Below are 202734 nucleotides of genomic sequence, written 5' to 3' on the forward strand. Positions count from 1 at the left end.
GCCAGCCGGATCCGCGCCATGAAGGAGCAGCATCAGGCCATCGGTGGCGATCACACCCACGGCTAAGCAAGCGCGATAACCCGTTGATTCCGTTGAGGGGGCATGGCCCCCTCTTCTATAGGCAGAGGGCATGGCCCCTGAGCCATCATCGGCAGGTGTGACAAGAGCGGCAGCGCCCCGGCCGCTTCTGTGAGATAACAGGGGAGGTTTTCGAATTATTTGGTGTGCTTTGCCCCCTTCTCCCCTTGCGGGAGAAGGGTTGGGGATGAGGGGGAGGTCATTGGCCATTCCCCTCACCCTAGCCCTCTCCCAGAGGGAGAGGGGACCGGTTCGCAGTTGCTGGATGTGACATGTTTAACGGCAACAGCGTCGCTCACTACCGCACTGTTATGCAGAAAAATACAGGGCAAGATTTTTGCGCGCAGGCCAAGGGGCTGCGCCAGTACGGCAGGCACAAAGCGCCGCCGACAACGCATTCAAGGAGAGCAGTATGGCACTTTGGGGTGGACGCTTCAGTCAGGGAGCCGATAGCCGGTTCAAGCAGTTCAACGATTCGCTGCGGTTCGATTACCGGCTGGCGGAGCAGGATATTCAGGGCTCCATGGCCTGGGCCAAAGCGCTGGTCAAGGTGGGCGTGTTGACCGCCGATGAGCAGGGCAAGCTGCAACAGGCGATGGAAGTGCTGCTCGCCTCGGTGCAGCAGGATCTCCAGCAGATCCTGAGCTCGGACGCCGAAGATATCCACTCCTGGGTCGAGAGCCAGCTCATCGCCGCCGTCGGCGATTTAGGCAAGAAACTGCACACTGGCCGCTCGCGCAACGATCAGGTCGCCACCGACCTGAAACTCTGGTGCAAGGCGCAGGGCGAGCTGCTGCTCGGTTCCATCACCGCCCTGCAACAGGGGCTGGTGGCCTCCGCCCGTGCCAATCAGGCCGCCGTGCTGCCCGGCTACACCCACCTGCAGCGGGCCCAGCCGGTCACCTACGCCCACTGGGCACTGGCCTATGTGGAGATGCTGGAGCGGGATTACTCCCGGCTGCAGGATGCGCTGAAGCGGCTCGACACCAGCCCGCTCGGCTGCGGCGCGCTGGCGGGCACCGCCTACGCCATCGACCGCGAAGCCCTGGCGCTCGACATGGGCTTTGCCGGCGCCACCCGCAACAGTCTGGATTCGGTCTCCGATCGGGATCACGTGGTGGAGCTGATGCACGTGGCGTCGCTGTCCATGACCCACCTGTCGCGCTTTGCCGAAGATCTCATCTTCTACAACACCGGCGAGGCTGGCTTTGTCGAGCTCTCCGATGCGGTCACTTCCGGCTCGTCGCTGATGCCGCAGAAGAAGAACCCGGATGCGCTGGAGCTCATTCGCGGCAAGACCGGCCGGGTGGTCGGCGCCCAGATGGGCATGCTGATGAGCCTCAAGGCGCTGCCGCTGGCCTACAACAAGGACATGCAGGAAGACAAAGAGGGGCTGTTCGATGCCCTCGACACCTGGCACGACTGCCTCGACATGGCGGCGCTGGTGCTGATCGATCTGAAGGTCAATGGCGAGCGCACCATGGCAGCGGCCCAGGGCGGCTACGCCAACGCTACCGAGCTGGCGGACTATCTGGTGGCCAAGGGGATTCCGTTCCGTGAGGCGCACCATATCGTCGGCGAGACCGTGGTCTACGCGATCCAGGTGAAGAAGCCGCTGGAAGAGCTGACCATCGGCGAGTTCCAGCGCTTTAGCCCGGTGATCGAGTTCGACGTCTACCCCAATCTGGAGCTGGAAGCGACCCTGGCCAAGCGGGTCGCCAAAGGCGGTGTCGCCCGCGAGCAGATAGAAGCGGCCCTTACCGCCGCCGAAGCTTGGCTGAGCAAGCGGGCGGGTTAAGCCAACCGGCTTGCCATGGGAATTAGAAGGCAGAACGGCAACCTCAGGGTTGCCGTTTTTTTTATGGGTACACCTCGGTGCCGTGGGGCGCGTTGACCAAGCGCTGTTCAGCCCCTGTGTCCGGCGCTGGCATGATGTACGGCGTCCGTGAGCAGTCGTTGCAACTGGCATCTGGCCTCGTCGGTTTCATGGCTGGCGGCGAGTAGCACCACCCCCAGGGTGCCCGGTGAGGGCAGCACGCCGCCGAGGGTGGCGAGACTGGCCGGCATGCCGATGGCGGAACGCACCGTGATCCCGAGCCCGGCCTGTACGGCGGCCCAGATCCCACCCAGGCTCTGGCTGGTGAAGGCGATCCGCCAGGGGATCCCTGCATCGTCGAGGGCGCGGATGGCCCGTGCCCGCATCAGGCAGGGGGCATCGAAGAGCACCAGGGGCAGGGGCTCCCCGCGCGCGAGCAAAGGGGCGGGGTCCCACTCGGGGTGGGCAATCCAGGCCAGTTGCACCACCTCGATGAGGGAAAGATCCTCCCGCTCTCCCTGTGGCTGCCAGGCGAGAGCCATGTCGAGGGTGCCTTCCCTGATCCCCTGCACCAGGGCCCCGTTGCGATCGATGCGGGTCGTCATGCGCAGGGCCGGGTGCTGGCGACAGAGGGGTCCCAGCACGGCGGGGAGCAAAGATTCACCGAAGTCCTCCTGCACCCCGAGCCGGATCTCCCCTTGCAGCAATTCCCCTTTGAGGGCGAGCACGGCTTCGTCATTGAGCTCCAGCAGCCGCTTGGCGTAGCCCAGCAGGCGCTCACCGCTGGCCGTCGGCACCAGGTGACGTCCCTGCTTCATGACCAGATCGGTGCCGCACTGCTGTTCGAGTTTTTTCAACTGGGCGCTGACCGCCGAGGTGGAGCGGCACAGCCGCTGCGCCGCCAGCGCAAAGCTGCCGCACTCCAGCCCCAGCACGTAGCTGCGCAGGGCATCGAGATCCAGGCTAGAGGGAAGGGGTGACATAACTATCCTTATAATCGGGATGATTGGTCTTGAATATTTCGATTTTTTAAATTGTAGCAGTGAGGGAGAGTGGCTTCATCCACCAAGGAGATTGCCATGACACCCGATGTTCCCGATCGCGCCACCCTGGCGCAGCTTGCCCCCCGACTCGCCCGACTGGCGGAAGAGACGCTATTTGGCGATATCTGGCAGCGCTCCACCCTCTCGGCACGCGAGCGCAGCCTGATCACCCTGGCCATCCTGGCGTCACTGGGCCGGGTGCAACAACTGCCCTGGCATATTGCATTCGCCCGGCAAAACGGCCTGTCCCGGGATGAGCTGGAAGAGCTGTTCACCCATCTTGCCTTCTACGCCGGTTTGCCCGCCGCAGTGACAGCCGTGGGTTATCTGCCCCCCCGCGAGGAGGTGACCCCATGCCGCTGACCCGTATCACCCTGTGCGAGGGGATGAGCGACGGACACCTGCAGCAACTCAGCGCCCTCTACCACCAGATCCTGGTGGAGGTGTTCGAGGTGCCGCCGAAGGATAAATTCCAGATCCTCGAGATCTTGCCTGCCAGTGCGCTCATCTATGACCCCCATTACCAGACCGGCCGCCGGGACCAAGGTTTCATCCTCTTCCAGATCCTGGCGGGCAAGGTGCGCAGCACCGCGACCAGGGAGCGGCTTTATGCACGTCTCGCCGAGCGCCTTGAGGCCGAGCTTGGGATCCATCCCGACAACCTCATGGTGGTGATCCAGCAGACCGATGCCGAGGCGTGGAGTTTCGGCCAGGGCCGGATGTTCAGACAGGAGGTGGCCTCATGATCGCCATGCACTACCGATTCACCCTGCCCGCAGACTACGACATGGCGCTGATCGAGCAGCGGATCGCCAGCAATGGCGCCAGACTGGACGGCTTTCCCGGTCTGTTGTTCAAGGCCTATCTCTACAGCCGTCAGGACGATGGGGCCCTGCCGGGGCAGGAGAACCGCTATGCCCCCTTCTATGTGTGGCACAGCGCCGAGGCGATGCACCGATTCCTGGCAAGCGAGGGATTCGCGGCGCTCACCCGGCATTTCGGCTGGCCCTGCATCGAGACCTGGCATCTGCTGCGGGCGCCGGATCCGGCCTCCCTCGACGGGGCTTGCATGGCCAGGCTGCGGCGCACCAAGGTCGCTTCCCACGACCAGCTGGCCGGCCTGCACGGCGAGGCCATGGTGAGCGGCTGGGATCTCACCCGATGGGAATGGCTGGAGGCGGATTTACTCCCGTCCCTCTCATCGCCCTTGCCTGGCGGGGGCGAGATCTACCGTATTGGCTATCTGGCGAAGGGGGGAGGGGTGTAAAGCGGAATTATCTTTGTCATTGATGTTATTTTCCCATTCACTTGGGCTGTGAAAGTGATATTCGCATCGTGAACATAGGGTGTTATATCGCGCTTGTGGATGATGATGTGGAATTGCGTTCACCTGCTGCAATGAACTGGCTCAGTGGGGGGCACATTCAGGGTGACGGCCCGTGCCGGGCAGGGCATGATCCCGCTGCAATGCGTATGGACGCGTCAACCGGATCAAGGAGTTCCCATGTACCTGCCACCCCATTTCGCCGTTACCGACCCCGAGGCGCTGCACCAGCTGATGCAGGCGCACCCTCTGGGGGCCCTGATCACCTGTGGTGAAGGGGGGTTGGATGCCAACCACCTGCCGTTCGAGTTCGATGGGGCGCAGGGGGCCCACGGTGTGCTGCGGGCCCATGTGGCCCGCAACAACCCGCTTTGGCAGGAGGTGAAAGACGGCGATGAAGTGCTGGTGATCTTCAGAGCCGCCGACGGCTACATCTCCCCCAACTGGTATCCGGGCAAGCAGGTGCATCACCAGCAGGTGCCCACCTGGAACTATGCCGTGGTGCACGCCCATGGCCGTATCCGGGTGAGGGACGATGCCCGCTTCGTGCGTCGCTTGCTCGCGACCCTGACCCGTACCCACGAGGCGGGAGAGTCCATTCCCTGGAAGATGGCGGATGCACCGAGAGACTATCTTGAGACCATGGTGCAGGCTGTGGTGGGCATAGAGATCGAGGTTGAGCGGCTGGTCGGCAAGTTCAAGCTGGGTCAGAACAAGGAGGCGGCGGATCGCCTGGGAGCGGCCAATACCTTGCAGGATCGCGGGCAGACCGCGCTGGCCGGCGCCATGCTGAACCCGCCCCCTTCACAGCCCTAGCGTGGCACCCAGGGCGCTGCCCGACAAAAACGGCAACCTAATGGTTGCCGTTTTCCATGGTTCCACTCCCGTTCACGCGCTGGCATTGAGCAGTTTGCCGACACCTTCCCCCTTGCCGTTGGGCAGGGTCTGCTTGAAGGCGTAGAGCAGCTGATCGAGGTTGAGGTCGCTGTTGCCAAGGGAGCCTTTGAGGGCGTCGAGTTCGCTCTGCAGCGCATCGAGGCGAGTGCTCTGGGTGCCGTCGGCCAGCTGGGTGCGGGCGGCGTCGATGGCCTGGGGCAGCGACTGGCCCGAGGCTTCCTGGCCCAGGGTCTGCATCAGCGCCCCCATGAAGTGGTTGATGGCAGGGCGGTTCTGCTCGCTGTCGGCATCCTTGATGCCCAGCCGCTGGAACAGGCTCTGCACCGTGGGGGCGAGCCGCTCTTCCTGCACGGGAGTCTCGGCCTTGGCCTGTGGCGTACCATCGCCGAGCAGCTTGCTGCCGAGCTTGAGGGCAAGGGAGGCGAGGGGAAGCAGGGTGCTGATGGCGATCATGATGTCACTCTCCGTACGACTGATGTCATGACGGAGCAGGGAATGGGCCAGCTTGGCGAAAATTCAGCCTGAAAATGGCAGGGGACTGATCCTGCTGTGAATTTAGTTTTTACCTGGCAGGAGGCGGGTGAGCGCGGGAGGGGAACGGCGGCAAACCCTTGCAGCCCGGGGGCTGGCCGGTTTGCCGCCCGGCTTGCCGGATCAGAGCTCCTTGAACGGGCGGCGCTTCTCCTCCTCGATGACGATGGCCTCCAGATTGGCGATGCGCTCCTGTAGCTGGTTGATGAGCACGTCCTGTTTGCCGAGGCGGTCGGTGATGCGAATATCCCCCAGCCGGTAGCGGGCCCGCTTGCTGAGAAAACCGAACAGTGCGCTGATGAAGACGATCAGCACGATACCGGTCCACATGGTCATGAGTGACTCCTTGCCGATGAACAAACGAGAAAACAGCCTGATTGCCTTCTGTTGTCTCATACCCGATTGCCGGCTGCAATGGCCGGCAATCGGGCACTGCGACCCGCGTCAGATCGTCTGCCAGAGCGGACGGGCCGAGCCAGAGCCCCCACAGGGTCAGGTGCAGCAGCACGATGAACCAGAACACCCTGCGATAGCTCCCCTTCTGGGTCTTGTGGCGCAACCAGTGACGGGCCACCAGGGCGCCAGGCCAGCCACCGAACAGTTCCAGCAGGTGGAGCCGGGATTCGGGGATGCGCCAGCCACCGCGAATGGCCTGGCGCTTGTCGTGGGCGTAAGCCAGCACCGTCAGCAGGCTCATGGTGGTGACGATGGCGAGGGGCCACCAGTTGGTGTCGGCCAGGCCGAGCCAGGCGGTCCACAGCAGGGGAAGCAGGGCGAGCCAGATCACAGGGCCAGCTCCCAGCCACGGGGGGCGTCCGGGCTCAGGCTGCGGATCACGCGCGCCGGGTTGCCCACCGCCACCGAGTCGGGCCGGGATGTCGCGGGTGACCACGGCGCCGGCACCTATGATGGAGCGCGGCCCTATGGTGACGCCGGGGCAGATGATGGCGCCGCCGCCAATCCAGCAGTCATCGCCAATCCGCACCGGCTTGTTGTAGGCGGTCCAGTTGCGTCGCTCCAGATAGTCCATGGTGTGGGTGGCGGTGTAGATCTGCACGTTGGGGGCCAGCAGCACATGGCTGCCTATATGCACCTCGCCCACGTCGAGAATGGTGATGTTGAAGTTGAAGAAGGTCTTCTCGCCGATGTGGATGTTGCGGCCGAATTCGCAGGTGAAGGGCGTGCTGATCCAGCAGGAGTCGGGGCAGTGGCCGAACAGCTCGCCGCACAGGCGCTGGCGCAGGGCTTCGTCACCGGCCGGAGAGGCGTTGAGTTGTGCCAGCAGCGCCTGACCGCGGATCCGGTCGTTCGCTATCTCCTCGCTCTGGCTGTCCAGGGCGCCGCCCGCCAGTACCTTGTCCCAATCGCTTGCCATGCTACAGCTCCTCTCATGTGCCAAGAGGAGCCAGTATACGCGAGCACTTTGGTGGCGTCAGGCTGTCACTTGCTGCAACCTCAGGCGCCGGGCCAGATCAGCGGCAGGATCAGCAGGGCCGAGACGAAGTAGGGCAGCAGCACCCGCAGCCCCAGCCGGCGACCGCCGATCCCCAGGGCCAGCAGCCCCTTCACCAACGAGTTGACCAGCCCGGCCAGCAGGATGCCGCGGGCCGCCACCTCCAGCGCCAGCTCCTTGTGGGAGAGCTGGGAGAGCGACAAGGTGATGGCGTCCACGTCGGTGATGCCGGAGACCAGCGACAGCAGGTAGACCCCGGAGTTGCCTACCTTGTCTTGCAGCAGAGTTGCCATAAAGCCGATCAGCGCCAGCAGCAGGCCGAACTTGATGGCGGTGGCCAGATCGAGCGGGTTGCTGGTTTCCGGTTGCACCGGGCCGTCGGGCAGCTCCTCGCGTTGGCGCCAGAACCAGAAGGCAAAGCCGTAGACGGTAGCCGCCAGCAGCAGCAGGGGCGCCGCCAGGCGCATCGCCAGCTCGCTGTGAATGAGCAGTACCAGCACCAGCAGCCGCAGCCACATGGTTGCCCCCGCCAGCAAGATGCCGGTGGCCAGCAGTCGCTCCAGCCCGCCCTGCTCCTTGTTGAGGCGGGCAAACTGCAGGGTGAGGGCGGTGGAGGAGGCAAGCCCCGCCAGTATGCTGGTGAGCACCAGCCCGGCGCGGGTGCCGAGCAGGCGTACCGCGAAGTGGCCGCAGAACGAGATGCCGGCGATCACCACCACCATCAGCCAGATCTTGAAGGGGTTGAAGGCATCGAGCGGCCCCATCTCCTCGTTGGGCAGCACCGGCAACAGCACCAGCGAGATGAGCAAAAAGCGCAGGGTGGCGTGAAATTCGGTCTCGCTCAGAAACAGCATCCCCTGCTGGATCTTGCCCTTGAGCCCCATCAGCAGGGCCGCCAGCACGGCGCAGGCCACCGCCTCGCTCGGGCTCAGCAGCACCGACATCAGCCCCAGCAGATAGGTGAGCAGCATGGCCACCGAGCTGGTGAGACCGAACTCCCCCTGCCAGCGCTGGGCCAGCCAGACCGAGAGGCCGCAACCCGTCACCACCGCCAGCAGGCCGAGCAGCGGCAGCCAGGGGCCCAGGGTGGGCAGCAGCAGGGCGCAGACCCCGCCGAGCAGGCCGATGAGGCCGTAGGTCCGCATCCCGGCGATGCGTTGGTTGTCCCCCAGCTGGCGCACCTGCCAGCCGCGCTCCAGTCCGATGATGAGGCCGATGGCCAGCGACACCAGGGCGCCATTGACGGGTTCTGCATTGATCCACATAACGACTTCCTTTTCGTCATCTGCCTGCCTTGTTTCCATGATGGCACAGCCGGCAGCGGGCCAGCGCGGCCTGGCTCACAGAGTGCGCGAATGGCGCCTATGGCCTCCTGATATGAGCAAATGAGATAAGCAAAGCGTTATTTCTTGGTTCTCGGCATAACAAGCCCGCGGCATGCTGCATTCAACCCAACGAGATATGGAGTATCCCCATGAAACTGCGAATGACCGCCCTGACCCTGCTCTCCCTGCTGGCCCTCGGTCAGGCCAATGCCGCCGAGATCCGCCTGCTCAACGTCTCCTACGATCCGACCCGCGAACTGTTCCAGGAGTACAACGGCGCCTTTGCCAAGGAGTGGAAGGCGAAGACCGGCGACGACGTGGTGGTCAGCCAGTCCCATGGCGGCTCCGGCAAGCAGGCGCGCGCCGTGGTGGACGGGCTGGAGGCGGACGTGGTGTCGCTGGCGCTGGCCTACGACGTCGATGCCGTGGCCAAGCAGGGGCTGACCGCCGCCGACTGGCAGAGCCGGCTTGCCAACAATGCAGCGCCCTACACCTCCACCATCGTGTTCCTGGTGCGCAAGGACAATCCCAAGCAGATCAAGGATTGGGATGATCTGGTACGCAAGGACGTGGCCATCGTCACTCCCAACCCCAAGACCTCAGGCGGGGCGCGCTGGAACTATCTGGCTGCCTGGGGCTATGCCCTGAAGAAGAGCGGCAGCGAGGAGGGGGCCAAGCAGTTCGTCGGCGATCTCTACAAGAACGTGAAGGTGCTGGACTCCGGCGCCCGCGGCGCCACGACCAGTTTCATCGAGCGCGGCCTCGGTGACGTGCTGCTGGCCTGGGAGAACGAAGCCCTGCTGGTGCTCGGTCAGCCCGGCAATAGCGACAAGTTCGAGCTGGTGGTGCCGTCGATCTCCATCCTGGCCGAACCGCCGGTGGCGGTAGTGGACAAGGTGGCCAAGAAGCACGGCACCGAGGCGGTCGCCAAGGCTTACCTCGACTACCTCTACTCCGACGAGGGGCAGCGCATCATCGCCAAATATCACTATCGCCCCAGCAACCCGGCGATCCAGAAGGAGACCGCGGCCCAGTTCCCGCAACTGGCGCTGTTCACCGTCAAGGATCTGGAAGGGGATTGGGACAAGGCGCAAAAGAAGCACTTCGCCCAGGGCGCCCTGTTTGACCAGATCTACCAGCCGGGTCGCTAAGCGGCCGGCCATCGCCAACTTAACTGGCCCCTGTGCCAGCTGATAGGAGCACCAAGATGAACAAGATCCTCCTGGTTCCCGGTCTGCACAACAGTGGGCCGGATCACTGGCAGAGCCGCTGGCACCAATACTTCCCCCACTGGCAGCGGATGGTGGGGTTGCCGTGGGATAGGCCTGACCTCACGGTCTGGAGCGCCAAGCTGGCGAGCAAGCTGCGCAGCCGGCGCGGCCGGGCTCACCTGGTGGCTCACTCCTTCGGGGCGCTGGCGGCCATCACGGCGGCGCGCCAGCAGCCCGACAAGGTGGCCTCGCTGTTCATCGTGGCCCCGGCGGATCCGGCCCGCTTCGGCTTGCCAGACGAGCTGCTGGCAGGGTCGCTCAAGGTGTCGGCCCAGCTGGTGGCCAGCCGCAATGATCCCTGGATGAGCTTTGAGCGGGCCGAGTACTGGAGCCGCCAGTGGCAGGTGCCGCTGTTCGATGCCGGCGAGGTGGGCCACATCAATGCCCAGTCCGGCCACGGCGAGTGGAACCAGGGGCTCAACCTGCTCGGCACCCTCTATCGGCGGGCCGAGATGGTGGTGGAGCCGACGCCGGCGGTGTGGGAGCGGCGGGCGGCTTTGAGTTTTCGCTGAGCCGCGAGCGTTGATCACACAGGTTTGGAACAGAGAAGGAGGGCAGGCACCCGACACCACGACAGTCTGATTTGGATAGCTTGGTACATTGCACGACGCTCCATTTTTAGGTCTTTTATTTATATAAAAGACCTTTTTTTCATTTTATGGCTCTAAAAGCCTTGTCCGCCGCTGTTAGACAAAAAAGTGCTTAGCAAAGGCGTTATTGGTGTTTGTTGCCCCAAACAGGAATGCGCAGAATCGCTCTATCTAATGTTTTTCATAACAAACGGATGCGTTATGCGATTTGGTTCTTACTCCGTGCTGCCGGGCTTCGGCCCGACCCTCGGCTTCAGCCTGCTCTATCTGGGCGTGCTGGTGCTGCTGCCACTTTCGGCGCTGGTGCTGTTCGCGGTGAACAATCTGACCCTGGCCGAGTTCTGGCAGGTGATAGGTTCCCCCCGGGTGCTCGCCTCCTTTCGTCTGAGCTTCGGGGCCGCCCTGGTGGCGGCGCTGCTCAACGCCCTGTTCGGCCTGATCCTGGCCTGGGTGCTGGTGCGCTACACCTTCCCCGGTCGTCGACTGGTGGATGCCCTGATCGACCTGCCGTTCGCCATGCCCACCGCCGTCTCCGGCATCGCCCTGTGCGCCATCTTCGCCCCCAATGGCTGGATCGGGCAGTGGGTCGCCCCGTTTGGCATCGAGCTTGCCTACAACCCCATCGGTGTGGTGATTGCGCTCACCTTCATCGGGCTGCCGTTCGTGGTGCGCACCCTGCAGCCGGTGCTGCGGGAAGCCGAGACCGAGCAGGAGGAGGCCGCCGCCAGCCTGGGCGCCGATCGCTGGCAGACCTTCATCCGGGTGCTGTGGCCGACCCTGGTACCTGCCCTGCTGACCGGCTTTGCCCTCGCCTTCGCGCGGGCGGTAGGGGAGTACGGCTCCGTCATTTTCATCGCCGGCAACCTGCCGATGGTGTCGGAAATTGCGCCGCTGATGATCATGAGCCACCTGGAGGAGTACGACTACGCCGGCGCCTCCGCCATCGCCGTGGTCATGCTGCTGATCTCTTTCATTTTGTTACTGCTTATCAACAAGTTGCAGGCCTGGAGCTGGGCCCGTATCGGAGGGAGCCGGATATGAACGCATCCAACGCAAGCCTGGCGCTGGCAACGGGCGAGGCGGCACCGACCACCTCGGTGCGCCAGCCCCCCGTCATCCGCGAGCCGGTCTGGGTCAAGTGGCTGCTGATCACGGTCGGCCTCGGCTGGTTTGCCGCCCTGCTGCTGCTGCCGCTGGCCACCGTCTTCATCCAGGCGCTGAGCCCTGGTTTGGCCTTCTTCTGGCACGCCATCAGCGAGCCGGACGCCCTCAGTGCCCTCGGCCTCACCGCCTTGGTGACCCTCTGCTCGGTGCCCCTCAACCTGCTGTTCGGGGTCGCCGCAGCCTGGGCTATCGCCCGCTTCCGCTTCCCGGGCCGGCAGCTGCTGATCACCATCATCGATCTGCCGTTCTCGGTGTCACCGGTGATCGCAGGGCTGATGTTCGTGCTGATGTTCGGCAGTCGCGGCTGGTTCGGCGAATGGCTGAGCGAGCACGACATCAAGGTGATCTTCGCCACCCCAGGCATCATCCTGGCCACCACCTTCATCACCGTGCCATTCGTGGTGCGCGAGCTGCTGCCCCAGATGGAGGCGCGTGGCCCGGAAGAGGAAGAGGCGGCCATCATGCTGGGGGCGAGCGGCCTGCAGATGTTCTGGCGAGTAACTCTACCCGGCATCCGCTGGAGCCTGATGTACGGCCTGCTGCTCTGTACCGCCCGGGCGGTGGGGGAGTTTGGCGCGGTGTCGGTAGTTTCCGGCCACATTCGCGGCCAGACCAACACCCTGCCGCTGCACATCGAGATCCTCTACAACGAGTACCAGACCGGCGCCGCCTTCGCGGTGGCCAGCCTGTTGGCCCTGTTCGGGATCTTCACCCTGCTGGGGGAAACCCTGCTGGCCCGGCTGCGTGCCCAGCCCACACACTCTCACTGATCACTGAATTCAAGAGGCTGCCATGAGCATTCAGGTACAAGGACTCAACAAGCATTTCAACCAGTACGCGGCGCTGGCCGACATCAACCTCGACTTTCACGACGGTGAGCTGGTGGCGCTGCTCGGCCCCTCCGGCTGCGGCAAGACCACCCTGCTGCGGATCATCGCCGGGCTGGAGCAGGCCGACAGCGGCAGCGTGATCATCCGCGGCGAGGATGCCTCGGATCTGCACGTGCGCGAACGCAACGTCGGTTTCGTGTTCCAGCACTACGCCCTGTTTCGCCACATGACGGTGTTCGAGAACGTGGCGTTTGGCCTTAGGGTCAAGCCGCGCAGCGAGCGACCGGCCGAGGCGGCGATCCGCGCCCGGGTCAAGGAACTGCTGGATCTGGTGCAGCTCAGCCACGTGGCCGCGCGCTACCCGACCCAGCTCTCCGGCGGTCAGCGTCAGCGGGTCGCGCTGGCCCGCGCGCTGGCGGTGCAGCCCAAGGTGTTGCTGCTGGACGAGCCGTTCGGCGCCCTCGACGCCCAGGTGCGCAAGGAGCTGCGCCGCTGGCTGCGGGAGCTGCACGACGAGCTGCATGTCACCAGCCTGTTCGTCACCCACGATCAGGAGGAGGCGCTGGAGGTGGCGGATCGGGTGGTGCTGATGAATGCCGGCAAGGTCGAGCAGATCGGCACTCCGGCCGAGGTCTACGACCAGCCTGCCAGCTCCTTCGTGCACAGCTTCCTCGGCAGCGTGAACCTGTTTCGCGGCCGGGTGGCCGGGCAGGGGCTCGGTATCGGCGAGCAGCTGCTGGGCGGGCCCATCAGCTCCCAGCTGGCGGAGGGCAGCGCGGCCGTCGCCTATGTACGGCCCCACGAGCTGGAGATACTGCCGGCGGATGCGCCGGGCGGCATCAGCGCCACCATCACACGCCTGCTGCCCATGGGGCCGCGCATCCGGGTGGAACTGCGTGGCAATGGGGATACAAACGGTGCACACTTCGAAGCCGAGCTGAGCAAGGAGGCGGCCCGCGCCTTCAGCCCGGGCCAGGGGGTGCGGCTGGTGGCCAAACAGGCCCAGCTCTACCCGGATTACCAGATTTAAGTGGCAGGCCCCTGGCGGGCCGCGCAGGCAGCGTGACCATGGCGGGATCTGCCCGCCTGGGATACAACAGGGTCAGTATGGCGGTCAGAGTTCAGGCTCGGGCGGCCAGACAAGATAACAACAAGGCGGCGGGGAGAACCCCGACCTGCCGGTCAGCGCAGGAGGCGATGACGTGAATTTTCAGCAGTTGCGAATTATCCGGGAGGCGGCACGGCGGGATTACAACCTGACCGAGGTGGCCAATGCCCTGTTTACCTCCCAATCCGGGGTCAGCCGCCATATCCGCGAGCTGGAAGAGGAGCTGGGGATCGAGCTGTTCATCCGCTACGGCAAGCGGCTGCTCGGCATGACCGAGCCGGGCAAGGAGCTGCTGGTGATCGCCGAGCGCATCCTCAACGACGCCAACAACATCCGCAAGCTGGCCAGCACCTTCGCCAACCGCGAGTCGGGCCGGCTGCTGGTGGCGACCACCCATACCCAGGCCCGCTATGCCTTGCCACGAGTGGTGAAGGCGTTTCGCGAGCAGTTCCCGCTGGTACAGCTGGAGCTGCGCCAAGGCAGCCCGGAGGAGATAGTGCGGCTGGTGCAGACCGGCGAGGTGGACATAGGCATCAGCAGCGAGCAGCTCGACAAGAGTGAAGGGGTGGTGGCGTTTCCCTACTACCGCTGGCACCACAACATAGTGGTGCCGGAGCAGCATCCGCTCACCGCCGAGCGGGAGCTGACCCTGGCGGCGCTGGCGCACTGGCCCATCATCACCTATCAGGCCGGCCTGACCGGGCGGGCGCGGGTGGACGAGGCGTTTGCCGAGGCGGGCATCGCTCCGCAGATCCTGCTGACCGCGCAGGACTCCGACGTCATCAAGACCTATGTCGAGCTGGAGATGGGGGTGGGCATACTGGCGGACATGGCGTTCGATACCCAGCGCGACAAGGGACTGGTGCAGCTGGACGGCAGCCGGCTGTTCGCGCCCCACACCGCCTGGATCGGTCTCAAGCAGGGGCAGTTCCAGCACAACTTCGCCTGGCAGTTCATCCAGCTCTGCAACCCTGAGCTGGCGCTGGCGGACATTCAGGCCCGCGCCATGGGCAGCGAGGCGGCCATCGATTTCCAGATCTGAGGTGGTGCACCAGAAAAAACGGGGAGCCTGTGGCTCCCCGTTTTGTTGATGGTGTGATGCTGTGCCTGCGGCTCAGTTCACCGGGATCCAGGCATCCTGCCAATTGGTGCCGACCCCGGGTTCATACTGGGTGGCACTGGCCGACCACTGGCTGCACCAGCCGCGATAGGGGAAGGGCTTGCACTGGTAGACCTTGCCGTTCTTGGGCTGCAGCACCTTGGTGCCGTCGGTGTAGGACTTGAGCCCGTCCGGGAAGGTGAACTGGTAGTCACCGCCGGCGGCCGGATCCTTGAGCATCAGATCCAGAGTCTGCTGCACCGCATCGCCACCGGCCTTGGGTTTGCCCTCGATCACCAGCTGGTGGTGACCGGCGCTGAGCCCGGTCAGCGGCATGGTGAAGCTGTGAGTGCTGTCCTTGATGTCGGCGCTGGTCTGCCCCTTGGCGGCCCCACCGTGATCATACAGGGTGTTGGTGACGGTCAGATCGCCCTCGGCGGCCACGGTAAAGTTGAGGGTGAGTTTGCCCTCGTCGAGCAGGTAGTCGCTCTCCAGGCCGCTCACGCTGACGCCGTTGCTCACCGGCGGCTGCTGTTGCTCGAGCTGGATCTCGACCCGCTCCAGTGCGCTGCCCGCCTTGAAGTAGACCGGGTTCTGGCCGTAGACGGGGTTGAACTGGCCTTCGCCGCTCTGCTGGCCGGCCCGGATCAGACTCTGCTCTGCATTGATCTTGCTCGCCAGAGCGTGGGTCCAGTTGTTCTTCTGGCCCTGCTCCGGGCTGGCGATGGTCAGCTCGGTCTGCAGATCGGGGCGTACGCCATTGGCATCGAACACCAGGGTTCTGGCCTTGTCGCCGACCGCCAGCTCGGTGGAAGGGTAGATGGTGCCGCCCTGGCTCCAGGCCAGCGGTGGCTGGGTGCCGCCCTTGAAGTTGGCGTCGATCACGTTATAGAAGCTGTTGCTGGTGTCCCCCACTTCCCACACCCCCAGGATCACCTGATAGCCGGTGCGCTGGGGCAGGTTGCACTGGTGGGTGACCTGCTTGGGCGGCTGGGTCATGTTGCCGTCCACTACGCAGAAAGGGGTGAGCTCGAAGGCGGCGCGGGTCAGCGGCTGGTTCGGATTCCAGTCCTGCTTGGTGAGGTAGTAGCGCCAGTTGCGGGTGACGTGGTTGGCGGTGAAGGTCCAGCTGATGGAGAAGGGGCCGGCCTGTACCTCGCGGCGGGTCCAGCGGTCGCTGGTCTGGGCGTTCAGCTCGCCCCAGCTGGCGCTGCCAGCCGAGGCGATCTGGCCGTCGGCAGGCCCACCATTCGGGAAGCCCGAGGGGCCTTCCACGCTCTGGGGCTCCCATTGCACCGCGCCGCACTGGCTGTTGCCGCCGGTCTTGCACAGGTAGTTGCGCGATTCCGGCTGGCTGATATAGCCGTGGGCGAACACGCTGCCACTGACCAGCAAGGCCAGCGTTGCAGCGACGTGATTGAGTTGGATTTTTGCTGCCATACATTCCTCTGTTCGACAGATGTGGGCAGTCAACTTGGCAGGGGTTTCCCCCGAAACACTCTGTTGCAGCCCCGCTATCTTTGACGAGATGTCTTTAGACCGGAGGCTTTGCGTCCTGGCCTTTCGACCAGTTTGCCAAATGACTATTGAAGGGTCATGGTGTCGCGCTTGGCGACAACCCATCATGACTATTTTTGATTAAATAATTAAGTGTAAATCTTTACAGCTTGACCTCATCGGAGTAGAGCAAACACTTAACTATTTGTTTTTAAATGGATGATAACTGAGCGTTGCCATATTAATGTCGTCGAACAGGCCGACAAGATGCAAAAAATCGGCATTTTTCATCAATGAAGAACGCCCCCGTCAGCCGGGCTGACGGGGGCGTGTGTTGCGACAGGGCAGGACGGATCAGTGGCGAGCGCGAGGGCGTTCGGCCGGGCTCACCTGCCGATGCAGAGGGGCGAGCCGCTGCTCAAGCTGCTGGTCGATGGCGCTGCCGAGTTTGAATACCGCCAGCCGCTCGTCCAGGCTGCGCGAAAGTCCGGCCAGCAGCTCGCTCTCCTGGGCCAGCTGGGAGGCAGACTGGGACATCTCCAGCGCCGAGTCGTTGATGCCGCTGACATTGCGGTTCATGTCCTCCGCCACCATGCTCTGCTGCTCCGCCGCGGTCGCTATCTGGGTCGCCATGTCGCTGACGTGCTGGATATGGTTGACGATGAGGGAGAGATCCTGGCCTGCCTTCTCCGACTGGCTGACACTGCTCTCCGCCAGCTTGCGGCTGGCGTCCATGGCGCTGGCGGCGGTCACCGCCCGCTGTTGCAGCTGGGCGATGGTGCTCTGGATCTCCTCTGTGGACTGGCGGGTGCGGCTGGCCAGCTGGCGCACCTCGTCGGCCACCACGGCAAAACCGCGGCCCTGCTCGCCGGCACGGGCCGCCTCGATGGCGGCGTTGAGGGCCAGCAGGTTGGTCTGCTCCGAGATGGCGCTGATGACCGCCGTCACCTCGCTTATCTGCATCACCCCCTCCTTGAGCTGGTTGACCTGCAGGGTAGCCTGCTCCACCTCGGTGGCCAGCGCCTGGATGCCGTGCACGCTGGCGTGCACGTCACGGTTGCCAAGGCCGGCTTCGCTGGTGGCGTCCTGGGTGTCGCGGGCGGTGTTCTCGGCGTGCCCTGCCACGTCTGCGATGGTGGCGCTCATCTCGTTCATGGCGGTGGCGAGCTGGGCCAGCTGATCTCGCTGGCTGTTGACCGCCTGGTTGGTCTGCTCGGCGGAGGCGGCGATGCGCAGGGCTGCATCCGCCACGTTGCGGGCCCCCTGGCTCGCCTCCAGCAGAGCACGGCGAATGGCGTTGAGCCCCTGATTAGTGCAGCTGGCGACGGCGCCCAGCTCATCCTTGCCGTGCACCGGGATGCTCACCACCAGATCGCCGGCGGCCACCTGTTGCATGGCCCGGTTGATCTCGGCCAGCGGATTGACGATGGAGCGGCTGATGGCAAAGCCCAGCAGCCCCATCAGCAGGGTAACCAGCAAGGTAGCGCCCCCCATCAGCTGATACTGGGACCAGATGGTGGCCTGGATGTCCTGCAGCAACACACCGGAGCCGAGGATCCAGCCCCAGGGCTGATAACCGGCCACCAGCGACATCTTCTGGGCCGCCTCGCCGGAGGGGGAGATCCACTTGTATTCCAGCCGGCCGCTGTGGCCCCCTTTGCCGAGATCCACCATCTGCTGCCAGTGGACGCCGGCGGTGGCGGTGCCGCTCTCGCCCATCTGCTGGCCGACCAGCTCGGGCCTGACGGGGTGCACCACCATCCGGCGGTTCTCGTCCAGCACGAACAGGTAGTTGTCGCCGTCAAAGCGCATGCTGTTGAGCATGGCCTTGGCTTCGGCCTGGGCCTGAGGGGCCGGCAGGGTGGCAGCCAGCGTCTGGATCCGGCTCATGGCCAGGTCCAGCACGGCCTGCAGCCTGGCTTCCCGTTCACTCATCAGGTTGCGATGCAGGGCACTGGCCGAGATGAGCAGCAGTGCGATGAAACCGATCAGCGCCAGTGAGAGCAACAGCATCAGTTTGCGGCTCACGGCAATATCACCGAGCTTGAACATAGTCTCTTCCTTAACTTTCCCGTGCGGGTCTGGTGGTGGCCAGTCCGTCGGCTGGCCCTGATTATTTTGTTATTAACATTTAATTAACTTTCAATGGCTTGGGGCTATAAAACGCCAATTGAGCAGTTTGACAATCAGTATAGCCAGCAGACAGAAACCCTCGCTTTTGATAGCGTGATGGCGCGCATCCCGGCGCACTATTTGTCTGCTCAATTTGCAGAAAATGTGAATGAGTTGGCATTTCACCAAAAAGGAGTGGGCGCCCTCGCGGCCGCCCCATAACAAGAGGGAAGTTATGAGTTCCATTGCCAGGAATTATCTCAACCAGCTCAACGCCGACTACCTGCAGGTACACAAGCGCAAGGAGGATCTGTTCTGGTCCACCTACATGGGCACCAGCGACGATCAGGCCGGCTTCACCGCTGCCGAGCAGGCCTACAAGGCGTTCTGCGCCGATCCGGCGCGCCTGCCGGTACTGCGGCAGATGCAGGCCCAGGCCGAGGAGACCGAGCTCAAGCGCGGTCTGGGGGGCTGGATCGCCTTCTTCGAGTGCAACGTCATCGAAGATCCTCAGGCCGCCGCCCTGATGGACGAACTGGTGGCCGCCGAGGCGGCGCTGTTTGCCCGCCGCCGGGAGCTTAAGCTGACCTTGCTGGACGAGCAGGGCCGGCAGGTGGCCGGCAGCCTGCCCGCCGCCAGCACGGCGCTGGCCGCCAGTAGCGACGAGGCGGTGCGCCAAAGTGCGCTCGCCATGTTCCACACCCTGGAGCAGTGGGTGGTCGACAACGGCTATCTGGCCATCGTCGCGCTGCGCAACCGCTTCGCCCGCGCCATGGGTTATCGCGACTACTTCGACTACAAGGTGCACAAGAACGAGCAGATGAGCCCGGCGCAGCTGTTCGCCATTCTCGACGACTTCATCGCCGGTACCGAGCAGCGGCTGCACCAGAGCCTGGCCGAGCTGAAAGCGGCCAAGGGGGAGGCGGCCCTGCTGCCCCACAACCTGCGCTACAGCGTGAGTGGCGACGTGACCCGCCAGCTCGACCCTTACGTGCCCTTCTCCCGGGCGCTGCAGGATTGGGTCGAGAGCTTTCGCCGGCTCGGCATCCAGTACCGCGGCGCAACCCTCACCCTGGATCTGCTGACCCGTGAGGGGAAATACGAGAACGGCTTCTGCCACGGCCCGGTGCCGAGCTTCTGGCAGGAGGGGGAGTGGGTGCCGGCGGTGGTCAACTTCACCAGCCTGGCCAACCCGGCCCAGGTGGGCAGCGGCTGGAGCGGCCTCAACACCCTGTTCCACGAGGGCGGCCACGCGGCGCACTTTGCCAATGTCACCGGCAATGCCCCCTGCTTCTCGCAGGAGTTCCCGCCCACCTCCATGGCCTACGCCGAGACCCAGTCGATGTTCTGCGACAGCCTGCTGGACGATGCGGACTGGCTCAAGCGCTACGCCAGAAACGCGGCGGGGGAGCCGATCCCCGATGCGCTGATCAAGGCGATGATCGAGGCGCGCCAGCCGTTTCGCGCCTTCAACGAGCGCCAGATCGCGCTGGTGGCCTACTTCGAGCGGGATCTCTACGCCATGGACGAGGCCGAGCGCACCCCGGCCGCCGTGCTGGCACTGGCCCGCCGCTGGGAGCGCAAGATCCTGGGAGTGGAGAGTCCGCGCCCGCTGCTGGCCATCCCGCACCTGCTCAACCAGGAGTCGGCCTGCGCCTATCACGGCTATCTGCTGGCGCTGATGGCGGTGGAGCAGACCCGCGCCTACTTCCTCAAACGCGACGGCTACCTCACCGACAACCCGCGCATCGGACCGGATCTGGCCGCCCACTACTGGGGGCCGGGTAACGGCATGACCCATGACGAGACGCTCAGGAGCCTGACCGGCAAGGGCTTCAGCGCCGGTCCGCTGGCCCGGGCCTGCAACCAGAGCGTGGCCGAGGCGTGGCAGCAGGCAGAAGCCTGCATGGCGGCGGCTCGCCAGCGTCCGCCGGTCGGCGAGGGTAAGCCGCTCAATGCCCGCATCCGGGTGGTTCACGGCGACCAGCTTATCGCCGACAATAGCGGTTCCGAAGCGGCCATGCTGGCCGATTTTGAGCGCTGGATCCGCGACCACTACCAGGAGGCGGTCACCAGCCACTGAGGCGCAAGCCGGTGAACATGCGTTATGTCAGACCCCTGCTGCGGCAGGGGTCTGTTTTCATGGGAAGGAGTCGAGGGTGGGAACAACAACGCGGTGGTGGTGGCTTCTGGCCACGCTGCTGCTGACGGGAGGGCAGGCGCAGCCGGCCCGGGCACTGCAGGCGCTGACCGAGCAGATGCCCCCTTACAACTATCAGCTGGCCGGTCAGCCGGTGAGCGGTTTCTCGGTGGATCTGCTGCATGCCCTGCTGGCGCGCAGCGGCCTTGCGCTGCGCGGAGACATCCAGCTGCAGCCCTGGGCACGGGCCTATCAGAATGCCCGCTATCAGGCGGGCAGCATCCTCTTCTCGGTGGCGCGCACCCCGGAGCGGGAGCCGCAGTTCCAGTGGGTGGGGCCGGTCGGGCCGCGCACCATCAGGGTATGGCGGCTGAGCTCGCGCACCGACATCCAGCCCCGCAGCCTGCAGGAGGCGAGCCACTACCGGATCGCCGTGGTGCGCAACTCGGCCTCGGCCCAGCAGTTGATCCGCCAGGGGTTGGCGCCGGTCAGCGTCAACAGCGAGGAGGACAAGTTTCGCATGCTGCTGCGCGGCCGGGTGGATCTGGTGACGGCGCTGGATCTGGGAGCCGCCTTTCACATGCACCAGCTGGGGCACGGTTTGGAAGCGCTCACACCGTTGTTCGTCCATGACGACGGCGAGCAGTACTACTTCGCCCTCAACCTGGCGACGGAGCCGGCCAAGGTGCAGGCCCTGCAGCGGGCCCTCGACCAGATGCGCCAGGATGGTTCGCTGGAGGCGTTGCGCCAGCGCTGGCTCAACCTCCATGCATTGCCGCCCGCCCCGGCCAGCGGGGCGACCCCCTCCTGATGCCGGCCCGGGCTCAGCCCTGGATCTTCAGCACGCTGACCGGTTTGTCCTTGAGCTCCACCAGCAGCTGGCGCCCCGGCAGCTTGTGGCCGTCGATCATGATGGAGCTGTGGCCGAAGTTGGCCACCAGCCGGCTGCCGTCCGAGAAGCGGGTCTCCTGCACCCGGCCTACCCCGTCACGCCAGCGAAAGCCCACCAGCGCCTTGTCCCACAGCGCCTCGTGCAGCGGGCCGAACTGGCGGTCTAGCCTCACCAGCTCCGGCAGCCGGCTCGCCAGCGTGCTGCGACTCAGATTGACCAGCGGCGGCGTGTTGTAGAGCAGGCCGAGCAGGGCGCGCTCCTCCTTGATGCCCGGGAATTTCAGGTTGTCCAGCAGCCAGTGGTGGCTGTTGAGCACGGAGTCGTGGAACACCGCCTGATAGAGGGGCAGCCGATCTGCCGGGTTGAACACTGTCTTCAGGTAGCGCGGCTTGAGCCGGGCGGGCTGGAAGAAGACTTGCGGCGCTTCGTCCGGCCACCACTTGCCGAGGTAGTAGGGGGACTTGGCCTGCTTGCGCATGGCGGCATCGGTCCAACCAAAGCCCCAGCTCTGGATGCCGTGGGCAAACAGCAGCGGCTTGCTGGTGAGGGCGTTGCCATCCTCCGAGCCCAGCACCAGCCCGAGCCGCTCTCCTACCCAGCTCATGCGGGCGTTGCGGTCGGCGATCATCGCCTGGCTACCCTGCTGGTGGGCCGGGTTGTAATCGTTGGATGCCATGGCGGTGCCGTCCACGTCGAGGAACAGGCTGTTGATGCCGCTGGCTTTGGCCAGCTCGCTCATGCGGCTCTTGGCAAACGGCAGGGTGCAGCCCGGGTTGAGATAGACCCCCTCGCCACCAAAGCCCGGCTTGGGCTTGCCGTTGGCCTCGACGATGGCGCAGCGCTTGCCGATCTCCGGCGGCAGCTGGGCGGTGAGCCAGCTGTCGTTGGTGCCGGGCGCGATGGCGGTATCGTAGGAGTCATAGCTGCCCACCAGATAGCCCTGACGCTGGGCTGCGATGAGGGCATAGCTCTGTTGCAGGGCCGCCGTCCATTGTGGGGTGCCGAGCCACAGCTTGCGCAGTCCCGCCTGCTGCAGCGCCTCGATCACCGGCAGCGACAGCCCCTGGCCCCAGCGCTCCTGCGCCACCAGTTGTTCGCCGAACTGGCTCTTGACCCACTGCTGGCGTAGGGCCAGCACCTTGCTCTGGGCCTGCGGACCCTGCTGGGCAGGCAGCGGCAGTTGGTTGGCAATCAGCCGGTTGAGGCCGACCATGATCAGGTTCTGCTGCCAGATTTCGGGATGGGCGGCGGCCAGCGCCTCCTGCTCCTCGTTGTTGAAGCCTTGCAGCCACTCCGGCTTTTGCCGGAGCCTGGCCTGCAGCGCGGGCCAATTGGTCACATCTTGCCGATCGAGCAGATCATCGCCCCACAGGTAGACATGGCTGGCGCCGATCAGCCGTCGCCCGGCGGGGATGCGGGCGACCTTGTCGGCCAGAGACTGCCAGGCCCCCTCGCTCTGCAGCCACGCCCGGTAGCGGCGGGCGCCGGCCAGCCAGTCATCTCCCACGCTCAGCCGCACCACCATAGGCGCCTGCTGGTTGAAGCTGCTGAATTCATGGCTGGCGCTCAGTTGCAGCCGGCCTCCCTGGCGGCTGAAGCGAAGCCGGTTGTCGTAGGGGGTCTGCAGGATCCAGCTGTAGGTTTGCTTGCCGGCATCCTGGCTCCAGAGCGGCAGCTTGAGGTCGTAGTGGGTGTTGAGCTCGGCCAGCTCGTCGCCGACATAGCCGAGCCAGTCGCTGTCGCGCACCGAGAAGCGGCTGCCCTCGCCGAAGGCCAGGGAGAGGTGGGTCTGGTTTTTCGGCAGGCTGAACCAGGCCAGCTGACGGGGACTGTCGCTGACCAGCGTCAGCAAGAGGTCGTCGCCATCCAGCTTGACCTCCACCCTGGCGTCCTGGGCGGGCCAGTGCCAGCTGGCCTGTTGCTCCCCTTGTTGCAACTGATCGACCTGGCGGGCGGGCTGGCCCGCGCTGACCGGGATCTGGTTGACCGAGATGGCCAGGGTATCGGGATCGATGCGGTAACTGTGGGTCTCGCCTTGCAGCGTCAGGGGGCGGCGGCCAGCGGCGCCGCCAGCAGTGAAATCAACAGCCAGCCCAGTGCTGGCGCCCGTATTGGCAAACCGTTCATGCAACATCCTTGACCTGATTGATGCCATCAGGGTACGCCGACGTCCGCCCCCCGGTACAGCCAAATCTGCTTAACCCATATGGGGTGAATGGCCTCATTCAAGCTCTCTTTGGAGCCATTTTCATGTGGCAAAAAAGCATCATTCGAACCCTCTCTAAGCCCCCGCCAGCACTGGCTTGTGCGACTCGTCGTGCGGGGGTGAACCTCCAATGCCCATTTTTTCGACGCCCCATATAGGGGGGTGTCAGCCTGCTTGACGGTTTCTAGCATGCCTGCTCGCTTTGAATGCAATTCATTGTTTTATAAGGATTGTTTTTGATTGGAGTATCAGTATGAAGAGAGCGAAATGGAAGCCTTGGCTGGGGTTGTGCGCCCTCTTGGCCGGGGTGAGCGGCTGGTACCTGTGGCCGCACGCGGTGACGCCCGGTCAGGCGGCAGGGAGTAAGGAGAGCGCAGCGGATAGCGGCCCGCTGGCGGAGCTCACGCCACTCGCCGCCATGCCTGCCCCCGTGCTCAAGCCGGCACCTTCCGGAACCCCCGCCAAGCCGGATCGGCTGCGGGAAGATGGCTGCCAGCAGCTGGAGACCCCGTGGCAGGCGGCCGAGGTGGATGCGGACTTTCCGCTGGCGGAGCCCGGCGATGCGGTCGAGCAGCCCCAGCCGATCGCCCTGCAGGGCAGCGATCTGGAGCGGGCCCAGGTGGGTGACAGCGTGGCCCTGCCGCTACCGGACGGCAGCACCCTGCAGGCCAGGGTGACCAAGGTTGAGCTGCAGCGGGGCGGGGAGCGCAACTGGCAAGGGGAAATTCGGGTCGACGGTGACAGCTATCCGGTCAATTTCACCGTCGGCAAGCAAGCGACTTTCGGGTTCATCGGCACGCCGCAAGGCAGTTACTCCGTCGAGACCCTGGGAGGCAAGGGCTGGGTTTACAAGAACCCGCCGCTGGATCTGGGTCATGGCGGCGATGACGCCCTGATCCCGACTCACCAATAACAACAGAAAAGGAAGATCACATGCAGAAAACCACCTTGGGGATCATGATTGCGGGATTGCTCGGGGCGACCCCCGTGCTGGCGGAAACCATCGACCTGATGGTGCTGCACAGTCCGGGGCTGGCGGCCCGCTATCAGGGGGATGCGCAGACCCGGATCCAGCACATGATCAACGTCACCAACCAGATCTATGCCGCCAGCGGCCTGGATCTGACGGTGCGGGCCGTGCACGACCAGCAGGTCAATTACCCGGATGGCGGCACCGACAAATCCGCGCTCAACGCGGTGACCTACCAACAGGATCCGGCTTTCAAGCAGGTCCCGACCCTGCGCACCCGCTATGGCGCCGACATGGTGGTGCTGATGCGCCCCCAGACCGGTGACCACGGCAGCTGCGGGCTGGCCTGGGTTGGCGGTTCCGCGACCTATACCGATGGCAGCAAGGCGTATGCCGACGGGGATGTCTCCCAGGATGCTGGCAGCATGTTCAGCCATGTCACGGCCACCGGCTGTGGCGACGTGGTGCTGGCGCACGAGCTGGGTCACAACATGGGGCTCAACCACTCCCGCCTGCAAGATGGCACGGGGGGCACTTATCACTATGCGTTGGGGCACGGGGTGCGGGGTTCCTTCGCCACCGTGATGGCTTATCCCTCCAGCTTCGGGGTCTACAGCCACGAGTACAAGTTCTCCAGCCCTGACCTGATCTGCAAGGGGCAGCCGTGCGGCGTGGATTACCGGGATCAGGCCAACGGTGCCGATGCGGTGCGGGCGCTGAAGGTGACGACGCCACAGATCGCCGCCTTCTATCCCACCATGGTGTCGGAAGCGCTGCCGGATCTGGGCGAGCTGGAGCGCTCCCTCGAGACCCGGCGCCAGGACCTGGCGGCGGCTCAGGAGCACTACAGCCAGCAGGTGGCGGCCAGAACCGCCCTGCAGGATCGCCAGCAGACGCTCAAGGGCAACTTTGATCGCTACCAGCGCGAGCTGAGCCAGCTGAACCAGCTGAACCAGCGCAACCGGCAGACGGTGCAGGAGATCAACCGGCTGGTGCGCGAGCACAACAGCTACAACGGCAGCTACGGCCCGGAAGAGTATCGCCGGATCCGCGCCATCCAGGCGAACCTGAGCGCCCGCATCGATCAGCTGCACGATGAGAACAACGCCATCATTCGCCAGTCCAACGAGATCAGCCAGCGCTACCAGGCCGAGGTGAACGAGTACAACGGCAGCTGGGATCGCTACAACCAGCTGGTGGCAGCGGTGAAGAGTGCCGACGGCAAGGTGGACGAGGCGCGCCGCGAGCTGGAGCTGGCCGAGCACAGGTATCAGCTGGCGCTGGCCCGCCAGCCGGCCGAGACGCAGCCGGCCTGATGCAACAAGGGCGCCCCGCAACAGGCGGGGCGCCCTTGATGTCTGTCAGAGGAGCCGACCGGGCAAGCCCGGCCGGCTCCTTATTTTGCTGGCCGACGTCAGTCAGCCCGTTTGGCTGCGGGTTTCGCATTCGTCGACAGCTGGGCGAGGGCGGCCTGCACCGCGGCTGCCAGCTGGGGATCGCGTCCCGCCAGCATGTCGGCCGGGGTCAGCGCCACCTGCACGTCCGGGATCAGCTCCTGATTCTCGTACAGGGTGCCGTCGGGGTTGCGCAGCCCCAGGGTCGGGATGCCGTAGGCAAGACCCGGGATCAGCCTGGAGGTGTGGGCATACACCATGGTGCCGGTGCCCGGCACCGGTTCACCGACGATGGGGCCCACCTTGAGGGTGCGGTAGTACTGGGGAAAGGCCGAGCCTTCCGAGTAGCTGCCCGCATTGACCAGCACCACCGAGGGCTTGGTCCACTGGCGGGTGGCGGCGTCCGTCTCCCCCTTGCCAAGGCGTGGCCAGCTGCGGGCCATACCCTGGGCGCTGCCGCTGCCGGTCAGGAACTCCACCAGGGTGTTGGCCAGATAGCCCCCCTTGTTGAAGCGCACGTCGACGATCAGCGCCTCGCGGTTGCGCTGGCGACCGAGGGCGTCGGCCACCACCTCCTCATAGACGGCGCTGCTCATCTCCGGCAGATAGACATAGCCGACCCGCCCCTGACTCAACTGCTCCACCTGGCTGCGGCGCTTGGCGATCCAGCCGTCGAGCTGCAACTGATACTCCTGCTGCAGGTCGATGGCGGTGACCTCCAGCTGGCTGGGCTCCTTGTCCCCCTTGGGCAGCACAGTGAGCGCCAGCCGCTGGCCGGCTTGGTGGTTGAGCAGGGCATCCAGCTCGTTGAGGCTGTGCAGCTCGGTGCCGTTGACGGCCAGCAGGCGGGCGCCCGGCGCCAGGTCCGTCTCCTGCTCCAGCGGGCCACCGGCCAGCAGGGCGTCGAGCTCTATTGCTCCCTGCCGCTCGCGCCAGTAGCCGCCGAGGCTGGCGGTGTCGTCCGGCATGCGCAGGGAGGGGGCCGGGCCGCTGCCCCAGGTGTGGGAGACATTGAGCTCGCCGGCCAGCTCCGCCAGCAGGTTGCCGAAGTCACGATCGTTGCTGATGCCGGGCAGCAGGCGGCGATAGGCGGCCACATAGCTATCCCAGTCCACCCCGTTCATGTCGGCCCGGTAGAACTCGTCCCGGGTGAGGCGGGTGATCTGATCGAAGGCAGCGCTCATCCGATCCTGCCAGCTGGCGGTGATCAGCAGATTGAAGGGGTGGCTGCTGGCCTCGCCGGAGCGGGTATCGATGAGGGCGATTTCCCCCTCCCGCACCAGAGTGGCGAGGCTGGCATCCTGGTTGAGGCTGGCCTGCGCCGGCCCCGGTTGCTCGGCAAACAGCAACTTGGTTTCCCCTTTGCGCAGATCCTGGGCGTAGCCCTTGATCTCGCTCTCGCCGTTGGCGTCCATCACCTCCACCAGATAGATCAGATGATCGTCGACGATGCGACTGGCGAGGATGGGGCCCTCTGGCTGCAGCTGGAGCGCCTCCCGGTGTGCCAGGCGGTCGGCTTCGAAACCGTAACCGGCTTTGGGCGGCGCCTGTTCGGCGATGAAGTCGCTCTTGGCGGCGCGGCTGCTGTAGAGGCCGAGCAGGCTGCCGCCGAGGGGCTCGCCATCGGCGCCCAGCACACCGTACTTGGTGGACTGCCAGTAGAGGATACCGCCGTCCTGACTCCAGGCAGGAGCGCCATCTCGATAGCCGTTGAGGCTGACGTTGACCGGCTTGGCCTTGGCATCCCGGGTGTCGATGACGGCGATCTCCTGCTGGGCGGAGTCGGGCTGGATGGTCAGCGCCAGGTGGCGCGAATCGGGGGCAAAGGCCAGCTCCACCGCGTGACGGGAGGGGTTGAACTCGGCCGCGACCAGCTGGCGCTGCTTGCCGCTGGCCAGATCCAGCAGATGGACGGCCTGGCCGTCCACCACGAAGGCGAGCTGTTTGCCGTCGGGGGAGAGGGTCGGCACGCTGATGGCGGCGCCCGGGATGGCCAGCAGTTTCTCCTCGGTCAGGGTGCCCGGGTCGCTGAACAGCTTGTCCGGTTGAGCCTTCTTGAGGCGGTACAACGCCGCCGGCCCCTCCTGTTCGGAGAGGTAGAGGAGTGTCTGCTCTTTATCCAGATAGCGTGGCGCCGACTGTTCGCTGGGATGGCGGGTGAGCTGGCGTACCCGCTCGCGCCGGGTATCGACCGCGTAGAGGTCCCCCTGGCTGACCAGGATCACCTCTTCCCCGTCCTGGCGGGCAATGGCCTCGTCGACGGGGCCGGGTTGCCAGCTCTGCTCGGCCGGCACCTTGGCGAACAACGGCTGGATGACGAGCTTGCGCGGGGTCTCGCTGCCAGCATCGAGGCGGTAGAGCTCCCCCTGCCAGGACCAGACCAGATCCCCCTGGCGGGAGGCACTGAGGCCGCGCACCGGGTGGTCTTTGAAGTGGGTGAGCTGGCGATCCTGGCCGCTGGCCAGGTCCCGTTGCCAGACGTTGAAATCGCCGCTGCGCTCGCTCAGGTAGTAGAGCTGCTTGCCCTGCTCGTCCCAGACCGGATCGCTGGCGGCCACCCTGTCTTCGGTCAGCTGGCGATGCTGCTTGCCGTCGAACAACCACAGACGGGAGACGGCGAACGAGTGCTGGTGCTTGCGAAACGGCTGATCCATGCCCGGCATCTGGTAGGCCAGCTGGTTGCCGTGGGGGCGGGCCAGGGTGGCGGGCAGGGGCTGGGCTGGGGTCAGCGGGCCGCCGTCAACCGGCGTCCAGTAGAGGTTGCCGGCCTGATAGCCTTCTGCCACGAAGTGATCGGCGTCGGGGTCGGTCAGGCGCTGGCTGCTCAGCAGCAGCTGCTTGCCGTCGGCGCTGAAGGCCTGGGGCAGGTCGGGGCGCGAATCCCGGGTCAGCCGCACCATCTCGCCGCCGCGGCTCGGCACCACGAACACGTCTTCGTTGCCGTAGAGGTTGGCGGCAAAGGCGATCAGTTTGCCATCCGGCGACCAGAGCGGGCGCTGGCTCAGGTAGTTGCCATCGGTGAGGGGCACTGCGGGGCCGCCATCCCCCGCGCTCAGGTAGACGCGGCCCTGCCAGGTGAAGGCAAGCTGCTTGCCGTCGGGGGAGAGGGCGGGCTCGCGCAGCCAGAGCGGCTCGGCCGCCTGCAGGGAAGAGCAGAGCAGCAGGAGCAGCAGTGAGAGTCGGTATCGCATCGTGAGGTTCCTGAGAGGTGAAAAGCGCCTTATCTTCCCCCAATGTCCCGCCCGGGACTATCCCGAGATAGGGGGGTTATCCCGTTGTTTTGGCAGTTAATTGTAACAATCTATAAAAGATGGCGCGGGATATGTTTCTCTGGATATATTGAGTATTGATGGCGATCCAATATGATGGCGCTCGCCCGCCACTCGAGGCGGTGCAGTTCAGATGATTTGGTAACAGAAAAGCCCTTACCAGAGGCTTGCCGAGGGATGGAATGAGAGCCGTATTACTGTGTTTGCTGGGGCTGTGGCCCGCATTGAGTTTTGCCACCCTGTCCGCCGATATGGTGGTGGTGAAGAAATCGAGTTATAGCCTGACCCTGATGAAGGATGGCAAGGAGGTCAAACGCTACTGGATCGCTCTGGGTCCGGCTCCCAAGGGGCACAAGCAGCGGGAAGGGGATCAGCGCACGCCGGAAGGCCGTTACATCCTCGACTACAAGAAGACCAACTCCAACTATTACAAGGCCATCCACATCAACTACCCGAATCTGGACGACATCAAGGCGGCCAACGAGATGGGTGTGCGACCGGGCGGCATGATCATGATCCACGGTCAGCGCAACAGCATAGGCAACACCCGCCTGCAGCCGTCCAACTGGACCAATGGCTGCATCGCCATGCTCAACAAGGATCTGGACGAAGTGTGGAACGCCATCGAACCCGGCACCCCCATCATCATTCAGCCCTGACCCTCAACAGCGCGCCACCTCCGGGTGGCGTTCTGTTTTTTGGCTCCCTCTGTTTTGCGCCATCCTCTCTTTACCTGCAGCCTCTTGGTATCCGTCCCCGTGCTGTGCTAGTTTTTCCGGCTCGCCGTGGACGCAACAAGGATGATCCCATGCCGTCAGCAACCCGCTCCCGGCCCGTCGGGGCAGAGAGTACCCGCGCGCTCTGGTGGCGCGCCTCCATCGATATTCTGCCGCTCTCCGTCTCGGTGATCCCCTGGGGGATCCTGTGCGGCGCCCTGGCGCTGCAGGTGGGGCTGAGCCCGCTGCAGGCCCAGCTGATGTCGCTGCTGGTCTATGCCGGCGCCGCCCAGCTCTCGGCCACCACTCTGTTCGGGGCAGGCACGCCGCTGCTGCCCATCATGGGCTCTACCTTCGTCATCACCTCTCAGCACCTGCTCTACGGCTTCACCTTTCGCCGCGACGTGCTGCCGCTATCCCTGCGCTGGCGCGCCAGTCTGGCCTTCTTCCTGACTGACGAGATGTTCGCGGTGGCGCTCAAAGACCGGGAGCGCAGCGGTCGTTTCGATCCGGCCTACGCGCTCATTGCCGGCTTCGTCTTCTATCTGTTCTGGAATGTGGCGACCCTGCTCGGCATCGCCGCCGGCCAGTACATCGATGGACTGGATCAGATGGGGCTGGACTTCGCCATTGCCGCCACCTTCATCGCCATGACCATTCCCGCCATGAAGAACCTGCCCATGGTGGCGGCCACCCTGGTGAGCGGTGCCATGGCGCTGCTTACCAAGCCACTGCTGGCGGAGGTCTACATCATCATCTCGGCGCTCTCCGGCATGCTGGTGGGTTATGTGCTGCACCGGATGAGGAGGTAATCATGAGCTGGCTAATGATAGGCCTGCTGGCCCTGATCACCTTCTTCAACCGTTTCGCCTTCTTCTCGCGGCTGACCCGCTATCAGCCGGGTGCCGAGATGGGGGCCTTCCTCAGCTTCTCGGCCCAGTCGGTGCTGACCGCCATCTGGTTGCCCATCGTCTTCAGCTACCAGCCTGGCACTGGGCTGAGCTGGGATCCGGACTACCTGGTCGCCACCCTGCTGGTGACGACGCTGACCCTGCTGCGGCTGCCGACCCTGCTGGTGGTGGTGGTCGGCATGGGGGGCTTCTTCCTGCTGCGCTGGCAGGGGGGCGTGGCCCAGCTGTTGCCCTGGCTGGGCTAGGCCCGTGATCTTGCATGGCGGATGTCTTCATTGGATATCCGCCATGTTGTGAATGTCACTTCAAAAAACACCTCTCAAGTGTGAGGATTTAGCTCCCATTCGTCGAGGAGCGAGCCATGTCCTTCACCGAAACCTGCCAGCGCATCGTGCGCGATCCCCTGCTGTCACCGGCCCAGAAGAGCCATGCCCTGGCGCTGGCCGCCGAGAATGCGCTGCCCTATCCTGAGCTGCCCGCCGAGGTGAGCGAGGCGATGGCCAAGGGCTTTGTCTGCGACATGTTCGAGGGGCACGCCCCCTACAAGCCGCGCTATGTGCTGCCGGATTACGAGAAGTTCCTGCGCCAGGGCTCGGCCTGGCTGGAACTGGCACCGCCGCAGGATTTCGACGAGGCGCTCGATGCTCTGCGCATCCTCTACCACCACGTGCCCTCCGTCACCGGCATGCCGGTCTGGCTGGGCCGACTCGACCACCTGCTGCTGCCCTTCGTCGGCGAGCTGGATGACGAGGCGCTCTATCGCAAGCTGAAGGGGTTCTGGATCTACCTGGACCGGGTGCTGCCGGATGCCTTCATGCACGTGAACATAGGCCCGGATGACAACCGGCTCTGCCGCCTGATCCTGCGCATCGACGGCGATCTCAAGCAGGTGGCCCCTAACCTCACCCTGTTCCACGATCCGGCACAGACCCCGGACAGCCTGCTGCTGCAGGGGGTGAAGAACATCGCGGCCTGCAGCAAGCCTCACATCGCCAACTACCCGCTGCATCGCAACACCTTCGATGAGCGCGGCTTCGGCATCGTCAGCTGCTACAACGCCTTGCCCCAGGCGGGTGGCGCCAACACCCTGGTGCGAGTCTCCCTCAAGCGGGTGGCCGAGCAGGCCCACGGCATCGACGACTTCCTGGGCTGCCTGTTGCCCCACTACTGCCGCCTCGCCTCCCGCCTGATCGAGGCACGTGCCGCCTTCCTGCACCAGGAGTCCGGCTTCTTCGACAGCTTCCTGGTGCAGGAGGGGCTGCTGGAAGAGGATCGCTTTGTGCCCATGTTCGGCATCTACGGCATGGCCGAGGCGGTCAACCTTCTGATGGACAAGGAGAATCTGCCGGAGCGCTACGGCCGTGACGAGGAGGCGAACCAGCTGGGCTACCGTATCTCGGCCCAGCTCGCCCGCCACGTGAGCGAAACGCCGCAGCGCAACGCCTGGGGCGGTCGCGCCCTGCTCCACTCCCAGGGCGGGCTCAGCGTGGATCGCGGGGTGACCCCCGGGGTACGCATCCCCTATGGCGAGGAGCCGGATCCCGCCAGCCACGTGCTGGCACTGGCACCCCACCACGGCTTCTATCACTCCGGGATCAGCGAGATCCTCACCCTGGATCCCACCATCCGCCAGAACCCGCAAGCGCTGCTGCAACTCTGCAAGGGGGCGCTCGCCATCGGCATGCGCGAGTTCACCGCCAACGTGGCCGACAGCGACCTGGTGCGGGTGACCGGCTACATGATCCGCAAGAGCGACGTGGCCCGCTTCGCGGCAGAAGGCTCACGGCTGCAGACCACCAGCCTCGGCGCCGAGGCGAGCGAGCTGACCGGGATCCGCCAGCGTGCACCGCGGGTGGTGGGGCGCGAGGCGACCCTGTGTGACTACTGAGTGCGGCAGGCGGGCAGGGGCGGCGCGCAGCGCGACGGTGAGCCGCTGGCTGCCCTTCTCCTGCGTGGACGGCCCCGGCAACCGGTTGGTGCTGTTTCTGCAGGGCTGCAACTTCGCCTGCCCCGGCTGTCATAACCCGCACACCATCGGCCTCTGCGATCACTGCGGTGAATGCGTGCCCGGCTGCCCGAGCGGGGCGCTGACCCTGCACGAGGGGCGGGTGAGCTGGCAGGCGGCACGCTGCACCGACTGCGATGCCTGTCTCGATGCCTGCCCCCGCAGCGCCAGCCCCAAGACCGCCACCATGACGGTGGCCGAGGTGCTGGCCCTGCTACGCCGCTACGGCCCGCTGCTGACCGGCATTACCGTCTCCGGCGGTGAGGCTACCACCCAGCTGCCGTTCGTGATCGCGCTGTTCACCGCCATCAAGGGGGCGGCGGATCTGGCCCATCTCGACTGCCTGCTCGACAGCAACGGTTCACTCGCCGAGGCTGGCTGGCAGCGGCTGCTGCCGGTGCTGGACGGCGCCATGATCGATCTCAAGGGGTGGCGCGACTCTGTGCATCATAAGCTGACCGGCTATGGCCGCGAGCGGGTGCTGGCCTCGCTGCAACTGCTGGCGCAGGCGGGCAAGCTGGCGGAGGTGCGCCTGCTGCAGGTGCCGGGGCAGAGCGATTATCTCGCCGCCGACGGCACGCTGGAGGGCGGGCTCGCCACCTTCTTGCGCGCCCTTGGGTCCGTTCCCATCCGCCTCAACGGTTTTCGCCATCACGGGGTGCGCGGGGCGGTGCAGGACTGGCCAGAGGCGACGCGTGAGGAGCTGGAGCAACTGGCCGCTGCGCTGGCGGTGGCCGGGCTCGGCCCGGTCAGCCTGCCGCCACTGCTCTGAGTAGCCGGATGCTAATCAACTGATCGCAAAGGGATTTGATACTACAAGGCAAGATTGGACGGCGAACCGAGCGGTTCGGCGTGGCTTTTTTGCTGCCTGAGTCTTGAGATGACGTAACTGTGATTGCTGTCTATTTGAGCTCTGCGAGGTGGCGGCTAGAATGGGTCAATCGCCCACCATCAACAGACGAACATGAGTGAATCCAACGCCTTATATCGAGTGCAGTTCATTTGTCACAACGAGCGTTACGAAGTCTATGTCAGGGAAGTGAGCCAGGGTCAGCTGTTCGGCTTCATCGAGATCGCCAACTTCGTGTGGGACAACCACACGGCGCTCATCGTCGACCCCAGCCACGAGAAGTTGAAGAGTGAATTTGCCGACGTCAATCGCACCATGATCCCCATGCACCACGTGCTGCGGGTCGATCAGGTGCGCAAGCAGGGGGCCGCCCGCATCACCGAACTGGGCAACAACGTCTCTCCCTTCCCCAGCCCCATCTACACCAAGAAACCCTGACACCCGCCATGTCCGGGCCGGCGTATGGTGCCCGGCCAGCGTGTGCCGGGCATGGTCGTCCTCATCCTAGCTCGCGGGCCAGTTGCAGGATGCGCTGGCGGAACCAGCGCCGGGCCGGCTCTTCTCCGGCCGGGCCGTACCACACCAGGCTGTGGGTGACGGCGCCGTAATCGAAGGGAACCGGCCTGCTCACCAGAGCGTGGGGGGCCGCCTGCTCGGCCCAGCCACCGATGGCGGTGAGGATCAGATCGCTCTGGCGCAGCAGGGCTGCCGCACTGCCAAAATCCGGCAGGATGGCGGCGATCTGCCGGCGCACCTGCAACTGGGCCAGGCTCTGTTCGAAGAAGGGGTTGGCCAGCTCCTGATCGCGAATGGCGATATGGCGCCAGCTCAGGTAGGCATCGAGATCCCAGGATCGCGCCAGCGCCGGGTGATCCGCGCGCAGCAGGCAGACCAGCTTGTCCTCGCGCAGAGTCTCCCACACCAGCCCTTGCTGGCGGGGCAGAGGCTGGCTCTGATCGTGGGGCAGGATCACGAAGTCCAGCTTGCCCGCCGCCAGCGCCGCCAACCCCTGCTCATCCTTGTTGCGAATGTCGGGCACCAGGCCCGGCACCTCGCGCATCAGCTGCGCCAGGATGGGCCCCATGGGCCAGACCATGCCGCTCTCGCGCAGGGCGAATTTCAGCTGCCCCTGCCAGCTGGCGGGATCGAACCCGCCCTGGCCGGTGAGGCCGTTCAGCTCGCTCAGCAGCCGGTGCAGGGTAGGGCCGAGCCGCTCGGCGAACGGGGTCAGCAACAGCTGGTTGCCCTGGCGGTAGAGCAGCTGATCGCCGAGCAGATCCCGCAGCTGGTTGAGGGTCTTGCTGACGGTGGAGGGGGTGGTGCAGAGCCGCTCGGCGGTGCGGGTGACGCTCTGGCTGTCGAGCAGCAGGTGCAGGGTAACCAGATGACGACCGCCGAGGCGGGAGAGGGCAATGAGATCCATAACGGTTCCACAAGCAAACGGGACAAACAAAAAGCCCCGCCTGAGCGGGGCTTGCGGGGATCAGCCCTTGAGCACGGCGGCCATGGCGTCCGCCACGTAGTCGACATTGCGGCTGTTGAGGCCTGCTACGCACATGCGACCTGAGCGCACCAGGTAGACGGCGAACTCCTCGCGCAGGCGATCCACCTGCTCCGGGGTGAAGCCGGTGTAGCTGAACATGCCGCGCTGGTTGATGAAGTAGCTGAAGTCACGGCCCGGCACCTTGGCGCTCAGCACCTCGAACAGCTTCTCGCGCATCGCCTTGATGCGGGTGCGCATCTCGGTCACTTCATCGACCCAGAGGGCGTGCAGGCTGGCATCGTTCATCACCGCAGCAGTGATCTGGCCGCCGTGGGTGGGGGGCTGGAGTAGTTGCGGCGCACGGTGGCCTTCATCTGGCCCAGCACCCGGCTCGCCTCTTCGGCATCCTGGCAGATGACCGACAGACCGCCACAGCGCTCGCCGTAGAAGGAGAGGTTCTTGGAGAAGGAGTTGCTGACGAAGAAGCTGACGCCGGCGGCCACCATGGCGCGAATGGCGTAGGCATCCTCTTCCAGCCCGTCGCCGAAGCCCTGATAGGCGATGTCCATGAAAGGAATGAGATTCTTCTCGACCACCAGCGCGATCACCTGATCCCACTGGGCACGGGAGAGATCCACCCCGGTCGGGTTGTGGCAGCAGGGGTGCAGCAGCACGATGCTTTTCGCCGGCAGGCTGCTCAGGCAGTCGATCATGGCGTCAAACTGCACGCCGCCGGTGGCTGCATCGTAGTAGGGGTAGTCGTGCACCTTGATGCCGGCGCCCTCGAACATCGCCTTGTGGTTGTCCCAGGTGGGATTGCTGACCCACACCTCGGAGGTCGGGAAGTAGCGCTTGAGCAGATCGGCGCCGATCTTCAGGGCGCCCGAGCCGCCGATGGTCTGGATGGTGGCGATGCGACCCGCCTTGACCGCTTCATGGTCGGCGCCAAACAGCAGGTGTTGTACCGCGGTGCGGTAGTTGGCGGCGCCTTCCATCGGCTGGTAGGGGCGCGGGGCCGGGGCGGCGGCGCGCTGGGCTTCGGCCTGCTGTACCGAGGCCAGCAGCGGAATGCGGCCCTGCTCGTCGTAATAGAGGCCGATCCCCAGGTTCACCTTCTGCTCGCGGGTGTCTTTGTGGAAGGTCTCGACCAGGGTCAGGATGGGGTCGCCAGCATAGGCATCGACGTGTTCAAACATGGGGGGTCCTTGCGAAATGGAATCCAGGGTATGGCGATCAATGATCGGCGGTCATCATGGCGTAAAGCCGGCGAGGGCTCAAGTCTGAAAGGGGCGGGGGCCGTGGGGCCGACGCCGCCCAGCCGTAAACGGGATGATGCGGGGCTACGCATGGCCCCATCCACCGGCTTTACTTCAGATAGGATCGCAATACCCGCACCACCTGATCCAGATCCTCCAGCCGCTCGGCCGGGGTCGCCTCTTCGGCGCCGAGGTGCTCGCGCATGTGGCCCTCCAGCACCTCCAGCATCAGGCCGTTGACGGCGCCGCGAATGGCCGCGATCTGCTGCAAAATGGCTGCGCAGTCGCTCTCCTGCTCCAGCGCGCTCTCCAGTGCCCCTGCCTGCCCCTTGATGCGGCGCACCCGCGCCAGCAGCTTCTTCTTGCCGTGAATGGTGTGTGACATGCAGGATCCTCTCGATCAATAAAACTATACTGGGGTATAGTATATTGCATTATCGTCCTCAGGAGAAATCCATGTCATCCCTCGCCTCATCCCACTGCCACCAACCCGTCGTCCACGAAGGGAATCCGCTGGCCGAACAGAAGACCCGCTGGGCCGTGCTGCTGACCGTCATCATGATGGTGGCGGAGATCGGCGGCGGCTGGTTCTACAACTCCATGGCGCTGCTGGCCGACGGCTGGCACATGAGCTCCCATGCGCTGGCGCTCGGCCTGTCGGTGCTGGCCTACCGCGCCGCCCGCCACTTCGCCCGCGACCACAGATTCAGCTTCGGTACCTGGAAGATCGAGGTGCTGGGGGGCTTTACCAGCGCCCTCTTGCTGGTGGGGGTGGCCGGCATGATGCTGTTCGAGTCGGTATTCCGGCTGCTGGATCCCAGCCCGATCCACTACCAGCAGGCCATCGTCATCGCCATCGTCGGCCTGCTGGTGAACCTGGCCTGCGCCGGGCTGCTCAAGGATGATCACGGCCACCACCATGGGCACGGTCACGACCACCATCATGATCATCACGACCACGCTCACCCGCACGATCATGGCCAGCATCACGGCCATCAGGATCTCAACCTGCGCGCCGCCTACATCCACGTGCTGGCGGATGCGGCCACCTCGGTGCTGGCCATTCTGGCGCTGGTGGGGGGCATGCTGTGGGGGGCCGACTGGCTGGATCCCCTGATGGGCATAGTGGGGGCCGGGCTGGTGGCGGTGTGGGCCTGGGGCCTGCTGCGCGACTCCGGCCGGGTGCTGCTGGATGCCGAGATGGACGCGCCGCTGGTGGCGGAGATCCGCGAGGTGATCGCCGAGCTGCCGGACGCCGAAGTGCGCGATCTGCACGTCTGGCGGGTGGGCCAGCAGCAGTACGCCTGCGTGCTCTCTTTGTTGATGGCGGCGCCGGTTTCCGCCAGCGAGATCCGCGCCCGGCTCGCCATCCACGAGGAGCTGGTGCACGTCACCATAGAGGTGAGCGCCGCCTGATCCTGGCCGGTTGGTCGCATGCAACAGCAGGAAGGGGTCAAGGCCCCTTTCTGTTTTTCTGGCTCAGTGCGGCTGGCCCTGCACATCCTCCGGTTTGTGCTGCCAGATGGCGCCGAGCAGCAGCTTGAGCAGCAGCTCGGGCGGGTTGTCCAGCAGCCGGCCCGATTCCAGCAGCAGGTGGCCGTCGGCCCGAAAGCCGAGGCTGGCGTGGATGGTGCCCTCCTCGCCGCACACCTGGATCAGCCCGCTCAAACTGCCGCGCTCCCCCGGTTGGCAGCGCAGCCGCAGCTCCCGTGGCTCCCCCAGCAGGGTGAAGGCGCGGGCGAGGGGCGGGGTATCCTCATAATCCGGCCAGTTGAAGAAGTGGTACTGCTCGGCGAGCGTCCCCGCCTGCTGACAAAATTGGTCAAACAGCTGGGCAATCTCTTGATACTCCAGGTCCAGCCGCCTGGCCTGCTCCTCAATCCGCTTCATCTTTCGTGGCTCCCTCTCTCTTGCCGCATCCACTTATCCATTTGATCGGAAATCAATTTTTCCAGACATCATGGCTCTGCCCGCAGGTATGTGCCGAATCGGTCGGCAGGTCTGTGAGCCCGATCCGATTTTCGTTATGAAAACGTTATCTTGTTGAAAGCGGTTAACTTTTTTGCCCCTCTGCTCACATTTGAAACGATTTCTGCTGATTAATATGGCACCGCTCGGCAATGACCGGGTACTCGGATATCGAGACTAACTACAGCGGGAATTATAAAAAATGGATATGAAAAAGACCAAAGTGGCGCTGGTAACAGCCTCACTGCTCGCGCTTTTGTCCGGCTGCAATGACAACAGCTCCTCCCCCTCCACCCCTGACCCCGCGGACGGCCCCGTCGCCCGTCTGCCCAATGTGCAACCCCCTGCCGAGCAACTGGTGGCCGGTCCCGATCAGGCGGTGATCGCCCTGGTGGATACCCAGACCAGTGCGGCCCGCGGGGTCAGTGGCCCCTTCGCCAACTACAGCCTGCACCTGTGGAACAACGATGCCTGCAGCGCCACCGCCGAGAGCGGCCTCAACGCAGGCTGGGATGACAAGGTCAACACCCCGGCCGCGGCTGACGGCTTCGGCCCGAGCTGGGTGGTGCCCCTCAGCAAGCTGGAAGGCTGCATCAACTTCATCGCCCGCAACGGCGATCTGGCCAACCTGACCGGCAGCGACATGAAGGTGGTCTTCAGCGATCACCCGGACCGCACCGTGGCCATCGTCGCCGGCAAGAACGAGATCTTCGGCAGCCGCGCCGAGGCCTTCACCGCCGCCTTCGGCGTGGCGGGCGCCAGTGCCCACCTGATCGACGGCAACACCCTGATCTGGCAAGGGGGCAAGGACAAGCCCCATGTCCGCCTCTATTACACCGAGTCCGGCACCATCAAGGCCAACGCGGAAGGGGTGTTCGACTTCCCCTATATCACCCTTACCCCGACCAGCCTGACCGCCGAGCAGCAGGCCAAGTATCCGCATCTGAAAGATGCTGCCGCCTTCGCCCTGCCGGCTGGCAAGGACCTCAAGCCGCTGCTCAAGGGTGAGCTGGTGGCCATCGGCACCGATGCCGACGGTATTCTGCAGGGGGCGACCCTGGTGCAGAGCGCCGGCGCCCTCGATGCTCTCTACAGCGAAGCGGCCACCAAGCTGACTTATGGCGCCGTGGTCGAGGGGGGCAATGTCACCTTCCGGCTGTGGGCGCCGACCGCCAGGTCGGTCAAGCTGGCGCTGTTCGACGGCCAGCACAAGCCGCTCGGCGAGCGCACCATGACCCTGGACGAGGCCAGCGGCAGCTGGAGCGTGCAGGGCGGCAGCGAGCTGGTGGGCAAGTTCTACCGCTACGACATCCAGGTCTATCACCCGGTCAGCCGCAAGCTGGAATCCTATCAGGTGACCGACCCCTACTCCCTGAGCCTGGCGATGAACTCCGAGTTCAGCCAGGTGGTGGATCTCAATGATCCGGCCCTCAAGCCAGAAGGGTGGGACAGCCTGAAGGCGCCCCACAGCCAGCAGAACCCGGCCGACATCACCATCTATGAGGCCCATGTCCGCGATCTGACCGGCAACGACGACTCTACCCCGGCCGAGCACCGCGGCAAGTTCCTCGGCCTGACCGATACCGACACGGCGCCGGTCAAGCACCTGCAGGCGCTGGCCAAGAGCGGCGTCAGCCACCTGCACCTGCTGCCGGTGTTCGACATCGCCACCGTGAACGAGGATCCGGCCAAGGTCGCCAACATCAGCGACGACTTCGGCAAGCTGTGCCAGGTCAACCCCGAGGTGCAGAACTCCAAGTTCGCCGGCTACTGCAGCAGCGGCCAGACCATCGAGGCCGTGCTTGGCGATCTGCAAGGAAGCGACAGCAAGGAGAACCCGCAGGTGCAGGAGCTTTACGGCTATCTGCGCGGTGTCGACTCCTTCAACTGGGGTTATGACCCCTACCACTACACCACCCCGGAAGGCTCCTACGCCACCAACGCCGAGGGCAGCCAGCGCATCCTGGAGTTCCGCGAAATGGTCAAGGCCATCAAGCAGAACATCGGCATGAACGTGGTGATGGACGTGGTCTACAACCACACCAACGAGGCGGGCCTGGGGCCCAAGTCGGTGCTCGACAAGATAGTGCCCTGGTACTATCAGCGCCTCAATCCGGAGACCGGCTCGGTGGAGAACTCCACCTGCTGCTCCAACACGGCGCCGGAACACGCCATGTTCGCCAAGCTGATGGATGACTCCCTGGTCACCTGGGCGCGCGACTACAAGATCGATGCCTTCCGCTTCGACTTGATGGGCCACCACCCGAAAGATCAGATGGTGCAGGCGCTGGCCGCGGTGAAGCAGGTCAACCCCGAGATGTACTTCTACGGCGAGGGCTGGAACTTCGGCGAGGTGCAGGATGACAAGCGCTTCGTGCAGGCGACCCAGAAACACCTGGCCGGCACCGGCATCGGTTCCTTCTCCGACCGGCTGCGGGATGCGGTGCGCGGCGGCAGTCCGTTCGACGGCGGCGACACCATTCGCAAGACCCAGGGCTTCGGCAACGGCGCTCTGGTGGATGCCAACGAGATGGACGGCGTCGATCGCGCCACTGCTCTGCATCAGGCCGATCTGGTGCGCCTCGGCATGGCCGGCAACCTCAAGGACTTCATCCTGACCGACAAGGACGGGATGCCGAAGAAGGGCTCCGACATCGACTACAACGGTCAACCGGCGGGCTATGCCCAGGATCCGACCGAAATCCAGAACTACGTCGACAAGCACGACAACCAGACCCTGTTCGACAACCTGATCTACAAGGCGCCACAAGGGGCCGATCTGGTGCGGATGCAGGGGGTATCGCTCGCCACCGCCATGCTGGGGCAGGGCATTCCCTTCACCCACGCCGGTGTCGAGCTGCTGCGCTCCAAGTCCATGGAACGGGACAGCTACGACTCGGGTGACTGGTACAACCGGGTCGACTATACCCTGGCCGACAACAACTTCGACAAGGGGCTGCCGCGCAAGGACAAGGATGGCGACAACTATCCGCTGATCGAGAAAGTACTCGGCAAGCACGTCAAGCCGAGCGGTGCCGACATAGCGACCATGGTGGGCTTCTATCAGGAGCTGGCCGAGCTGCGTCAATCCTCCCGTCTGCTGCGTCTGGGCAGCGGTGCCGAGGTGATCAAGCGGGTCGACTTCCGCAATACCGGCCCGGATCAGGAGCCCGGCCTCATCGTGATGACGGTGGATGACGGCATCAATGCGGGGGCGGATCTGGATCCGGCCATCGACGGTTTGGTGGTGATGATCAACGCCACCAATGCTCCCCAGAGCATCAGCGACTTCCGTGACGGCAACGATCAGCCCATCGACCTGACCAGCCTGCAGTTGAGCCCGGCCCACCACGGCGGCGAGAGCATCGCCCGTGATGCGGCCGTCAATGGCGGTACCCTGACCCTGGGTGCCTGGTCGGCGGCGGTGTTCGTCAAGCCGCAGAGCGGTGCCCAGGGCACTGGCCTGCCGGTCGGCAAGAAGACTGATCTGAGCACGGTACCGCCGTTCGGTGACACCGCCGTCTATCTGAAGGGGTTCCTCAATGAGTGGGGCAACACCAACCAGATGACCTTCAGCAGCAACTTCATGTACGAGTTCACCACCGAGGTGAGCAGCGACAAGCTGGGCACCACCAACGTCAAGATCGCGGATGCCAGCTGGGGTCCCCTCAACTACGGCAGCTGCAATGCGGGTGACAAGCTGGTGATCGGCACCCCGCTGACCCTTTGCAAGGGTGGCGATACCGGCAACATCGGGCTCGATCTGGCCAAGGCGGGCAGCTACAAGTTCGTGTTTACCGCCATGAACAAGGACAAGCCCACCCTGAGCGTCAGCTTCACCGAGCCGGTGCAGAGCTGCAAGGTGCTGGACACGGTGGCGGGCAATCCGCTCGGCTACAACCTGTTCGTCAAGGGCGAGCTCTCCGGCTGGGCCGCTCAGCCCCAGTACCAGTTGAGCTACAAGGGGATGGACGGCGATCTGGCCATCTATCAGGCGGCCTTCAACTACACCGGTAGCACCGAGTTCAAGGTGGCCAACGAGGACTGGAGCAAGGAGTACCTGCTCAACGGTGGCGGTGCGGTGACGGCGGAGACGGGTTATGCCATCGGCTTCTCCCAGCCGGGTAGCGCCAACAACAGCATCACCTTGCCGCAGGGCTTGTGGAGCGTGCTGGTGAAGGTTGACCCGGCCGGCACCAAGGCCGGTACCGCTGTGATCCAGGAGTGCAGCGCCAAGTAGTCATTCCCATCGAGCCCGGGGCTGGCTCGGCACCCCAGGGTTGAATTCCACCTCGCCAAGGGTGGGATAACTCCGAGAGAGTAAGCAAAGCGCGACTGCCGACCGGCAGCCGCGCTTTTTCTTTGCTGTGGGCGAGGCAATAAAAAAGCCGCCCACTGGGGGCGGCTGTTGGTTGTGCCGTCAACGGCCGGCTTAGCGCTTGCGCAGCAGGCGCAGGGCGTTGGCGGTGACCAGCGCGGTGGCGCCGGTGTCGGCCAGCACCGCAATCCACAGGCCGGTGATGCCGAGCAGGCTGGTGACCAAGAAGATGGCCTTGAGCCCCAGCGCCAGCGCTATGTTCTGGTGGATGTTGGCCAGTGCCGCACGGGAGAGCCGGATCATGGCGGCGACCCCGCCGAGCTGGTTGTGGGTCAGCGCCGCATCGGCGGTCTCCAGCGCCACGTCGGTCCCGCCTCCCATGGCGATGCCGATGCTGGCCCGCTTCATGGCCGGCGCGTCGTTGATGCCGTCGCCGATCATCGCGACTTTCTGGCTGAGGCCGAGCTTGGCGATTTCATCGACCTTGCCCTCCGGCAGCAGGCCGGCGCGCCAGCCCATGCCGAGCTCACCGGCGATGGCCTCGGCGGCGCGGGGGTTGTCGCCGGTCAGCATGATGCTCTGCAGGCCGAGCTGGTTGAGCTCTTGCAGCGCCGCAGCCGCTTCCGGCCGGATCTGATCCCGCAAGGCCAGCAGGGCGGCCGGGGCGGCGTCAGGCTGACCGAGCACCACCACTGTCTTGCCTTGCTGCTCCAGGGTGGCGACCCGGGCCTGCATCGCCGCATCCAGGGTGGCGACCCGGCTCGGTGCCAGCAGCTGCCAGAGGGTGCCGTCGATGCGACCTTCCACGCCCATGCCGGGCAGGGCGCGCAGCGCCTGGGCCGCGGCGAGGCTGAGGCCCTGTTCGCTGGCCGCCGTCACCACGGCGCGGGCCAGCGGGTGGTGGGAGCCCTGCTCGATGGCCGCCGCCAGTGCCAGCAGGTCGGCCTCAGACTGGCCATTGAGGCTCACCAGTTCGGTCAGCTGCGGCTTGCCCAGGGTCAGGGTGCCGGTCTTGTCGAAGGCCAGGGTATCGATGTGGGCGAGGCGCTCCAGCGCGGCGCCCCCTTGATGAGGGCCCCCTGCCGGGTGGCTGCCGCCAGCGCCGAGGTGACCGCCGCCGGGGTGGAGATGACCAGGGCGCAGGGGCAACCGATCAGCAACAGCGCCAGCCCGCGATAGACCCACTCGTCCCAGCTCTGGCCGAAGGCGAGCGGCGGTACCAGCACCACCAGCAGGGCGACCAGCATCATGGCCGGGGTATACCAGCGGCTGAAGCGGTCGATGAAGCGCTCGATGGGGGCGCGCTGGGTCTCGGCCTCCTCGATGAGATGCAGGATGCGGTCGATGGCGTTGTTGCCGGGTTCGGACACCACCTCGAGGCGCAGCACCCGATCCGCCGCCAGGCTGCCGGCGGGGACCTTGTCACCCTGACGGCGCTCCACCGGGATGGATTCGCCGGTCAGGGCGCTCTCGTCAAAGGCGCCGAGGGCGTCGAGCAGGCGGGCATCGGCGGCCAGGCGGGCGCCCGGGGCGATTTCGATGATGTCACCGGGGCGCAGCTGGTCGGCAGCGACTTCTTCCCGCACTTCGCCCTCGGCAGTGGTGCGGATGCGCAGCGCCTTGTCGGGCACCAGCGCCATCAGGGCGGTGACCCCGGCGCGGGCGCGGCCGGCAGCGTAGGCCTCCAGATGTTCGCCCAGCATGAACAGCAGCAGCACCATGGCCGCTTCGGCGGTTTCGCCGAGGAACAGGGCGCCCACGGCGGCGACCGTCATCAGGGTCTCGATGGCGAAGGGGGAGCCGCTCTTGGTCAGCGCCCACGCCTTGCGGGAGATGGGCCACAGCCCCCAGAGGGTGGCCAGGGTAAACAGCGGCTGACCAATCTGGCTCGGCAGCAGGGCCGCCACCAGCATCAGTCCGGCCAGCGACAGCGGTTGCCAATACTTGGCGAGCAGGGTCTGCAGCGGGCCGCGCTCGCGGCCGGACTCCAGCTTGCCGCTGCGCTCGCCCTTGAGCTGGAAGCCGGCGGCCAGCACGGCGGCGGTAACGGGATCGGGGGAGAGGCCGGGGGCCAGATCCACCACCAGCTTCTCGGTGGCAAACAGCACGCGGGCCTGTTGCACGCCGCTCACCCGGCTGACGGCGGTCTCTATCTTGCGGGCGCAGCTGGGGCAGTCCATCCCCAGCACCTGCCAGCTGTGGCGGCGGCTGTTCTGCTCGGGGGCATCCAGCGGAGGCTCTGCCACGGCGGCATGCTCATGGTGGTCGTGCTCCCCGTCATGGGCATGCTGGGCATGGGCGGGCGGCGGAGTGGCGCAGCAACCCCCTCTGGGGGGCTCTTCCCCCTCGGGAGCGTCGCTGGCGGCATGATCCTGATGGTCATGGGGGGCCTGACTCGCGCAGCAGCTGACCGGTGCGGCCTGGTCGCAGCAGTGGCTGTCGTGCTGGTGCTCGGCCTGGGGGGCCGCGCTCTTGCTGACGGCCTTGATGGGGGCAGCGGCGTGTTGATGGCTGCAGCAGGATTTGCTCATGATGAGTTCCTCTTGGATGGATCCCGCCGGTGCGAGATCTTCGATAACTGAGCCGAGTGTAAACCTTGGTGTTAAGTCCAAGGTCAAGCCCCTTTCTCCCGCTCCTCGCAACAGGCTGCCGGCAGAGGTGATATCCCTGTGGTTGGCGGGTGTTTGTCCCCGCCCGGCAGGCCTATACTGGAGGGCCTGATCCTCCCTCGATAATCAAGGACATAACATGAGCAATTCCGTTACCCTGCAAGGCAATCCCGTTTCCGTCGCCGGTCACTTCCCGGTTGCTGGCGAGCAGGCCAAGCCGTTCTCCCTGGTGGCCAAGGATCTCTCCGATCTGACCCTGGCGAGCTTCGCCGGCCAGCGCAAGATCCTGAACATCTTCCCGAGCGTTGATACCCCTACCTGCGCCACTTCCGTGCGCAAGTTCAACGAGCAGGCCAGCGCGCTGAACAACGCCGTGGTGCTGTGCATCTCCGCCGACCTGCCGTTCGCCCAGTCCCGCTTCTGCGGCGCCGAGGGGCTGGACAAGGTAGTGACCCTCTCCACCCTGCGTGGTGCCGCCTTCCTGCAGGACTACGGCGTGGCCTTCTCCTCCGGCCCGCTGGTGGGTCTGGCTGCCCGTGCCATCGTGGTGCTGGATGAAGAGAACAAGGTGCTGCACAGCGAGCTGGTGGCTGAAGTCGCCGACGAGCCGAACTACGCTGCCGCCCTGGCCGTACTGTAAGCAGGCAGACTGACAAAAATCCCGCCGGGGCATGGCCCCGGCGGGATTTTTTTATGGAACAGTCAGGGGGCTTTGGTCACGTCTTTGGCGGGTAGTGGCTCGGGGTGGGGTTGCCACTCGACATAGGGGCGGTGCAGCCTTGAGTAGATCTCTGCCAGCTTGCCGGAAGCGGCGAGCCGGTCGATCGCCTCGCCGAGGAAACGATCCGTTTCATCCCCGGCAGGCCCCTTGGCGATGATGAAGACATCCTCGAAATCCCCCAGGTGTTCCCGGTGAATGTTGGTCAGCTTGAGCTGGCGCAGCATCAGGTCGGCCTCCTCCTGGGCCCAGATGAAGGCGTCGATGCGCCCGCGCGCGAGCTTGCGCAGGGACTGCTCTATGCTCATCGACCGTTGCAGCGGAATGGGCAGAAAGCCGGGGGTCGCCTCGATCAGCAGATCCCGCTTGGTGGGCACTATGCCGTAGGCCATGTCGGGGGTGATGAGGTGGTCGGTATTGCTGTAGAGCACGTGGGTGACCTTGCCGAAGCTGCGGGTGCTGAAGCGATAGGGCAGCAGGTCGGCATCCTGCAGATTGCGGATGGCGGGCAGGCTGAAGTCGGCGGTGCCGGCGATCACCCCGGCCATGGCCCGGGCGAGGGGATAGATGGTGATCCGGATGCTCACCTCGGGGTAGAGATCATCGATGGCGCGCACCAGATCGACGAAGGGGCCGGTCTTGTCGGCGTTGATGAGCCCCGGTAGCTCGCCGAGGTGGGCGTTGAGGATGCGTACCGGTTTGGCGGCGGGAGCGGCAGCCGTGTCGGCGAGGGAGAGGCTGAGGCTGGTCAGCCCCGTCAGGCAAAGCAGCAGCAACAGCAGCAGAGAGGGATGTCTGGTCATGGTCTGGTCACGTCCCCGGGGGAGGTTCCCTGAAGTGTAGTCAGGCCCGCTTTGCGCATGGCGGGCCGCTGGCCGCGCTGGATGGGATTTTACTTATGGTCCGCCGCTCACTAGACTTCGCCCCCACCTCCCTATTCTGTCGATAGCTGCGTAGCCCCATGACTTTTGATGAACTAGCCCTCGCCCCCGCCCTGCTGGCGACCCTGCCCGCCGACCTCAAGTGCCCGACCCGGGTGCAGCAACTGGCCATTCCCGCCGCGCTGGCGGGTCGGGATCTGCTGGCACTGGCCCGCACCGGCAGCGGCAAGACCCTGGCGTTCGGGCTGCCGCTGCTGCAGCGCCTCGATCCGGCCTGCGATCGGGTGCAGGGGCTGGTGCTGGTGCCGACCCGCGAGCTGGCGGTGCAGGTGAGCGAGGCGTTGCAGGGGCCGGCCGCCGGGCTGGGTCTGCGGCTGGTGACCCTGTGCGGCGGGGTGGCGCAAGAGCTGCAACAGGCCGAACTGGCGCTGGGGCCGCAACTGCTGGTGGCGACCCCGGGGCGACTGCGGGATCTGCTGGCCCAGCAACTGCTGGGTCTGAGCCAGCTGCGCCATCTGGTGCTGGACGAGGCGGATCGGCTGCTGGAGATGGGCTTCTGGCCCGACATCCAGTGGCTGCTGAATGCCATGCCGGTCGAGCGTCAGACCCTGCTGTTCTCGGCCACCCTGCCTGCCGAGCTGGATGCGCTGGCGACCGGTCTGCTGACCGAGCCGGTGCGGGTGGAGGCGGATCCCCGCAACAGCGTGGCCGACGACATCGAGGAGCGCCTCTATCTGGTCAACAAGAGCAGCAAGGTGCCGGCGCTCATCAGCCTGCTCAAGGCCCACGAGTGGCCGCAGGTGCTGGTCTTCATCAGCGCACGGGACGACGCAGACGGGGTGGCCCGCAAGCTGGCCAAGGCGGGCATTGCGGTGGCGGCCCTGCACGGCGAGAAGGAGCAGGCGGTGCGCGAGCAGGCGCTCGGCGACTTCAAGGCGGGCAAGGTGCGAGTGCTGGTGGCCACCGATCTGATGGCGCGCGGCATTCACGTGGAGGCGCTGCCGTTGGTAATCAACCTGGATCTGCCCGCCAGCGCCCCCGTCTACGTGCACCGCATCGGCCGCACCGCCCGGGCCGGACGCAGCGGGCTCGCCATCTCGCTCACCTGCCATGGCGAGGCCGACACCCTGGCGGCGATCCGCACCCTCACCGGCCGCGAGCTGCCGCTGGCTTCGCTCGCCGGCTTCCCGGTCACCGATCAGCCAGCCAGCGGGGAGGGCAAGCGCGCCCCCCGCGACAAGCAGGCCAATCGTCGCACCCAGGCCAAACGCAGCGCCAAACAGTTCAAGAGCAAGAGCTGAGGTCATTGCTGCCGCCTTGCTCCATTTCGCGACAAACAAGGTGATCACAACGCCACACCCAGGCCAAGCGCAGCGCCAAACAGTTCAAGGGCAAGGGCAAGCCTGACCCAAGATGGACTGCCCGCTTGGGCAGTACCAAAGGACGCCCGTTTTACTATGCTCCATGGGTTCAACCACGGAGGGATAGACGATGGCGAGTCTGGTGATGGGGCCCCTGCTGGGGCTCGAAGCGGAGACGCAATACAGCATCTGTTTTTTGGCGGGGCCTGACTGCAAGGGCGCCGGGGTCAGGATCAACGGCAGCCTGCTGGCCGCCGGCAAGCAGGCGGATACCCCCAGGGGCGGCTTCTGGCGGGTCAGCTGGACGGCGACCCTGGCCGAGGCGGGTTCGAGCGTGGAGTACCAGATCCTGCTGGATGGGGAGCCCGCCCGGGATCTGGCCGGTGAGGATCGCTGGAAGTTTCATCTGCCTGGGTCGGCGGAGCGGGTGCGCATCGGGTACGCCTCCTGCAACGGTTTTTCCGACTTCAAGCTGCTTACCTCCACCCCGCAGCCCTATGTGATGTGGGGCAAGCTGGCTGCCGAGCACACCACGCACCCCTTCTCGTTGCTGCTGATGGGGGGCGATCAGGTCTATGCCGACTCCCTCTGGACCACGGTACCCAGCCTCAAGGCCTGGAACGAGCTGGACATGGCGGAGAAGATCAAACGCAAGGCCACTCGCACCATGGAGGAGCAGCTCGATCGCTTCTACTGCGATCTCTACTGCAAGCAGTGGGGGCGGCCCGAGGTGGCGCGCCTGCTGGCCCGGATCCCGAGCGCCATGATGTGGGATGACCACGACATCTTCGATGGCTGGGGCAGCTATCCCGAGTCGCCAGACAATCTGCAGGGCTGCGACGTCTATAAGGCCATCTATGCCGCTGCGTCCCGCTATTTCCGGCTGTTCCAGCTGCGCTCCGTTGCCAACGTCTCCCTGTTGGACCCGGTCAAGCTGGGCCACCACTCCTGGCGGCTGAGTTTTCGGGGTTACCAGATCCTGGCGCTGGACAACCGGGCCAACCGGACCCGCGCCCAGGTGATGAGCCCGTCCCAGTGGGATCAGATCAACGACGCGCTGGCCGCCTGCGATGCGGGCCACCTGCTGGTGCTGGCGGGGGTGCCCGTGGTCTATCGCGACTTTTCCTTCACCGAGGCGGCGCTGGATGCCACCCCCTGGGAGGAGGAGCTGACCGACGATCTCAAGGATCATTGGCGAGCCAAGGATCATCAGGGGGAGCGGGCCCGCCTCATCATGCGGCTGCTGGACAATGCCAAGCTCCGGCGCCAGCAGGATGCTGGCTGCAAGACCCTGATCCTCTCCGGCGACGTGCACGTGGGCTGCCTCGGGGTGATCCAGGACAAGCGAGACGGGGTGCTCAACGTGCACCAGCTGGTCTCCTCCGGTATCGTCCACCCTTGTCCCACCCAGTTCCAGTGGATGGGGATCCTCGCCATGACCAATGACGATGCCGAATACCTCGACGAGAACCGGCTGATCCGCGCTGAGCTTATCAAGCCGTTCGGCGCCCCCGTCTACCTGCGTACCCGCAACTTCGCCACCCTGCTGATGGGCACCGACAACAAGCTGTGGGCCAACTGGCACTGCGAGAACGGGCTGGCGGCCAGCTACCCGCTGGCCTGATGGCGGGAAAATGCGAAGGGCCCTGACGGGCCCTTTTTCTTGTGGGGATCAGATGTCCCAGGCCGTTGCCTGCTCAGGGCTGGTCCGGCGTCTGGGCGAAGAAGTCGCGCCGAAACTGGCCGAGTACCGCCTCCCTGTGCTGCTGCCAACTTGCCTCGTCCATGTTGTCCCGGCTGGCCGCCAGCTGCTGCTCCAGCTCGGTCAGCTGCTGCTGGTAGTGGCTGCGCTGCGCCAGCTGCTGCTGTCGGCTGGCGGCAAACTGCACGGTTGCTTCGGCCTGCCCGGCCGGCAGGAAGTGGCGAGCCAGGGTCGCCAGCTCCTCGTCCCCCCACAGCTGGCGCGCCTGCTGCAGGCGGGCGGCCGGGTTGAACAGCTCAGCCGCCAGATCCGGGTGATCCGCCGCCCACTCATCCTGCAAGCGGGTGAGGGCAGCCAGTCGCTCGGCCAGCGGCAGTTGCTCGTGCTCCTGCGCCAGCTGCTCGAGTGCCAGGGCGTAGCGCCCCTGCAGCCGAAACAGGCTCTCCCCCTCGCTCAGCCATTGGGCCTCTATCGTTTCCAGATTGGCCAGCCGCTCTGCCAGCGGCTGCTCGCTGTCGCTCACCTCGCTGGCGAGCTGCCGGTTCATCTGGTCCGGCAAGTCGCGCCAGCTGGCAGGCGCAGGCGCTGGGCCGGCTGGCACGGCGGTGGCGGCAACCGGGCCGGTCGCGGGGGTCAATGGCGGCTGTGTCTGCGGCGGCGCTGCAGCGGCTGGCTGAGCGCTCTGACCGGTGTGTGCCGGCCGCGTTGGCACCTCCTGCCAGCTTAGGTTGAGCAGCAACAAGGCCAGCACAGCCAGTGCCAGCACGCCGTAGTGGCGCTTCATCGGCTGATCTCTCCCTTGACCGGGAAGTGATCGGAGAGGTTGCTGGCGGGCCAGAGGCTGCCATCGCTGCTGCGCGGGATCCAGACGCTGTTGAGGTTGTGGCGCACGGCGCCGTATTCCCGGCTCACCACCAGATAGTCGAGGTACTCCACGTTGGCACCGCCGGAGAGCGGGCCGCCGGCATAGGGGTTGATCCTGGGATCGAAGGTGGCCTCGGTGTAGCCGCCGTAGGCCGGCTCGTCGGCGTTGAGGTTGGCCAGCATGCCGGCGTAGTCGTCGGCAAACTTGCGCTTGTTGACGTTGAAGTCGCCACCGTAGATGACGGTGTCGCTGGCGGGGATCTTAAGACTGGCGGCCAGGATGCGGATCTGGCCGAACTGGATCTGGCGCAGCCGGCGCGCCTCGTCGGTGTCGAAGCTGGCGGTGTGGGTGGCAAACAGGTGCCAGGCCTTGCCCCCCTTGATCACCTCCGCATACATCACCCCCTTGTCGGCGAAGCAGTCGGTGCCGGTGCACTGGGGATAGACCAGCTGGGCCTCGCGCACTATGGGGTAGCGGCTGACGATTACCACGCCGCCGTCGTGGATGTTGACCCCCGGCTTGTCGAGCACCCTGGTCTGGTACGGATACTCCTTGGCCAGTGCCTGCAGGAAGCCCTCGCGGCGGCCATCGAACACCTCCTGCAACAGCAGGGCGTCATAACCCTTGAGGTACTCGGGCAGCAGCGCCAGTCGCTCGCCGATGCTGGAGGCGATCACCGGCAGCGCCCAGACGTTATAGCTGGCCACCTTGAGCTTGCTCTCCGCCGGTTCCGGTTGCTCCCGCTTTTGTGGCGGAGTGAGCATGTAGTGCAGATCGTCGTAGCGGCCGGTGAACTTGGCGGCGAAGGCCAGCTCCTGCGGCCCGTCCAGGCGGTGAATGGCGCGATCGCTCTGCCAGCCGGAGTTGTCTGCCGGCGTCTCGCCACCGTGTTGCAGGGTGCTGTTCCACCAGGTGCCCTCCATCTTCTGGTTGAGGCGATAGGTGTCGCCGCCGGGAGTGGTGACCCGGGTTTCGAACAGATAGCTCTTGCCCGCCTTCACCCCCTCGTAGCGATTGAAACTGAGCACCATGGCGCTCTCCCAGGGGCCCAGCTCGGTTCTGTGCTGAAGCCACTGGCTGCCGGCCTGCAGCTGGCCGGAGCCGCTCTGGCGGATCTCCAGCTGGACCGGATCCGGGCTGTTGTTGGTGAGGTAGACGTCGGTGTCGGCCAGCGCCTGCAGCGGAAACTGGCTGGTCAGCAGCAGGGCGGCATAACTGAGGGGTTTGTGCATCATGAAGTCCTTCTGGTGGAGGCACGCTGGAAAGTGACTGTTATGGCGGGCACAGAGGTCATTTCATTTACATTTTTGTTACAAATAAATGAAAGGCCCCATATGGGGAGGTGTTAACCCATGGGGTTGGCAACGGCCAAAGGGGCGGGGGAGGTCAGGCGAACGAGGTGAAGCGGGCGTGCCGGGCGGCACGCCCTTGCAAGGCAGTCAGTGCTGGAACTGGTTGATCAGGCGGGAGAGGGCATGCAGCCGCTCCACCAGCAGGGTGATGCCGTCGAGGGCCTGGCGGCTGTTGTCGGCGGTGTGGCTGGCCAGCTGATGGATCTGGTGGATGCCCTTGTCCAGGGTGCTGGTGACATCCGCCTGCTGGCTGACGGCCTGGGCAATCTCGTCGCTGGTATGGGTGACCCTGGCCAGCATGCGGTTGATCTGGTTGAGCACCTCGGCGGTGGTCCCCACGTGCTGCTGGCAGCGGTCCGAGGTCTGGGCGCCCTGGCTCATGCCGTCGGCCAGCTGACGGGTCGTCTGCTGCAGCGCCTGGATCATCTCGTTGATCTCGCCGGTGGAGCTGCGGGTCTTCTGGGCCAGCGCCCGGATCTCGTCGGCCACCACCGCAAAACCGCGTCCCTGCTCACCGGCCCGCGCCGCCTCGATGGCCGCGTTGAGGGAGAGCAGGTTGGTCTGATCGGCGATCTGGCTGATCACCTCCAGGATCCCGCTGATCTTCTGGCTGTCGCCGGTCAGCCGGGCCAGCACTGCGTGGTTGGCGTCGAGCTCGTGATGGAGCTGATCGACCGAGGACTGGGTGGTGGCGAGCGCCCGTAACCCCTCGGCGGAGACCTGCTGCACCTCGCCCACCAGTTCGCTGGCCTGATGGGCGTTGCTCGCCACGTCGCGAATGGAGTGGCTGAGCTCGGTGATGGCGGCGGCCAGCTGCTCGCTCTGGGCCCGCTGCTGCTGCAGGTGGATGTCGATGGTCTGGATATTGCCCCTGTCATCCTCGGCGGCCTGCAGGATCTGCTGGTTGGTGTCGGCGCTGCGCCCCACCACCGCCTTGAGCTCGGCCCGTTTCATGCGAAGCGCCAGCTCCAGGGCCGCCAGGGTGTCCCGCCGTCTGGTGTAGAGCACCTGGCAAAGCGGGGTGCCCATCTCCTCGCCGGCCGTATGGGCCAGCCGGTTGAGCCGTTGCTGCAGGCGCCAGCCGTGCAGCATCTGGGCCAGCAGGGCCAGTGCGCCTGGCGCTCCCCACAGCGGATTGCCGCTGATGATGGCCGCCAGCAGGGTGAGCAGGGCGCCGCCCGACAGCAACAGGGTGAGCAGGCCAGGTTCGAGGGCGAGCCGGCTCAGCCAGGGCAGCGCCTTGCCCGCCCGGATGCGGGCGTAGAGCTGCTCCGCCCAGGCGATGTCGTGCTCGCTGGGGCGGGTGCGCACCGACTGGTACTCGATGATCTGTCGCTGCTCGTTGAGGATGGGGGTGACATAGGCGTTGACCCAGTAGAACTTGCCGCTCTTGGCGCGGTTCTTCACCAGCCCCATCCAGCTTTTGCCCTGGCGCAATCGCTGCCACATGTCGGCAAAGGCGGCCTTGGGCATGTCGGGGTGGCGTACTAGATTGTGGGGTACCCCCTCCATTTCGGCGGGGTGATAACCGGCCACGTCACAGAAGTGCTGGTTGGCGTAGGTGATGTGGCTGGCGGGGTCGGTCGTCGAGATCAGTGACAGGTGGTCGGGGAAACGTATCTCCCCCTCCCGTTGGGTTGTGGTCATGAGTGCATCCTGATTGAGCCAAGTAACTGATAGATTTGTTTTTATTTTTTGTGATTGTTACCGGCCCATTCTAGGGGGCAGCAAGCGCGCTATCTTGGCTTGGGTCAATTAATCGCCACTCTCGCTTAGCTAAATAGGGCAAATGAAAGGTGCATCTGTGCAGGCGGATGGCAAAGGGAGTGTTGGTGTGCACCAAGGGGGAGTGGAGGTTGCAGGCGCCCCGCAGGGGGCGCCTAGGATCAGCGGCTGGCCAGCGGGTAGGTAAAGAGGGCCAGGTGGGCGAAGTTGAACAGGAAGTGGATCGCGATGGCGACGCCGAGGCGCCCGCTCAGCAGGAACGCCAGGCCATAGCAGGCGCCTGCCAGTGCGGCGAACAGCACCAGCAGCGGGCCACCGGCCAGGTGGGCGGCGCCGAACAGCAGGCTGGCCACCAGCACCCCAAGCCAGCGCCGGCTGTGTGCGGCGATCCCCTGCTGCAGGAAGCCGCGAAACAGCGCCTCTTCCGCCACGCAGGTGAACAGCAGGTTGTTGAGGGCAAACAGCCACCACCAGCCGGGCAGGCCCACCTCGGGCTTGAGGGCCCCCAGCAGCCAGGCGGCGATCAGCAGGGCTGCCAGCGGCACCAGCAGCAGTGCCAGTCTGCGCCACTGAACGGCGCCGCCCGGGCCCAGCAGGGCGGGCCAGGCCAGCAGCAGGCCGAAGAAGACCAGCGGCTTGTCCAGGTTGAGGTACATGTTGAACGGCACGCTGGCGGGGCCGGCCTGCACTTGGTCCAGCACCTTCAGGTTGGTGAAGCCGGGGATGAGGTGCAGCATCAGCGCCACCGCCCACAGCAGCACGGCGCCCAGGGCGACGGCGCGCCAGGGCTGGGGCAGGGAGGGGGTACGCCAGGCCAGCAGCAGGCCCGCCGCGCTGGCCAGCAGGGCGACTGGGCTCAGGTGGCCGAGGCCGAGGGCCGCCAGCAGGGCGACGGCCAGCATGATGAAGCCGGGCAGTCGTTGCCGGGCCAGACAGAGCAAGACGGCCAGCGCCAGTGCTCCCCAGATGAGTGAATCAGGTAGAGGTAACATTGAGTCTCCAAGGCCGATGAAAGTCCCGCACCTTAACAATGGGACATGCCATGAGACAAGGCTTAATAAGCTGGTCGGATCCCGTGCTCGGGTGGTTGCCAGGGCGCACGGCCATAAAAAAACCGGAGCTGGGCTCCGGTTTTGGCAAGGGTGACGAGGCGTCTCAGCGGCCGGATTCGGCGATCACCCGGGCAATGATGTCGGCACGCTTGCTGGCTTCCAGCTCGCCCAGGGCGATGAGGCCGGCCTTGAAGATGACGTTCTTCGGCAGGCTGACGTCGTCCAGGGTGGCGATGGCTTCGACGTGCATACCGTTCAGACGGCTGGCATCGCGCGGGCTCAGGTTGACCTGAGTGTTCAGCACCTGCTTGCCTTTCTTCTTGGCAGGGGCGGCTTTTTTCGGTTGTTCCTGCTCGTCTTCCGGCAGCTCGTCATCAAAATCGTAAATAGACATAGTCAATCCTGTTGGTTAGGCAATGGGGCATGGTTGCCCGATGTCGTTTTTCAGAGGGGTCGATCAGCCCATATCCTCGTTGCGGATAAAGGCGCGCCAGGAGCCGAGCACCTGGGCAAAATCTTCCAGCCCGCACATGGCCAGCTGTTCATCATCGTAGTAGGCGAGATCGTCGAGATCCTCATCCTGCTCGATATTGAGGACGTTGGCTTTCACCTCGGCTTCCTCGTGGGTCAGCAGCAGGGAGTAGTCGCCGCCCAGCAGCCGGTATTCGACGCGAGTCCGGCTGGAGAGCTGATCGATGATGGCGAACAGCTCGTCGAGTTTCTCCTCGTCCTTGCCTACTTCGTCGATCAGCCACTGGCCGATGGCCTCATGGCCCATGGAGAACCGGGCGCGATAACCGCCGAACGGATCGCGGCGAAATTCATAATCCATAGTTCAGTCCATAGCGGAAGGGTGAGTCGTCATGGGCAGGGCAAATCCTGCTCCATGGCGGGGCGCATATAGCGTAAAGTGGCCTATTCTAGCGAGCCCCCCCTCGCTTGTCTTGAAGATGTGGCATCTTTGCCCCGCTACCGGCGCTTTGTGGCCGGTTCGGCCCTCGCTTTGGAGATGTGATGCAGCTAAACGATACCCTCGCGCGCCAGAGAGTCAGTCGGGCGATAAAGATCCTGTCATGCTCGGTCAACATGATGGACGAGCCACAGCGGCTCATCATCGCCTCAGGCTATTCCCGTTTCGTTCAGCGGAGTACCTATGCAGCTCAATGACACCCTCGCACGGCAGATTGTCAGTCGGGCGATGAAGATCCTCTCTTTTTCGGTCAACGTGATGGACGAGCACGGCCTGATCATCGCGTCCGGCAACCCGGAGCGGCTCCATCAGCGTCATGAGGGGGCGGTGCTGGCATTGACCGAAAACCGGGTGGTGGAGATCAGCGAAGCGACTGCCCGCGAGCTCAAGGGAGTGCGCCCCGGCATCAACCTGCCCATCGCTTATCAGGGGGAGCTGCTCGGGGTCATCGGCATTTCGGGCGATCCGGACGAAGTTCGTGCTTACGCCGAACTGGTGCGGATGACCGCCGAGCTCATTCTGGAGCAGGCGGCGCTCACCGAGCAGCTGCAGTGGGACAAGCGCCACAAGGAGGAGCTGGTACTGCAGCTCATCCGTGGTGAAGGACGGGAAGATCAGCTGCAGCAGGCGGCCCGTTTCCTCGGGCTGGATCTGGCCCAGCCGCGGGTGGTGGCGGTGCTGGCGCTGGAGGAGGCCGACCCGGCCCGGCTGCGGGAGCTGGTGCATCTGCTGGAAAATCCGGAGCGGGACAACCTGGTAGCCATCAACGGTCTGGACGAGATAGTGGTGCTCAAGCCGGCCCAGCTCAGCGACGGCATCTGGCAGTCGGCGCAGGAGCGCAGCCGCATCAAGCAACTGCTGGCCCGCATTCCCCACTTTCGGGTGCGCATCGGGGTGGGTGATTACTTCGCCGGCACCGGCGGGCTGGCGCGTTCCTACCAGACGGCGCGGGACACCTTGCGCCGTGGCATGCGCCAAGCGCCGCGCAAACAGGTCTATTTCTTCGAGGATTATCGGCTGCCGGTGCTGCTCGGCAGTCTGGCGGACTCCTGGCAGGCGGATCAGCTGCGGGCACCGCTGCACAAGCTGGCGCAGGAGGACACAAAGGGAACGCTGCAGAAGACGCTGCGCCAATATTTCTTGCAAGACTGTGATCTGCATCCCTGCGCCGAAGCCCTGTTCATCCACCCCAATACCCTGCGCTATCGGCTGACCCGAATTGAGCAGATAACTGGGTTGAATTTCAACAAGTTAGATGACAAGTTCCTGCTCTATCTCGGGCTCAACCTCGACAGCTGAATTGTTCATTCATACAGAAATTTGCGTTTTACAACGCTGATATTTGGTTTTTTGACCAAAGCATTCCGATCCCGGATCATCATAATGGCCACCACTCACTCATTTGAAAGGTGCCCGTCATGATCCCTGTATCCGCGCTCGGCGCTCTCGCCGCGCTCTCCATCGCCATCTTCCTGATCCTGAAGAAGGTGCCGCCCGCTTACGGCATGATCGTCGGCGCCCTGGCCGGCGGCCTGATCGGCGGCGCCGATCTGACCCAGACCGTCGCCCTGATGATCGGCGGCGCTCAGGGGATCACCACGGCGGTAATGCGGATCCTGGCGGCGGGCGTGCTGGCCGGCGTGCTGATCGAATCGGGCGCCGCCACCACCATCGCCGAGACCATCGTCAAGAAGCTGGGCGAGACCCGCGCCCTGCTGGCACTGGCGCTGGCTACCCTGATCCTGACCGCGGTCGGCGTGTTCGTGGACGTGGCCGTCATCACGGTGGCCCCCATAGCGCTGGCCATCGCCCGCCGTGCCGACCTCTCCAAGGCGGCCATCCTGCTGGCGATGATCGGCGGCGGCAAGGCGGGCAACGTCATGTCTCCCAACCCCAACGCCATCGCTGCAGCCGATGCCTTCCACCTGCCGCTCACCTCGGTGATGGCGGCCGGCATCATCCCGGGCCTGTTCGGCCTGGTGATGGCCTACTGGCTGGCCAAGCGCCTCAACAACAAGGGCAGCAAGGTCGCCGCCGACGAGGTGGTGAGCTTCAATGGCAGCAAGCTGCCGGGCTTTGCCGCCGCCATCAGTGCGCCGCTGGTGGCCATCCTGCTGCTGGCCCTGCGCCCCATCGCCGGCATCGTGGTGGATCCGCTCATCGCTCTGCCCCTCGGCGGCCTGGTCGGTGCCCTGATGATGGGCAAGTTCAGTAAGGTGAACCAGTTTGCGGTCTCGGGTCTCGCCCGCATGGCGCCGGTGGCCATCATGCTGCTGGGTACCGGTACCCTGGCGGGTATCATCGCCAACTCCGGTCTCAAGGATGTGCTGATCAGCGGCCTGACCGCCTCCGGCCTGCCCTCCTACTTGCTGGCACCCATCTCCGGTGCTCTGATGTCGCTGGCGACCGCCTCGACTACCGCCGGTACCGTGGTGGCCTCCAACGTGTTCAGCTCCACCCTGCTCGAGCTTGGCATCAGCAGCCTGGCGGGGGCCGCCATGATCCACGCCGGTGCCACCGTGTTCGACCACATGCCCCACGGCTCCTTCTTCCATGCCACCGGCGGCAGCGTCCACATGGGCGTGGGTGAGCGGCTCAAGCTCATCCCCTACGAAACCGCGGTCGGTCTGACCATTGCCGCCGTCTCCACCCTGATGTTTGGCGTGTTTGGCCTCGCCTAAGGAATTGATATGAAAATTGTTATCGCCCCCGATTCATTCAAGGAGAGCCTCAGCGCCATGGCGGTGGCCGATGCCATCGAGGCCGGCTTCAAGCAGGTGTTGCCGGATGCCACCTACGTCAAATTGCCGATGGCCGATGGCGGCGAGGGGACGGTGCAGTCCCTGGTGGACGCCACCGGTGGCCGCATTCTGCCCTTCTATGTGACCGCTCCCCTTGGCAACAAGGTACAGGGCTTCGTCGGTCTGCTGGGGGATGGCGAGCGTGCGGTCATCGAGATGGCGGCGGCCTCCGGCCTGCATCTGGTGGCGCCTGAGCTGCGCAATCCGCTGCACACCTCGAGCAGCGGCACCGGCGAGCTGATCCTGGCGGCCCTCGACATGGGGGTGAAGCATCTGATCCTCGGCATCGGCGGCAGCGCCACCAATGACGGCGGTGCCGGCATGATCCAGGCGCTCGGCGGCAAGCTGCTCAAGCGCGACGGCACTCCCATCGCGCCGGGCGGCGCCGGTCTGGCCGAGCTGGCCACCATCGATCTGAGCGGGCTCGATTCGCGCCTCGCCAAGATCACCATTGAAGTGGCCTGCGACGTGGACAACCCGCTGTGCGGGCCGAAAGGGGCCTCCGCCGTGTTTGGTCCGCAGAAGGGGGCGACCCCCGCGATGGTGGCGCAGCTGGACGCCAACCTGGCTCACTATGCCAACTGCATCGAGCAGGCGCTTGGCAAGCAGGTGAAGGAGATCGCGGGGGCGGGCGCCGCTGGTGGCATGGGTGCAGCCCTGGTGGGTCTGCTCGGCGCCGAACTGAAACCCGGCATCCAGATCGTCATCGAGGCGCTGAAACTGGCCGAGGCGGTGGCCGACGCGGACCTGGTCATCACCGGTGAGGGACGCATCGATAGCCAGACCATCCACGGCAAGACGCCAATCGGTGTCGCACGCTGCGCCAAGCAGTTCGGCAAGCCGGTGATCGGCATTGCGGGCTGCCTGACCGACGACTACGGCGTGGTACACGAGCACGGGCTGGATGCGGTGTTCGCCGTGGTCAACCGTGCCATGTCGCTGCCGGAGGCGCTGGCCACTGCCACCACCAACCTGCAGCTCACGGCCCGCAACGTGGCGGCGCTCTATCTGCAGCGACCCTGACTCTCTTCTGGCCGGTGCCTCGCGCCGGCCAACCCAGCCCCGTGTCGCGGTGACGACCTGCCCCGCTGCAGGTCTGCCCGAAACACCTTGCCGATCAGATGATCGGCTTTTTTCATTATCCTGCTGTATAGCCAGTGCTTTTCTGCGGTTTCTGTATTCTGGCCGCCGACTTTGCGGCATAGTGATCCCCCATAGTACAAGGAGCAACCCATGATCTTGCTGACCCTGGGGGTACTGCTGTTTACCCTGATCCACCTCTATCCCTGCTTCGCAGGCGCCCATCGGGCCCGCTTGCGCGAGCGGCTGGGGGAGAATCGCTACAAGGGACTCTTCTCGTTGCTGGTGTTCATCGCCATCGCCTGCATCATCGCCGGCTGGCGCACCGCCAGCCCTCTGCCGCTCTATTTCCTGCCCGCCTGGGGGCCGACCCTGATGATGGCGGTCATGCCCATCGCCCTGATCCTGTTCTGCTCCGGCCAGGGCCCCAACCACCTGCGGCGCTGGCTGGTGCATCCCCAGCTGCTCGGCACCCTGCTCTGGGCTGGCGCTCATCTGGCAGTCAACAGCGAGGCCCGCTCCCTGGTGCTGTTTGGCGGCATCGGCCTGTGGGCGCTGGTGAGCATCGTCTGGATTTCGGTGCGGGACTGGCAGCGTCATCCCCGTCCGGCGGCCAACTGGTACGGCACCGGGCTCAGCGTGGGGGCCGGGCTGGCGCTCACCGCCCTGTTGATCTTCTGGGGGCATGTCATGCTCACCGGCATCCCCCTCTATTGAGCGGGTGAACCGGCCGGCGTGCCCGCGCGTATGTCACTCATCTGTCTGACAGGAGTCGCTCGATGAAATGGATCATGTTGTTGCTGACACTCGGGGCCGGGGCGGCCGTCGCCGCCTGCCCGGACTACTTCAACGTGGAGATGCGGGAGCTCAACAGCACCCAGCGCCACAACCTCTGCCAGCTGACCGAGGGCAAGGTGGTACTGGTGGTCAATACCGCCTCCTACTGCGGCTATCGCGGCCAGTTCCGGGATCTGGAGACGCTCTACCAGACCTACAAGGAGAAGGGATTGGTGGTGCTCGGCTTCCCCTCCAATGACTTCTGGCAGGAGGCGGGGGAGGAGGGCAAGACCGCCTCGGTCTGCCGACGCGATTACGGGGTCACCTTCCCCATGTTCAACCGGATTGCCGTGCGCGGGGCCGATGCCAGCCCGCTTTACCGGGGGTTGGCCACGGCGGCAGGCGAAGCGCCAGGCTGGAACTTTCACAAGTATCTGATCGGGCGTGACGGCAAGCTGGTCGCGAGTTATGGGGCGAACCAGAATCCGGCGGACGATCCCCTGCAAAAAGAGGTCAAACGGGCGCTCGGCCTTTAGCGCTACCCCGCGGCGGGCGGCTCTGGAATAATGGGGGCCCGCTCTTCTCTCTGGTAATCCCGTGCTGCAACGTCTGCCCCAAATGGTGATCTTCGATGCCCTGGTCCGTGAACAGGGCATCTCGGCGGCCGCCCGGCGGCTCGGGGTCTCCAAATCCCACATCAGCAAGCAGCTGGCCCAGCTGGAGACCGAACTCGGTGCCCAGCTGGTGCAGCGCACCACTCGCCGCTTCTCCCTCACCGAGCTTGGTCAGGAGTATGCCCGCCACTGCCGCGCCCTGGTGGCGGTGGCACTGGAGGCGGACTCCATGGTGGCGGAGCGGCGCGGCAAGGTGAGCGGCATCCTGCATCTGGGGGTCGGCCAGTCCTTCGGCCGGTTGCACGTGATCCCGCGCCTCAAGGCGTTTCAGGATCGCTACCCCGAGCTGGAGCTGGAGGTTTCGCTGTTCGATCACCGTACCAACCTGGTGGATGAGGGGCTGGATCTCTGGATCACCACCTACGAGGACAAACCCGAGGCCCTGGTGGGGCAGCGGCTGGCGGATATTCACTTCGTGCTGGTGGCCTCGCCGGACTATCTGCTGAGCCACGGCACTCCGCTGCACCCCAGAGATCTGGCCCAGCACAACTGCATCACCTATCAGAGCCGGGAGCGGCGCTACCACGAGTGGTCGTTTCGCCAGGGCAAGGAGCGCCAGACGGTGCAGGTGGCCGGCAACTACCGGGTGGATCTGGCGGAGGCGGTGCGTGACGCCGCCCTGGCCGGGCTCGGCATCGCCTACGTGGCCAACTACCTGCTGGACAAGGAGTTGCAGTCCGGCCAGCTGATCCCGCTGCTGCCCCAGTGGCGGCCGAACCAGAAGATGGCGGTGCACGCCGTCTATGCCAGACGCGAGCACCTGGATCCCAAGATCCGGCTGTTCATCGACTTCCTCAAGGAGAGCTTCGGTCCGAATCCCTACTGGGAGCAGCGGCTGGCCCCCTGGCTCGGCGGCAAATTGTCCGGCACAGAGGAATAATCGTTTCCATATAAGAACACTGGCTTTCGCTTGAAACCAAAATCGAGTCAAATCAGCCAGTTGCCGCAACCGGTATCGTGCAAACGTTTTTGCTAACAGGGCTGTAACCAAGTGGACTTGCAGTGGCGAGGCCGGGAGCGCAGAATCCGCGCCCATCTTTCGCCCCACCTGATGGAGTCCCTATGATTGCCCTGCTCGGCATCCTGAGCATTCTGGCCGTGGCCACGCTCTGCTCTGATAATCGTCGTCGTATCCCGTTGCGAACAGTGGGTCTCGCCCTCTGCCTGCAGATCCTCTTCGCCGGCCTGGTGCTCTGGCTGCCCGCCGGTCAGCATGTACTGAACGGGGTGAGTGAAAGCGTCAGCAGCGTGATCGGCTACGGTCAGGAGGGGATCGCCTTCCTGTTTGGCGATCTGGCCAAGTTCAAGCTGGGCTTCATCTTTGCTTTCAACGTGTTGCCGGTCATCATCTTCTTCTCTGCGGTGATCGCCATCCTCTACCACATCGGCCTGATGCCGAAAGTGATCGCCCTGCTCGGCGGTGGCTTGCAGAAGCTGCTGGGCACCGGCCGCGCCGAGAGCCTCTCCGCCACCGCCAACATCTTCGTCGGCATGGTGGAGGCGCCGCTGGTGGTCAAACCCTATCTCTCCAAGATGTCGGACTCCCAGTTCTTCGCGGTGATGAGCTGCGGCCTCGCCTCCGTGGCCGGCGGTACCCTGGTGGGGTACGCCAGCATCGGGGTCGAGCTGAAATACCTGATCGCGGCGGCCTTCATGTCGGCGCCGGCCGGTCTGGCCATGGCCAAGATCTTGGTGCCGCCTGCCGCCGAAGAGCAGGACCATCATCAGGACGTGGTGATCCCGCGTGCCACCAATGTGATTGAAGCGGCCGCCGATGGCGCCATGTCCGGCCTCAACATCGCGGTTGCCGTGGGGGCCACCCTGCTGGCGTTCGTCGGGGTGATCGCCATGCTCAACGGCCTGCTGGGTTGGGCCGGTGACCTGATAGGGGTGGAGCTGAGCTTCCAGATCATCCTGGGCTGGCTGTTTGCGCCCGTCTCCTGGCTGATCGGTATCCCCTGGGAACAGGCTCAGGCTGCCGGCGCCCTGATCGGGACCAAGATAGTGGTGAACGAGTTCGTCGCCTTCATCGCCCTGGTTCAGGATCAGACTCTGAGCGAGTCGAGCAAGGCCATCGTCACCTTTGCCCTGTGTGGTTTTGCCAACATATCTTCCATGGCGATCCTGATCGGCGGCCTGGGTGCCATGGTGCCGGAGCGCAAATCCTTCATCGCCCGTTACGGCATGCGCGCCATCCTGGCGGGTGTGCTGGCGAACCTGATGAGTGCCTCGCTGGCAGGCTTGTTCCTCGCCCTCTGATTGACCCTGAAGCTAGCACCTTCCGGTCAGAGCCCGCTTCGGCGGGCTTTTTTGTGGCCGCTTGCCGGCAAAAAAAGCGCCTCAGGGAGGCGCGGGGAAAAAGACAGATTGGAAGCGTCACATGGGTGCCACTTGAATGAGGGATGAGCCATGCAATCCAAGTGTGAAGCCATGATGCCTGATGCTGTCTGAAGCCCTTCTGAGGCGATTCTTCATACTATGTTCATTTTGCTAAACGCAATGCGGGCTGGCAGGTCAGGGAGTCAGCACAAAGTGATCGGTGGTCTGCTGTTCCAGCGCTGGCAGCCAGCGTTGTGAACGGGATGCCGCTGGCTGATCAGGGAGTCAGCACGAAGTGATCGGCTGTCTGCTGTTCCAGCGCCAGCAACCAACGTTTGATGGGAATGCCGCCGGCATAACCGGTGAGCTCGCCGCTGCGGCCGATCACCCGGTGACAGGGCACTATGATGCTGAGCGGATTGCGTCCGTTGGCCGCCCCCACCGCGCGAACCGCCTTGGGATTGCCGATGGTTTGGGCAATCTCCAGGTAGCTGACGGTCTCGCCGTAGGGAATATCGCCCAGGGCGCGCCACACCGACTGCTGAAAAGGGGTGCCCCGGGCGGCCAGCGGCAGATCGAAGCGGCGCAGGCGACCGGCGAAGTAGGCCGCGAACTGTTCGACGAAGGGGGCCAGCGCCTGATCGTCGCGCTGCCACTCGTCGGTCGGGGTCACCGGCTGCTCGCCTAGCACGAACTCCACATAGCGCAGCCCGTCCCGGTCGATGGCGATGAGCAGGGGGCCGTGGACGCTGTCGCAAAAACTGAATTTCATTCTGTCATCCTCGGGCGTTGGGCAAGGGCCCGGCTAGTCCACTACCGGCTTGCCGCGGGTCGATTTTATCTCCCCCTTGCGCTTCTTGGCATCGACCCGCTTGCGCTGGGAGCTGCGGGTCGGCTTGGTGGCGTGGCGGGCCTTGGGGCGCCAGGCCGCTTTCTTCAGCAGCTCCACCAGACGGTTCATCGCCTCCTTGCGGTTCATGTCCTGGCTGCGGTGGGTCTCGACCCGGATCATGATGAAGCCGTCGTGAACCCGGCTGTCGCTCAGCTTGTCGAGCCCCTCCTTGTAGAGCGGGGTGAGGCTGGGGGAGTTGCGGTAATCGAAGCGCAACCAGACGGCGGAGTCGGTCTTGTTGACGTGCTGGCCACCGTTGCCCTGCGCCCGCATGGTCTGGAATTGCAGTTCATGCCAGGGCAGGGTAACGGTGTTGGAGATGACTAACATACTGCGGTGCTCTTGTTTGGTGCATCGGCTGTGGCTGGCTCAGCTTGGTGCCTCATAATGGGGCGAGATGCGCTCCCTTGGTGATGCCGGGAGAGTCCTGCTCCAGGCCTGAATGCTATCTTTTTGAAATTAAACAATAAAAAGACTTGGCACAAGAATTGATTCCCCATTCATGACATACCATGGATTGGGAGCAACCAGATGAAGCTGATTACTGCGATTATCAAACCCTTCAAGTTGGACGACGTGCGCGAGGCCATCGCCAACCTGGGGGTCGAGGGTCTGACCGTGTCTGAGGTCAAAGGGTTTGGCCGCCAGAAGGGGCACACCGAATTATACCGGGGAGCCGAGTATCAGGTCGACTTCCTGCCCAAGGTAAAGCTGGAGATAGCGACGGCCGACGACAACGTCGAAGGGGTGATCGAGGCGATCTGCAAGGCCGCCTATACCGGCAAGATCGGTGACGGCAAGATCTTCGTCTACGACCTGCTGCAGGCCGTGCGCATTCGGACCGGTGAGAGCGACGACGAAGCGCTTTGAGCGCGCTGGATGGGGCGAATGATCGGTACGTTGTCGCTGATTGACTCCATGGTGGGGCCGGATAGGATTCTATCCGGCCCCTTTGTTTGGACGGCGTTTAAATATGTGATCCCGCCATATCAGGATTTCTTGATCCGGCTGTCGAGCTCAATGCAAAATGCAAACAGCAATGGTTCTCACTCGATATAGCAACTCAAGGAATGGATGATGAAAATGAAGATGTTGGCACTGGCTTTCTCTGCGTTGGCGGCTCAGTCGGCATTGGCGGCAGGGGAGGTGAATGTCTACTCCAACCGGCAGGATGAGCTGATCAAGCCCATCATCCAGCAGTTCGAAAAGGAATCTGGCATCAAGGTCAACGTGGTGTTCGCCAAAGAGGGGCTGAACGAGCGTCTGGAGCGGGAAGGCAAGCTCTCCCCGGCCGATCTGATGCTGACCGTCGACATCAGCCGGCTGACCGATCTGGTGGACAAGGGGCTGGTGCAGCCGGTGGACAGCAAGATCCTGCAGGAGAACATCCCCGCCATCTATCGCGATCCGGACAACCGCTGGTTCGCGCTGACCACCCGGGTGCGTGCCATCTATTCCAGCAAGGATCGTCTCGGCAAGCTCGATACCATCAGCTACGAAGATCTGGCCAAGCCTGAATTCAAAGGAAAAATCTGCACCCGCAGCGGCAAGCATGAGTACAATGTGGCGCTGGTCTCCTCCATGATCGCTCATCACGGCATGGCCGAGACCAAGAGCTGGCTGGAAGGGGTCAAGGCCAACCTGGCGCGCAAGCCGCAGGGCAACGACCGGGATCAGGTCAAGGCGATCAAGGATGGTATCTGTGACCTGTCGCTCGGCAACAGCTACTACCTGGGCGCGATGTTGAAGGACCCGGCGCAGAAAGCCTGGGCCGATGCCGTCTACATCAACTTCCCGAACCAGGCTGACCGCGGCGCCCACGTCAACGTGAGCGGCGTGGCCATGACCAAGTACGCCAAGAACAAGGCCGAGGCCCAGCAGCTGATGGAGTTCCTGGCCGGCGACACCGCCCAGCACATGTATGCGGACGTGAACGCCGAGTATCCGGTCAAGGCCGGGGTCGAGCCTTCCGCCATGGTCAAGTCCTGGGGCAGCTTCAAGTCTGATGCGCTACCGGTCAGCGATTACGCCAAGCACCGCAAGGACGCCTTGCAACTGCTGGATGAAGTGAAATTCGACTTGTAATCAGATGGGGCCAATGGCCCCATCAACCTCTGTGGTCTCATGAAAAATTTTGGATGGATTACCGGCAGTTGGGCCAGCGCCCTGCTGCTGGCTTTGCCGGTGCTTGCTCTGGTCTTCTCAGCCTTGTCGGCCGACGGAGAGCTGTTTGGCCACCTCGCCGATACCGTGTTGTTCGACTATCTGGCCAATACCCTGGGGCTGGTGGTCGGTGTCGTGCTGCTCAGCCTGCTGTTCGGGGTGCCGACCGCCTGGCTGGTGGCCATGTGCCAGGTGCCAGGGCGGCGCGCCCTGCAGTGGGCGCTGATGCTGCCGATGGCGATGCCCTCCTATATCGTCGCCTACGTCTATACCGATCTGCTCGACTACTCGGGCCCGCTACAAGCCGGGTTGCGAGCGCTCTTTGGCTGGAACAGTCCGGCCGATTACTGGTTTCCGGCCATTCGCTCCCTCGGCGGCGCCGCCTGGGTGCTGGCGCTGGTGCTGTTCCCCTATGTCTATCTGCTGACCCGCGCCTCTTTTCTGGAGCAGTCGGTCAGCCTCATCCACTCCAGCCGCCTGCTCGGCTGTACCCCGTGGCAGAGCTTTCGCCGCCTCAGCCTGCCGCTGGCGCGTCCCGCCATCATGGTGGCGGTATCCCTGGTGGCGATGGAGACGTTGGCTGACTTTGCCACCGTCCACTTCTTTGCCATCAACACCCTGACCACGGCGGTCTACGACACCTGGCTAGGCTATGGCAGTCTGGCCACTGCTGCCAAACTCTCCTGCCTGATGCTGCTGGCAGTGGTGCTGTTGATCGCGCTGGAGCGCCGCTCGCGCAGTCAGCAGCAGGTGTTCCAGAAGTCGATGGGCCACGAACAGCCGCTGCGCTACCCGCTCAAGGGGATTCGCCGCGCTCTGGCCGGGCTCTGGTGCTGGGGACTGGTATTGGCCGGCTTCGGTCTGCCGTTCGCCATCCTGCTCGATTACGGCGTGCGCTACTTCGAATTGTCGTGGACGCCGGAGTTTGTCCGCTTCGCCGGCAACAGCTTGGCTATCTCGGCGCTGACCGCCCTGCTGGCCATGGGCATCGCCCTGCTGCTCGGCTTCTTCCGCCGCCTCGATGGCGGAGTCAAGAGCCTGCTGCCCCTGCGCATCGCCGCCATGGGCTACGCCATGCCGGGTACCGTGCTGGCCATCGGGGTGCTGGTGCCGCTCACCGCCCTCGACTTTGCCATCAACGATCTGGCCGAGTTGCTGGGGCGTCAGGGGCCGGGGCTGCTGCTGACCGGCACCATCACCGCCATCGTGTTCGGCTATCTGGTGCGCTTCGTGGCTATCGCCATCGGCTCGGTGGAGAGCAGCATGGGCAAGATCTCCCCCAGCCTCGACATGGCGGCCCGCTCCCTGGGGCAGGGGGATGGCGCCATGCTGCGGCGGGTGCACCTGCCGCTGGTGCGGCGCGGCCTGTTTGCCGGCGCCATGCTGGTGTTCATCGAATCCATGAAGGAGCTGCCCGCCGCCCTGCTGCTGCGGCCGTTCAACTTCGATACCCTGGCGACTCACGTCTACCAGTTCGTGTCGGACGAGATGCTGGAGCGCGGTGCGCTCGGCGCCATCGTCATCGTGCTGGTGGGGCTGTTGCCGCTGATCTGGGTCAACCGCAACCTGGATGGGGCGAGGCACTGAGTTCGCCTACCCTGGAATGTTGTCCGGCCGCCGGTCGGTCTGGTTCAAAAGAATATGAGGAAGTCAGCCTTGTCCTGTTTGCAGGTTGAAAATGTCAGCTGCCGTTACAACGGCCGCAATGTGCTGGAGCAGCTCTCCCTGACGGTGGCAGACAACGAGATCGTCTGCCTGCTGGGCGCGAGCGGCTGTGGCAAGACCACGCTGCTCAAGGCCATCGCCGGCCTGCTGCCGCTGGCGGAGGGCACGATCCGCCTCGGCGATACCCTGCTCGACGGGCCAGATACCAGCGTGCCGCCCGAGGCGCGCAACATCGGCATGATCTTTCAGGATTACGCCCTCTTTCCCCACCTGACGGTGGCCGACAACGTCGGCTTCGGCCTGACCAAACTCGATCGCCGTGCCCGCCAGCAGCAGGTGGACGAGGCGCTGGCGCTGGTCAATCTGCAGGGGTTGGGGGATCGCTATCCGCACCAGCTCTCCGGTGGCCAGCAGCAGCGGGTGGCCATCGCCCGGGCGCTGGTGTGCAAGCCGCGGCTGATGCTGCTGGACGAGCCCTTCTCCAACATCGACACCCAGGTGCGGATGAAGTTGATCCTGGAGATCCGCGCCCTGCTCAAGCAGCAGGGGATCGGCGCCATCTTCGTCAGTCACAGCAAGGAAGAGGCCTTTGCCTTCGCCGATCGGCTGGCGCTGTTTCGCGCGGGTCACATCGAGCAGGTGGGCCAGCCGGAGCAGCTCTATCGCTGCCCGCAGAATCGCTTCGTGGCGGAGTTTCTCGGCGGGGTCAACTATCTGACTGCCGAGGTAGTGGACAGCCACTGCGTGCGCACGGCGCTCGGGGTCATCTGCGGCAGCGAGCCCCATGGCAGGGCCGCGGGTGAGCTGCTGCAACTGATGCTCAGGCCCCAGCAGTTGTTGCTGGAGAGCGCCGCGGATGGCGAGCTCAAGGTGGTGGAGCAGCAGTTCCTCGGCCATCACTGCCGGGTGCTGTTCGAGAGCGGCGAGCTGCGGCTGGAGGCGAGCATTGGCGAGCCGCTGGAGGGGGCGCGGGCGCGGGTCAGAGTGACGCCCCACGCGCTGGTGTTGTTTGACCCTTTACCCTGAACGCGTGATATCGTCGTGAAATCAATGAACTGGAACCGCGCTGGTTTATAATCGCGCAACGCTAACCGCCCATATCGCCAATGTCTGTTCAGGGGAGAGATATATGAAAGCCCAAGCCGGGATCTGTGCCGAGCCCAATCTGCACGCCCTCTATCTGATGTTCAACCGCACTGGTGACGCAGCCGAGCTGGTGGCCCGTCTGGCTAGGTTGCCGGCCCTGTGGGAGGCGGTGGCCGCCGATTTCCCCGCTGCCGGCTTCAGTGGTCTGGTCGCCGTCGGTGCCGATGCCTGGGATGGTCTCTATCCTGCCGCCCGTCCGCCCCAGTTCCGCAGCTTCCTGGCGCAATCCGCCAACGGTCAGGAGGCCCCCAACACTCCGTTTGATCTCTTCATTCAGCTGCGTGCCGATCGGGTGGACGTGCTGCACCACGCCGGTCAGCGCGTCATGGCTCTGCTGGCCGGGCTGGTGGAACTGGCGGAAGAGGTGCGCGGTTTTCGCAACCTCGACTGCCGCGATCTGACCGGTTTCGTTGATGGCACCGAGAACCCGCAAGATGAGCACCGCGCCGAAGTGGCGCTGCTGGATGGCGGCGAGTTTGCCGGCGGCTCCTACATCCACGTGCAGCGCTGGGTCCACGCCATGAGCGACTGGGAGAAGCTGGCACTGAAGGAGCAGGAAGACATCATCGGTCGCACCAAGGTCGACAACATCGAGTACGAGTCGGCCGCCAAGCCGCTGACCGCCCACATCAAGCGGGTCAACCTCAAGACGCCGAAGGGAGAGTCCATGGAGATCCTGCGCCAGAGCATGCCCTGGGGCACCATGACCGAGCAGGGGCTCTACTTCATCTCCTGCTGCCGCACCCCGCTGCACTTCAACGCCATGCTGGCCAGCATGTACAAGGGGGAGGGCAGTCACTTCGATCACCTGCTGCGCTTCACCAAGGCGGTGACCGGCGCAGCCTTCTTCGCCCCTTCAGAAGATTTTCTGGTGGCGCAGGGCAAATAAGGCTCGCCCACCCGTAGATAACAAAAATCCCGGCCTTGGCCGGGATTTTGCGTTTTGGCGGGACCGCGATGACGCGGTGCTCACCATTACGGCGTCTGTTCGAACAGCTCGAGGGCGGAGAGGTAGAGCTCTTCGATGTCGGTGTCGCTGGTCGGGGTGATGAAGATGGTGTCGTCACCGGCGATGGTGCCGAGGATCCCTTCGGCCTTGCCGAGGGAGTCGAGCAGGCGGGCGATCAACTGGGCCGCACCCGGGCTGGTGTGGATCACCACCAGAGCACCGTTGTGGTCGACATCCAGCACCAGATTCTTGAGCGGGCTGGAGGTGGTGGGCACGCCCAGTTCCACCGGCAGGCAGTAGACCATCTCCATCTTGGCATTGCGGGTGCGAACGGCGCCGAAGCGGCTCAGCATGCGCGATACCTTGGATTGGTTGATGTTTTCGAAGCCCATCTCTTGCAGGGCAGTCACTATCTCTGCCTGGGAGCCAAATCGTTCTTCTTTCAGCAAGGCTTTAAAGGCCTTGGCCAGTTTTTCTTGCTTGTCGTTATGCTTCATCTTGGACTCACGAATGAGGAGGTTTGGCTGCCTGTCACGCTCAGGCGGCAGATATGAACAGCGTGCCCATTTTGCATTCATATGCCTATTTTTGCAAGGAAGCGGCGCTTGTTCTGCATATTGATTCAAATATAGCTTGCATCCACCCATGCCAGCGTTAGAATCAGGATGAAATTTTGAAAACTTATTCAATTGGGCTGTATGGGTATTGAATTAATCGGTATCGAAAAATCCTGGCACAAGGTGCCGGTACTGCAACAGGTCAGCTTTCGGACCGCTCCCGGTGAAACCTTGGTGCTGCTGGGCCCGAGCGGTGCCGGCAAGAGTTCTCTGCTGCGCATGATGAACCTGCTGGACACCCCGGATGCCGGTGTTCTGCGCATCGGTGAAAGTGAATTTTCTTTCCCGTCCAGCCTCTCCACCGCCGAGTTCAACCGCCAGACCCAGGCGCTGCGGCGCAAGGTGGGCATGGTATTCCAGCAGTACAATCTGTGGCCCCATCTCACCGTGATGGAGAACCTCATCGAGGCACCCGTCAAGCTGCTTGGCATGAGCAAGGCGGCGGCCATGGAGAAGGGGGGCTATCTGCTGGCCCAGCTGCAACTGGCGGACAAGCGCGACGCCTGGCCGGCGCGGCTGTCCGGCGGTCAGCAGCAGCGGGTGGCCATCGCCCGTACCCTGATGATGGACCCCCAGGTGCTGCTGTTTGACGAACCGACCGCCGCCCTCGACCCCGAGATCACCAAGGAAGTGGCAGAGATCATCCGCAATCTGGGCCAGACCGGCATCACCCAGGTGGTGGTGACCCACGAGGTGGAGTTCGCCCGCAAGGTGGCCAGCCAGGTGATCTATCTGGAGAAGGGGCGGATCATCGAAGCCGGTTCCGCCGCCATTTTCCAAGCCCCGCAAACCAGCCGGTTTGCCGAATTCTTGATGAATTGATATTCAAATCGATAAGGAAGCTGTCATGAAAAAGAGTCTGTTGCTGGTCGCCGCCATGGGCCTGCTGAGCACCTCGGTGCTGGCCAAGGAGATCAAGTTCGCCACCGAGGCCACCTACGCGCCGTTCGAATACCTGGACGACAAGAACGAGTTCCAGGGGTTTGACATCGATCTGGCCCGCGCCATCTGTGAACAGGCCAAGCTGGAGTGCAGCTTCCACAACCAGGCCTTCGACAGCCTGATCCCAAGCCTCAAATTCCGTCGCTATGACGCCGCCATCGCCGCCATGGACGTGACCCCGGAGCGGGCCGCCCAGGTCGATTTCTCCGACATCTATTACCAGAACTCCGCCGTGTTCGTGACCAAGAAGGGCGCCTTCAAGGGGCCGGAAGAGCTGGTGGACAAGACCGTCGGTGTGCAGAACGGCACTTCCCACCAGTCCTATCTGGTGGACAACTGGGTGAGCAAGGGTCTGCTGACCGTGCCCTACGCCAGCTACCAGAGCGCCTTCCTCGACATGATGAACGGCCGCACCGACGGCGTGTTTGCCGATACCGCGGTGGCCGCCGACTGGCTCAAGCAGCACAAGGAGTATGCCGTGATCGGCACGCCGGTGACTGACGCCAAGTACTTCGGTACCGGTTTTGGCATCGCGGTGGCCAAGGGCAATCAGGAGCTGCTGACTCAGCTGAACAAGGGGCTGGCCGACATCAGGGCCAACGGCACCTATCAGAAGATCTACGACAAATATTTCGCGCACTAAGCCATGTTGAGCCTGTTGTTGGATGCTGCCTGGATGACCCTCGGGCTGGCCTTGGCATCCCTGGTCGGGGGCATGGTGCTGGCGCTGGCGTTCAGCGCCGCCGAACTGAGCAAGCAGCGCGCTCTGGTGTGGCCGGTGGCTACCCTGACCACGCTTATTCGCGGGTTGCCCGAGCTGCTGGTGGTGCTGTTCATCTACTTCGGCTCGACCCAGGTGCTGTTCCTCATCACCGGCGAGTACGTGGAGTTCAGCCCGTTTGCCTGTGGCGTGCTGGCGCTCTCGCTGCTGTTCGCCAGCTACGCCACCCAGACCCTGCGTGCCGCCCTCAATGCGGTGCCCGCGGGGCAGCGGCTGGCGGCGCAGGCGCTCGGCCTTGGCAAGGGGCACACCTTCTTTCGCATCGTGCTGCCCCAGGCATGGCGTCACGCCCTGCCCGGGCTCGGCAACCAGTGGCTGGTGCTGCTGAAAGACACCGCTCTGGTCTCTCTCATCGGGGTGAACGAGATGATGCGCCAGGCACAGATGGCTTCGGCCAGCACCTATCAACCCTTCACCTGGTACGCCGCTGCCGCCCTCATCTATCTGGCCATCAGTCTGGTGAGTGAATTCGGCTTGAAGCAGGCGTCCCGCTATACCCGCCGTTACGGAGGCTGACCATGCAGGATTACCTGATGACCCTGCTAGGAGGGCTGGCGATCACCTTGCAGCTCACCGTGTTCAGCTTGTTGCTGGGCGTGCTGATGGCGGCCGGCATGACCTGGGTGCTGGAGCGTCGCATTCCGGTGGCGACCCAGCTGGTGCAGCTCTGGGGACTGGTCTTTACCGGTACGCCGCTGCTCATCCAGATCTTCCTCATCTACTACGGGCCTGGCCAGTTTGAATGGCTCAAGGCGGGGCCGCTCTGGCCGCTGCTCAAGCAACCCTGGTTCTGCGCCGTGCTGGCGCTCGGTTTCAATACCGCCGCCTACTCCACCCGGCTGTTCAAGGGGGCGCTCGACGCCATCCCCGCCGGTGAAGTGGAGGCCTGCCGTGCGCTCGGCTTCTCGGCCGGACAGACCCTGTGGATGAAGACCCGCCATGCCGCCCGTCGGCTGGTCCCCGCCTATTCCAACGAGGTGATCCTGGTGCTCAAGGGGAGTTCGCTCGCCAGTACCATCACCATCATGGACATCATGGGGCTGGCCCAGCGTCTCAACGCCCAGACCTATGACACCCTGGCGGTGTTCACCGTAGCTGGTGCCCTCTACCTGACCATGAACGGATTGTTAACAATTGGTTTTCGTTGGTGTGAACGCAGGGCGTTGGCCTTTCAGGGCTGAGATCGGCAGATCTACCTATTAATGGTGAGGTGAAGTGCAGGAAATCTGTGCTTCCCCTCCAATTTTTTGCATTTTCCCCCATTTTTATTCGCCGCCTGTTTATTGGCTCACAGAACCTGTGATTACAACTGTTATCAGATTGTTTTTTAGGGGGGGATCCTTTAAGGTTGGGCGCACAACAAGAAACAACCTTAAACCTACGCTTAAACATGGAGTTGATCATGAAAGTTGCCGTTCTGGGTGCCGCCGGTGGCATCGGCCAAGCCCTCGCTCTGCTGTTGAAAAACCGTCTGCCTGCTGGTTCCGAATTGAGCCTGTATGACATCGCTCCGGTGACCCCGGGCGTGGCGGTCGATCTGAGCCATATCCCGACTGACGTGAAAGTAAAAGGTTTCTGCGGTGAAGATCCGAGCCCGGCTCTGGTCGGCGCCGATGTCGTGCTGATCTCCGCCGGCGTGGCTCGCAAGCCCGGTATGGATCGTTCCGACCTGTTCAACATCAATGCCGGCATCGTCAAGAATCTGGTGGAAAAGTGCGCCGCCTCTTGCCCGAAAGCGCTGATCGGCATCATCACCAACCCGGTCAACACCACGGTCGCCATCGCTGCCGAAGTGCTGAAGAAAGCCGGTGTCTATGACAAGCGTCGCCTGTTCGGCGTCACCACCCTGGACGTGATCCGTGCCGAGACCTTCGTGGCCGAGGCCAAGGGTCTGAACGTCGACAAGGTGCGCGTCAACGTGATCGGTGGCCACAGTGGTGTGACCATTCTGCCGCTGCTCTCCCAGATCGAAGGTGCCAGCTTCACCGCCGACGAAGTGGCCGCTATGACCAAGCGTATTCAGAACGCCGGTACCGAAGTGGTGGAAGCCAAGGCTGGTGGCGGTTCCGCTACCCTCTCCATGGGCCAGGCTGCCTGCCGTTTCGGCCTGTCGCTCATCAAGGGCCTGCAGGGTGAAGCCAACGTCATCGAGTGCGCCTACGTGGAAGGCGACGGCAAACACGCCACCTTCTTTGCGCAGCCCATCCTGCTTGGCAAGAACGGTGTCGAAACCGTGCTGGATTACGGCAAGCTGAGCGCCTTCGAACAAGAGGCGATGGATGGCATGCTGGCCACTCTGAAAGCCGATATCCAGCTGGGTGTCGACTTCGTCAAGTAAGGCGTCCGGATGGACAGCAGGGGGAGCTTCGGCTCCCCTTTGTCGTTATGGTGACGGATGCAGGCGGTGCCGGCCTAAGGGGATGTCACTGGCTGCCGATAACAGGGTGCTGCAGGAGATCCTTATGATGAAACCCATTACCCTTGTCGGCCTTCTCTGTTTGCTGACGCCCCCATTGCTGACGAGCCAAGCGCAGGGGGCCGAGCCTTCCGCCTCTGCCGCCGTCGCGACGAGCGGGGCCGTGGCCGCCTCCGCACCGGCCAGTACGCCGGCGCAGCCAGAGGTTGCCATTCAGCCTTCCACGGCTGCCCCGTCCTCTGCTGCGGTACCTGCATCGGCGGCCGTGCAAACCACGGCAACGCCAGCCGTCAGTCCGGCCGCCCCCTCTGCGCCGGTAGTGGCAGAGAGTTCAACATCCTCAGCTTCTGCACCAGCGGCAGCCCCCATCCCCGCGCCTGTCGCCGCTGAGGGCGATCGCTCGCCGAACAATCGTCCCATGACCAGCACACCGACCAGCAGCGGCCTGAATGTGGACAGCGGCACGCTGCAGGCGGTACCGCTCTATCGCCAGGACGAGCTGCTCAACTGGATTGAACAGGGACGTCACCTCCAGCAGGTGAAGCAGGATAGGTGCCAGCTTACCCAGGATATCGAGGTGCGGGCCGAAGTGATGAAGATCCCGTCTTATCAATTTCTGTGGGGGGACATGCTGGCTTGGGGGGTCTGTACCAAGCCCAATGCGGAGCTGGGGGTCAAATTCATGTGGGATGCTGCCAATCAGGGGTTGGCGCCGGCACTGGAACAGCTGGGCCGCTACTACTGGAAGGGTACGCTGGTGCAAAAGGATCTGCTCAAGGCCGAGACCCTGATGCGGGAGGCCGCCAGCCTGGGCTTCCAGCGGGCGCAGATAGAGTGGGTGGAGATGCTGCTGCAGGGAATGGGCAGCCCGCTCGACTATGAAGAGGCCTATCACTGGCTGCACAGTACTGTGATCGGCGACAAGGCGCTGCACCAGAAGGCGACCAGCCTGCTGAGCCGGCTTGGCAACCGGATGCCGGCCAATGCCATCGCCCGTGCCAAGGCGATGCACTGATCCAAAAAAATGACCCACGGATCTGCATCCGTGGGCCGGGAGGAGCCGGCCGCCGTGCCGTGACAGGCTGGCTCCTCATCTGGTTATAGTGATTAGCCCGCCTTACAGATCTTGGTGGGGACCAAAAACTTCGTAATGGAGCTGGCCGGCTGGAATGCCCGCCGCGATCAGCTGCCGCTTGACTGCCTGCATGAAGCCGACGGGGCCACAGAAGTAGTAGTGGGCCTGCGGCGTGATGCGCTCCTTCACTGCAGTCAGCTCCATCGTACCGGCAAAGTCGTAATCTTCGCCCTGCACATCACTGGCCTGCGGCTCCCGATACCAGACCTGGCTCAGCAGGTTGGCGTGTTGGCGGGATTTTTGCTGAATATCCTCCCTGAAGGCATGTACGGCACCCTGTTCGCAGGCGTGCAACCAGGTGATGTCGGCCTGATGGCCGTTCGCCAGCAGCTGGTTGAGCATGCTCATCATCGGCGTGACACCCACACCGGCCGAGAGCAACACCACCGGGGTATGACCATCGGCTTTCAGGTAGAAGTCGCCGGTGGGTGGCATCACCTCGATCTGGTCACCCGCTTGCAGATGATCGTGCAGCAGGTTGGAAACCTGGCCCTGCGGCTCGCGCTTGACGCTGATGCGGTAGTGCTGGCCGTTGGGCGCATCGGAGAGGGAGTACTGGCGGATCTCCTGATATTCCAGCTCGGGGTGGACCAGCTTGATGCTGAGGTACTGGCCCGGTTTGAAGTCCAGTACCGGCTTGCCATCCACCGGCGCCAGCAGGAAGGAGGTGATGAGTTCGCTCTCGACCCGCTTCTCCTTGATCAGGAAGGGGCGGGAACCCTGCCAGCCACCTGCCTGGCTTGCCTTCTCCTGATAAATCTCGCTCTCGCGGCCGATGAAGATGCTGGCGAGCACGCCATACGCCTTGCCCCAGGCATCCAGCACCTCGTCGGTTACCGCACTTCCACCCAATTCTTTGAGCGTGGCCAAGAGATGACTACCTACAATGTGATATTGTTCTGGCTGGATCAGGAAACCCGTGTGCTTGTGGGCGATACGCTCCACGGCCCCGGCCAGTGCCCCCAGGTTGTCGATGTTCTTGGCATAGGCCGCTACCGCATTGAACAGCGCCAGCGGCTGGCCGCCACTGCGCTGGTGCGCCAGGTTGAAAATGTCTTTCAGTTCCGGGTTATGGCTGAACATGCGCTGGTAGAAGTGCTGGGTGAGCGCGGGGCCCGCCGATTCGAGCAAAGGGATGGTGCTTTTGATGACGGCGATGGTGGCTTGGTCTAACATAGGAGGTCCTTGCTAATTGAACATCTAAAATGTCACTTAATAAGCTGCATCCTAGATGTTTATTTGATATGAATCAATAATCAATTTCCGCGCGATGCGCCACAGGCACTATGAGACTAACTAGCTATACCGATTTTGGATTGAGAGCCCTGCTCTATCTGGCGACCCTGCCGGAGGGCGAATTGTCGAGCGTGGCCAAGGTTTCCGCCTTGTATGACGTCTCCCGCAATCACATGGTGAAGGTGGTGAACCAGCTGGTAAAACTGGGCTATCTGCAGTCCCAGCGCGGCAAGAATGGCGGGATCCGCATGGCCTGCGCGCCGGAGACCGTCAATATCGGTCAGGTGATCCGGGCGCTGGAAGGCAATCTTGACGGTATCGACTGCAATTCGCCGGCCTGTCATATCGTCTCGGTCTGCCTGCTGAAGAATGCCCTGAAGGAGGCGATGAACGCCTTTCTGGCGGTGATGGACAGCTATACCCTGCAAGACCTGCTGGCCAATCGCGACGAGCTGCAGAAGGTATTTGGCGAATTGATTCCGACCCTGGTGCTGGAGCCGGAGCCGGACGAGGAGAGCGAGTGAGCAAGAAAAAAGGCTGCCAGTGGCAGCCTTTTTTCAATCCTCAAAACCAGACTCGTTACGGTATAAATCGGGCATGATCCGCGCCATCTTCACCATGTTGTTCTCCACTTCCAGGATCTCGATGGGGTAGCCGGCCAGCCGCAGGCTGATGTTGGGCTGGGGGATCTCCTCCAGGTATTCCAGGATGGCGCCATTGAGCGTTCTGGGCCCGTCGATGGGCAGTTGCCAGCTCATCTCCTTGTTCAGCTCGCGGATGCTGGCCGAGCCCTCCACCAGGAAGGAGCCGTCCGGCTGGGGGTGGATCTCGTCGCTGGGAGCGGGGGTCATGGAGGTGGTGAAGTCGCCCACTATCTCTTCCAGAATGTCGTCCAGGGTGATCAGTCCCTGAATGTCGCCATATTCGTCGACGATCAGGCCGATTCGTTCCTTGTTGCGCTGGAATTTGGCCAGCTGCACGTTGAGCGGCGTACCTTCCGGAATGAAGTAGATCTCGTCCACCTCCCGCAGCAGGCTCGACTTGTTGAACTGATCCCTGGCCATCAGCCGCAGTGCGTCGCGGGCGTGCAGAAAGCCCACCACGTCGTCGATGTTGTCGCGATAGAGCAGGATCTTGGTGTGGGCACAGTGGGCCAGCTGGCGCAGTATGGTTTTCCAGTCGTCGTTGATGTCGATGGCGTAGATCTCGCTGCGCGGCACCATGATGTTCTCCACCGTCATCTTGTCCAGATCCAGAATGCTGAGCAGCATCTCCTGATGGCGCTGGGGGATGAGGCTGCCGGCCTCGTTGACGATGGTGCGCAGCTCCTCGGTATTGAGGGAGTCATCCTTGCTGGGGTTGAGCCGCAGTAGCTTGAGCAGGCCGGTGGTGATGCCGTTGATCAGCCAGACCAGCGGCGAGAGCGGTACCATCAGCCCCTTGAGCACCCAGGAGGCCGGGTAGGCAATCTTCTCCGGGAACATGGCAGCCAGAGTCTTGGGGGTCACTTCACCAAACACCAGCACGATCAGGGTCAGGCCGAAGGTAGCGATGGCCACCCCCAAATCGCCGAAGATGCGGATGCAGACGATGGTGGCGATGGCCGAGGCGAGGATGTTGACCAGGTTGTTGCCGATCAGGATCAGCCCCAGCAGGCGATCCGGGCGGGATAGCAGCTTTTCTACCCGGCGGGCAGCCTTGTGTTTGGTTTGGGCCAGATGCCGCAACTTGTAACGGTTGAGGGACATCATGCCGGTTTCGGAACTGGAGAAAAAAGCAGACAAGAGGATCAAGATAACGAGAACAATCAGTAATGTACTCGTTGAGATACTGTCCAAGAAGGGCTCCTGTGGGAGTGGATGATAAAAAGGGTGGCGGTCAGCTCAACAAGACTTCTTTGACGAAGCGGCTGCCAAAATAGGCCAAGGTCAGGATGAAGCTGCCGATCAGACTCAGGGTGATGACCTTGCGACCGCGCCAGCCACGGGTATGGTGGCCCCACAGCAGCAGCACGTAGACGCACCAGGCCAGGATCGAGAGGATAGCCTTGTGGGACTTGCCCTGGGCGAACATGTCTTCGAGGAAGAACAGGCCGGAGGCAATGGAGAGGGTCAGCAGGAACAGACCTGCCGAGATGAGCTGGAACAGCCGCTTCTCCACCGTCATCAGGGGTGGCATGGCGGGCAGCTGGCTGATCTTGCGCGATTTCAGCTGCCGGTCCAGACAGGCGAGCTGCAGTGCAAACAGGCAGGCGATCATCAATACCGAGTAAGCCATCAGCGCGAGACCAATGTGCAGCAGCAGCTGGGGATGGGCCTCCAGATGGGTGATGTAGCGGCCGGGAATGAGGGCGCTGGCGGCCAGCAGCAGGGCCGAGAAGCTGTAGACCACCGGCAGCAGGATCCAGCCGTTGAAGCGGCGAGTGACGCAAGTCATGAAGCAGCTGATGATGAGACTGACCAGCGAGGCCACGTTGAGCATGCTCAGATTCTGGCCGGAGTGTGTCACCAGCACTTCGCTAGCCACGGCGGTGCCATGGGCGATCAGGGCCAGTCCGATACAGGCAAACAGGGGGGCTTGTCCCACTGGTTTGGCACTGAGCAGCAGGTGCAGAGAGGCGATGATGGCCAGCAGATAGAACGCCAGGGCCAGAACAGAGATCACGATCATAACCGGGTCGTTGTCGAGCAAGCGATTGGGAACAGGAAGGGCAGTATACCTTGCACAAGATGTGCTCGCCAGTTGTGCTGCCGCCGATCCGCCCATATATAGACAGCAGTCTGCCGCTGCGGCGTGCACCAGAAGGCGCACCGGCACCGTCCGAAATACCAGCCTGGGTTCATTGTGCCTGCCCTTTTGAGGGCAGGTCACCGTCGTGTGCGGCGAATAATCGTCCTCATTGCGCCGGCTGAGGTATAATGCCCCCATTTGTTACGCCAAAAACCGGAATGCGTCATGTTTGAGAATTTGACTGAACGACTCTCGCGCACCCTGCGCAATGTCAGCGGCCGTGGTCGTCTGACCGAAGAGAACATCAAAGAGACCTTGCGCGAAGTTCGCATGGCGCTGCTCGAGGCGGACGTCGCCCTGCCGGTGGTGCGTGACTTCGTGGCTCGCGTCAAGGAGCGGGCGGTTGGCCAGGAAGTGGCCAAGTCCCTGAGCCCGGGCCAGGCCTTCATCAAGATTGTGCATGGCGAACTGGTCTCCGTGATGGGGGAGGCCAACGAGCAGCTCAACCTGGCAGCCCAGCCACCGGCCATCATCCTGATGGCGGGTCTGCAGGGTGCCGGTAAAACCACCACGGTCGGCAAGCTGGCCAAGCTGCTCAAAGAGCGCAGCAAGAAGAAGGTGCTGGTGGTCAGTGCCGACGTCTATCGTCCGGCGGCGATCAAACAGCTGGAAACCCTGGCCAATGACATCGGTGTCGACTTCTTCCCGAGTGATGCCAGCCAGAAGCCGGTCGACATCGCCAATGCAGCCATCGATCAGGCGCGCAAGAAGTTCTATGACGTGGTGATCGTCGATACCGCCGGCCGCCTGCACGTCGACAGCGACATGATGGACGAGATCAAGCATCTCCACGCCACCATCAAGCCGGTCGAGACCTTGTTCGTGGTGGATGCCATGACCGGTCAGGATGCCGCCAACACCGCCAAGGCCTTCAACGAGGCGCTGCCGCTGACCGGCGTGATCCTCACCAAGGCGGACGGCGATGCCCGCGGTGGTGCCGCTCTGTCGGTGCGCCACATCACCGGCAAACCGGTCAAGTTCATCGGTATGGGCGAGAAGACCGATGCGCTGGAGCCGTTCCACCCGGATCGTCTGGCCTCCCGCATCCTCGGCATGGGCGACGTGCTCTCTCTGATCGAAGAGGTGGAGCGCAACGTCGATAAAGAGAAGGCGGCCAAGCTGGCCAGCAAGGTCAAGAGCGGCAAGGGCTTCGATCTGGAAGATTTCCGCGAGCAGCTGGCCCAGATGCGCAACATGGGCGGCATGATGGGCATGCTCGACAAGCTGCCAGGCATGTCCGGCCTGCCGGACAACATCAAGGATCAGATGGATGACAAGCTCACCGTGCGGATGGAGGCCATCATCAGCTCCATGACGCCCAAGGAGCGTGCCCATCCCGACCTCATCAAGGGCTCTCGCAAGCGTCGTATCGCCGCGGGTTCCGGCATGCAGGTGCAGGATGTGAACAAGCTGCTCAAGCAGTTCACCGAGATGCAGCGGATGATGAAGAAGATGTCCGGCAAGGGCGGCATGCGCAAGATGATGGGGCAGATGAAGAACATGCTGCCGCCGGGATTCGGTGGTGGCCGCGGCCCCTTCTGATTGCCGGGTCGTCATGCACACGTCAGGGGCTCACCAAGGGTGGGCCCTTTTCATGGGGCCGCTTGTGCAAAAAATGGCTGGCTTGGTTGCAATTATTACGAATCCAAGTAGAATTACGCGGCTTATTTTAAGCTAGGGTCCGCGTGTTTGCGGGCCTTGTTCATTAGATGTTAATGAGGACGATATGGTAACCATTCGTTTACAACGTGGTGGCGCGAAAAAGCGTCCGTTCTACCAGGTAGTAGTTGCTGACAGCCGTAACGCCCGTGACGGTCGTTTCATCGAGCGCGTTGGTTTCTTCAACCCGGTTGCTTCTGGTAACGCTGAAAAGCTGAACCTGGACCTGGCTCGCATCGAGCATTGGGTTGGTACTGGTGCCGCTGTTTCTGACCGCGTTGCCAAGCTGATCAAAGACGCTGCCAAAGCTGCTTAATCAGCCAAACGGTAAGGAGTTAAGGTGGAAAAACCTGTAGTTCTGGGCACCCTGGGTACCGTTTACGGCATCAAGGGCTGGCTTAAAGTGAACTCCTTCACCGATGTTGCCGAAGCGATTTTCGATTACAACCCCTGGCTGATCAATCAGAACGGGGTGTGGCGTGAAATTCAGGTTTCATCCTGGAAGCGTCACAACAAGGGTCTGATCTGCAAACTCGATGGTATCGACGTGCGCGAGGATGCCCTGGCATTGACCAATGTCGAGATTGGCGTAGCCGCCGATCTGTTGCCTGCGTTGCCTGAGGGCGAGTTCTACTGGCGTGACCTGATTGGTTGCTCGGTAGTGACCACCAAGGGATACGACCTGGGCAAGGTGACCGAATTGATGGAAACCGGCTCCAACGATGTGTTGGTGGTTGAGGCCAATGTAAAAGATGCCTTTGGTGCGAAGGAGCGGTTGATTCCGTTCCTGGAAGAGCAGGTGATCAAGAACATTGATCTGACTGCTCGAACAATCGAAGTTGATTGGGATCCTGGTTTCTAGTTTCCCGCGCTAACACGGGTGCCGGAGGTTTCTTATGTGGATTGGGGTGATTAGCCTCTTCCCTGAAATGTTCCGAGCCATTACCGAGCACGGGGTAACGGGTCGGGCCGTCAAAAGTGGCCTGCTGCAGATTGAGTGCTGGAACCCCCGGGACTTTACCCACGACAAGCACCGTACGGTCGATGATCGTCCTTATGGTGGTGGGCCCGGCATGTTAATGATGGTTCAGCCGCTGCGTGACGCGATTCATGCAGCCAAGCAAGCGGCGGGAGACGGGGCGAAAGTCATCTATCTCTCTCCTCAGGGACGCAAGCTGACTCAAGCGGGCGTGACCGAGTTGGCGACGAATCAGAAACTGATTCTGGTCGCCGGTCGATACGAAGGTATCGATGAACGCGTGATACAAACCGAAGTCGACGAAGAGTGGTCTATCGGGGATTACGTGTTAAGTGGTGGCGAGTTGCCTGCCATGACCCTGATCGATGCGGTTTCGCGTCTGGTCCCTGGGGTTTTGGGCGATCAGGCCAGTGCCGAGCAGGACTCCTTCACGGATGGCCTGCTGGATCATCCCCACTACACTCGGCCGGAGTTGTTGGATGGGTTGGCGGTGCCAGAGGCGCTGACAAGCGGCAATCACGAAGTGATTCGGCGCTGGCGGCTCAAGCAATCGCTCGGACGAACCTGGCAGAGAAGGCCGGAACTTATTAACAACCTAGCTCTGACTGACGAGCAAGAATCACTTCTTGCCGAGTATGTCCGCGAAGTGCGTGACAGCGTTAAGTAGAGTTTTCAGTTTATCCTAGGTAAGGAAAGACAATGAGCAAGATTATTCAGCAGCTTGAACAAGAGCAACTGCGTACCGACATCCCGGCTTTTGCCCAGGGCGACACCGTACGTGTTCAAGTTCGTGTTAAAGAAGGTGGTAAAGAGCGTCTGCAGGCTTTCGAAGGCATCGTTATTGCCAAGCGTAACCGCGGTCTGCACTCTGCTTTCACCGTTCGCAAGATCTCCAACGGCGAAGGTGTTGAGCGTGTATTCCAGACTCACTCTCCGCTGATCCACAGTGTAGAACTGAAGCGTCGTGGTGATGTTCGCCGCGCCAAACTGTACTACCTGCGCAACCTGTCCGGCAAAGCTGCTCGTATTAAAGAGAAGCTCAACTAATTCGATTCGAATTGGTGTCGGTATGTCGGCGAAAAGCTCGACAGGTAGTGAAAAGGCTCGCCAATGGCGAGCCTTTTTTGTATCCGCTTTCGGGTGTGCCGGCTCAACCTGGCTGGCTGACCCGCACCACTGAGTTGTCGCGTCCGAAGGGGCCGGGCACGTAGTCATCCGCCGCCCAGTCATTGTCGTAGTGGGTCTCCCCGTTGGGTTGCACCAACTGGTAGCAATACTCGAAATGCTCGGGACCGTCGGTCGGCAGATTGAGGGTGGTCTTGAACTCACCGCTCTTCATCCGCTTGAGCTCGATGGGTTGCCACTGGCTGAACTCCCCCAGCAACAGCACCTGCTCGGCCTCTCCTGCTGCCTCTTTTTCCACGGCAAAGGTCACCTTGACCTCGGGGCGAGACTTGAGAAATTGCTTGTTGATCGGCATGACGCCTCCTTGTCCTGATTGCGAAGAAATAGCTGCTGGCTATTTTTATATCACTTTATGACAAGGATGTTGATAAGCGAGATCAAGCGGGCAGGGCAAAGTGGCGCTGCAGCAGCCCGTGGGTAAAGCCTATCTTGAGGTAAAAGCCGCGCGGCAGGGTCATGATCGGCTGGCCGTTGCGGCCGATGGCCCGGGTCAGAGCCTTGTTGTTGGCCGCCTTGGGACGCAGTTGCAGCACCTGGCCGTGGCGGGCGTTGATCTGCTCCACCTCTCCCAGCACTATCATGTCCATCAGCTCTTCCCAGTCCTGGCGCAGCAGCCGCTCCTCCTCTTCATTCGGACTCCACAACAGCGGCATACCGATCCGGCGCTCACCTATGGGGATCTCGCGGCTGCCCTCCACCGGGATCCAGAGCACGCGAGAGAGCTTGTTGCGCACATTGGACTGTTCCCACTGCTGGCCGCTGACACCGATCAGCGGTGCCACGCAGACGAAGGTCGTCTCCAGTGGTTTGCCCTGAGGATCGATGGGGATCGTCTTGAGTTCGATGCCAAGATCCGGGAAGTCCTGTTCGGGCTTGCTGCCAGCGCTGGCCCCCAGCTGCCACTCGATCAGCTGACCAACCCAGCCCTTGTCACGACGCAGATCCGCCGGTACGGCGATGCCGGCCGTGGCGGCCAGCTGGGACAGCGTGAAGCCCGCCATGGCATAGGCGCGGGCCAGCAATTCCTGCTCGGACTGGGGGTTGGTGGGCATGGGTCACTCCTGCAAAGGGGAATTATTCTAGCAACTCTGATCCTTGCTGAGGATCGCTGTTTTTATAACCGATCCTGGCAGGGGTATGCACAGGGGGGGCTGTTTTGTGAGTAAGTACTTATCATAATGATTTTAAACAAATTTGTCTCTATTCTCTCGGTCATTGACCAGCAGGATCCAGGCTCAAAATAGTTGTCCAAGGGTTTGCTCGCGATGTTGCACACAGTTATCCACAGAAATCTTGGATAACTGCTGGCAAGAGCTAATAGTTGGCTCATTGTTACAAAAAAATGTGAAACAGCACCGATTTCAACGGCGATTCCAGAGCAGATAGTGTGCCACTCCTGTGGATAAAATAGCCGTGGTGGATCTTTGAACAGTAGAACTTGTTCACAATCGAGATCCCGGATCGCCGGCCGTGAAAGACATGGATCTTGATCCAGCATTGATTGTTTAACGTCATGTATTTAAATGCATATTCTGTTTTTATCAACATGGGGTATGCTGTCGCCTGGTTTGGATCAGATAAATGAAACTACTGTATATACCTGCTTGCTCACAGGCTTATGCACAGTCTGGGTGGGCAACTTGGTCCGGTTGATCCTTGGATTTGTTTATAAGTCGGCTTGAAATTGAAAGTTATTCATGAGTGGGGGATCGCAGTCCCTGTTTGCTGCCACGAGGTGAATGTGGAACAATCCCCTTATAGATTCAGCCTTTATAAGGTGATCACGTGATAGATGGCGACGGGTTTCGTCCCAATGTCGGAATCGTGATCTGTAACCGTGACGGACAAGTATTGTGGGCTAAGCGCTATGGGCAGCACTCCTGGCAGTTTCCGCAGGGAGGGGTTGATGATGGTGAGACGCCGGAGCAGGCCATGTATCGTGAGCTATATGAGGAGATAGGCCTCAAGCCCGAAGATGTGACCATCATGGCCACCAGTCGCAACTGGCTGAAGTACCGCTTGCCCAAACGCCTCGTTCGTTGGGACAGTTCACCGGTCTGTATTGGCCAAAAACAAAAATGGTTCTTGCTGCAGCTGGATCCGGGCAGGGAGTCCAGGATCCAGTTCGGCTGTCATGGTCATCCCGAGTTTGATGACTGGCGTTGGGTCAGCTTCTGGTATCCGGTCCGTCAGGTCGTCTCCTTCAAGCGGGAAGTCTATCGACGGGTAATGAAGGAGTTTGCCCCGCTGGCGATGCCGGTGCCGGCAGTTCAGGTCAACAAGAAGGATGGGCGGCGCAATCGCCCCCGTTAAGGAGCACAGATTAGTTGTTAACGGAACTCAGACGCATCGTCGAAAGCATGGCCGAGGCCAATACCCTCGAGCTGGCCTTGCAGGCATTGGTCAGCCAGACCCGGCTGGCCATGATGGTGGACTGCTGTTCCGTTTATGTCTCAGAACCCGAGATGCGCCGCTACCGGCTGGCCGCGACCGATGGTCTGGCCGAGTCGGCGGTGGGCAAGGCCACCCTGCCGTTCGAGCAGGGCATCGTCGGTCTGGTGGGTCAGCGGGAAGAGCTGATCAACCTGGCCGATGCCCCCTCCCATCCCAGCTTCAAGTTCCTGCCCGATGTGGCTGAAGAGGCGTTTCGCTCCTTCCTCGGCGCCCCCATCATGCATCAGCGTCAGGTGGTGGGCATTCTGGTGGTGCAACAGAAGGAGAGCCGCCTCTTCGATGAGGGGGAAGAGTCCTTCATGGTGACCCTGGCGGCCCAGCTGGCGGCCCGGATCGCCCAGGCCCAAGCCAAGGGCTGGCTGCAGAAGACCGACTGGAGCAAGCCGCTGCGCGGCATTGCCGGTGCCAGCGGCATCGCCATGGCCAAGGCCTGGGTGTGGCGGCCGCGCAAGGAGCTCAACTCCATCACCCCGCGCAAGGATGAGGATCACGCCAGACAGCTGGAGCGGCTGAATGTGGCGGTGGAGGAGGTGCGCCACGATCTGGAGAGCCTGGCACTGCGATTTCGCGAGAGCTACAGCCAGGATTCGGTCGCCATCTTCGACATTTATCTGCATCTGCTGAACGATCCGGGCTACATCAAGCCCATTCGCAACAAGGTGAGCAAGGAGCACTGGACGGCCGTTTCGGCGGTCAAGCTCATCAGTGACCGGCTGATCGATCAGTTCAAGGGGATGAAGGACCCGTACCTGCAGGAGCGCTCCACCGATGTGAAGGACATTGCCCAGCGGCTCATCAGCCGGCTGGTGCAAAACGAGCCAGAGCATATCGCCATCGGCGAGCCGGTGGTGCTGGTTGCCGACGAGGTGACCGCCACCATCCTGGCTGAAGTCCCCCGCGAGTTTCTGACCGGGGTGGTGTCGCTCAAGGGGGGTACCAACTCCCACGCCGCCATTCTGGCTCGCGCCATGGGGGTGGCGGCCATCATGGGGGTGGATCTGCCGCTCGGCGACATCGGTGGTCGCATGCTGGTGGTCGATGGCTACAGCGGCGATCTCTTCATCGAACCCAACCAGGTGATCCTGACCGAGTACCGCCAGCTGCTGAGCGAGGAGCGGGCGCTCGATACCCTGGTGCGCAGCGTCGACAACCAGCCCTCCGAGACGGCCGACGGCGTGCCTGTTTCCCTGCTGCTCAACGCCGGGCTCAGTGCCGACACCGAAATATCCCTCAATCAGCTGGCGGACGGGGTCGGCCTCTATCGCACCGAAATTCCCTTCATGCTGCAGGACAGCTTCCCCTCCGAGTGGGAGCAGACCGCCCGTTATCGCGGCATTCTGGAGACCTACCGCAACCGGCCGGTCTGCATGCGAACCCTGGATGTGGGCGGCGACAAGCAGCTGCCCTATTTCCCCATCGTCGAGGAAAATCCCTTCCTTGGCTGGCGGGGGATCCGGCTCACCCTGGATCACCCCGAACTGTTCCTGGTGCAGCTCAAGGCGATGCTGCGGGCCAGCGAAGGGCTGGACAATCTGGCCATCATGCTGCCGATGATCAGCAGCGTCAGCGAAATCAAGGCTTCCCGCCGCCTGCTGGATCAGGCCTGGCGAGAAGTGTCGGAAGAGGCGGCCAGCCGGGAGGCGGTGATCCGCTATCCGAGCCTGGGGGTGATGATCGAGGTGCCTTCCGCACTCTACATCCTGCCCGAAATGGCGCCACTCATCGATTTCTGGTCGGTGGGCAGCAACGATCTGACCCAGTACCTGCTGGCGGTAGATCGCAACAACGCCAGGGTCGCCAATATCTACGATGCTTTCCATCCGGCGGTGATCCGCGCCCTGCAACTGCTGGTCGATGCCTCCCATCGTTACCAGAAGCCGGTGTCGGTGTGTGGTGAGCTGGCCGGTGATCCGGTCGGGGTGCTGCTGCTGTTGGCCATGGGCTATCGCCGCTTCAGCATGAACACCCACAACATCGCCCGCATCAAGTACGTGCTGTGTCAGTCCACCCTGAGCGAACTGACGGTGCTGCTGACGGATGGCCTCAAGCACGACAACCCGCATGTGCTGCGCGGCCTGTTTGCCCGCTATCTGGAAGAGCACGGCCTGGGCGGTTTGCTGCGCGCCGGTCACAAAACGAAACAGACTGATTGATAATCATGCCTTGTCCCTGCTGACGAATGATCGGAAAATGCGGCTTTTCTTATGACTGGGGCCGCTTATGCAGCACGATGGATATTGGGTTTTCTCGCAGATTGATCCCGTAGCATTCAGTTTGGGACCACTATCGGTACGCTGGTATGGTCTCATGTACCTGTTTGGTTTCGCCTTTGCCATGTGGCTGGCGGGGCGCCGCGCGGATGCGCCGAACAGTGGCTGGACCCGCAACGAGGTCTCGGACCTGCTGTTTTACGGCTTCCTCGGGGTGATCCTGGGTGGTCGGGTCGGTTACGTGCTGTTCTACAACTTCGACCTGTTCCTGGCCGATCCCCTCTACCTGTTCAAGATCTGGACCGGTGGCATGTCGTTCCACGGCGGCCTGATCGGGGTCATTACCGCCATGGTCTGGTTTGCCCACAAGACCAACCGCCACTTCTTCACCGTAGCTGACTTCGTGGCACCGCTCATTCCGTTCGGCCTCGGCGTCGGTCGCATCGGCAACTTCCTCAACGGCGAGCTGTGGGGCCGGGTCACCGATGTGCCCTGGGCCATCATCTTCCCGGAGGCGGGCCCCGAGCCGCGCCATCCGTCCCAGCTCTATCAGTTCGCACTGGAAGGGGTGGTGCTGTTCATCATTCTCAACCTGTTCTGGCGCAAGAACCCACCCCGTGGCGCCATCTCCGGCATGTTCCTGCTGTTCTACGGCCTGTTCCGCTTCCTGGTGGAATTCGTGCGCCAGCCGGACAGCCAGCTCGGTCTCTACTTCCAGGAGATCAGCATGGGCCAGATCCTCTCCACCCCGATGATCATCATCGGAGCCCTGATGATCTGGGTTGCCTACAAGCGGCCACAGCTGTTCGGTAACAGCGTCAAGGAGGCAAAGCAATGAGAGCCTATCTCGACCTGATGCAGAAGATCCTCGATGAGGGGACCGTGAAATCCGACCGTACCGGTACCGGCACCGTCTCCCTGTTCGGCCATCAGATGCGCTTCAATCTGGCGGAAGGCTTTCCGCTGGTTACCACCAAGAAGTGCCACCTGCGCTCCATCATTCACGAGCTGCTGTGGTTCCTCAATGGCGATACCAACACCGCCTACCTGAAAGAGCACGGCGTCAGCATCTGGGACGAGTGGGCCGACGAGAACGGCGATCTGGGGCCGGTATATGGCGCCCAGTGGCGCTCCTGGCCGGCGGCTGACGGGTCTGTCATCGATCAGATCCAGAAGGCGGTGGATGACATCAAGCACAATCCGGATTCGCGCCGCATCATCGTCTCCGCCTGGAACGTGGGCGAACTGGACAAGATGGCGCTGGCACCCTGCCATGCCTTCTTCCAGTTCTATGTGGCCGACGGCAAGCTCTCCTGCCAGCTCTACCAGCGCAGCTGTGACGTGTTCCTCGGCCTGCCGTTCAACATCGCCAGCTATGCTTTGCTGACCCATATGATGGCCCAGCAGTGTGACCTGGAAGTGGGCGACTTCGTCTGGACCGGTGGTGACGTGCACCTCTACTCCAACCACATGGAGCAGACCGCGCTGCAGCTCTCCCGCGAGCCGCGCCCGCTGCCGACCCTGGTGATCAAACGCAAGCCAGACTCCATCTTCGATTACAGGTTCGAGGATTTCGAGATAGAGGGTTACGACCCCCATCCCGGCATCAAGGCGCCTGTCGCCATCTGATGTGAAAGGCGCCCATGAGGCGCCTTTTTTATGCATAAAAACCACAGAATATTCACTCTGATGACTGGGCTTCGAGTGAAATCCGTGTGGGAGAAAACCTGCTTATAGCAGGCATGTTTGATTTTGCCTTCGGTTTTCTCGTTGTATTTCGCAGTAAGAAACGATTTTCCATTAATTGTTATGGGATATAGACTCAAAACAAAGTAATACTGTGGATAATTTAACCATGAGCGACGTAATCAAAAAGTTCCTCAAGCTGGAGGCCGCCTCCGGAATAATTCTGATCATGGCGGCCATGCTGGCGATGATCCTGGCCAACAGCGGCCTGGCCGGCAGCTATCAGGCCTTCCTCGATACCCAGGTGCAGGTACGCATCGCCGCCCTCGACATCAACAAGCCGCTGCTGCTCTGGATCAACGATGGCTTCATGGCCGTCTTCTTCCTGCTGGTCGGCCTCGAGGTGAAGCGCGAGATGCTGGAAGGGGCCCTCTCTTCCCGGGTGCAGGCCACCTTCCCGGCCATCGCCGCGGTGGGCGGCATGCTGGCGCCCGCGCTCATCTATGCCTTCTTCAACTATTCCGATGAAGTGGCGCGCGCCGGCTGGGCCATTCCCGCCGCCACCGACATCGCCTTCGCCCTCGGGGTGATGGCGCTGCTGGGCAAGCGGGTGCCGGTCAGCCTCAAGGTGTTCCTGCTGGCGCTGGCCATCATGGACGACCTGGGCGTCATCATCATCATCGCGCTGTTCTACACCCAGCAGCTGTCGCTGACGGCGCTGGCGATCGGCATCCTGGCGACCCTGACCCTGCTCTGGATGAACCGCCGCGGCGAGGATCGGATCAGCCTCTACATGCTGGTGGGGCTGGTGCTCTGGGTGGCGGTGCTGAAGTCGGGCGTCCATGCGACCCTGGCGGGGGTTATCGTGGGCTTCATGATCCCGCTCAACGGCAAGCGTTATGCCTCGCCGCTCAAGCAACTGGAGCATGCCCTGCACCCCTGGAGCGCCTACCTGATCCTGCCGCTGTTCGCCTTTGCCAATGCCGGGGTGTCGCTGGAGGGGATCGGCCTTTCCGCCCTGTTGAGCCCGGTGCCGCTCGGCATCATGCTGGGGCTGTTCATCGGCAAGCCGCTCGGGGTGTTCACCATCAGCTGGCTGGCGGTGAAGCTCGGCATTGCCCAATTGCCCAACGGGGTCAACTTCAAACAGATCTTCGCGGTCAGCATCCTGTGCGGTATCGGCTTTACCATGTCGATGTTCATCGCCTCGCTGGCCTTCGAGCACGGCGGGTTGGATTACGGCAGCTATTCGCGCCTCGGGATCCTGGTGGGATCGACCCTGGCGGCGATCGTCGGTTATCTCGCCCTGCGCATGGCGCTCCCGAACCGGGAGGCCGACCAAAGCACGGAGGGGTTATGAAAAGACTAGGATGGCTGGCCTTGCTGGCGCTGAGCCAGACGGCCTGGGCCGGCAGTCTGCAGGATTGCCAGCAGGATGCGGCCTCGGCCGGCTGCTCGGCCTACCTCAACGGGGTGGTCGACAGCGCCCTGATGCTGGGGGACAAGCAGGCCAAGGCCCAGTTTGGCGAGACCTTCGCAGAACGGGCGTTGAGCAGCCGGGCCGGCGAGCGGGTCAAACAGTCCAACAAGCGTTACTGCATGGAGCGGATGCCGGATCCGGCCAGCCTCAAGGCCCATCTGCAGGCGCAGTTCGACGCGAACAAGGTTGACTCGATCAGCGACATGTATGACATTCTGGCGGCTGAACTCAGTTGCTACCGGAGTCCGCGCAGCGCGGGAACCCCATCGGATGTCACACCTTAACTACAACCATCTCGACTATATTTTATTTTAAATATCTTTAATAATCAGTCGCTTGTGGTGTTTGCTTTGTAACATGGCGATGAAGTGGCGGCAGCTTATCTTCTGCCGCCATTTTTATTCCGGTAGCTCGTCGAGTTTCACTTCGAGCTGCAGGCGGTTGGTGTAGCCCTGATTGGTGAGGTCGTGCACCACCTGGGTGAGTAGCCAGTCGGCCTCGTCTATCTTGGTCTTGAACCCCCTGACGGTGGTGGGTTGTTCCGGGTAGAGCTCTGGCCGGCCCCTGGCCAGGGTGATGTCGAACTCGGCCACCCCGCGCTGGATCCGCTCCCACTCTGCCCTGGCCTCCCGCATGGCATTGGCCTGGTTGGCGTAGACGTGGCGCAGTTCCTTGACGTTCTCGCTGCTGCCGACCAGCAGCTCGTTCTCTTTCTTGTTGACCACGACGCCCGGCGGCAATGGCCGCTCAGGCTTCGGTTTGGTCTTTCTCTTGCGCTTCACCTCGACTTTCTTTTTCTCTGCGGCTTTGTTGTCTTGCCAGTAGGCCGTCACGCCGGTGTAGGCGTCTCGGTCTGCCACTGAGAAGCGGTGCTGATCGCCATCTTGGCGGGTAATGGTGATAGCTGGCAGCGGCTGGCCCTTTGCGGTGGTGCCCTGACCGGCTTTGATGAACATCAGGCGGCCAGATTTGACGGTAGAGATGGCATCGCACTGGCCAGCCAGGCGGGTAAGGAAGGCCAGATCGCTTTCGTTGGCCTGGTCGATGTGGTCGATCAGCTGCCCCTTGAGCGAGTCACCCACGCAGGGTGTGAGCTGGTAGGTGGCGGCCACCTGTTCGACGATGCTGCCGACGGTGGATTGGTGCCAGCTGCGCTCGCGCAGCTTGTTCATGCTGCCGCGCAGGTCAGCCGATTTGCCCCGAATGGTGAGCACATCTGGGGCGCCGGCGTGCTCTACTTCGTCAATCTTGTAGGTGCCCTTGTCGACCAGGGCGCTGCCTTGCCAACCGATGAGGGCGCGCAGGGTGGCCCCCCGGCGCGGCATATCCAGCTGACCGTCGCTGTCATCGAGGGTGATCTCGATGGTGTCTGCGGTGAAACCCCGGTTGTCGGTGATGGTCATCGACATCAGGCGCGGGCGGATGGCGGCCGAAATGTCTTTGCCATCGACCAGCACCTGGTAGGCCGGCACCGGATGGCCTTGGCGCAGGGCATCGAGCGAGCTGGTGATGCCGAGATTCTCGGCCAGGCGGCTGCCAAACTGGTCAAGCGCCCCCATCAGAGGATCCCCCCAGCTTGCCGCCGATGCTACCCATGAGTTTGCCCACCCCCAAGCGGCCGAGCAGGTTGCCCGCGGTGCGCCCCAGCAGGGTGTTGCCCAGCGTGCTGTCGTTGTCGTCGACCCGCTTGAGCTTGATGCTGAACTCTATCTTGCGGGCGGCACCATCGCTGAAAAACTCGGTGCGGGTGGTGCTGATGCCCTCTATCACGAACGAGCCACGCATCACGCCATCGCCCTGGATCAGGGGGAAGGCTTCACCGCTGTCGCCCATCTGGCGCAGCATGTCGAGTGATACCGGCCCGCCGGTCAACTCTGGGTATAGCACCCCGCTCAGGGTGCTGGTTTCATCGTCAGGGCCGAGGAATTGGTAAGCCGGGCGAGCGCCGACCCGGTTATTGCCCGGGTGGCGCCATGCCCATTCGTCTTGCTGGGATTGAGGGGCAACTGTCGAGCGCATAAACACGAACCAGCCCAGGGTCATCATCATGGTGTCAGCTCCTTCTTGGCAGCGCGAAGCGGGCGGTGATGCCGATGTGGTCAGCCAGATCGCGGGCGATGGTGTGGTTACGGTGGATGGCGCGCATGTCGTCGCGCAGGCGGTTCATCTCTTCCATCAGCAGGAAGAGGCGATCTTCGAGCTGGCGTTCGAGCAGCACGTTGTCACGGTCTGCCTTGCGCAACATGCTGGTGTAGTTGTCGATGGTGGCGAGGGGGTTGGCGTAGTCCGGTTGGGTGCGGGCGGCGAGCTGGGCGGCCATCCAGTTGAAGGCGTTGATGTACGCCTCTTTGATAGCGGCGGCCTGTTTGCCGGTGAAGCCCATGACCAGAAAGATAAAGCCGTCTTTGGTCATGTTCCAAGCTCTGCGCTGCTCCCCTTTTCCGTCCACATATTCAACCGCCTCAAAATTGAGGGCGTTGAATTCTTTCGAGCATTCTAGAGTTTCCAGCTTGCGCAGTACGTTGTCATGACGCTTGCCAAAGACTTCGGCCACCTTGAGGGAGGTGGTCATGGGCTGGCCATGGTTGAGGCTGATGATGTCGGCAGGGGTAAAGGTGGTGATGGCGTTCATGGTGTGATTCCTCGGATGCGATGCAAGTGAATCGTCACCACAGAGGTCTCAATCTCGACTGGTGACGAGCTGAACAGGGTTGAGACTACCGGGCATCCAAGGAAACCGGCCAGCCGTGAGGCTGCCCTGCCCAGCCCGTCATAACTGACAGGTACAGCTGGGCCGCACAAAAAAACACGCGGGCGCGTGTTGTGCGCTTGGAATGCTGAACGGGGTCTCAATCCCGGCAACGGATTTTGCCGTTGCTTGCGCAGTATCGCGCAACATGGCGCGACCAGCAACATCCGAACCACACAATTCAGGGCAAATAATGGCAAATAAGCCACATCACCACCCCACGCACTGAGACAGGGTAAGGCGGGCCAGCGCGGCCCGCTATGTCTGTTTTGGGTGAAAACTAACACTTGATCAATGGTTATCACGGAGTGAGGCCCTCTGGCTTGCCTGCTCTTCTCGCCGCATCCTCTGCATTTCATCCCGCACCGTTTTTGCCACATCTTGCGGGCTCTGCCCCGGCTGCTGGTACACGTAGATAGGGCTGTTGATGGAGTTGTCGATGGTCTGTTTGTTGACAGGCTTTAACCGCGCCGGTTCTGCGATACGAGGGCCAGTACCGTAGGTGTAAGCCGATGAAAGAGCGGGTGTGTTGTAGTTGCCGTTCAGGTAGCCCGGCGTGCTGGCGGTCGGAATATCGAATTTCGGGATCTTCTTGGTTTCGAGGACGCCGAGCGACTCGAGCAGCCACTCGATGCCCTTCAAGAAGGCTTTGAGCGGGGTCAGGGCCAGGTTGAAGGCTTCGCCCAGGATGCGGCCGACGAACTGGCCGGCACTGCCGAACCCTTCCAGCGTTTCCTTGGAGAACTTGAGTGGTTCGAGCAGGTCGCCAAACCAGCCTGAGAGCGCTTTAACCCCGGTACCGAGGCCATCAATGAGCGGGGCGAACGGCTTGAAGGCTTCAAAGACTGGGGCAAGCCCGGTCAGGATGCCCTGCCAGAGGCCGCTGAAAAATGCGCTGATGGGTTCCCAGAACTTGATGATGGCCACGCCCAAGATTGCGAGCCCGGCCAGCGGCGCCAAGATGGCGGTTATGGCCCCCAGCATGCCGCCAAAGGTGACGCCCAGCACCCCAAGGGTCAACTTCATGATAGCCATGGGGCCAAGTAGGGCGGCGACTGCCAGCGACAGGCCGCCCAGAGCGATGGCAATGACGGAGGTGACCGCCGCCACCTTGACTAGGGTGTTTGCCAGTGCAGGGTTGGCCTCGACCCAGTTACGCACGGTTTTCACCGTCTCCTTGATATAGCCAATGATGTCCATCAGGGAGCCGCGTAGCAGCTCGCCCAGCGATGATTTGACATTCGCTATCCCGGCTTGCAGGAGAAGCCACTGTGAACTCAGAGAGTCTTTGTCGATGTCGGACTCGCGCTTCATCGAGCCCTTGGCTTTCTCGTCGTTGACCAACGCCAGTTGACGGCGTAGTTCCGGTAGGTTGTTGGCCAGTTTTGAGGCGTCGTCGCCGAACTCATCACCGAATAGCTGGGTGGTGACCCTGAGCTGGTCTTCTGGCTTGAGCGCTTTGATTTTATCAAGCACGTTGACAATGGTGCCCATGGCATCGGTGACCATTGCCTTTTCGATTTTGTCCGAATCCATGCCGATCGCCTTGATACCGGCCTGAAAGCGCTTGCCCTGCATGGTTGCCACTGACAATTCACGAACAAGGGCGTTTGAGGCTGTTGCAGCGACTTCCCTTGGTGTGCCAAGGCTGAGGAAGGTAGAACCCAGTGCGGCCGCTTTCTTGTAATCGAGCTTGTCGGCCACGCCCCCTAGGCGTTGCAGTACGTCGATGATGTCTGCCCCCTTGGATTGTGCGTTGTCATCCAAATAGTTGAGGGCATCACCCAACCCCTCTATCTCGTTTATCGGGATCTTGTAGAGGTTGGCAACTTTGCCAAGGTCTTCGGCCAGCTGTTCTGCTGGGGCTTCAAATGCTTTCGATGCCATCGCGTTGGTTTTGGCGAACCTGATGAGATTTTCTTCCCCTTGTACGCCCATGCGGGCGCCGCCGGTGACGAGCCCAGCAAAGTCGATGGCGCCGTTTTGCATGGGCAGCTCTTCCGCCATGTCTTTCATCTGCTTCGACATGCGGAAGTAAACCGGGGTTAGCTTGCCGGCGCTATCACGGGCGCCATCGACCTGTTTTGCCACCCCTTTCATGGCGTCTTCAAATTCTGAATAGCCCTTGATCGCTCCAAGCACAGGGAGCCCCATAGCCGTCCCTGTGGCTATTGCGGTGGCGCCGTGGCCGGCAATCTGGCCGCGCAGCTCTTGGGTCTGGCGGTAGCTGGCCTTGACCTGGTTGAGGCGCTTTTGCTGGTCAGCCAGTTGGCCCAGCTTGGCGCGCTGAGAGTCGAGCACGGTGTTAGCCGCGGCCAAATCGGTTTTCAGGCGGCGCTGGGTTTCGCTGAGGTTGCTGGTGTTGATGCCGCTCTTGCGCATAGCTTCACCCATCTGAGCGTGACGGGTGATCATTTCCCCTTCTTTGGTCTTGAGCTGGTTGAGGGCTTTCTCGGCCTTGTTGAGCTCATTGATCATCAGGCGGGTTGGCTTGGGGGTGTCGGCAATCTTGCGCTGCAGTTCGCTGAACGAACCCTCGGCCTGTTTCAGCTTTGCCTTGGTTGCGCCAATCTGGGCGCCCAGCGTTTTGTAGCCTTCTATTTGGCCGGCTTGGGTTTCGAGGTCGCGGATTTTCTTCTTGGTGTCGACCAAGTCTTTGGCGGTCAGGCGGCTCTGGCCGCTGACGGCTTTGAGGGGGGCGGTGAGCTTGTCGACCGCCCCGAGCAGGATTTGAAGTTTGAGAGGGTTCATTGTTCTTCTGCCCCGTTGATGCGGTTGTGAATCTCAACGAGGCGTTGGTGCCAGCCCATCAGCTCGCTGATCTCCATGGCCGCCATCTCGGACGGCGGCCAGTGGGCGATGATGGCGATCTCGGCCATCAGGTCGTCTATGCAGTGAGGTAGGCCTCCTGCTGCGAGCCCATCAAAAAACCGACCACCACTACCCCGGCTTTGAGCAGGTCAGCCGGGTCCATGTCGTTCACCTCTTTTTCGGTCAGGTCAGTGATGCGGGGCAGCAGTTTGATGAGGGTATCCACGTTCATCTGGACGATGTCCATGGTGTTGAGGCCGCGCAGGTGGCCCGCCTTTTTGGGGCTGCGGATGATCAGGCTGTTGAGGGTGCCCTCGCCGCGCTGGATCGGGGTGTCGAGGGTGATTTCTTTCTGGTCCATGGTGCTTGTTCCTGTTGTGGATGTGGTGAGGGCGGCGCTTTCTGTTGGGATAAGGGCCGCCCGTTGGGTTGTTGGGTGGGTTAGAGGCCGATGGCTTTGCGGTGTTCGGCCATGCGATCGACGCCGTCGGGGCCGATTTCGATCATGTTGAGCAGGTCGATTTCGTGGATAACGACCCCATCAATGGTCACTTTGTAGTAGGTGTTGACCATGGTGACCTTGGCCTGGCTGTTATCACCGACCTTGGCGGTGCCCCAGTCGATTTCTTTGAAACGACCTCGGGTGAACACTTCTACGGACTGCACGCCGACAACGTCATCCCGCTGGATGGAGCCAGCAAAGCGAAGGGCGATGCCGTCGATCTTGCCATTGCCCATTTTGCCCAGGATCTCGGCGCTGTAGCCGCCCATGGTGAAAGAGGTATCGAGGGCGCTGTCATCCAGCCCCATGTCGATGTTGACGGCACCCCCCATGCCGCCGCCGCGATAGGCTTCGAACTTGCGTGAGAGCTTGGCAAAGGTGAAGTCTTCCGCTTCGCCGATCCAGTTGGTGCCGTCGGTGAACACGTTGAGCTGTTTGACTTTTCTTGGCAGTGCCATGGTGGCTCCTTATGCGGCGGCTGCGACGCGGGCGCCGAAGTCGATGAGGTAGTGATCGGTGATGCGCTGGATAAAGCCGAGGTCTTCAAGCGGCGGCACCGGGGTGTAGTTGTAATCGATGCGCAGCTTGCCGGCCTTGAGGGTGTCTTTGTTGTTGAGCTCTTCGTTGTACCAGCAGTCAAAGCCGAGCAGGTAACCGCCAGTCACCAGTTCGCGGCCCTTGGCCTTGATACCCTCGACGATGTCTTTCACCAGGGAAGGGTGCAGCGGCTTGTCGTTGGCCCACATGTGGGCCTCTGCCATGGTGTCGGCCAGGACCTGGGCGGTGCGGGTGTAGTTCTCGAAGGCGAACTGCGGGTCATCTGAGCAGGTGCGGTTGCCCCAGTAGCGGGGCCCGTTGGACTGGATCAGGCCGGTGACCTCGTTGGCGTTGAGCAGGCCGACTTCGGTATCGGGGTCTTGCAGATCCCAGAACAGGGACTTGGTCATGCCGTCGACCCCGGTCACGCCGACGTTCGACAGGGTCTTGTGCCAGCCGATCTCTTTGTCGATGAGCGCCCGCATGGCGGCAGCCTTGAGGCAGGCATCGAGCTTGACGCTGGCATTGGTGGCCACGTCCCAGGCGGTCCAGTCGGCATGCACCAGCATCAGCTCGCGGCTGCTGAAGTTTTCACGGTAGGCCAGCGCAGCCTCGACGGTTTCGGCGATGGTCGGCACGTAGGCAAAGGCGCGCAGTTTCTTGGCCATGCCCGCCAAAGCGGTAGCTACCGGCAGGGTGCAGTTGTCCGGCACACAGAGGATGCGCGGCTTGACGGTGGTGACCGGGGCAGCACGTTCCAGCGCCTTGAGGCCGGTGTAGCTGCCATCCGGCTTGATGGTGCCGATGATGTTGCTGGTCAGGGCGGCCGCGTCGGCGCCATCCGCCACGCGCACGGCGATGACGATGGTGTTGACGGTGTCATAGATGGTTTGCAGCGAGCGCTTGAGGTTGCCCTGGGTGCCAGCCTTGGCGATGGCCGCCGGCAGGTTGGCGATCAGCACCGGTTTATCGAGCGGGAAATAGGCGGCATCCGCATCGGAGCTGGTGCAGACCATGCCGATCACCGCCGTGGCGACGGTGCGGATGGTGCGGGTGCCCTCGTTGACTTCCACGACGCGCACGCCGTGGTGAAATTGGTCCAGTGCCATAGGTTCTCCTGTTGTCCGGACGGAGCTTTTGCAAGGAAATGCGAGCATGGTCAGGATGCAGTGGCAGGGGATGGCGGGCGAGCGGTTGCCATTGTGTGGCGGCTCTACACAATGGTCAGGCGGTGACAAGGTAGCCTTTGGCGGCAGTTATGACACACCCCGCACTGGGCGGGGTGGTGGCTAAATATCGGTATCAGGGGGTGGTTGAAGGCGGGTCTCTCAAAATGGGATAACCATTCTCATCGGCCGCCAAAATGGCTTTAGCCTGGCCTTTCACCATGATGTCCCTGGTGTCCTTGGTGATCTCTTTGGCGTCTTTCGGGATGGCAGTGCTGACGTGGATATCAGAGTCATAAAAGCCCATGGTGGAGGCTGAAAAATAGAACATTGTTATCTCCTTTCTATGCGCCGATGGCGATCCAGTTGGTGGAATAGGTTCCGCTTGAGCGGCAAACCAGCCTGGTTCGTTCTTTTTTGCAGGCCACATAGCCAACGTTTCCTGATTCGGCGGTGTAGTCGCATGACACGGTGGCGCCCCAGCAGGCGGTTGGAAAGGCGATAGGGAAGGAAATACCGAAGTCATAGGTTGATGCACCGACGCCAGTTCCCCATTGGATGATGATCCCTCCCATCCAGGTTGGCAGGCAGATATACCCGACCGAACCGAGCATGAAGGATATGCCAGACCTGAGTTTCTTCGGGGTGATTGCGACATCGTCAGCCGTGCCTGCATCTGTTTGGGCCTGACTGGCTACCTTCATCATTCCCAGCACAGTTTCTGATGCTTGCTTCACCCAATCCTTCAGTTTTTTAGGCGTGATAGCGACATCGTCAGCCGTGCCTGCGTCTGTTTGGGCCTGACTGGCTACCTTTATCATTCCCAGCACGGTTTCACTTGCCTGCTTGACCCAGCCCCACAAGGTTTTCACCGTGACAACTGCATCGGTCTTCTGATTGGCAGTGACCGTTTCATTCACCTCTGCCTGGGTGGCGTAGCGGGTGAAGCCTTTGGCCGTTTCGCTTGCGTCTGGGTGTTCCCGGCTCTGCTTGTGCGCAGCCAGCAGATCGTCGACGTATTTGCGGGTAGCCAGCACCACGGCCGGGTCAATCTTGAGCTCCACCGCGCTGGTGTCGCTGACGATCAGCACGATGCGGATTACCTGGGTGCGGCCGGCGCCACTGCTGAGCAACGGCTTGTAGGTGTCCGGCGTGTTGGCGATGGCGATCAGGGTGCCATCTTCTGAGAAGATGCCAGCTTCACGGATCCACCAGTCGCCGACGTTTTCCGGGATGATCTGCTCGGCGACCAATTGCGACTGATTGGTAGGGTCTTGAAACAGGGTATTGATGGGCGCGCGCCGTCTCTCCCTGACCAGTGCGGTTTGGGCTGCGTTCGGCGTGACGGGTTGGCCGTTGCCATCGCCGACAGCCATGTGGGTGATTTTAAGCGGCACACCCAGCGCGATGGCATTGGCGAGCTTGGCCTGGCCGGCATCGGTGGGGATGGCGAAATAGATGGCGCTCAAGCGGCACCTCCTGTTTGTTGCGGTTGAATGGTCAAGGTGTCGATGGTGTGGGTGATGCCGCCATGCCACTGCTGGCCGCTGACTTCAATCACGTCTGGGCTGTAGGGGTAGATGGTCAGCTCGTCGCCCAGGTAGCAGGCGGCCCCCAGATAGAGCTGACCGCGAGTCTCCATGCTGATGGCAAGGCCGGTCAGGTGGCGGGTCATCGGCTTGGCGTCGGCGATCAGCCGTTCCAGCTCCTGGTACATGGTTTCGGTGATGCCGGTGTCGAGCACGCCGATGTCGAGCTTGAAAGTGCCCGGGGCGGCGTTCGGTGTTTCTTGCCACCATTCCAGCACCCGGATCAGGTAGCCCAGCGGCTCGACCACCCGGCGGATAGCGCCGATGGTGCCTTTGTGGCTGTGCACGAAGTAGCTGTTGGCAATGACCTGGCGTTTGGTGGACTCTGGCCATTTGTCATCCCAGCGATCGACGCTCCAACTTGCGGCCAGATAGGGCAGCAGGTGGGTGGGGCAGGTCCAGGGTGACCAGAGTGAGCGGAACGGGAGCGGCAACTGCATGGCCTGCTCCCCGGCGGTGGCCAGGTTGCGCTCGGTGCGGCTGGTGCTGGGCGGCAGCAGGGTGGTCATGATGCCCGCTCCACGGTGAAGCCGGTGCAGTAGGCTGCCTGGGTGGGGCTGGGGGTGATGTCGGCCCAGCCGATCAGGTCGACCTTGCTGACCCCTTGCACGTGCAGGGCGGCATCAATGGCAGAGCGTGGCACCTCGATGCCGATGCGCCGGCGCGGGTTGATGAAGGCGGCCAGCTTGTCGCGGGCTGCCTGCAGGATCACGTCTCCCTCTGCCCCCTGGCTGCTGATATGCAGCTTGGCGGTGATGCTGTAACGGATGATGCCCGCGCTCTGCACGGTGAGGCGGTCGGCAACCGGGCGGCGGTCTTCGTGGCTCAGGGCTTTGTCGACCTTGGCTATCAGCGCGGCGTCGGCGGTGCCGTCCCCTTCGGTGCTGAGGATGGTGACGATGGCCACGGCGCCCGATGGGCTGGATCCTTTTGCGTCTGCCACCTTGCCATCAGCAGAGAGGGCGAAATACTCATAGGCCCCGGTCGGTCCGGCGACGCTGAGGCCATCCCACGCCATCAGGGCGCGCAGGATCATGGCTTCGTCATCTTCCTTGATTTCGGGTACCGGCGGGGTGGCGGTGGGGTCACCCGGCTGGATGATGAGCCGCTGCACATTCCAGTTTGCCACCAGGTTGTCGAGATCGCTCCCCTTGGCCCACGCCAGCATGTTGGCGACAGCGGCATCGTTGATGCGTTGGCGCAAGATCAGCTCTCGATAGGCATTCTCCTGCAGCAGCTTGGTGATGGGCTCTGATTCGAGTACCAGGGTGGCCTCGACGCTGGCTTGTTGGTCTGCCGGGTGGAGGCTGACGAAATAGGCTTTGCGCTCGGCCAGGATGGTCTCGAAGTCCAGCAGTTCGATCACATCAGGCTGTGGCAGTTGGGAGAGGGTGATGGTGCTCACTGGGCGGCTCCGGTTTGGATGGTGATGCTGGCAGACTCCTGGGCACCGCCATCTTTGCGCTGCCAGGTGAGCTCGATGGTCAAGGCGCCGGCAGTGGCGCCAGTCAGCACGTCGACCCTGGTGATGGTGATACGCGGTTCCCAGTTGATGAGGGCCTGCACGGTGGCGGCCATCAGGCGCAAGCGGGTGACCTGGTGCAGGGGTTGGTCGATGAGGTAGAACAGTTCGCTGCCGTAGTCGCGGCGCATGACCCGCGAGCCCACCGGGGTGATGAGGATGTCGCGCACCGACTGGATGATGTGGTCGGTGGCGCTGATGGCGCGGCCGGTGGCTGCATTCATGCCGAGCCAGTTCATACCGGGCCCCCTGATGTATCGCTGCCGCGCTGCACGTCTGTGTGGCCGTGGGTACCGACTTCGACGGCGCCGACTTTGGCGGTTTCACTGATCACGCGCTTTGCCTGCAGCAGGTTGGTGCAGATGACCTTGGGGGCTTCGAACGTCACGCTGATGCTGGCTTTGACCCTGGCCGCCATGATGCCGGTGGCATTGAGCTCGCCGGTTTGCGGGTTGTATTCGATGATGGCGCCATCGCTGTATTCGGTACGGTCGAGGTCTGGATTGTCATCGTCAGCCAGTGGCTCGTCTGCGTCGGCGGCGTTGAGGGAGCCCACGATGTACGCATTGCGCAGATCGCCACTGACTGACAACAACATGACCTGTTCGCCGATAGAGAGGCGATGACGGGTGCGGTTGTTCCCGGCCCGTTCGGTGAGGTAGGGCCGCCAGTTGGTGATGAGGTCGCCGGTTTTGACGCGACATTCCCCTGAGCGCACGGCGGTGACGGTGCCGATGCGGATCAGGTTGTCGAGCTGGCGTTGGAGTTCGATCAGGGTCAGTTGCATGGGGCCATTGTTTTGGGCAATGGCGGGGAAGGCGAGGGACGGCCATTGTGTAGCGCGCTTACACAATGGCGGCGGTTATAACCCTTTAGTGAGTTGGGCCAGCAGTTGGTCTTCCACTTTGTCGATGTCGTTGGCGTCCATGCCCAGCAGGCGGCGGGCCGGGTACTGGATGTCTTGCCCCTTGCTGCCTTTGTCTTTCAGGCCGTAGTGGTGGATATGGGCGATTTTCTCGGCGGTGCTGGCGAACGTGACTTCGGCCCTGTCGCTGTAGCCCTTGGCCTTGAGCCAGGTTGATTTGATGAGGCGGGAGAACATCTTGCGCTTGAGCCGGCTTTTGTTGATGGTGTCGCCCTTACTGGCATCGACCTTGATGAAGCGCTTGATGCGGGAGCGTTTGAAGGTGCGGATGCCGCCCCGCATGATGTCGAAACCGATGATGTAGCTGCGGGTACCGCGCCAGCTTTTCAGGTGGCGCACTTCTTTGTCACTGGTGGTGTAGATGAACTTTATTTCGCGGTTGCCGCGTTGCGGCTTGCGCGGGTCCATCTTGTCCCCTTCCGGGGTGACGTTGTCTTTGATGCGCTTGGCGTTGCTTTCGCGCATCTCTTTGGCCATCTGGTCAGCAAACTTGGCCAGTTCCCGCTGCGACAGGTTAGCCCTTATCAGCTCTACCCTGGCGGCGAAGTCGTTCAGACGGTCGATGTCGGCGGCCATGGCTGATATTCCCCGTTGATAAACAGTTCCCAGGTGATGCCGTCGTAGGGGTCTTCTGGCGGCTCCGGCAGGTGTTCGAAGTGCAGGCCCTGCTCATCCTTCCAGACCTTGACCCGCTCGGTCAGTGGCAGCTTGATTTCGATGTCACAGGTTTCGTTGTTCTGGATCTCGACTTCGAACCGCATGGCGTTTTCACGCTTGTCGCTGTTCATCATCAGTTCTGGCTGGTACTGCCTGATCCATGCCAGCAGCGGCACCATGACGGTGTTCACGTTCTGGGCAAAGTCGGCCACGATGATGGTCAGTTCGTACTGGTATTCAAACGACAGGCTGGCGGCGCCGGTGGCAACCAGCTTGCCCTTGTCGACGAAAATCATCATGTGATCCGGGTTCTGGCGCAGCAGCGGGATGCACTGCTGCAACACCTCACGGATCTGTTTTGGTTTTTCCATTCTCCCTCCCGTTCTGGTGCCGTTGCTGGCAGGCGATGAGGCTGTCGACCTGGGCGGCGCAGGTGGCCCAGGCGGCCTCGGTCTGGGTCAGCTGGTCGAGCAGATCGCCGTTATTGGCCGGGCTTGCCGGCGGCAGCTGGCAGGGGGTCAGGCCCTGACAGGTGAGCCTGATAATCTGCGGAGCCGGTGATGGTGGGGCGCTGGAGCAGCCTGACAACAGGATCAGGCAGAGGGCGATCAGCCCACTCCTTGAGTTCGGCATTTTCACGTTTGAGCCTCTTGATGGTGTCGGCCCGGGTGGCGGCCGTGATGGTCAGATCGCCAAGCTGGCGCTGCAGCGTGGCGGCGGCGGTTGCCTGGGCGTCCAGTTCACCGGTGAGGTGGTCGATGGCTCCGTCTTTGAGCTTTTCCCGCTGCTCGGCCTCTTTGGCCTTGTCGTTGGCGGCCTTGAGGTCGGTTTGCAGGGTATCGACCTTGCCCCTGGCGGTCGCTGCAGAGGTGGCCGACCAGCCCCAGCCGGCCAAGGCAATGGCCAGCGCCAGCAGCAACCAGGTGAGGGGTGATCGCATCAGGTTACCCATCATGCTCAATCCCCCCAACTTTTAATGCGACGTGGCGGAGGGGGCGGTGGTAACGGAGGTGTTTTATCAGACCCTCTGAACGGACAGATTGTACATCCGCCAATCACTCGCATTTCCAAACACTTCGCACCCAGCTTGACGCAGGTCTTTCCTGCCAAGTGACCGCATTTAGGCTGAGGCATCTGCCACCTCCTTCACCGGGTAGACCTTGGCAAAGTGGTCGTATGCCTTGGCCAGCTTGGTGTCGTAGTCGTTGTCCTTGTAGGCCGGCCCGTTGTAGCGGCAGGCGAAGTCGGCCCATTTACGGCCCTGCAGTGCCTTGTGCATGGCTTGGTCTTGCTGGATGAAACGGCACAGGGCGGTGAGGTGGTCGACCTCGCTGCGCTGCATAGCGGCCTGCCAGTCGCTGGCAGAGGCAAATCCCAGCGCCTGCCAGTGGTAGCCCATGATCTGGAACATGCCCCAGCTGGCCGACTCGATGGCGGCATCCCGGTGCAGGCTGATGGCCAGCTGCAGCCTTTCCCACTCTGCCGAGCCGCCGGCATAGCCGCCGCGCTTGGGGTTGACCAGGTTGGGGTAACTGGCTGCCATCTGGTCGGCGGTGGCTTTGCCCAGGTGCTTGGTGAGCTGCTTGTAGAACACATGCCGCTCGAACAGCACCACCGGGCGCTGGTCTTGGGTGAAGCCTTCACCAATGCTCTCGACCTGGGCAACGGTGGCCATGGTGGCGAGCGGCAGGCCCAGCAGGTCAGCGCCTGCCTGCATGTCATCGATGCGCAACTGGTTGCCGCGCTCGCTGCCGATCAGGGCTGCCATAGTGCGGGGGCCTGCTTGGCCGATGGCGGCGATCATGTAGTCACGCTGGAAGGCGAGCAGGGCGCGCTCGGTGGCATCGCCAAACCAGCCATCCGGCTCGACCGGATAGCCGGCTTTGGTCAGGCGACGCTGCAGATCGGCAACGGCGGTGCCGGTATCCCCTTTTTTCAGGCTCATGGGTGAAACCTCCCGTTCAGGTGGCTGGCGGTGGTCGGTTGCTGGCGGCGACGCGGCAGCAGGCGCATGACGGATCCGCGAGAGCCGATCAGGGCGGTGAGCAGGACGGCGGCCAGCAGCACCGCTGCCGGGTCTGGCGCTGGCATGACCCCGAGTAGGGCGCGCAGCGGCACGGACCCGGCGGCGACGGTGATGACCCATGCCAGCAGGGCCGGCAGGGGGCGATAGTCGCCCCCGTTGCGGTTGAAGGTGGCGATGCGCATGGCGATCGCGGCGCAGATCATGGCGTAGAGGATGGTCAGCATGTCAGCCCCCTTTGCGGAGTTTGAGCAGGTCTTCTGGCGTTTTGCGCAGGATCCACTGCAGCAGGTGGACGGCCAGCGCCGAGGCCAGCATGGCGCCGACGGCCCTGGGGACTTCGACACTGAGCGGCAGCACGCTGGCCAGCATGGCGGCAACCAGCGGGGCCGCCAGCGCGCCCGCCACGAAGGCGGCAACGAACAGGCCCGCCTTGCGCAGGTTGCCAAGCTCGGCGGTGGTGGCGATGAACACCAGCGCCCCGGCGAATGCACCGAGCAGGACGCCGGGGTCTACGCCCGGGAAGAGGGACAGCAGCGCCAGACCGGTAAGGGTGCTGGTTGCTGCACTGGATGAAATCGGTTCTGGCATCGTGCTCTCCTGTTTTTATCGTTTACCGCCGTAGTGGCGAGCGGTTTGGAATTCGTGGATGGTCTGGCACTCGGCGCAGCGTTCGCAGCCCCGGATCGCTTCACGGCGCGCCTGCGGGATGGGGTTTTCGCAGTCGATGCAGTAGTGCGGGCCGGTGCCACTGATGCGGGCGGCGTGGATGCGGGCAGCGAGTTGCTGCTCGCTGATGTCGGCCAGTCGTTCGAGTTCGTCGTCGAGGCGGCTCATGGTCAGTCCCATAGCTGGATCAGCGGCTGCTCGGCCTGGGTGGGGGCCGCTGGCATTGTGATGAGGGTTCCGGTCTGGAGGATGGGGCCGAGCTCGGCCAAACCGGGGTTGAGTTCGAGCACCTGCTCGGTGATGCCTGCGGTGTAGCCGTAATGCCGGAACAGGATGAGATCGAGGGTGTCACCCTGCTGGCTGCGCAGTTGCATCAGATGAGCTCCACTGTGATGTGGGTGGTGCCGATGATGTCGCGAATGGCAAAGCGGGCGTCGCGGTAAAGGTCATCTGAGCTCACCACTTTGGCGTCTGCCCCTTTGACGCCGTCACCGGTGGCGCTGTAGTCGGTGTAGCGTTCCAGCAGGTTGGCGCGGGTCATGGCGTAGACGGCGCGCCGGTAGCTGTGCAGGTGCGCCGATTCGTTGTTGATGAGCTCGCCCGGCACGGCGGCCAGGGTGGCGTGGCCTTCGGCTTGGCGAGCGGTGCGCCACTGGGCCAGATCGCGGTTGACGCTGGTGACGGCGTCGATCACGGCGTGGGTGAGGCGCTTGGCGGTGACGGTGCCATCGAGCCTGACGGTGTCGCGCAGGTCGGCCAGTGAGATGGCCGGCCAGAACGGATCGCTGGTGACTTGCCCTTCATCCGGTGCGGTCGGTGCGGTGGCGATGAATCCGGTGCTCATGGTGCTCCTGGTTCTGGTGGTAGCCCGTTTGTTGGGCGGTGGTCGGGCCGTCTGGTATGCGAAACGCATTCGTCAGGCCCGAGCCGCCCAGGGTGCGGGGTTCGCTCGGTTAGCTGCCGCCGCCGGTGGCGTCGGGCTGCTGTTCTTTTTTCAGTTCGCGCTCGAGCACTTCGAGCTCTTTTTTGATGCCGACCTTGTCATGCAGCTCGATGGCACGCCGGTAGTGCTCGGCGGCCCACGGCTTGATCCCTTCTGCGTAGCAGGCTCTGCCCATGGCCTTGTGCAGCTTGGCGCGCACCTGGTCGAAGATGTCGCTGTCGCTGAGCAATTCCATGTAGTTGCCCAGTAGTTCCAGCGATGGGCCGTTGCCTGCCTCTTGCTGCTTGATGGCGGTGTCGGCGACCTCTTCGGCAATCATGGTGGCGGCGGTGCGCTCGTAGCGATCGGGGGTGCTGAGGCCATGGCGGATCACGTAGGAGGCCATGGGTAGGGCTCCTTCCAGATCGCCGGTGTCGAGGTGCCAGAGCATGACGGTGACGAGGACGTCATCTTGTCCGCCCCGGTCTGCGGCCAGCACGCCATCAATCCACGGCTGATAGACGGCCAGCATGGGGCGCTTGGCGTCGATCTTGCGTTCGATGCTCTGGATGCCTTTGAGGGTGCGGCGGTGTTCGGCCAGCTGCATCAGCTGCAGCTCGTAGGCGTTGGCGCGCATCTGGTCGAACTGGGGATTGGCCGCCCCTTGCAGGGCGGCCAATTTGCGTTCGCGGTTGCGACGGGCAGGTGAAGTCATGCTGCCCCCTTAACCGCCGGCGGCCGGTTTCGGCCCGATGACGATGTTTTCGACCAGGGCCGCGCAGTCGTAGTCTTCCACCACGTAGGCGTCGTTGGAGCTTTCGTAGTTGACGATGCGGTTGCGCTTGGGCTCGTCTTCGATGTAACGACGGCGGGCACCGGTCTGCGGGTAGATCGAGAGGTTGCTGATCTTGGTGATGAGCAGCTTGTCTTCAGGGAAGAAGGGGACGCGCACGGCTTTGAGGCCGCCGATCTGCTTCTGGCTCACCAGCACCTGGCCGGCCAGCTTGTTCTGGTTGTCATCGGCGTTGTTGATGATGGGGAAGTATTTATCGGAGAGCAGCTTGCGGCCGCAGATGACCACCAAGTCGGTATCGTCCTGATACCAGGGGGCGATAATCTCGTTGACGGCGTCGTACACCAGGGCGTCGAGGTTGTGGTAGTCGCCTTCCTTGGTGTCGGTTTCCCCTTTCTGCTGGTAGATGTAGATCTTGCCGCTGCCCTCGGTGCCCTCGCTCATGACCTGGGCCGGGGCATCGGTGCGGATGTGTTGCAGCCAGCCGATGTTGACGTCTTGCAGCAGGGGGAATGCTGCGCGATCGGTGTCGGCGGCGACGCGGGTGCCATGCCAGCCGATCATGATGCGGTCGAGCCCCTGACGGGTGAGGATGGCGTCGCGAACTCTGGTCTGGAAGTCGGGGAACTTGGCCCATGCGTCGATCTGGCCGTAGCCGATCTGGGTGTCGAAGTTGGTCTGGGCGCATTCGTAGCTCTGGTCGTAGAGACCGTGCGGGCTGCTGGGCTGGCGGTCTTTAGTGTCGGTGTTGGTGCGACCGGCGATGGTGCTGGTGATGCCGATACCGACCTTTTGACCTTTCATCTCATCGACCGTGATGATGTTGATCATGCCGAGGAAGGCGACCGACTCCTGCATTTTGGTTTCCAGGATCTGCTGGACGCTGGGCTGCACGTTGAACTGCACCGTGGCGCTGGAGACGGCGTTGAGTTTGGCCACCTGGCCGGTGAACTCGTTGAACTTCTGGCGGGTTTCGTTACGCATTGGGCATGGTCCTTAGCAGTCGGTTTGAATGGTGGCGCCATCGCTACCGGTGGCCGGCTGGCGCTTGTGGCTGAAATCTTCCTGGTCTTCCAGGTTGGCGGTGAGGTCGGCCAGCGCCTTGGTTGTGGTTTCCAGCTTGCCGGTCAGCTCGGTGATGGTCTGGGCCTGTTCGGCGAACTTCTTCTGCATGCCGGCATCGAGGCTGGTGACCTCTTTTGCCACCGTTTCGACGGCTTGGTGCACGTCGCTGAAATCGGCGGTGGATTGCTTCTTGTGGGTGGAGAACAGCGCGGTAACCCGCTCCAGCAGGCTGGGGCCTTTGTCGCTGTCGTCTTCGAATTCGATGACGGTTTCCAGCGCTTCGGTGAACAGGCACTCCTTGTGCTGCTTGCGCTCGGCCAGCGGGTTGACCTTCGCTTTGCTGCAGAACTCCAACATTTCAGTGCCAAGGCTGGCCGGGCTGTCGGTGACGGCCAGCCCCATCAGGTAGGCGCCCTTTTCGTTCAGGTTGGGGTGGATTTCGACGGAGGTGTAAACCTTCTGGCGCTTCTTGTTCAGCTCGACCAGTTCGGGTGTCGGGTCGATCTGCACGTACAGGGCCAGGCGCTTTTCACCTTCCATGTCGACCTCTTCGGTCTTGGCTGCGGTGATGTCGCCGTACATCTTGAACTGACCGTTCGGGTCATAGCCCCGGATGTGCTCCATATTGACCCGCGCGCCGTAGGTGGACTGGTTGTAGCGCTTGGCCATCTGTTCAATCCACTCGCGGGTGATGGTGCGCCCGTCGGTCGTGCCCCCCTCGACGGCGACGCGGAAAAATTTGGACTTAGGCATGAGCTGGGATCCCTTTGGTGATTGGGTGGTGATGTCGCGGTTATGGTCTGGTTGAGCGGCGGGATCGTGCAATCGGCCGCCATTGTGTAAGAGCGCCACACAATGGCGGTGGGGCGTTGGTGGTTGGTCTGGCTGGGTAGACTGGCGCCATGACTACAGCACCCTTATTTTTCCCCCATATCGAACCCAGACGGCAGGCCATGCACCTGTTCTTCCAGGGCTACTCGCTGCGCGCCATTGCTGAATTGCTGCAGACGCCGGAGGGGACGGTCTCGACCTGGAAACGGCGCGACGGCTGGGATTACATCAAACCGATTGACCGGGTCGATTTCGCCATCTATGCGCGGATGTGCCAGCTGATCGCCAAGGATTTGAAGACTGGCGGCGATTTCAAGGAGATTGATCTGCTGGGCCGCCAGCTGGAGCGGATCGCCCGGGTCAACCGGTATAGCAACGGTGGCAACGAGGCCGACCTCAACCCGAAGGTGGCGAACCGCAACAAGGGGCCAAAGAAGGCGCCAGTGCGGAACAATTTTGATGAGGCTCAGCTCGAGAAGCTGGGCGAGCTGTTCCACGGCAATATGTTTGGCTATCAGAAGGTGTGGTATCAGGCCGGCCTGCAGCACACTGAGCGCAACTTGCTCAAGAGCCGCCAGATCGGGGCCACGTTCTACTTTGCGCGGGAGGCGCTGATTGATGCACTGACCACTGGCCGCAATCAAATTTTTTTGTCAGCCAGCAAGGCGCAGGCCCATCAGTTCAAGCAGTACATTCTGGCTTTCGCGCAGGAGGTCGGTGTTGAGCTCAAGGGGGATCCCATTACGCTCGGCAATGGCGCCATTCTCTACTTCCTCGGGACCAATTCCCGCACCGCCCAGAGTTATCACGGCAATCTCTACATCGATGAGTATTTTTGGATCCCCAAGTTTCAGGAGCTCTACAAGGTCTCCAGCGGCATGGCGATGCAGAAGTTTTGGCGGCTGACCTATTTCTCGACCCCATCAAGCCTGTCACATGATGCCTACCCGTTCTGGTCTGGTGCGATGTTCAACAAGGGGCGGCCGAAGAACGAGCATATCAAGTTCGACGTTGACCATGCTGCCTTGCATGGCGGGAGGCTGTGCGGTGATGGCCAGTGGCGGCAGATCGTCACGGTTGAGGATGCCGTGCGTGGTGGCTGTGACTTGTTCGACCTGGACCGGTTGCGGCGCCGTTACTCCCCTGATGACTATAACCAGCTGTTGATGTGTCAGTTTGCTGATGACACTGACAGCGTATTCCCGCTCTCCATGCTGCAGCGCTGCATGGTCGACAGCTGGGAGGTGTGGGAGGACTACAAGCCCCACGCGATGCGCCCGCTCGGTCATCGCTCGGTGTGGATCGGCTATGACCCGGCCAAGGGCGGGCAGGGCGATAGTGCCGGCTGCGTCGTGCTGGCACCGCCGGCGATACCCGGCGGCAAGTTTCGGGTGCTCGAGCGCCACCGCTGGAGCGGGATGGACTTCGACGCCCAGGCGCGCGCCATCAAGGCCATGTGCGAGCGCTACAACGTGGGTTACATCGGCATCGACACAACCGGGATCGGGGAGGGGGTTTATCAGCTGGTGAAGCAGTTCTACCCGGCAGTTACCCCCATCCAGTACAACCCGAGTGTGAAAATTCAGATGGTGATGAAGGCCCAGGATGTGATGAACAAGGGCCGGCTGGAGTTTGACAGCGGCATGACTGACCTCGCGCAGGCTTTCATGAGCATCCGCCGTTCTGTGACGGCTGGCGGCAAGATGCCGACCTTTGAGGCCAGCCGGTCAGAGGAAACCAGCCACGCCGATATTGCCTGGGCAACGATGCAGGCCCTGTTACACGAACCGCTGGCAGGTGCCACCGGTGCCAATACCAGCATGATGGAGATTTTCGCATGAGAAAGCGCCGCCCGCAGCGCCATACCTCGCCGGTGACGGCGACCCAAGCCGCAACCAGCCAGACCATTGAGGCGTTCACCTTCGGCGAGCCGGTGCCCGTGCTCAGTCAGCGGGAGGTGTTCGACTACCTTGAGGCCATGCACAACGGGCGCTGGTATGAACCGCCGCTCTCGCTTAATGGCTTATCGCGGGTCTATCGGGCCGGGGTGCACCACGCCTCTGCCATTCAGGTTAAGCGCAACATTTTGCGTTCCTGCTTCATCCCGCATCCGAAACTGAGCCTGGCCGCCTTCACCGGGCTGGCGCTGGACTATCTGATCTTCGGCAACGGCTATCTGCAGGCGGTGCAGAACCGGCTCGGCGGGGTGCTGCGTTATGATCACCTGCGGGCCAAGTACACCCGGCGCGCCCTGGACTTGGACACCTATTGGTGGATTGCCCATCCAGGGCAAGAGCAGGCGCTGCCGGGCCGGGCGGGTGGGCCATGTGATGGAGAGCGACATCAACCAGGAGATCTACGGCATTCCCGACTATGTCGGCGGGCTGAACTCCACCCTGCTCAATGAATCTGCCACCCTGTTTCGCCGCAAGTATTACGAGAACGGTTCCCACGCCGGGTTCATCATGCACATCACCGACGCGGTGCAGAACGAGGGCGACATTGCCGCCCTGCGTGAGGCGCTGCGCCAGAGCAAGGGGCCCGGCAACTTCCGTAACCTGCTGCTCTACACCCCGAACGGCAGCAAGGATGGGGTGAAGTTGATCCCGGTGGCCGAGGTGGCTGCCAAGGATGACTTTCTGAGCATCAAGAACGTGAGCCGGGATGACCAGCTGGCCACCCACCGGGTACCTCCCCAGCTGATGGGGGTGATGCCTAACAGCACCGGCGGGTTCGGCGATGTGACCAAGGCCGCCCAGGTGTTCGACATCAACGAGATCGACAGCATCAAGGCCAGCCTGCTGGCGCTCAATGACTGGGCAGGGGAGGAGGTGATCCGGTTCAACCCCTACAAGCTGGCCGCCGGCATCGAGCAGGCCAGCCAAGGCGACCTGCCGCGCTGACCTTCCGATAGCATCCTGATACCCCGCCACCTGGCGGGGTTTTCTTTTGCCGGCGCATGGCATTGGCCGGCCGCCTCTGGTTCACCTCGACCATCCCCCGCCTAGGCTCACCAACGGCCCGCTACGCGATCGCCCTTCAAACCCACTCAGCACCGCGCCCAAATCCGGCAGGCTCTCCCTGCGCTCACCGGTGAGCCATGGTGGCCTGTTGCGACCCCCTGCGCAGCGCTGGCGCGCAATCGGGACCCCGCCTCGCCTGCGCGCTTCCTGTGTCGATTTCCATTCTGGTGAAAGACTGCTGGCGGCCGGCTGCTCCCCGCGCCAGCACTGGCCGCGCACACCCTGCCAGATCCTTTTTGTGATCCTTCACTTTCCGTCAGATCCTTTCACTTTCCCGTCCCGTAAAAAACAACGGGAGCACGCGGCCCCCGTTGTTCGAGTTATGCACAGGATCAGTTAGTAACCGTGTTGGCAAGATGTGGTTTTGACTGCTCCGAGTGTGCCTTGGTGCCGGCCCACGTCAGGGTTTGGATGACTGACTCAAGGTGGCCGTGCTGGGCTGGGCTGGCTGCCTCCGTGATCATCGAAGAAATGAAATTGATGTTCTCGAAGACGATGTCGACCGCTGGTGCTTGCATTGCTTTTTTGCTCCCGATTGATGTTAGTCCCGTGGCTTATCGTGCTCACTGGTTTGGCCAGTCCATTTTATTCATGGTGGCGTTGCATATCTCAGCGATCAGCGACTAGCTTTTGCATAAATGTGAATTTTTTACTGTCACTTTTGACAGTGTCAGTTCATAGAAAGACCGAGCACGGGCGTTCCAGCACGATGGAGACTGCCCAAAATGAGACGAACTAGACCGTTACCCGCGATTGCTCGGCAGTATCTCCTTGATTCCAAGGCCAGGCTGCGGACGCTGCTCGACAACTCTCACCTTTCATACTCAGACGCGGCCCGTTTGATTGGGGTCAATCCCAGCACGGTGTCGCGCTGGGTTGATGATGAGCACGGCGGATTCATCAACCTGGAAGACGCTGTGCTGCTGTGCTTGCACCTCGGGATCAGCGTTCAGCAGATGCTGCCGGCACCGGCCTGGCTTTCTCTGTCTGAATCCCGTCATGACCAGCGAGCAGTGTTTCTCAGCATGAGCGATGCCGAGGTTGAATGGCTCTTGTCGGTATGGTCTGGTGCGGTCAAGGTTTACCGATGAGCAGCATAGGTTTTTAACTGGCAAAATAACCCCCTCCGGCATGGCTGGATGATTTGAAAATTGCTTAATGGCCGCATCATAGACATGTTGAATATTACAAGTCAAACACCTTGAACGTTAATAACACCTATCTGTTATTTTTTGGAAAAATAAGTAAGTGAGCCCTAACAGCTCACCATGTAAATATCTCCATGTTGCTCAAACACATCTATTCAACTAGCTAGTGAATTGATCACTAGACGCTAGAGGATTGAGCAAAACCGCCGCAAATACTGGGTTTGTTCGCTTTTTGCTCACCAAATCTTTAAACAGCATTTAAACCACCTTTGAAGATTTAAAGATTTAAAGATTTAATGATGTGAAGGTTTAAAGATTTAACTACAGTCAGCGAGCTTTATTGTGGTTCAGTCATTTTAATAGTGGTGCAGTTATTTAAGTGCGGCAATTTTGCGTTATTGGCATACAAATAATATAAAAAGGATATGCAAATAATATTAAAAAGCCCCTCAGTAAGGGGCTTGATGGCGGCGTTCTGTGTTTGGCCTATCTGGCGCGATACTTGGCCAGCGCCTTGGTGAACACTTCCTGCTCATGATCCTTGAAGGCGCTGCCGTCCGTCTCCGCAGTGGCCAGGTGGCCGTTGCGCTCCTTCCAAACCGCATAGGCTGCGGCCTTGTCTACCTCAATCAGCGCCTTCTCGGCTGGCGGCAGGTTGCACAGGTTAAAGCTCATCGTGTTCCCCTCTTGTGGTACCACGATGGTAATTGATGAAACGTGTCCGGTCACGCTTTCGTGACCGGACACGTTTTGCGATTACGGCATGGTTACCAAGTGGCAGGCGTAGCGGTTTAGCCACTGGCGGCGCCCGGTGCGCAGTTTGCGAATCCACAGCCACTCCGGTTTTTTCAGGTGTTCCGGTAGCGGCTCGATGACCTTCCTTACTCCGTCAAAGGCTATCACCTTCTCCGGTTTTGCCAGTATCTCTGCCACGAATTCAACCTGTTCGAAGTGCACCAGGCTGCCGTCGATGTCTTCGAACGACTCGGCATGGCGGATCACCCGGTAATGCCCGCCGATGGTAGGTTCAACGTGTTGCGGTAGTTGCATGTTTCCTCCTACAGAGCGATCGACTTGTCGCCCTTGGTGTGCCAGCAGGCCGCCTCACCCTTGAAGGTTCCTCCACACCCTTCCGGTAACGCACAGTCGCAGTTCGGGCAGATCTGCTGCTTGAGTTCGGCTTCCTGTTCCTGCCAGCGTTCCCAGTCACGGCGCAGCAGGGTGCTGATGTACTCGTTGGCGCTGTAGGGTTCACCGGATCCGGCTCTGGCCCGGCGCAGGGTTTCCAGCTGCTCGCGCTCGCGGGTGGAGAGCGCCACCTCCACCCGCTTGATGCCAAGCACGGCTTGGCGCTTTCTCTGGGCCTCCTTTCTGGCCTTCGCATCTTTCGGCTTTTTCATCGGCATCCCCCTTTGGCATATGCACCCTGTCTCGCCCTGGTGTCCTTCCATACCTGCTTTGCCGTCTGGCCAGCAGGTAGCACCCGCCTTGCCTTCTTCGGTGGGGTGATGGTGTCCAGCTCGCCCTGGTAGAAGGGGAACCAGGCATCCTCGAACTGGATGACTCGCTCCATGCGGTCGAGCAGCAGATCGCAGATATGACGGTCAGCGGCCGGCATGTTGTCGAGCGTGCTGGTGATGGCGGCACGACCCGCCGATCCCGGCGGGTGCTGCTTGATGGTGGGCCAAAGCTGCAGGCAGTGCGGCAGCAAGCGTTCGACGTCGCCGCGGTTGATGATGTCAGCCACGTAGCACCCCCACATCGACCCGGATATTGTTGAGCGCGCCCTCGACCATGTCGCTGAACGATGACCACTCTGCCGGCCCGCAGTCTCTGAGCTCTCGAGCCTGCGCAGTCAGTGCCGCAGCCAGCAGCTCAAGCTCCTCCTTTGAAGGGCGGCCAGCGTTATCTTCGACAGCCTTCATCCCGAACACCACATAGCCCGGCTGTTGGGCGTAGTCGGTGACGAAGGTGATCAGGCGCTTGGCACTGCGGCCTGTGTAGCGTTCGCCGTCCCACTCGTTGAGGGTGACGGTGTCACCCTCTTTAAAGTTGCGGTCGTTTAAGCGGATCTCGAATGGCTTGCTACCGTCCAGTACCCGAGGGTAATAGGCCGTTAGGATTTTCAGTTCGTGATGCATATATCCCCTCACTCCACGCCCAGGCGCGCCCGCGCCTTGGCAATCTCCGCCTGATGGCGGTCGTTGTCGGCTTGCATGCTCGCGACGCGGGCCTGCTCCTGTTCGCTGGGCTGGTAACTGGCCCGGTCCTCTTCGTCATCCAGCAGGCGGGTGAAGATGGCGATCGCCTCTTCGGCCTTGGCCAGCGGCAGAGCGGCCAGCCACTCGGTCACGCTGCCGCCGGAGTGCACCAGCTCGCGGGCCTGCTGTTTCAGCTGGTCACTGCTGGCGGCCCGCTTGCTGGCCTGCTCTGCCTCGACCTCGGCGGTCAGCTGGTCGGCCACCGCATCGCCAGCACCCGGCCAGGTGCGGGTCACAATCAGCCGATCGCCGACCAGTCGCACATATTGGCCGTCGGCGTTGATGATGCTGCCGTGCAGCAGCAGGTCTTCGTTACTCACATCAAGCCCCATTCGGGTCAGCTCTTTAGCCAGAGCGGATCCTTTAACCCCCGATTTGGATCCTTTCGTACAGTTATTGACAGAACTCCGAGGGGGCGGCTGCCGCCGCCTGACTGCAACTCGCTGCGCTCGCCCACTGCAGGCTCGCGCTGCTCGCCCAAACCCGACCCGGTGACGCCCTTGCGCACTATCTGCCAGCCCTCGGTGCGGGTGACTGCGGTGGTCTGGCCTATGTCGGTGATCACCCCCATCAGCTTGAAGACGTCCTCGCCGTATTTGTTGGCGGCTTCATCGAGGCGCTTGGAAAGCTTGATCAGATGGTCTTTACGCGGGGTCTCAATGCCGCCCATGATCTCGATAAAGCGGCCCCACATCTTGTTGTCCGCTGCATAGCGGGCTGCTTCCAAGATGCAATCCCACTCGATCACCTCGTCCCCCAAGCGGCGCAGCTCGCGCCACACGCTCACGGCAGGGCCGCCGATCTGCTGAAACTGGCGGATGCGCCAGCAGCTAGACCATGCCGCCACGGCAATGACGGAGTGATCGGCCGGCGCCTCGGCCTCGTAGTCCATCCCGACCTTGTGGCCGTCGATGTTCTTGGCGATGTATTTGGCGATGTAGCCGGTGGCGCTGCCCTTGGTTGGGTCAATTTCTTCCCAGTTCACCCTTGGGTTGATGGCTTTCACCACGGCCGGGTCTTCGACGTTCAGCAGCCACTTGATGCGTGGCATCTTGTTGCGAATTTTCAGCTCCGCCAGCGCATCGAGCTGGGCGCCGTTGGGCATCTTGAGCTCGGCCCGGTTGGTGGCGGTGAAGTGGTAGGCGAGCAGGGTCAGGAAGTCGCGCTTGTGCTCTGGGTTGATGAACAGCAGACAGTGCCAGTGCGGGGTGCCGTCGTGGTGCGGCTCCGCAACCCGGAAACCGAAGGTCATGATCCCCTCGCGCGCAATGGCTGCGCGAAAGCGCGCCCACTGTTTGCACAGCAGGCGGTTAGTGTCGGTCGGGGTGCTGCCGTTGAAATTGTCGTTCTGGTAGGTCTTGCTGGTATCTTTGCTGCCCTGGCGCCACGCGTGATAGCTGGAGGGAGCGGTTAGGGTCATGAACATACCCAGCTTACCTTGCTCCTGCGCCAAATCCTCAAACCCACGCATCCGCACAAACAGTTCATGACGGCGGATCTCCGGGTTAGCCACGGATGCCATGATGGCGTCAGCCAGGTCAATCTCTTGCCCCAGATCTTCGTTGACGGCGCTCATGCTCGCCATCCATGCCTGCTGTGCAGCCTTGCGCTGGGTGAACTCGCGCACCGCGTGGGCGCTGGCGTAGGGGCTGACTCCCTTGCGCACCTGGCCGGTAAGGATGGCGATCAGCTCGCAGTAGATGGCCCAGGCGCGGTTAATCTTGCGCAGCCACCATGACTCATCGAGCAGGCGCACCAGCAGGCTGGCGGCGGCCTCTTCGAACTTGTCCACCTCGTCATCCAGCTTGTCCCGCTCTTGCTGGCTCAGTGGGCGGCCCAGCAGGCGTTCGACCTTGGTGCGTGGGTGGATCGGCAGGGTGGGGCAGAAGTGCCACGCCTTGGCCTGGGCTCCGATATCGGCCAGCAGCTCGGCGGCGGTGCACTCGTTACCGGCCCGCGCCAGCAACTGCTGGCAACGGCGCGCCCACTCGGCGGCGACCAGCTCGCGGCGCACGTCGTTGCGCAGATCGATCACCGGGACTGGGAAGCGGCTTTGAGCAGCGGCGCAGGCATCTACCATGCGGCGTAGCCAGATGTTGGCGGTCTTGTGGTTGGCCGGGTAGCGGTGCAGGTAGTGCTTGGCCAGCGGCTTGGCGACATGCCATTCGATTCGGGCCAGCTGTTCCGCTGCACCGGCCATGTTGATGGCGTGGTGCCCGACCAGGTAGTGCTGTGGCAGCTGGATGCCGTGCAGGTTGGTGATGGCGTCGATCATTTGCACACCCCGCATTTACGGTCTGCATACTCGTTGGGCTGCAGGTAGCGACCGCAGTCGCTGCAGGTCGGCACCAGCTCCATGTCGGCCAGTCGATCAGACCAGCAGGTGGCCTCGCAGAAAGAGAGGCTGGTGAGACGGTTGCCGGCCAGGATGACCGGGCGCACATGGCCGAACTCGCCGCAGCAGCTGCAGCGCATCGAAATGCGGGCGGCTTCCTGTTTCACCACGGTTTCGCTGGCGGCGCGGGCCAGTGGCCAGCAGGTTTCGACGCAGTAGGGATAGGCGCGGCGACCGTGCCGGCCGGTGACCGGCAGGCAAACAGCCATCTGGCGGCACTTGGTGCAGGGCTCCAGGGTGACCATTTGCGATGGTGCTGGGCTGTTTGCAGGGCGCACGACGCCCAAAGCCGGGGCAAGCCCGGCTGGTTTCTGGTTAGTCATTAGTGAGAGCCCCCTGATGTTTTCAGTTGGCGGAGTGATGCTGCGAGTTCGGTAAGGTGAGCAGTGCTGACATAACGACGGCCATCCACCTCGATAGCGCCACTCCCATCTTGCTCCAATGTCGCAACGATGCTTTCGAGCACAATGGCGCGGTGGGTATTGGCGTTGATTCCGTATTGCTCCTGCACTATCGAATCCGGCACATCAATTTCAACAGTCTCCGCATACATCAGCCGGACGCGCATTTCAGGTGTGAGCTCGATGGACAACTTCATACCGCACCCCCTGCATGCAGTGTTCTGACTTTGGCTGATGCTTGACGGGCGGCCTGGCGCGCTTGGCGGCACAAGGTCAGATGGGTTCTGGCCGGGGTGCGCTGGCCATGGGGGCCATCTGCGCGCAGGTCTACCAGGTCAAGCTGCAGGCCGTGCAGGCGCGCTTCGGCGTTCAGCATTTTGTCGACCCACTGGTCGATCAGTTGTTGGTGGCTCATTGGATGATCTCCTCCTGCATGCTGGATTGTCCGCTTGTTCTGATCTGATGAATTTCCTCAATGAGCTGCTCGATGAGTTGTTCGTCGAATTCGATTTGGTCGAATGCGACATTCATCCATGACCGTTCACGGCGGCAGGCAAGCAACAAGGCGCGGATGGCATAAACATTCGTGTTCGGCTTTTGCTCCTTGCGCAGGGTGATGAGCTGGTTTTGAAACTGGCGAAGCGACTCTTTTTTTACCTGGAATATGAGTTTGTTGGCGGCGATATCAGCCATTAACACCATTTCAGTGGTGCATCCTTCTTGTTCTGGCGTGGTCATTTGATGGTCTCCCCCAGTCCGTGGAGTGGTTCGCACTCTGCCCACCACTCGGCAATCTCTTTGGCCAGTGCAACCTCGTTGCTGCCCAGTGCCAGCCAGTACACGGCGCGGATGGCGCCAAGGGCCAGCAGCTCCTGAGCGATATTGCGGTTTCGGCGGGCATCGCTGCCCGAGGTGTTGAATTCTTCCTGGGCGACTTCCCAGTGCTTGGTCAGCTGGCTGACCGGGGCCGGCGGCTGCATATGGGCGGGGCCAGATTCGGCGCCACCCAGCTCGTCGATCGGCGGCTCCAGTTCGAACAGGTCACCAGTCACAGGGCACCCCCTTCTATGTCGCTGAAATCTGGCTCGTCGATGGCGACATGGCCGGCCTCGATACGGATGGAGATCCCCAGTTCGCCGCAGCAGCAGAGCGGGGCGGTCGGCACCAGGCGCGCTTCGTTCTCGGCTATCCACTGCTTCAAGCAGGCGATGGTCATGATGGTTTTGCTCATGATTGGCCTCCTTCGCAGCGGCATACGCCAAACAGCTCATAGGTCAGCGGACCCGTAGCGCCCTGCATGGTGATGCCGGTGCGCGCGACCTGGACCCTTTCACCACCCCGAACCCGGATTGTCACAGTGGCAACACCTTCCTCGACGATGACGCCATCAACCGCTTTGAGCTCGGTGGTTCTGGCGCGCTGGATCACCCGCTTGAAGGTCACCTTGTCACCGCAGCGAAAGGCGGCCGGATCCGGCAGGCGGTAGCGCCCGCACTGTTCACACTTCATGTTGCTCATGCTGCTACTCCTTCCAGAACACGGACGCGGCCTGACGGCAGCGGCTCGATGCGGGCGGCTTGGCGCTGGCCACGCAGCCAGCAGTTTTTGACGTTGATGTAGCCGTGGCGCACCAGGTAGGCGACGGCAGCGGCCGGTGATGGGGCGGTGTGCTTGGCGGTGATGGCGATCACTGGGCACCCCCTTGCAGCTCATGGGCAAAGGGCGGCTGGAATATCGCGGTACTGTCTGGGCCGCTGGCCATGTCTACGCCGATGATGTGTGGCCGCTGGCCACCGCGCAGGATCTCGAGGCGCTTGGTCAGCTCGGCGTAGATGTCGAGCATGCTCAACTCGTCGGCCAGTTCTGCCAGTGCCTCAAGGCTCGCCTCGATGGCGGTGCTATGGCATGCCCCCAGCTGGGGACGGTGGGTATTTATCAAGGAGTTGGCGACTTTGCGGATCGCCTGTTCTGCTGTACTATTGTTCATGAGGTAACCCTCGCTGATTGATTGAAAGCCCCGCTGGTGTTGGCGCACCGATAGCGGGGTTTTTTATTGGCCGTTTCCGGCCACTCTTCTTGCAACCGCTCTGCGGCTTTCCAATATGCTGGCCTGCTCGTTGAGCTCGGCCCGGCGCTTCTCTTCATGGGCGGCTTGCTCCAGCTCGCTGCGGGTCGGTTCGTTGCAGCGGGTGGCGGTGCGGTGCCATTCACGGCGGTGCAGCACACCGCCATCAAATTCGTGCAAGGTGGCCAGCAGCTCGCCCAAGGCAAGGCGGATGGCCTCTTGCTGTTCAAAGTCGAACTGGTCCAGCTCGCGCCCGGCCTGGGTGGTCGACACCCCGGCCGCGTAGCAGATGACGGCTCGGGCCTTGGTAGACAGGCGTGACCAGCGGCTGGCCGCCCCATTGCGGCCAAACAGGCCGCGCATCTCTGCCAGCGCCTTGTCTTTGGCGCTGGGCTGTTGAACGAGCTCGAGAACCTTGGCGGTGTTCATGGGGTGGCCCTCCGGTTATGCCTGCAGCAGCCTGACCAGCCAGTGGCGGCGCGGCTGGCAAGCTGGCTTGAAGCGCAGCGCACCACGGCGGCCGCGCTGGTCTTCCAGATAGCTGCCATCAGTGCGGGTGGTGTTGCGCATCACCGGTTCGTCGTTGTCGGTGACGACGGTGGCGCGGGTGAACAACAAAAACGGCAGCGGGATCAGGTCCGGCTGCTCGGCGCGAAGTTTCATGCTGGCTCCTTGAGCGGGATGCTCTTGGACATGGTCTTGTGGTTTTTGCCCACGCCCTTGCAGGTCGGCAGCACGATGGCCGGATTGGGCATGGCGGATGGGCTGATGGTGCCGACGATTTCAAATGCGGCCTTGAAGGTGTGGCCGCAGTCGACATTGCTACAGGCATAAAAGGCATGGCCTGTCAGCGGGCTCATCTTGGTGGATGAACGAGTGGTGGAATGGCAACCGCAGTGGGGGCAAATCAATCTCATGGTCTTGGTCTCCTATGCGCCGAGGGCTGCGCGGGCCATGTCGGCAGCACACGCAAGACCAGGGACGGCGTGAAAGCGGTCTTCGACTTCGGTTGCCAGCAGCACAAGGTGCTCGATGCCAGCCCAGATGCCGGTGACGACGGTGTTTCGGTTGTTCTTGGTGACGCGGTCACCGGCGAGAATGGTGGTGGCTTGGGCAGTGACGCCCAGGATCTGGGCGCTGGCATTGAGTGCCTGCTGGGCGCGGGCCTCTGGTGCAACCTTGGCCGCCCCCGGCAGGCGAACGGCAGTCAGGCCGCAGTCAAACAGCAGGCCATCAAACAGGGTGTCGTCGCCGGTGGCGTGGTAGATAGCTACCAAGTCACGAGCGGTCAGTTGATGTTGCTGGTCTGGGTTCAGCTTGTTGCGCAGCATCTGTTCACCGATGCCTGACTCTCTGGCGATATCGGCGATGGAGTAGCGCGCAGCGAAAAGTGCGCAAGCTGCCTCATAGTGCTGCTGTTTGGTTGCAGCCTGTTTAAACATGGTCGTATCTCCGTGAATAAACGAGACTCAACGAGAGATGAGTGCTGCTTGATGGCATTCCATCCGCAGCGCTTCGAGGTTGATGACCACTTTTTGGCGCAGTCCGGTTTTCGGCAGGATAGGAAGACGCCCTGCCTCGATCATCGATTGGACGTAGTCCTCGGTGAAACCGGTCATCTCGGCGAACTTCTCTTTGGAGCAGACCGGAAAGGTGAATGCTGGTTGCATTTGTGTCATGATGACGCCTCATCGCTTACATTGATGCTTATTGGCCCTAGCTGGGCGTTATTACTGCCAACCATGGTTTGAGGTTTTCGACGGCAACAAACCTTGGTAGGCACAATATGAGCTGGACACAACCATATGTCAACAACATGCGTGGGTTATTTCCCATCATTCTCCCAAGAGGTGGTAACCAATGGACGAGCTAAATCTGCATATGTTTGATGCAAAAGCGTTTGCTGAACGGCTCATCCAGATTCGAGGTAATGAATCTCGGCGCTCTTTTGCTATCAGATCAGGGATGTCTGACTCATCGATTCTCAAATACGAGCGACTGGAAGCCCTGCCGAATGTGGAGCGGTTTATTGCCATGGCGGTGGCTGCTGGAGTAGATCTCCGGTGGTTGGCCTGTGGTGATGACTGGGAGAGAATTCTGGCTGGGGCAACCGCCATCCCCTCATCAGGTCAATCCGTTCAAGAAGCCCGAGAAGTGACAGCCGACTATCAGGCCCAAGCTCCGAAGATCGAGACCGCACCAAGCCCCCTGATGGGCTGCAATGACGACTTCACCTTTATCGACAGCTACCAGGTATTTGCGTCTGCCGGGCATGGCCAGTTTGTCAGCGATGAGCAGAAGTCTGAGCCGATGGCGTTCCGTACCGAGTGGCTGAGAAAGGAAGGGTTAAAGCCGGATCGGTTGGCTGTGATCCGGGCGAAGGGCGACAGCATGGAGCCCACCATCTCTGATAACGACATCATCTTGCTGCACATGGCCAACGGCGATGCGCCGAGGGATGGGCTGCATGTGATTCGGATGGAAGGCGGGCTGTTCGTGAAGCGCCTGCAGTTCTCTCCCCTGGGTGACGTGAAGGTGGTCAGCGATAACCCCACCTATCAGTCTTGGGAATTCACCAAAGAGCAACGGGCAGACCTGCATGTGGTAGGCCGGGTGGTCTGGGCTGGGAAGAAGTTTTAAAACATAAGGAGCAATCATGAAGAAGTATCTGATTAGCCTGCTGTTCGTATCGTTCTTTAGTCATGCAGGCACTGCAATGGACTCTGCATTGAAGCCCTGGTCCCCAACACAAATTGAGCGTAATGGTGATGTGTTTCACATCGTACTGCCACAAGCCAAGGTTACTGATGGCATTTACAAGTCAGTCGTAAAAATGGGGCTCTGCCCAGTCGTATGGGGAGGGAAAGCAGATGATCTGAAAGGTGTTGCCGAGGTTGCTTTGCTCAACCAATTTGGCAAGCAGGGCTATGTGGTTGAAGAGGTATCCTCGACTTGTACCGAAATGGGGAAACTCACTGGCGCCGAGAGTGACGCCTACTTGCTCGGTAAAACCCGCTTGTACTGATGACTGTTCGCAAACTCACAGATGGTTCAACCAAGCCTTGGTTGGCTGAAGTCTACCCTCAGGGGCGCACCGGCCCCCGCAAGCGCAAACGCTGCCTCACCAAGGGCGAGGCGTTGGCGTGGGAACAATTCATTCTGGATGAGCATCAGGTCAAGCCCTGGCTAGGGAAGAATGCGAAGGAGCATCGTACCCTGCAGGAGCTAATCGATCTCTGGTACAAGTTGCACGGCCAGACCCTAAAACGCAGTGAGGTTCGCTTGGCCAAGCTGCAGATCATCTGCAACGGCATGGGCAACCCCAAGGCGATCGACATCACTCCCTCGATGTGGGCGCACTATCGGGCCAAACGGATGGCCGGTGAGATCGACAACGGTTGGAACGTGGGAGCCAAGAAGGCGATCACCGCCCGAACGGTCAATCAGGAGCTGGCCTTTCTCAAGGCTGTGTTTGGGGAGCTGATTCGGTTGGGCGAGTGGCAGCATGCCCACCCGTTGCAAACGACGATGAGCATCAAGACGCCCGATCCTGAGATGACCTTCTTGCAACCGGCCCAGATTGCCGAGTTGCTTAATGCTGCTCAGCAATACCACAACCCTGACCTGGTGCTCATCATCAAGATCTGCTTGGCGACAGGGGCCCGCTGGCGAGAAGCCGAGGCGCTGACGACTTCTCAGGTGACGCCGTTCCGCATCACCTATACCAACACCAAAGGCAAGAAAAACCGGACAGTCCCGATCAGCCAGGCGCTTTACGGCGAACTGATGACCGGAGATAAAAGCGGGCGGCTATTCACCCCCTGCTACCTGGATTTCGGACGGGTGCTGAAAACGACGGGAATAGATTTACCAGATGGGCAACTCACCCATGTACTGCGGCATACCTTCGCCAGCCACTTCATGATGAACGGCGGCAACATTCTAGTGCTACAGAAAATTCTCGGGCATGCCAACATCAGAGACACAATGCGCTATGCCCACTTTGCGCCAGATCACCTTGAAGATGCCGCCCGCCTTAACCCTCTGGAAAAGTGGCGACAAAGTGGCGACGTAGTTTAGGTTTATAGCCCAATGATGGACATTATTAACCTTTAACCTTGTTGATTGACATGGGGTTTCCACTGGATGTCACACCTTAACTACAATCATCTTTACTGTGCGCAGTTAAATAAATGCTTTTAAATCAATGTGTTGAGATGTTTTTGGTGAGTTGTGGCGATAAAGTGGCGACGAAATTTGATGGGGCCAGGGCATTTTAAGGATGGAGTGAAAATAGCGTGTCACATCTTAACTACAACCATCTCTACTATTTTTGGATGACTCAGAAGAAGGGCTCCGTCACGCAAGCGGCGGAAGCCCTCTTCTTGACCCCGCAGACCGTCACCGGCCAGATCAAGCTGCTGGAGCAGCGCCTTGGCGGCAAGCTGCTGATGCGCAAAGGGCGTTCCCTTGAGGCGACCGAGCTGGGTCAGCTGGTGTTTCGCTATGCCGACAAGATGTTCAGCCTCTCCTACGAGATGCTGGATATCGTGAACTACCGCAAGGAGAGCCAGATCCTGTTCGACGTCGGCATCGCCGATGCGCTCTCCAAACGCCTCGCCAGCCGGGTACTGCTCTCCGTTATTCCCAACGATGGCTCCATCCACCTGCGCTGCTTCGAATCGACCCACGAGTTGCTGCTGGAACAGCTGAGCGAACACAAGCTCGACATGATCCTGTCGGACTGCCCGGTGGACTCCAGCCAGCACGCCGGCCTGCTCTCCAAGCGGCTAGGTGGTTGCGGGGTCAGCTTCTTCTGCAAGGCGCCGCTGCCATCGCTCCCTTTTCCCGCCTGTCTGGAGGAGCGAAAGCTGCTGATCCCGGGCCGGCGCACCGCCATGGGGCGCCAGCTGACCCAGTGGTTCGAGCAGCAAGGGGTATCGCCCAGCATCCTCGGCGAGTTTGACGATGCGGCCCTGATGAAGGCGTTCGGTTTCTTCAACCAGGGCATCTTCATGGCGCCCACCATCTATCGGGAGGAGATCCTGGAAGGGGAGGAGGTGATGCTGCTGGGGGAGACCCAGGATCTGATGGAGGAGTATTACGTCATCTTCGCCGAACGGATGATCCAGCATCCGGCTGTCAAACGGGTATGCGAGAGCGATTTCTCCTTTCTGTTTGCCGGTCAGGAGGATTTCACCACGATTCAACCGGCAACCCTGTCATTTTAAATCGACGGGCCACAGAGTATGATTCTTGCCTCGAACGAGAGGGAATGAGATGCAACTGGAAGAGATGGAGGCAAATGCAAGCCGGGCGGTCGCTCTGCTCAAGGCGCTGGCCAACGAGCGGCGCTTGTTTATCCTGTGTCAGCTGCTGGAGCGGGAGCTGTCGGTGGGCGAGCTAAACGAGCGGCTTGGTTTGAGCCAGTCGGCGTTGTCACAGCATCTGGCTGTGTTGCGGCGGGATGAGCTGGTGGAGACGCGCAAGGAGGCCCAGACGGTCTACTATTCGCTGCGCAGCCATGAGGTGCGTGAGATGATAGGATTGCTGCACAAGTTGTACTGCAGCGAACAGAAATAAAAAACCGGCACGAAGGCCGGTTTTTTTAGCTTTGTTCAGCAGATGCTGAATTAAGCCATAGCTTTGATCTGGGCAGACAGGCGGCTCTTGTGACGAGCAGCTTTGTTCTTGTGGATCAGGCCTTTGGTCGCCATACGATCCATGATCGGCTGAGCAACAGCGAAAGCGGCAGTCGCGGCAGCCTTGTCGCCGGAGGCGATGGCAGCGATGACTTTCTTCAGGTAGGTACGGGTCATGGAACGACGGCTGGCGTTGTGCTGACGACGTTTCTCTGACTGAAGAGCGCGCTTCTTAGCAGATTTGATGTTAGCCAAGGTAAAACTCCTAAAACTGTCTTAGCGAGTGTATTGAAAAGGCCCGGAAATATGCCTTCTCAACCACATATTGTCAAATGATTTGTGCAAATAAACACCGCCCCCCGGTGGTGTGTCAGATGGGAGACGGTTAAACTGTCGGCCGATTCTAACAGCATTCTTTTCTTTCCGACAGTTCCAGAGGCCTCGTCTTGAGTAAGAAATTGATCAAATCCGGCATGATAGTGTCCGGAATGACGTTGGCGTCCCGCGTGATGGGCTTGGTGCGCGATGTGGTCATCGCAAATCTGCTCGGTGCCGGGGTGGCCGCAGACGTCTTCTTCTTTGCCAACCGCATTCCCAACTTTCTGCGTCGCCTGTTCGCCGAAGGTGCCTTCAACCAGGCCTTTGTTCCCGTGATGACGGAGTACAAGAAAAAGGGCGACGAGAGCGAAGTGCGCGAGTTGCTGGCCGCGGTGGCGGGCACCCTCGGGGGGATCGTCACCGTGGTCACCCTGCTCGGGGTGTTGGGCTCCGGGGTGCTGACCGCCCTGTTCGGCTGGGGCTGGTTCTGGGACTGGCTGCATGGCGGGCCGGCGGCCGAGAAGTTCGAGATGGCCAGCCTGATGCTCAAGATCACCTTCCCCTATCTCTGGTTCATCACCTTTACCGCCATGGCGGGGGCCATCCTCAATACCTTCGGCCGCTTCGGGGTCTCCTCCTTCACGCCGATCTTTCTCAACATCACCATGATCGCCGCCGCCTGGTGGATCTCGCCCTGGCTGGACGACCCCGAACTGGCGCTGGCCATTGGCGTCTTCCTCGGCGGTCTGGTGCAGTTCCTGTTCCAGTTCCCGTTCCTGCGCCAGATCAACATGCTGGTGTGGCCCAAGTGGGGTTGGCACCATCCGGGGGTGGTGAAGATCCGCACCCTGATGATCCCGGCGCTGTTCGGGGTGTCGGTCAGCCAGATCAACCTGCTGGTCAACACTATGCTCGCCTCGTTCCTCGCGACCGGCGCCATCAGCTATCTCTATTACTCGGACCGACTGCTGGAGTTCCCGCTCGGCATGTTCGGTGTCGCCATCAGTACCGTCATCCTGCCGGCGCTGGCCAAAAAACACGTGGACGCCGATCCGGCCGACTTCTCCCGCACCATGGACTGGGGGGTGCGGATGGTGATGCTGCTCGGCCTGCCCGCCATGGTAGGGATCGCCGTGCTGCGCGAACCCATTCTGCGGGTGCTGTTCATGCGCGGCGAGTTCGGCTTGCACGAGGTGAGCATGTCCAGCGCCAGCCTGCTGGCATCCACCACGGGCCTGCTGTCGCTGATGCTGATCAAGGTGCTGGCCCCCGGCTACTACGCCCGCCAGGATACCCGCACCCCGGTGCGGATCGGGATGATGTCGATGGCGGCCAACATGGCCTGCAACCTCATCTTCATCTATCCGCTCGGTTACGTGGGGCTGGCGCTCTCGACTGCCTGCTCGGGCACGCTGAACGCGGCCCTGCTGTTCAAGGGGCTCCATCAGCAGAACGTCTATCGGCCCTCCCGCCACACCGGGGTATTCTGCCTCAAGCTGTTGACCGCAAGTCTGCTGATGGGGGGCGTGCTCCTTTACCTCTCGCCGGATCTGGCCCAATGGGGCGCCTGGCACATGAGCAAGGCGAGCATGCAGCTGACCATGCTGCTGGTGCTGGGGGGCGCCATCTATGCCGGTGTCCTGCTGGCGCTGGGCATTCGGCCAAAAGATCTGAGAGCAGGACGGGATGACTGAGTCGGCGCGCTATGGCGGAAGTCCCGCCTGAGCCTGCAATCAGGGCGGGATGGCTGAAATCGGGTCAGCAACAGGGCTGACCCAGAGTGCCGCCTGATATATAATCCGGCGATTTTCATAGCAGCGACGCACAAGGCATTGATGGAGCTTATCCGCGGTATTCACAATATCAAGCCCCGTCACCGGGGGTGTGTATTGACCATTGGCAACTTTGATGGGGTTCATCAGGGTCATCATGCCGTGCTGTCTCGCCTGCAGGAAAAAGCAGCCCAACTGGGCCTGCCGGCCTGCGTCATGCTGTTTGAACCGCAGCCGCTGGAGCTGTTTGCTGGGGCCGCGGCGCCGGCTCGCCTCAGCCGCCTGCGGGAGAAGTATGAAGCGCTCAAGGGGATGCAGATTGATCGCATGCTCTGCGTGCGCTTCAACCATCGCTTCGCCGAGCAGTCCGCCACTACCTTCATCGAGCAACTGCTGGTGGAGAAACTCGGTGTGCACTATCTGGTGGTGGGCGACGATTTTCGTTTCGGCAAGGGGCGAGAAGGGGACTTCCACCTGCTGGAAGAGGCTGGCCGGCGCTTCGGTTTCGAGGTGATCAGCACCCAGAGTTTCCAGTTGTCCCGTCAGCGGGTCAGCAGCACCCTGGTGCGCGAGGCCCTCGCGGCCGGTCGCATGGCGGAGGTGGAGCTGATGCTCGGCCGTCCCTATACAATCAGCGGCCGGGTGGCCCACGGCGACAAGCTGGGCCGCACCATAGGTTTTCCCACCGCCAATCTGGCCCTCAAGCGCCAGGTGATCCCGGTCGGTGGCGTGTTCGCGGTGGAAGTGTTATGTTCCGGCAAGACCTTCCCCGGTGTCGCCAATGTGGGTGTACGGCCGACCTTGAGCGGTACACAAGCCAGATTGGAAGTACATCTATTTGATTTTTCTGGCGACCTATATGGTCAACAGGTCAAGGTGCTGCTTCGCCACAAGCTGCGCGAAGAGCAGAAGTTTGCCTCTTTCACCGCCTTGAAAGAGCAGATCGAACGAGATGCCCTGGCGGCCCGAGCCTGGTTCGGGCTGCCACTACTCCATTTACCCAGCACTCTTTTAGAAAAGAAGGGAACCCAGGACTGATGAGCGACTATAAACACACCCTGAATCTTCCGGAAACCGAGTTTCCGATGCGTGGCGATCTGGCCAAGCGCGAACCCAACATGCTGAAACGTTGGTACGATCAGGATCTTTACGGCGCCATTCGCCGCGCCAAAGCGGGCAAGCCTTCGTTCATTCTGCACGATGGCCCCCCTATGCGAACGGCAGCATTCACATCGGTCACTCGGTCAACAAGATCCTCAAAGACATCATCATCAAGTCCAAGGGCCTCTCCGGTTTCGACTCCCCCTACGTGCCGGGCTGGGATTGCCACGGTCTGCCCATCGAACTGAAAGTAGAAGGCATGGTCGGCAAGCCGGGCGAGAAGGTCTCTGCTGCCGAGTTCCGCGCCGAGTGCCGCAAATACGCCAAGACCCAGATCGAAGCACAGAAGACCGACTTCATCCGGCTGGGCGTGCTGGGTGACTGGGAACACCCCTACCTGACCATGGACTTTGGCACCGAAGCCAACATCATCCGCTCCATGGCCAAGATCGTTGAAAACGGCCACCTGCACAAAGGCTCCAAGCCGGTGCACTGGTGTACCGACTGTGGCTCCGCGCTGGCTGAAGCCGAGGTGGAGTACTACGACAAGAACTCCCCCTCCATCGATGTGCGCTTCAAGGCCGTCGACGAGGCGGGCGTTGCCGCCAAGTTTGACTGCGCCGAAGGCCATACCGGCAAGGGCCCGATCTCTGCCGTGATCTGGACCACCACCCCCTGGACCCTGCCCGCCAACCGCGGCATCGCCATGCACGCCGATCTGGACTATGCCCTGGTGCAGGTGGAAGGGGAGCATCCCGAGCGCCTGATCCTGGCCGCCGAGCTGGTCAAGGACGTGATGGACCGCGCCGGTATCGAGCAGTTCCACAACCTGGGCTACGCCAAGGGCGCCGCGCTCGAGCTGCTGCGCTTCAACCACCCCTTCTACAGCTTCGACGTGCCGGTGGTGCTGGGTGACCACGTTACCCTGGATGCCGGTACCGGCGCCGTGCACACCGCCCCTGGCCACGGTCAGGAGGACTTCGTGGTCGGTCAGAAGTACGGTCTGGAAGTCGCCAACCCGGTTGGCAGCAACGGCGTTTACCTGCCGGATACCGAACTGTTTGCCGGCCAGCACGTGTTCAAGGCCAACGCCTCCGTGGTCGAGGTGCTGACCGAGCGCGGCGCCCTGCTGCATCACAAGGTGTTCAACCACTCCTACCCGCATTGCTGGCGTCACAAGACCCCTATCATCTTCCGTGCCACCCCGCAGTGGTTCATCAGCATGGAGCAGAAGGGTCTTCGGCAGCGTGCGCTGGAAGAGATCGAGCGCATCGAGCAAGACGGCATCAAACAGCACGGCCAGAGCGGCTGGGTGCCGGCCTGGGGTAAAAACCGCATCCAGGCGATGGTCGAGAACCGTCCTGACTGGTGTATCTCCCGCCAGCGTACCTGGGGCGTGCCCATCTCCCTGTTCGTCCACAAGGAGACCCAGGAGCTGCACCCGGAATCCGTGCGCCTGATGCACGAAGTGGCCAAGCGGGTCGAGCAGTCCGGCATCCAGGCCTGGTGGGATCTGGACAAGGCCGAGCTGCTGGGCAGCGACGCCGACCTGTACGACAAGGTGCCCGACACCCTGGACGTCTGGTTTGACTCAGGTTCGACCCACTCCTCCGTGGTCGACGCCCGTCCCGAGTTCAATGGCAACCCGGCCGACATGTATCTGGAAGGCTCTGACCAGCACCGCGGCTGGTTCATGTCCTCCCTGATGATCGGCGTGGCCATGAAAGACAAGGCTCCCTACAACCAGGTGCTGACTCACGGCTTCACCGTGGATGGCCAGGGTCGCAAGATGTCCAAGTCTATCGGCAACGTGGTGAGCCCGCAGGACGTGATGAACAAGCTGGGTGCCGATATCCTGCGTCTGTGGGTAGCGAGCACTGACTACACCGGCGAGATGACTGTCTCCGACGAGATCCTCAAGCGCTCTGCCGACGCCTATCGCCGCATCCGCAACACTGCCCGCTTCCTGCTGGCCAACCTGAACGGCTTCAATCCGGCGACCGACATGGTGGCGCCTGCCGACATGGTGGTGGTGGATCGCTGGGCTGTAGGTCGTGCCAAAGCGGTACAGGCCGAGATCATGGCGGCGTTCGACGAGTACAACTTCCACGGTGTGACCCAGAAGCTGATGCAGTTCTGCTCCATCGAGATGGGCTCCTTCTACCTGGACGTCATCAAGGACCGTCAGTACACCGCCAAGGCTGACAGCCTGGCCCGTCGCTCCTGCCAAACCGCCCTATATCACATCGCCGAGGCCATGGTGCGCTGGATGGCGCCGATCATGAGCTTCACCGCCGACGAGATCTGGGCGCTGCTGCCGGGTGAGCGCGGCGAGTTCGTGTTCACCGAGGAGTGGTACGACGGCCTGTTCGGGCTGGAAGCGGGTGAAGCCCTCAACGACGATTTCTGGGCCGAGATCCTCACCGTGCGTGGTGAAGTAAACAAGGCACTGGAAGTGGCTCGTGGCGAGAAACGCATCGGTGGCTCCCTGCAGGCCGAGCTGACCCTGTTCGCCAAGCCGGCACTGGCTGCGCGTCTGAACGCCCTGGCCGATGAGCTGCGCTTTGTGCTGCTCACCTCCAAGGCCAAGGTTGTCAGCGTCGATGCCGCTCCGGCAGACGCCGTCGCTACCGAGCGCGATGACCTGTGGCTGAGTGTGGCCCAGTCTGCTGCCGCCAAGTGCGACCGCTGCTGGCACCATGTGGAAGACGTGGGCACCATCGCTGGTCACGAAGAGATCTGTGGCCGCTGCGTCACCAACGTCGAGGGTGACGGCGAAACTCGTCAATTTGCCTGATGAACATGACTCACCATAAAAGCGGCCTGCGTTGGCTGTGGCTGGCAGTGCTGGCCTTTGTACTGGACCAGGCGAGCAAGCTCGCCGTGGTCAAGCTGCTGCCATTTGGCTACCCGGGGGTGGAGATCACCCCCTTCTTCAACCTGGTCCATGTCTACAACAAGGGGGCGGCTTTCAGCTTCCTGGCTGATCAGGGCGGCTGGCAGCGCTGGTTCTTCGCGGTGCTGGCGTTTGCCATCTGCGGCTTGCTGATCCACTGGCTGCGCAAGCAGTCCGTCGCTCAGCGCTGGAGCGGCATCGCCTACTCGCTGATCATCGGCGGGGCGCTCGGCAACGTGTTTGACCGGCTGGTGTTGGGCCACGTGGTCGACTTCCTCGATTTCTACTGGCAGCGTGCCCACTGGCCTGCGTTCAACCTGGCGGACAGCTTCATCTTCATCGGCGCCGCCATGATCGTGCTGGACGGTTTTCGCAGTGAGAAGAAGAAGGACGTGACGCCATGAGCCAGCCGATTGCGGCAGACAGCAGCGTGCTGTTTCATTTCGCCATCAAGCTGGAAGATGGCTCGGTGGCCGACAGCACTGCATTGCAAGGCAAGCCTGCCCGCCTGCGGATGGGCGATGGCAGCCTGAGCTCCAGTTTCGAGCAGTGCCTGCTGGGGCTGCGCGAAGGGGAGAGCAAGAGCTTCACGCTGGCGCCGGAAGAGGCGTTCGGCCTCTCCAATCCCGACAACATCTACCATCTGGACCGCGCCAAGTTCGGTGCCGATGTAGAACCCAAGGTCGGCACCATCATCCTGTTCGACCAGCCCAACGGCAGTGAGCTGCCGGGTATCATCCGGGCGGTGGCAGGGATGTCGGTGACGGTCGATTTCAACCATCCCCTGGCCGGTCACACCGTCACGTTCGAGGTGGAGATCCTGGGGGTTGATGACGAGGAAGCGGTTCACTGATGAATATTCTTCTGGCCAATCCCCGTGGTTTCTGTGCCGGTGTCGACCGGGCGATCAGCATCGTCGAGAGCGCACTGGAGAAGTTTGGCGCCCCCATCTATGTCCGTCACGAGGTGGTGCACAACCGCTACGTGGTGAACAAGCTCAAGGAGGCGGGCGCCGTTTTCGTCGAAGAGCTGGATGAGGTGCCGGATGACAGCATCGTCATCTTCTCCGCCCACGGCGTCTCCAAAGCGGTGCGCGAGATGGCCAAGTCTCGTGCCCTCAAGGTGTTTGATGCCACTTGCCCGCTGGTGACCAAGGTGCACATGGAGGTCCATCGCGCCAGCCGCAAGGGCTCCGAGGCCGTGCTCATCGGTCATGCCGGTCACCCCGAGGTGATCGGCACTATGGGTCAGTACGAGAATCGCGAGGGGGGCATGTATCTGGTGGAGACGCCGGAAGACGTGGCCAAGCTCAAGGTGAAGAACCCGGATGACCTCTGCTTCGTCACCCAGACCACCCTCAGCGTGGACGAGACCTCGGATGTCATCGATGCCTTGCGTGCCCACTTCCCCAAGATCCAGGGGCCGCGCAAGGACGACATCTGCTACGCCACCCAGAACCGCCAGGACGCGGTGCGGGAGATGGCAGGGCTGGTGGACGCCATGCTGGTGGTGGGGTCGCGCAACTCCTCCAACTCTAACCGCTTGCGGGAGCTTGCCGAGAAGGTGGGCGCCAAAGCCTATCTCATCGACGATGCCTCCATGATCGAGGCCGACTGGCTGGCGGGAGTAGAGGCGATCGGTGTCACCGCCGGTGCTTCCGCCCCCGAGGTGCTGGTGCAGTCGGTCATCACGCGCCTGCGCGAGCTGGGTGGCAAGGTGGTGGCCGAGCATCCCGGTCGTGAAGAGAACGTGGTGTTTGAGGTGCCGCCGGAACTTAGAATTATTTGAGCGAAGCCAGGAAGGCTTAAGAATAAAGTGCAATGATATTGACGCCGAGTTTGTTCTAGTGACAGGCTCGGCGTTAAACTTATAAAGCCGTCAATCACACCAAGGATGGGATATGATTGGGTTCTTTCGAGGCTTTTCTCTAGTCGAGCTGATGATTGTTGTTGCCATTGTGGCAATTCTTGGCTCAATTGCTTACCCCTCCTATCAGCGATATCTGCTGACCAGCCATCGTGTCGATGCAAAAAAAATGCTGTTGGATGCCGCCAACCGGCAAGAAACCTATTTTATGGATTTCAATCGATATGCATCTTCAGCTGCTGCGCTCAATATTTCCGAGAATTCCGATGCGGGTTTGTACCATCTGGTGATATCTGCCGGTACTAATACGTATGTCTTGTCCGCCACAGCATCAGGTTCACAGGGCTCTGATGAGGACTGTGTCATCTATTCAATCGACCAAAATGGCACTAAAAGTGCCTTCAATGTTGGCAATACTGTCAACAATGATTGCTGGGACTAGTCCATGAAATGGCCCATCTTGAGTTCAATGAAAGGGTTCAGTCTACTGGAAGTAATGATTGCGGCTGTCGTGCTGTCTTTTGGATTACTGGGATTGGTGGGAATGCAGGTGACATCCAAGCTATCTGGCTATGAGGCCAGACAAAGAACGATTGCAAGCTGGTTGGCAACTGACATCGTTGAACGTGCCAGAATCAATCGTTCTATATGGGAGCTTCAGACTGCACAGGCTTGGACTGTCAGTTCGGGTTCTTCCATCAGCAAGCCAAGCTGTGGTAACGAGGATGGCACCATGACCAGTTGCAGTGCAAACGATCTGCTCGCTTTGGATATGTTCAGTTGGCAGCAGTCCTTGTTGGGCGTTGCAGTATCAGGTGCCTCCTCAGTACTACAGAATCCATCCGGCTGTATTATTCGAGGAAATGCCAATGCTATGACAGTCATTGTTACCTGGCAGGGGCGAGAGAGCATTTCTGACGGTACATCGGCCATATCGAATAATATCCGCAACCTGTGTGGTTTTGGCAACGGAACGCTCCAGTCAAGGCGTTACTATATGCTGGCAACAACGTTATGAAAACCAAAGGCTTTACACTTATCGAATGGCTTATTGCCATGGTTATTGGCGTATTTCTACTGGGGGGGTACTAAGCATTTATGTGGCTTCCCGTGCCACAACGGAAGATGTTTTTGATCAAAGTGAACTGCAAGAAAATGGTCGCCTGGCCATGCGGATGATTACTCAAGACCTGCGATGGGCCGGTTTTTGGGGTGACTATACCGGAATGCCGATGCAAAAAGATGCTGGTGTTAGTTTAAGTAGTGGAGCCGTTATTTCTGGTAGCAATGATTGCATCGATGAAAGAGGAGAGGGTAGTTTTCCATCCTCAACAACAGTCACGCGGGCACTTTGGGTCGCCAGAGTCGATGTCAGTAAAAATATGACAGGTTTTTCTTGTATTACGTCCTCGTCCAGAATAGCGAATTCAGATGTCATCAGTATAAAACGGCTGATTGGACGACCTCTCACTGGTAGTCTCGATAGTAATCGGTTCTATATGGCGACAACGACTCAAGCTGCATATATTTTTCGTGGTAATGAAGTTGCACCGACCGACACAGCAATGCCAGCACGGCAAATATGGGAATATCAACATTATATTTACTACCTCGCATCAGGTTCATCAGGCATTCCTGAGTTGAGAAAAAGAATGTTAACTGCAAATGGCGGTTCATTTCTGATAACGGGGTCGATGGCTGACGGTATTGAAAGTATTGTTGTTCTTTATGGAGTGGATACCACTCCCGTGCCAGATGGCGTTATCGATAAATATGTTGGCAGTGTCAATGTTTCATCACAGGAATGGAATGAGGGCCGAGTTGTTTCAGCCAGGGTATTTATTCTGGTTCGTTCCTTACAGGCATCTGCGAAATACAAAAACAATAATGTATATCAGGTTGGTAATATCTCAGTGTCTGGCAATGGTGATGGATTTAGACGCTTGTTATTGGAAAGCAGTGTTGCTATTCGTAATCCTGCAATGATCGCTACAGGAGGCAAGTGATGCGCATACGAGGAGTTGCCTTGATCATTGCTCTTATTATTTTAGTTCCCTTGACTTTAATTGCGGTCATCGTGATGCAGTCAAGTGGAATTGATCTGCGTATGGCGGGAGCTTCAGCAAGTATCCAGCAAGCAGAGCATCAAGTTGAAGGTGTGCTCGAGAGTGCATTGCAACAGAGTGGTCTTTCAACTCGCATTGCGACGATGGGCACAAGTGCAGCATTAAGTATATCGGGAAATAATATCACAACATCAGTTAGCATGACACGTCGAGCAGAGACGATATGTAAAAGAAAGTTCAATGCAAGTAGTCAAAATGTTATCCCTTCCTGCCGCTATGTAGAAATGCAGGCAGGAGTAAATTATGGAAAAAACTCACGTCCATTAAACTGGACTGCAGGTGTCGAGCAACCATTGCTCAAATCTGAATGAGGAGCATAGGATATGCTTGATTATCTAAAATTGTTGTTACTCATGCTGGTTACTGTCATGCCAGCGATGGCAACCAATAGTTACTCAGATGATACTGAACTATTTGTCTATGATTTCTCTAAGGCTGGGGATTTTAGACCGAAAATATTAATTGTTTTCGATAACTCTGGTAGCATGAGTGAGACAATGGATGTTGTTAAAGAAGAGTATAATCCATCAACAATATATGCTGCTTTAAACAAAGACCCTGATACTGGTAATAGCAAAAAATATATATATTATTCAACAGATGGTAGCGTGCCGACCATTACTAGTACCAAACGTTTTTCGGATAAAGTTAATGCATGTGCCTCTTCAAAAACACCATTGAGCAACGTAGGATATTTTCAATCACAAGTATGGAGTTATCTATACTCTAGTTTTAATAACAGCGGAGTTCCTCGGCAAGGTTCGTGGACATCTGTTTCTCCATATGTAGAGAGTGAGATTTACTTAGTTGATTGCAAGCAAGATATTACAGCAAAAAATACCGCAAACCCTTTCAGTGGTACCGTTCCTGTCGGAAGTGTGACTGCAGGATATCCTATCAATAAAACATCCAATAATTCAGGCTCTTGGTATTATACTTCAAATATAGCCAATGCAGCGACGGGCAGTAATACTAGTGTCACACTATATTCAGCAAATTACATTCGTTGGTACTATGGCCCTACTGGTTATAGTGTTCAGTCAAGACTGAAAATTGCCAAGGATGCAGTCAAAGGATTGGTCTCTTCAACTCCAGGTGTGGATTTTGGGTTGGCTGTTTATAATTACAATGATAGTAATGGTGGCAGAAATGGTGGGCGTATAGTTAGACGAATTTTAAGTAATGATGAAAATATGGGAGGAGGAGTAACGGCAGAACAAAATTTGTTGTCAACAATTGATAGCTTAAGTGCCGAAACCAATACGCCATTGTGTGAAACTCTGTATGAGGCTTATCGTTTTTTTGGTGGGCAAAGTGTGTATTATGGTGATGATGATAGTGCGAGAGTGCCAGCAAGAGACACTTTGGCAGAAAATCCCGTTGGAACTTATAAGTCGCCTTATGACAATTGTTCAAACAATGGTTATGTTATTTATATAACAGACGGTGAACCCACTCAAGATACAGCTGCTAACACCTTGGTCCAAGGGCTTATTAATACACTTAGCGCGGATGAAAAAGCTGCTTATGGTACAACGGTTGGTTATGGCACCAGTGGTAGTAAAAGTTATCTTGCCGCGCTTGCTGGTTATATGAAACATAAAGATGTGAATAGTGGCTCACCTGGTGTGCAGACTGTGACAACATTTACTGTTGGGTTTGGTGATGATGCGGTAACTGGGGCCGGTAATTTGTTGGCGGAAACGGCTCGTCGTGGTGGAGGGACGTATTATCCAGCAACAGATGCGACAGCTCTGACCCAGGCGCTGAAGTCCTCTTTGTTGGCGATACTGAAAATTAACACATCTCTAGTCTCGCCGGCAATTGCAACTAATAACTTTGATCGCACTCGTAGCCTCAATAATATATATTACGCAATGTTTGAACCTGACTCAGGCCCGCGTTGGAAAGGCAATCTGAAGAAATTGATTTTTTCTAGCAAAGGCTATGTGGCAGATGTTAATGACTTGCCAGCGATAAAAACGGATGGTTCGATTATAGAAAATGCACAGACATATTGGTCTGGTGAGCGTGATGGAAATATTGTTGTGAAAGGTGGTGCCCAAGCAATGCTGGCAGAAAAATCCTCACGTAGCATTTATGTGATCAATAAAGCCCAGTCACGTTTGGATAACTTCACCAGATCCAATCTGGAAAGCATAGCGGGTAGTGCCTCTACTTTAATTAGCGATCTACAGGTCACCGATTCTGTAGCGGCGGACTCACTGATAAACTGGACACGTGGTGTAGATGTTGATGATGAAGACTTTGATGCTACGACATCTACCAGGCAATTCATTCTCGGTGATCCACTCCACTCAAGGCCATTAGTCATAAATTATGGGCCTCCCTCCGGCAACGCTAATGACGCGCCAGACCTTCGGATTATCATGGGAACAAATGCTGGTTTTCTCCATATGTTTAAGGACTTAGGTTCCAGTATTGATGAAAGCTGGGCTATTATCCCATACGAATTTATGGCAAACCAAAAGGCGCTTCGAGAAAATGTAGAGTCTTCGACACATATCTACGGAGTTGACTCATCTCCTGTTGCATTGATCAAAGATGCTAACCGAAATGGTGTTATCAAGTCTTCAGAAGGTGACTTTGCATGGCTGTTTATAGGATTGAGAGGGGGTGGTAAGAGTTACTATGCATTCAATATTTCCAATCCTGATGCGCCTGCACTGAAATGGAATATCAGCAATCAAACCACAGGTTTTTCTCAGTTGGGGCAGACATGGTCTGTACCTGAAGTTGCTTTTATTCCGGGGGTAACCGATCCTGTATTAGTTTTCGCTGGTGGTTATGATTTGAACAAAAGTAATGCCGGTATCGGTGCTGGAGATAGCTCAGGTGCCGGGATTTATTTCATTAATGCTAACACCGGGGCGTTGATTTTCAGTGCTACACCTGCAGTTGCTTCTTCATCAAATCTCAGCGTGCCTGGTATGACGGATAGCATGCCGGGGACTGTTGCTACCTTGGATAGTGATGGTGATGGAAAAATAGATAGAGTTTATGCAGGTGATACGGGGGGGAATATATGGAGAATGGACCTTCCATCAACCAATAAAACAGAGTGGAGTATTTATAAGTTCGCCAACCTGGGGTCTGATTCTGTACAAAGCGCTGATCGACGCTTCTTTACTCAACCTGTCATTGTCAGGACAATTAATAAGGAAGTGACTAGAACCACAGTAAATGGAAAAGATCAATATACCTATAAAGAGCGTCCATTTGATGCTGTGCTGATCGGAAGTGGTGACCGTAATAGACCATCATCTGAGTCTACGGTAAAAAATGCCTATTTCATGTTGAGAGATTACAATGTCATCGCCAAAAATTATCAAACCAATACACCCACTCCATTGCTAGTCTCAGATCTGTATGATGTGACCAGTGACCCTCTCATTGGCAAAACTACCGATGCCGATATCTTGAATGTGAGGGCTGCAATAACAAGTAAGAAGGGATGGGTATACTGGTTAAATGAACCAGGGGAGAAATCGATGGGGGCTGGTGTCGTATTGCAAGGAAAGCTATATTTCACCTCATTTTTGCCTCAAGTTCAGTCTTTTCAGGAGTGTACCATTCAATCGATTGGTGCAATGCGTCAATATATGATTGATATGCACTATGGTACGACATTTCGATATGTTATAGATCAAGATGGCAATGAGAGTCCTATCCGATATGTTGATGTGAACAACAAAGTTGCTGATGACCTTGTTGTTCATGCTGGGGATGACTCCAAGATCCGTATTATTGGTGGCGCACCAGGGGAAGAGGTGATTCTCAAGAATGAAGGCCAGGGTGAGCCTGAGCGTTGCACCACCGAGGGAGAATGTTCTCAGGGCGCAGATGAAGCAGAAATGGACATGTCTCCCAAAAAGATATACCTCTATGAAGGAGCTCAGTAATGAAATTTATATATTCATTTTCTATGTTGTTTTTTTTGCTTTCGAGTGTGGCTGTGGCTGCTGATATAAAATGCTATGTTGAACTAGAGAATGGCCAAAAGGTGATCTTGCAGACTTCATTATCCAATAATAGCCAAGACAGTATTCACAGAGCCTTCACCAAGAAAGGCTTCGAATATCAAGGGAGAGTAAGCAAAGTCAAAAACATTATTGAGTGTGCTGATGTTAATCGAGAATTCAATCTTGAATCGGCTAAAAAGCAGGAGTTAAGTCAGCCGAGATAATCGTCATGGACATATATTGGCCTGCGGAGTATTTGTACTGCGACCTGATTGGGCTATGACTAGATTGACTTGAGGTTGACCTGATTCACATAGAGTGAGGGTTGCATTTGTGCCAATGCTGGTACCATCCGAACTATATATGGTTGAAATTCTATTTGCCGTCACAACAATCCCATCTGATAGAGATTGACTGCGAGCCAGCAGTGTTTCACCTGTGCTGAGCTCGCTATTGCTGTTATCGTCGATGAAGACAAGAAAATGGTCTGGACTATTTTGCACACATTTATCAGATGCATCAGCAAGGCAGGCAGTTACATTCTGTTGATTATCAATGGCTTGTGTTCTGGCAAAGCGAATAAGCTTCAGAATCATTTCTGACTGGAATGACAGGCTGTTGCTACTGATAAGTTCTTTTAAGGAGGGTAAGCCGACCCCTAACAGAATGATCAGCAGTGAGACGGTAACCATCAGCTCCAGTAGGGTAAATCCATGGTTTTTCATATAGCCCTGAATATGTCGTTCCTTGACTTCTTACAGCTTATCACTGCCAGTGAAGGACTGTCACATTAGAGCTCCCGTCTTGAACTGGCAGAGTCTTCTCCTTTTCTTTATCATTCCCCATCATTTTCGAATTCAAGATGCATCGCCATGGCAAAAGCCCTCTCTCTGATGCTTGCCCAGTTGAATCTGACGGTAGGCGCCATCGAAGATAACTGTGACAAGGTGCTGGCGGCAGCCGCCGAGGCAGATCGGCAAGGTGCCGATCTGCTGGTCTGCTCCGAACTGGCTCTGACCGGCTATCCGCCGGAAGATCTGCTGCTGCGCGCCGATCTGATGATCCGGGTGGAGGCCGCCCTGGCCCGCATCGCGGCATGGCAGGGGGCTTGCGCCATTCTGGTGGGTCACCCCTGGCGCGACGGGGAGGCACTCTACAACGCCGCCTCCCTCTACGAGCAAGGCAAGCTGGTCGCACGCTACTTCAAGCAGGATTTGCCCAACTACGGGGTATTCGACGAGAAGCGCTACTTCACCGCGGCAACCGAGACCTGTGTGGTCCCCTTCCGTGGTCATCAGCTGGGGTTGCTCATCTGTGAAGACCTCTGGCAGCCGGGTCCGGCGCTGGCCGCCAAGGCGGCGGGAGCCGAGCTGCTGCTCACCATCAATGCTTCGCCCTATGATCAGGAGAAACCCTGGATCCGCCGCGAGCTGATGGCCGAGCGCTGCGATCAGACCGGTCTGCCGTTGGTCTACCTCAATCAGGTATGTGGTCAGGACGAGCTGATCTTCGACGGTTGCTCCAAGGTGTTCAACAGCCAGGGCGAGCTGACCCACAAGCTGGCTCCGTTTGCCGAAGAGCTGGCGCTGGTGCGCTTTGCCGATGGCCAGCCGGTGAAAGATCGGGAACCGGCTGCCCCGCTCGATCCTTTGGCCGAGACCTATCAGGCGCTGGTGCTGGCGGTGCGCGACTATGTCACCAAAAACGGCTTCCACGGCGCCGTGCTGGGCCTCTCCGGCGGTATCGACTCGGCACTGACCCTGGCCATCGCAGCCGATGCCATCGGCGCCGATAAGGTGCAGGCGGTGATGATGCCGTTCCGCTACACCGCCCAGATGAGCGTGGAAGATGCCAAGGAGCAGGCCGAGCGGATGGGGGTGGAGTTCAATATCATCTCCATCGAGCCCATGTTTGAGGGCTTTATGGCCCAGCTGGCACCGCTGTTTGAAGGGACTGCCCGCGACACCACCGAAGAGAACCTGCAGGCGCGCTGCCGTGGCGTGCTGTTGATGGCGCTCTCCAACAAGCGTCGCCGTATCGTGCTGACCACCGGCAACAAGAGTGAGATGGCGGTCGGCTACGCCACCCTGTACGGCGACATGGCCGGTGGCTTCGATGTGCTGAAAGATGTGCCCAAGACGCTGGTTTTCAAGCTGTGCGAATACCGCAATACCGTCGATTATGTGATCCCGCAGCGGGTCATCGACCGTCCCCCTTCGGCAGAATTGGCACCAGATCAGGTGGATCAGGACAGCCTGCCGCCCTATGACATCCTAGATGCCATCCTCAAGCGCTACGTGGAAGAAGATGCCTCTGTGGCCGACATGGTGGCGGAGGGCTTCGAAGAGGCGGTGGTGCGCAAGGTGATCCGGCTGGTGGATCTCAACGAATACAAGCGCCGTCAGGCGGCGGTCGGGCCCCGCATCACGGCCCGCAACTTTGGTAAGGATCGCCGTTACCCCATCACGTCCGGGTTTGGCAAACAGAACTGGTAAGGAGTCACCATGAAGAAGATTGAAGCCATCATCAAACCGTTCAAGCTGGACGATGTGCGCGAGGCCCTGGCCGAGATCGGCATCAACGGCATGACAGTGTCCGAGGTCAAGGGCTTCGGCCGTCAGAAAGGCCACACCGAGCTCTATCGCGGCGCCGAGTACATGGTCGACTTCCTGCCCAAGGTGAAGGTGGAGCTGGTGGTGGAGGACGAGGATCTGGATGCCTGCCTGGAAGCGATCCAGAACACCGCCCGCACTGGCAAGATTGGTGACGGCAAGATCTTCGTTTGCGAGGTGGAGCGCGTCATTCGTATCCGTACCGGCGAAGAGAACGAAGACGCCATCTGATGAGATGGCAGTGCCTCGTGATAAGACAACGAATGGAGACTCGATCCTGCTGATGTCCTGGATGCGCCTCGTTGCGGCAGCCGGCCTGCTGGCCGGTCTGACCGCCTGCAGTACCCGGCCGCCGGCCCAGCCGGAAAACCTGTGCCAGATCTTTCGCGAGAAACCGGACTGGCACAAGGCGGCGCTCAAGATGAACGAGAAGTGGGGAACCCCGATCCACGTGGTGATGGCCATGATGTATCAGGAATCCTCCTTCGTGCACGATGCCCAGCCGCCGATGCAGTATTTCTTCTTCATCCCGACTGGGCGGGCCAGTTCGGCCTACGGCTATGCCCAGGTCAAAGATGAAACCTGGGCCGACTACCAGCGGGAAACCGGCAACGGCTGGAGCGATCGCGACGACTTTGCCGACGCCATCGACTTCATGGGCTGGTACACTCACAAGGCCCAGCGGCTGAACGGCACCTCCAAGTGGGATGCGTATGGCCAGTATCTCAACTATCACGAAGGGTGGGGTGGCTATCGGCGTGGCAGCTACCGCAGCAAGGGATGGCTGATGAAGACATCCCGCAAGGTGGAGGCCCGCGCCCAGCGCTACGGCGCCCAGTATCGACAATGCAAGGATCAGCTCTCCAGCGGGGGCTGGTTCTGGTAACCAAATCAGGAGTCAGAAATGCCGTTATTGGACAGTTTTACCGTTGACCACACCCGCATGGCTGCGCCGGCGGTGCGTGTGGCCAAGACCATGCAGACCCCGAACAAGGACACCATCACAGTGTTCGACCTGCGTTTCTGTGTGCCTAACCAGGAGATCCTCTCCGAGCGCGGCATTCACACCCTCGAGCACCTGTTTGCCGGTTTCATGCGTGATCACCTGAATGGCAACGGGGTGGAGATCATCGACATCTCCCCCATGGGCTGCCGGACCGGTTTCTACATGAGCCTGATCGGTGCGCCGGACGAGGCCCGGGTCGGTGCCGCCTGGCAAGCAGCCATGAGCGACGTGCTGACCGTGCAGGAGCAGGGCAAGATCCCCGAGCTGAACGAATACCAGTGCGGCACCTACAGCATGCACTCGCTGGAAGAGGCCCATGCCATTGCCCGCCACGTGCTGGAGCGCGGCATCGGCGTCAACCGCAATGACGAGCTGGCCCTGCCGGAAGAGAAGCTGAAAAGCCTCTGATTCCTAGGGTAGTAAACATGAAAAAGGCCGGTCATTGACCGGCCTTTTTGTGTGCTGACGAAATCAGGATGGCAGCGGCATCACCCGGTTGCGGCCCAGCTCCTTGGCTTTGTAGAGCAGCTTGTCGGTGCGTTCGACCAGGCTGTCGCCCGTCTCCTGGCCATTGTATTCACCCACCCCGAACGAGGCGGTGATGTGGTCGATACGCCGGCCCGACTTGCGATCCAGGATCGACATCTTTTCGATGGCCCGGCGCAGGCTCTCCGCCATCTGACGGCTCAGCGCCAGACTGCGCATGGGGACCAGCAGAGCAAACTCCTCGCCGCCAAGGCGGTAGGCTGTGACGCCCTCCTTGCAGGTTTCCCGCAGCCGCTTGCTAAAGGCGCGCAGCACTTGATCCCCCAGCAGATGGCCATATTCGTCGTTGAAGCTCTTGAAGCGGTCTATGTCCGACAGGATCAGGGAGAAGGGCTGCTTGCTGCGGATCAGGCTCTCTATCTCCAGGTCGAAAGCGCGCCGGTTGAGCAGGCTGGTGAGGGCATCCTCGTTGGCCAGTTTGCGAGTCTCGTTGAGCGCCTCGCGCAGCTCCTTGATCTCCTTCTCGGCGCTGCTGAGCTGGTTGCGAAAGTGCATGGTGGACATGCGCACGTCCCGCGACTCGCGCACCAGATCCCGCAGGATCCCCATGGTGTCTTCCAGGCTTAGCCCCTCGTCGTCGATGAGGCTCAGTCGGTCGAAGCTCTTGTCGAGCATGTCCTGAAACATACCGGTGTCGGAGAGGGCATCCTGCATGGTGTGACCAAGCTCGTTGGCCATGGCGGCCAGGTTGAGTTTCATGGTTTCCATCTGCTGCTCATCCTGCGCGGCGAGGTGCTGGTGATAGAGGCGCTCGCAGGTGGTGAGAGAACAGGTTCCCTGCAGCTTGATGGCCTGATCGATGGCCTGATTGAGCTCGGGCATGCTGGCCGCCACGTAGTTATACCAAAGGGTGTAATTATCCGGCGTCGTGGGGATTTGATACTTGATCATCAGGGGAACCGCCTGCTTGAGATAGGCGGCGGATTGGGCGAACGAGTCCTTGCTCATGAGTTCCATGTCTCATCATGCCTGCAAACTGTGCATAGTATGACAGAGAGATTGGCCAAAAGGCAGTCGATGGATGCCATTCGCCCCCCCCTCCGATATAATGGCACCGTTACCACCTACCCTAAGGCCTGCTTATGTCTCAAAAAGATCCTTTCCTCGAACGCGAGGCCGAAAAATACGAGAACCCCATCGCCAGTCGCGAGATGATCCTCGACCTCATCAAGGGCCATGAAAAGCCCATGTCCCGTGAAGAGCTGGCAAAGGTCCTCAAGCTGACCGAAGAAGAGCCGCTGGAAGCCCTGCGCCGTCGTCTGCGCGCCATGGAGCGTGATGGTCAGCTGGTATTCACTCGCAACCAGTGTTACGCCCTGCCAGATCGCCTGAATCTGGTGAAAGGCTATGTGCTCGGCCACAAAGATGGCTTCGGTTTTCTGCGCCCCGAGGGTGGTGGCCCGGATCTGTTCCTGAACAACCGCGAGATGCAGCGCCTGATGCACGGCGACTACGCACTGGTGCAGCCTACCGAGATCGACCGCAAGGGGCGCCAGGAGGCGCGTCTGGTACGTCTGCTCAAATCCCGTGAAGCGGACATCGTCGGCCGCTACTTCGTCGAGAACGGCGTCGGCTTCGTGGTGCCGGATGACAGCCGCATCGGCCAGGACATCATCATCCCGGAAGGGGAGAACAAGGGAGCTCGCCAGAGCCAGGTCGTAGTCGTGCGCATCAATCAGCGCGCCACCGCCCGCTTCAATGCGGTCGGCACCGTGCTGGAAGTGCTGGGCGAAAACATGGCGCCTGGCATGGAGATCGAGATCGCCCTGCGTACCCACGGCATTCCGCACACCTGGCCTGAAGAGGTGACCAAGGAGGTTGCTGGCCTCGGCGAGCAGGTGCCGGAGAAGGCCAAAGAGGGTCGTATCGACCTGCGCGCCCTGCCGCTGGTCACCATTGACGGGGAAGATGCCCGTGACTTCGATGACGCCGTCTTCTGTGAAGCCAAGCGCGGCGGCGGCTGGCGCCTGTGGGTCGCCATTGCCGACGTCTCCGCCTACGTGAAGCCGGGCACCGCCCTCGACACCGAAGCCTATCAGCGCGGCAACTCCGTCTACTTCCCCGAATTCGTGGTGCCCATGCTGCCGGAGGTGCTCTCCAACGGCCTCTGCTCGCTCAACCCGCAGGTTGACCGGCTCTGCATGGTGTGCGAGATGACCATCTCCGCCGCCGGCCGCATGTCCGGCTACAAGTTCTACGAAGCGGTGATGAACTCCCACGCCCGTATGACCTACACCAAGGTGGCGGCGATCCTGGATGGCGATCCCAAGCTGCGCCAGCAGTACGAGCCGCTGGTGGGCCACATCGAGGAGCTCAACAACCTCTACAAGGCGCTCAAGCATGCCCGCCATCAGCGCGGTGCGGTGGAGTTCGAGAGCGAAGAGACCCGCTTCATCTTCAACGCCCAGCGCAAGATCGACCGCATTGTACCGCTGGTGCGCAACGACGCCCACAAGATCATCGAAGAGTGCATGATCCAGGCGAACGTGGCCGCGGCCCGCTACATCGAGAAGAACGAGGCTGCCGCCCTGTTCCGGGTGCACGACCGCCCGGGCGAAGAGCGCCTGACCGGCTTCCGTGACTTCCTGGCCGAGCTGGGCCTGGAGCTCAAAGGGGGTCTCGAGCCCGAGCCGAAGGATTTCGCCGACCTGGCCGCCAAGTTCGAAGGGCGCCCGGATGCGGAGCTGCTCTCCACCATGCTGTTGCGCTCCATGCGTCAGGCCATCTATCAGGCTGACAACATCGGTCACTTCGGTCTGGCCCTGAAGTCCTACGCGCACTTCACCTCGCCGATCCGTCGGTATCCCGACCTCATCCTGCACCGCGCGATCAAGTATCAGACCGCCAAGGAGCAGCAGGCCAACCTGCGCCACAAGTGGACCCCGAGCGGTGGTTACCACTACCAGTTGGAAGAAGTGGACCCGATGGGCGAGCACTGCTCCATGACCGAGCGCCGTGCCGACGACGCCACCCGTGACGTGGCAGACTGGCTCAAGTGCGAGTACATGCTGGATCACGTGGGGGACGAGTTTGACGGCGTCATCGCCAGTGTCACCGGCTTTGGCTTCTTCGTGCGCCTGGCCGAGATCCACATCGACGGTCTCGTGCACGTCAGCACCCTCACCAACGACTACTACCAGTTTGACCCGCTGCACCAGCAGCTGATCGGCGAGAACTTCCGCCGCCGCTACCGTCTGGGTGACAAGGTGCGGGTCAAGGTGATGGGCGTCAATCTGGACGATCGCAAGATCGACTTCGTGATGGTGGAAGAGCCGCTCAAGGCAACCGGCAAGAACGCCAAAGAGATGGCGCGCAAGCAGGCCGAGATCAAGAAAGAGAAGGCCAAGAGCGCACAGCGTCACGAAAAACGTAAAGAGGGCAAGGATCACGGCAAATCCGACAAGGGCGGCCGTGCCAAACCCAGCAACAGACGACCGAGCAAAAAAGCTCGCGACAAGGCCAAGAGCACTAAATGAGTACTGAACTGATCTACGGCATTCACGCTGTATCCGCGCTGCTGGAGCGCACCCCGGAGCGTTTTATCGAAGTGTGGGCCCTCAAGGGGCGCGATGACGACCGGCTGCAACCCTTGCTGGCCGAGCTGGATGCGCTCGGCCTCAAGGTGCAGAGCGTGAACCGCAAGACGCTCGACGACAAGGCAGAGGGCAACAATCACCAGGGCATCATGGCCCGGGTGAAAGAGGCGCCTAAGCTGGCCGAGCACGACCTGGCCAGCCTGCTGGACAAGTTGGCCGAGCAACAGACTCAACCCTTCCTGCTGGTGCTGGACGGGGTGACCGATCCGCACAACCTCGGCGCCTGCCTGCGCAGCGCCGATGCGGCCGGCGTGCATGCGGTGATCGTGCCGCGCGACAAGGCCACCGGCCTGACCTCTGTGGTGCGCAAGGTTGCCTGTGGCGCCGCCGAAGTGGTGCCGCTCATTCAGGTCACCAACCTGGCCCGCAGCCTGCGCGAGCTGCAGGAGCGTGGCGTGTGGATCGTTGGTACCGCCGGCGAGGCGGATCACGACGTGTTCCAGGCCAAACTCACCGGCCCCATGGCGCTGGTGATGGGGGCAGAGGGCAAGGGGATGCGTCGCCTCACTCGCGAGCACTGCGACGAGCTGGTGAGCATCCCGATGGCCGGGGCGGTATCCAGCCTCAACGTCTCGGTCGCGACCGGCGTCTGCCTGTTTGAAGCCGTGCGCCAGCGTCGTGTCTGAGGCGAGCTGAATGGACAGACCCCCGTTTTGCCGGGATCGGGTCACAGATGAGCAGGAGGCCGCGCGCCTCCTCTCTTTTGCCCGTCCGCTGACCCTGAGCCCCCGTGCCTGCCTCTGGCATGCTGGGGATCGACCTGATCTGCTGGTGATGGTGGAGCAGGGACTGCTGCGGGCCAAGGTGGTGCTGGCGGATGGCCGTGAGTACATCAAGGAGTTCTACTGGGAGGGTGACGAGTTCCTCGACTTCCACCACCTGCTCAGTGGCGAGCCGGCCCGCTACAGCGTGGAGGCGCTGGAGCCCTGCCGGCTCTTGCTGTTCAATCTGGCCGACCTGCGCACGCTCTCCTGCTGGCCCGTCTGGTATCAGCATCTGCTGGCGGTGCAGCTGCGCATCAAGGAGGAGAAGGAGCTGCTGCTGTTGACCGAGAGTCCGCAGGCCCGCTATCAGCACTTTCTGCGCAGTTTCCCCGCGCTGGAGGCCAGGGTGCCCGATCACCAGATCGCCGCCTACCTCGGCATCACCCCCATCAGCCTGAGCCGCATTCGCAAGAGAATGCGAAATACACCCTGATCGTCGAATGGCGTATTGCAAGCATACGGCGCTGTTGCCACTCGAGAATCTCCGTATGATGTGCACGGTTCGCCATGAGTCCGGGAGTGCACATATGAGAAGGTTTGTTACCCATTCTGCTTTTAATCTGTTGTGGTTGCTGACCACGGTAGGGGCGTGTGTTGGTTCGGTCACCGCACAGACTGCCTCGTTTGATTGTGGGGTGGCCAGTACGGTCATCGAACACACGATTTGCCAACAAGATGTGCTCGGCGCACTCGACAGTCAGCTGGCCGATCGCTATGAACAGGCTCGTGATAGTGCTGATTCATCTCAAGCGGATGTACTGCTTGCCGAACAGCGTCAGTGGCTTAAACAGCGTAACGCCTGCAGTAAGAAGACATCGCAACTGCCAGAGTGCTTGCGAGACAGCATGGCGCACCGTATCAAAGTGCTCGGCGAGCAGGTCGCACAACAAGACAAGGCGTTCACCGAGACAGTGCAACTGATCCAGGTCGATCCCGCCGCTGCTGCGGTCAAGCTGAATGATTACCGTAGTGCCGAGGCTTCGGTGTGGCTGCTCTATCTTCATCAGTTCGAGTCGGCGAGTGGGGTCAGCGACAAGCTGGCGCGTGCTCGCTATGCCCAGGTATTGGCCAGATTCAATGACGAATATACCGCGTCTATGGCCGCCGATTTGGGATACGAGAAGCCCGCAACCCGTGCCAGCGCGACCTTGACCTTGCTGCGTCTGGTGCTGGAAGAGCGATCCAATCCCGAGTCACTGCGACACTGCTTTATCTTTAAACGCATCGGCTGGTCTGCATATGACGCCTTTGGCGGGCTCTGGGGATCAAGCCGCGATAACATGGCGCCTTACTGCTCTCTTCCCGATGATCTGTTCCGGCGTCCGGTCTGGCAGCATCTTAGCCAGCTCTTCAATACACAGATGGAACGCATCTCCTCCTCTTTTGGCACCATAGTTTTCGGTACCTTCGCCGATTGGCGGATAGACGAGCTGCATATCAATCTTGCCCCCGAGGATTTTATTGCTATCGATAAGGCAGGGAGGTCGACCTCGGCTGCTGAACCACGGATACGCAACGGGGATGCGAAGGTATGGCCGGTCGCCGAGCGTGAGGCCATGCTCAAGGCGATAGCGGAGGTGCGGCAGCTCACACTTACCTGGCTGCAGGAAGAGAAGGGAATGTCGGTCCAAAACGCCGAGATCGCCGTGAACAACATCGTGGCAATCTGGCTTAATCAGCGCCTAGATTTCATCGAAGAATGGGACTTGAGCGAGGATACCTCACATTAACAATGGTTAATGAAGGAGGCTGGCTCATCGATTATGCTGCACCTTTCCCCTTACATGGAGTCGCGGATGAACTGGATCCTGAAACCCTGGTGCGAACTCACCACGGACGAGCTGTATGACCTGTTGGCCCTGCGTGTCGAGGTGTTTGTGGTCGAGCAGACCTGTCCCTTCCAGGACCTGGATGGCCTAGACCGCCGGGATGGAGTGCTGCACCTGCTCGGCTGGCAGGATGGGGCTCTGGTGGCCTACGCCAGGCTGATGGCACCCGGTGTGGCCAAGGCGCAGCAGGTGGTGATCGGTCGGGTGGTGACGGCGCCCGAGGCGAGAGGTGATGGCCTGGGTCATCGGCTGATGCAGCAGGCGTTGCAGGAGTGTGCCCGGCTGTGGCCAGGGGTCAGCATCTATCTCGGGGCTCAGGCACATCTGCAAGGTTTCTACGGTCGTCACGGCTTCACCGCCGTGGGTGAACCCTATCTGGAGGATGACATTCCCCATATCGGCATGAGCTCCTCTTAATACTTTTTAAGCATAACAATGAAATTATTATGTCTTGAGGTAGTAAAGAAAACGGGTGCTCGGCGCCATGTTAGTGGGTACCCTCTGAGTGATTAATCGGCAACAGTTGATGGATAGGTTTTAAAAATGGTCTTTTACCCCATTAATTCAGAACAAGATTCAGCGATTGAGCCGTTGAGCCATTTTATTAGCGTTCGCCACTCGAGCGGCTGTCGCTGATGGAGTTGTTGCGCAAGCGGTTCGCACTGGACCTGCAAACCTTCGCCATCATCACCCTGGTGCTGGGCAATCTGGCCCAGGCCTTCTCCGACGTGCTGGTCAAGCTGATCGGCCCCGGCTTCAGCCCCTTCCAATACATGTTCCTGCGCCAGCTGCTGACCCTGCTGGTACTGCTGCCCTTTATGCTGCGGGTACCGCGCTCAGCTTGGGGGTTGGGTGCCTGGAAGTGGCACCTGCTGCGCGGCCACCTCTGCCTGCTCGGTGGGGGTGGCATGATGCTGGCCCTGACCCAGCTGCCGCTGGCCACGGCCAACGCCATCTTCTATGTCTCCCCGTTGCTGACGCTGCCGCTGGCGGCCTGGCTGCTCAAGGAGAAAATCAATTCCCGCGTCTGGTTGCTGGGAGGCATGGGGCTGCTTGGGGTGGTGTTCGTGCTGCGGCCGGGGGATTTCCATCTGGCTGGGCTGGGCGCCCTGGTGACCGCCTTCACCCTGGCGCTGTTCAACATCACGGGTCGCAAGTTGCCCGCCGGGATCTCGGTGGTGGCGACTCTGTTCTGGGCCAATCTGCTGGCTCTGCCGTTGACCGCCGGGCTGGCGGTACATCAATGGCAGCCGGTGGACTGGCGACTGCTGGTGCTGATCGGCGGCAGCGGCGTCATGCAGCTGCTCTATCATGCCAGCTGCTTCTACGCCTATCGTCAGGTGGAGGCCAACCGCATCGCGGCGACCGAGTACTCGGGCCTGATGTTCGTGGTGCTGCTGGGTGTCTGGCTGTTTGGCGAGATCCCGGCGTGGAACCTCTGGGTCGGGGTGAGTTTCATCCTGCTGGCCATTCACTGGCAGCGCCGATTGCGCTGATGACATCCCCATCGGCAGCAGGCCGATGGGTGAGAAAAGCCGGCATCTTATGAGGCCGCTCTCTGTCATGGCCGGGCAAACCGGCTATGCTGGGCGGCCTGTTGTTATCGGAACCCTGTCGTGACCCCTACCATCTTTGCTGCCATCCTGTTGGCTGCCCTGCTGCACGCGCTTTGGAATGCGCTGGCCAAACGCCAGGCCGAGGGGCGAGTCAGCGTTTTGCTGGTCTCCCTCTGCTCCGGCCTGTTTGCCGCTCCCTTGCTGCCCTTGGTGGGCTGGCCGGTGGCGGCCGAATATCCCTGGCTGGCGCTCTCCATCCTGCTGCATTGCGGCTACTGCCTGTTTCTCGGCCGAGCCTACCGGCTGGGTGAGTTTGGCCAGATCTATCCGCTGGCCCGGGGCAGTGCCCCTCTGGTGACCCTGCTGTTCGGTGCCCTGCTGCTGGGGGAGGTGCCGGGAATGGTGGCGGTGACGGGGGCCGTGGTGCTGGTGAGCGGCGTGCTGCTGATGGCGTGGCGAGGTGGCCTGCGGCTGGCGCCGGCCGCGCTGCAGGCGGTACTCATCACGGCGCTGTTTACCGCCTCTTACACCTTGTCCGATGGGGCGGGAGCCCGCTCGGCCGGTGAGCCGATACGTTACACCCTCTGGCTGTTCGCCCTCACCGCGCTGATGATGCCGCTGCTGATGCGCTGGCAGAGTCGCACCGCCTGGCGCGAGCTGGGGCCTGCGGCGTGGCGCAGCGGCGCCATCGGGGGCGCCCTGTCGCTGTTGGCTTACGGGATCGTCATCTGGACCATGACCAAGGCGCCAATCGGCCTGGTGGCGGCCCTGCGCGAGAGCAGCGTACTGTTTGCGGTGCTGCTCTCCTGGGGCTGGCTGGGGGAGACGCTGGGGCGGGTCCGGTTGCTGGCCGCCCTGGTGATCCTGGGGGGTATCCTGCTGATACGTCTCGGCTAGGGGGAGGCGGCTTAAGGCATCCGGGCCGGCTGGTCAGGGAGTGACCCGGGTCGTGAGGGTGAACCCCTCCTCACAGGTGGCCAGTTGCACTTGGACCTGCCCCAGTTCGGCCAGGCTACCCACGTGGGTGCCGCCACAGGGGATGGTGACCTCCCGGCCTTCCAGCGAGCAGTGCCAGTAACGGGAGTCGATGATCGCCTCGCCGGCCCGGCTGCGGCGGATCTCGCCACCGGCCGCCAGCCAGTCTGCCAATTGCTTGTTGATCATCTCTTCTATCTGCGCCAGGTCTGCCAGCAGTGCCTCGCTGTTGACTCCCTTCTTGCGCAGGCTCTTGCCGATCCGGTACTGCTCGCGCGAACCCATGGGCTCGACCCGCGAAGTCTGGATGGCGAGGCGATCGAAGTCCAGCTGATCCAGCGCATCCCGCTCGCTGACCTCCTTGCGCCAGTAAGGCATCAGCGCCCGGTTGAGCGCGAGGGCTGCCAGATGGCAACCGCTGTGGCCCAGGCTCAGGGCGTGGCGGGCCTCGGCATCCACCCGCAGTGTCACCTGGCTGCCCACTGGTAGCGCACAGTGACCGGCCAGCGGGTGCACTACCACGAAGCGCCACCCTTCTGCGCCCCGCTTGACCGGGATCGCCTGGTCGACGAACAGCTCTCCATCCGGGCTGATAGCCCCCATGCGGCAGGGGCCGACGACCGCTTCGCCACCCTCCCAATGCACGGTACCCACGTCACCCGGCTGATCGGGCCAGAGGTGGCTCTGGGGATGAAAGGGGGTGAGGTCGGTGACCAGCAGGCTGGTGTCGCCGCTCTGGCAGCAGATGACGCTAGCCTGCTCCTGATGGTGGCCCAGCACGAAGCTGGCTCGGGTATGTGGCATGGATGGGTCCCGCAAATCGAAGAGGAAGAGAGCCGCCAGCATACGCCAAAGCGCAGGCCGGCTCATTAACCTAGGTTAACGAGCCGGTCTTGGGAGGGATGGCGGGCTAGATCATGGCGACCAGCAGGTAGGCGTTGAGCCCGATCACCAGCGCGACTATGAGGCGGCCGACCGCCTGGGTCACCGGGTGGTTGCGATACTCCCCCATCAGGGCGCGATCGCCGGTCAATATCAGCAGCGGAATGAGCGCCAGCGCGATGCCGAAGCTCAGCACCACCTGGCTCAGTACCAGGATCTCGGTGGTATTGAGGCCCATGGCGATCACCACGAAGGCAGGGGCCATGGTGATGGCGCGGCGCAGCCAGAGCGGGATGGTGAAGCGCACGAAGCCCTGCATCACTACTTGGCCAGCCAGCGTGCCCACCACGGTAGAGCTGATGCCGGAGGCGACCAGCGAGAGGCCGAACAGGGTGGCGGCCGCCTGCCCCAGCAGCGGGGTGAGGGTCTGGTAGGCCGACTCCAGCTCGGCTACTTGCTGGTTGCCGGAGCTGTGGAAGGCGGCCGCCGCCATGGCCATCATGGCCAGGTTGACGAAGCCGGCGATGGTCATGGCGATGGCCACGTCGACTCGGGTGGTGTGCAGCCGCTGGGGGACCGAGCCCTGATCCTGGGTGTGCTGGGTCAGTGCCGAGTGCAGGTAGATGACGTGGGGCATCACGGTGGCGCCGAGCACGCCGGCCGCCAGATAGACGGCGTCACTGTTGGGCAGGCCGGGGAAGAGGGCGCCCTCCAGCAGGCTCGGCAGATGGGGGCGGGAGAACACCAGCTCGACGATGTAGGCCGCCGCCACGAACAGCAGCAGGCCGCCCACCACGAACTCCAGCGGTTTCTGGCCGCGAGACTGCAGCATCAGAATGCCCCAGGTGACCACGGCGGTGATGCCGGCCCCTTCCAGCAGAGTGACCCCGAGCAGCAGCTTGAAGCCCACGGCAGCACCGATGAATTCCGCCAGATCGGTGGCCATGGCGATGATCTCCGCCTGTACCCAGTAGGCCCAGACCGCCGGCTTGGGCAGCCGGTCGCGAATGTGCTCCGCTAGGTTCTTGCCGGTGACGATGCCGAGCTTGGCCGAGAGGGTCTGCACCAGCATGGCCATCAGGTTGGCCCATACCACTACCCACAGCAACTGGTAGCCGAAGGTGGATCCGGCCTGAATGTTGGTGGCGAAGTTGCCCGGATCTATGTAGCCGATGGCGGCGATAAAGGCCGGCCCGAGCAGGGTCAGTTTGAATTTGCGGGCCGGGATGGCCGTGGTCAGCGCGGGTTGCATGGTATCAGCCTCCATAAGTGCATGGAGATAGAATAGATCTAAATGATAATTATTATCAATTGAAGTTTTGTATTGTTCCCATAGATAAAAACATCGGTGGCGGCTGGTTGCAGTGAGGGATTGGATTTCGTACAATACGCCGCCCTAGAAAAGCAGCGTCTAAACACCATTATGTTCCTTGCCTCCGAGGTCTGGCTGCACCTGGGCGGAGGCTGAATTAATCCGTAAGGAGCTAAAATGCGTCATTACGAAATCGTCTTCATGGTTCATCCGGACCAGAGCGAGCAAGTACCTGGCATGATCGAGCGTTACACCGGCGCCATCACCACCTCCGGTGGTACCATTCATCGCCTGGAAGATTGGGGCCGTCGTCAGCTGGCTTACCCGATCGACAAACTGCACAAAGCCCACTACGTTCTGATGAACGTAGAAGCAGAGCAAGCCGTTATCGATGAGCTGGAAACCAACTTCCGCTTCAACGATGCCGTTATCCGCAACATGATCATGCGCACCAAGCACGCCGTGACTGAAGTTTCTCCGATGGCCAAGGCCAAGGAAGAGCGCTTCACCCGTCGTGACGACGAGCGCCGCGAAGAAGCTACTGAAGCTGCTTCCGAAGAGTAATTCTGGATCACTGACTAGAGGATAAAGGCCATGGCACGTTATTTCCGTCGTCGTAAGTTCTGCCGCTTCACCGCCGAGAACGTTACCGAGATCGACTACAAAGATATCGTTACTCTGAAAAACTACATCACTGAATCTGGCAAGATCGTACCGAGCCGTATCACCGGTACCCGCGCCAAGTATCAGCGTCAGCTGGCACGCGCCATCAAGCGTGCTCGTTACCTGGCTCTGCTGCCGTACACCGATCTGCACAACAAGTAAGAATCGGTCCGGCGCTTAAGCCTAACTCAACGAAATTTATAGAGGAAAGGTAATGCAAGTTATCCTGCTCGACAAAATCGCCAAACTGGGCGGTCTGGGTGACCAAGTTTCCGTGAAAGCTGGTTATGCCCGTAACTACCTGATCCCGCAAGGCAAAGCTGTTATGGCTACCAAGGCCAACATCGAAACCTTCGATGCTCGCCGTGCTGAACTGGAAGCCAAACTGGCTGCCGGTAAAGCTGCCGCTGAAGAGCGCGCTGCCAAGCTGGGTGAACTGGCTGCCGTTGTTATCGCCTCCAAGTCTGGCGACGAAGGCAAGCTGTTCGGTTCCATCGGTACCCGTGACGTGGCTGAAGCCATCACTGCTGCCGGCGTAGCCGTTGCCAAGAGCGAAGTCCGCATGGGCAACGTTCTGCGTAACACCGGTGACTACGAAGTTGTTGTTCAGCTGCACGCTGACGTCAAAGCAACCGTACAGATCCAGGTTGTTGCCCTGTAATAGCGATTCGCTTTTGCAGAAAAAACCCGCGCACTTGCGCGGGTTTTTTATTTTCAGGCCCAGGGTTAGAGTAAGGCTCCGTTCTTCTGGAGGAGATCCCTATGGCCTGGGTCGAAGGTCGCGTCCTTGAGCGTATCGAGTGGACGCCCACCCTGTTCTCCCTGCGTGTGGCGGCCGAGCTGGCCCCCTACAAGGCGGGGCAATTCACCAAGCTGGCCCTCGAGCAGGGCGAACGCCGCGTCCAGCGGGCCTACTCCTTCGTCAATCCTCCGTCTGCCCCCTATCACGAGTTCTATTTCGTCGAGATCCCCGATGGGGAACTGACTCCCTCCCTCGGCTCGCTACAAGCGGGCGACAGCCTGCTGGTGCAATCCCTGGCGACCGGTTTTCTGACCCTGGACGAGGTACCGGCCGGGCGCGATCTCTGGCTGCTCTCCACCGGCACCGCCATCGGCCCCTTTCTCTCCATGCTGGCTGACGGGGAAGCCTTCGCCCGTTTCGAGAATCTGGTGCTGGTGCACGGGGTGCGCAAGGGGGAAGAGCTGAGCTACCGGGAGCTTATCGCGGGTTTTGCCGCCCGCCACGGCGAGCGCTTTCGTTATGTACCCTTCGTCAGCCGGGAGGAATGGCCCGGGGCGATGGCGGGGCGGATCCCGGCAGCCATCGCCAATGGCCGGCTGCAGGCGCGGGTCGGGCTGGAATTTGCCCCCGAGCTGAGTCAGGTGCTGATCTGCGGCAACCCGGCCATGGTGAAGGAGACCCAGCAGACCCTGCTGTCATTGGGACTGGCCAAGAACCTGCGGCGGGCGCCCGGCAACATCAGTGCGGAGAACTACTGGTAGAGAAATGCACACAGGGGCCTCGGCCCCTGTGCCAGGGTGACGAGGATGACGATCAATTCTTCTTGCCGTTGCCTTTCTGCTTGTTGTGGCCCTGGCCCGGGTTGTTGCCGCTGTGGATGCTGCGGTTGTAGTGGTCCCGGTATTTGCCGTCCATCTTGTCGCAGTTGAGCTGAATGCGGCTGTCGCCGATGCCGAGATCCAGGCAGTTGCTCTGCCACCAGTCGTACTCTTTCTGATCCCAGTTGATGTCCAGCTTGATGTCGTCGGTGGAGAGTTTGACGCCATCGTTGTTCTTGGAGGGGGGCGCCGCCATGGCCACGGCTTGGACGAGCAGCAGGGAGAGCAGCAGTATGGATTTGTGCATGATGATCTCGAGTGCGGAAGGATTGGTCTCAGTGTAGAAGCTGACGCCTTAACTGGGCCGGAACTGGGCACGACGTCAGTGGGCGGGCATGTCATGCCGGCTTGCCGCGGGTGGGCAGGAGATCAGGCTAGCGGGGGTTGTAGCGGTGGACAACGGGGAGGCGCCGACAATTTGCCCAATCTGGTCGCAGCCTGTCCGTTTGTGAAGGTATCTGAGTCAATTCAAATGATTAGCCTTCATTATGTGGCTCGGCTGACTATAATCGGCAGCCAACTTTTCCTGCATATCGCACCCCCTTCATCATGACTACACAGGCTTCTACCGTGCTGCGCTACCCCAAGGGGTGGTTCGCCTTGACCACGGTGTACAGTTTTACCGGGCTGGCCATTCTGGCCTCCATCGTCTTCTCCCTGCTGCTGTTTCTCTCCATCGACGAGAATCCCCTGATGAAGTGGCTGTTTGGCGGCCTAGCTATCATCTTCGAGCTGGGCAAGTTCTACGTCTGGTACGAGTACGGCGAGTGCAAGGCGCGGCGGGAGTTGAGCGGGGCCTTCTGGTCACTGCTGTTCTACAGCGTGCTGGCCGCCATCTCCATCGGTGGCAGCATCGGTGGCATCAACAGCGCCACCAACACCATCCTCAACCAGCAGGCGCGCCATGAGCGGGAGATCGCCCGCTTCGACGAGCAGATCGCCAGCATAGAGCGGCAGATCCAGCTCAACGAGGAGGCGGCCCGCAAGTATATCGAGATGGCGCGCATCTCCAGCGGCGTCAGCGGATTGCAGCAAGCCAACACCAAGCTCAGGCTGCGCCAGGACGAGCTGCGCCAGGAGCGCGACGCCAAGCCCATCAACGAGCAATCCTCCATGCTGGGGTTGATGAGCAGCCTGGCGGACGGGGTGGGGATGAGCATCAGCCAGGTGCAGTTTCTGTTGGTCTGCTTCCTCTCCGTGCTGCTCGACGTGTTCGGCGCCTTCTTCGTCAGCCTGATCGGCGAGGAGAACCGCTTTCGCCGCAGCTGGCTGTGGCAGCAGGCCAGGGAGCAGACCCTGGCCCGCCAGGCGGAAGCGGCGGCCATGGTGCCCGCCGTGGTGGCCAGACCGGAACCCGAGCCAGAGGTGGTGGCTCAGGTGCGCAGCGCGCTGGAGAGCGGCGAGCTCAAGTGCAGCAAGCGGCGGGTCGCAGAGGCGCTGTCGCTGTCGCTGGAGGAGGTGGACCGGGTGTTCCAGCATCTGCTGGCCCAGGGGGTGCTGGGGCAGGGCAGCAACCGCCACTACCATCTCAGCTCGCAGGGGAGTTGATCATCAGGCCACCGCAGGGTGGCCTTTTTATTGCCTGTGCTAGTGGGTCAGCACCATCATCAGGCTGAGGAAGGCGGCCAGCCCGCCGCCGATGCCGATGATCCAATAAAAGCCCTTGGCCCCCTGTTTGAGCGGGATGCGGAAGTAGAGCAGAAACGCCCACCACCCCAGGGCCAGCAACAGAGGAATAAGAAACATTCGAGCCATGGTGTCCTCGCTGTTATTCTGTTGACCCTTGATCAATCAACAGGATGGATTGTGCAATGACGCAGCTACAGATTACCGCATTCGGCGACCCCTCGGTACTCAGGCTCAACCCTTCCCTGGACAAGGTGCCAGCCGACGGCGAAGTGCGGGTGCGCATCTGCTTTGCGGGGGTCAACCCCATTGATGCCAAGACCCGGGCCGGCCTCGGCTGGGCGGCGGCCCAGAACAAGGACAAGCTGCCCTGGACACCGGGCTATGACGTGGCCGGGGTGGTGGAGAAGGTCGGCCCCGGCGTCACCGCGCTGGCAGAGGGGGAGCGAGTGTGCGGCATGGTGGGTTTTCCCCTCGCGGCCGGTGGCTACGGCGAGTCCGTGGTGGCACGCGAGGAGGAGCTGGTCAGGCTGGAGGATATTGGCCTCAGGCAAGGAGCGGCGCTGCCGCTGGCGGGCCTCACCGCCTGGCAGGGGTTGTTTGAACACGGCAGCCTCAAGGCGGGGCAACGGGTGCTGATCCTGGCTGGTGCGGGCGGTGTCGGCCACCTGGCGGTGCAGTTTGCCAGCGCCTATGGCGCCGAGGTGGTGGCGACGGCGAGTCGCGACAACCACAGCTTCCTGCACGCTCTGGGGGCGCGCCGGATGGTGGATTACCATGACGCAGACTGGGTCGCCCAGGTGGGTCAGGTCGATCTGGTGCTGGATCTGGTGGGGGGCGAGAGCGGCAAGGCGGCGCTTGCGTGCGTCAAGCCCGGTGGCCGGTTGGTGACTGTGCCCACCATCAGTGCCCAGCAGATCAAGGATGCCGCGGCCGGCAGCGCCATCGAGGTGCTCGGCATGCTGGTGCACCCTGATCGCCAGCAACTGAGCCAGATGCTGACCCTGCTGCGCCAGGGCGAGGTTCAGGTCACGGTTGCCGGGGAGTATGCCCTGGCCGAGGGGGCGCTGGCCCATCAGGCCATCGAGCAGGGCCACGTGCGTGGCAAGCTGTTGCTGCGCATGCCCGCCGCGGACACTCTGGCCGGATGAACGACATCACCGAGCTGGGGCTCGGCTGGCTGTTTCTGAGCGCCTTCACCTCCGCCACCCTGCTGCCCGGCAGCTCGGAAGTGCTGCTGGGGGCCATGGCGACCAAGGGGGAGTGGAGCATGGCCAGCCTGCTGCTGTGGGCTACGCTGGGCAATACCCTCGGCTCCATGACCACCTGGTGGCTCGGCTGGCTCGCCACTTTCAAGAAAAAACCGGAAGATTTTCAAGGCCGTGGGGAACAAAAAGCCCTCGGCTGGCTCAAACAACATGGCCACTGGTGTCTGCTGCTGGCCTGGACGCCGGTGATCGGCGATGGTCTCTGTCTGCTGGCCGGCTGGCTGCGCCTCTCCTTCTGGCGCTCTCTCATTCTCATCGGGCTCGGCAAATTGTTGCGTTATGCCCTGGTCTTTCTGCTGGCCAGGCAGATCTTCTAGCTTCACTCACGAGGTAACCGTGAACAAACTCATTCCATTAAGCATGCTTCTGGGCTTCTCCCTGCCCGTGCTGGCGGCACCCACTCTGGTGTCGGAACAGGTCAAGGAAGAGGGCAAGCTCGGCATTCCCTACCAGATGTACAAGCTGGACAACGGCCTGACCGTCATTCTGGCGCCCGACAAATCCGATCCCCTGGTGCATCTCGACGTCACCTACCACGTGGGCTCGGCCCGCGAGCAGGTAGGCAAGTCAGGTTTCGCCCACTTCTTCGAGCACATGATGTTCCAGGGCTCCAAGCATGTGGGGGATCAGGAGCACATGCGGATCATCAACGAAGCTGGCGGTGACATGAACGGCACCACCAACAAGGATCGCACCAACTACTACGAGACCGTGCCGGCCAACCAGCTGGAGAAGGTACTGTGGCTGGAGGCCGACCGCATGGGCTTCTTGCTCGATGCGGTGAGCCAGAAGAAGTTCGAGATCCAGCGCGCCACCGTCAAGAACGAGCGGGCCCAGCGCATCGACAACCAGCCTTACGGCCTGGTGAGCGAGAAGGTGGGGGAGGCGCTCTACCCGCGCACCCACCCCTACTCTTGGCAGCCCATCGGCTATGTGGAGGATCTCGATCGGGTCGACGTCAACGACCTCAAGCAGTTCTTCCTGCGCTGGTACGGCCCCAACAATGCCACCCTGACCCTGGGCGGCGACTTCGACACCAAGCAGGCGCTGGCCTGGATTGAGCAATATTTCGGTTCCATCCCGCGCGGCCCGGACGTGGCCGAGCCGACGCCTGCGCCCGTCACCCTGCCCGAGACCCGTTACGTGACGCTTGAGGACAAGGTGCACCTGCCGCTGCTCTACATCAGTTACCCGACTGTGTCCCTTGGCGATCCGCAGGAGCCGGCGCTCGACATGTTTGCCGACGTACTGGGCGGCAGCGCCAGCTCCATGCTCTACCAGTCGCTGGTCAAGAGCGGCAAGGCTATTGATGCGGGCGCCTCCCACTACTGTGAGGAGCTGGCCTGTACCCTGACCGTCTACGCCTATCCCAACCCGGCGGTGGATGGCAGCCTGAAGACCCTCAAGAGCGAGGTGGACAAGGTGATCGGCGAGTTCGCCGGTCGCGGCCTCAAGCCGGAGGATCTGGAGAAGGCGATCAACAGCTATCGGGCCTCGGCCATCTGGGGTCTGGACAGCGTCTCCGGCAAGGTGAGCCAGCTCGCCATGGGCCAGGTGTTCGCCCAGGATCCCAACTATGTGTTCAAGAGCCTGGATGCCATCGGTAAGGTGACCCCGGAGCAGGTCAAGACCGCCTACGACAAGTTCATCCTGAACAAGCCGGCGGTGGTGCTGAGCGTGGTGCCCAAGGGCAAGAGCGACTGGCAGGCCGCCAAGCCCAACTTCACCCCGGCCAAGCGCGAGCTGCCGGATTACAGCAAGCATGACAAGGTGCTGGCCGAGCGACCGGTGAAAGACGATTTTGATCGCAGCGTGCAGCCCAAGGCGGCCGATGCAGTGAGCGTCAAGGTGCCTGCCATCTGGCACGGCAAGCTCGACAAGGGGATCGAGATCATCGGCACCCAGAGCGACGAAATCCCCGCCGTCTCCATCATGGTCGCCCTGCCGGGTGGCATGCGGGCCGAGGGCAAGGGCGAACTGGGGCTGGCCAGCCTCACCGCCAGCATGATGGGACAGGGCTCGGTGCGCCTGACCGAGGCCCAGCTCAGCGACGAGCTGCAAAAGCTCGGCTCCAGCGTCAGCGTCTCCAGCGCCCAGTACAACAACCTGGTCACCATCAGCAGCCTGACCGACAAGCTGCCGCAGACCCTGGCGCTGGTGCGCGAGGTGTTTGAGCGGCCCGGCATGCGCGAAGCCGACTTCGAACGGGTCAAGGCGCAGATGCTGCAGGGCATGAAGCAGAGTGAGCAGCAGCCGGAGTGGTTGGCCGGTCAGGCATTCCGCGAGCTGGTCTACGGCAAGCAGAACCGCCTCGGTCAACCGGGTGACGGCGTGCTGGCCGATGTCGAGAAGCTGACCCTGGCGGACGTGAAGCGCTTCTACCAGAACTACTACAACCCGACCAACGCCAAGGTGGTGGTGGTGGGTGACGTGACCCAGGCCCAGGTGGAGGATCAACTCGCCTTCCTGACCCAGTGGAAGGGGGCCGAGCCCTCTCTGGGCAGCCTCAAGCCGGCGGGTGAGCAGGCGAAGCCGGGCATCTATCTGGTGGACAAGCCGGGGGCGCCCCAGTCGGTGATCCGTATCGGCCGCCGCGCCATGCCGTTCGATACCACGGGTGACTACTTTACCGCCGGGCTGATGAACTTCAACCTGGGCGGCAACTTCAACAGCCGCATCAATCTCAACCTGCGCGAAGACAAGGGCTACACCTATGGTGCCAGCTCGGGCTTCTCCGCCAACCGGGAGGCGGGTACCTTCGCCACCGGTGCCAACGTGCGGGCCGATGCGACCGTGGATGCCATCCGCCAGTTCCTCAAGGAGATGGACAACTATCGCAAGAACGGGCCGACTCCGGTGGAGCTCGCCTACATGCGCAGCGCCGTCTCTCAGCAGGATGCCCTCTCCTACGAGACCCTGGGCCAGAAGGCGGGCTTCTTGCTGCAGATGATCATGTACGACCTGAAGCCGGACTATGTGCAGGCCCAGAACAACCTGATCAAGACGGTGTCGGCCAAGACGCTCAAGGCCAGTGCGGCACGCTGGCTTGACCCGGCCGAGATGGTGATTGTGGTGGTGGGGGACAAGCAAAAGCTTGAAAAACCCTTGAAGGAGCTTCATCTTCCCATCTATCCGCTGCAGCTGCCCTGAGGGCGCTACATAATAAAGAGTGCCGCCCCCCTGTGGGGCGGCCACACATGAGCCGTGAATATGACTACGACAAGCTTGTCACTCACCGAGTTGTTGACCGCCCTGGGTTCGCCGGAACGGCTGACCGCCCTCAAGGGGATCCGGCGCGGGATCGAACGTGAATGTCTGCGCATCACCCCGGAAGGAACCCTGGCCCAGACCGATCACCCCCGCAGTCTGGGTTCGGCGCTGACCCATGCCAACATCACCACCGACTACTCGGAGAGCCTGCTGGAGTTCATCACGCCAGCCACCGACTCCATCGACAGCCTGATGGAACAGCTTGGCGACATCCACCGTCACACCATCCACCATCTCGGTGATGAACGGATCTGGCCGCTCTCCATGCCCTGCTTCGTCGGCGACGAGGAGAACATCCGGCTGGCCCAGTACGGCAGCTCCAACATCGGCCGGATGAAGACCCTCTACCGGCAGGGGTTGAAGAACCGCTACGGCAGCCTGATGCAGGTGATCGCCGGGGTGCACTTCAACTTCTCCATGCCGGACAGCTTCTGGTGCGAGTGGCAGGAACTGGTGTGCGAGGGGTGCTGCAGCCAGCGCTTCATCTCCGACAAGTACATGGGGCTGATCCGCAACGTCTACCGCTTCGGCTGGCTGGTGCCCTATCTGTTCGGTGCCTCGCCAGCCATCTGCGACTCCTTCCTCAAAGGGCGCAAGAGCAATCTGCCGTTCCAGAAGACCGGCAAGGGCACCCTCTACCTGCCCTATGCCACCGCGCTGCGGCTGTCGGATCTGGGCTACACCAACAGCGCCCAGGCTGGGCTCAAAATCAGCCACGACAGCCTGCCGGCCTATGTCAGCAGCCTGCGTCGCGCCATCAACACCCATGATCCCGACTTCGCCAAGATCGGCGTCAAGGTGAACGGCGAGTACCGTCAGCTCAACGACAACGTGCTGCAGCTGGAGAACGAGCTGTACGCTCCGATCCGGCCCAAGCGCACCCCGCGCAGCGGCGAGAAGCCGTCGGACGCGCTGGAGCAGCGCGGCATCGAATACATCGAGCTGCGCACCGTGGATGTGAACCCCTTCACCCCGTACGGCATCGAGGTGGATCAGATCCGCTTCTTCGACCTGTTCCTGGTCTGGTGTCTGCTGCGCCCGTCCCCGGTGCTGGGCGACGAGGAGATTGCCCGCAATCGCCGCAACCAGACCAAGGTGGTGCTGGAAGGGCGTCGTCCCGGCCTTGAGCTGGAAGACGAGCAGGGCCATGCCATCGGCCTCAAGGAGTACGGCCTCAAGCTGTTCGACGAGCTGGCCGAGGCCGCCGCGCTGCTGGATCGATGCTGCGGTCGCAACCGCTACCGCGAGACCCTGGCGATGCACCGCGAGAAGCTGCTCAACCCCGATCTCACCTACTCCGCCCGCCTGCTCAAGCAGTTGCTGGAGAGCGGCCAGGACAACGGCTGCTTCGGTGACGAGCTGGCGAGTCGCTACCGGGAAGAGATGCTGGCCGGTGAGCTGCAGTACTGGGATGAGGCCTACTTTGCTGGCGAGGCACGCGACTCGCTGGCCAAGCAGCGGGAACGCGAGCGTAGCGACAGCCTGTCGTTCGACGACTTCCTGGCCGACTACTTCGGGACCAGCAAGACCCCGGCCTGACGGGATCCACCTCTTCTTTAAGCCGCTCTTGAAGCGGCTTTTTTATTGGCGGTCCCCAGTGGGCGCTTGGCCGTCACGGGCCCGAAAATAACTGTGAGTCAGCCTTCACTTCAGCAGAGCGATTGGCGGTTTTATTGTCAATCGGCTCACATTTTCCTCTTTTGCAGCTTGAGTCTGATGGGCTTGCCGCCTAATTTCTCGATCACTGAAACGATTCAGCTTAAACAAAAACAAGAGACACGAGGATAAATCCATGTTGAAGAGACTTTCCATTGCCGTACTGTTCGCGCTGGGCGCCAGCTCGGGCCAGGCTGCCGAATTCCTGCTGACCGATTCCCAGCAGGGGCTGGATGTGGGGGACTGGAAGATCACCAGCGACAAGCTGGGGATCAAGAGTCCGGCACCGTTCAGCATCGAGAAGAAACGGCTGCATGGCGGGCGTCAGGAGGGGGTGGACCTGCTGATTGTCGACAACGGGGTGATGAAGATAACCCTGATCCCGACCCGTGGCATGGGGATCAAGGAGGTCAGAGCCGCCGATCTGCGTCTCGGCTGGGATTCGCCGGTCAAGGAGGTGGTCAATCCGGCCTTCATCGATCTGGAGAGCCGCGCCGGGCTCGGCTGGCTCGATGGCTTCAACGAGATGCTGGTGCGCTGTGGCTACGAGTGGACCGGTCACCCGGGAGTGGATGACGACGGCCGCCTCAAGAGTCTGCATGGCCGGGTACAGAACATCCCGGCCTCCGTGGTCAGCGTGACCATAGACGAGGAGCCGCCTTACGCCATTCACGTGCTGGGCCGGGTGGACGAGCGCACCTTCAAGATGAGCGAGCTGGTCACCTGGACCCAGCTCAGCGTGGTGCCGGGTCAGGCGGAGTTTGCCCTGCAGGACAAGCTGACCAACCACGCCGATTACGAGAACGAGTACCAGATCATCTACCACGGCAACTTCGGGGCCCCCATCCTGGAGGAGGGTGCGCGCATAAGCACCCCGGTGAAGCAGATCTCCCCGTTCAACGACTATGCCAAGGGGGGCTGAAGAGCTGGCAAACCTATCTGGGGCCGACCAAGGGCTTCGACGAGATGGTGTTCAACCTGGTGCCCTATAGCGACGCCGAGGGCAACACCCTGGCGGTGCTGAACAACCGGGCAGGCAGCGCCGGGGTGGCGGTGGGTTACAACACCAGGCAGTTGCCGGTGCTGACCCTGTGGAAGAACACCGACACCCGGGCTCAGGGCTATGTGACCGGCATCGAACCCGGCACCAGTTATGCCTACAGCACCAAGTACCAGCGCCCGCTGGGGTTGGTCCCCAAAATTCAGCCGGGGGAGACCAAGACCTTCGATCTGACCTACCGCCTGCTGCAGAATGCCGACGAGGTGAAGCAGGCTCTGGCCAGAGTGGAACAGATCCAGGCCGGTCGTCCCACCGAACTGCGTGACCAGCCGCTGGTCAAGCTGCCGTAAGCAACGGACAAACAGCAAAAAGCCGCTCTTGAAGCGGCTTTTTTATTTCCCTGAACCCGAGCGGTCTTAGACGTGGTTGTACTCAGACATGGTTATACATGGCCTCGATCTCGCTCTGGTACTTGGACTCGATGATCTTGCGGCGCAGCTTCATGGTGGGGGTCAGCTCCCCCAGCTCCATGGAGAAGGCGCTCGGCAGCAGGGTGAACTTCTTCACCTGCTCGAACTTGGCCAGCTCTTTTTGCAGATCCTGAATGCGCGCCTCGAAGAACTCCACCACCTTGGAGTGGCGCAGCAGCTCGGTCTTGCATTGGTACTGCAGGTTGATGGAGCGGGCGTACTCTTCCAGCGACTCGAAGCAGGGCACGATCAGCGCCGACACGAAGTGGCGGGCATCGGCGACGATGGCGATCTGCTCAATGAAGCGATCCTTGCCGATGGTGCCTTCCACCAGTTGCGGGGCCACGTACTTGCCGTTGGAAGTCTTCATCAGCTCCTTGAGGCGCTCGGTGAAGTAGATGTTGCCTTCGCTGTCGAGCTCACCCGCATCGCCGGTACGCAGGAAACCATCCTCGGTCATCACCTCGGCGGTCGCTTCCGGCTTGTTGTAGTAGCCGCGCATCACGGTCGGGGAGCGCACCAGCAGCTCGTTGTTCTCACCCAGTTTCACCTCGATGCCGCAGAGCGCCGTGCCGATGGAGCCCAGCTTGAACTGGCTGTCTTCGTAGCAGCAGACGGTGGCGGTGGTCTCGGTCATGCCGTAGCCGTACTTGAGGTTGAGCCCCATGGCCTGGAAGAAGAAGTTCACCTCGTCGGCGAGGCGGGCGCCAGCCACCGGCAGGAAGCGGGTGCGGCCGCCAAAGCGAGCGCGCAGCTTGCGAAATACCAGTCGCTCGGCGAGCCAGAGCTGGCCGTAGAGCAGCGGCGAGGTGGTTTTGCCCGCCTGGCGGGTGGCGACCATCTGCTTGCCCACTTTTGTGGCCCAGCCGAACAGGGCCTGGCGCAGACGCGGCGCCTGGGCGACGCGAGCCTGGATCATGGCGTAGGCCTTCTCGTAGAGGCGCGGCACGGCGCACATCACGGTCGGCTGTACCTCGCCGATGACATCCATCACCTTCTGCGGATCGCGGATGTAGACGTTCTCGGCGCCGCAATAGAGCACGTAGTAGCTCCAGGCCCGCTCGAACACGTGGCTGAGCGGCAGCATGCAGAGCGACACATCCTGCTCGTTCAGATCCAGACGGCTGTTGTGCATCTCGAAGCAGGCGGCGATGTTGGCGAAATCGAGCATGACCCCCTTGGGCTCACCCGTGGTGCCCGAGGTGTAGATCAGGGTCAGCAGGTCGTCCATCCGGTACTGGCTCTCTCGCTCGCGCAGTGCCTGTTCGCTGGGCTGGTGATTGCCGGAGACTAGAAACGTCTGAAAATGGCTCGCCTGCGGGCAGCCGCGCAGGTTGACGCTGCCGTCGAGGGCGACCAGCTGGCGAATCTCGCCGCTTTCAATCAGTTGCAGCGCTTGGTCGAACTGAGGCTGTTCGCCGACGAACAGCACCTTGATGCCGGCATCTTTGACGATGTAGCGCAGCTGATCCAGGGTGCTGGTGGGGTAGATGGGGACGCTGACGCCGCGGGCGGCCAGGATGCCGAGATCGGCCTGGGTCCACTCCGGCATGTTGCGGGCATAGATGCCGACCATCTCGGTGGGCTGGTGGCCGGCGCGGATCAGCGCCTGGGCACAGTAGTCCATGGCCTGTCCCAGAGTACGCCAGCCGATGGCACGCCACTGGCCATCCTGTTGTACGCGCAGGGCGGCCTTGTTGCCAAGCCGGGCGATACGCTCCCGCATCAGTCGAACCAGGTGGTGTTTCGGCATCAGTCAGACATCCTCAAGTAACAGTTGTACGCCCTAAGGGGCACTGAAAAATCGCGCTGGAGTTTAAACTCTAAGATTACAGCTTACAAGTGTTCGCCATTTGTCTTGGATCACAAAGTCGTCAATTAGGGTGAGCTTGAGGCATGATGGGGGCTGACATGCGGAGCCATTCAGGGAGGGTAAACAATGAGTGTTGGCATCAAGGGGGTGGTGACCGGGGTATTGCTGTTATTGGCGGGGGCCGGCGGCCTCTGGTTTACGCTGGGAGGCACGGGGAGCGAGGAGGACAACCCCTGGCTGAGCGGCGCCGAGGGCTACGCGCAGGCGCAGCAGCTGGCCCTGCAAAAGGGTTATCCGCTGCTCTACGTGATCGAACGCGCCAAATGCCGGCGCTGCAAGCTGCTGGATACCAGCCTGTGGCAGTCAGAGGAGATGGCGCCGGTGCTGGCCCGGCTGGTGAAGGTACGCCTCAACCCGGATGCGGGGGATGGCAGCGAGCACATTCTGCGCCGCTTCCCGCAGGTGGCGACGCCGCCCGGTATCTATGTGCAGCAGCCGGGCGAGCCGCTCAAGCCCATCAAGATAGTGGTGGATATCCAGCAGATCTGGATGCCCGGGGTGACCTGGCAGCGCGGCTTCTTCATGCCGCTCTCTGCCGCCGGCTTCGAGGCGGTGCTGCACACCACCCAAAGCCTGCAGGATCCGGCCCTCGACAACGCACCGCTGCTGTAGTGCTGCAGATGTAGCGCGGCGCCCTAGCCGAAGTCGAACAGGCGGGACATCAGCACGGCATCTTCCCGATCCTGGCCGGTGCCATAGTAGTCGGCGCGCCGGCAGTACTCGGCAAACCCTTCGCTCTCGTAGAGGCTGATGGCGGTGCTGTTGCCGGCCCGCACTTCGAGGAACCAGGCCTCGGCCTTGTTGGCCTTGCTGCGGGTGAGGTACTCCCTGAGCAGCGCCCGCCCCAGCCCCTTGCCCTGAAAGTCGGGGTGCACGCAGATGTTCATCAGCGAGCTGTCGCCCGCCACCAGATCCGAGATGTAGAAACCGGCCGGTTGGCCGTCGACCAGCAGCAGGCCGTTGAGGTAGCGCGGCCCGAAGCAGGAGAGCAGGTTGGCCTGGGTCCAGGGCTCCTTGTGGGCAGCCTGTTCGATGGGATAGATGAGCTCGAAGTCGGTCTCGAGCAGGGGACGAAATTGCACCATGGTGGCTCCGGGTCGGGGCGGCTGAACGAAGAGAGGGTGGGGCTCGGCACTCAGCCGAGGCGCCCCTTGAGCTGCTGCCACAGCGCCCGTTTCTGGGCCGGGCTGGGCGCGAGCGGGCAGATCAGGGCCTCTGGCCAGGCGGGATCGGCCGCCTCCAGCCAGAGCAGGGGCGGAGTGTGGCCGACGGGCAGGCTGCTCAGCAGGCTGACCTCGTCGCTGCCGATGCCGAGCAGCTGGCAGAGATCCGCCAGCAGGCCGGGGGCGGGCAGCCGGCTCGCCAGGATCCAGAGCTTGCCACTTGGTTGCTCGCTTGGCACGGCCGAGGCGGGGGCTGCCGCCTGCTCGCTTGCCGGGATCTCATTGGCCGGCGCGGGCGCAACCTGATGGCCCGCCAGCAGGGCTGGCCGGCGCAGTTGCCAGCTCGGGATGCCCATTCGGGCCAGCAGGTGTTGCCGCAGGCGACCGGATGCCTGGTCAGGTTGCGCGGGGGCGGGCTCCCGCGCCGTGGTCAGCTGCACTGGATCTTGCATGGGCGATGACTCAGTCTTGATCTGCATTGATGAAAAAAGCTCTGCGCAGGGTACACTCGAACGCGTTTTGCTGCATCTTTTGCGGTATGTTTTAGCCAGGTGAGGCGGCCCGGCGCTCGGCAACCGGCCGGAGCGAGCCACAGGCGGCCTCCCGACAATCCAACAAGCAGGACAGGGAACCTTCGATCGCGTCGCGGGTGTGCCGGTTCCAGACAACCCCAGTATCGGAAGTGTGCCTATGCCACCTTTAGCATCACAGAATCTTCGTCTCGCCCCCATTCACGAGCGCCTGCCACGCCTGCTGTCGGCCCTCGGCGAGGGGCTCTACGAGCGCCAGGATGCCCTGCGGCTCGGTCTGCTGGCGGCCCTGTGCGGCGAGAGCGTGTTTCTGCTGGGCCCGCCCGGCATCGCCAAGAGCCTGATCGCGCGGCGCCTCAAGCTGGCCTTCTTCGATGCCCGCCACTTCGAATACCTGATGACCCGTTTCAGCACGCCGGAGGAGGTGTTCGGCCCCCTCTCCATTCAGGCGCTGAAGGAGGATGGCAAGTATCTGCGGCTCACCGCCGGCTACCTGCCGGAGGCCGAGGTGGTGTTCCTCGACGAGATCTGGAAGGCGGGCCCCGCCATCCTCAACACCCTGCTCACCGCCATCAACGAGCGGCAGTTTCGCAACGGCGACAGCCAGCACCCCATCCCCATGCGGCTGCTGGTGACCGCCTCCAACGAGCTGCCGGCCCCCGACAGCGGGCTGGAGGCACTCTACGACCGCATGCTGGTGCGGATCTGGATGGATCGGGTGCAGGAGAAGGCCAACTTCCAGGCCATGCTGGCCAGCGACGGTCAGTCCCACCAGAATCTGCCGCCCTCGGTGCAGATCCACGGCGAGGAGTACCTGGAGTGGCAGGAGCAGATCGACCGGATCCGGTTGCCGGACGACTGCTTCGAGCTCATCTATCAGCTGCGCCAGCAGCTCGACAGCCAGCTGGCCCACAGCTGCTACGTGTCGGATCGGCGCTGGAAGAAGGCCGTCAGGCTCATCAAGGCGAGCGCCTTTTTCAACGGGCCGCGACGAGGTGGCCCCGCTCGATCTGCTGCTGTTCAAGGATTGCCTCTGGCATGACGAGGCCTCGCGCACCGCCCTGCTGGAGATGATGACCGAGTTCTCCCGTCTCTACGGCTATCAGCAGCTGGCCATGACTCGTCAGCTGATGGGGCTGCGGGAGCAGTTCAAGCAGCTCAAACAGAGCGTGGCCCAGCGCCTGTGCTGCAAGGCCAGAAAGCGCCAGCAGTGGTTCGGACGCCGCGCCCGCGGCATCCAGATCCCGCTGGCCAACGCCCGCCCGTTCGGCAAGCTGGCGCACTTCCACCTGCTCACCCCGGCGGCGCTGGATGGCGACGATCCGGAGCGGCTGGTGGAGACGCTGGTGTTCGACCGCACCCTGCTCTCCCACTGGCATCCCACCGGCGAGGCGCTGGTGGGCTGGCCGCTCGGCAACCCCAAGGAGGGCCACTACGAGCTGGTGCTGGACGACGAACTGCGGCTGCACGTGCTGGACTTGCAGCGCCAGCAGATCCCCCTGGTGCTGGTGGAGCGCAACCCCATCCCCGAGGTGGTGATCGCCCCCTGGCAGGCCGCCCTGACCGGGCTGCTGGCAGAAGCCGGCGTGCTGGCGCAGGAGCTCAAGCGCCAGCGCAACCTGTTCGAGCGCCATCAGCAGCACCTCTTCATCGGCCGCCACTGGCTGCAGCAGGTGGAGGACAGCTTCTTCGTGCTGAACCGGGATCTGGACCAGCTGCGCACCGACCTCAGCCACTGGCACGACCGGCTGCCGCAGCTGGACGCCTGAACCATGACGAGCGCGAAAGGGACTGTGGTGAGCCCGGTCGGCGGAGGTCGCCATGCTTGAGATCGGCATGATGGATCTGGGGCTGCTTATCGGCGAGGGGGAGCTGGCGGGCGAGATGGCACTGCTGTTGGCCTCCACTCCCAAGATCTCCGAGTTCATCAAGCGCTCCCCGCTGCAGGGCAAATTGTTGCAAAAGCGCATCCGCCGCTGGAGCGAACAGCTGGGGGAGGAGATGCGCCACAAGCCGGTGCCGGTGGCGCTGGAGCAGGAGTATCGCCTCTATCAGGCCCACAAGGGGTTGCCGCTGGCCGAGCTGATGGGGCGTCTGCCGGCCCTGCTGGACGGGCTGGAACAGTACAGTCCCTTCGCCGGCGAGGCGCGCAGCCTGGTGCGCCAGCTGATGGCCCACCCCACCGACAGCCAGCGCCAGCTGCTGATCGAGAAGTGGCGCACCAGCCTGGTGGGCAGCCTGCTGCAGCTGCAGCAGCAGATCGCCGAGGCGGAGCGGGAGAAGCAGCGCCAGGAGATAGAAGATCAGCTGCTGGCGAGCCGTACCCTGGCCGATGCGCTCGATCCCAACCAGATCTCCGCTGGCGGGCTGTGGGATCTGGCGCAAGGCAGCTGGCACAAGCGCAGCCTGGTGCTGGTCAAGCAGTACGCCCGCATGCTGCAGCGCGAGCCGCTGCTGGCGGAGATCGCCAACCTGCTGGGGCGCAGCGAGCAGGACAACCGGGCCAACGACTCGCCGGTGCCGCCGGTGCAGGTGCATGAGCTGGAGGAGGTGCAGACCGACGACGTGCCGGACGATCTGGTGGGCATTCACCCGGCCAGCGATCTGATGCGACTGTTGCCGAGCGAGGCGGTGATGCTGGCGCTGCCGGAGCTGGAACTGGAGTTCTACCGCCGCTATCTGGAGCGGCGCCTGCTCAGCTACCAGTCGCGTGGCACCCTGCCGCGCCAGCGCATCATGCTGCGCACCCCGGAACTCGGCGGACGCCAGCTGCAGCAACGGGGGCCCTTCATCGTCTGCATCGACACCTCGGGCTCCATGGGGGGATACCCGGAGGAGTGCGCCAAGGCGTTGTTTCTGGCGCTGCTCAAGGTGGCGATGGACGAGAAGCGGGGCTGCTACCTGATGCTCTTCTCCACCGAGGTGGCGACCCTGGAGATCACCGCCGACACCGGGCTCGACAAGGCGGAGCGTTTCCTCTCCATGAGTTTTCACGGCGGCACTGATCTGGTGCCCTGCCTCGAGAAGGCCCTGATCAAGCTGGATGACCCCGCCTTTGCCAAGGCGGACGTGCTGGTGATCTCCGACTTCATCGCCCAGAGCCTGCCTCACAGCCTGCTGGATCGGATGAATCGCCAGCGCAAGCAGCAGACCCGCTTTCACGCGGTGGCCATGTCCCGCCACGCCAAACCGGCGCTGCTGCGGGTGTTCGACAACAGCTGGTTGCTCGATTGCGGCCTGCGCGGGCGCCTGCTGCGGCGCTGGCAGCGCAGCTGAGCCTGGTCGTCAGCAGCGAGGCTGGTGGCCGAGTCCCCGTTCGTTGACCTGCTCCTGATCCAGCAGCGGCTGGCCGCTTGGCTGGGAGACGTAAAAACCCCGCTTGCCGCTGCGCTTGACCCGATACATGGCCTGATCGGCGCGGGCCAGCGCCGTGCTGAAATCATCCTGTGGCCGGATCGCCGCAATCCCCATGCTCAATCCCACCGAGGCGTCGCCGTTGGGCAGCTCGAACGGGGTGGAGATGGCATTGATGCACTGGCGGGCCAGGTGGCTGGTGCGGGGATCGTCGCAGGTCCAGGGCAGCAGCAGCACGAATTCGTCGCCGCCGAGCCGGCCTATCTTCACCCCCTCCTCGCAGCAGTCGCGCAGCCGGCGGGTGAGGGCGATCAGCAGCTCGTCGCCGGCGCGATGGCCCAGGTTGTCGTTGACCTGCTTGAAGTCGTCGAGATCGATGAAGCAGATTGCCTGGTACTCCTGCGGGAACTGACGCTGCAGCGCGGTGCGGTTGAGCAGGCCGGTGAGGGGATCCCGGTGGGCCAGCTGTGCCAGCTGCTGCTCGTACTCTTTCTCGTGGGTGATGTCGATGTGGGTACCCATCACCCGGATGGGATTGCCCTGTGCGTCCCGCTCCACCACCCGGCCCCGGTCCAGCACCCAGGTGGTCTTGCCGTCCTTGGCGATCATCCGGTGCATCACCTGATAAAACGGGCTCTTGCCGCTCAGGTGATCGAAGAAGGCCTGCAGCACCCGCTCCCTGTCTTCCGGGTGCAGGTGGGCGCGCCAGACGTCGAAGTGGGCCGACAGCTCCTTGGGCTGGTAGCCGAGCATGGCGCCCCAGCGGCGGTTGAAGATGATGAGCTTGCCGGTGGGCACATGGTTCTGCCAGATGCACAGGCCGGTGCCGTCCATGGCGGCTTCCAGTTTCTCCCGCGCATCGTCGGCGACCCGCTTGAGCCGTTCGTTCTCCTGCAGCAGCTTGTCGTAGGCCGCCTGCAGCTCCTGGTATGTCATCAACCCGCGCTTCCCTGTAGTGGATGGCGCTTATAGTCGATGCTGATTTTCCATCTGTAAAGAGGCACGAGGAGTCAGTGTGAGAGCCCGCCAGATCTGGCTGTTTTTCTCTCTTTCTCCCAGATGGCTGTGTGCTTGAACAAGGCAGGATATGATGGTCATAGTGAACACACCTGCCTAGCTGCACCACCAGAGGGGAAACCGAACCGGCATGAAACGCATCATGACCCTGATCCTGCTGACGGGATTGTGCACGCCCCTCGCCTGGGCGGCCCGGGCGCCGCTGACCGAACCCCAGCTCTCCCGCGAGCTGCAACTGCTGGAAGAGGGCTTCCAGCCCGACCGCATATTCCGGCTGCGCATCGCCGCGCTGGTGGCGAGCAAGGAAGAGTACCCCCTCGACGTGCAGGGACGCATCGTGCGCCTGCAGTGCTGGGCCATGCCCGCCGAGTGGGACAGCGAGTATCGTGCCGTGGTGGCCTTTGCCGATCAGCAGCTGGCCATCGCCCGGGCCCGCAAGGACAGGATCACCGAGACCGGCCTGCTCACCTGTCGTGGTTTTCACCAGCAGCTGCTCGGCAACATGGACCAGGCCAAGGCTGACTATCAGCAGGCGCTGGTGCTGGCCCGCCGGCTCGGTGATCGGCTGCAGGAGGCCGACATCCTCAGCTTTCGCGGCGACATGTACGCCTATCAGGGGGAGCTGGCGGAGGGGCTGATGGAGCTTATCGAGGCGCACAAGCGCTTCGAGTCGCTCGAGCAGGACGGCAAGGCGCGGGAGGTGCTGGCCCAGATCGCCAACGCCTACCGGCGGATGGGGCTCTACGAGCGGGCCGAGGGCTACTTCAAGGAGCTGGAGCACGACTACGGCAACCTGGGGGATCAGGAGCGGCTGGTGGACATCCGCTCCCAGCAGGGGCTGCTCTATGCCGAGATGGGGGAGTATGAACGGGCTCTGCCGCTGATGATCCAGGCCGAGCAGCTCTACCGCTCCCAGCAGAAGGAGGGGCAGCTGGCCTGGATCCAGATCGAGATCGCCACCATCCTGCTCAACCAGAACAAGGTGGTCGAGGCGGTGGGCAAGTTGCAGCAGGCAGATGCCATTCTGCGTGGTGGCGAGAGCTCCGACAGCGTGACCCTAGGCCACTGGCAACTGGTGATGGGGATGGCGGAGGCGGCGCAGAGCAACCCGACCAAGGCGCTCTACTACCTGGCGCAGGCCGAGCCCATCTTCGTCAAGGAGAATAACCAGCGCTTCCTGGCACGGGTCTACGAGGTACGGGCCCGGATCCTGGAGCAGCAGGGCCAGATCAACGGGGCACTGGCCAGCCTCAAAAAGTACGTCGAGACCAAGCACTCTCTGGAGCGAATGCTCAGGGAGCAGCGCTCGTTGCAGATGCGCTTCGAGTTTGACCTGGCCCGCAAGGAGCTGGAGAACCAGGCCCTCAAGACCAAGCAGCTGCTGCAGGAGGCCAAGCTCAAGCAGCTGCAGGAGCGGCGCCACTGGCAATATGCAGTGGTCATTCTGTTGCTGCTGGTGATGGGCATGCTGGTGCTGCATCAGTTCAACCGTTCCCGCAAGATGCGCCGACTTGCCATGACCGACGACCTGACCGGGCTGCACAACCGCCGCCAGATCCAGGCCAAGGGGCAGGCCTGGTTCAAACAGGCGCGAGAGCATGGCCGGACCTTGTCGGTGCTGCAGCTCGACATCGATCACTTCAAGCAGGTCAACGATACATTGGGTCACCACATGGGGGACAAGGTGCTGGCCGAGGTGGCGAGTTGCGTCGCCGCCCAGCTGCGCTCCCTCGATCGGGTGGGGCGCAACGGTGGCGAGGAGTTTCTGGTGCTGCTGCCCGACACCTGCCTCGACGAGGCGGTCGAGGTGGCGGAGCGGATCCGCCATCGGGTCGCCCAGCTGCGCATCGACGGGATGCCGGAGGGGCAGCCGGTGCATGTCAGCATTGGCTGTGCCCAGTACAGTCCCCTCGACGAGAGCTTTGGCGATCTGGTGCAGCGGGCCGACGAGGCCATGTACCGGGCCAAGCAGGCGGGCCGCAACCAGGTGATGCGGGCCGAGTAGGGCGCGCAGGCCGCCCTGCTCGTCTGCAAAGCCGGGCTGGGTATTTTTCACTCGCGCGGGTATAATGTCGCGCAATTTTGCTTTGGCTCAGGTGAGAAGACCCATGTAACGCAACCCTCTTCCTCTCTCCACCGGTTGGTCTGATGCCAGCTTGGTGTGGCTCGTTGCGTATCCATGCCGGACCGTGAGTCAATGCGGCACTCCGGAATTATCCCACGGTGGCTTAAGGCCGCCGCCCAATAGAAGAACGTTGAATTATGTCAGCTGAATTTCTGAGTGAAGTCTCCAAGAGACGCACTTTTGCGATCATTTCGCACCCGGATGCGGGTAAAACCACCATCACTGAAAAAGTCCTGCTGTTCGGACAGGCCATTCAGCGCGCCGGTACCGTCAAGGGCCGTGGCTCGGGCCAGCATGCCAAATCCGACTGGATGGAGATGGAGAAGCAGCGTGGTATCTCCATTACTACCTCGGTGATGCAGTTCCCCTATGCCGACTGTCTGGTCAACCTGCTTGACACCCCGGGTCACGAGGACTTCTCCGAAGATACCTACCGTACCCTGACGGCGGTCGACTGCTGCCTGATGGTCATCGATGCCGCCAAGGGTGTTGAAGACCGGACCCGCAAGCTGATGGAAGTGACCCGGCTGCGTGACACCCCCATCCTCACCTTCATGAACAAGCTGGATCGCGAAGTGCGCGATCCGATGGAGGTCATGGACGAGGTGGAGCGCGAGCTCAACATCATGTGTGCCCCCATCACCTGGCCCATCGGCTGCGGCAAATCCTTCAAGGGGGTCTACCACCTCTACAAGGACGAGACCTATCTGTATCAGAGCGGTCAGGGCCACACCATCCAGGAGAAGCGGGTGGTCAAGGGGTTGAACAACCCCGAGCTGGATGCCGCCATCGGTGAAGATCTGGCTGCCCAGCTGCGCGGCGAGCTGGAGCTGGTGCAGGGCGCCTCCCCCGAGTTCGATCACGAGGCCTTCATCGCTGGCGAGATGACCCCGGTCTTCTTCGGTACTGCGCTCGGCAACTTCGGTGTCGACCACATGCTGGACGGTCTGACCGACTGGGCACCGTCGCCCATGCCGCGCAAGGCCGAGAGCCGTGAAGTGGCCGCCACCGAGGAGAAGTTCTCCGGCTTCGTGTTCAAGATCCAGGCGAACATGGACCCGAAACACCGCGACCGTATCGCCTTTATGCGCATCGTGTCAGGCACCTACTCCAAGGGCATGAAGATGCGCCACGTGCGCATCGGCAAGGACGTGAACATCTCCGATGCCGTGACCTTCATGGCCGGTGACCGTGAGCAGGCGGAAGACGCCTTTGCCGGCGACATCATAGGTCTGCACAACCACGGCACCATCCAGATCGGCGACACCTTCACCCAGGGTGAAGATCTCAAGTTCACCGGCATCCCGAACTTCGCACCGGAACTGTTCCGCCGCATCCGTCTGCGCGACCCGCTCAAGCAGAAACAGCTGCTCAAGGGGCTGGTCCAGCTCTCTGAAGAGGGCGCGGTGCAGGTGTTCCGTCCGCTCATCAGCAACGATCTGATCGTGGGTGCGGTCGGTGTGCTGCAGTTCGACGTGGTGGTCTCTCGTCTGAAGAGCGAGTACAACGTCGAGGCCATCTACGAGGCGGTCAACGTCTCCACCGCCCGCTGGGTGGAAGGGACAGACGTCAAGAAGTTCGAGGAGTTCAAGCGCAAGAACGAGGTGAACCTGGCCCTCGATGGCGGTGACAACCTCACCTACATCGCGCCGACCATGGTCAACCTGCGCTTGGCCCAGGAGCGTCACCCGGACGTCCAGTTCCGCCAGACCCGCGAGCACTGACAAGTGCTTGCCCGCTAGGCAGACAAGATAAAAAAAGACCCCGCCCAGGCGGGGTCTTTTTTTGCATGGCGCTCAAGGCGCAGATGGGGGCAGAGCCACCGTCACCCGTCGACAAGGGGGGCGATGCCCCCTATAAAGGAGGCTGTTACATGATTCAGGGAGTGATGCATGTCGGTCGAACTGCTCGTCGAGGCACAATTTAACGCTTACAACGCCCACGATCTCGAGGCCTTCCTGGCCTGCTTCGCCGAGGCGTTCAAGGGATACCGGATGCCGACGGAGAGCCCGAGCACAGTGGGCAAGGGGGCGCTCAGAGCCTTCTATGCCGAGCACAGATTCAATAACCCGCTGCTCAGGGCCGAGCTGCTGTCGAGAACCGTCATCGGCAACAAGGTGTTTGATCACGAGTTGATCTATGGCCTCTCCCCCGAGCCGCTGGAGAGCATGGCCGTCTTCGAAGTGGAGGCGGGCCTGATCAAGACGGCCTGGTTCTACTTCCCCACCTGACAAGCGCCCAGCGCCCCTGTCTGCCTTGGCCTGACTGCAAACCCCGTCCGCTAACACCGGCTGGCGTCAGGCCTCGCCCTCCATGCCGCTGGCGAGGTTCGCCAACCAGCGTTTGACCAGCAGCAACTCCTCCTCGGCTAGCGGGGCGGCCAGCTCCTGCTCCAGCCGGGTGACCCTGGCCTTGGCCTCGGCCAGCAGCGCGGCGCCCGCCGGGCTCAGGCTGAGCTGCTGGATGCGGCCATGCTGGAGGTGTGGAGTGCGGGCCAGCAGGCCGCTGCGCTCCAGGCTGGTCACCATGGGGCTCACCGTCTGGGGGGTGAGCAGGGTGAGGCGGGCGAGCTCGGCGTTGGAGCTGCCGGGGTAGGCATCCAGCATGGTGAGCAGGGCAAACTGGGGCGCCGTGATGGGCAGGTCCGCCAGCGCCCGCTCCATGCGCAGGCGCTGGGCGGCCGCGGCCTGGCGCAGCAGATAGCCGAGGTGGCCCGCTTCGCCGCGCTTGCCTTCGCCGGGGGCGGGCAGGGGGATGGGCAACTCTGTACTCAAGGGGGGCTTGTTTATCATGTCAGGGTGCTGATATGTTGTTCGTGCCCTGATATTAAATCATGCCCAAGGAGAACACCAGAATGAGCACCCGCATCGATTACCCCGACTTTCGCCGGCTGCTGCCGGCGGCTCACGATGCCTTGATCGCCGCCGGCAAGGCGGTGGACGAGGCTGGCCTCGACAAGAGCCTGAGCGAGCTGGTGAAGCTGCGCGCCTCCCAGCTCAACGGTTGCAGCTTCTGCCTGCAGTATCACCTGAACATCGCCCGTCGCAGCGGGGTGGGGCAGGCCAAGCTGGATCAGCTGGCGGCCTGGCGCGACGCTACCGTGTTCAGCGCCCCGGAGCGGGCGGCCCTGGCCTGGACCGAGAGCCTGACCCGGCTGCCGCCGGACGGTGTGCCCGACGCCCTCTATGGCGAGCTGCGCGAGCACTTCAGCGAGGTCCAGATAGTGCAACTGTCGGTGACGGTGGCCACCATCAACAGCTGGAACCGGCTCGGGGTGGCGCTGCGTTTCGTGCCGCCTGCCGCCCAGCTTTGAGCGGCAAACAAAAGGGCGGCATTGGTGCCGCCCTTTTTCATCCTGAACTGATCACTCAGGCCGGTCGCTGGCCATCGTCGGCGCCAAGCGCCAGCACCATGCAGATCTCGCAGGCATCGTGCCCGGTGCTGCCGAGCGGGCCCGGCAGGTGTTCGAAGCCCAGGGATTCGTAGAGCGCGGTGGCCTCGCGCAGCACGGCGGTGGTCTCCAGGTAGCAGCGCTGATACCCGAGTGCGCGCGCCTCGTCCAGCGCCTGCAGCACCAGCCGGCGTCCCAGCCCCAGCCCGCGCAGGGAGGGCATGAAGTACATCTTCTGCAGCTCGCAGACTTGCCCCTCTTCCCCCGCCAGCGGCGCTATGCCGCCTCCGCCGAGAATGGCGCCGTCCGGCCCCTCGATCACCCAGTAGCGGCTCTGCGCACCCTGATAGGTCTCATGCAGCCGATCCAGATTGGGGTCGGCCACCCCGTATCCCTTGTCGGCGGTGAGCCCGTATTCGGCGGAGACGGCGCGGATCACGGCGGCGATATGGGGGTTGTCGGCGGCTGTGATGGGACGAATGCGGTAGCCCTGCTGGCGGCGGGCACGGGAGAGGGCGCTGCGATAGAGGCGCAGGCCGGTCCACAGCTGCTCGCGCTCGGCGAGGGTGAGCTGGGCCAGGGTCTCTTCCATGGCGCTGTCCATCTCCTGATGCAGATCCAGCAGCTGGGCCTGGCCGGCGATGGTGAGGCGCGCCTCCTTGCTGCGGCCATCGGACGGATGGGGGTGCCAGCTGATGAGCTCGCGCTCGGCCAGGCGGGCCAGCGGGCGGCTGGCGTTGGACTTGTCGATGCGCAGCCGCTCGGCCAGTTGCTGGTTGGTGGCGGGGCCGCTCTCCAGCTCGATCAGCAGATGGGCTTCGAGCGGGCTGAGCGCCAGTTCGCCGCACTGCTGGGAGAGCATGCCGAGTTCGCGTACCAGATCGCGCGACAGGGCGCGCAGGGGGCGGGGATCCATATCAGGGCTTCCTATTTGGTTGTCATCAACAACCAATATAGCCAACTAGTTGTTACTAGCAACTTTTTTATTGCGCTGGTGAGGGGTCACGGAACCGGCGGGTATGAGAAGCGGACACAAAAAAGGGCCCGGGAGGGGGCCCAAACATTGGAAACCCGCGCGAGGGCGCGGATCCCATCCTTGGTCAGGCAAGGTGCCGGCGAGCGTTAGACCAGCTCGGCCAGCATGGTGTCGGCATAGGGAACCAGGGCGTCGCCCTGTTTCACTTTGGCGAGGTAGTCCGGGTTGGCGATGAGCGGGCGACCGATGGCGACGAGGTCGAAGCGGTCGGCCTTGATGGCCTCGGCTGCGGTCTCGGCGCTGTAGTTGCCCACCCCCACCAGATGACCGTCGTAGCGGGCGCGCAGGTAGTCGGAGGCGCGGCCGCCCAGGTAGTCGAAGGTGAGGCTGTCATCGAAGATGCCGAGGTGCACATAGGCCAGGTTGCGCTGGTTCAGCTCGGCCAGCAGGTGGTCGAACACGGCGCGATCCCGCGCATCCCCTTCGAGGTGCACATAGGCGCCGGGGGAGAGGCGCAGGCCCACCCGATCCCCGCCGATGCGGGCATTGATGGCATCCACCACCTCCAGCGCGAAGCGGCTCATATTTTCCGGGCTGCCACCGTAGTTGTCGGTGCGCAGGTTGCTGGCGTGGTGCAGGAACTGATCGATGAGGTAGCCGTTGGCACCGTGGATCTCCACCCCGTCAAAGCCCGCTTCGATGGCGTTGGCGGCGGCCTGGGCGTAATCCTCGACCAGCTGGGCGATTTCGCTTTCGGTCAGGGCGCGCGGCACCTGATAGACCAGTTCGCGCATGCGCGGCACCGTGCCCTCATGGGCGACGGCAGAGGGGGCCAGCACTTCGGCGTGGTGGAAGAAGGGGTGGGAGAGACGACCCACGTGCCACAGCTGGGCGAAGATCTTGCCGCCGTTGGCATGCACGGCGCCGGTCACTTTCTTCCAGCCGGCGATCTGCTCGGCGCTGTAGAGCCCCGGGGTATTGGGGTAGCCCTGACCGTCCGGCCGGATGATGGTGGCTTCGGAGATGATGAGGCCGATGTCGGCGCGGCGCGCGTAATAGGCGGCCATCTGCTCGGTGGGCACCAGGCCCGGGCCTGCCATGCAGCGGGTGAGGGGAGCCATCATGAAACGGTTGGCCAGGGTGAGGGTGTCGTTGAGGCGATAGGGCTGAAACAGGGTATTCATGATCGTCTGTCCTGAGGGAGTGATTCTTGAACGTGCATTCAAGACGTTTTTTGTTTTGTGTGCAAGTCTTTTTTGAACGAGCATTCAACATGGGTTGGTGTTGCGGTCCCGCTGGGGTAAACTTGCCGCCCTTTTATTTCCCCCGCCGGCCCCTGGCCGGTGAATCCGCTTTTTCAACGGAGAAACCATGCGCAGCGCCGAGTTCAACCGGGACGACGTCTTGCGAAATGCCATGGAGGCATTTCGGGCCAAGGGTTACGCCAAGACCACCATGCAGGAGCTGGTGGCGGCGACCGGGTTGCATCCGGGCAGCCTCTACGCGGCGTTTGGCAACAAGCGCGGCCTGCTGCTGGCGGCGGTTGACCACTATGTGCAGGAGAAGAGCGCCCTGCGGCGCAGCTTCTTCGCCGCCGCGAGCCCGCTGGCGGGGGTGCAGGCCTACCTCGAGCAGGTGGTGAACGACGCCCTCTGCGGCACCTGTCTGGTGACCCGCACCCTGATGGAGCTGGCGGAGCAGGATGAAGAGCTGCACCTGAAGCTCAAGGCTATTTATGGCGAGCTGGATGCGGATCTGGCGGCGGTGCTGAGCCTGGCCCTCGAGCGCGGCGAGCTGGCAGCCGGGCGCGACATCCCGACCCTGACCGCCTTCCTGCTTATCAACATCCAGGGCCTGGTCACCTTCGCCCAGTGCCGCCCCGAGCCCGCCCTGCTGGGCGGCGTGGTCACCCAGTTGATGACGGCCCTGCGGGCGTAATGCCCCGCCCAGAAACAACCATGGCTCCCGCGGGAGCCATGGTTGTTTCTGGGGGAGGCCGCACGCCGCCAAGTTGTTCGCTCCCTTCTCCCCTTGCGGGAGTCATGGTTGTTTCTGGGGATGCCACACGCCACCGGGTTGTTTGCTCCCTTCTCCCCTTGCGGGAGAAGGGTTGGGGATGAGGGGGAGGTCACATGCCGTCGGGTTATTCAGGAGTCACCAGCTCTTTCATCAGATGCTTGAGCCACACCAGGGCCGGCTGCTGCGCATGCTGCTTTGGTATGCCAGACGCTGCGGGTTTACGCCGGGCTGACCAACTCCTTCATCAGGTCTTTCAGCCAGATCAAGGCTGGTTGCTGCGCATGCACCGGATGCCAGACGCAGTTGAGGTGATAATCCGGCACGTCTTCGGGCAGCGGCAGGCTTTTCAGCGGCCAGTGGGTGGCGAGCAGCTCGGCTACCATGCTGGGCAGCACCAGCAGGTGATCGCTCTGGCTGACGATGGCGGCGGCGGACATATAGCTCTGGCTGTTGACCGAGATGGTGCGGCTAAAGCCCTGACTTTTCAGATAGCGGTCTAGGCTCGCCTCCGAGGTGCCAAGCGGCGAGTGGAACACATGGGGCATGGCGATAAGCTGCTGCAAGGTGATGCGCTCCTGCCACTGGGAGGGGTCATCTTCGGCCCCGGTGGGGGCCGATTTGGCAATGGGCAGATCGGCGCGCACCAGCCCGGCCAGCGGCTCGGTGAGCCAGGTCTCCTTGCCCAGATACCCCGGCACCTGCATGTATTCGTCAAAGCCCAGCACCAGGTCTATCTCGCCGCTCGCCAGCTCGGCTTCGGGCAGGGTGTCGCGCAGGATGCGGATCTCGATGGTGACCCCGGGCGCCAGCCGTTTGAGGCGCTGGATAAGGGGCGGGATCAGCACGCACTCCACGTAATCCGTGGTGCAGAGCACGAAGCGGCGCTTCGACTGGCTCGGCTCGAACACCTCCTCGTCGCTGAGCTGCTGCTCCAGCAGTCGCAGCGCCTGCTGTACCCCCAGATGCAGCCGCTGGGCGCGCGGGGTCGGCAGCATCCCCTGCGGGGTGCGTACCAAGAGCGGATCGCCAAAGAAGGTACGCAGGCGATTGAGTGCATGGCTCATGGCGGGCTGGCTGATAAAGAGCGTTTCGGCGGCGCGGGTGACGCTGCCCTGCGCCATCAGGGCGTCAAAGGCGAGCAGCAGGTTGAGGTCGAGCTGGTGCAGTTTCATCAAGATTATTTGCCTGGCTTATGGGGCAATCCATCCTATTCATTTGATGGATGTGAGCGCAACTTCTTACACTGCGACCACTGTTATTTTTCCAGGATCCCCGCACCATGTTTTCACGCCTGCGGGGTCTCAATCCATGCAAGGAGCCTTGCGATGAGCATCAAGACCATGAACACCACGCCGGCCGCTGACGGCTTCACCATGCCCGCCGAGTGGGCACACCAGCAGGCCGTCTGGATGATCTGGCCGTTTCGCCCGGACAACTGGCGTGAGGCCGGTCGCTTCGCGCAAGCCACCTTCGCCAAGGTGGCCGATGCCATCGGGCAAGCCACCCCGGTCTTTATGGGGGTGCCGGCCCGGTTTATGGAGCAGGCTCGCGCCATCATGCCTGCCCACGTCACCCTGGTCGAAATGAACAGCGATGACTGCTGGGCCCGCGACAGCGGCCCCACCATCGTCACCAACGCGGCCGGCGAGTGCCGTGGGGTGGATTGGGGCTTCAACGCCTGGGGCGGCCACAAGGGCGGTCTCTACTACCCCTGGGATCAAGACGAGCAAGTGGCGGCCCAGATGCTGGAACAGCACGGCATGGCCCGTTACGACGCGCCGCTTATTCTGGAAGGGGGCTCCATCCACGTCGACGGCGAAGGCACCTGCCTGACCACCGCCGAGTGCCTGCTCAACGAAAACCGCAACCCGCACCTGAGCAAAGAGCAGATCGAAGCTCACCTGCGCGACTATCTGGGTGTCACCAGTTTTATCTGGCTGGACGAAGGCGTCTACATGGACGAGACCGACGGCCACATCGACAACATGTGCTGTTTCGTGCGTCCGGGTGAAGTGGCCCTGCACTGGACTGACGACCAGAACGATCCCCAGTACGCCCGCTCCGTGGCCGCCCTCAAGGTGCTGGAAGCGGCGGTCGACGCCAAGGGTCGCAAGCTGAAAGTGTGGAAGCTGCCCCAGCCGGGCCCGCTCTACTGCACTCAGGAAGAGTCTGCCGGCGTCGAGAGCGGTACCGGTGTGCCGCGTGAAGCAGAAGGTCGTCTGGCCGGCTCCTACGTGAACTTCCTCATCACCAACGATCGCATCGTCTACCCGCTGCTGGATGCCGCCACCGACGGCGAAGCCCAGCGCATTCTGGAAGAGATCTTCCCGGAGCATAAGGTCGTCGGCGTACCGGCCCGCGAGATCCTGCTGGGCGGTGGCAATATTCACTGCATTACCCAGCAGATCCCCTCCGGCAAATAAGAACCGGATGACGATCCTGCTGCGAAGCCGTGATCAAGGCTCATGTGCTGCTCGGAAGCCTCACGTATGTTTATACGCTCCGGTTCCTGTGCTGCTCTTCACCTTGCTGACGACCTCTCGCGACGGGTCGTAAACCGGTTTACGCCAGCTGAGGTTGGTATTAAAAACCCCACGCCGTGGGGTTTTATCTCTTGATAATGTGATGAGCGCCGGCGCCGATGCGGCGATCATCATGACAAACAGTCACCCTTTACAGGAGATCCCCATGATCGAAGTGACCGAGGTTTCCATTGCCGAGCTGCGTGCCGCGCTCGAATCAGGCCGCACCACAGCGGTCGAACTGGTCGAGGCCTACCAGGCTCGGATCGCCGCCTATGACGGCCCCGAGACAGCAACCCGCCTCAACGCCGTCGTGGTGCCCAACCCCGATGCCCTGAAAGAGGCGCAAGATTCTGATGAGCGCCGCGCCCGTGGTGAAACTTTGGGGCCGCTCGACGGCATCCCCTACACCGCCAAAGACAGCTATCTGGTCAAGGGGCTGACCGCCGCCTCCGGTAGCCCGGCCTTCAAGGATCTGGTGGCCCAGCGCGATGCCTTTACCGTCGAACGCCTGCGCGCCGCCGGAGCCATCTGCCTTGGCAAAACCAATATGCCCCCCATGGCCAATGGCGGCATGCAGCGCGGCGTCTATGGCCGTGCCGAGAGCCCCTACAACGCCGACTACCTGACCGCGCCCTTTGCCTCCGGCTCCTCCAACGGTGCCGGTACTGCCACCGCCGCGAGCTTCGCCGCCTTTGGTCTGGCGGAAGAGACCTGGTCGAGCGGCCGAGGACCAGCCTCCAACAACGGCCTGTGTGCCTATACTCCGTCCCGTGGCGTGATTTCAGTGCGTGGCAACTGGCCCCTGACCCCGACCATGGACGTCGTCGTGCCCTACGCCCGCACCATGAATGATTTGCTGGAAGTGCTGGATGTGGTGGTCGCCGACGATGTCGACACCCGTGGCGATCTCTGGCGCATGCAGCCCTGGGTGCAACTGCCCAAGGCCTCCGAAGTGCGTCCGGCTTCCTATCTGGATCTGGCTGCCAAGGCCGATGCCCTCAAGGGCAAGCGCCTCGGCGTGCCGCGCATGTTTATCAACAAGGATGAACTGGCCGGCACCAGCGAAAACCCCGGCATCGGCGGCCCGACCGGTCAGCGCATCCATACCCGCGAGACCGTGATTGCCCTCTGGGAAGATGCGCGCAAGGCGCTGGAAGCCGCTGGCGCCGAAGTCATCGAAGTGGACTTCCCGCTGGTTTCCAACTGTGAAGGGGACCGACCCGGCGCGCCGACCGTGTTCAATCGCGGCATCGTGAGCCCGGAGTTTCTCAACGACGAGCTGTGGGAGCTCTCCGGCTGGGCGTTCGACGACTTCCTGCGCGCCAACGGTGATCCCAAGTTGAACAAGCTGGCCGATGTCGACGGGCCGAAGATTTTCCCCCACGATCCGGGCACCCTGCCGAACCGCGAGGGCGATCTGGCGGCGGGCATGGACGAGTACGTCAATATGGCCAAGCGCGGCATCAAGCGCTTTGACGAGATCCCCACAGTGCCGGACGGCCTGCGCGGCCTGGAGAAGACTCGCAAGCTGGATCTCGAGGACTGGATGGACGGGCTCAAGCTCGACGCCGTGCTGTTCCCCACCGTCGCCGACGTCGCCCCGGCTGATGCGGATGTGAATCCGGCCTCCGCCGATATCGCCTGGAGCAACGGCATCTGGGTTGCCAACGGCAACCTCGCCATTCGCCACCTCGGCGTGCCGACCGTCACCGTCCCGATGGGGGGGATGGCCGATATCGGTATGCCGGTGGGCCTGACCTTCGCCGGTCGCGCCTATGATGACAACAACCTGCTGCGCTTCGCCTCGGCCTTCGAGTCTACCGGCAGCAAGCGGATGGTGCCGCCACGCACGCCGCCGTTGGCCTGATTGATTGTTGTTAGGTCAGGCACAAAGAGAGAGGGAGGCATCATGCCTCCCTCTTTTTTCGTCCATTTTCTGGTGTTGTTCATCACACCCGGATGTTCTGGCTTGCGTCCATCTCGCTCTTTGTCACATGCGTGGTTTGCCCCTCTTGGGACAAGCTGGCCTCCCACTCGTGGGCCTTCTCCAGCAGATCGGCGAGGCTCTCCCTGATCTGTTGCGGGCGATAGTTCCCCAGTGCGATCTGGGAAAAAAATGATACCCGCTCGGTGCCGGGATAGATGCCGACCCCATAGCCATGGCGCAAGGGAGCAAGGGCATGCTCGCCAAAACGCAGGAATAACTCGCGGGATAAACGCTCGGGAAGATCGCTCGCCGTGGTTACCGAGAGCACCAGCGCCATTTCGTGGGGTTGAGCCACGATATTGACCACAAAGGGGGCGGTCGCCTCCTCTGCTGCTCGCTGGATCTCGAATGTGCAGACGCCGTTTTTATCGAAGGCCAGCGGTTCGACCGACAGCTCGGCCACGATTTTCTGATAGATATCCAATACAACACTCCAGTCCGGTTGCCCGGTCGTCGTCGAAGGGGCAGGGCAAGATCACAACGAGACGGCCCCGCCGCCAAGCGGGCAGGGCCGTCATCCATATTCACGGTAAGGGCTACACCTTGATATTGAGTGCTCGGCCCTCTTCCAGTTCGAACACCCGGACATCGCTCACCGGGTTGTCGTTAAAGCGCACGCTTTTCTTCATCTTGGCGGGGGCGTTCTTCCCGTCCGATGAGCCAGTGCTTTCATCGATCGCCGGTGAGGTCTCGTTGGTGCGGGTGTTTGCCGCGGTCAGGGCATCCAGCTCGGCGCTTGCTCTTTGCTCAAACAGCTGGCCGAAGCTGCGATTGAACTCGGCATTGACCTTGGTGTTGAACACCTCCGACTCTTGACTCTGCACCTTCAATGCCTCTTGCAATGCCTTGGGATCGTTACTCAGCGAGGTGAACAGCGTATTGGTCTGCTCGATGGCTCGGGAACTCAGCAGGCCGAAGATGGCGTCTCTCCCGTTGATAAAACTGGAGAAGTGCTCCATGGCAAATGCCCGGGAGGAATCGCTCATGGCTTCAAGACCCAGTCGATTCTTGTTTGAGTCGGTAACATCTGCCAGGGTTGCCGTTTTGGGGTCGCAGCCCGGCTTCAGATACTGGGCATCGTTTTTGAATTCGCTGATGGGCTGGTTAAAGGCTTGCTGCACAAGCTTCTTGATTTGGCCAAGTTCAGTCAGTTGCCGCTGCACCTCGGACTGAATTTGAGTTGCCCGGGTGGTGAGTGCACTCTCCCCCTTGGTGGTGGCTCGGCTAAAGAAATCGACCACCGCATTTTTGATGCGACCCAGCGTGCTTAAATGGGCCAGGTCCCGCTGTACGGAGACATCCCCACTCTTGCCGATATGAATGCTGTACTCCTTGCCTTCACCCAGATGAAGGGCAAGCTTCTGATTGCTGCCGGGGTTGACGTTGGCGAGCTGCAGGCTGTCGATAGCCTTCAACATAACCGGGGTAGCTCCATGAATAGTCATGACCTTGGTTCCTTATCTCACTACAAGCAATACATCTGGCCTGCATCATACCCGTCAGTGAAAACGCCGTTTATTAGCCATGGTTGCACTATTTTAGGTTAGGGACGAACTGCGATTACAGCAACCTGCTGCATGCGTCCCCTGTCTTTGAAGTCACGGGTAGCAAGGGGAGGGGAGAATATCTTGAGGAAAGGGTAATAAAAGCTAAAGCCTTGAGTAAAATAGTGCCCCATTACTATAGCGACTAGTAACTGAATAAGTCTTAAAGTGCAAAGTAGTCTTTTAAAAAACTAGGGGCATTATTATAATTTCAACGCTGTTAGAATGGCATTCCACCATTAATGGTAACTTCTAAAGCTGAAGTCGGAAGCCCTGAATTATAGGTGCCAATCTTAGCGTGGGCTACAGCAAGGACACTACGACTTATACCATCTACAGCGAAGACATCAATCTTGCCATGACCATAATAAGTTGGCGCATTATTTGGGAGGCAGAATGATGCTGTTTGATTGGGCTGTAATATTGTTGGTTGCCCAATAGCAGATATGTTGACAGCACCTTCAATCGGACTAGTGTAAAGAACACCATTAAGATCGAAAAAAGTGAAGTTCACATTTACATCTATATCTGAAATATTAGTTGTGGAGAAGCAAGTTCTTGATGAGTATGCACCGACCATTGACTTTGTCACCTCAGGGATATAGGCAGTATTGGCCAGCAATTGTGACGAAAAAAATGTCAGCATTATGGGGGTGATTATTTTTTTCATAGTTAACTCACAGTTGTAATGTTTTTGCAGTTTTAATTAACATAAGTTAATTTCACCGGAATGTACATATATATAAATTCACCCTAACCCATTTGGGGGGGGCGAGAAATATAAGTTATCCTTATTCATGAGATATGAATTATGTATGATTTTTGTATAGTTATCTTTTCAATCAAATTGTTTTAGCGGCACTCTTATATTCTTGATGGTAAGTTGTGGCTGTAGGTCACGAATAGTGAAGCATATGCGGATGATAACGCTCTGCTAATCGTCCCTATATCAAGCCTCTGATTTGCATACTTTGACCATTTCCCTCCTTCCATTCCCCCCTACTGCCAATTGCCATCTTGGTCATGGTTCGCTGCCGATTTTTCCAGACTTCCCCCGACTTCACCTTCTCTTCACACAAGCCCATTTTCCCTTCACAAATCCCCCGTATTTTCTGCCCACTGATAAATGGGCCTGGCTTGTCACAGGGGTGACGAGGAGCCGGTTGGAGCGAGGGAGCAAGATGATGAAAGGTTGGATAAAGTGCGGGCTGGCCGGGGCGGTGGTGCTGATGGCGAGTTTCTGGGGCGGCAGCGTGCGAGCGGCGGGGATGTCGCTGACGCAGGTGAGCGGCCCTGTCTATGTGGTGGAGGACAACTACTACGTCAAAGAGAACTCCATGGTCTATTTCGGGGCCAAGGGGGTGACTGTGGTGGGGGCGACCTGGACGCCGGATACCGCCCGCGAGCTGCACAAGCTGATCAAACGGATTAGCAGCAAGCCGGTGCTGGAGGTGATCAACACCAACTACCACACCGACCGGGCGGGTTGTAACGCCTACTGGAAGTCCATCGGGGCCAAGGTGGTGGCGACCCGCCAGACCCGGGATCTGATGAAGAGCGACTGGGCCGAGATCGTCGCCTTTACCCGCAAGGGGTTGCCGGAGTACCCGGACTTGCCCCTGGTGCTGCCCAACGTGGTGCACGAGGGCGACTTCACGCTCCAGGAGGGCAAGCTGCGCGCCTTCTACGCGGGCCCGGCCCACACGCCGGACGGCATCTTTGTCTACTTCCCCGACCAGCAGGTACTTTATGGCAACTGCATCCTCAAGGAGAAGCTGGGCAACTTGAGCTTTGCCGATGTGAAGGCCTATCCGCAGACTATTGAGCGACTGAAAGCGATGAAGCTGCCGATCAAGACGGTGGTGGGTGGTCACGATTCACCGCTGCACGGCCCCGAGCTAATTGATCACTACGAGGCGCTGATCAAGGCCGCACCCCAGTCATAAGCCGCCCGACGGCAGCCGGATGACACGCTGGATGCACGATAAAAGAAACGCCTGGCCGGGCGTTGCTGGCAGGGGGATGTCCTTGCCCCCTGTTTCGGGCTGTTCAAGGGCGGCCCCCTTTCATAAGATGGGCCTCTCTTCATGCAGTTAGCGGGCCTTTCGTGATGCACGCAATTCAAGACGAACAACCCGATTCACTTGGCCGCCTCAAGCAGGCTTTCATCACCGGCATGTGGGCGTCGCTGGCCAGCATCATCATCGGCTTCGCCTTCAAGGTGTGGCTGGCGCAGTGGGTGGCCAAGGGAGATCTGGCGCTGTTCAACAGCGTGGTGGATTTGATCTCCCTCTCCTTGATCCTGATGACCGGCTTTCGCTCCTCCATGGTGGTGAGTTACTCCCAGACCAGGAACGATCGGGACATCATCAATATTTTCCGCTACTTCCTCATCGGCATGGTGCTGCTCACCTGGGGGCTGGTGATCCCCTACATCAAGCACGGGCTCCATATCCGGGCCGAATATCTGCAACTGGTAGGGGTCATCTTCGGGCTGGGGCTCAAGGTCTACTTCACCAATCTGGTGGCCATGTACCGGATGTACGGGATCTCCAACCGGGTCACCTGGCTGGAACCGCTGGCCAATGGCCTGCTGTTTATGGCCTGCTATTTCGTACTTGGCCTAGATGCCCTTGCTTCGCTCTTCTACGGGCTGACGTTCTCTTCGCTCGCCATCGCCGGCTACATGTATCTGCACCGGCGTAGGGCCATCGCCACCCGACCGCTGGCCAAGGTTGAGCTTGGCCCCGAGATGCGCAGCTATGTGAAGAAGAGCTTTACCGCCTCCCTCGAGGCGGGGGCCAGCATCCTGATGATCTACATCACGGTACTGCTCACCATTCGCCACTTCAGCCTCGACGAGCTGGGGGATTTTCAGGTGGTTGTGCGCCCCATCTTTACCTATATGACCACCCTGTTCGTCTTCCCCATCTACCGCTTCGTGCTGCCGGAGCTGGCAGTCAATCTGCGCAGCGGCGATCACCGCCAGATCCGCCTGATCCGGCGCTGGATCTTCCGCCTCAGTGTCATCGTCAGCCTGGTGTTCTTCCTGGTGATGCTGCTGGCGGGCAAGCCGCTGGTGTCGCTGCTGTTCCCGGCTGATTATCTGGGGGCCGTGCCGGTGCTGCTGCACTTCTCCCTCTTCTTCATCTTCATGATGCTCAACGGCTACCAGCTCGCCTACATCAAGGCCCACGGCCACTTTACCCAGAGCCTGCTGATCCGGGCGGTGGGCATAGTGGCACTGGTGGCGGCCTACTACCTGGTGGCCCGCTTCACCACCAACGTGGTGGCCATTATCGTGGCGCTGGGCCTCGGTTATCTGGTGATGTTCGTGCTCTCCACCCTAGCCGAGCAGCGCATCCTGCGGGCCCTGCCGCCGGAACTGGCGGCTGCGCCTTAGGAGTGGAGCAGGTGTGTATCGGATAACAAAAAACGCCCGACTGGGCGTTTTTTTATTGGCGGTGCCAGAGCGGCTTAGCGCCGGCCCTTGCCACCCTTGTTGCCTGCAAGCGCCTGCTTTCTGGCACGCTGCTTCTGGGCTGCCTTGCTGCTGCGGCGTGGCTCGGGCTCGAAGCGGGTCAGGTCTGGCTCAAAGCCCGGGAACCACTGCTGGGGCAAACGGGTATCGAGCACCGCCTCCACCTTCTCCAGCAGCGGCGCATCTTCCGGGCTGAACAAGGTGATGGCGAGCCCCTTGTTGCCGGCGCGACCGGTGCGGCCGATACGGTGTACGTAATCCTCTGCCACAAACGGGAATTCCATATTGATCACGTAGTTGAGATCCGTGATATCGAGGCCGCGGGCCGCCACATCGGTGGCCACCAGTGCCTGCAGGGTGCCGGCGCGAAACTCCAGCAGCACCTTCTCCCGCACGCCTTGCGACAGATCGCCGTGGAAGGCCAGCGCATTGATGCCCGCCTTGCCGAGCTGCTGGGCCAGCTTGTCGGCCCCCTGGCGGGTGCGGCTGAAGATCAGGGCCGGCGCCCAGCCTTTGACTTTAAGCATGTGTTCGACCAGCGCCAGCTTGCGATCGCCATCCACCGTATAGACCCGCTGCTCCACCTCGGCCGCCGTGGTGTTGCGCGGCGCCACTTCAATCAGCTCGGGGTCACGCAACAACACCTTGCTCAAGGCAAACAGGTTGTCGTCGCAGGTGGCCGAAAACAGCAGGGTCTGGCGATCCGCCGGGATCTGTTTGAGCAGCGCTTTGATCTCGTCCATAAAACCCATGTCGAGCATCCGGTCCGCCTCGTCAAACACCAGGTAGCGCAGCGCGGCCAGACTCAGCGCCCCTTGCCGCAGATGGTCGAGCAGCCGGCCCGGTGTGGCGATCAGGATATCCACCCCGGCTTTCAGCGCCTCCACTTGCGCCGCGATACTCACCCCGCCGTAGACCAGCGTGCTGGTGAGGTCGGTGCCCTTGGCGTAGCGCGTGACGCTCTCATGCACCTGTGCCGCCAGCTCGCGGGTCGGCACCAGCACCAGTGCACGGATCGGGCGGGATTCCCCTTGCGGCTGCGCCAGCAACTGCTCCAGCAGCGGCAACACGAAGGCGGCGGTCTTGCCGGTGCCGGTCTGGGCACCCGCCATCAGATCGCGCCCCGCCAGAATGACCGGGATGGCGCTGGCCTGCACCGGGGTCGGCGCGGCGTAGCCAAGCTCGGTCAGGGTCTGCTGCAAGCGGGGGGAGAGCGCCAGGTCGGCGAAGGAGGCAATGGACATAAGGGTACCCGTCGGGATGAGCGCGGCCACGCCGCGCAGGAAACAGTCTTGATGGCCGGCATGGTAACAGATAGAGGAAGGCCGGCAGAAGCTGGGTTGGGGGAGTGGGGCTATGAAGGGTAGAGTTCATCAGCAAGCAGTGACAGCCATCAATGATGGTGGCAACAAAAAAGAGGGCCTAAGCCCTCTTTGATCTCTGAATACCAAGCAAGGTTATTTTTGATACTTGGGAGAATGAGGGCCGTAGAGGATGCCATTGGGCATATCGGCGCTCAGCAGCCGGAAGCTGGTGATCCCTGCAATCTCATGTCCCTTGTCGGTAATGGTGTTGGCAATTTGGTTGACGACAGCAACGACCAGCATACCGATCAAGCCACCACCAGAATTGCTCTGCTGTTCTGCGCTGCTGGCACTGGCTTTACCTTCCCACAACAGTTTGCCGGTTCGAAGATCGACCAGACGCGCACTGGCTGTGACTACGGTTTCACTGGACACAACCAGATAGCTGGTGCCGTAGTTCTGGATGTCCAGATACAGGGCTGTATCGGCACCATAAATCTCGTGCAGCTTCTTGATCGGCAACGCATGAATGTCAGCCGCTTCCGTCACGCCGTTTTGACGGAAAGTCTCATTGGTGACGGCGACAGGCAGCACATAGTAACCAGACTCAGCCAGCGGGAGCGTGATTTGAGATTGCAGGCTTGCCCCGGCTTTGACATCGGGTGAGTGGTTCAACGGGGGCAATACCAGAATGGAGGTCGGTTTGCTCTCTTTGAACGCCGTGTAATCGTAAGACGGGCGCTGTGCACAACCAGCCAGCAGAAGAGTGGCGAACATCAGTGAGAAGAGGGCGGGCATCTTCATTGGGTAGCCCCTTTTTTGTTGGACATCAGGAAGTTCATGAAGGGAGCCGATTCCGGGAACAGACGTTTTTCTGTCTCAAAATGCTGCCGTGTTTCTGTATCTTTGCCCAGTTGTGCATACAGCATTCCTAAATGGGCATGGAAACCGGGGGGAACGGCCTGTCCTTTGGCACTTGCCTCTTGCTGGTTCTTTTCAAGGGCAGAGATTTGCTCCTCTACGCTGGTTTCGTTGCCTTCCATGTTTTGATAGACAACCTGTTGGTACTGATCCCAGTTGTAGAGAGAACGTGGTGCCTGAGCACACGCAGTCAACAGCATGGCCGCTGCCAGCAAGGTGAATAGCTTGAACTGTTTCATTTTTATTATTCCTACTGCGCCGGATGCCAGGCGCCGGTCTCAATACCGTTCACCAGATTGTTGACTGCTTCGCGGATGGCCAAGTCCAGCACTTTGCCATTCAGAGTTGAGTCATAGCTTGCGGTACCGCCGAAACCGATGATCTCTCGATTGGACAGTTCGTATTCACCAGCTCCCTGGGCAGAGAAGACGACTTCGGAGGTGGTGACATTGACAATGTTGAGATTGACCTTGGCATAGGCAATCTGGGATTTGCCGCGACCCAGTATGCCGAACAACTGATGATCCCCGACTTCTTTGCGACCAAACTCAGTGACGTCACCGGTGACCACATAGTCAGCTCCTTTGAGGGCTTGAGCCTGTTTCTTGATCCCCGCTTCAGCCTTGATCTCATCCATGTTGTCACGATCGAGCACGCTGAAACGGCCGGTTTGCTGCAGGTGGGTGATCAAGACGGTTTTTGCCTGGCTGCCCAGTCGATCCACGCCATCGGAGAAAATGCCGCGCATATAGCTGGAACGGTTATCAAATTTACCGACGGAGATCGGGCTGCGAGTGCCCTGATAGTGACTTTGGTAGGAGGCAACTTTGGGGACATCCAGAGAACGGGAAGATTCGCTGGCACAGCCAGCCAACAAACTCGCCATCAGGATGAAACCACATGAAACAACGAACTTCTTCATATAAGGTCCCGTTTAATAAGGAAAAAACAGCGTGGGACTCTAGCATGGTTCGCTGCGAAGAAAGTGCCCCGAATGGGGGGCTGGCCAGTTCAATAACTGAGCATTCAGTTAGTTTGTATTGGCAAAGATATGGTGTGACCCGTCAGCGGCAGTGAAACACCTCCTCCAGCGCATCCACCACGGCGCGCACCCGGCTGGCTTTTTGCAAGTCGGGGTGGAGCACCAGCCAGATGTCGACCGGATCACACAGGGTGGGCAACACGCGCACCAGTTCCGACTCCTTGTCTGCCAGAAAGGTGGAGAGCAGGGCGATGCCGAGTCCCTGGCGAGCCGCCGCCAGCAACAGCAGCTGGGCGTTGCACTGCAGCACCACGTTGGGCTCGTGCAGCGGCTCCCCGCACAGGCTGTGCCAGTGGCGGGAGACCAGCTCCCTGGCAAACAGCAGCAGGGCGTGCTGGCTGAGAGCGTGGCCGCTTTTGGGCGTGCCGTGGCGGGCCAGATAGTCGCGGGAGGCATAGAGCCCCATCTCTATGGTGGTGAGGCGCTTGATCACCAGCTCGTCGTTGTCCGGGCGCAGCCCGCGGATGGCGAGATCGGCCTCCCGGTAGGCGATGTCGCTGACGCTGACCGCGGTCTGCAGGCTGAGCCGGATGCCGGGGTGGCGCTCGCGCAGCAGGGTGAGGGCGGGCAGCACGAAGGCCTGGGCCAGGGTGTCGGTGGTGGCGATGCGCACCTCGCCGCACAGGCTCTGATCGCCAGCGCTCGCCTTGCGTTCGATGGCCTTGATGGCCTGCTCCATGGCGCTGGCATCCGCCAGCATGGTCTCGCCGAGGGGGCTGAGATCATAGAGCTTGGGGGTGCGGATAAAGAGCTTGGAGCCGAGGTTCTGCTCCAGCGCCGTGATGCGGCGCCCCACGGTGGCCTGATCGACCCTCAGTACGCCGGCGGCGCCGCGCAGGGTGCCCTGCCGTGCCAATGCCAGAAAAAACCGCGCGTCGTCCCAGTTGATCATCGAGCCTCCCACTCAAAGTGCCCCGGCGGGGCGTGCCCATTAGAAGCCAGTGCCGGCGGGATCACAAGGCAAGAGTGCCCTTGTCGACATGCAGATAGATGCCACTGATATGCATTATTGAAGCAGGCTGATGCATTTGTGTCGCTGTCGAGGGGCCGCGGCGGGCGCTATCATGGCGCCTCTCGTCAGCGGCCTTGCCCGCCTCATCGGAGCCTTGCATGTCATCATCTCTTTGTGCCGCCGCCCCCTCTGCGGCGGCTACCTCCCATCGCGCCATCCTGCTGTTTCTGCCGCTGGCGCTGATGTCGGCGCTGCTCAACAGCAGCGTGCCCACCCCCTTTATCCCCACTATCAGCAGGCGCTGGCCCTGAGCGATGTCAGCCTCACCCTCATCTACGGCGGCTATGCGGGCGGGGTGCTGATCTCCCTGTTCGGGGTGGGCAATCTGGCGGGCCGGGTGAGCGATCTGCGCGCCATGATCCTGCCAGCTCTGCTGGCGGTACTGGGGGGCGCCCTGCTGTTCTCTCTCGCGGACTCCTTCTGGTCGCTATTGCTGGCGCGGGTGCTGGCCGGGATCGGCACCGGTGCCCTGACCGGCGCCGCCAACGTGGCCCTGCTGCGCTTCGGCCCGCGCGATGGCGGCAAGCGGGCCGCCCTCAGCGCGACCCTCTCCTTCACCGCCGGGTTGGCGCTCGGCCCGGTGTTCAGCGGGTTGGCGCTGCAGCTGGAGTGCTATCCGACCCAACTGCCCTTCCTGCTCATCATGGGGCTGTCGGCCTGCGCCATGGTGGGGGTGGCGTTGAGCTGGCCCGCCCGCGCGCAAGGGGCGCCGGCTGCGGCAACGCATCAGGGCAGGGGATCGCTGGGGGAGGGGCTCAAGGCCACCGGGGCTGCCTTCTTTATTTGTGCACTGGCGCTGTTTACCGCCTGGGCGGTGGCGGCCAGCCTGCTGGCCATCGGTCCCAAGGTGGCGAGTCAGTTGCTGGGGCTGCGGGATCTCGGCCTGTTCGGCTATCTCATCGCGGCCTACATGGTGCTCTCCGGCCTGTGCCAGCTCTGGGCCCGCCGGCTCGATGCCCGTCACACCCTGCAAAGCGGTGCCCTGGCGCTGGCGCTCTGCATGCTGCTGTTTGCCGGCGCCGTGCATGCCCAGTCGTGGTGGCTGGCGGTGCTCGGCTTGCTGGTGGCCGGTTACGCCCAGGGCGCGGTGTTCGTCGGCAGTGCGACCTTGGTCAACCGCATCGCGCCAGCTGCCAGCCACGCCCGGCTGGTGTCGCTCTTCTACGTGATCGCCTATGTGGCGAACTGGGTGCCGGTGCTGCTGGGCTGGGTCAGCGACGGGGCCGGCGTGCAGGCGGCGGTGGATCTGCTCACCGTCGGCAGCGTGCTGATCAGCCTGGGGCTGGCCTGGGCGACCTGGCGCACCCGCTTCGAGCCGGCTGCCGGCTAGCATGACTCAGTCGGCCAGCACCACCTGCTCGGCCGACAAATATTGCATCCACTCGCGCAGGATCAGCAGGGCGGCGGCAAAGCGCCGGGTCTTGGGCTGGTTGATGTGACTCAGTCGGCCTGCACGACTCGCTCGGCCGACAGATGGTGCATCCACTCGCGCAGGATCAGCAGGGCTGCGGCAAAGCGCCGGGTCTTGGGCAGGCTAGTGTGACTCAGTCGGCCAGCACTACTCGCTCGGCCGACAGATGGTGCATCCATTCGCGCAGGATCAACAGGGCGGCGGCAAAGCGCCGGGTCTTGGGCAGGTTGGCGGCGGCCAGCGGGTCACCCTCCACCATGGCGGCAAACTGGCTGAACAGCTGTTCCAGGCTCTCCCGGCTCAATTCACGACTGCCGAGCACCTCGGCCAGCGGCAGCGGCGCCTGCAGGGTCACCACCTCATGGGGCGGTACCTCGGCGGCCAGCGGCATCAGCACGTCCTCCACCACCATGATGGCCTGCTCCAGCTCCAGCGCGCTCGGCGGATCCCGGCGAAACGGGCCCGGCGTCATGGCTTCGAGGCCGAAGCCCAAGTCGCGGGTGAAGCGGGTGCCGTCGGCCCTGGTCAGCTGCAGCTGGCTGCTGTGCTCCCCCAGGCTGAGCAGGATGGCGGTCTGGTTGCGGGTCATGGGATCTCCTTGTGGCGGTTGCGACTCAGCCCTATCCATACACCCGCCGCGACTTGCTGGCGAGGGCTTTCGGCGCCCCCATCCGGGGAATACGGCTTGCAATATATGGAAGTGATGGCATTCTGGATGTCTAGATGGTTATTTCGTTGTTACCTTCAGGAGTTCAGATATGGATATTCGTACCGCCCCCCGTGCACTTGCGCTCGCCCTGTTGCTGGCCAGCGGCCTTGCCACCGCCAACGAGGCACTGGTGATCCAGACCGACTTCGGTCTCAAGGATGGTGCCGTCTCGGCCATGAAGGGGGTCGCCTTCGGGGTGGACCGCACCCTGCCGCTCTATGACCTGACCCACGAGATCCCGGCCTACAACATCTGGGAAGCCTCTTACCGCCTCTATCAGACTCTGCAGTACTGGCCCAAGGGCACTGTGTTCGTCAGCGTGGTGGATCCGGGTGTCGGCACCGATCGCAAGTCGGTGGTGCTCAAGACCAAGAGCGGCCACTACATCGTCAGCCCGGATAACGGCACCCTGACTCTGGTAGCCGAACACTTCGGCATCGACACGGTGCGCCAGATTGACGAGAAGACCAACCGCCTCAAGGGCTCCGAGAAGTCCTACACCTTCCACGGCCGCGACGTCTATGCCTACACCGGTGCCCGGCTCGCCTCCGGCGCCATCAGCTACGAGCAGGTGGGCCCGAAACTGCCTGCCGAGGTGGTGAAGATCCCCTATCAGCCGGCAGTGGCCGAGCAGGATGGCACCCTCAAAGGCACCATTCCGATCCTGGACGTGCAATACGGCAACGTCTGGACCAACATCGACGACAGCCTGCTGACCAAGGCGGGGATCAACAAGGGCGACAACGCCTGCATCAAGATCAGCGAAGGGGATGCGCTGAAATACGAGGGCAAGGCCCCCTATGTCAGCAGCTTTGGCGATGTGCCGGAAGGCCAGCCGCTGGTCTACCTCAACAGCCTGCTGCAGGTGTCGGTGGCGCTGAACATGGACAGCTTCGCCGCCAAGCATCAGGTGCAATCCGGCGCCAACTGGCATATCAGCCTGAAGAAGTGCTCCTAAGCAGGGGCTTTCATCAACGACAAGGGCGCTGCGGCGCCCTTTTCATTGCTGGTCCAGCTGTGGGGTTTACTGCCCTTTGAGTGGGGCGGCGGCAGGCTGGATCCGGATAGGCTGGGGCGGCAGCTCGCGGACGCTTACCACTACCTCATAGCGTTTGTCGGCTTCTGCCGGTGGAATGTTCTTGAACAGCGCCTGGGCCGTGGCCTGGGGATCCTGGCCCAGCTTGCTGGCGTGATAGAGGGGAGCGGGCAACGCCGGCGCGCGCACGTCGGGGCGACCGGCTGGCGGGGGTGGCAGCTCGCAGGCCTGGGCCGACAGGCTGGCAAGCAGCAGGGTGAGGGCGAGGGGGCAACGTGACATGGGGATTACTCCATCCAGGGAAGATGGCCCATGAAACGCCAGGCGGGCCGCTAGCTCAACGGTTTTTACGCTCCCTTTTCACCCTCTTTACAGTCGTGACAACGGGCGCCGAGGCGCCCGTTGTGAATCCTGGCAACCGTGGAACTCAGAACTCGTTGGAGAGCGCCTTGTACCCCTTGACCAGATCGATGTTGGTGTGGGCTACGTCCTCGGAGAACTCGGCGGCATCCACCGAGACTCGCGGGATGTGGTCCAGATCGCTCTGCTGGTTGATGCGGGTGGTGGAGGGAACGTAGAACTCCGGCGGCAGATCGCAGCCGTCCACCACCGAGTTGTGGCGCACCACGGCACCGTCACCGATGTGGCAGTTGAACAGCACGCTGTTGAAGCCGATGAACACCCGGTTGCCCACTTCACACGGCCCGTGGACTATGCTGCGGTGGGCGATGGATGTGTACTCGCCGATGGTGACCGCAGCGCCGGACTTGGAGTGGATGACGACCCCGTCCTGAATGTTGGAGTTGGCGCCGATGACGATGGGCTCCATGTCGCCGCTGGCATCCACCTCGTCGGCGCGGATCACCGCATAGGGGCCGACAAACACGTTCTCCTTGATGATCACCTTGCCACAGATGATGGCTGTCTTGTCGATATAGGCTGACTCGTCGATGACCGGCAGATGGCCGGAGGGATTCTTGCGGATCATGTTACATCCTGTTGAAGAGGAAAGCGGACGGGAAACAGGCCGGACGTGCGGGCCCGCCGGAGAGTCAGCTTACGCCTCGGTGCCGGGAGGGGAAACCCTTTACTGGTCTGACCCCGACATGGGCCGGTGC

General features: G+C 61.8%; 209 protein-coding genes, 10 pseudogenes and 1 riboswitch (1 of these 220 cut by a window edge). Of the genes and pseudogenes, 113 read left to right on the forward strand and 106 right to left on the reverse strand.

Translation table 11 applies throughout. From position 1 onward, the window contains the following. Both ACPDZI_RS02315 and argH read left to right on the forward strand, forming a co-directional pair. A protein-coding gene (locus tag ACPDZI_RS02315; protein ID WP_016349361.1) for an argininosuccinate synthase crosses the window boundary here: on the forward strand, positions 1 to 66 show its final stretch. It extends 1170 nt beyond the left edge of the window; only the last 66 of its 1236 coding nucleotides appear in the window; its start codon lies off the left edge, out of view; it ends in the stop codon at positions 64 to 66. Between the two features lie 424 nt (positions 67 to 490). After that, positions 491 to 1876 (forward strand): argininosuccinate lyase, encoded by a 1386-nt coding sequence (gene argH, locus ACPDZI_RS02320; RefSeq protein ID WP_408755935.1) that lies wholly within the window; start codon positions 491 to 493, stop codon positions 1874 to 1876. Positions 1877 to 1983: 107 nt separating this feature from the next. On the opposite strand, the gene ACPDZI_RS02325 is transcribed toward argH, so the two are convergent. Continuing rightward, a complete protein-coding gene (locus tag ACPDZI_RS02325; RefSeq protein ID WP_408755936.1) occupies positions 1984 to 2877 on the reverse strand; it encodes a LysR substrate-binding domain-containing protein in 894 nt (297 codons plus the stop codon). A gap of 96 nt (positions 2878 to 2973) precedes the next feature. Between ACPDZI_RS02325 and ACPDZI_RS02330 the strand changes: the two genes are divergently transcribed. The 4 genes from ACPDZI_RS02330 (at position 2974) to ACPDZI_RS02345 (ending at position 5077) form a co-directional block, all read left to right on the forward strand. Continuing rightward, complete coding sequence (locus ACPDZI_RS02330; RefSeq protein WP_408755937.1) at positions 2974 to 3300, forward strand: carboxymuconolactone decarboxylase family protein; 327 nt, start codon at positions 2974 to 2976, stop codon at positions 3298 to 3300. Beyond that, complete coding sequence (locus tag ACPDZI_RS02335) at positions 3291 to 3683, forward strand: tautomerase family protein (RefSeq protein WP_408755938.1); 393 nt, start codon at positions 3291 to 3293, stop codon at positions 3681 to 3683. Before ACPDZI_RS02330 ends, ACPDZI_RS02335 begins: the two co-directional genes overlap by 10 nt. Then, the gene (locus ACPDZI_RS02340; RefSeq protein ID WP_438833936.1) at positions 3680 to 4204 is read left to right on the forward strand and encodes a DUF4865 family protein; all 525 of its coding nucleotides are present in this window, start codon (positions 3680 to 3682) and stop codon (positions 4202 to 4204) included. The genes ACPDZI_RS02335 and ACPDZI_RS02340 overlap by 4 nt, the downstream gene beginning before the upstream one ends. A gap of 237 nt (positions 4205 to 4441) precedes the next feature. Continuing rightward, positions 4442 to 5077, forward strand: coding sequence for an FMN-binding negative transcriptional regulator (locus ACPDZI_RS02345; protein ID WP_408755940.1), 636 nt, complete (start codon positions 4442 to 4444; stop codon positions 5075 to 5077). 72 nt (positions 5078 to 5149) lie between these two features. Here ACPDZI_RS02345 and ACPDZI_RS02350 read toward each other — a convergent pair whose 3' ends face one another. The 5 genes and pseudogenes from ACPDZI_RS02350 to ACPDZI_RS02370 form a co-directional block, all read right to left on the reverse strand. Next, positions 5150 to 5611: a hypothetical protein gene (locus tag ACPDZI_RS02350; protein WP_263680535.1), complete on the reverse strand. Its 462-nt coding sequence runs from the start codon at positions 5609 to 5611 to the stop codon at positions 5150 to 5152. Between the two features lie 201 nt (positions 5612 to 5812). Further along, positions 5813 to 6025, reverse strand: coding sequence for a hypothetical protein (locus ACPDZI_RS02355; protein WP_438833937.1), 213 nt, complete (start codon positions 6023 to 6025; stop codon positions 5813 to 5815). Between the two features lie 108 nt (positions 6026 to 6133). Then, positions 6134 to 6476 (reverse strand): annotated as a pseudogene (locus ACPDZI_RS02360) (DUF1294 domain-containing protein). Continuing rightward, positions 6473 to 7064 (reverse strand): annotated as a pseudogene (locus tag ACPDZI_RS02365) (sugar O-acetyltransferase). Before ACPDZI_RS02365 ends, ACPDZI_RS02360 begins: the two co-directional pseudogenes overlap by 4 nt. 80 nt (positions 7065 to 7144) lie before the next feature. Further along, positions 7145 to 8407, reverse strand: a complete 1263-nt coding sequence (locus tag ACPDZI_RS02370) for an MgtC/SapB family protein (RefSeq protein WP_146061734.1) — start codon at positions 8405 to 8407, stop codon at positions 7145 to 7147. Between the two features lie 209 nt (positions 8408 to 8616). On the opposite strand from ACPDZI_RS02370, the gene ACPDZI_RS02375 reads away from it, so the two are divergent. The 6 genes from ACPDZI_RS02375 to cbl all read left to right on the forward strand — a co-directional run bounded on the left by ACPDZI_RS02375 (position 8617) and on the right by cbl (position 14472). After that, on the forward strand, positions 8617 to 9618 hold the full coding sequence (locus ACPDZI_RS02375) for a sulfate ABC transporter substrate-binding protein (protein ID WP_438833938.1): 1002 nt from the start codon (positions 8617 to 8619) through the stop codon (positions 9616 to 9618). Positions 9619 to 9674: 56 nt separating this feature from the next. Then, on the forward strand, positions 9675 to 10250 hold the full coding sequence (locus ACPDZI_RS02380; protein WP_011704572.1) for an RBBP9/YdeN family alpha/beta hydrolase: 576 nt from the start codon (positions 9675 to 9677) through the stop codon (positions 10248 to 10250). Between the two features lie 279 nt (positions 10251 to 10529). Further along, positions 10530 to 11369, forward strand: coding sequence for a sulfate ABC transporter permease subunit CysT (gene cysT / locus ACPDZI_RS02385; RefSeq protein ID WP_005308571.1), 840 nt, complete (start codon positions 10530 to 10532; stop codon positions 11367 to 11369). Further along, positions 11366 to 12262: a sulfate ABC transporter permease subunit CysW gene (cysW, locus tag ACPDZI_RS02390; RefSeq protein ID WP_017408972.1), complete on the forward strand. Its 897-nt coding sequence runs from the start codon at positions 11366 to 11368 to the stop codon at positions 12260 to 12262. Before cysT ends, cysW begins: the two co-directional genes overlap by 4 nt. Before the next feature lie 22 nt (positions 12263 to 12284). Then, complete coding sequence (locus tag ACPDZI_RS02395) at positions 12285 to 13352, forward strand: sulfate/molybdate ABC transporter ATP-binding protein (RefSeq protein ID WP_011704575.1); 1068 nt, start codon at positions 12285 to 12287, stop codon at positions 13350 to 13352. 172 nt (positions 13353 to 13524) lie between these two features. Beyond that, on the forward strand, positions 13525 to 14472 hold the full coding sequence (gene cbl / locus ACPDZI_RS02400) for an HTH-type transcriptional regulator Cbl (protein WP_011704576.1): 948 nt from the start codon (positions 13525 to 13527) through the stop codon (positions 14470 to 14472). Between the two features lie 72 nt (positions 14473 to 14544). Here the strand turns inward: cbl and gbpA are convergent, their stop codons facing one another. Next, positions 14545 to 15969 carry an N-acetylglucosamine-binding protein GbpA gene (gbpA, locus tag ACPDZI_RS02405; protein WP_187268739.1) on the reverse strand — a complete coding sequence of 475 codons (1425 nt, stop codon included), beginning with the start codon at positions 15967 to 15969 and terminating at the stop codon, positions 14545 to 14547. Positions 15970 to 16030: 61 nt separating this feature from the next. Further along, positions 16031 to 16116: riboswitch (cyclic di-GMP riboswitch) on the reverse strand. A gap of 264 nt (positions 16117 to 16380) precedes the next feature. Continuing rightward, the gene (locus ACPDZI_RS02410) at positions 16381 to 18078 is read right to left on the reverse strand and encodes a methyl-accepting chemotaxis protein (RefSeq protein WP_438833939.1); all 1698 of its coding nucleotides are present in this window, start codon (positions 18076 to 18078) and stop codon (positions 16381 to 16383) included. Positions 18079 to 18373: 295 nt separating this feature from the next. Between ACPDZI_RS02410 and ACPDZI_RS02415 the strand changes: the two genes are divergently transcribed. Together ACPDZI_RS02415 and ACPDZI_RS02420 are read left to right on the forward strand one after the other, a co-directional pair. Then, positions 18374 to 20221 (forward strand): M3 family metallopeptidase, encoded by a 1848-nt coding sequence (locus ACPDZI_RS02415; protein ID WP_438833940.1) that lies wholly within the window; start codon positions 18374 to 18376, stop codon positions 20219 to 20221. A gap of 76 nt (positions 20222 to 20297) precedes the next feature. Next, a complete protein-coding gene (locus tag ACPDZI_RS02420; RefSeq protein WP_408755942.1) occupies positions 20298 to 21089 on the forward strand; it encodes a substrate-binding periplasmic protein in 792 nt (263 codons plus the stop codon). A 13-nt stretch (positions 21090 to 21102) separates the two neighbouring features. Here the strand turns inward: ACPDZI_RS02420 and ACPDZI_RS02425 are convergent. Beyond that, positions 21103 to 23297: pseudogene (locus ACPDZI_RS02425) on the reverse strand (glycoside hydrolase). Positions 23298 to 23629: 332 nt separating this feature from the next. On the opposite strand from ACPDZI_RS02425, the gene ACPDZI_RS02430 reads away from it, so the two are divergent. Together ACPDZI_RS02430 and ACPDZI_RS02435 are read left to right on the forward strand one after the other, a co-directional pair. Further along, positions 23630 to 24289 carry a hypothetical protein gene (locus ACPDZI_RS02430; RefSeq protein ID WP_438833941.1) on the forward strand — a complete coding sequence of 220 codons (660 nt, stop codon included), beginning with the start codon at positions 23630 to 23632 and terminating at the stop codon, positions 24287 to 24289. Between the two features lie 20 nt (positions 24290 to 24309). Then, positions 24310 to 25662: a M12 family metallo-peptidase gene (locus ACPDZI_RS02435; protein ID WP_438833942.1), complete on the forward strand. Its 1353-nt coding sequence runs from the start codon at positions 24310 to 24312 to the stop codon at positions 25660 to 25662. Positions 25663 to 25760: 98 nt separating this feature from the next. On the opposite strand, the gene ACPDZI_RS02440 is transcribed toward ACPDZI_RS02435, so the two are convergent. Then, positions 25761 to 28931 carry a S41 family peptidase gene (locus tag ACPDZI_RS02440; protein ID WP_438833943.1) on the reverse strand — a complete coding sequence of 1057 codons (3171 nt, stop codon included), beginning with the start codon at positions 28929 to 28931 and terminating at the stop codon, positions 25761 to 25763. Between the two features lie 260 nt (positions 28932 to 29191). Here ACPDZI_RS02440 and ACPDZI_RS02445 point away from each other — a divergent pair, with 260 nt between their 5' ends. The 6 genes from ACPDZI_RS02445 (at position 29192) to ACPDZI_RS02470 (ending at position 33929) form a co-directional block, all read left to right on the forward strand. After that, positions 29192 to 29668, forward strand: coding sequence for a L,D-transpeptidase family protein (locus ACPDZI_RS02445; protein WP_005308598.1), 477 nt, complete (start codon positions 29192 to 29194; stop codon positions 29666 to 29668). Positions 29669 to 29817: 149 nt separating this feature from the next. Then, on the forward strand, positions 29818 to 30537 hold the full coding sequence (locus tag ACPDZI_RS02450) for an AzlC family ABC transporter permease (protein ID WP_076361533.1): 720 nt from the start codon (positions 29818 to 29820) through the stop codon (positions 30535 to 30537). A gap of 2 nt (positions 30538 to 30539) precedes the next feature. Continuing rightward, the gene (locus ACPDZI_RS02455; protein ID WP_194759863.1) at positions 30540 to 30881 is read left to right on the forward strand and encodes an AzlD domain-containing protein; all 342 of its coding nucleotides are present in this window, start codon (positions 30540 to 30542) and stop codon (positions 30879 to 30881) included. A 116-nt stretch (positions 30882 to 30997) separates the two neighbouring features. Beyond that, complete coding sequence (locus ACPDZI_RS02460; RefSeq protein ID WP_276844903.1) at positions 30998 to 32524, forward strand: YjjI family glycine radical enzyme; 1527 nt, start codon at positions 30998 to 31000, stop codon at positions 32522 to 32524. A 37-nt stretch (positions 32525 to 32561) separates the two neighbouring features. After that, positions 32562 to 33413: a YjjW family glycine radical enzyme activase gene (locus ACPDZI_RS02465; RefSeq protein ID WP_429044996.1), complete on the forward strand. Its 852-nt coding sequence runs from the start codon at positions 32562 to 32564 to the stop codon at positions 33411 to 33413. A 192-nt stretch (positions 33414 to 33605) separates the two neighbouring features. After that, positions 33606 to 33929 carry a DUF1820 family protein gene (locus ACPDZI_RS02470; RefSeq protein WP_011704589.1) on the forward strand — a complete coding sequence of 108 codons (324 nt, stop codon included), beginning with the start codon at positions 33606 to 33608 and terminating at the stop codon, positions 33927 to 33929. A gap of 61 nt (positions 33930 to 33990) precedes the next feature. Here the strand turns inward: ACPDZI_RS02470 and ACPDZI_RS02475 are convergent, their stop codons facing one another. The 3 genes and pseudogenes from ACPDZI_RS02475 to ACPDZI_RS02485 all read right to left on the reverse strand — a co-directional run bounded on the left by ACPDZI_RS02475 (position 33991) and on the right by ACPDZI_RS02485 (position 36615). Next, on the reverse strand, positions 33991 to 34914 hold the full coding sequence (locus tag ACPDZI_RS02475) for a LysR family transcriptional regulator (RefSeq protein ID WP_017408990.1): 924 nt from the start codon (positions 34912 to 34914) through the stop codon (positions 33991 to 33993). Positions 34915 to 34974: 60 nt separating this feature from the next. Further along, positions 34975 to 36170, reverse strand: a pseudogene (locus tag ACPDZI_RS02480) (aromatic amino acid transaminase). Between the two features lie 169 nt (positions 36171 to 36339). Then, entirely contained in the window at positions 36340 to 36615 is a 276-nt protein-coding gene (locus ACPDZI_RS02485) for a metal/formaldehyde-sensitive transcriptional repressor (RefSeq protein WP_005308614.1), read from the reverse strand. Between the two features lie 71 nt (positions 36616 to 36686). On the opposite strand from ACPDZI_RS02485, the gene dmeF reads away from it, so the two are divergent. Beyond that, positions 36687 to 37646 (forward strand): CDF family Co(II)/Ni(II) efflux transporter DmeF, encoded by a 960-nt coding sequence (dmeF, locus tag ACPDZI_RS02490; RefSeq protein ID WP_263680507.1) that lies wholly within the window; start codon positions 36687 to 36689, stop codon positions 37644 to 37646. 63 nt (positions 37647 to 37709) lie between these two features. On the opposite strand, the gene ACPDZI_RS02495 is transcribed toward dmeF, so the two are convergent. Then, entirely contained in the window at positions 37710 to 38120 is a 411-nt protein-coding gene (locus ACPDZI_RS02495; RefSeq protein WP_024944600.1) for a hypothetical protein, read from the reverse strand. Between the two features lie 280 nt (positions 38121 to 38400). On the opposite strand from ACPDZI_RS02495, the gene pulA reads away from it, so the two are divergent. After that, positions 38401 to 42438, forward strand: coding sequence for a pullulanase-type alpha-1,6-glucosidase (gene pulA / locus ACPDZI_RS02500; protein WP_438833944.1), 4038 nt, complete (start codon positions 38401 to 38403; stop codon positions 42436 to 42438). 192 nt (positions 42439 to 42630) lie between these two features. On the opposite strand, the pseudogene ACPDZI_RS02505 reads toward pulA, so the two are convergent. Continuing rightward, positions 42631 to 45047, reverse strand: a pseudogene (locus ACPDZI_RS02505) (zinc/cadmium/mercury/lead-transporting ATPase). A 217-nt stretch (positions 45048 to 45264) separates the two neighbouring features. Between ACPDZI_RS02505 and tpx the strand changes: the two are divergent. Continuing rightward, on the forward strand, positions 45265 to 45765 hold the full coding sequence (gene tpx, locus ACPDZI_RS02510; protein ID WP_016349389.1) for a thiol peroxidase: 501 nt from the start codon (positions 45265 to 45267) through the stop codon (positions 45763 to 45765). A 62-nt stretch (positions 45766 to 45827) separates the two neighbouring features. Here the strand turns inward: tpx and ACPDZI_RS02515 are convergent, their stop codons facing one another. After that, positions 45828 to 46646, reverse strand: a complete 819-nt coding sequence (locus ACPDZI_RS02515; protein WP_146061720.1) for a transporter substrate-binding domain-containing protein — start codon at positions 46644 to 46646, stop codon at positions 45828 to 45830. Positions 46647 to 46804: 158 nt separating this feature from the next. Between ACPDZI_RS02515 and ACPDZI_RS02520 the strand changes: the two genes are divergently transcribed. Both ACPDZI_RS02520 and ACPDZI_RS02525 read left to right on the forward strand, forming a co-directional pair. Further along, the gene (locus ACPDZI_RS02520; protein WP_438833945.1) at positions 46805 to 48025 is read left to right on the forward strand and encodes a DEAD/DEAH box helicase; all 1221 of its coding nucleotides are present in this window, start codon (positions 46805 to 46807) and stop codon (positions 48023 to 48025) included. A 190-nt stretch (positions 48026 to 48215) separates the two neighbouring features. Then, positions 48216 to 49709: an alkaline phosphatase D family protein gene (locus ACPDZI_RS02525; RefSeq protein ID WP_438833946.1), complete on the forward strand. Its 1494-nt coding sequence runs from the start codon at positions 48216 to 48218 to the stop codon at positions 49707 to 49709. A 73-nt stretch (positions 49710 to 49782) separates the two neighbouring features. Here the strand turns inward: ACPDZI_RS02525 and ACPDZI_RS02530 are convergent, their stop codons facing one another. From ACPDZI_RS02530 to ACPDZI_RS02555, 6 genes are all read right to left on the reverse strand, one after another. Beyond that, entirely contained in the window at positions 49783 to 50571 is a 789-nt protein-coding gene (locus tag ACPDZI_RS02530; RefSeq protein WP_438833947.1) for a hypothetical protein, read from the reverse strand. After that, positions 50568 to 51884 (reverse strand): sphingomyelin phosphodiesterase, encoded by a 1317-nt coding sequence (locus ACPDZI_RS02535; protein WP_438834547.1) that lies wholly within the window; start codon positions 51882 to 51884, stop codon positions 50568 to 50570. Before ACPDZI_RS02535 ends, ACPDZI_RS02530 begins: the two co-directional genes overlap by 4 nt. A 207-nt stretch (positions 51885 to 52091) precedes the next feature. Beyond that, entirely contained in the window at positions 52092 to 53651 is a 1560-nt protein-coding gene (locus ACPDZI_RS02540) for a methyl-accepting chemotaxis protein (protein ID WP_041218181.1), read from the reverse strand. Positions 53652 to 53890: 239 nt separating this feature from the next. Continuing rightward, a complete protein-coding gene (locus ACPDZI_RS02545) occupies positions 53891 to 54721 on the reverse strand; it encodes a CPBP family intramembrane glutamic endopeptidase (RefSeq protein WP_438833948.1) in 831 nt (276 codons plus the stop codon). Positions 54722 to 54884: 163 nt separating this feature from the next. Then, positions 54885 to 55175 carry a hypothetical protein gene (locus tag ACPDZI_RS02550; protein WP_011704604.1) on the reverse strand — a complete coding sequence of 97 codons (291 nt, stop codon included), beginning with the start codon at positions 55173 to 55175 and terminating at the stop codon, positions 54885 to 54887. 63 nt (positions 55176 to 55238) lie between these two features. After that, positions 55239 to 55613, reverse strand: coding sequence for a YacL family protein (locus ACPDZI_RS02555; RefSeq protein ID WP_011704605.1), 375 nt, complete (start codon positions 55611 to 55613; stop codon positions 55239 to 55241). A 321-nt stretch (positions 55614 to 55934) separates the two neighbouring features. Between ACPDZI_RS02555 and ACPDZI_RS02560 the strand changes: the two genes are divergently transcribed. The 7 genes from ACPDZI_RS02560 to ACPDZI_RS02590 all read left to right on the forward strand — a co-directional run bounded on the left by ACPDZI_RS02560 (position 55935) and on the right by ACPDZI_RS02590 (position 63342). Further along, the gene (locus ACPDZI_RS02560) at positions 55935 to 57050 is read left to right on the forward strand and encodes a sugar diacid recognition domain-containing protein (protein WP_044799129.1); all 1116 of its coding nucleotides are present in this window, start codon (positions 55935 to 55937) and stop codon (positions 57048 to 57050) included. Positions 57051 to 57169: 119 nt separating this feature from the next. Further along, entirely contained in the window at positions 57170 to 58432 is a 1263-nt protein-coding gene (locus tag ACPDZI_RS02565; RefSeq protein WP_017409005.1) for a GntP family permease, read from the forward strand. A 9-nt stretch (positions 58433 to 58441) separates the two neighbouring features. Further along, the gene (locus ACPDZI_RS02570; RefSeq protein ID WP_438833949.1) at positions 58442 to 59575 is read left to right on the forward strand and encodes a glycerate kinase; all 1134 of its coding nucleotides are present in this window, start codon (positions 58442 to 58444) and stop codon (positions 59573 to 59575) included. A gap of 210 nt (positions 59576 to 59785) precedes the next feature. Next, a complete protein-coding gene (locus tag ACPDZI_RS02575; RefSeq protein WP_438833950.1) occupies positions 59786 to 60349 on the forward strand; it encodes an NnrU family protein in 564 nt (187 codons plus the stop codon). A 62-nt stretch (positions 60350 to 60411) separates the two neighbouring features. Next, complete coding sequence (locus ACPDZI_RS02580) at positions 60412 to 60945, forward strand: glutathione peroxidase (protein ID WP_076361516.1); 534 nt, start codon at positions 60412 to 60414, stop codon at positions 60943 to 60945. 82 nt (positions 60946 to 61027) lie between these two features. Then, positions 61028 to 61963 carry a LysR family transcriptional regulator gene (locus ACPDZI_RS02585; RefSeq protein WP_016349403.1) on the forward strand — a complete coding sequence of 312 codons (936 nt, stop codon included), beginning with the start codon at positions 61028 to 61030 and terminating at the stop codon, positions 61961 to 61963. Between the two features lie 182 nt (positions 61964 to 62145). Then, entirely contained in the window at positions 62146 to 63342 is a 1197-nt protein-coding gene (locus ACPDZI_RS02590; protein ID WP_438833951.1) for a NupC/NupG family nucleoside CNT transporter, read from the forward strand. 337 nt (positions 63343 to 63679) lie between these two features. Here ACPDZI_RS02590 and ACPDZI_RS02595 read toward each other — a convergent pair whose 3' ends face one another. Further along, positions 63680 to 64174 (reverse strand): methylated-DNA--[protein]-cysteine S-methyltransferase, encoded by a 495-nt coding sequence (locus ACPDZI_RS02595; RefSeq protein WP_268014326.1) that lies wholly within the window; start codon positions 64172 to 64174, stop codon positions 63680 to 63682. Positions 64175 to 64207: 33 nt separating this feature from the next. Then, entirely contained in the window at positions 64208 to 64624 is a 417-nt protein-coding gene (gene arfB, locus ACPDZI_RS02600; RefSeq protein WP_201904371.1) for an alternative ribosome rescue aminoacyl-tRNA hydrolase ArfB, read from the reverse strand. A 201-nt stretch (positions 64625 to 64825) separates the two neighbouring features. Here arfB and glnK point away from each other — a divergent pair, with 201 nt between their 5' ends. The 5 genes from glnK (at position 64826) to ACPDZI_RS02625 (ending at position 70157) form a co-directional block, all read left to right on the forward strand. Further along, positions 64826 to 65164, forward strand: coding sequence for a P-II family nitrogen regulator (gene glnK, locus ACPDZI_RS02605; RefSeq protein ID WP_011704615.1), 339 nt, complete (start codon positions 64826 to 64828; stop codon positions 65162 to 65164). A 207-nt stretch (positions 65165 to 65371) separates the two neighbouring features. Continuing rightward, entirely contained in the window at positions 65372 to 66379 is a 1008-nt protein-coding gene (locus ACPDZI_RS02610; protein ID WP_081086402.1) for a Fe(3+) ABC transporter substrate-binding protein, read from the forward strand. Positions 66380 to 66418: 39 nt separating this feature from the next. Further along, on the forward strand, positions 66419 to 68044 hold the full coding sequence (locus ACPDZI_RS02615) for an ABC transporter permease (protein ID WP_438833952.1): 1626 nt from the start codon (positions 66419 to 66421) through the stop codon (positions 68042 to 68044). 69 nt (positions 68045 to 68113) lie between these two features. Further along, positions 68114 to 69148, forward strand: coding sequence for an ABC transporter ATP-binding protein (locus tag ACPDZI_RS02620; protein ID WP_438833953.1), 1035 nt, complete (start codon positions 68114 to 68116; stop codon positions 69146 to 69148). Between the two features lie 103 nt (positions 69149 to 69251). Further along, positions 69252 to 70157 (forward strand): Dyp-type peroxidase, encoded by a 906-nt coding sequence (locus ACPDZI_RS02625; protein WP_438833954.1) that lies wholly within the window; start codon positions 69252 to 69254, stop codon positions 70155 to 70157. 86 nt (positions 70158 to 70243) lie between these two features. Here the strand turns inward: ACPDZI_RS02625 and argR are convergent, their stop codons facing one another. After that, positions 70244 to 70714: a transcriptional regulator ArgR gene (gene argR, locus ACPDZI_RS02630; protein WP_005308670.1), complete on the reverse strand. Its 471-nt coding sequence runs from the start codon at positions 70712 to 70714 to the stop codon at positions 70244 to 70246. 201 nt (positions 70715 to 70915) lie between these two features. Between argR and ACPDZI_RS02635 the strand changes: the two genes are divergently transcribed. From ACPDZI_RS02635 to ACPDZI_RS02660, 6 genes are all read left to right on the forward strand, one after another. Continuing rightward, on the forward strand, positions 70916 to 71656 hold the full coding sequence (locus ACPDZI_RS02635; protein ID WP_438833955.1) for an ATP-binding cassette domain-containing protein: 741 nt from the start codon (positions 70916 to 70918) through the stop codon (positions 71654 to 71656). A gap of 25 nt (positions 71657 to 71681) precedes the next feature. Next, a complete protein-coding gene (locus ACPDZI_RS02640) occupies positions 71682 to 72419 on the forward strand; it encodes a transporter substrate-binding domain-containing protein (protein WP_438833956.1) in 738 nt (245 codons plus the stop codon). 3 nt (positions 72420 to 72422) lie between these two features. Next, the gene (gene artQ, locus ACPDZI_RS02645) at positions 72423 to 73073 is read left to right on the forward strand and encodes an arginine ABC transporter permease ArtQ (protein WP_053288113.1); all 651 of its coding nucleotides are present in this window, start codon (positions 72423 to 72425) and stop codon (positions 73071 to 73073) included. 2 nt (positions 73074 to 73075) lie between these two features. After that, positions 73076 to 73738 carry an arginine ABC transporter permease ArtM gene (gene artM, locus ACPDZI_RS02650; RefSeq protein WP_438833957.1) on the forward strand — a complete coding sequence of 221 codons (663 nt, stop codon included), beginning with the start codon at positions 73076 to 73078 and terminating at the stop codon, positions 73736 to 73738. A 221-nt stretch (positions 73739 to 73959) separates the two neighbouring features. Beyond that, the gene (gene mdh / locus ACPDZI_RS02655; protein ID WP_005308680.1) at positions 73960 to 74895 is read left to right on the forward strand and encodes a malate dehydrogenase; all 936 of its coding nucleotides are present in this window, start codon (positions 73960 to 73962) and stop codon (positions 74893 to 74895) included. A 496-nt stretch (positions 74896 to 75391) separates the two neighbouring features. Further along, on the forward strand, positions 75392 to 75988 hold the full coding sequence (locus tag ACPDZI_RS02660) for a tetratricopeptide repeat protein (protein WP_194759143.1): 597 nt from the start codon (positions 75392 to 75394) through the stop codon (positions 75986 to 75988). 102 nt (positions 75989 to 76090) lie between these two features. Here the strand turns inward: ACPDZI_RS02660 and hmpA are convergent, their stop codons facing one another. After that, on the reverse strand, positions 76091 to 77284 hold the full coding sequence (gene hmpA / locus ACPDZI_RS02665) for an NO-inducible flavohemoprotein (protein WP_438833958.1): 1194 nt from the start codon (positions 77282 to 77284) through the stop codon (positions 76091 to 76093). A 110-nt stretch (positions 77285 to 77394) separates the two neighbouring features. On the opposite strand from hmpA, the gene ACPDZI_RS02670 reads away from it, so the two are divergent. Continuing rightward, positions 77395 to 77868, forward strand: coding sequence for an Rrf2 family transcriptional regulator (locus ACPDZI_RS02670; protein WP_076361508.1), 474 nt, complete (start codon positions 77395 to 77397; stop codon positions 77866 to 77868). Positions 77869 to 77901: 33 nt separating this feature from the next. Here the strand turns inward: ACPDZI_RS02670 and ACPDZI_RS02675 are convergent, their stop codons facing one another. Together ACPDZI_RS02675 and ACPDZI_RS02680 are read right to left on the reverse strand one after the other, a co-directional pair. Further along, the gene (locus ACPDZI_RS02675) at positions 77902 to 79182 is read right to left on the reverse strand and encodes an HlyC/CorC family transporter (protein ID WP_076361507.1); all 1281 of its coding nucleotides are present in this window, start codon (positions 79180 to 79182) and stop codon (positions 77902 to 77904) included. A 40-nt stretch (positions 79183 to 79222) separates the two neighbouring features. Next, entirely contained in the window at positions 79223 to 80014 is a 792-nt protein-coding gene (locus tag ACPDZI_RS02680; protein WP_076361719.1) for a cytochrome C assembly family protein, read from the reverse strand. Positions 80015 to 80299: 285 nt separating this feature from the next. Between ACPDZI_RS02680 and ffh the strand changes: the two genes are divergently transcribed. The 5 genes from ffh (at position 80300) to rplS (ending at position 83819) form a co-directional block, all read left to right on the forward strand. Then, entirely contained in the window at positions 80300 to 81676 is a 1377-nt protein-coding gene (gene ffh / locus ACPDZI_RS02685) for a signal recognition particle protein (RefSeq protein WP_011704629.1), read from the forward strand. Between the two features lie 184 nt (positions 81677 to 81860). Beyond that, positions 81861 to 82109 carry a 30S ribosomal protein S16 gene (rpsP, locus tag ACPDZI_RS02690; RefSeq protein WP_005341383.1) on the forward strand — a complete coding sequence of 83 codons (249 nt, stop codon included), beginning with the start codon at positions 81861 to 81863 and terminating at the stop codon, positions 82107 to 82109. 24 nt (positions 82110 to 82133) lie between these two features. Further along, positions 82134 to 82655, forward strand: a complete 522-nt coding sequence (gene rimM / locus ACPDZI_RS02695) for a ribosome maturation factor RimM (RefSeq protein WP_011704630.1) — start codon at positions 82134 to 82136, stop codon at positions 82653 to 82655. 34 nt (positions 82656 to 82689) lie between these two features. Then, positions 82690 to 83439: a tRNA (guanosine(37)-N1)-methyltransferase TrmD gene (trmD, locus tag ACPDZI_RS02700; RefSeq protein WP_011704631.1), complete on the forward strand. Its 750-nt coding sequence runs from the start codon at positions 82690 to 82692 to the stop codon at positions 83437 to 83439. 32 nt (positions 83440 to 83471) lie between these two features. Beyond that, entirely contained in the window at positions 83472 to 83819 is a 348-nt protein-coding gene (gene rplS, locus ACPDZI_RS02705; RefSeq protein ID WP_005313505.1) for a 50S ribosomal protein L19, read from the forward strand. Positions 83820 to 83922: 103 nt separating this feature from the next. Here rplS and ACPDZI_RS02710 read toward each other — a convergent pair whose 3' ends face one another. Both ACPDZI_RS02710 and mutH read right to left on the reverse strand, forming a co-directional pair. Then, on the reverse strand, positions 83923 to 84252 hold the full coding sequence (locus ACPDZI_RS02710; protein WP_263680446.1) for an isoamylase early set domain-containing protein: 330 nt from the start codon (positions 84250 to 84252) through the stop codon (positions 83923 to 83925). Between the two features lie 82 nt (positions 84253 to 84334). Beyond that, positions 84335 to 85009, reverse strand: coding sequence for a DNA mismatch repair endonuclease MutH (gene mutH / locus ACPDZI_RS02715; protein WP_438833959.1), 675 nt, complete (start codon positions 85007 to 85009; stop codon positions 84335 to 84337). A gap of 733 nt (positions 85010 to 85742) precedes the next feature. Between mutH and rppH the strand changes: the two genes are divergently transcribed. The 6 genes from rppH to ACPDZI_RS02745 all read left to right on the forward strand — a co-directional run bounded on the left by rppH (position 85743) and on the right by ACPDZI_RS02745 (position 92071). Then, positions 85743 to 86270, forward strand: a complete 528-nt coding sequence (rppH, locus tag ACPDZI_RS02720) for an RNA pyrophosphohydrolase (RefSeq protein WP_011704634.1) — start codon at positions 85743 to 85745, stop codon at positions 86268 to 86270. A gap of 14 nt (positions 86271 to 86284) precedes the next feature. Further along, positions 86285 to 88564 (forward strand): phosphoenolpyruvate--protein phosphotransferase, encoded by a 2280-nt coding sequence (gene ptsP, locus ACPDZI_RS02725; protein ID WP_076361506.1) that lies wholly within the window; start codon positions 86285 to 86287, stop codon positions 88562 to 88564. A gap of 67 nt (positions 88565 to 88631) precedes the next feature. After that, entirely contained in the window at positions 88632 to 89459 is an 828-nt protein-coding gene (lgt, locus tag ACPDZI_RS02730) for a prolipoprotein diacylglyceryl transferase (protein ID WP_168968042.1), read from the forward strand. Next, positions 89456 to 90250: a thymidylate synthase gene (gene thyA / locus ACPDZI_RS02735; protein WP_168968043.1), complete on the forward strand. Its 795-nt coding sequence runs from the start codon at positions 89456 to 89458 to the stop codon at positions 90248 to 90250. Before lgt ends, thyA begins: the two co-directional genes overlap by 4 nt. Positions 90251 to 90476: 226 nt before the next feature. Then, complete coding sequence (gene nhaA, locus ACPDZI_RS02740; protein ID WP_024944573.1) at positions 90477 to 91667, forward strand: Na+/H+ antiporter NhaA; 1191 nt, start codon at positions 90477 to 90479, stop codon at positions 91665 to 91667. After that, the gene (locus tag ACPDZI_RS02745) at positions 91664 to 92071 is read left to right on the forward strand and encodes a hypothetical protein (RefSeq protein ID WP_024944572.1); all 408 of its coding nucleotides are present in this window, start codon (positions 91664 to 91666) and stop codon (positions 92069 to 92071) included. Before nhaA ends, ACPDZI_RS02745 begins: the two co-directional genes overlap by 4 nt. A gap of 114 nt (positions 92072 to 92185) precedes the next feature. On the opposite strand, the gene ACPDZI_RS02750 is transcribed toward ACPDZI_RS02745, so the two are convergent. From ACPDZI_RS02750 to ACPDZI_RS02880, 27 genes are all read right to left on the reverse strand, one after another. Further along, positions 92186 to 93346: a phage late control D family protein gene (locus ACPDZI_RS02750; RefSeq protein ID WP_438833960.1), complete on the reverse strand. Its 1161-nt coding sequence runs from the start codon at positions 93344 to 93346 to the stop codon at positions 92186 to 92188. Next, on the reverse strand, positions 93333 to 93836 hold the full coding sequence (locus tag ACPDZI_RS02755; RefSeq protein ID WP_438833961.1) for a phage tail protein: 504 nt from the start codon (positions 93834 to 93836) through the stop codon (positions 93333 to 93335). The genes ACPDZI_RS02750 and ACPDZI_RS02755 overlap by 14 nt, the downstream gene beginning before the upstream one ends. A 4-nt stretch (positions 93837 to 93840) precedes the next feature. Beyond that, positions 93841 to 94419, reverse strand: coding sequence for a Rha family transcriptional regulator (locus tag ACPDZI_RS02760; protein WP_139752945.1), 579 nt, complete (start codon positions 94417 to 94419; stop codon positions 93841 to 93843). A gap of 408 nt (positions 94420 to 94827) precedes the next feature. Further along, positions 94828 to 97287, reverse strand: coding sequence for a phage tail tape measure protein (locus tag ACPDZI_RS02765; RefSeq protein ID WP_139752944.1), 2460 nt, complete (start codon positions 97285 to 97287; stop codon positions 94828 to 94830). Beyond that, positions 97284 to 97415, reverse strand: coding sequence for a GpE family phage tail protein (locus ACPDZI_RS02770; RefSeq protein WP_041218506.1), 132 nt, complete (start codon positions 97413 to 97415; stop codon positions 97284 to 97286). Before ACPDZI_RS02770 ends, ACPDZI_RS02765 begins: the two co-directional genes overlap by 4 nt. Positions 97416 to 97423: 8 nt before the next feature. Then, positions 97424 to 97708, reverse strand: a complete 285-nt coding sequence (locus tag ACPDZI_RS02775; RefSeq protein ID WP_139752943.1) for a phage tail assembly protein — start codon at positions 97706 to 97708, stop codon at positions 97424 to 97426. 80 nt (positions 97709 to 97788) lie between these two features. Beyond that, a complete protein-coding gene (locus ACPDZI_RS02780; RefSeq protein ID WP_215281058.1) occupies positions 97789 to 98307 on the reverse strand; it encodes a phage major tail tube protein in 519 nt (172 codons plus the stop codon). Between the two features lie 9 nt (positions 98308 to 98316). Continuing rightward, entirely contained in the window at positions 98317 to 99495 is a 1179-nt protein-coding gene (locus ACPDZI_RS02785) for a phage tail sheath protein (RefSeq protein ID WP_438833962.1), read from the reverse strand. Positions 99496 to 99688: 193 nt separating this feature from the next. Then, complete coding sequence (locus tag ACPDZI_RS02790) at positions 99689 to 99883, reverse strand: hypothetical protein (protein ID WP_438833963.1); 195 nt, start codon at positions 99881 to 99883, stop codon at positions 99689 to 99691. Positions 99884 to 99896: 13 nt separating this feature from the next. After that, a complete protein-coding gene (locus tag ACPDZI_RS02795) occupies positions 99897 to 101021 on the reverse strand; it encodes a phage tail protein (protein ID WP_438833964.1) in 1125 nt (374 codons plus the stop codon). Continuing rightward, entirely contained in the window at positions 101018 to 101650 is a 633-nt protein-coding gene (locus tag ACPDZI_RS02800; protein WP_438833965.1) for a phage tail protein I, read from the reverse strand. Before ACPDZI_RS02800 ends, ACPDZI_RS02795 begins: the two co-directional genes overlap by 4 nt. Continuing rightward, the gene (locus tag ACPDZI_RS02805) at positions 101647 to 102546 is read right to left on the reverse strand and encodes a baseplate J/gp47 family protein (RefSeq protein ID WP_438833966.1); all 900 of its coding nucleotides are present in this window, start codon (positions 102544 to 102546) and stop codon (positions 101647 to 101649) included. Before ACPDZI_RS02805 ends, ACPDZI_RS02800 begins: the two co-directional genes overlap by 4 nt. Continuing rightward, complete coding sequence (locus tag ACPDZI_RS02810) at positions 102543 to 102902, reverse strand: GPW/gp25 family protein (RefSeq protein ID WP_438833967.1); 360 nt, start codon at positions 102900 to 102902, stop codon at positions 102543 to 102545. Before ACPDZI_RS02810 ends, ACPDZI_RS02805 begins: the two co-directional genes overlap by 4 nt. Beyond that, the gene (locus tag ACPDZI_RS02815; RefSeq protein WP_438833968.1) at positions 102899 to 103450 is read right to left on the reverse strand and encodes a phage baseplate assembly protein V; all 552 of its coding nucleotides are present in this window, start codon (positions 103448 to 103450) and stop codon (positions 102899 to 102901) included. Before ACPDZI_RS02815 ends, ACPDZI_RS02810 begins: the two co-directional genes overlap by 4 nt. A gap of 75 nt (positions 103451 to 103525) precedes the next feature. Continuing rightward, positions 103526 to 104164 carry a phage virion morphogenesis protein gene (locus ACPDZI_RS02820; protein ID WP_139704717.1) on the reverse strand — a complete coding sequence of 213 codons (639 nt, stop codon included), beginning with the start codon at positions 104162 to 104164 and terminating at the stop codon, positions 103526 to 103528. Next, positions 104140 to 104616, reverse strand: coding sequence for a phage tail protein (locus ACPDZI_RS02825; RefSeq protein WP_017411170.1), 477 nt, complete (start codon positions 104614 to 104616; stop codon positions 104140 to 104142). Before ACPDZI_RS02825 ends, ACPDZI_RS02820 begins: the two co-directional genes overlap by 25 nt. After that, positions 104591 to 104833, reverse strand: coding sequence for an Rz1-like lysis system protein LysC (gene lysC / locus ACPDZI_RS02830; protein WP_257497479.1), 243 nt, complete (start codon positions 104831 to 104833; stop codon positions 104591 to 104593). Before lysC ends, ACPDZI_RS02825 begins: the two co-directional genes overlap by 26 nt. Then, a complete protein-coding gene (gene lysB / locus ACPDZI_RS02835; protein WP_438833969.1) occupies positions 104727 to 105200 on the reverse strand; it encodes an Rz-like lysis system protein LysB in 474 nt (157 codons plus the stop codon). Before lysB ends, lysC begins: the two co-directional genes overlap by 107 nt. Before the next feature lie 165 nt (positions 105201 to 105365). Next, positions 105366 to 106190 (reverse strand): N-acetylmuramidase domain-containing protein, encoded by an 825-nt coding sequence (locus ACPDZI_RS02840; protein ID WP_438833970.1) that lies wholly within the window; start codon positions 106188 to 106190, stop codon positions 105366 to 105368. Continuing rightward, positions 106187 to 106495 (reverse strand): phage holin family protein, encoded by a 309-nt coding sequence (locus tag ACPDZI_RS02845; protein WP_438833971.1) that lies wholly within the window; start codon positions 106493 to 106495, stop codon positions 106187 to 106189. Before ACPDZI_RS02845 ends, ACPDZI_RS02840 begins: the two co-directional genes overlap by 4 nt. A 1-nt stretch (position 106496) precedes the next feature. After that, on the reverse strand, positions 106497 to 106859 hold the full coding sequence (locus tag ACPDZI_RS02850; RefSeq protein ID WP_017411174.1) for a putative holin: 363 nt from the start codon (positions 106857 to 106859) through the stop codon (positions 106497 to 106499). A gap of 15 nt (positions 106860 to 106874) precedes the next feature. Then, a complete protein-coding gene (locus tag ACPDZI_RS02855; RefSeq protein WP_026080496.1) occupies positions 106875 to 107105 on the reverse strand; it encodes a TraR/DksA C4-type zinc finger protein in 231 nt (76 codons plus the stop codon). Positions 107106 to 107107: 2 nt separating this feature from the next. Continuing rightward, positions 107108 to 107311, reverse strand: a complete 204-nt coding sequence (locus ACPDZI_RS02860; RefSeq protein WP_438833972.1) for a tail protein X — start codon at positions 107309 to 107311, stop codon at positions 107108 to 107110. Further along, complete coding sequence (locus ACPDZI_RS02865; RefSeq protein ID WP_215281086.1) at positions 107311 to 107781, reverse strand: head completion/stabilization protein; 471 nt, start codon at positions 107779 to 107781, stop codon at positions 107311 to 107313. The genes ACPDZI_RS02860 and ACPDZI_RS02865 overlap by 1 nt, the downstream gene beginning before the upstream one ends. A gap of 109 nt (positions 107782 to 107890) precedes the next feature. Continuing rightward, positions 107891 to 108574: a phage terminase small subunit gene (gpM, locus tag ACPDZI_RS02870; RefSeq protein ID WP_438833973.1), complete on the reverse strand. Its 684-nt coding sequence runs from the start codon at positions 108572 to 108574 to the stop codon at positions 107891 to 107893. A 9-nt stretch (positions 108575 to 108583) separates the two neighbouring features. Beyond that, positions 108584 to 109636, reverse strand: a complete 1053-nt coding sequence (locus ACPDZI_RS02875) for a phage major capsid protein, P2 family (RefSeq protein WP_438833974.1) — start codon at positions 109634 to 109636, stop codon at positions 108584 to 108586. A 12-nt stretch (positions 109637 to 109648) separates the two neighbouring features. Further along, positions 109649 to 110470: a GPO family capsid scaffolding protein gene (locus ACPDZI_RS02880; protein ID WP_438833975.1), complete on the reverse strand. Its 822-nt coding sequence runs from the start codon at positions 110468 to 110470 to the stop codon at positions 109649 to 109651. A gap of 149 nt (positions 110471 to 110619) precedes the next feature. On the opposite strand from ACPDZI_RS02880, the gene ACPDZI_RS02885 reads away from it, so the two are divergent. The 3 genes and pseudogenes from ACPDZI_RS02885 (at position 110620) to ACPDZI_RS02895 (ending at position 114662) form a co-directional block, all read left to right on the forward strand. Then, positions 110620 to 112389: a terminase ATPase subunit family protein gene (locus ACPDZI_RS02885; protein ID WP_438833976.1), complete on the forward strand. Its 1770-nt coding sequence runs from the start codon at positions 110620 to 110622 to the stop codon at positions 112387 to 112389. Next, positions 112386 to 113451, forward strand: a pseudogene (locus tag ACPDZI_RS02890) (phage portal protein). Before ACPDZI_RS02885 ends, ACPDZI_RS02890 begins: the two are co-directional and overlap by 4 nt. Positions 113452 to 114296: 845 nt before the next feature. Further along, complete coding sequence (locus tag ACPDZI_RS02895) at positions 114297 to 114662, forward strand: helix-turn-helix domain-containing protein (RefSeq protein ID WP_052508916.1); 366 nt, start codon at positions 114297 to 114299, stop codon at positions 114660 to 114662. A 543-nt stretch (positions 114663 to 115205) separates the two neighbouring features. Here ACPDZI_RS02895 and ACPDZI_RS02900 read toward each other — a convergent pair. The 21 genes from ACPDZI_RS02900 to ACPDZI_RS03000 all read right to left on the reverse strand — a co-directional run bounded on the left by ACPDZI_RS02900 (position 115206) and on the right by ACPDZI_RS03000 (position 123520). Further along, on the reverse strand, positions 115206 to 115394 hold the full coding sequence (locus ACPDZI_RS02900) for a DUF3283 family protein (protein ID WP_438833977.1): 189 nt from the start codon (positions 115392 to 115394) through the stop codon (positions 115206 to 115208). Positions 115395 to 115475: 81 nt separating this feature from the next. Beyond that, complete coding sequence (locus ACPDZI_RS02905) at positions 115476 to 115769, reverse strand: hypothetical protein (protein WP_438833978.1); 294 nt, start codon at positions 115767 to 115769, stop codon at positions 115476 to 115478. An 8-nt stretch (positions 115770 to 115777) separates the two neighbouring features. After that, entirely contained in the window at positions 115778 to 116119 is a 342-nt protein-coding gene (locus ACPDZI_RS02910) for a hypothetical protein (protein ID WP_438833979.1), read from the reverse strand. After that, positions 116116 to 116466, reverse strand: coding sequence for a hypothetical protein (locus tag ACPDZI_RS02915; RefSeq protein ID WP_438833980.1), 351 nt, complete (start codon positions 116464 to 116466; stop codon positions 116116 to 116118). The genes ACPDZI_RS02910 and ACPDZI_RS02915 overlap by 4 nt, the downstream gene beginning before the upstream one ends. Beyond that, on the reverse strand, positions 116459 to 116860 hold the full coding sequence (locus ACPDZI_RS02920) for a DUF3850 domain-containing protein (protein WP_438833981.1): 402 nt from the start codon (positions 116858 to 116860) through the stop codon (positions 116459 to 116461). The genes ACPDZI_RS02915 and ACPDZI_RS02920 overlap by 8 nt, the downstream gene beginning before the upstream one ends. Positions 116861 to 116868: 8 nt before the next feature. Next, positions 116869 to 117300 (reverse strand): hypothetical protein, encoded by a 432-nt coding sequence (locus ACPDZI_RS02925; RefSeq protein ID WP_438833982.1) that lies wholly within the window; start codon positions 117298 to 117300, stop codon positions 116869 to 116871. Between the two features lie 17 nt (positions 117301 to 117317). After that, on the reverse strand, positions 117318 to 119255 hold the full coding sequence (locus tag ACPDZI_RS02930) for a replication endonuclease (protein ID WP_438833983.1): 1938 nt from the start codon (positions 119253 to 119255) through the stop codon (positions 117318 to 117320). Continuing rightward, positions 119252 to 119620, reverse strand: a complete 369-nt coding sequence (locus tag ACPDZI_RS02935; protein WP_005308773.1) for a hypothetical protein — start codon at positions 119618 to 119620, stop codon at positions 119252 to 119254. Before ACPDZI_RS02935 ends, ACPDZI_RS02930 begins: the two co-directional genes overlap by 4 nt. A gap of 77 nt (positions 119621 to 119697) precedes the next feature. Next, entirely contained in the window at positions 119698 to 119973 is a 276-nt protein-coding gene (locus ACPDZI_RS02940) for a hypothetical protein (RefSeq protein ID WP_139704750.1), read from the reverse strand. Next, on the reverse strand, positions 119970 to 120191 hold the full coding sequence (locus tag ACPDZI_RS02945; RefSeq protein ID WP_043161929.1) for a hypothetical protein: 222 nt from the start codon (positions 120189 to 120191) through the stop codon (positions 119970 to 119972). The genes ACPDZI_RS02940 and ACPDZI_RS02945 overlap by 4 nt, the downstream gene beginning before the upstream one ends. Then, complete coding sequence (locus tag ACPDZI_RS02950; RefSeq protein WP_438833984.1) at positions 120188 to 120514, reverse strand: hypothetical protein; 327 nt, start codon at positions 120512 to 120514, stop codon at positions 120188 to 120190. The genes ACPDZI_RS02945 and ACPDZI_RS02950 overlap by 4 nt, the downstream gene beginning before the upstream one ends. After that, positions 120511 to 120828, reverse strand: coding sequence for a hypothetical protein (locus ACPDZI_RS02955; RefSeq protein WP_438833985.1), 318 nt, complete (start codon positions 120826 to 120828; stop codon positions 120511 to 120513). Before ACPDZI_RS02955 ends, ACPDZI_RS02950 begins: the two co-directional genes overlap by 4 nt. Then, on the reverse strand, positions 120825 to 121007 hold the full coding sequence (locus ACPDZI_RS02960; protein ID WP_438833986.1) for a hypothetical protein: 183 nt from the start codon (positions 121005 to 121007) through the stop codon (positions 120825 to 120827). Before ACPDZI_RS02960 ends, ACPDZI_RS02955 begins: the two co-directional genes overlap by 4 nt. Then, on the reverse strand, positions 121004 to 121294 hold the full coding sequence (locus ACPDZI_RS02965) for a hypothetical protein (RefSeq protein ID WP_438833987.1): 291 nt from the start codon (positions 121292 to 121294) through the stop codon (positions 121004 to 121006). Before ACPDZI_RS02965 ends, ACPDZI_RS02960 begins: the two co-directional genes overlap by 4 nt. Further along, positions 121291 to 121467 carry a hypothetical protein gene (locus ACPDZI_RS02970; protein WP_017763985.1) on the reverse strand — a complete coding sequence of 59 codons (177 nt, stop codon included), beginning with the start codon at positions 121465 to 121467 and terminating at the stop codon, positions 121291 to 121293. The genes ACPDZI_RS02965 and ACPDZI_RS02970 overlap by 4 nt, the downstream gene beginning before the upstream one ends. Continuing rightward, on the reverse strand, positions 121464 to 121763 hold the full coding sequence (locus tag ACPDZI_RS02975) for a hypothetical protein (RefSeq protein ID WP_438833988.1): 300 nt from the start codon (positions 121761 to 121763) through the stop codon (positions 121464 to 121466). The genes ACPDZI_RS02970 and ACPDZI_RS02975 overlap by 4 nt, the downstream gene beginning before the upstream one ends. 63 nt (positions 121764 to 121826) lie before the next feature. Further along, entirely contained in the window at positions 121827 to 122270 is a 444-nt protein-coding gene (locus ACPDZI_RS02980; RefSeq protein ID WP_268028410.1) for a hypothetical protein, read from the reverse strand. A 15-nt stretch (positions 122271 to 122285) separates the two neighbouring features. After that, positions 122286 to 122504, reverse strand: coding sequence for a hypothetical protein (locus ACPDZI_RS02985; protein WP_039214179.1), 219 nt, complete (start codon positions 122502 to 122504; stop codon positions 122286 to 122288). Then, positions 122501 to 122758, reverse strand: coding sequence for an ogr/Delta-like zinc finger family protein (locus ACPDZI_RS02990; RefSeq protein WP_043161921.1), 258 nt, complete (start codon positions 122756 to 122758; stop codon positions 122501 to 122503). Before ACPDZI_RS02990 ends, ACPDZI_RS02985 begins: the two co-directional genes overlap by 4 nt. A gap of 12 nt (positions 122759 to 122770) precedes the next feature. Next, on the reverse strand, positions 122771 to 123283 hold the full coding sequence (locus ACPDZI_RS02995; RefSeq protein WP_438833989.1) for a phage regulatory CII family protein: 513 nt from the start codon (positions 123281 to 123283) through the stop codon (positions 122771 to 122773). A 27-nt stretch (positions 123284 to 123310) separates the two neighbouring features. After that, complete coding sequence (locus ACPDZI_RS03000; protein WP_195877977.1) at positions 123311 to 123520, reverse strand: Cro/Cl family transcriptional regulator; 210 nt, start codon at positions 123518 to 123520, stop codon at positions 123311 to 123313. 181 nt (positions 123521 to 123701) lie between these two features. On the opposite strand from ACPDZI_RS03000, the gene ACPDZI_RS03005 reads away from it, so the two are divergent. From ACPDZI_RS03005 to ACPDZI_RS03025, 5 genes are all read left to right on the forward strand, one after another. Continuing rightward, on the forward strand, positions 123702 to 124481 hold the full coding sequence (locus tag ACPDZI_RS03005; RefSeq protein ID WP_438833990.1) for an XRE family transcriptional regulator: 780 nt from the start codon (positions 123702 to 123704) through the stop codon (positions 124479 to 124481). A gap of 16 nt (positions 124482 to 124497) precedes the next feature. After that, positions 124498 to 124866, forward strand: coding sequence for a hypothetical protein (locus tag ACPDZI_RS03010; RefSeq protein ID WP_438833991.1), 369 nt, complete (start codon positions 124498 to 124500; stop codon positions 124864 to 124866). Continuing rightward, entirely contained in the window at positions 124866 to 125921 is a 1056-nt protein-coding gene (locus ACPDZI_RS03015; RefSeq protein ID WP_438833992.1) for a phage integrase, read from the forward strand. The genes ACPDZI_RS03010 and ACPDZI_RS03015 overlap by 1 nt, the downstream gene beginning before the upstream one ends. Positions 125922 to 126139: 218 nt before the next feature. Continuing rightward, positions 126140 to 127072 (forward strand): transcriptional activator NhaR, encoded by a 933-nt coding sequence (nhaR, locus tag ACPDZI_RS03020; RefSeq protein WP_017409027.1) that lies wholly within the window; start codon positions 126140 to 126142, stop codon positions 127070 to 127072. Between the two features lie 49 nt (positions 127073 to 127121). Then, complete coding sequence (locus ACPDZI_RS03025) at positions 127122 to 127424, forward strand: ArsR/SmtB family transcription factor (protein WP_016349423.1); 303 nt, start codon at positions 127122 to 127124, stop codon at positions 127422 to 127424. A 50-nt stretch (positions 127425 to 127474) separates the two neighbouring features. Here the strand turns inward: ACPDZI_RS03025 and rpsT are convergent, their stop codons facing one another. Beyond that, entirely contained in the window at positions 127475 to 127738 is a 264-nt protein-coding gene (gene rpsT, locus ACPDZI_RS03030; RefSeq protein ID WP_005308808.1) for a 30S ribosomal protein S20, read from the reverse strand. 191 nt (positions 127739 to 127929) lie between these two features. Between rpsT and murJ the strand changes: the two genes are divergently transcribed. Continuing rightward, complete coding sequence (gene murJ / locus ACPDZI_RS03035) at positions 127930 to 129495, forward strand: murein biosynthesis integral membrane protein MurJ (protein WP_016349424.1); 1566 nt, start codon at positions 127930 to 127932, stop codon at positions 129493 to 129495. 39 nt (positions 129496 to 129534) lie between these two features. Here the strand turns inward: murJ and ACPDZI_RS03040 are convergent, their stop codons facing one another. Continuing rightward, complete coding sequence (locus ACPDZI_RS03040; RefSeq protein WP_162183721.1) at positions 129535 to 129732, reverse strand: hypothetical protein; 198 nt, start codon at positions 129730 to 129732, stop codon at positions 129535 to 129537. Between ACPDZI_RS03040 and ribF the strand changes: the two genes are divergently transcribed. From ribF to ACPDZI_RS03100, 12 genes and pseudogenes are all read left to right on the forward strand, one after another. After that, on the forward strand, positions 129637 to 130611 hold the full coding sequence (gene ribF / locus ACPDZI_RS03045) for a bifunctional riboflavin kinase/FAD synthetase (protein ID WP_017409028.1): 975 nt from the start codon (positions 129637 to 129639) through the stop codon (positions 130609 to 130611). The two genes, ACPDZI_RS03040 and ribF, sit on opposite strands and share 96 nt — an antisense overlap. After that, a pseudogene (gene ileS / locus ACPDZI_RS03050) lies at positions 130611 to 133471 on the forward strand (isoleucine--tRNA ligase). The gene ribF and the pseudogene ileS overlap by 1 nt, the downstream one beginning before the upstream one ends. Further along, a complete protein-coding gene (lspA, locus tag ACPDZI_RS03055) occupies positions 133471 to 133974 on the forward strand; it encodes a signal peptidase II (protein WP_011704644.1) in 504 nt (167 codons plus the stop codon). The pseudogene ileS and the gene lspA overlap by 1 nt, the downstream one beginning before the upstream one ends. Beyond that, the gene (gene fkpB / locus ACPDZI_RS03060; protein WP_187268767.1) at positions 133971 to 134423 is read left to right on the forward strand and encodes an FKBP-type peptidyl-prolyl cis-trans isomerase; all 453 of its coding nucleotides are present in this window, start codon (positions 133971 to 133973) and stop codon (positions 134421 to 134423) included. Before lspA ends, fkpB begins: the two co-directional genes overlap by 4 nt. Then, positions 134423 to 135358: a 4-hydroxy-3-methylbut-2-enyl diphosphate reductase gene (ispH, locus tag ACPDZI_RS03065; RefSeq protein WP_045790663.1), complete on the forward strand. Its 936-nt coding sequence runs from the start codon at positions 134423 to 134425 to the stop codon at positions 135356 to 135358. Before fkpB ends, ispH begins: the two co-directional genes overlap by 1 nt. Positions 135359 to 135470: 112 nt before the next feature. Next, the gene (tppA, locus tag ACPDZI_RS03070; protein WP_076361500.1) at positions 135471 to 135878 is read left to right on the forward strand and encodes a type IVa pilus pseudopilin TppA; all 408 of its coding nucleotides are present in this window, start codon (positions 135471 to 135473) and stop codon (positions 135876 to 135878) included. Between the two features lie 3 nt (positions 135879 to 135881). After that, positions 135882 to 136454 (forward strand): type IV pilus modification protein PilV, encoded by a 573-nt coding sequence (gene pilV, locus ACPDZI_RS03075; RefSeq protein WP_146061700.1) that lies wholly within the window; start codon positions 135882 to 135884, stop codon positions 136452 to 136454. Continuing rightward, a complete protein-coding gene (locus tag ACPDZI_RS03080; RefSeq protein ID WP_438834548.1) occupies positions 136451 to 136528 on the forward strand; it encodes a PilW family protein in 78 nt (25 codons plus the stop codon). Before pilV ends, ACPDZI_RS03080 begins: the two co-directional genes overlap by 4 nt. 8 nt (positions 136529 to 136536) lie before the next feature. Beyond that, positions 136537 to 137442 carry a PilW family protein gene (locus ACPDZI_RS03085; RefSeq protein ID WP_438833993.1) on the forward strand — a complete coding sequence of 302 codons (906 nt, stop codon included), beginning with the start codon at positions 136537 to 136539 and terminating at the stop codon, positions 137440 to 137442. 20 nt (positions 137443 to 137462) lie between these two features. After that, on the forward strand, positions 137463 to 137873 hold the full coding sequence (locus tag ACPDZI_RS03090) for a pilus assembly PilX family protein (RefSeq protein WP_276844947.1): 411 nt from the start codon (positions 137463 to 137465) through the stop codon (positions 137871 to 137873). Between the two features lie 12 nt (positions 137874 to 137885). Continuing rightward, positions 137886 to 141485: a pilus assembly protein gene (locus tag ACPDZI_RS03095; protein WP_438833994.1), complete on the forward strand. Its 3600-nt coding sequence runs from the start codon at positions 137886 to 137888 to the stop codon at positions 141483 to 141485. After that, positions 141485 to 141769 (forward strand): TapY2 family type IVa secretion system protein, encoded by a 285-nt coding sequence (locus ACPDZI_RS03100; protein WP_323059907.1) that lies wholly within the window; start codon positions 141485 to 141487, stop codon positions 141767 to 141769. Before ACPDZI_RS03095 ends, ACPDZI_RS03100 begins: the two co-directional genes overlap by 1 nt. A gap of 3 nt (positions 141770 to 141772) precedes the next feature. Here the strand turns inward: ACPDZI_RS03100 and ACPDZI_RS03105 are convergent, their stop codons facing one another. Then, positions 141773 to 142270 (reverse strand): GspH/FimT family pseudopilin, encoded by a 498-nt coding sequence (locus ACPDZI_RS03105; RefSeq protein ID WP_438833995.1) that lies wholly within the window; start codon positions 142268 to 142270, stop codon positions 141773 to 141775. A gap of 147 nt (positions 142271 to 142417) precedes the next feature. Here ACPDZI_RS03105 and ACPDZI_RS03110 point away from each other — a divergent pair, with 147 nt between their 5' ends. The 4 genes from ACPDZI_RS03110 to luxS all read left to right on the forward strand — a co-directional run bounded on the left by ACPDZI_RS03110 (position 142418) and on the right by luxS (position 145571). Then, on the forward strand, positions 142418 to 144040 hold the full coding sequence (locus tag ACPDZI_RS03110) for an NAD+ synthase (RefSeq protein WP_438833996.1): 1623 nt from the start codon (positions 142418 to 142420) through the stop codon (positions 144038 to 144040). A 9-nt stretch (positions 144041 to 144049) separates the two neighbouring features. Further along, positions 144050 to 144388 (forward strand): nitrogen regulatory protein P-II, encoded by a 339-nt coding sequence (gene glnB / locus ACPDZI_RS03115; protein WP_438833997.1) that lies wholly within the window; start codon positions 144050 to 144052, stop codon positions 144386 to 144388. 61 nt (positions 144389 to 144449) lie between these two features. Beyond that, positions 144450 to 145043: a transglycosylase SLT domain-containing protein gene (locus tag ACPDZI_RS03120; protein WP_279463662.1), complete on the forward strand. Its 594-nt coding sequence runs from the start codon at positions 144450 to 144452 to the stop codon at positions 145041 to 145043. A gap of 18 nt (positions 145044 to 145061) precedes the next feature. Then, positions 145062 to 145571, forward strand: coding sequence for an S-ribosylhomocysteine lyase (gene luxS / locus ACPDZI_RS03125; protein ID WP_011704660.1), 510 nt, complete (start codon positions 145062 to 145064; stop codon positions 145569 to 145571). A gap of 63 nt (positions 145572 to 145634) precedes the next feature. On the opposite strand, the gene ACPDZI_RS03130 is transcribed toward luxS, so the two are convergent. Further along, on the reverse strand, positions 145635 to 146657 hold the full coding sequence (locus ACPDZI_RS03130; protein WP_043127928.1) for a GGDEF domain-containing protein: 1023 nt from the start codon (positions 146655 to 146657) through the stop codon (positions 145635 to 145637). 134 nt (positions 146658 to 146791) lie between these two features. Here ACPDZI_RS03130 and rnr point away from each other — a divergent pair, with 134 nt between their 5' ends. The 7 genes from rnr (at position 146792) to ACPDZI_RS03165 (ending at position 154351) form a co-directional block, all read left to right on the forward strand. Continuing rightward, the gene (gene rnr / locus ACPDZI_RS03135; RefSeq protein WP_146061694.1) at positions 146792 to 149185 is read left to right on the forward strand and encodes a ribonuclease R; all 2394 of its coding nucleotides are present in this window, start codon (positions 146792 to 146794) and stop codon (positions 149183 to 149185) included. Beyond that, on the forward strand, positions 149182 to 149931 hold the full coding sequence (gene rlmB / locus ACPDZI_RS03140; protein WP_016349443.1) for a 23S rRNA (guanosine(2251)-2'-O)-methyltransferase RlmB: 750 nt from the start codon (positions 149182 to 149184) through the stop codon (positions 149929 to 149931). The genes rnr and rlmB overlap by 4 nt, the downstream gene beginning before the upstream one ends. Before the next feature lie 10 nt (positions 149932 to 149941). Continuing rightward, entirely contained in the window at positions 149942 to 150502 is a 561-nt protein-coding gene (locus tag ACPDZI_RS03145; RefSeq protein WP_438833998.1) for a Crp/Fnr family transcriptional regulator, read from the forward strand. 94 nt (positions 150503 to 150596) lie between these two features. Next, positions 150597 to 151799, forward strand: coding sequence for a lysozyme inhibitor LprI family protein (locus tag ACPDZI_RS03150; RefSeq protein ID WP_438833999.1), 1203 nt, complete (start codon positions 150597 to 150599; stop codon positions 151797 to 151799). A 66-nt stretch (positions 151800 to 151865) separates the two neighbouring features. After that, a complete protein-coding gene (locus ACPDZI_RS03155) occupies positions 151866 to 152315 on the forward strand; it encodes a GNAT family N-acetyltransferase (RefSeq protein WP_065479588.1) in 450 nt (149 codons plus the stop codon). A 218-nt stretch (positions 152316 to 152533) separates the two neighbouring features. Then, positions 152534 to 153394, forward strand: coding sequence for a DMT family transporter (locus ACPDZI_RS03160; RefSeq protein ID WP_029301975.1), 861 nt, complete (start codon positions 152534 to 152536; stop codon positions 153392 to 153394). A 120-nt stretch (positions 153395 to 153514) separates the two neighbouring features. Next, positions 153515 to 154351, forward strand: coding sequence for an EamA family transporter (locus ACPDZI_RS03165; protein WP_438834000.1), 837 nt, complete (start codon positions 153515 to 153517; stop codon positions 154349 to 154351). A gap of 33 nt (positions 154352 to 154384) precedes the next feature. Here the strand turns inward: ACPDZI_RS03165 and ACPDZI_RS03170 are convergent, their stop codons facing one another. Both ACPDZI_RS03170 and ACPDZI_RS03175 read right to left on the reverse strand, forming a co-directional pair. Further along, positions 154385 to 155275: a hypothetical protein gene (locus ACPDZI_RS03170; protein ID WP_438834001.1), complete on the reverse strand. Its 891-nt coding sequence runs from the start codon at positions 155273 to 155275 to the stop codon at positions 154385 to 154387. 64 nt (positions 155276 to 155339) lie between these two features. After that, the gene (locus ACPDZI_RS03175; RefSeq protein WP_016349448.1) at positions 155340 to 156563 is read right to left on the reverse strand and encodes an Nramp family divalent metal transporter; all 1224 of its coding nucleotides are present in this window, start codon (positions 156561 to 156563) and stop codon (positions 155340 to 155342) included. A 237-nt stretch (positions 156564 to 156800) separates the two neighbouring features. Between ACPDZI_RS03175 and rpsF the strand changes: the two genes are divergently transcribed. The 4 genes from rpsF to ACPDZI_RS03195 all read left to right on the forward strand — a co-directional run bounded on the left by rpsF (position 156801) and on the right by ACPDZI_RS03195 (position 158789). Further along, a complete protein-coding gene (rpsF, locus tag ACPDZI_RS03180; protein ID WP_005308887.1) occupies positions 156801 to 157187 on the forward strand; it encodes a 30S ribosomal protein S6 in 387 nt (128 codons plus the stop codon). Between the two features lie 30 nt (positions 157188 to 157217). Further along, a complete protein-coding gene (gene rpsR, locus ACPDZI_RS03185) occupies positions 157218 to 157448 on the forward strand; it encodes a 30S ribosomal protein S18 (protein ID WP_005308890.1) in 231 nt (76 codons plus the stop codon). Between the two features lie 52 nt (positions 157449 to 157500). Then, a complete protein-coding gene (gene rplI / locus ACPDZI_RS03190; RefSeq protein WP_011704669.1) occupies positions 157501 to 157947 on the forward strand; it encodes a 50S ribosomal protein L9 in 447 nt (148 codons plus the stop codon). Positions 157948 to 158048: 101 nt separating this feature from the next. Further along, positions 158049 to 158789 (forward strand): ferredoxin--NADP reductase, encoded by a 741-nt coding sequence (locus ACPDZI_RS03195; RefSeq protein WP_438834002.1) that lies wholly within the window; start codon positions 158049 to 158051, stop codon positions 158787 to 158789. A 52-nt stretch (positions 158790 to 158841) separates the two neighbouring features. Here the strand turns inward: ACPDZI_RS03195 and ACPDZI_RS03200 are convergent, their stop codons facing one another. After that, positions 158842 to 159153 carry a hypothetical protein gene (locus tag ACPDZI_RS03200; RefSeq protein WP_168968052.1) on the reverse strand — a complete coding sequence of 104 codons (312 nt, stop codon included), beginning with the start codon at positions 159151 to 159153 and terminating at the stop codon, positions 158842 to 158844. Between the two features lie 302 nt (positions 159154 to 159455). Here ACPDZI_RS03200 and ACPDZI_RS03205 point away from each other — a divergent pair, with 302 nt between their 5' ends. Further along, on the forward strand, positions 159456 to 160454 hold the full coding sequence (locus ACPDZI_RS03205; protein ID WP_039214230.1) for a hypothetical protein: 999 nt from the start codon (positions 159456 to 159458) through the stop codon (positions 160452 to 160454). A gap of 39 nt (positions 160455 to 160493) precedes the next feature. Here the strand turns inward: ACPDZI_RS03205 and ACPDZI_RS03210 are convergent, their stop codons facing one another. Then, positions 160494 to 160661, reverse strand: a complete 168-nt coding sequence (locus ACPDZI_RS03210) for a hypothetical protein (protein WP_005308905.1) — start codon at positions 160659 to 160661, stop codon at positions 160494 to 160496. 56 nt (positions 160662 to 160717) lie between these two features. On the opposite strand from ACPDZI_RS03210, the gene ACPDZI_RS03215 reads away from it, so the two are divergent. The 5 genes and pseudogenes from ACPDZI_RS03215 to ACPDZI_RS03235 all read left to right on the forward strand — a co-directional run bounded on the left by ACPDZI_RS03215 (position 160718) and on the right by ACPDZI_RS03235 (position 168076). Further along, positions 160718 to 161683, forward strand: coding sequence for an NADP-dependent oxidoreductase (locus tag ACPDZI_RS03215; protein ID WP_438834003.1), 966 nt, complete (start codon positions 160718 to 160720; stop codon positions 161681 to 161683). After that, entirely contained in the window at positions 161680 to 162117 is a 438-nt protein-coding gene (locus tag ACPDZI_RS03220) for a YqaA family protein (RefSeq protein WP_016349453.1), read from the forward strand. The genes ACPDZI_RS03215 and ACPDZI_RS03220 overlap by 4 nt, the downstream gene beginning before the upstream one ends. A gap of 19 nt (positions 162118 to 162136) precedes the next feature. Further along, positions 162137 to 164950 carry a M16 family metallopeptidase gene (locus tag ACPDZI_RS03225; protein WP_438834004.1) on the forward strand — a complete coding sequence of 938 codons (2814 nt, stop codon included), beginning with the start codon at positions 162137 to 162139 and terminating at the stop codon, positions 164948 to 164950. Between the two features lie 60 nt (positions 164951 to 165010). Then, the gene (gshA, locus tag ACPDZI_RS03230) at positions 165011 to 166609 is read left to right on the forward strand and encodes a glutamate--cysteine ligase (protein WP_438834005.1); all 1599 of its coding nucleotides are present in this window, start codon (positions 165011 to 165013) and stop codon (positions 166607 to 166609) included. 481 nt (positions 166610 to 167090) lie between these two features. Continuing rightward, positions 167091 to 168076, forward strand: a pseudogene (locus tag ACPDZI_RS03235) (aldose 1-epimerase family protein). An 82-nt stretch (positions 168077 to 168158) separates the two neighbouring features. On the opposite strand, the gene ACPDZI_RS03240 reads toward ACPDZI_RS03235, so the two are convergent. After that, positions 168159 to 169949, reverse strand: coding sequence for an AMP-dependent synthetase/ligase (locus ACPDZI_RS03240; RefSeq protein WP_268014351.1), 1791 nt, complete (start codon positions 169947 to 169949; stop codon positions 168159 to 168161). A 186-nt stretch (positions 169950 to 170135) separates the two neighbouring features. Between ACPDZI_RS03240 and ACPDZI_RS03245 the strand changes: the two genes are divergently transcribed. Then, positions 170136 to 170681 carry a hypothetical protein gene (locus ACPDZI_RS03245; protein WP_323976270.1) on the forward strand — a complete coding sequence of 182 codons (546 nt, stop codon included), beginning with the start codon at positions 170136 to 170138 and terminating at the stop codon, positions 170679 to 170681. A gap of 23 nt (positions 170682 to 170704) precedes the next feature. On the opposite strand, the gene rimI is transcribed toward ACPDZI_RS03245, so the two are convergent. Then, positions 170705 to 171154, reverse strand: coding sequence for a ribosomal protein S18-alanine N-acetyltransferase (rimI, locus tag ACPDZI_RS03250; RefSeq protein WP_252450716.1), 450 nt, complete (start codon positions 171152 to 171154; stop codon positions 170705 to 170707). Positions 171155 to 171204: 50 nt separating this feature from the next. Further along, entirely contained in the window at positions 171205 to 171684 is a 480-nt protein-coding gene (locus tag ACPDZI_RS03255) for a DNA polymerase III subunit psi (RefSeq protein WP_438834006.1), read from the reverse strand. A 238-nt stretch (positions 171685 to 171922) separates the two neighbouring features. On the opposite strand from ACPDZI_RS03255, the pseudogene ACPDZI_RS03260 reads away from it, so the two are divergent. Both ACPDZI_RS03260 and viaA read left to right on the forward strand, forming a co-directional pair. Further along, positions 171923 to 173531 (forward strand): annotated as a pseudogene (locus ACPDZI_RS03260) (ATPase RavA domain-containing protein). Positions 173532 to 173583: 52 nt separating this feature from the next. Beyond that, complete coding sequence (gene viaA, locus ACPDZI_RS03265; protein WP_076361478.1) at positions 173584 to 175038, forward strand: ATPase RavA stimulator ViaA; 1455 nt, start codon at positions 173584 to 173586, stop codon at positions 175036 to 175038. Between the two features lie 9 nt (positions 175039 to 175047). Here the strand turns inward: viaA and ACPDZI_RS03270 are convergent, their stop codons facing one another. After that, a complete protein-coding gene (locus ACPDZI_RS03270; RefSeq protein ID WP_438834549.1) occupies positions 175048 to 176052 on the reverse strand; it encodes a diguanylate cyclase domain-containing protein in 1005 nt (334 codons plus the stop codon). 223 nt (positions 176053 to 176275) lie between these two features. Here ACPDZI_RS03270 and ACPDZI_RS03275 point away from each other — a divergent pair, with 223 nt between their 5' ends. The 3 genes from ACPDZI_RS03275 (at position 176276) to ACPDZI_RS03285 (ending at position 180489) form a co-directional block, all read left to right on the forward strand. Further along, positions 176276 to 178138 (forward strand): diguanylate cyclase, encoded by a 1863-nt coding sequence (locus tag ACPDZI_RS03275; RefSeq protein ID WP_438834550.1) that lies wholly within the window; start codon positions 176276 to 176278, stop codon positions 178136 to 178138. Positions 178139 to 178392: 254 nt separating this feature from the next. After that, positions 178393 to 179982, forward strand: a complete 1590-nt coding sequence (gene prfC, locus ACPDZI_RS03280; RefSeq protein ID WP_438834551.1) for a peptide chain release factor 3 — start codon at positions 178393 to 178395, stop codon at positions 179980 to 179982. 168 nt (positions 179983 to 180150) lie between these two features. Next, entirely contained in the window at positions 180151 to 180489 is a 339-nt protein-coding gene (locus tag ACPDZI_RS03285) for a nuclear transport factor 2 family protein (RefSeq protein ID WP_438834007.1), read from the forward strand. A gap of 66 nt (positions 180490 to 180555) precedes the next feature. Here the strand turns inward: ACPDZI_RS03285 and ACPDZI_RS03290 are convergent, their stop codons facing one another. Further along, a complete protein-coding gene (locus ACPDZI_RS03290) occupies positions 180556 to 181032 on the reverse strand; it encodes a MarR family winged helix-turn-helix transcriptional regulator (RefSeq protein ID WP_438834008.1) in 477 nt (158 codons plus the stop codon). Positions 181033 to 181112: 80 nt separating this feature from the next. Between ACPDZI_RS03290 and ACPDZI_RS03295 the strand changes: the two genes are divergently transcribed. Continuing rightward, the gene (locus ACPDZI_RS03295) at positions 181113 to 181571 is read left to right on the forward strand and encodes a carboxymuconolactone decarboxylase family protein (protein WP_438834009.1); all 459 of its coding nucleotides are present in this window, start codon (positions 181113 to 181115) and stop codon (positions 181569 to 181571) included. A gap of 55 nt (positions 181572 to 181626) precedes the next feature. Here the strand turns inward: ACPDZI_RS03295 and ACPDZI_RS03300 are convergent, their stop codons facing one another. Then, a complete protein-coding gene (locus tag ACPDZI_RS03300; RefSeq protein WP_438834010.1) occupies positions 181627 to 182565 on the reverse strand; it encodes a bifunctional helix-turn-helix transcriptional regulator/GNAT family N-acetyltransferase in 939 nt (312 codons plus the stop codon). Positions 182566 to 182771: 206 nt separating this feature from the next. Then, the gene (locus ACPDZI_RS03305; RefSeq protein WP_438834011.1) at positions 182772 to 183809 is read right to left on the reverse strand and encodes an alkene reductase; all 1038 of its coding nucleotides are present in this window, start codon (positions 183807 to 183809) and stop codon (positions 182772 to 182774) included. Positions 183810 to 183996: 187 nt separating this feature from the next. Between ACPDZI_RS03305 and ACPDZI_RS03310 the strand changes: the two genes are divergently transcribed. Continuing rightward, positions 183997 to 184563, forward strand: a complete 567-nt coding sequence (locus ACPDZI_RS03310) for a TetR/AcrR family transcriptional regulator (RefSeq protein ID WP_076361471.1) — start codon at positions 183997 to 183999, stop codon at positions 184561 to 184563. A 299-nt stretch (positions 184564 to 184862) separates the two neighbouring features. Here the strand turns inward: ACPDZI_RS03310 and ACPDZI_RS03315 are convergent, their stop codons facing one another. Further along, on the reverse strand, positions 184863 to 185816 hold the full coding sequence (locus ACPDZI_RS03315; protein WP_438834552.1) for a LysR family transcriptional regulator: 954 nt from the start codon (positions 185814 to 185816) through the stop codon (positions 184863 to 184865). Positions 185817 to 185969: 153 nt separating this feature from the next. Between ACPDZI_RS03315 and aguA the strand changes: the two genes are divergently transcribed. Continuing rightward, entirely contained in the window at positions 185970 to 187067 is a 1098-nt protein-coding gene (gene aguA, locus ACPDZI_RS03320; protein WP_438834012.1) for an agmatine deiminase, read from the forward strand. A gap of 265 nt (positions 187068 to 187332) precedes the next feature. After that, on the forward strand, positions 187333 to 189036 hold the full coding sequence (locus ACPDZI_RS03325) for an amidase (RefSeq protein WP_438834013.1): 1704 nt from the start codon (positions 187333 to 187335) through the stop codon (positions 189034 to 189036). 82 nt (positions 189037 to 189118) lie between these two features. On the opposite strand, the gene ACPDZI_RS03330 is transcribed toward ACPDZI_RS03325, so the two are convergent. From ACPDZI_RS03330 to ACPDZI_RS03340, 3 genes are all read right to left on the reverse strand, one after another. Then, positions 189119 to 189580, reverse strand: coding sequence for a CesT family type III secretion system chaperone (locus ACPDZI_RS03330; protein WP_438378355.1), 462 nt, complete (start codon positions 189578 to 189580; stop codon positions 189119 to 189121). A 112-nt stretch (positions 189581 to 189692) separates the two neighbouring features. Then, complete coding sequence (locus tag ACPDZI_RS03335) at positions 189693 to 190574, reverse strand: hypothetical protein (protein ID WP_438834014.1); 882 nt, start codon at positions 190572 to 190574, stop codon at positions 189693 to 189695. 346 nt (positions 190575 to 190920) lie between these two features. After that, a complete protein-coding gene (locus ACPDZI_RS03340) occupies positions 190921 to 191370 on the reverse strand; it encodes a hypothetical protein (protein WP_438834015.1) in 450 nt (149 codons plus the stop codon). Between the two features lie 511 nt (positions 191371 to 191881). Between ACPDZI_RS03340 and cphA the strand changes: the two genes are divergently transcribed. Beyond that, positions 191882 to 192646 carry a CphA family subclass B2 metallo-beta-lactamase gene (gene cphA, locus ACPDZI_RS03345; protein ID WP_438834016.1) on the forward strand — a complete coding sequence of 255 codons (765 nt, stop codon included), beginning with the start codon at positions 191882 to 191884 and terminating at the stop codon, positions 192644 to 192646. 164 nt (positions 192647 to 192810) lie between these two features. Next, positions 192811 to 194103, forward strand: a complete 1293-nt coding sequence (locus ACPDZI_RS03350; protein WP_438834017.1) for a lipopolysaccharide biosynthesis protein — start codon at positions 192811 to 192813, stop codon at positions 194101 to 194103. A gap of 74 nt (positions 194104 to 194177) precedes the next feature. Here ACPDZI_RS03350 and ACPDZI_RS03355 read toward each other — a convergent pair whose 3' ends face one another. The 5 genes from ACPDZI_RS03355 to ACPDZI_RS03375 all read right to left on the reverse strand — a co-directional run bounded on the left by ACPDZI_RS03355 (position 194178) and on the right by ACPDZI_RS03375 (position 198340). Beyond that, entirely contained in the window at positions 194178 to 195425 is a 1248-nt protein-coding gene (locus ACPDZI_RS03355; RefSeq protein WP_438834018.1) for a DEAD/DEAH box helicase, read from the reverse strand. A gap of 213 nt (positions 195426 to 195638) precedes the next feature. After that, positions 195639 to 196289 carry a DUF799 domain-containing protein gene (locus tag ACPDZI_RS03360; protein ID WP_042065524.1) on the reverse strand — a complete coding sequence of 217 codons (651 nt, stop codon included), beginning with the start codon at positions 196287 to 196289 and terminating at the stop codon, positions 195639 to 195641. After that, on the reverse strand, positions 196286 to 196645 hold the full coding sequence (locus ACPDZI_RS03365) for a DUF4810 domain-containing protein (protein WP_017409082.1): 360 nt from the start codon (positions 196643 to 196645) through the stop codon (positions 196286 to 196288). The genes ACPDZI_RS03360 and ACPDZI_RS03365 overlap by 4 nt, the downstream gene beginning before the upstream one ends. 11 nt (positions 196646 to 196656) lie before the next feature. Next, a complete protein-coding gene (locus ACPDZI_RS03370) occupies positions 196657 to 197328 on the reverse strand; it encodes a CsgG/HfaB family protein (RefSeq protein WP_026080239.1) in 672 nt (223 codons plus the stop codon). Between the two features lie 142 nt (positions 197329 to 197470). Continuing rightward, positions 197471 to 198340 carry a LysR family transcriptional regulator gene (locus ACPDZI_RS03375; protein WP_438834019.1) on the reverse strand — a complete coding sequence of 290 codons (870 nt, stop codon included), beginning with the start codon at positions 198338 to 198340 and terminating at the stop codon, positions 197471 to 197473. A gap of 218 nt (positions 198341 to 198558) precedes the next feature. Between ACPDZI_RS03375 and ACPDZI_RS03380 the strand changes: the two are divergent. Next, positions 198559 to 199790: pseudogene (locus tag ACPDZI_RS03380) on the forward strand (MFS transporter). Positions 199791 to 199796: 6 nt separating this feature from the next. On the opposite strand, the gene ACPDZI_RS03385 reads toward ACPDZI_RS03380, so the two are convergent. Both ACPDZI_RS03385 and ACPDZI_RS03390 read right to left on the reverse strand, forming a co-directional pair. Further along, entirely contained in the window at positions 199797 to 199946 is a 150-nt protein-coding gene (locus ACPDZI_RS03385; RefSeq protein WP_175610262.1) for a hypothetical protein, read from the reverse strand. Positions 199947 to 200004: 58 nt separating this feature from the next. Then, positions 200005 to 200460: a hypothetical protein gene (locus ACPDZI_RS03390; protein ID WP_076361461.1), complete on the reverse strand. Its 456-nt coding sequence runs from the start codon at positions 200458 to 200460 to the stop codon at positions 200005 to 200007. 169 nt (positions 200461 to 200629) lie between these two features. On the opposite strand from ACPDZI_RS03390, the gene ACPDZI_RS03395 reads away from it, so the two are divergent. Next, positions 200630 to 201538 carry an SAM hydrolase/SAM-dependent halogenase family protein gene (locus ACPDZI_RS03395; protein WP_016349479.1) on the forward strand — a complete coding sequence of 303 codons (909 nt, stop codon included), beginning with the start codon at positions 200630 to 200632 and terminating at the stop codon, positions 201536 to 201538. 66 nt (positions 201539 to 201604) lie between these two features. Here ACPDZI_RS03395 and ACPDZI_RS03400 read toward each other — a convergent pair whose 3' ends face one another. Continuing rightward, positions 201605 to 201898, reverse strand: coding sequence for a hypothetical protein (locus tag ACPDZI_RS03400; protein WP_438834020.1), 294 nt, complete (start codon positions 201896 to 201898; stop codon positions 201605 to 201607). Between the two features lie 145 nt (positions 201899 to 202043). Next, on the reverse strand, positions 202044 to 202604 hold the full coding sequence (locus ACPDZI_RS03405) for a carbonic anhydrase (protein WP_005309014.1): 561 nt from the start codon (positions 202602 to 202604) through the stop codon (positions 202044 to 202046). Between the last annotated feature and the right edge of the window lie 130 nt (positions 202605 to 202734).

This window comes from Aeromonas oralensis, from assembly GCF_049665575.1.
Classification (GTDB): domain Bacteria; phylum Pseudomonadota; class Gammaproteobacteria; order Enterobacterales; family Aeromonadaceae; genus Aeromonas; species Aeromonas hydrophila.

Excerpts from the sequence above, each read along its gene's own strand:
- argH (WP_408755935.1), top strand. The coding sequence starts at position 491 with ATGGCACTTTGGGGTGGACGCTTCAGTCAGGGAGCCGATAGCCGGTTC.
- ACPDZI_RS02325 (WP_408755936.1), bottom strand. The coding sequence starts at position 2,877 with ATGTCACCCCTTCCCTCTAGCCTGGATCTCGATGCCCTGCGCAGCTAC.
- ACPDZI_RS02330 (WP_408755937.1), top strand. The coding sequence starts at position 2,974 with ATGACACCCGATGTTCCCGATCGCGCCACCCTGGCGCAGCTTGCCCCC.
- ACPDZI_RS02335 (WP_408755938.1), top strand. The coding sequence starts at position 3,291 with ATGCCGCTGACCCGTATCACCCTGTGCGAGGGGATGAGCGACGGACAC.
- ACPDZI_RS02340 (WP_438833936.1), top strand. The coding sequence starts at position 3,680 with ATGATCGCCATGCACTACCGATTCACCCTGCCCGCAGACTACGACATG.
- ACPDZI_RS02345 (WP_408755940.1), top strand. The coding sequence starts at position 4,442 with ATGTACCTGCCACCCCATTTCGCCGTTACCGACCCCGAGGCGCTGCAC.
- ACPDZI_RS02350 (WP_263680535.1), bottom strand. The coding sequence starts at position 5,611 with ATGATCGCCATCAGCACCCTGCTTCCCCTCGCCTCCCTTGCCCTCAAG.
- ACPDZI_RS02355 (WP_438833937.1), bottom strand. The coding sequence starts at position 6,025 with ATGACCATGTGGACCGGTATCGTGCTGATCGTCTTCATCAGCGCACTG.
- ACPDZI_RS02370 (WP_146061734.1), bottom strand. The coding sequence starts at position 8,407 with ATGTGGATCAATGCAGAACCCGTCAATGGCGCCCTGGTGTCGCTGGCC.
- ACPDZI_RS02375 (WP_438833938.1), top strand. The coding sequence starts at position 8,617 with ATGAAACTGCGAATGACCGCCCTGACCCTGCTCTCCCTGCTGGCCCTC.
- ACPDZI_RS02380 (WP_011704572.1), top strand. The coding sequence starts at position 9,675 with ATGAACAAGATCCTCCTGGTTCCCGGTCTGCACAACAGTGGGCCGGAT.
- cysT (WP_005308571.1), top strand. The coding sequence starts at position 10,530 with ATGCGATTTGGTTCTTACTCCGTGCTGCCGGGCTTCGGCCCGACCCTC.
- cysW (WP_017408972.1), top strand. The coding sequence starts at position 11,366 with ATGAACGCATCCAACGCAAGCCTGGCGCTGGCAACGGGCGAGGCGGCA.
- ACPDZI_RS02395 (WP_011704575.1), top strand. The coding sequence starts at position 12,285 with ATGAGCATTCAGGTACAAGGACTCAACAAGCATTTCAACCAGTACGCG.
- gbpA (WP_187268739.1), bottom strand. The coding sequence starts at position 15,969 with ATGGCAGCAAAAATCCAACTCAATCACGTCGCTGCAACGCTGGCCTTG.
- ACPDZI_RS02410 (WP_438833939.1), bottom strand. The coding sequence starts at position 18,078 with ATGTTCAAGCTCGGTGATATTGCCGTGAGCCGCAAACTGATGCTGTTG.
- ACPDZI_RS02415 (WP_438833940.1), top strand. The coding sequence starts at position 18,374 with ATGAGTTCCATTGCCAGGAATTATCTCAACCAGCTCAACGCCGACTAC.
- ACPDZI_RS02430 (WP_438833941.1), top strand. The coding sequence starts at position 23,630 with ATGAAGAGAGCGAAATGGAAGCCTTGGCTGGGGTTGTGCGCCCTCTTG.
- ACPDZI_RS02435 (WP_438833942.1), top strand. The coding sequence starts at position 24,310 with ATGCAGAAAACCACCTTGGGGATCATGATTGCGGGATTGCTCGGGGCG.
- ACPDZI_RS02440 (WP_438833943.1), bottom strand. The coding sequence starts at position 28,931 with ATGCGATACCGACTCTCACTGCTGCTCCTGCTGCTCTGCTCTTCCCTG.
- ACPDZI_RS02445 (WP_005308598.1), top strand. The coding sequence starts at position 29,192 with ATGAGAGCCGTATTACTGTGTTTGCTGGGGCTGTGGCCCGCATTGAGT.
- ACPDZI_RS02450 (WP_076361533.1), top strand. The coding sequence starts at position 29,818 with ATGCCGTCAGCAACCCGCTCCCGGCCCGTCGGGGCAGAGAGTACCCGC.
- ACPDZI_RS02455 (WP_194759863.1), top strand. The coding sequence starts at position 30,540 with ATGAGCTGGCTAATGATAGGCCTGCTGGCCCTGATCACCTTCTTCAAC.
- ACPDZI_RS02460 (WP_276844903.1), top strand. The coding sequence starts at position 30,998 with ATGTCCTTCACCGAAACCTGCCAGCGCATCGTGCGCGATCCCCTGCTG.
- ACPDZI_RS02470 (WP_011704589.1), top strand. The coding sequence starts at position 33,606 with ATGAGTGAATCCAACGCCTTATATCGAGTGCAGTTCATTTGTCACAAC.
- ACPDZI_RS02475 (WP_017408990.1), bottom strand. The coding sequence starts at position 34,914 with ATGGATCTCATTGCCCTCTCCCGCCTCGGCGGTCGTCATCTGGTTACC.
- ACPDZI_RS02485 (WP_005308614.1), bottom strand. The coding sequence starts at position 36,615 with ATGTCACACACCATTCACGGCAAGAAGAAGCTGCTGGCGCGGGTGCGC.
- dmeF (WP_263680507.1), top strand. The coding sequence starts at position 36,687 with ATGTCATCCCTCGCCTCATCCCACTGCCACCAACCCGTCGTCCACGAA.
- ACPDZI_RS02495 (WP_024944600.1), bottom strand. The coding sequence starts at position 38,120 with ATGAAGCGGATTGAGGAGCAGGCCAGGCGGCTGGACCTGGAGTATCAA.
- pulA (WP_438833944.1), top strand. The coding sequence starts at position 38,401 with ATGGATATGAAAAAGACCAAAGTGGCGCTGGTAACAGCCTCACTGCTC.
- tpx (WP_016349389.1), top strand. The coding sequence starts at position 45,265 with ATGAGCAATTCCGTTACCCTGCAAGGCAATCCCGTTTCCGTCGCCGGT.
- ACPDZI_RS02515 (WP_146061720.1), bottom strand. The coding sequence starts at position 46,646 with ATGACCAGACATCCCTCTCTGCTGCTGTTGCTGCTGCTTTGCCTGACG.
- ACPDZI_RS02520 (WP_438833945.1), top strand. The coding sequence starts at position 46,805 with ATGACTTTTGATGAACTAGCCCTCGCCCCCGCCCTGCTGGCGACCCTG.
- ACPDZI_RS02525 (WP_438833946.1), top strand. The coding sequence starts at position 48,216 with ATGGCGAGTCTGGTGATGGGGCCCCTGCTGGGGCTCGAAGCGGAGACG.
- ACPDZI_RS02530 (WP_438833947.1), bottom strand. The coding sequence starts at position 50,571 with ATGAAGCGCCACTACGGCGTGCTGGCACTGGCTGTGCTGGCCTTGTTG.
- ACPDZI_RS02535 (WP_438834547.1), bottom strand. The coding sequence starts at position 51,884 with ATGCACAAACCCCTCAGTTATGCCGCCCTGCTGCTGACCAGCCAGTTT.
- ACPDZI_RS02540 (WP_041218181.1), bottom strand. The coding sequence starts at position 53,651 with ATGACCACAACCCAACGGGAGGGGGAGATACGTTTCCCCGACCACCTG.
- ACPDZI_RS02545 (WP_438833948.1), bottom strand. The coding sequence starts at position 54,721 with ATGTTACCTCTACCTGATTCACTCATCTGGGGAGCACTGGCGCTGGCC.
- ACPDZI_RS02550 (WP_011704604.1), bottom strand. The coding sequence starts at position 55,175 with ATGTCTATTTACGATTTTGATGACGAGCTGCCGGAAGACGAGCAGGAA.
- ACPDZI_RS02555 (WP_011704605.1), bottom strand. The coding sequence starts at position 55,613 with ATGGATTATGAATTTCGCCGCGATCCGTTCGGCGGTTATCGCGCCCGG.
- ACPDZI_RS02560 (WP_044799129.1), top strand. The coding sequence starts at position 55,935 with ATGCAGCTCAATGACACCCTCGCACGGCAGATTGTCAGTCGGGCGATG.
- ACPDZI_RS02565 (WP_017409005.1), top strand. The coding sequence starts at position 57,170 with ATGATCCCTGTATCCGCGCTCGGCGCTCTCGCCGCGCTCTCCATCGCC.
- ACPDZI_RS02570 (WP_438833949.1), top strand. The coding sequence starts at position 58,442 with ATGAAAATTGTTATCGCCCCCGATTCATTCAAGGAGAGCCTCAGCGCC.
- ACPDZI_RS02575 (WP_438833950.1), top strand. The coding sequence starts at position 59,786 with ATGATCTTGCTGACCCTGGGGGTACTGCTGTTTACCCTGATCCACCTC.
- ACPDZI_RS02580 (WP_076361516.1), top strand. The coding sequence starts at position 60,412 with ATGAAATGGATCATGTTGTTGCTGACACTCGGGGCCGGGGCGGCCGTC.
- ACPDZI_RS02585 (WP_016349403.1), top strand. The coding sequence starts at position 61,028 with ATGGTGATCTTCGATGCCCTGGTCCGTGAACAGGGCATCTCGGCGGCC.
- ACPDZI_RS02590 (WP_438833951.1), top strand. The coding sequence starts at position 62,146 with ATGATTGCCCTGCTCGGCATCCTGAGCATTCTGGCCGTGGCCACGCTC.
- ACPDZI_RS02595 (WP_268014326.1), bottom strand. The coding sequence starts at position 64,174 with ATGAAATTCAGTTTTTGCGACAGCGTCCACGGCCCCCTGCTCATCGCC.
- arfB (WP_201904371.1), bottom strand. The coding sequence starts at position 64,624 with ATGTTAGTCATCTCCAACACCGTTACCCTGCCCTGGCATGAACTGCAA.
- glnK (WP_011704615.1), top strand. The coding sequence starts at position 64,826 with ATGAAGCTGATTACTGCGATTATCAAACCCTTCAAGTTGGACGACGTG.
- ACPDZI_RS02610 (WP_081086402.1), top strand. The coding sequence starts at position 65,372 with ATGAAAATGAAGATGTTGGCACTGGCTTTCTCTGCGTTGGCGGCTCAG.
- ACPDZI_RS02615 (WP_438833952.1), top strand. The coding sequence starts at position 66,419 with ATGAAAAATTTTGGATGGATTACCGGCAGTTGGGCCAGCGCCCTGCTG.
- ACPDZI_RS02625 (WP_438833954.1), top strand. The coding sequence starts at position 69,252 with ATGAAAGCCCAAGCCGGGATCTGTGCCGAGCCCAATCTGCACGCCCTC.
- argR (WP_005308670.1), bottom strand. The coding sequence starts at position 70,714 with ATGAAGCATAACGACAAGCAAGAAAAACTGGCCAAGGCCTTTAAAGCC.
- ACPDZI_RS02635 (WP_438833955.1), top strand. The coding sequence starts at position 70,916 with ATGGGTATTGAATTAATCGGTATCGAAAAATCCTGGCACAAGGTGCCG.
- ACPDZI_RS02640 (WP_438833956.1), top strand. The coding sequence starts at position 71,682 with ATGAAAAAGAGTCTGTTGCTGGTCGCCGCCATGGGCCTGCTGAGCACC.
- artQ (WP_053288113.1), top strand. The coding sequence starts at position 72,423 with ATGTTGAGCCTGTTGTTGGATGCTGCCTGGATGACCCTCGGGCTGGCC.
- artM (WP_438833957.1), top strand. The coding sequence starts at position 73,076 with ATGCAGGATTACCTGATGACCCTGCTAGGAGGGCTGGCGATCACCTTG.
- mdh (WP_005308680.1), top strand. The coding sequence starts at position 73,960 with ATGAAAGTTGCCGTTCTGGGTGCCGCCGGTGGCATCGGCCAAGCCCTC.
- ACPDZI_RS02660 (WP_194759143.1), top strand. The coding sequence starts at position 75,392 with ATGACCAGCACACCGACCAGCAGCGGCCTGAATGTGGACAGCGGCACG.
- hmpA (WP_438833958.1), bottom strand. The coding sequence starts at position 77,284 with ATGTTAGACCAAGCCACCATCGCCGTCATCAAAAGCACCATCCCTTTG.
- ACPDZI_RS02670 (WP_076361508.1), top strand. The coding sequence starts at position 77,395 with ATGAGACTAACTAGCTATACCGATTTTGGATTGAGAGCCCTGCTCTAT.
- ACPDZI_RS02680 (WP_076361719.1), bottom strand. The coding sequence starts at position 80,014 with ATGATCGTGATCTCTGTTCTGGCCCTGGCGTTCTATCTGCTGGCCATC.
- ffh (WP_011704629.1), top strand. The coding sequence starts at position 80,300 with ATGTTTGAGAATTTGACTGAACGACTCTCGCGCACCCTGCGCAATGTC.
- rpsP (WP_005341383.1), top strand. The coding sequence starts at position 81,861 with ATGGTAACCATTCGTTTACAACGTGGTGGCGCGAAAAAGCGTCCGTTC.
- trmD (WP_011704631.1), top strand. The coding sequence starts at position 82,690 with ATGTGGATTGGGGTGATTAGCCTCTTCCCTGAAATGTTCCGAGCCATT.
- rplS (WP_005313505.1), top strand. The coding sequence starts at position 83,472 with ATGAGCAAGATTATTCAGCAGCTTGAACAAGAGCAACTGCGTACCGAC.
- ACPDZI_RS02710 (WP_263680446.1), bottom strand. The coding sequence starts at position 84,252 with ATGCCGATCAACAAGCAATTTCTCAAGTCTCGCCCCGAGGTCAAGGTG.
- mutH (WP_438833959.1), bottom strand. The coding sequence starts at position 85,009 with ATGCCCACCAACCCCCAGTCCGAGCAGGAATTGCTGGCCCGCGCCTAT.
- lgt (WP_168968042.1), top strand. The coding sequence starts at position 88,632 with ATGCAGCACGATGGATATTGGGTTTTCTCGCAGATTGATCCCGTAGCA.
- thyA (WP_168968043.1), top strand. The coding sequence starts at position 89,456 with ATGAGAGCCTATCTCGACCTGATGCAGAAGATCCTCGATGAGGGGACC.
- nhaA (WP_024944573.1), top strand. The coding sequence starts at position 90,477 with ATGAGCGACGTAATCAAAAAGTTCCTCAAGCTGGAGGCCGCCTCCGGA.
- ACPDZI_RS02745 (WP_024944572.1), top strand. The coding sequence starts at position 91,664 with ATGAAAAGACTAGGATGGCTGGCCTTGCTGGCGCTGAGCCAGACGGCC.
- ACPDZI_RS02750 (WP_438833960.1), bottom strand. The coding sequence starts at position 93,346 with ATGGGGGCGCTTGACCAGTTTGGCAGCCGCCTGGCCGAGAATCTCGGC.
- ACPDZI_RS02755 (WP_438833961.1), bottom strand. The coding sequence starts at position 93,836 with ATGATGATGACCCTGGGCTGGTTCGTGTTTATGCGCTCGACAGTTGCC.
- ACPDZI_RS02760 (WP_139752945.1), bottom strand. The coding sequence starts at position 94,419 with ATGAACGCCATCACCACCTTTACCCCTGCCGACATCATCAGCCTCAAC.
- ACPDZI_RS02765 (WP_139752944.1), bottom strand. The coding sequence starts at position 97,287 with ATGAACCCTCTCAAACTTCAAATCCTGCTCGGGGCGGTCGACAAGCTC.
- ACPDZI_RS02770 (WP_041218506.1), bottom strand. The coding sequence starts at position 97,415 with ATGGCCGAGATCGCCATCATCGCCCACTGGCCGCCGTCCGAGATGGCG.
- ACPDZI_RS02775 (WP_139752943.1), bottom strand. The coding sequence starts at position 97,708 with ATGGACCAGAAAGAAATCACCCTCGACACCCCGATCCAGCGCGGCGAG.
- ACPDZI_RS02780 (WP_215281058.1), bottom strand. The coding sequence starts at position 98,307 with ATGGCACTGCCAAGAAAAGTCAAACAGCTCAACGTGTTCACCGACGGC.
- ACPDZI_RS02785 (WP_438833962.1), bottom strand. The coding sequence starts at position 99,495 with ATGGCACTGGACCAATTTCACCACGGCGTGCGCGTCGTGGAAGTCAAC.
- ACPDZI_RS02790 (WP_438833963.1), bottom strand. The coding sequence starts at position 99,883 with ATGTTCTATTTTTCAGCCTCCACCATGGGCTTTTATGACTCTGATATC.
- ACPDZI_RS02800 (WP_438833965.1), bottom strand. The coding sequence starts at position 101,650 with ATGACCACCCTGCTGCCGCCCAGCACCAGCCGCACCGAGCGCAACCTG.
- ACPDZI_RS02810 (WP_438833967.1), bottom strand. The coding sequence starts at position 102,902 with ATGAACTGGCTCGGCATGAATGCAGCCACCGGCCGCGCCATCAGCGCC.
- ACPDZI_RS02815 (WP_438833968.1), bottom strand. The coding sequence starts at position 103,450 with ATGCAACTGACCCTGATCGAACTCCAACGCCAGCTCGACAACCTGATC.
- ACPDZI_RS02820 (WP_139704717.1), bottom strand. The coding sequence starts at position 104,164 with ATGGCCGCCGACATCGACCGTCTGAACGACTTCGCCGCCAGGGTAGAG.
- ACPDZI_RS02825 (WP_017411170.1), bottom strand. The coding sequence starts at position 104,616 with ATGGAAAAACCAAAACAGATCCGTGAGGTGTTGCAGCAGTGCATCCCG.
- lysB (WP_438833969.1), bottom strand. The coding sequence starts at position 105,200 with ATGATGGGTAACCTGATGCGATCACCCCTCACCTGGTTGCTGCTGGCG.
- ACPDZI_RS02840 (WP_438833970.1), bottom strand. The coding sequence starts at position 106,190 with ATGAGCCTGAAAAAAGGGGATACCGGCACCGCCGTTGCCGATCTGCAG.
- ACPDZI_RS02845 (WP_438833971.1), bottom strand. The coding sequence starts at position 106,495 with ATGCTGACCATCCTCTACGCCATGATCTGCGCCGCGATCGCCATGCGC.
- ACPDZI_RS02850 (WP_017411174.1), bottom strand. The coding sequence starts at position 106,859 with ATGCCAGAACCGATTTCATCCAGTGCAGCAACCAGCACCCTTACCGGT.
- ACPDZI_RS02855 (WP_026080496.1), bottom strand. The coding sequence starts at position 107,105 with ATGAGCCGCCTCGACGACGAACTCGAACGACTGGCCGACATCAGCGAG.
- ACPDZI_RS02860 (WP_438833972.1), bottom strand. The coding sequence starts at position 107,311 with ATGCAACTGCGCAGCCAGCAGGGTGACACCCTCGATCTCATCCTGTTC.
- ACPDZI_RS02865 (WP_215281086.1), bottom strand. The coding sequence starts at position 107,781 with ATGAGCACCGGATTCATCGCCACCGCACCGACCGCACCGGATGAAGGG.
- gpM (WP_438833973.1), bottom strand. The coding sequence starts at position 108,574 with ATGACTTCACCTGCCCGTCGCAACCGCGAACGCAAATTGGCCGCCCTG.
- ACPDZI_RS02875 (WP_438833974.1), bottom strand. The coding sequence starts at position 109,636 with ATGCGTAACGAAACCCGCCAGAAGTTCAACGAGTTCACCGGCCAGGTG.
- ACPDZI_RS02880 (WP_438833975.1), bottom strand. The coding sequence starts at position 110,470 with ATGCCTAAGTCCAAATTTTTCCGCGTCGCCGTCGAGGGGGGCACGACC.
- ACPDZI_RS02885 (WP_438833976.1), top strand. The coding sequence starts at position 110,620 with ATGACTACAGCACCCTTATTTTTCCCCCATATCGAACCCAGACGGCAG.
- ACPDZI_RS02895 (WP_052508916.1), top strand. The coding sequence starts at position 114,297 with ATGAGACGAACTAGACCGTTACCCGCGATTGCTCGGCAGTATCTCCTT.
- ACPDZI_RS02900 (WP_438833977.1), bottom strand. The coding sequence starts at position 115,394 with ATGAGCTTTAACCTGTGCAACCTGCCGCCAGCCGAGAAGGCGCTGATT.
- ACPDZI_RS02905 (WP_438833978.1), bottom strand. The coding sequence starts at position 115,769 with ATGCAACTACCGCAACACGTTGAACCTACCATCGGCGGGCATTACCGG.
- ACPDZI_RS02910 (WP_438833979.1), bottom strand. The coding sequence starts at position 116,119 with ATGAAAAAGCCGAAAGATGCGAAGGCCAGAAAGGAGGCCCAGAGAAAG.
- ACPDZI_RS02920 (WP_438833981.1), bottom strand. The coding sequence starts at position 116,860 with ATGCATCACGAACTGAAAATCCTAACGGCCTATTACCCTCGGGTACTG.
- ACPDZI_RS02930 (WP_438833983.1), bottom strand. The coding sequence starts at position 119,255 with ATGATCGACGCCATCACCAACCTGCACGGCATCCAGCTGCCACAGCAC.
- ACPDZI_RS02935 (WP_005308773.1), bottom strand. The coding sequence starts at position 119,620 with ATGGTCACCCTGGAGCCCTGCACCAAGTGCCGCCAGATGGCTGTTTGC.
- ACPDZI_RS02940 (WP_139704750.1), bottom strand. The coding sequence starts at position 119,973 with ATGAAGTTGTCCATCGAGCTCACACCTGAAATGCGCGTCCGGCTGATG.
- ACPDZI_RS02945 (WP_043161929.1), bottom strand. The coding sequence starts at position 120,191 with ATGAGCCACCAACAACTGATCGACCAGTGGGTCGACAAAATGCTGAAC.
- ACPDZI_RS02950 (WP_438833984.1), bottom strand. The coding sequence starts at position 120,514 with ATGACCACGCCAGAACAAGAAGGATGCACCACTGAAATGGTGTTAATG.
- ACPDZI_RS02960 (WP_438833986.1), bottom strand. The coding sequence starts at position 121,007 with ATGAGCAAAACCATCATGACCATCGCCTGCTTGAAGCAGTGGATAGCC.
- ACPDZI_RS02965 (WP_438833987.1), bottom strand. The coding sequence starts at position 121,294 with ATGAGCAACATGAAGTGTGAACAGTGCGGGCGCTACCGCCTGCCGGAT.
- ACPDZI_RS02975 (WP_438833988.1), bottom strand. The coding sequence starts at position 121,763 with ATGAACAATAGTACAGCAGAACAGGCGATCCGCAAAGTCGCCAACTCC.
- ACPDZI_RS02980 (WP_268028410.1), bottom strand. The coding sequence starts at position 122,270 with ATGAACACCGCCAAGGTTCTCGAGCTCGTTCAACAGCCCAGCGCCAAA.
- ACPDZI_RS02985 (WP_039214179.1), bottom strand. The coding sequence starts at position 122,504 with ATGAAACTTCGCGCCGAGCAGCCGGACCTGATCCCGCTGCCGTTTTTG.
- ACPDZI_RS02990 (WP_043161921.1), bottom strand. The coding sequence starts at position 122,758 with ATGAGATTGATTTGCCCCCACTGCGGTTGCCATTCCACCACTCGTTCA.
- ACPDZI_RS02995 (WP_438833989.1), bottom strand. The coding sequence starts at position 123,283 with ATGTTTAAACAGGCTGCAACCAAACAGCAGCACTATGAGGCAGCTTGC.
- ACPDZI_RS03000 (WP_195877977.1), bottom strand. The coding sequence starts at position 123,520 with ATGACACAAATGCAACCAGCATTCACCTTTCCGGTCTGCTCCAAAGAG.
- ACPDZI_RS03005 (WP_438833990.1), top strand. The coding sequence starts at position 123,702 with ATGGACGAGCTAAATCTGCATATGTTTGATGCAAAAGCGTTTGCTGAA.
- ACPDZI_RS03010 (WP_438833991.1), top strand. The coding sequence starts at position 124,498 with ATGAAGAAGTATCTGATTAGCCTGCTGTTCGTATCGTTCTTTAGTCAT.
- ACPDZI_RS03015 (WP_438833992.1), top strand. The coding sequence starts at position 124,866 with ATGACTGTTCGCAAACTCACAGATGGTTCAACCAAGCCTTGGTTGGCT.
- ACPDZI_RS03025 (WP_016349423.1), top strand. The coding sequence starts at position 127,122 with ATGCAACTGGAAGAGATGGAGGCAAATGCAAGCCGGGCGGTCGCTCTG.
- ribF (WP_017409028.1), top strand. The coding sequence starts at position 129,637 with ATGGAGCTTATCCGCGGTATTCACAATATCAAGCCCCGTCACCGGGGG.
- ACPDZI_RS03040 (WP_162183721.1), bottom strand. The coding sequence starts at position 129,732 with ATGATGACCCTGATGAACCCCATCAAAGTTGCCAATGGTCAATACACA.
- lspA (WP_011704644.1), top strand. The coding sequence starts at position 133,471 with ATGAACATGACTCACCATAAAAGCGGCCTGCGTTGGCTGTGGCTGGCA.
- fkpB (WP_187268767.1), top strand. The coding sequence starts at position 133,971 with ATGAGCCAGCCGATTGCGGCAGACAGCAGCGTGCTGTTTCATTTCGCC.
- ispH (WP_045790663.1), top strand. The coding sequence starts at position 134,423 with ATGAATATTCTTCTGGCCAATCCCCGTGGTTTCTGTGCCGGTGTCGAC.
- tppA (WP_076361500.1), top strand. The coding sequence starts at position 135,471 with ATGATTGGGTTCTTTCGAGGCTTTTCTCTAGTCGAGCTGATGATTGTT.
- pilV (WP_146061700.1), top strand. The coding sequence starts at position 135,882 with ATGAAATGGCCCATCTTGAGTTCAATGAAAGGGTTCAGTCTACTGGAA.
- ACPDZI_RS03080 (WP_438834548.1), top strand. The coding sequence starts at position 136,451 with ATGAAAACCAAAGGCTTTACACTTATCGAATGGCTTATTGCCATGGTT.
- ACPDZI_RS03095 (WP_438833994.1), top strand. The coding sequence starts at position 137,886 with ATGCTTGATTATCTAAAATTGTTGTTACTCATGCTGGTTACTGTCATG.
- ACPDZI_RS03100 (WP_323059907.1), top strand. The coding sequence starts at position 141,485 with ATGAAATTTATATATTCATTTTCTATGTTGTTTTTTTTGCTTTCGAGT.
- ACPDZI_RS03105 (WP_438833995.1), bottom strand. The coding sequence starts at position 142,270 with ATGAAAAACCATGGATTTACCCTACTGGAGCTGATGGTTACCGTCTCA.
- ACPDZI_RS03110 (WP_438833996.1), top strand. The coding sequence starts at position 142,418 with ATGGCAAAAGCCCTCTCTCTGATGCTTGCCCAGTTGAATCTGACGGTA.
- glnB (WP_438833997.1), top strand. The coding sequence starts at position 144,050 with ATGAAGAAGATTGAAGCCATCATCAAACCGTTCAAGCTGGACGATGTG.
- ACPDZI_RS03120 (WP_279463662.1), top strand. The coding sequence starts at position 144,450 with ATGCGCCTCGTTGCGGCAGCCGGCCTGCTGGCCGGTCTGACCGCCTGC.
- luxS (WP_011704660.1), top strand. The coding sequence starts at position 145,062 with ATGCCGTTATTGGACAGTTTTACCGTTGACCACACCCGCATGGCTGCG.
- ACPDZI_RS03130 (WP_043127928.1), bottom strand. The coding sequence starts at position 146,657 with ATGAGCAAGGACTCGTTCGCCCAATCCGCCGCCTATCTCAAGCAGGCG.
- rnr (WP_146061694.1), top strand. The coding sequence starts at position 146,792 with ATGTCTCAAAAAGATCCTTTCCTCGAACGCGAGGCCGAAAAATACGAG.
- rlmB (WP_016349443.1), top strand. The coding sequence starts at position 149,182 with ATGAGTACTGAACTGATCTACGGCATTCACGCTGTATCCGCGCTGCTG.
- ACPDZI_RS03145 (WP_438833998.1), top strand. The coding sequence starts at position 149,942 with ATGGACAGACCCCCGTTTTGCCGGGATCGGGTCACAGATGAGCAGGAG.
- ACPDZI_RS03150 (WP_438833999.1), top strand. The coding sequence starts at position 150,597 with ATGAGAAGGTTTGTTACCCATTCTGCTTTTAATCTGTTGTGGTTGCTG.
- ACPDZI_RS03155 (WP_065479588.1), top strand. The coding sequence starts at position 151,866 with ATGAACTGGATCCTGAAACCCTGGTGCGAACTCACCACGGACGAGCTG.
- ACPDZI_RS03160 (WP_029301975.1), top strand. The coding sequence starts at position 152,534 with ATGGAGTTGTTGCGCAAGCGGTTCGCACTGGACCTGCAAACCTTCGCC.
- ACPDZI_RS03170 (WP_438834001.1), bottom strand. The coding sequence starts at position 155,275 with ATGCTGGCGGCTCTCTTCCTCTTCGATTTGCGGGACCCATCCATGCCA.
- ACPDZI_RS03175 (WP_016349448.1), bottom strand. The coding sequence starts at position 156,563 with ATGCAACCCGCGCTGACCACGGCCATCCCGGCCCGCAAATTCAAACTG.
- rpsF (WP_005308887.1), top strand. The coding sequence starts at position 156,801 with ATGCGTCATTACGAAATCGTCTTCATGGTTCATCCGGACCAGAGCGAG.
- rpsR (WP_005308890.1), top strand. The coding sequence starts at position 157,218 with ATGGCACGTTATTTCCGTCGTCGTAAGTTCTGCCGCTTCACCGCCGAG.
- rplI (WP_011704669.1), top strand. The coding sequence starts at position 157,501 with ATGCAAGTTATCCTGCTCGACAAAATCGCCAAACTGGGCGGTCTGGGT.
- ACPDZI_RS03195 (WP_438834002.1), top strand. The coding sequence starts at position 158,049 with ATGGCCTGGGTCGAAGGTCGCGTCCTTGAGCGTATCGAGTGGACGCCC.
- ACPDZI_RS03200 (WP_168968052.1), bottom strand. The coding sequence starts at position 159,153 with ATGCACAAATCCATACTGCTGCTCTCCCTGCTGCTCGTCCAAGCCGTG.
- ACPDZI_RS03205 (WP_039214230.1), top strand. The coding sequence starts at position 159,456 with ATGACTACACAGGCTTCTACCGTGCTGCGCTACCCCAAGGGGTGGTTC.
- ACPDZI_RS03210 (WP_005308905.1), bottom strand. The coding sequence starts at position 160,661 with ATGGCTCGAATGTTTCTTATTCCTCTGTTGCTGGCCCTGGGGTGGTGG.
- ACPDZI_RS03215 (WP_438834003.1), top strand. The coding sequence starts at position 160,718 with ATGACGCAGCTACAGATTACCGCATTCGGCGACCCCTCGGTACTCAGG.
- ACPDZI_RS03220 (WP_016349453.1), top strand. The coding sequence starts at position 161,680 with ATGAACGACATCACCGAGCTGGGGCTCGGCTGGCTGTTTCTGAGCGCC.
- gshA (WP_438834005.1), top strand. The coding sequence starts at position 165,011 with ATGACTACGACAAGCTTGTCACTCACCGAGTTGTTGACCGCCCTGGGT.
- ACPDZI_RS03240 (WP_268014351.1), bottom strand. The coding sequence starts at position 169,949 with ATGCCGAAACACCACCTGGTTCGACTGATGCGGGAGCGTATCGCCCGG.
- ACPDZI_RS03245 (WP_323976270.1), top strand. The coding sequence starts at position 170,136 with ATGAGTGTTGGCATCAAGGGGGTGGTGACCGGGGTATTGCTGTTATTG.
- rimI (WP_252450716.1), bottom strand. The coding sequence starts at position 171,154 with ATGGTGCAATTTCGTCCCCTGCTCGAGACCGACTTCGAGCTCATCTAT.
- ACPDZI_RS03255 (WP_438834006.1), bottom strand. The coding sequence starts at position 171,684 with ATGCAAGATCCAGTGCAGCTGACCACGGCGCGGGAGCCCGCCCCCGCG.
- viaA (WP_076361478.1), top strand. The coding sequence starts at position 173,584 with ATGCTTGAGATCGGCATGATGGATCTGGGGCTGCTTATCGGCGAGGGG.
- ACPDZI_RS03270 (WP_438834549.1), bottom strand. The coding sequence starts at position 176,052 with ATGACATACCAGGAGCTGCAGGCGGCCTACGACAAGCTGCTGCAGGAG.
- ACPDZI_RS03275 (WP_438834550.1), top strand. The coding sequence starts at position 176,276 with ATGACCCTGATCCTGCTGACGGGATTGTGCACGCCCCTCGCCTGGGCG.
- ACPDZI_RS03285 (WP_438834007.1), top strand. The coding sequence starts at position 180,151 with ATGTCGGTCGAACTGCTCGTCGAGGCACAATTTAACGCTTACAACGCC.
- ACPDZI_RS03295 (WP_438834009.1), top strand. The coding sequence starts at position 181,113 with ATGAGCACCCGCATCGATTACCCCGACTTTCGCCGGCTGCTGCCGGCG.
- ACPDZI_RS03300 (WP_438834010.1), bottom strand. The coding sequence starts at position 182,565 with ATGGATCCCCGCCCCCTGCGCGCCCTGTCGCGCGATCTGGTACGCGAA.
- ACPDZI_RS03305 (WP_438834011.1), bottom strand. The coding sequence starts at position 183,809 with ATGAATACCCTGTTTCAGCCCTATCGCCTCAACGACACCCTCACCCTG.
- ACPDZI_RS03310 (WP_076361471.1), top strand. The coding sequence starts at position 183,997 with ATGCGCAGCGCCGAGTTCAACCGGGACGACGTCTTGCGAAATGCCATG.
- ACPDZI_RS03315 (WP_438834552.1), bottom strand. The coding sequence starts at position 185,816 with ATGAAACTGCACCAGCTCGACCTCAACCTGCTGCTCGCCTTTGACGCC.
- aguA (WP_438834012.1), top strand. The coding sequence starts at position 185,970 with ATGAGCATCAAGACCATGAACACCACGCCGGCCGCTGACGGCTTCACC.
- ACPDZI_RS03325 (WP_438834013.1), top strand. The coding sequence starts at position 187,333 with ATGATCGAAGTGACCGAGGTTTCCATTGCCGAGCTGCGTGCCGCGCTC.
- ACPDZI_RS03335 (WP_438834014.1), bottom strand. The coding sequence starts at position 190,574 with ATGTTGAAGGCTATCGACAGCCTGCAGCTCGCCAACGTCAACCCCGGC.
- ACPDZI_RS03340 (WP_438834015.1), bottom strand. The coding sequence starts at position 191,370 with ATGAAAAAAATAATCACCCCCATAATGCTGACATTTTTTTCGTCACAA.
- cphA (WP_438834016.1), top strand. The coding sequence starts at position 191,882 with ATGATGAAAGGTTGGATAAAGTGCGGGCTGGCCGGGGCGGTGGTGCTG.
- ACPDZI_RS03350 (WP_438834017.1), top strand. The coding sequence starts at position 192,811 with ATGCACGCAATTCAAGACGAACAACCCGATTCACTTGGCCGCCTCAAG.
- ACPDZI_RS03355 (WP_438834018.1), bottom strand. The coding sequence starts at position 195,425 with ATGTCCATTGCCTCCTTCGCCGACCTGGCGCTCTCCCCCCGCTTGCAG.
- ACPDZI_RS03360 (WP_042065524.1), bottom strand. The coding sequence starts at position 196,289 with ATGAAGATGCCCGCCCTCTTCTCACTGATGTTCGCCACTCTTCTGCTG.
- ACPDZI_RS03365 (WP_017409082.1), bottom strand. The coding sequence starts at position 196,645 with ATGAAACAGTTCAAGCTATTCACCTTGCTGGCAGCGGCCATGCTGTTG.
- ACPDZI_RS03370 (WP_026080239.1), bottom strand. The coding sequence starts at position 197,328 with ATGAAGAAGTTCGTTGTTTCATGTGGTTTCATCCTGATGGCGAGTTTG.
- ACPDZI_RS03375 (WP_438834019.1), bottom strand. The coding sequence starts at position 198,340 with ATGATCAACTGGGACGACGCGCGGTTTTTTCTGGCATTGGCACGGCAG.
- ACPDZI_RS03390 (WP_076361461.1), bottom strand. The coding sequence starts at position 200,460 with ATGACCCGCAACCAGACCGCCATCCTGCTCAGCCTGGGGGAGCACAGC.
- ACPDZI_RS03395 (WP_016349479.1), top strand. The coding sequence starts at position 200,630 with ATGGATATTCGTACCGCCCCCCGTGCACTTGCGCTCGCCCTGTTGCTG.
- ACPDZI_RS03400 (WP_438834020.1), bottom strand. The coding sequence starts at position 201,898 with ATGTCACGTTGCCCCCTCGCCCTCACCCTGCTGCTTGCCAGCCTGTCG.
- ACPDZI_RS03405 (WP_005309014.1), bottom strand. The coding sequence starts at position 202,604 with ATGATCCGCAAGAATCCCTCCGGCCATCTGCCGGTCATCGACGAGTCA.